The sequence below is a fragment of the Stenotrophomonas sp. KH_052 genome, from assembly GCF_057838755.1.
The window spans coordinates 816,962-1,043,532 of sequence record NZ_CM174475.1; the positions used below are offsets into that span (position 1 = coordinate 816,962).

General features: G+C 65.6%; 195 protein-coding genes, 19 tRNA genes and 1 other RNA gene (1 of these 215 cut by a window edge). 153 read left to right on the top strand and 62 right to left on the bottom strand.

All coding sequences use genetic code 11. The features are described from left to right. Positions 1-46: 46 nt before the first annotated feature. Both AC3ITW_RS03630 and AC3ITW_RS03635 read left to right on the top strand, forming a co-directional pair. A complete protein-coding gene (locus tag AC3ITW_RS03630; RefSeq protein ID WP_004144903.1) occupies positions 47-367 on the top strand; it encodes an NAD(P) transhydrogenase subunit alpha part 2 in 321 nt (106 codons plus the stop codon). Further along, the gene (locus tag AC3ITW_RS03635; protein WP_004144904.1) at positions 364-1,824 is read left to right on the top strand and encodes an NAD(P)(+) transhydrogenase (Re/Si-specific) subunit beta; all 1,461 of its coding nucleotides are present in this window, start codon (positions 364-366) and stop codon (positions 1,822-1,824) included. The genes AC3ITW_RS03630 and AC3ITW_RS03635 overlap by 4 nt, the downstream gene beginning before the upstream one ends. Positions 1,825-1,923: 99 nt before the next feature. Here AC3ITW_RS03635 and AC3ITW_RS03640 read toward each other — a convergent pair whose 3' ends face one another. Beyond that, positions 1,924-2,343 carry a hypothetical protein gene (locus AC3ITW_RS03640; RefSeq protein ID WP_004144909.1) on the bottom strand — a complete coding sequence of 140 codons (420 nt, stop codon included), beginning with the start codon at positions 2,341-2,343 and terminating at the stop codon, positions 1,924-1,926. Between the two features lie 122 nt (positions 2,344-2,465). Between AC3ITW_RS03640 and sufT the strand changes: the two genes are divergently transcribed. The 6 genes from sufT to AC3ITW_RS03670 all read left to right on the top strand — a co-directional run bounded on the left by sufT (position 2,466) and on the right by AC3ITW_RS03670 (position 8,476). Next, a complete protein-coding gene (gene sufT, locus AC3ITW_RS03645) occupies positions 2,466-3,017 on the top strand; it encodes a putative Fe-S cluster assembly protein SufT (protein ID WP_004144911.1) in 552 nt (183 codons plus the stop codon). A gap of 59 nt (positions 3,018-3,076) precedes the next feature. Further along, positions 3,077-4,171 (top strand): branched-chain amino acid aminotransferase, encoded by a 1,095-nt coding sequence (locus AC3ITW_RS03650; protein WP_004144913.1) that lies wholly within the window; start codon positions 3,077-3,079, stop codon positions 4,169-4,171. Between the two features lie 174 nt (positions 4,172-4,345). Further along, a complete protein-coding gene (locus tag AC3ITW_RS03655; protein WP_004144915.1) occupies positions 4,346-5,002 on the top strand; it encodes a hypothetical protein in 657 nt (218 codons plus the stop codon). Then, positions 4,999-5,334, top strand: a complete 336-nt coding sequence (locus AC3ITW_RS03660; RefSeq protein ID WP_012510131.1) for a transcriptional regulator — start codon at positions 4,999-5,001, stop codon at positions 5,332-5,334. Before AC3ITW_RS03655 ends, AC3ITW_RS03660 begins: the two co-directional genes overlap by 4 nt. A gap of 1 nt (position 5,335) precedes the next feature. Next, entirely contained in the window at positions 5,336-6,358 is a 1,023-nt protein-coding gene (locus AC3ITW_RS03665) for a M23 family metallopeptidase (RefSeq protein ID WP_100434085.1), read from the top strand. Between the two features lie 378 nt (positions 6,359-6,736). Then, complete coding sequence (locus AC3ITW_RS03670; RefSeq protein WP_100434086.1) at positions 6,737-8,476, top strand: S8 family peptidase; 1,740 nt, start codon at positions 6,737-6,739, stop codon at positions 8,474-8,476. An 88-nt stretch (positions 8,477-8,564) separates the two neighbouring features. On the opposite strand, the gene AC3ITW_RS03675 is transcribed toward AC3ITW_RS03670, so the two are convergent. The 3 genes from AC3ITW_RS03675 to wrbA all read right to left on the bottom strand — a co-directional run bounded on the left by AC3ITW_RS03675 (position 8,565) and on the right by wrbA (position 10,055). Further along, positions 8,565-9,050 (bottom strand): asparaginase domain-containing protein, encoded by a 486-nt coding sequence (locus AC3ITW_RS03675; RefSeq protein WP_046985220.1) that lies wholly within the window; start codon positions 9,048-9,050, stop codon positions 8,565-8,567. A gap of 79 nt (positions 9,051-9,129) precedes the next feature. After that, positions 9,130-9,465: a DUF2069 domain-containing protein gene (locus AC3ITW_RS03680; RefSeq protein ID WP_099552725.1), complete on the bottom strand. Its 336-nt coding sequence runs from the start codon at positions 9,463-9,465 to the stop codon at positions 9,130-9,132. Next, the gene (wrbA, locus tag AC3ITW_RS03685) at positions 9,462-10,055 is read right to left on the bottom strand and encodes an NAD(P)H:quinone oxidoreductase (protein WP_100434087.1); all 594 of its coding nucleotides are present in this window, start codon (positions 10,053-10,055) and stop codon (positions 9,462-9,464) included. The genes AC3ITW_RS03680 and wrbA overlap by 4 nt, the downstream gene beginning before the upstream one ends. A gap of 77 nt (positions 10,056-10,132) precedes the next feature. Here wrbA and AC3ITW_RS03690 point away from each other — a divergent pair, with 77 nt between their 5' ends. Together AC3ITW_RS03690 and AC3ITW_RS03695 are read left to right on the top strand one after the other, a co-directional pair. After that, positions 10,133-11,407, top strand: a complete 1,275-nt coding sequence (locus tag AC3ITW_RS03690) for a YihY family inner membrane protein (protein ID WP_046985223.1) — start codon at positions 10,133-10,135, stop codon at positions 11,405-11,407. Beyond that, the gene (locus AC3ITW_RS03695; RefSeq protein WP_100434088.1) at positions 11,404-11,979 is read left to right on the top strand and encodes a TlpA family protein disulfide reductase; all 576 of its coding nucleotides are present in this window, start codon (positions 11,404-11,406) and stop codon (positions 11,977-11,979) included. Before AC3ITW_RS03690 ends, AC3ITW_RS03695 begins: the two co-directional genes overlap by 4 nt. Positions 11,980-12,505: 526 nt before the next feature. Here the strand turns inward: AC3ITW_RS03695 and ppk2 are convergent. From ppk2 to hemA, 4 genes are all read right to left on the bottom strand, one after another. Further along, positions 12,506-13,288: a polyphosphate kinase 2 gene (gene ppk2 / locus AC3ITW_RS03700; RefSeq protein WP_004144943.1), complete on the bottom strand. Its 783-nt coding sequence runs from the start codon at positions 13,286-13,288 to the stop codon at positions 12,506-12,508. A 152-nt stretch (positions 13,289-13,440) separates the two neighbouring features. Further along, the gene (locus AC3ITW_RS03705) at positions 13,441-15,153 is read right to left on the bottom strand and encodes an O-linked N-acetylglucosamine transferase, SPINDLY family protein (protein ID WP_489390069.1); all 1,713 of its coding nucleotides are present in this window, start codon (positions 15,151-15,153) and stop codon (positions 13,441-13,443) included. Positions 15,154-15,158: 5 nt separating this feature from the next. After that, complete coding sequence (prfA, locus tag AC3ITW_RS03710) at positions 15,159-16,241, bottom strand: peptide chain release factor 1 (RefSeq protein WP_012510139.1); 1,083 nt, start codon at positions 16,239-16,241, stop codon at positions 15,159-15,161. Then, positions 16,219-17,502: a glutamyl-tRNA reductase gene (hemA, locus tag AC3ITW_RS03715; protein ID WP_012510140.1), complete on the bottom strand. Its 1,284-nt coding sequence runs from the start codon at positions 17,500-17,502 to the stop codon at positions 16,219-16,221. The genes prfA and hemA overlap by 23 nt, the downstream gene beginning before the upstream one ends. Positions 17,503-17,565: 63 nt before the next feature. Between hemA and AC3ITW_RS03720 the strand changes: the two genes are divergently transcribed. The 9 genes from AC3ITW_RS03720 (at position 17,566) to AC3ITW_RS03760 (ending at position 25,972) form a co-directional block, all read left to right on the top strand. Next, positions 17,566-19,251 (top strand): tetratricopeptide repeat protein, encoded by a 1,686-nt coding sequence (locus AC3ITW_RS03720; RefSeq protein ID WP_448122598.1) that lies wholly within the window; start codon positions 17,566-17,568, stop codon positions 19,249-19,251. Then, the gene (gene lolB / locus AC3ITW_RS03725) at positions 19,248-19,907 is read left to right on the top strand and encodes a lipoprotein insertase outer membrane protein LolB (RefSeq protein WP_100434091.1); all 660 of its coding nucleotides are present in this window, start codon (positions 19,248-19,250) and stop codon (positions 19,905-19,907) included. The genes AC3ITW_RS03720 and lolB overlap by 4 nt, the downstream gene beginning before the upstream one ends. Next, entirely contained in the window at positions 19,904-20,773 is an 870-nt protein-coding gene (gene ispE, locus AC3ITW_RS03730; protein WP_004144966.1) for a 4-(cytidine 5'-diphospho)-2-C-methyl-D-erythritol kinase, read from the top strand. Before lolB ends, ispE begins: the two co-directional genes overlap by 4 nt. 11 nt (positions 20,774-20,784) lie before the next feature. Next, positions 20,785-20,861 (top strand) — tRNA-Gln (locus tag AC3ITW_RS03735). A gap of 138 nt (positions 20,862-20,999) precedes the next feature. Next, the gene (locus tag AC3ITW_RS03740) at positions 21,000-21,959 is read left to right on the top strand and encodes a ribose-phosphate diphosphokinase (protein ID WP_005415400.1); all 960 of its coding nucleotides are present in this window, start codon (positions 21,000-21,002) and stop codon (positions 21,957-21,959) included. A gap of 106 nt (positions 21,960-22,065) precedes the next feature. Further along, positions 22,066-22,686 carry a 50S ribosomal protein L25/general stress protein Ctc gene (locus AC3ITW_RS03745; RefSeq protein ID WP_489390070.1) on the top strand — a complete coding sequence of 207 codons (621 nt, stop codon included), beginning with the start codon at positions 22,066-22,068 and terminating at the stop codon, positions 22,684-22,686. A 59-nt stretch (positions 22,687-22,745) separates the two neighbouring features. Further along, positions 22,746-23,324, top strand: a complete 579-nt coding sequence (gene pth, locus AC3ITW_RS03750) for an aminoacyl-tRNA hydrolase (protein WP_004144977.1) — start codon at positions 22,746-22,748, stop codon at positions 23,322-23,324. Positions 23,325-23,429: 105 nt separating this feature from the next. Then, complete coding sequence (gene ychF / locus AC3ITW_RS03755) at positions 23,430-24,533, top strand: redox-regulated ATPase YchF (protein ID WP_489390071.1); 1,104 nt, start codon at positions 23,430-23,432, stop codon at positions 24,531-24,533. Between the two features lie 473 nt (positions 24,534-25,006). Continuing rightward, on the top strand, positions 25,007-25,972 hold the full coding sequence (locus AC3ITW_RS03760) for an IS110-like element ISStma4 family transposase (RefSeq protein ID WP_489390072.1): 966 nt from the start codon (positions 25,007-25,009) through the stop codon (positions 25,970-25,972). Positions 25,973-26,246: 274 nt separating this feature from the next. Here AC3ITW_RS03760 and AC3ITW_RS03765 read toward each other — a convergent pair whose 3' ends face one another. Beyond that, positions 26,247-26,429: a hypothetical protein gene (locus tag AC3ITW_RS03765; protein ID WP_100434096.1), complete on the bottom strand. Its 183-nt coding sequence runs from the start codon at positions 26,427-26,429 to the stop codon at positions 26,247-26,249. Between the two features lie 40 nt (positions 26,430-26,469). On the opposite strand from AC3ITW_RS03765, the gene AC3ITW_RS03770 reads away from it, so the two are divergent. After that, the gene (locus AC3ITW_RS03770) at positions 26,470-27,018 is read left to right on the top strand and encodes a VOC family protein (protein ID WP_489390073.1); all 549 of its coding nucleotides are present in this window, start codon (positions 26,470-26,472) and stop codon (positions 27,016-27,018) included. Between the two features lie 54 nt (positions 27,019-27,072). On the opposite strand, the gene AC3ITW_RS03775 is transcribed toward AC3ITW_RS03770, so the two are convergent. From AC3ITW_RS03775 to AC3ITW_RS03805, 7 genes are all read right to left on the bottom strand, one after another. Next, positions 27,073-28,713, bottom strand: a complete 1,641-nt coding sequence (locus AC3ITW_RS03775) for a hypothetical protein (protein WP_197583317.1) — start codon at positions 28,711-28,713, stop codon at positions 27,073-27,075. A 478-nt stretch (positions 28,714-29,191) separates the two neighbouring features. Beyond that, positions 29,192-32,452 (bottom strand): autotransporter family protein, encoded by a 3,261-nt coding sequence (locus AC3ITW_RS03780; RefSeq protein WP_489390074.1) that lies wholly within the window; start codon positions 32,450-32,452, stop codon positions 29,192-29,194. Between the two features lie 265 nt (positions 32,453-32,717). Next, a complete protein-coding gene (locus AC3ITW_RS03785) occupies positions 32,718-33,359 on the bottom strand; it encodes a response regulator (protein ID WP_004145080.1) in 642 nt (213 codons plus the stop codon). Further along, entirely contained in the window at positions 33,356-36,580 is a 3,225-nt protein-coding gene (locus AC3ITW_RS03790; protein ID WP_489390075.1) for a hybrid sensor histidine kinase/response regulator, read from the bottom strand. Before AC3ITW_RS03790 ends, AC3ITW_RS03785 begins: the two co-directional genes overlap by 4 nt. Positions 36,581-36,705: 125 nt before the next feature. After that, positions 36,706-37,926: an EAL domain-containing response regulator gene (locus AC3ITW_RS03795; RefSeq protein WP_489390076.1), complete on the bottom strand. Its 1,221-nt coding sequence runs from the start codon at positions 37,924-37,926 to the stop codon at positions 36,706-36,708. Further along, complete coding sequence (locus AC3ITW_RS03800) at positions 37,923-40,700, bottom strand: response regulator (protein ID WP_012510150.1); 2,778 nt, start codon at positions 40,698-40,700, stop codon at positions 37,923-37,925. Before AC3ITW_RS03800 ends, AC3ITW_RS03795 begins: the two co-directional genes overlap by 4 nt. Positions 40,701-40,861: 161 nt before the next feature. Then, on the bottom strand, positions 40,862-43,600 hold the full coding sequence (locus AC3ITW_RS03805; protein ID WP_489390077.1) for a TonB-dependent receptor plug domain-containing protein: 2,739 nt from the start codon (positions 43,598-43,600) through the stop codon (positions 40,862-40,864). 170 nt (positions 43,601-43,770) lie between these two features. Here AC3ITW_RS03805 and AC3ITW_RS03810 point away from each other — a divergent pair, with 170 nt between their 5' ends. The 47 genes from AC3ITW_RS03810 to AC3ITW_RS04040 all read left to right on the top strand — a co-directional run bounded on the left by AC3ITW_RS03810 (position 43,771) and on the right by AC3ITW_RS04040 (position 80,477). Continuing rightward, positions 43,771-44,790: a cyanophycinase gene (locus AC3ITW_RS03810; protein WP_489390078.1), complete on the top strand. Its 1,020-nt coding sequence runs from the start codon at positions 43,771-43,773 to the stop codon at positions 44,788-44,790. Positions 44,791-44,895: 105 nt separating this feature from the next. Beyond that, positions 44,896-45,912, top strand: coding sequence for an isoaspartyl peptidase/L-asparaginase family protein (locus AC3ITW_RS03815; protein WP_012510153.1), 1,017 nt, complete (start codon positions 44,896-44,898; stop codon positions 45,910-45,912). A gap of 136 nt (positions 45,913-46,048) precedes the next feature. Continuing rightward, positions 46,049-46,134, top strand: a tRNA-Tyr gene (locus AC3ITW_RS03820). A gap of 24 nt (positions 46,135-46,158) precedes the next feature. Beyond that, positions 46,159-46,232 (top strand) — tRNA-Gly (locus tag AC3ITW_RS03825). Positions 46,233-46,281: 49 nt separating this feature from the next. After that, positions 46,282-46,357 (top strand) — tRNA-Thr (locus tag AC3ITW_RS03830). Positions 46,358-46,398: 41 nt separating this feature from the next. Continuing rightward, positions 46,399-47,589: an elongation factor Tu gene (gene tuf, locus AC3ITW_RS03835; protein WP_012510154.1), complete on the top strand. Its 1,191-nt coding sequence runs from the start codon at positions 46,399-46,401 to the stop codon at positions 47,587-47,589. Positions 47,590-47,692: 103 nt separating this feature from the next. After that, positions 47,693-47,768: transfer RNA gene (locus AC3ITW_RS03840), tRNA-Trp, on the top strand. Between the two features lie 49 nt (positions 47,769-47,817). After that, entirely contained in the window at positions 47,818-48,231 is a 414-nt protein-coding gene (gene secE, locus AC3ITW_RS03845; protein ID WP_004145202.1) for a preprotein translocase subunit SecE, read from the top strand. A 10-nt stretch (positions 48,232-48,241) separates the two neighbouring features. After that, positions 48,242-48,802, top strand: coding sequence for a transcription termination/antitermination protein NusG (gene nusG / locus AC3ITW_RS03850; RefSeq protein ID WP_004145203.1), 561 nt, complete (start codon positions 48,242-48,244; stop codon positions 48,800-48,802). Between the two features lie 297 nt (positions 48,803-49,099). Continuing rightward, on the top strand, positions 49,100-49,528 hold the full coding sequence (rplK, locus tag AC3ITW_RS03855) for a 50S ribosomal protein L11 (protein ID WP_004145248.1): 429 nt from the start codon (positions 49,100-49,102) through the stop codon (positions 49,526-49,528). Between the two features lie 4 nt (positions 49,529-49,532). Further along, complete coding sequence (gene rplA, locus AC3ITW_RS03860) at positions 49,533-50,231, top strand: 50S ribosomal protein L1 (protein WP_004145250.1); 699 nt, start codon at positions 49,533-49,535, stop codon at positions 50,229-50,231. A 384-nt stretch (positions 50,232-50,615) separates the two neighbouring features. Beyond that, positions 50,616-51,152: a 50S ribosomal protein L10 gene (gene rplJ / locus AC3ITW_RS03865; RefSeq protein WP_004145252.1), complete on the top strand. Its 537-nt coding sequence runs from the start codon at positions 50,616-50,618 to the stop codon at positions 51,150-51,152. Between the two features lie 63 nt (positions 51,153-51,215). After that, on the top strand, positions 51,216-51,584 hold the full coding sequence (gene rplL, locus AC3ITW_RS03870) for a 50S ribosomal protein L7/L12 (RefSeq protein WP_004145253.1): 369 nt from the start codon (positions 51,216-51,218) through the stop codon (positions 51,582-51,584). 364 nt (positions 51,585-51,948) lie between these two features. After that, positions 51,949-56,103 (top strand): DNA-directed RNA polymerase subunit beta, encoded by a 4,155-nt coding sequence (gene rpoB, locus AC3ITW_RS03875; RefSeq protein WP_004145255.1) that lies wholly within the window; start codon positions 51,949-51,951, stop codon positions 56,101-56,103. 87 nt (positions 56,104-56,190) lie between these two features. Continuing rightward, positions 56,191-60,414, top strand: a complete 4,224-nt coding sequence (rpoC, locus tag AC3ITW_RS03880) for a DNA-directed RNA polymerase subunit beta' (RefSeq protein WP_004145274.1) — start codon at positions 56,191-56,193, stop codon at positions 60,412-60,414. A gap of 283 nt (positions 60,415-60,697) precedes the next feature. Beyond that, positions 60,698-61,072, top strand: coding sequence for a 30S ribosomal protein S12 (gene rpsL / locus AC3ITW_RS03885; RefSeq protein ID WP_004145320.1), 375 nt, complete (start codon positions 60,698-60,700; stop codon positions 61,070-61,072). A 12-nt stretch (positions 61,073-61,084) separates the two neighbouring features. After that, a complete protein-coding gene (rpsG, locus tag AC3ITW_RS03890; protein WP_004145321.1) occupies positions 61,085-61,558 on the top strand; it encodes a 30S ribosomal protein S7 in 474 nt (157 codons plus the stop codon). Between the two features lie 138 nt (positions 61,559-61,696). After that, complete coding sequence (fusA, locus tag AC3ITW_RS03895; RefSeq protein ID WP_004145333.1) at positions 61,697-63,838, top strand: elongation factor G; 2,142 nt, start codon at positions 61,697-61,699, stop codon at positions 63,836-63,838. A gap of 51 nt (positions 63,839-63,889) precedes the next feature. Continuing rightward, a complete protein-coding gene (tuf, locus tag AC3ITW_RS03900; protein ID WP_012510154.1) occupies positions 63,890-65,080 on the top strand; it encodes an elongation factor Tu in 1,191 nt (396 codons plus the stop codon). A 333-nt stretch (positions 65,081-65,413) separates the two neighbouring features. Beyond that, positions 65,414-65,725 carry a 30S ribosomal protein S10 gene (gene rpsJ / locus AC3ITW_RS03905; protein WP_005408208.1) on the top strand — a complete coding sequence of 104 codons (312 nt, stop codon included), beginning with the start codon at positions 65,414-65,416 and terminating at the stop codon, positions 65,723-65,725. A gap of 11 nt (positions 65,726-65,736) precedes the next feature. Beyond that, positions 65,737-66,387: a 50S ribosomal protein L3 gene (rplC, locus tag AC3ITW_RS03910; RefSeq protein WP_004145336.1), complete on the top strand. Its 651-nt coding sequence runs from the start codon at positions 65,737-65,739 to the stop codon at positions 66,385-66,387. 12 nt (positions 66,388-66,399) lie between these two features. Continuing rightward, positions 66,400-67,005, top strand: coding sequence for a 50S ribosomal protein L4 (gene rplD / locus AC3ITW_RS03915; RefSeq protein ID WP_004145337.1), 606 nt, complete (start codon positions 66,400-66,402; stop codon positions 67,003-67,005). Further along, positions 67,002-67,301: a 50S ribosomal protein L23 gene (gene rplW / locus AC3ITW_RS03920; RefSeq protein ID WP_004145338.1), complete on the top strand. Its 300-nt coding sequence runs from the start codon at positions 67,002-67,004 to the stop codon at positions 67,299-67,301. Before rplD ends, rplW begins: the two co-directional genes overlap by 4 nt. A 10-nt stretch (positions 67,302-67,311) precedes the next feature. Next, positions 67,312-68,139, top strand: coding sequence for a 50S ribosomal protein L2 (gene rplB / locus AC3ITW_RS03925; protein ID WP_004145339.1), 828 nt, complete (start codon positions 67,312-67,314; stop codon positions 68,137-68,139). 6 nt (positions 68,140-68,145) lie between these two features. Next, the gene (gene rpsS / locus AC3ITW_RS03930) at positions 68,146-68,415 is read left to right on the top strand and encodes a 30S ribosomal protein S19 (protein WP_004145340.1); all 270 of its coding nucleotides are present in this window, start codon (positions 68,146-68,148) and stop codon (positions 68,413-68,415) included. Between the two features lie 12 nt (positions 68,416-68,427). After that, positions 68,428-68,763 carry a 50S ribosomal protein L22 gene (rplV, locus tag AC3ITW_RS03935; RefSeq protein WP_004145348.1) on the top strand — a complete coding sequence of 112 codons (336 nt, stop codon included), beginning with the start codon at positions 68,428-68,430 and terminating at the stop codon, positions 68,761-68,763. 18 nt (positions 68,764-68,781) lie between these two features. Next, complete coding sequence (gene rpsC, locus AC3ITW_RS03940) at positions 68,782-69,516, top strand: 30S ribosomal protein S3 (protein ID WP_004145350.1); 735 nt, start codon at positions 68,782-68,784, stop codon at positions 69,514-69,516. Between the two features lie 5 nt (positions 69,517-69,521). Continuing rightward, on the top strand, positions 69,522-69,935 hold the full coding sequence (gene rplP / locus AC3ITW_RS03945; RefSeq protein ID WP_004145352.1) for a 50S ribosomal protein L16: 414 nt from the start codon (positions 69,522-69,524) through the stop codon (positions 69,933-69,935). Then, positions 69,935-70,120: a 50S ribosomal protein L29 gene (rpmC, locus tag AC3ITW_RS03950; protein WP_004145353.1), complete on the top strand. Its 186-nt coding sequence runs from the start codon at positions 69,935-69,937 to the stop codon at positions 70,118-70,120. The genes rplP and rpmC overlap by 1 nt, the downstream gene beginning before the upstream one ends. Before the next feature lie 11 nt (positions 70,121-70,131). Further along, positions 70,132-70,401 (top strand): 30S ribosomal protein S17, encoded by a 270-nt coding sequence (gene rpsQ / locus AC3ITW_RS03955; protein ID WP_004145355.1) that lies wholly within the window; start codon positions 70,132-70,134, stop codon positions 70,399-70,401. A gap of 12 nt (positions 70,402-70,413) precedes the next feature. After that, on the top strand, positions 70,414-70,782 hold the full coding sequence (rplN, locus tag AC3ITW_RS03960; protein WP_004145357.1) for a 50S ribosomal protein L14: 369 nt from the start codon (positions 70,414-70,416) through the stop codon (positions 70,780-70,782). A gap of 16 nt (positions 70,783-70,798) precedes the next feature. Then, positions 70,799-71,116 (top strand): 50S ribosomal protein L24, encoded by a 318-nt coding sequence (rplX, locus tag AC3ITW_RS03965; RefSeq protein WP_004145359.1) that lies wholly within the window; start codon positions 70,799-70,801, stop codon positions 71,114-71,116. 11 nt (positions 71,117-71,127) lie between these two features. Next, entirely contained in the window at positions 71,128-71,670 is a 543-nt protein-coding gene (rplE, locus tag AC3ITW_RS03970) for a 50S ribosomal protein L5 (RefSeq protein ID WP_004145361.1), read from the top strand. Positions 71,671-71,688: 18 nt separating this feature from the next. After that, the gene (rpsN, locus tag AC3ITW_RS03975) at positions 71,689-71,994 is read left to right on the top strand and encodes a 30S ribosomal protein S14 (RefSeq protein WP_004145363.1); all 306 of its coding nucleotides are present in this window, start codon (positions 71,689-71,691) and stop codon (positions 71,992-71,994) included. A gap of 259 nt (positions 71,995-72,253) precedes the next feature. Continuing rightward, complete coding sequence (gene rpsH / locus AC3ITW_RS03980) at positions 72,254-72,652, top strand: 30S ribosomal protein S8 (protein WP_004145387.1); 399 nt, start codon at positions 72,254-72,256, stop codon at positions 72,650-72,652. An 18-nt stretch (positions 72,653-72,670) separates the two neighbouring features. Continuing rightward, on the top strand, positions 72,671-73,195 hold the full coding sequence (rplF, locus tag AC3ITW_RS03985) for a 50S ribosomal protein L6 (RefSeq protein WP_004145389.1): 525 nt from the start codon (positions 72,671-72,673) through the stop codon (positions 73,193-73,195). Positions 73,196-73,275: 80 nt separating this feature from the next. Next, entirely contained in the window at positions 73,276-73,635 is a 360-nt protein-coding gene (gene rplR, locus AC3ITW_RS03990; RefSeq protein ID WP_174238316.1) for a 50S ribosomal protein L18, read from the top strand. Between the two features lie 161 nt (positions 73,636-73,796). Next, positions 73,797-74,339, top strand: a complete 543-nt coding sequence (gene rpsE / locus AC3ITW_RS03995; protein WP_004145411.1) for a 30S ribosomal protein S5 — start codon at positions 73,797-73,799, stop codon at positions 74,337-74,339. Further along, positions 74,332-74,523, top strand: coding sequence for a 50S ribosomal protein L30 (rpmD, locus tag AC3ITW_RS04000; protein ID WP_004145412.1), 192 nt, complete (start codon positions 74,332-74,334; stop codon positions 74,521-74,523). Before rpsE ends, rpmD begins: the two co-directional genes overlap by 8 nt. A gap of 6 nt (positions 74,524-74,529) precedes the next feature. Next, positions 74,530-74,973 (top strand): 50S ribosomal protein L15, encoded by a 444-nt coding sequence (rplO, locus tag AC3ITW_RS04005; protein WP_004154498.1) that lies wholly within the window; start codon positions 74,530-74,532, stop codon positions 74,971-74,973. A gap of 7 nt (positions 74,974-74,980) precedes the next feature. Next, a complete protein-coding gene (gene secY, locus AC3ITW_RS04010; protein WP_004145436.1) occupies positions 74,981-76,348 on the top strand; it encodes a preprotein translocase subunit SecY in 1,368 nt (455 codons plus the stop codon). A gap of 347 nt (positions 76,349-76,695) precedes the next feature. Continuing rightward, positions 76,696-77,052, top strand: a complete 357-nt coding sequence (rpsM, locus tag AC3ITW_RS04015) for a 30S ribosomal protein S13 (RefSeq protein WP_004145437.1) — start codon at positions 76,696-76,698, stop codon at positions 77,050-77,052. A gap of 11 nt (positions 77,053-77,063) precedes the next feature. Further along, positions 77,064-77,453 carry a 30S ribosomal protein S11 gene (gene rpsK / locus AC3ITW_RS04020; protein WP_004145443.1) on the top strand — a complete coding sequence of 130 codons (390 nt, stop codon included), beginning with the start codon at positions 77,064-77,066 and terminating at the stop codon, positions 77,451-77,453. Positions 77,454-77,468: 15 nt separating this feature from the next. Further along, positions 77,469-78,098 carry a 30S ribosomal protein S4 gene (gene rpsD, locus AC3ITW_RS04025; RefSeq protein WP_004145446.1) on the top strand — a complete coding sequence of 210 codons (630 nt, stop codon included), beginning with the start codon at positions 77,469-77,471 and terminating at the stop codon, positions 78,096-78,098. Positions 78,099-78,153: 55 nt separating this feature from the next. Continuing rightward, a complete protein-coding gene (locus tag AC3ITW_RS04030) occupies positions 78,154-79,152 on the top strand; it encodes a DNA-directed RNA polymerase subunit alpha (RefSeq protein ID WP_004145453.1) in 999 nt (332 codons plus the stop codon). A gap of 197 nt (positions 79,153-79,349) precedes the next feature. Further along, entirely contained in the window at positions 79,350-79,733 is a 384-nt protein-coding gene (gene rplQ, locus AC3ITW_RS04035; protein ID WP_004145464.1) for a 50S ribosomal protein L17, read from the top strand. A 237-nt stretch (positions 79,734-79,970) separates the two neighbouring features. After that, a complete protein-coding gene (locus AC3ITW_RS04040; RefSeq protein ID WP_004145477.1) occupies positions 79,971-80,477 on the top strand; it encodes a disulfide bond formation protein B in 507 nt (168 codons plus the stop codon). A 105-nt stretch (positions 80,478-80,582) separates the two neighbouring features. Here AC3ITW_RS04040 and AC3ITW_RS04045 read toward each other — a convergent pair whose 3' ends face one another. Continuing rightward, positions 80,583-82,709 (bottom strand): TonB-dependent receptor, encoded by a 2,127-nt coding sequence (locus AC3ITW_RS04045; protein ID WP_100434103.1) that lies wholly within the window; start codon positions 82,707-82,709, stop codon positions 80,583-80,585. Between the two features lie 221 nt (positions 82,710-82,930). Here AC3ITW_RS04045 and AC3ITW_RS04050 point away from each other — a divergent pair, with 221 nt between their 5' ends. Together AC3ITW_RS04050 and AC3ITW_RS04055 are read left to right on the top strand one after the other, a co-directional pair. Further along, positions 82,931-84,322 (top strand): class II 3-deoxy-7-phosphoheptulonate synthase, encoded by a 1,392-nt coding sequence (locus AC3ITW_RS04050; protein WP_065722850.1) that lies wholly within the window; start codon positions 82,931-82,933, stop codon positions 84,320-84,322. 671 nt (positions 84,323-84,993) lie between these two features. Next, entirely contained in the window at positions 84,994-86,178 is a 1,185-nt protein-coding gene (locus AC3ITW_RS04055) for a mechanosensitive ion channel family protein (protein ID WP_232054009.1), read from the top strand. A gap of 60 nt (positions 86,179-86,238) precedes the next feature. Here the strand turns inward: AC3ITW_RS04055 and AC3ITW_RS04060 are convergent, their stop codons facing one another. From AC3ITW_RS04060 to typA, 3 genes are read right to left on the bottom strand one after another with little or no spacing between them, the layout of a single operon-like run. Then, positions 86,239-87,861, bottom strand: coding sequence for an amidase (locus AC3ITW_RS04060; RefSeq protein ID WP_065722701.1), 1,623 nt, complete (start codon positions 87,859-87,861; stop codon positions 86,239-86,241). A 41-nt stretch (positions 87,862-87,902) separates the two neighbouring features. Beyond that, positions 87,903-88,370: a DUF2127 domain-containing protein gene (locus tag AC3ITW_RS04065; protein WP_012510161.1), complete on the bottom strand. Its 468-nt coding sequence runs from the start codon at positions 88,368-88,370 to the stop codon at positions 87,903-87,905. Between the two features lie 11 nt (positions 88,371-88,381). Beyond that, positions 88,382-90,229 carry a translational GTPase TypA gene (typA, locus tag AC3ITW_RS04070; RefSeq protein WP_012510162.1) on the bottom strand — a complete coding sequence of 616 codons (1,848 nt, stop codon included), beginning with the start codon at positions 90,227-90,229 and terminating at the stop codon, positions 88,382-88,384. A 239-nt stretch (positions 90,230-90,468) separates the two neighbouring features. On the opposite strand from typA, the gene AC3ITW_RS04075 reads away from it, so the two are divergent. The 6 genes from AC3ITW_RS04075 to AC3ITW_RS04100 all read left to right on the top strand — a co-directional run bounded on the left by AC3ITW_RS04075 (position 90,469) and on the right by AC3ITW_RS04100 (position 97,177). Continuing rightward, entirely contained in the window at positions 90,469-90,960 is a 492-nt protein-coding gene (locus AC3ITW_RS04075; RefSeq protein ID WP_004145509.1) for a peptidylprolyl isomerase, read from the top strand. A gap of 118 nt (positions 90,961-91,078) precedes the next feature. Continuing rightward, positions 91,079-92,065 (top strand): malate dehydrogenase, encoded by a 987-nt coding sequence (locus tag AC3ITW_RS04080; RefSeq protein ID WP_004145527.1) that lies wholly within the window; start codon positions 91,079-91,081, stop codon positions 92,063-92,065. Positions 92,066-92,187: 122 nt separating this feature from the next. Further along, a complete protein-coding gene (locus AC3ITW_RS04085) occupies positions 92,188-92,802 on the top strand; it encodes an RluA family pseudouridine synthase (protein ID WP_004145563.1) in 615 nt (204 codons plus the stop codon). A 667-nt stretch (positions 92,803-93,469) separates the two neighbouring features. Then, complete coding sequence (gene prpE, locus AC3ITW_RS04090) at positions 93,470-95,350, top strand: propionate--CoA ligase (protein WP_100434106.1); 1,881 nt, start codon at positions 93,470-93,472, stop codon at positions 95,348-95,350. 222 nt (positions 95,351-95,572) lie between these two features. Then, positions 95,573-96,088: a hypothetical protein gene (locus AC3ITW_RS04095; RefSeq protein WP_100434107.1), complete on the top strand. Its 516-nt coding sequence runs from the start codon at positions 95,573-95,575 to the stop codon at positions 96,086-96,088. A 33-nt stretch (positions 96,089-96,121) separates the two neighbouring features. Next, the gene (locus AC3ITW_RS04100; protein ID WP_100434108.1) at positions 96,122-97,177 is read left to right on the top strand and encodes a suppressor of fused domain protein; all 1,056 of its coding nucleotides are present in this window, start codon (positions 96,122-96,124) and stop codon (positions 97,175-97,177) included. A 78-nt stretch (positions 97,178-97,255) separates the two neighbouring features. Here the strand turns inward: AC3ITW_RS04100 and AC3ITW_RS04105 are convergent, their stop codons facing one another. From AC3ITW_RS04105 to AC3ITW_RS04125, 5 genes are all read right to left on the bottom strand, one after another. Beyond that, the gene (locus AC3ITW_RS04105) at positions 97,256-97,867 is read right to left on the bottom strand and encodes a glutathione S-transferase N-terminal domain-containing protein (RefSeq protein ID WP_004145642.1); all 612 of its coding nucleotides are present in this window, start codon (positions 97,865-97,867) and stop codon (positions 97,256-97,258) included. Positions 97,868-97,951: 84 nt separating this feature from the next. After that, positions 97,952-98,410, bottom strand: a complete 459-nt coding sequence (locus AC3ITW_RS04110; RefSeq protein ID WP_004145661.1) for a cell wall hydrolase — start codon at positions 98,408-98,410, stop codon at positions 97,952-97,954. A 297-nt stretch (positions 98,411-98,707) separates the two neighbouring features. Beyond that, positions 98,708-100,738, bottom strand: a complete 2,031-nt coding sequence (locus tag AC3ITW_RS04115) for an NADPH-dependent 2,4-dienoyl-CoA reductase (RefSeq protein WP_100434109.1) — start codon at positions 100,736-100,738, stop codon at positions 98,708-98,710. Positions 100,739-100,811: 73 nt separating this feature from the next. Next, positions 100,812-101,453 carry a membrane protein YczE gene (gene yczE, locus AC3ITW_RS04120; protein ID WP_065722661.1) on the bottom strand — a complete coding sequence of 214 codons (642 nt, stop codon included), beginning with the start codon at positions 101,451-101,453 and terminating at the stop codon, positions 100,812-100,814. Positions 101,454-101,690: 237 nt separating this feature from the next. Continuing rightward, complete coding sequence (locus tag AC3ITW_RS04125) at positions 101,691-102,710, bottom strand: zinc-binding alcohol dehydrogenase family protein (protein ID WP_004145718.1); 1,020 nt, start codon at positions 102,708-102,710, stop codon at positions 101,691-101,693. Positions 102,711-103,067: 357 nt separating this feature from the next. Between AC3ITW_RS04125 and AC3ITW_RS04130 the strand changes: the two genes are divergently transcribed. From AC3ITW_RS04130 to AC3ITW_RS04145, 4 genes are all read left to right on the top strand, one after another. Continuing rightward, entirely contained in the window at positions 103,068-104,156 is a 1,089-nt protein-coding gene (locus AC3ITW_RS04130) for an OmpA family protein (RefSeq protein WP_004145719.1), read from the top strand. A gap of 229 nt (positions 104,157-104,385) precedes the next feature. Then, on the top strand, positions 104,386-104,892 hold the full coding sequence (locus AC3ITW_RS04135) for a hypothetical protein (protein WP_012510168.1): 507 nt from the start codon (positions 104,386-104,388) through the stop codon (positions 104,890-104,892). Between the two features lie 20 nt (positions 104,893-104,912). Beyond that, positions 104,913-105,719, top strand: coding sequence for a pseudouridine synthase (locus AC3ITW_RS04140; RefSeq protein WP_202908171.1), 807 nt, complete (start codon positions 104,913-104,915; stop codon positions 105,717-105,719). 88 nt (positions 105,720-105,807) lie between these two features. Beyond that, a complete protein-coding gene (locus AC3ITW_RS04145) occupies positions 105,808-106,143 on the top strand; it encodes a hypothetical protein (protein WP_005412356.1) in 336 nt (111 codons plus the stop codon). A gap of 99 nt (positions 106,144-106,242) precedes the next feature. On the opposite strand, the gene kbl is transcribed toward AC3ITW_RS04145, so the two are convergent. Next, on the bottom strand, positions 106,243-107,451 hold the full coding sequence (gene kbl, locus AC3ITW_RS04150) for a glycine C-acetyltransferase (protein ID WP_100434111.1): 1,209 nt from the start codon (positions 107,449-107,451) through the stop codon (positions 106,243-106,245). Between the two features lie 205 nt (positions 107,452-107,656). Here kbl and AC3ITW_RS04155 point away from each other — a divergent pair, with 205 nt between their 5' ends. After that, positions 107,657-108,352, top strand: a complete 696-nt coding sequence (locus AC3ITW_RS04155; protein ID WP_100434112.1) for a TorF family putative porin — start codon at positions 107,657-107,659, stop codon at positions 108,350-108,352. Positions 108,353-108,513: 161 nt separating this feature from the next. On the opposite strand, the gene tdh is transcribed toward AC3ITW_RS04155, so the two are convergent. Then, positions 108,514-109,536: an L-threonine 3-dehydrogenase gene (gene tdh / locus AC3ITW_RS04160; RefSeq protein WP_100434759.1), complete on the bottom strand. Its 1,023-nt coding sequence runs from the start codon at positions 109,534-109,536 to the stop codon at positions 108,514-108,516. 259 nt (positions 109,537-109,795) lie between these two features. Here tdh and AC3ITW_RS04165 point away from each other — a divergent pair, with 259 nt between their 5' ends. From AC3ITW_RS04165 to AC3ITW_RS04195, 7 genes are all read left to right on the top strand, one after another. Further along, positions 109,796-111,958, top strand: coding sequence for a S46 family peptidase (locus tag AC3ITW_RS04165; protein WP_100434113.1), 2,163 nt, complete (start codon positions 109,796-109,798; stop codon positions 111,956-111,958). A 199-nt stretch (positions 111,959-112,157) separates the two neighbouring features. After that, positions 112,158-112,802: a histidine phosphatase family protein gene (locus AC3ITW_RS04170; RefSeq protein ID WP_010483945.1), complete on the top strand. Its 645-nt coding sequence runs from the start codon at positions 112,158-112,160 to the stop codon at positions 112,800-112,802. A gap of 41 nt (positions 112,803-112,843) precedes the next feature. Further along, positions 112,844-114,115, top strand: coding sequence for a bifunctional tetrahydrofolate synthase/dihydrofolate synthase (folC, locus tag AC3ITW_RS04175; protein WP_100434114.1), 1,272 nt, complete (start codon positions 112,844-112,846; stop codon positions 114,113-114,115). Positions 114,116-114,196: 81 nt separating this feature from the next. Continuing rightward, positions 114,197-115,237, top strand: a complete 1,041-nt coding sequence (locus tag AC3ITW_RS04180; protein WP_100434115.1) for an SPOR domain-containing protein — start codon at positions 114,197-114,199, stop codon at positions 115,235-115,237. Positions 115,238-115,283: 46 nt separating this feature from the next. Further along, on the top strand, positions 115,284-116,063 hold the full coding sequence (locus AC3ITW_RS04185; RefSeq protein ID WP_004145964.1) for a CvpA family protein: 780 nt from the start codon (positions 115,284-115,286) through the stop codon (positions 116,061-116,063). Between the two features lie 30 nt (positions 116,064-116,093). Further along, entirely contained in the window at positions 116,094-117,560 is a 1,467-nt protein-coding gene (gene purF / locus AC3ITW_RS04190; protein WP_012510177.1) for an amidophosphoribosyltransferase, read from the top strand. 9 nt (positions 117,561-117,569) lie between these two features. Beyond that, on the top strand, positions 117,570-118,394 hold the full coding sequence (locus tag AC3ITW_RS04195) for a ferritin-like domain-containing protein (RefSeq protein WP_012510178.1): 825 nt from the start codon (positions 117,570-117,572) through the stop codon (positions 118,392-118,394). A 69-nt stretch (positions 118,395-118,463) separates the two neighbouring features. On the opposite strand, the gene AC3ITW_RS04200 is transcribed toward AC3ITW_RS04195, so the two are convergent. Next, entirely contained in the window at positions 118,464-119,921 is a 1,458-nt protein-coding gene (locus AC3ITW_RS04200) for a T6SS phospholipase effector Tle1-like catalytic domain-containing protein (protein ID WP_004145981.1), read from the bottom strand. A 225-nt stretch (positions 119,922-120,146) separates the two neighbouring features. On the opposite strand from AC3ITW_RS04200, the gene AC3ITW_RS04205 reads away from it, so the two are divergent. Further along, a complete protein-coding gene (locus tag AC3ITW_RS04205) occupies positions 120,147-121,400 on the top strand; it encodes a zinc-dependent metalloprotease (RefSeq protein ID WP_004145983.1) in 1,254 nt (417 codons plus the stop codon). An 87-nt stretch (positions 121,401-121,487) separates the two neighbouring features. Here AC3ITW_RS04205 and lpxH read toward each other — a convergent pair whose 3' ends face one another. The 10 genes from lpxH to AC3ITW_RS04255 form a co-directional block, all read right to left on the bottom strand. After that, positions 121,488-122,234: a UDP-2,3-diacylglucosamine diphosphatase gene (gene lpxH / locus AC3ITW_RS04210; RefSeq protein WP_012510181.1), complete on the bottom strand. Its 747-nt coding sequence runs from the start codon at positions 122,232-122,234 to the stop codon at positions 121,488-121,490. A 160-nt stretch (positions 122,235-122,394) separates the two neighbouring features. Then, positions 122,395-122,934: a phosphatase PAP2 family protein gene (locus AC3ITW_RS04215; RefSeq protein ID WP_004145998.1), complete on the bottom strand. Its 540-nt coding sequence runs from the start codon at positions 122,932-122,934 to the stop codon at positions 122,395-122,397. Continuing rightward, a complete protein-coding gene (locus tag AC3ITW_RS04220; protein WP_004145999.1) occupies positions 122,915-124,060 on the bottom strand; it encodes a glycosyltransferase family 4 protein in 1,146 nt (381 codons plus the stop codon). Before AC3ITW_RS04220 ends, AC3ITW_RS04215 begins: the two co-directional genes overlap by 20 nt. A gap of 144 nt (positions 124,061-124,204) precedes the next feature. Further along, positions 124,205-127,129 (bottom strand): TonB-dependent receptor domain-containing protein, encoded by a 2,925-nt coding sequence (locus AC3ITW_RS04225; RefSeq protein WP_004146000.1) that lies wholly within the window; start codon positions 127,127-127,129, stop codon positions 124,205-124,207. A 332-nt stretch (positions 127,130-127,461) separates the two neighbouring features. Continuing rightward, on the bottom strand, positions 127,462-130,389 hold the full coding sequence (locus tag AC3ITW_RS04230) for a TonB-dependent receptor domain-containing protein (protein ID WP_032968906.1): 2,928 nt from the start codon (positions 130,387-130,389) through the stop codon (positions 127,462-127,464). 294 nt (positions 130,390-130,683) lie between these two features. After that, entirely contained in the window at positions 130,684-132,210 is a 1,527-nt protein-coding gene (gene ppx / locus AC3ITW_RS04235) for an exopolyphosphatase (protein WP_004146015.1), read from the bottom strand. A gap of 362 nt (positions 132,211-132,572) precedes the next feature. After that, positions 132,573-134,660: a polyphosphate kinase 1 gene (gene ppk1, locus AC3ITW_RS04240; protein ID WP_489390079.1), complete on the bottom strand. Its 2,088-nt coding sequence runs from the start codon at positions 134,658-134,660 to the stop codon at positions 132,573-132,575. A gap of 4 nt (positions 134,661-134,664) precedes the next feature. Then, positions 134,665-135,996, bottom strand: coding sequence for a phosphate regulon sensor histidine kinase PhoR (phoR, locus tag AC3ITW_RS04245; protein ID WP_489390080.1), 1,332 nt, complete (start codon positions 135,994-135,996; stop codon positions 134,665-134,667). Between the two features lie 106 nt (positions 135,997-136,102). Continuing rightward, positions 136,103-136,792: a phosphate regulon transcriptional regulator PhoB gene (gene phoB / locus AC3ITW_RS04250; RefSeq protein ID WP_004146035.1), complete on the bottom strand. Its 690-nt coding sequence runs from the start codon at positions 136,790-136,792 to the stop codon at positions 136,103-136,105. A 116-nt stretch (positions 136,793-136,908) separates the two neighbouring features. Then, positions 136,909-138,555 (bottom strand): M48 family metalloprotease, encoded by a 1,647-nt coding sequence (locus AC3ITW_RS04255; RefSeq protein ID WP_489390081.1) that lies wholly within the window; start codon positions 138,553-138,555, stop codon positions 136,909-136,911. Between the two features lie 142 nt (positions 138,556-138,697). Here AC3ITW_RS04255 and grxC point away from each other — a divergent pair, with 142 nt between their 5' ends. The 6 genes from grxC (at position 138,698) to AC3ITW_RS04285 (ending at position 143,512) form a co-directional block, all read left to right on the top strand. Then, positions 138,698-138,988 carry a glutaredoxin 3 gene (gene grxC / locus AC3ITW_RS04260; protein WP_004146039.1) on the top strand — a complete coding sequence of 97 codons (291 nt, stop codon included), beginning with the start codon at positions 138,698-138,700 and terminating at the stop codon, positions 138,986-138,988. Beyond that, positions 138,985-139,377 (top strand): carboxymuconolactone decarboxylase family protein, encoded by a 393-nt coding sequence (locus tag AC3ITW_RS04265; protein ID WP_004146041.1) that lies wholly within the window; start codon positions 138,985-138,987, stop codon positions 139,375-139,377. Before grxC ends, AC3ITW_RS04265 begins: the two co-directional genes overlap by 4 nt. A gap of 357 nt (positions 139,378-139,734) precedes the next feature. Beyond that, entirely contained in the window at positions 139,735-140,739 is a 1,005-nt protein-coding gene (locus tag AC3ITW_RS04270) for an isocitrate dehydrogenase (protein WP_012510187.1), read from the top strand. Between the two features lie 259 nt (positions 140,740-140,998). Next, positions 140,999-141,733: a cysteine hydrolase family protein gene (locus AC3ITW_RS04275; RefSeq protein WP_012510188.1), complete on the top strand. Its 735-nt coding sequence runs from the start codon at positions 140,999-141,001 to the stop codon at positions 141,731-141,733. 83 nt (positions 141,734-141,816) lie between these two features. Continuing rightward, complete coding sequence (locus AC3ITW_RS04280) at positions 141,817-142,725, top strand: LysR family transcriptional regulator (RefSeq protein ID WP_004146204.1); 909 nt, start codon at positions 141,817-141,819, stop codon at positions 142,723-142,725. Positions 142,726-142,750: 25 nt separating this feature from the next. Next, positions 142,751-143,512: a sulfite exporter TauE/SafE family protein gene (locus AC3ITW_RS04285; RefSeq protein WP_489390082.1), complete on the top strand. Its 762-nt coding sequence runs from the start codon at positions 142,751-142,753 to the stop codon at positions 143,510-143,512. Between the two features lie 3 nt (positions 143,513-143,515). On the opposite strand, the gene AC3ITW_RS04290 is transcribed toward AC3ITW_RS04285, so the two are convergent. Together AC3ITW_RS04290 and AC3ITW_RS04295 are read right to left on the bottom strand one after the other, a co-directional pair. Further along, a complete protein-coding gene (locus AC3ITW_RS04290; protein ID WP_197584859.1) occupies positions 143,516-144,136 on the bottom strand; it encodes a flavin reductase family protein in 621 nt (206 codons plus the stop codon). Positions 144,137-144,290: 154 nt separating this feature from the next. Beyond that, entirely contained in the window at positions 144,291-145,049 is a 759-nt protein-coding gene (locus AC3ITW_RS04295; RefSeq protein ID WP_012510191.1) for a Bax inhibitor-1/YccA family protein, read from the bottom strand. 180 nt (positions 145,050-145,229) lie between these two features. On the opposite strand from AC3ITW_RS04295, the gene AC3ITW_RS04300 reads away from it, so the two are divergent. The 18 genes from AC3ITW_RS04300 to AC3ITW_RS04385 all read left to right on the top strand — a co-directional run bounded on the left by AC3ITW_RS04300 (position 145,230) and on the right by AC3ITW_RS04385 (position 156,441). Further along, positions 145,230-145,306 (top strand) — tRNA-Pro (locus tag AC3ITW_RS04300). Positions 145,307-145,344: 38 nt separating this feature from the next. Further along, positions 145,345-145,421, top strand: a tRNA-Arg gene (locus AC3ITW_RS04305). A 174-nt stretch (positions 145,422-145,595) separates the two neighbouring features. After that, a tRNA-His gene (locus AC3ITW_RS04310) sits at positions 145,596-145,672 on the top strand. Positions 145,673-145,751: 79 nt separating this feature from the next. After that, positions 145,752-145,827, top strand: a tRNA-Lys gene (locus tag AC3ITW_RS04315). A gap of 197 nt (positions 145,828-146,024) precedes the next feature. After that, positions 146,025-146,100 (top strand) — tRNA-Lys (locus AC3ITW_RS04320). Positions 146,101-146,325: 225 nt separating this feature from the next. Further along, positions 146,326-146,694, top strand: a complete 369-nt coding sequence (locus AC3ITW_RS04325) for a hypothetical protein (RefSeq protein WP_004146297.1) — start codon at positions 146,326-146,328, stop codon at positions 146,692-146,694. Between the two features lie 139 nt (positions 146,695-146,833). Continuing rightward, positions 146,834-146,918, top strand: a tRNA-Leu gene (locus AC3ITW_RS04330). Positions 146,919-147,107: 189 nt separating this feature from the next. Then, positions 147,108-148,403: a trigger factor gene (gene tig, locus AC3ITW_RS04335; RefSeq protein WP_012510193.1), complete on the top strand. Its 1,296-nt coding sequence runs from the start codon at positions 147,108-147,110 to the stop codon at positions 148,401-148,403. A gap of 76 nt (positions 148,404-148,479) precedes the next feature. Then, positions 148,480-149,106, top strand: coding sequence for an ATP-dependent Clp endopeptidase proteolytic subunit ClpP (gene clpP, locus AC3ITW_RS04340; RefSeq protein ID WP_004146318.1), 627 nt, complete (start codon positions 148,480-148,482; stop codon positions 149,104-149,106). A 126-nt stretch (positions 149,107-149,232) separates the two neighbouring features. Continuing rightward, a complete protein-coding gene (clpX, locus tag AC3ITW_RS04345) occupies positions 149,233-150,522 on the top strand; it encodes an ATP-dependent Clp protease ATP-binding subunit ClpX (RefSeq protein WP_004146319.1) in 1,290 nt (429 codons plus the stop codon). A 142-nt stretch (positions 150,523-150,664) separates the two neighbouring features. Further along, complete coding sequence (gene lon / locus AC3ITW_RS04350; protein ID WP_012510194.1) at positions 150,665-153,115, top strand: endopeptidase La; 2,451 nt, start codon at positions 150,665-150,667, stop codon at positions 153,113-153,115. 217 nt (positions 153,116-153,332) lie between these two features. Beyond that, positions 153,333-153,605, top strand: a complete 273-nt coding sequence (locus AC3ITW_RS04355) for an HU family DNA-binding protein (RefSeq protein WP_004146343.1) — start codon at positions 153,333-153,335, stop codon at positions 153,603-153,605. 11 nt (positions 153,606-153,616) lie between these two features. Then, positions 153,617-153,691: transfer RNA gene (locus AC3ITW_RS04360), tRNA-Val, on the top strand. A 26-nt stretch (positions 153,692-153,717) separates the two neighbouring features. After that, positions 153,718-153,794, top strand: a tRNA-Asp gene (locus AC3ITW_RS04365). A gap of 85 nt (positions 153,795-153,879) precedes the next feature. After that, positions 153,880-153,956 (top strand) — tRNA-Asp (locus AC3ITW_RS04370). 87 nt (positions 153,957-154,043) lie between these two features. Next, a tRNA-Asp gene (locus AC3ITW_RS04375) sits at positions 154,044-154,120 on the top strand. Positions 154,121-154,226: 106 nt separating this feature from the next. Continuing rightward, a tRNA-Asp gene (locus tag AC3ITW_RS04380) sits at positions 154,227-154,303 on the top strand. A gap of 182 nt (positions 154,304-154,485) precedes the next feature. After that, on the top strand, positions 154,486-156,441 hold the full coding sequence (locus tag AC3ITW_RS04385) for a peptidyl-prolyl cis-trans isomerase (RefSeq protein WP_012510195.1): 1,956 nt from the start codon (positions 154,486-154,488) through the stop codon (positions 156,439-156,441). A gap of 171 nt (positions 156,442-156,612) precedes the next feature. Here AC3ITW_RS04385 and AC3ITW_RS04390 read toward each other — a convergent pair whose 3' ends face one another. Together AC3ITW_RS04390 and gloB are read right to left on the bottom strand one after the other, a co-directional pair. Further along, positions 156,613-157,812, bottom strand: a complete 1,200-nt coding sequence (locus AC3ITW_RS04390; protein WP_489390083.1) for a lytic transglycosylase domain-containing protein — start codon at positions 157,810-157,812, stop codon at positions 156,613-156,615. Further along, positions 157,809-158,573 (bottom strand): hydroxyacylglutathione hydrolase, encoded by a 765-nt coding sequence (gene gloB / locus AC3ITW_RS04395; protein WP_100434120.1) that lies wholly within the window; start codon positions 158,571-158,573, stop codon positions 157,809-157,811. The genes AC3ITW_RS04390 and gloB overlap by 4 nt, the downstream gene beginning before the upstream one ends. A gap of 11 nt (positions 158,574-158,584) precedes the next feature. Between gloB and AC3ITW_RS04400 the strand changes: the two genes are divergently transcribed. From AC3ITW_RS04400 to dnaQ, 3 genes are read left to right on the top strand one after another with little or no spacing between them, the layout of a single operon-like run. Continuing rightward, entirely contained in the window at positions 158,585-159,229 is a 645-nt protein-coding gene (locus AC3ITW_RS04400; RefSeq protein ID WP_012510198.1) for a methyltransferase domain-containing protein, read from the top strand. A 13-nt stretch (positions 159,230-159,242) separates the two neighbouring features. Beyond that, positions 159,243-159,695, top strand: coding sequence for a ribonuclease HI (gene rnhA, locus AC3ITW_RS04405; RefSeq protein ID WP_012510199.1), 453 nt, complete (start codon positions 159,243-159,245; stop codon positions 159,693-159,695). Positions 159,696-159,699: 4 nt separating this feature from the next. Next, complete coding sequence (gene dnaQ, locus AC3ITW_RS04410) at positions 159,700-160,431, top strand: DNA polymerase III subunit epsilon (protein ID WP_004146409.1); 732 nt, start codon at positions 159,700-159,702, stop codon at positions 160,429-160,431. A 69-nt stretch (positions 160,432-160,500) separates the two neighbouring features. On the opposite strand, the gene AC3ITW_RS04415 is transcribed toward dnaQ, so the two are convergent. Further along, positions 160,501-161,205, bottom strand: coding sequence for a PP2C family protein-serine/threonine phosphatase (locus tag AC3ITW_RS04415; RefSeq protein ID WP_004146411.1), 705 nt, complete (start codon positions 161,203-161,205; stop codon positions 160,501-160,503). 167 nt (positions 161,206-161,372) lie between these two features. Between AC3ITW_RS04415 and AC3ITW_RS04420 the strand changes: the two genes are divergently transcribed. Further along, positions 161,373-161,463, top strand: a tRNA-Ser gene (locus tag AC3ITW_RS04420). An 879-nt stretch (positions 161,464-162,342) separates the two neighbouring features. Here the strand turns inward: AC3ITW_RS04420 and AC3ITW_RS04425 are convergent. Next, positions 162,343-165,357: an autotransporter outer membrane beta-barrel domain-containing protein gene (locus AC3ITW_RS04425; RefSeq protein WP_489390084.1), complete on the bottom strand. Its 3,015-nt coding sequence runs from the start codon at positions 165,355-165,357 to the stop codon at positions 162,343-162,345. Between the two features lie 291 nt (positions 165,358-165,648). Between AC3ITW_RS04425 and AC3ITW_RS04430 the strand changes: the two genes are divergently transcribed. Next, positions 165,649-166,053: a DUF6165 family protein gene (locus tag AC3ITW_RS04430; protein WP_012510201.1), complete on the top strand. Its 405-nt coding sequence runs from the start codon at positions 165,649-165,651 to the stop codon at positions 166,051-166,053. Between the two features lie 18 nt (positions 166,054-166,071). Here the strand turns inward: AC3ITW_RS04430 and AC3ITW_RS04435 are convergent, their stop codons facing one another. Further along, positions 166,072-167,118, bottom strand: coding sequence for a glycosyltransferase family 9 protein (locus tag AC3ITW_RS04435; RefSeq protein ID WP_100434121.1), 1,047 nt, complete (start codon positions 167,116-167,118; stop codon positions 166,072-166,074). 20 nt (positions 167,119-167,138) lie between these two features. Between AC3ITW_RS04435 and AC3ITW_RS04440 the strand changes: the two genes are divergently transcribed. Genes AC3ITW_RS04440 through AC3ITW_RS04450 form a run of 3 tightly spaced genes read left to right on the top strand, consistent with a single transcriptional unit; the run spans position 167,139 to position 169,041 of the window. Next, on the top strand, positions 167,139-167,888 hold the full coding sequence (locus tag AC3ITW_RS04440) for a 3-deoxy-D-manno-octulosonic acid kinase (protein WP_012510203.1): 750 nt from the start codon (positions 167,139-167,141) through the stop codon (positions 167,886-167,888). Continuing rightward, the gene (locus AC3ITW_RS04445; protein ID WP_012510204.1) at positions 167,888-168,655 is read left to right on the top strand and encodes an MBL fold metallo-hydrolase; all 768 of its coding nucleotides are present in this window, start codon (positions 167,888-167,890) and stop codon (positions 168,653-168,655) included. Before AC3ITW_RS04440 ends, AC3ITW_RS04445 begins: the two co-directional genes overlap by 1 nt. After that, positions 168,652-169,041 carry a nuclear transport factor 2 family protein gene (locus AC3ITW_RS04450; RefSeq protein ID WP_100434122.1) on the top strand — a complete coding sequence of 130 codons (390 nt, stop codon included), beginning with the start codon at positions 168,652-168,654 and terminating at the stop codon, positions 169,039-169,041. Before AC3ITW_RS04445 ends, AC3ITW_RS04450 begins: the two co-directional genes overlap by 4 nt. 106 nt (positions 169,042-169,147) lie before the next feature. Here the strand turns inward: AC3ITW_RS04450 and ffs are convergent. Beyond that, positions 169,148-169,244, bottom strand: an RNA gene (gene ffs / locus AC3ITW_RS04455) — signal recognition particle sRNA small type. 300 nt (positions 169,245-169,544) lie between these two features. Between ffs and AC3ITW_RS04460 the strand changes: the two genes are divergently transcribed. Beyond that, a complete protein-coding gene (locus tag AC3ITW_RS04460) occupies positions 169,545-169,862 on the top strand; it encodes a DMT family transporter (RefSeq protein ID WP_004146694.1) in 318 nt (105 codons plus the stop codon). Between the two features lie 357 nt (positions 169,863-170,219). Beyond that, positions 170,220-181,112, top strand: a complete 10,893-nt coding sequence (locus tag AC3ITW_RS04465) for an autotransporter-associated beta strand repeat-containing protein (protein WP_489390085.1) — start codon at positions 170,220-170,222, stop codon at positions 181,110-181,112. Positions 181,113-181,169: 57 nt separating this feature from the next. Here the strand turns inward: AC3ITW_RS04465 and AC3ITW_RS04470 are convergent, their stop codons facing one another. Beyond that, entirely contained in the window at positions 181,170-181,613 is a 444-nt protein-coding gene (locus AC3ITW_RS04470; protein ID WP_004146736.1) for a GNAT family N-acetyltransferase, read from the bottom strand. A 123-nt stretch (positions 181,614-181,736) separates the two neighbouring features. Between AC3ITW_RS04470 and AC3ITW_RS04475 the strand changes: the two genes are divergently transcribed. Continuing rightward, complete coding sequence (locus AC3ITW_RS04475; RefSeq protein WP_032969041.1) at positions 181,737-182,531, top strand: isocitrate lyase/PEP mutase family protein; 795 nt, start codon at positions 181,737-181,739, stop codon at positions 182,529-182,531. 278 nt (positions 182,532-182,809) lie between these two features. On the opposite strand, the gene AC3ITW_RS04480 is transcribed toward AC3ITW_RS04475, so the two are convergent. Further along, positions 182,810-182,902 (bottom strand) — tRNA-Ser (locus AC3ITW_RS04480). 162 nt (positions 182,903-183,064) lie between these two features. On the opposite strand from AC3ITW_RS04480, the gene dnaX reads away from it, so the two are divergent. The 4 genes from dnaX (at position 183,065) to AC3ITW_RS04500 (ending at position 186,566) form a co-directional block, all read left to right on the top strand. Beyond that, positions 183,065-185,101: a DNA polymerase III subunit gamma/tau gene (dnaX, locus tag AC3ITW_RS04485; protein ID WP_202908172.1), complete on the top strand. Its 2,037-nt coding sequence runs from the start codon at positions 183,065-183,067 to the stop codon at positions 185,099-185,101. A gap of 6 nt (positions 185,102-185,107) precedes the next feature. After that, positions 185,108-185,428 carry a YbaB/EbfC family nucleoid-associated protein gene (locus AC3ITW_RS04490; protein WP_004154630.1) on the top strand — a complete coding sequence of 107 codons (321 nt, stop codon included), beginning with the start codon at positions 185,108-185,110 and terminating at the stop codon, positions 185,426-185,428. A 111-nt stretch (positions 185,429-185,539) separates the two neighbouring features. Beyond that, positions 185,540-186,139, top strand: a complete 600-nt coding sequence (gene recR / locus AC3ITW_RS04495; RefSeq protein WP_489390086.1) for a recombination mediator RecR — start codon at positions 185,540-185,542, stop codon at positions 186,137-186,139. Between the two features lie 67 nt (positions 186,140-186,206). Next, positions 186,207-186,566, top strand: coding sequence for a histidine triad nucleotide-binding protein (locus tag AC3ITW_RS04500; RefSeq protein WP_004146872.1), 360 nt, complete (start codon positions 186,207-186,209; stop codon positions 186,564-186,566). An 80-nt stretch (positions 186,567-186,646) separates the two neighbouring features. Here the strand turns inward: AC3ITW_RS04500 and AC3ITW_RS04505 are convergent, their stop codons facing one another. From AC3ITW_RS04505 to AC3ITW_RS04520, 4 genes are read right to left on the bottom strand one after another with little or no spacing between them, the layout of a single operon-like run. Further along, on the bottom strand, positions 186,647-187,174 hold the full coding sequence (locus AC3ITW_RS04505) for a Slp family lipoprotein (RefSeq protein ID WP_012510211.1): 528 nt from the start codon (positions 187,172-187,174) through the stop codon (positions 186,647-186,649). Then, positions 187,171-189,120, bottom strand: coding sequence for a transglutaminase TgpA family protein (locus AC3ITW_RS04510; RefSeq protein ID WP_489390087.1), 1,950 nt, complete (start codon positions 189,118-189,120; stop codon positions 187,171-187,173). The genes AC3ITW_RS04505 and AC3ITW_RS04510 overlap by 4 nt, the downstream gene beginning before the upstream one ends. Continuing rightward, the gene (locus tag AC3ITW_RS04515) at positions 189,113-190,036 is read right to left on the bottom strand and encodes a DUF58 domain-containing protein (protein ID WP_489390346.1); all 924 of its coding nucleotides are present in this window, start codon (positions 190,034-190,036) and stop codon (positions 189,113-189,115) included. The genes AC3ITW_RS04510 and AC3ITW_RS04515 overlap by 8 nt, the downstream gene beginning before the upstream one ends. Before the next feature lie 23 nt (positions 190,037-190,059). Further along, entirely contained in the window at positions 190,060-191,013 is a 954-nt protein-coding gene (locus tag AC3ITW_RS04520) for an AAA family ATPase (RefSeq protein WP_489390088.1), read from the bottom strand. Between the two features lie 42 nt (positions 191,014-191,055). Between AC3ITW_RS04520 and AC3ITW_RS04525 the strand changes: the two genes are divergently transcribed. After that, complete coding sequence (locus AC3ITW_RS04525) at positions 191,056-192,891, top strand: glycosyltransferase family 39 protein (protein ID WP_489390347.1); 1,836 nt, start codon at positions 191,056-191,058, stop codon at positions 192,889-192,891. Between the two features lie 119 nt (positions 192,892-193,010). Here AC3ITW_RS04525 and AC3ITW_RS04530 read toward each other — a convergent pair whose 3' ends face one another. Next, a complete protein-coding gene (locus AC3ITW_RS04530; protein ID WP_489390089.1) occupies positions 193,011-193,580 on the bottom strand; it encodes a Maf family protein in 570 nt (189 codons plus the stop codon). A 113-nt stretch (positions 193,581-193,693) separates the two neighbouring features. Between AC3ITW_RS04530 and AC3ITW_RS04535 the strand changes: the two genes are divergently transcribed. The 17 genes from AC3ITW_RS04535 to AC3ITW_RS04615 all read left to right on the top strand — a co-directional run bounded on the left by AC3ITW_RS04535 (position 193,694) and on the right by AC3ITW_RS04615 (position 206,717). Further along, the gene (locus AC3ITW_RS04535; RefSeq protein WP_004146886.1) at positions 193,694-194,203 is read left to right on the top strand and encodes a YceD family protein; all 510 of its coding nucleotides are present in this window, start codon (positions 193,694-193,696) and stop codon (positions 194,201-194,203) included. Positions 194,204-194,311: 108 nt separating this feature from the next. Further along, the gene (gene rpmF / locus AC3ITW_RS04540) at positions 194,312-194,506 is read left to right on the top strand and encodes a 50S ribosomal protein L32 (RefSeq protein ID WP_004154640.1); all 195 of its coding nucleotides are present in this window, start codon (positions 194,312-194,314) and stop codon (positions 194,504-194,506) included. Positions 194,507-194,597: 91 nt separating this feature from the next. Continuing rightward, on the top strand, positions 194,598-195,575 hold the full coding sequence (locus tag AC3ITW_RS04545) for a beta-ketoacyl-ACP synthase III (RefSeq protein WP_004146896.1): 978 nt from the start codon (positions 194,598-194,600) through the stop codon (positions 195,573-195,575). A 76-nt stretch (positions 195,576-195,651) separates the two neighbouring features. After that, positions 195,652-196,434, top strand: coding sequence for a BUD32 family EKC/KEOPS complex subunit (locus AC3ITW_RS04550; protein WP_489390090.1), 783 nt, complete (start codon positions 195,652-195,654; stop codon positions 196,432-196,434). A gap of 168 nt (positions 196,435-196,602) precedes the next feature. Then, the gene (fabD, locus tag AC3ITW_RS04555; RefSeq protein WP_489390091.1) at positions 196,603-197,547 is read left to right on the top strand and encodes an ACP S-malonyltransferase; all 945 of its coding nucleotides are present in this window, start codon (positions 196,603-196,605) and stop codon (positions 197,545-197,547) included. Positions 197,548-197,629: 82 nt separating this feature from the next. Next, positions 197,630-198,373, top strand: a complete 744-nt coding sequence (fabG, locus tag AC3ITW_RS04560) for a 3-oxoacyl-ACP reductase FabG (protein WP_004146899.1) — start codon at positions 197,630-197,632, stop codon at positions 198,371-198,373. 152 nt (positions 198,374-198,525) lie between these two features. Next, positions 198,526-198,765, top strand: a complete 240-nt coding sequence (gene acpP, locus AC3ITW_RS04565; RefSeq protein WP_012510218.1) for an acyl carrier protein — start codon at positions 198,526-198,528, stop codon at positions 198,763-198,765. Between the two features lie 143 nt (positions 198,766-198,908). Then, positions 198,909-200,171, top strand: a complete 1,263-nt coding sequence (gene fabF / locus AC3ITW_RS04570) for a beta-ketoacyl-ACP synthase II (protein WP_004146925.1) — start codon at positions 198,909-198,911, stop codon at positions 200,169-200,171. Positions 200,172-200,263: 92 nt separating this feature from the next. Then, complete coding sequence (locus tag AC3ITW_RS04575; RefSeq protein ID WP_489390348.1) at positions 200,264-201,628, top strand: aminodeoxychorismate synthase component I; 1,365 nt, start codon at positions 200,264-200,266, stop codon at positions 201,626-201,628. Between the two features lie 197 nt (positions 201,629-201,825). Further along, entirely contained in the window at positions 201,826-202,887 is a 1,062-nt protein-coding gene (gene mltG, locus AC3ITW_RS04580) for an endolytic transglycosylase MltG (protein ID WP_489390092.1), read from the top strand. Next, positions 202,884-203,549, top strand: a complete 666-nt coding sequence (gene tmk, locus AC3ITW_RS04585) for a dTMP kinase (RefSeq protein WP_004146930.1) — start codon at positions 202,884-202,886, stop codon at positions 203,547-203,549. The genes mltG and tmk overlap by 4 nt, the downstream gene beginning before the upstream one ends. Next, on the top strand, positions 203,546-204,502 hold the full coding sequence (locus AC3ITW_RS04590; RefSeq protein ID WP_489390093.1) for a DNA polymerase III subunit delta': 957 nt from the start codon (positions 203,546-203,548) through the stop codon (positions 204,500-204,502). Before tmk ends, AC3ITW_RS04590 begins: the two co-directional genes overlap by 4 nt. Beyond that, positions 204,499-204,852: a PilZ domain-containing protein gene (locus AC3ITW_RS04595; RefSeq protein WP_004146965.1), complete on the top strand. Its 354-nt coding sequence runs from the start codon at positions 204,499-204,501 to the stop codon at positions 204,850-204,852. Before AC3ITW_RS04590 ends, AC3ITW_RS04595 begins: the two co-directional genes overlap by 4 nt. A 189-nt stretch (positions 204,853-205,041) precedes the next feature. Beyond that, a tRNA-Val gene (locus tag AC3ITW_RS04600) sits at positions 205,042-205,116 on the top strand. Positions 205,117-205,278: 162 nt separating this feature from the next. Next, positions 205,279-205,689, top strand: a complete 411-nt coding sequence (locus AC3ITW_RS04605; protein ID WP_489390094.1) for a hypothetical protein — start codon at positions 205,279-205,281, stop codon at positions 205,687-205,689. Between the two features lie 117 nt (positions 205,690-205,806). Next, positions 205,807-206,301 carry a DUF6414 family protein gene (locus AC3ITW_RS04610; RefSeq protein WP_489390095.1) on the top strand — a complete coding sequence of 165 codons (495 nt, stop codon included), beginning with the start codon at positions 205,807-205,809 and terminating at the stop codon, positions 206,299-206,301. 8 nt (positions 206,302-206,309) lie between these two features. Further along, entirely contained in the window at positions 206,310-206,717 is a 408-nt protein-coding gene (locus AC3ITW_RS04615; protein ID WP_489390096.1) for a DUF6414 family protein, read from the top strand. A gap of 208 nt (positions 206,718-206,925) precedes the next feature. Here the strand turns inward: AC3ITW_RS04615 and AC3ITW_RS04620 are convergent, their stop codons facing one another. Continuing rightward, a complete protein-coding gene (locus tag AC3ITW_RS04620) occupies positions 206,926-207,360 on the bottom strand; it encodes a hypothetical protein (protein WP_489390097.1) in 435 nt (144 codons plus the stop codon). A 181-nt stretch (positions 207,361-207,541) separates the two neighbouring features. After that, on the bottom strand, positions 207,542-207,949 hold the full coding sequence (locus AC3ITW_RS04625; RefSeq protein WP_368851292.1) for a hypothetical protein: 408 nt from the start codon (positions 207,947-207,949) through the stop codon (positions 207,542-207,544). A gap of 520 nt (positions 207,950-208,469) precedes the next feature. Between AC3ITW_RS04625 and AC3ITW_RS04630 the strand changes: the two genes are divergently transcribed. The 5 genes from AC3ITW_RS04630 (at position 208,470) to AC3ITW_RS04650 (ending at position 214,688) form a co-directional block, all read left to right on the top strand. Further along, positions 208,470-208,850, top strand: coding sequence for a tautomerase family protein (locus tag AC3ITW_RS04630; protein ID WP_489390098.1), 381 nt, complete (start codon positions 208,470-208,472; stop codon positions 208,848-208,850). Between the two features lie 216 nt (positions 208,851-209,066). Beyond that, complete coding sequence (locus AC3ITW_RS04635; protein WP_489390349.1) at positions 209,067-209,462, top strand: DUF2946 family protein; 396 nt, start codon at positions 209,067-209,069, stop codon at positions 209,460-209,462. Positions 209,463-209,591: 129 nt separating this feature from the next. Further along, positions 209,592-211,730, top strand: a complete 2,139-nt coding sequence (locus AC3ITW_RS04640; RefSeq protein ID WP_489390099.1) for a TonB-dependent receptor — start codon at positions 209,592-209,594, stop codon at positions 211,728-211,730. 11 nt (positions 211,731-211,741) lie between these two features. Next, positions 211,742-213,247 (top strand): PepSY domain-containing protein, encoded by a 1,506-nt coding sequence (locus tag AC3ITW_RS04645; RefSeq protein WP_489390100.1) that lies wholly within the window; start codon positions 211,742-211,744, stop codon positions 213,245-213,247. A 304-nt stretch (positions 213,248-213,551) separates the two neighbouring features. Continuing rightward, positions 213,552-214,688 (top strand): RICIN domain-containing protein, encoded by a 1,137-nt coding sequence (locus AC3ITW_RS04650; protein ID WP_489390101.1) that lies wholly within the window; start codon positions 213,552-213,554, stop codon positions 214,686-214,688. 66 nt (positions 214,689-214,754) lie between these two features. On the opposite strand, the gene AC3ITW_RS04655 is transcribed toward AC3ITW_RS04650, so the two are convergent. Both AC3ITW_RS04655 and AC3ITW_RS04660 read right to left on the bottom strand, forming a co-directional pair. After that, on the bottom strand, positions 214,755-215,888 hold the full coding sequence (locus AC3ITW_RS04655; protein WP_197584320.1) for an MFS transporter: 1,134 nt from the start codon (positions 215,886-215,888) through the stop codon (positions 214,755-214,757). An 11-nt stretch (positions 215,889-215,899) separates the two neighbouring features. Beyond that, entirely contained in the window at positions 215,900-216,676 is a 777-nt protein-coding gene (locus tag AC3ITW_RS04660; protein WP_489390102.1) for a DeoR/GlpR family DNA-binding transcription regulator, read from the bottom strand. 158 nt (positions 216,677-216,834) lie between these two features. On the opposite strand from AC3ITW_RS04660, the gene smqnr reads away from it, so the two are divergent. Beyond that, complete coding sequence (gene smqnr / locus AC3ITW_RS04665; RefSeq protein WP_489390103.1) at positions 216,835-217,482, top strand: SmQnr family pentapeptide repeat protein; 648 nt, start codon at positions 216,835-216,837, stop codon at positions 217,480-217,482. A 3-nt stretch (positions 217,483-217,485) separates the two neighbouring features. On the opposite strand, the gene AC3ITW_RS04670 is transcribed toward smqnr, so the two are convergent. Together AC3ITW_RS04670 and AC3ITW_RS04675 are read right to left on the bottom strand one after the other, a co-directional pair. After that, positions 217,486-218,160 (bottom strand): class I SAM-dependent methyltransferase, encoded by a 675-nt coding sequence (locus tag AC3ITW_RS04670; RefSeq protein WP_004147038.1) that lies wholly within the window; start codon positions 218,158-218,160, stop codon positions 217,486-217,488. A gap of 98 nt (positions 218,161-218,258) precedes the next feature. Continuing rightward, positions 218,259-219,638, bottom strand: a complete 1,380-nt coding sequence (locus AC3ITW_RS04675) for an aminotransferase-like domain-containing protein (RefSeq protein WP_100434144.1) — start codon at positions 219,636-219,638, stop codon at positions 218,259-218,261. A 133-nt stretch (positions 219,639-219,771) separates the two neighbouring features. On the opposite strand from AC3ITW_RS04675, the gene AC3ITW_RS04680 reads away from it, so the two are divergent. Continuing rightward, entirely contained in the window at positions 219,772-220,635 is an 864-nt protein-coding gene (locus AC3ITW_RS04680; protein ID WP_012510256.1) for a DMT family transporter, read from the top strand. 39 nt (positions 220,636-220,674) lie between these two features. On the opposite strand, the gene AC3ITW_RS04685 is transcribed toward AC3ITW_RS04680, so the two are convergent. Then, on the bottom strand, positions 220,675-221,610 hold the full coding sequence (locus AC3ITW_RS04685; protein ID WP_489390104.1) for a LysR family transcriptional regulator: 936 nt from the start codon (positions 221,608-221,610) through the stop codon (positions 220,675-220,677). A gap of 107 nt (positions 221,611-221,717) precedes the next feature. On the opposite strand from AC3ITW_RS04685, the gene AC3ITW_RS04690 reads away from it, so the two are divergent. Then, complete coding sequence (locus AC3ITW_RS04690; RefSeq protein ID WP_100434763.1) at positions 221,718-223,235, top strand: MFS transporter; 1,518 nt, start codon at positions 221,718-221,720, stop codon at positions 223,233-223,235. On the opposite strand, the gene AC3ITW_RS04695 is transcribed toward AC3ITW_RS04690, so the two are convergent. Further along, positions 223,219-225,309 carry a TonB-dependent siderophore receptor gene (locus AC3ITW_RS04695; RefSeq protein ID WP_489390105.1) on the bottom strand — a complete coding sequence of 697 codons (2,091 nt, stop codon included), beginning with the start codon at positions 225,307-225,309 and terminating at the stop codon, positions 223,219-223,221. The two genes, AC3ITW_RS04690 and AC3ITW_RS04695, sit on opposite strands and share 17 nt — an antisense overlap. Positions 225,310-225,408: 99 nt before the next feature. Next, a protein-coding gene (locus tag AC3ITW_RS04700) for a sensor histidine kinase (protein WP_197584333.1) crosses the window boundary here: on the bottom strand, positions 225,409-226,571 show its 3' portion. 223 nt of this gene lie beyond the right edge of the window; 1,163 of the gene's 1,386 nt are visible here — the last part of the coding sequence; the start codon falls outside the window, past its right edge — the gene reads right to left on this strand; its stop codon occupies positions 225,409-225,411.

A 226,571-nucleotide genomic window follows, 5' to 3' on the forward strand; every position in this document is an offset into this window, starting at 1 on the left:
CCCATGGTTATGATGGGGCGACGAAGACAGAGCGGGAGCGTTGCCAGTGAGTGACGGGTTCGTAGCGCTGTACATCTTCATGCTGGCGGCCATTGCCGGCCACGTGATCATTTCGCGGGTGCCGGTGATCCTGCATACCCCGCTGATGTCGGGTTCCAACTTCATCCACGGCATCGTGCTGATCGGCGCGATGGTGGTGCTGGGTCACGCGCAGACGCCGTTGGAAAAGGCGCTGGGCTTCCTCGCCGTGGTGCTCGGTGCCGGCAATGCCGCCGGTGGCTACGTGGTCACCGCGCGCATGCTGGAAATGTTCAAGCCGAGTGCGCCCAAGCGCGGCAAGGACGAACCGAAGGAGCCGCAGGCTTGAACATCAGCACCGTCGAACTGCTCGATTGGCTGGTCAAGGCCAGCTACCTGGTCGCCGCCACGCTGTTCCTGCTCGGCCTGCAACGCATGGCCTCGCCGCTGACCGCACGCAGCGGCATCCGCTGGGCCGGGCTGGGCATGCTGCTGGCCACGGCGGCCACCTTCTTCCTGCCCGAACTGCACAACGTGCCGTTGATCCTGGTGGCGCTGCTGCTGGGTGCGGGCCTGGCGTGGTGGTCGGCCGGCAAGGTCGCGGTCACCGACATGCCGCAGATGGTGGCGCTGTACAACGGCATGGGCGGCGGCTCGGCCGCAGCTATCGGTGCAGTGGAACTGCTGCGCTACGCCTTCCTGGCCAACCGCGATACCACACACTGGAGCGCGCAGGCGCTGGCCGACCTCGCTGCACGCCAACCCTCGGGCACGGTGCTGCTGCTGGCGGTGGTCGGTGCGGCCATTGGTGCGGTGTCGCTGTCCGGCTCGGTGATTGCCTGGGCCAAGCTCGATGGCCGCCTCGACAAGCGGGTGACCTGGCCGGGCCAGCAGGTGATGAACCTGCTGGTGGCACTGGCGGTGGTAGTGCTGGCGATCATCGCGGCCAGCACGCTCAACACCTGGGCGATCGTCGCCTTCTTCGTGCTGGCGCTGGCGCTGGGCGTGCTGATGACGCTGCCGATCGGTGGTGCCGACATGCCGGTGGTGATCTCGCTGTACAACGCGTTCACCGGCCTGGCGGTGTCCTTCGAGGGCTATGTGCTCGGCAACGAGGCACTCATCATCGCCGGCATGATGGTCGGCGCCGCGGGCATCCTGCTGACCCGGTTGATGGCCAAGGCGATGAACAGGCCGATCCGCAATGTGCTGTTCTCCAATTTCGGCGGCGCTGCGGCGGGCGAGGCGCAGGCGATTTCCGGTTCGCAGAAGCCGATCGAAGCAGCTGACGTGGCGGCGATGATGGCCTTCGCCGAACGCGTGGTGATCGTGCCCGGCTACGGCATGGCCGTGGCCCAGGCCCAGCACAAGATCTGGGAGCTGGCACAGCGGCTGATCGCACGCGGGGTGAAGGTGAAGTTCGCGATCCACCCGGTGGCCGGACGCATGCCGGGGCACATGAACGTGCTGCTGGCCGAGGCCGGCGTGCCCTACGACCTGATCGCCGACATGGATGACATCAACCCGGAATTCGCCAACACCGACGTGGTGCTGGTGATCGGCGCCAACGACGTGGTCAATCCGGTCGCGCGTACCGACCCGGCCAGCCCCATCTACGGCATGCCGGTGCTGGACGTGGTCAACGCCCGCAACGTGGTGGTGATCAAGCGTGGCAAGGGCACTGGCTTCGCCGGCATCGAAAATGCGCTGTTCTACGCTGACAACACCCGCATGCTGTACGGCGATGGTGCCGAAGCTGCGGCCTCGCTGGTCAGTGAGCTGAAGGGGCTCGACGGGGGGCATTGATGCCGTACCGGTAGCGCCGGGCCATGCCCGGCGAGCGCGCAGCGCGGCTGTTCCAACAATCCGCCGGGCATGGCCCGGCGCTACCCACATCCGGTGCGCTCAGCGCGCCAGCCAGGCGCCCACAGTCACACCCACGGCCAGCCACAGCCATTCCATCGCGCCATTGGCGAGGGTGATCAGCGTCCAGGCCAGGTGCGGCCCCATCCGCGTGGTTGCATCCCACAGGTCCAGCCCGATCGAGCCGCCCATCCACGCGCTGGCGATGGTCCAGTTGGCCACCGCTGCCACCAGCAACGTGCCCAGCACCACCAGGGTGATGCGCAGCCGGCCCGGCCCCAGGGTGCCCATGCGCAGCATGAACACGAGTTCCAGTGCGGTCACCACGGCCATCCAGCCGACCTGCCGGCCGGTCATCAGGGCCAGCACCATCCAGGCGAGGGGAGCAACAAGCAGGCCCAGCAGCAGCATGAGGGGCCAGAGCCAGGTCACGGTCCTGGCACGCGCGGCATTGGAGGACATCGAAGCTCCCTGAAAGTCATCCACAGGATACTGTGGTTTGCGGCAGTGCACCGGCGAGGGTAGGGCGGCTGGGCTAGAATGCCGTCTTGCGTGGCCTTGGCCACGGCCCCATATCGGTCCCCATGTATTCCCGTAGCAGCGAACCTGTCCACTTCGAACGCGATTGCGAGGCCGTGATGGTCCCGCAGGGCGACACCGTGACCCTGCCCGCCGGCAGCTATGGGTACATCACCCAGGCGCTGGGCGGCAGCTATTCGGTATTCGTGGAAGGCAACCTGTTCCGTATCGCCGGCAAGGACGGTGACGCCATCGGCAAGGAGGCCCCGGCACCGCTGGAGCTGCCGGCCGATGCGACCGACGAGCAGGTGGAGCAGTTGGTGTGGCAGCAGCTGCGCACCTGCTTCGATCCGGAAATTCCGGTGAACATCGTCGAGCTGGGCCTGGTCTACGAGGTCGAGATCAAGCATCTGGACGAAGGACAGCGCGAGATCGACGTGAAGATGACGTTGACCGCGCCGGCCTGCGGCATGGGCGACATCCTGGTCGACGACGTACGCAGCAAGCTTGAAATGATCCCGACGGTGGCCGAGGCCGACGTCGAGCTGGTGTTCGACCCGCCGTGGAACCAGCACATGATGTCCGAGGCGGCCCGGCTCGAGACCGGCATGCTTTGACCCACGGCCCGCAGTGACGCGGGCCCGGTACTACCCGCAACCAGAACAGGAAATCTCCGGTGTCCCAGTCCATTCCCAGCTTCGCCGTCACCCGTTCGGACCACCCGCGCAGCGCTGAAGAGCGCGCCCAGATCCTGGAGAAGCCGGGCTTTGGCCTGCACTTCACCGACCACATGGTGGAAGTGCGTTGGGACAAGGACACTGGCTGGCACAACGCCAACGTGCGTGCCTACGGTCCGCTGCAGCTGGACCCGGCCGCCGCAGTGCTGCATTACGGACAGGAAATCTTCGAAGGCATCAAGGCCTACCGCCACGCCGACGGTTCGATCTGGACCTTCCGCCCGGACGCCAACGGCCGTCGCCTGCAGCGTTCGGCGCAGCGCCTGGCGCTGCCGGAGCTGCCGGTGGAGATTTTCGTTGAATCGCTGAAGCAGTTGATCGCCGTCGACAGCGCCTGGGTGCCGTCGGCCGATGAGTCGAGCCTGTACTTCCGTCCGTTCATGATCGGCGACGAAGCCTTCCTCGGCGTGCGCGGCGCGCACAAGGCCGGCTACTACGTCATCGCCAGCCCGGCCGGCCCGTACTTCGCCAAGGGTGTCGCCCCGGTGTCGATCTGGCTGTCCACCGAATACGCACGTGCAGCCAAGGGCGGCACCGGTGCCGCCAAGTGCGGTGGCAACTACGCGGCTTCGCTGCTGCCGCAGCAGAAGGCGCAGGCACAGGGCTGCTCGCAGGTGCTGTTCCTCGACCCGGTCGAAGGCAAGTACCTGGAAGAACTGGGCGGCATGAACGTGTTCCTGGTCTACAAGGACGGCACCCTGGTCACCCCGCAGCTCTCGGGCAGCATCCTCGAGGGCATCACCCGCGAGAGCATCCTGCAGCTGGCCCGCGACCGTGGCATGAAGGTCGAAGAGCGCAAGGTCACCATCGATGAGTGGAAGCAGGGTGTGACCTCCGGCGAGATCGCCGAAGTATTCGCCTGCGGCACCGCCGCTGTGGTCACCCCGATCGGCCAGCTGAAGGGCGAGGGCTTTTCGGTCGGCGACATCAACGCCCCGGCCGGCGAAGTGACCATGTCGCTGCGCAAGGAGCTGACCGACATCCAGTACGGCCGCCTGCCGGACCGCCACAACTGGCTGGTCAAGCTGGGCTGATCGCCCGCGTTGAACCGGTAGCGCCGGGCCATGCCCGGCGGCACTTCTTGAAAGCCCGTCCCAGTGACGGGCTTTCTGCGTTGTGGACCCGCCCGTCGATCGCAGCAGACGGCCGCTTGACGCAAATAGGTTTGCAATGCAAACTAAATTCAAGCGACCCCGATGGAGCGTGTCATGCAGCAGCCGTCCGTCATTGATCCTTCCTCGCGCCTGCAGGCGCTGACCCGTGAATACTCGCGGTACTCGCGAAGTGCCGGGGGCCTGTCGGCCATGGCAGGCGGCATTGCCTGCCTGGCCTCGTTCCTTGCCGGCGCCCTGTTGCCGACCACCTTGGCGCTGCGCATCGTGCTGATTGCCGTGCCGGTGCTGTGGATCGTCGGCAAGCAATGGCTGGCACGCCGCTACTACCAGCGGCTGGGCCAGGTCGAGGAGCAGGTCACGCCGGCAGAACGCAACTTCCAGCGCTTCTTCATCGCCTTCACCGCGCTGGTGAGCGTGCTGGTGATCGGCAGCGTGCTGACCCGGCTGGCGCCGATGGGCGAGCTGCCCTGGGACCTGCGCGCCATCGGTTACCTGGCCGTGGTGGCGCTGCTGCCCTGGGTGGTGTGGCGCTGGCTGCGTACGCCGCTGGAGTTCATCGTGGGCGTGTTCCTGCTGTGCCAGGCCGCGCTGGCCTTCACCGGGCAGGCGTATGGCTTCGGCCCGAGCACGGCGGTGTTCCCGCTGGCATCCATCGCACTGATCGTGGTCGGCTGGCGTGACCACCAGCGCTTCCAGCGGCTGCAGGTAGAGATGCGCGCGTTCATGGCGGCGCGGACGAACGTCGAATGACCCAGCTGCCTGACTCCAGAGCGCTGCTCCAGCTCGACCGCTTGATCCACGAGCCGGCACGCCTGCTGATCCTGTCGATCCTGGCAGGTGCCGAATCCGCCGAGTTCGGCTTTGTCGAACATCTCAGCGGGTTGAGCAAGGGCAACCTGTCCAGCCATCTGAGCAAGCTGGAGGCTGCTGGACTGGTCGCCATCGACAAGTCGTTCCGCGGCAAGCGCCCGCTGACCACCCTGCAGTTGACGCCGATGGGCCGCACTGCCCTGGCCGAGTACCGCACACAGCTGGCGGCGATCGTTGCCGGCATTCCCGATCCGGATCGAAAGGACGCCTGACATGACATTGCTCCCGCGCCTGTTTGCAGTTCTGGTTGTTTCCTTCTCTGCCCTCATCGGCGCGGCTGCGGCTGCAGATCCGCGCCAACAGGGAGCTGCGCTGACCACGCAGTTCTACGAAGGGCACATCGACGCTCTGTGGGAACGGATGACGCCGCAGATGCAGGCGGGGCTGCAGTCCCCGCAGAACCTGGTGGCGCTGCGCGAGCAGGTGCTGGCGGGCTGGGGCGCAGAAACCGAGCTGGTCAGTGAGAAGGTCGAGAAGGTTGATGGATTCGACACCTATCTGCGGCAGGCGCGTTTCGCCAGGAGCCCGGCCATCATCCAGGTGCTGTGGGCCATCGACGCCGACGGGCGGATCGGCGGTTTCTACATCCGCCCGCTCCAGACCACGCCACCGCAGGCCGCCAGGAGCGGGTTCCTCGACTACCAGACCCGCACACGGCTGCAACTGCCGTTCGACGATGAGTACTACGTGTTCTGGGGCGGGCGTAGCGTCGAACAGAACTACCATGCGGCCCATGCCGGCCAGCGCTTCGCGCTGGATCTGCTGGTGGTCCGCGATGGCCGCTCGCACCGTGGCGATGGCCTGCGCAACGATGATTACTACTGCTTCGGTCGCCCGATCCTCGCGCCCGCCGACGGCACGGTGGTGGAGGTGATCGAGGGTGTCGCCGACAACGTGCCGGGCCAGATGAATGCCGCCCAGCTCACCGGCAACCGCGTCATCCTCGACCACGGCAACGAGGAATACTCGGTGCTGGCGCACCTGCGCCAGGGCAGTGTGCGTGTGGCGCAGGGACAGGCTGTCCGCAGCGGCGCGCACCTCGGTGACTGTGGCAACAGCGGCAACTCCTCCGAGCCGCACCTGCACTACCAGCTGCAGGCCGGGCCCGTGTTCGGTGTCGGCGAAGCGTTGCCGGCACAGTTCTCCGATTACATCGCCGATGGCCAGCCGGTTGCACGCGGCGAGCCGGTCAAAGGGCAGCGGATCCGGCCGGCGCGCCTCCCTCAGGCAAAGTAGTCAGCGCGTCCGACGCGATGGGCAGGCACTCCGCGGGCACGCTGCGCCGTCGTTGGTGTCAGCAGTGGACGCCGATGTCGGCAAAGTCATCGCAGGACACGTGATGACCCAGTCAGGTGCGTGCAGGGCACGAGAAAGTTCCTTCACCTTCACAAACCCTCGACCCGAAAAGTCTCAGAACGAACATTTCATCTTGCTGAAAAGACGCTGAAAATCTTGTGGTGTCCGGTTTTGGTCATTAGCGTCATCTGCACGGCGGATCGTTAGGGGGATCCGCTGACTCGCCGGACTTCGAACCTCGCCAACGCAAGCCAGCCCATGGTTCGGGCCGGTGCTTCTGCCGATTCCGGCATTCACACCACAAGAAAGGGAAATACGATGTCCCAGGTAACGCAACCGCGTGTGCGTCGAGTGTGGGTGGTCCTTGGTGCGTCCGTTCTGTCATCGCTGCTGCTGGCCACGCCTGCGCTGGCCGGTGACGTCCAGCTCAGCGGCCTGCAGTCCGCGCAGACCCACCAGCGTTTCATCGTGAAGTACCGCGACGGCAGTGCCCCGGTGGCCAACACCACCGCACTGGCCTCTTCACTGAAGAGTGCCGCCGCCGGCCTGGCCAGCAGCCAGGGCCGCGCGCTGGGCCTGCAGCAGGTCCGCAAGCTGGCCGTCGGCCCGACCCTGGTCAGGACCGATCGTCCGCTCGACCAGGCCGAATCCGAGCAGCTGATGCGCAAGCTGGCCGCCGACCCGAACGTGGAATACGTCGAAGTCGACCAGATCATGCGTGCCACGCTGACCCCGAACGACACCCGCTTCAGCGAGCAATGGGGCTTCGGCACCTCCAATGCCGGCATCAACATCCGGCCGGCCTGGGACAAGGCCACCGGCACCGGCGTCGTGGTCGCGGTGATCGATACCGGCATCACCAACCATGCCGATCTCAACGCCAACATCCTGCCCGGCTATGACTTCATCAGCGACGCCGCGATGGCGCGCGATGGCAATGGCCGCGACAACAACCCGAACGATGAAGGTGACTGGTACGGCGACAATGAGTGCCAGGCCGGCTACCCGGGTTCCAACTCCAGCTGGCACGGTACCCACGTCGCCGGCACGGTGGCGGCGGTGACCAACAACAGCACCGGCGTGGCCGGTACCGCGTTCAACGCCAAGGTCGTGCCGGTGCGCGTGCTCGGCAAGTGCGGCGGCTACACCTCCGACATCGCCGACGCGATTGTGTGGGCTTCCGGCGGCAGCGTCAGCGGCGTGCCGGCCAATGCCAATCCCGCCGAAGTGATCAACCTCTCGCTCGGCGGTGGCGGCAGCTGCTCGACCACCTACCAGAACGCGATCAATGGCGCTGTCGGCCGTGGCACCACCGTGGTGGTCGCCGCCGGCAACAGCAATACCAACGTGTCCTCGTCGGTGCCGGCCAACTGCCCGAACGTGATCGCGGTGGCGGCCACCACCTCGGCCGGTGCGCGTGCCAGCTTCTCCAACTATGGCAACGGCATCGACATCTCGGCACCGGGCCAGGGCATCCTGTCCACCCTCAACAGCGGCACCACCACCCCGGGCAGCGCCAGCTACGCTTCGTACAACGGCACCTCGATGGCGGCACCGCACGTGGCCGGCGTGGTCGCACTCATGCAGTCCGTTGCCCCGAGCCCGCTGAGCCCGGCGCAGGTGGAGAGCATCATCAAGAGCACTGCACGTCCGCTGCCGGGCGCCTGCTCGGGTGGTTGCGGCGCCGGCATCATCGACGCCGACGCGGCTGTGGCTGCGGCGATCAACGGCGGTGGCCCGAACCCGGGCGGCAACGTGCTGCAGAACAACGTCCCGGTCACCGGCCTCGGCGCTGCCAGTGGCGCTTCATTGAGCTACACGGTCAACGTTCCGGCCGGCAGCACCCAGCTGCGCGTGGCGATCAGTGGCGGCAGCGGTGATGCTGACCTGTACGTGCGCCAGGGCAGTGCCCCGACCGATACCGCGTATACCTGCCGTCCGTACCTGAGTGGCAACAGCGAGACCTGCACCATCAACAGTCCGGCCGCCGGCACCTGGTATGTGCGGGTGAAGGCCTACAGCACCTTCTCGGGCCTGACCCTCAACGCCCAGTACTGAGCCCAAGCCCCTCTCCATGGGCACGCCCCGGCTCTGGCCGGGGCGTTTTTGTTTGGGTAGGTGCCGACCTTGGTCGGCACGCTGTTCCTCAGACCGATTCGAAGCGGTTCGCGGCCACGTTCTTGCGCACGTGCTGCGGGTCGAAAATCCGCCCGTTCATCGCGATGTACACGCCGGTCGGCAGCGACTGCACTGCACCGATCGCACAGCCGATGTTGAACTCGGCATCCGACCCGCGGAAACGTGCCGGGCTCAGCGCGCCGGTCATCACGATGGTCTTCTCCGGAATCGTCGCCAGCACCTGGCCGGTCTGCACCATCGAATCGGTGCCGTGGGTCACCAGCACGTGGCGGGTGGGCTGCGCGGCGATGGTGGCGCGGATCAGCTCGCGGTCCTCATCGTTGATGTGCAGCGAATCCTTGCGCAGGATCGGAATCACGTTGAAGCGGAACGTCACGCCCAGCTCGCGCAGGATCATGCCGATCTGGGGGTCGCCGATCTGGTAGTCCGACTTGTCGTCGAAGTAGATCTTGTCGATCGTGCCACCGGTGGTGACGACCAGGAGCTCTTCCATCATGTGCATGCGCGAAACCAGGACAGGTACAGCGGCGCGGGGCCAGGAACACAGATGATACGGCCCGGCGGCCGCAGCGTCAGCGTCGCTTGCCGAAGCGGGCGCGCAGCCCGGGCAGGCTGGCGCTGAAGATCACCAGCAGGGCCAGCGCGATCTCGATCAGCGCCAGCCAGCGCGTCTCCGGGTGGCTCCAGGCGCTCATCACGCCGTGGCTGAACCAGCCCAGGGCCAGCACCGAGGCCCAGAAACCCGCCTTGCGCCAGCCCAGGCGCAGTGCGATGGCCAGCGCCAGCGGTGGCGCGGTAAACACCAGCTGGGTGGCCAGCCAGTGCTTGTCATTGATGAACCAGCCGGCGAACAGCGCGGCCAGCCCCATCAGGGCCAGCAGCAGGACCGTACGCGGCGGGCGGTTCATCGGGCCAACCGCTGTGCGATGTCGGCCACGCGGCGGCCCAGCGCGCGGGCCAGCACGGCCTCGTCGTCGGTCGGCTGCGGGTCATCGGCGGCACCGGCCACGTGGCTGGCGCCATAGGGCGTGCCGCCGCTGGTGGTATGGCTCAGCGCCGGCTCGGTGAACGGGATGCCGACGATCACGCAGCCGTGGTGCAGCAGCGGCACCTGCATCGACAGCAGGGTCGATTCCTGGCCACCATGCATCGAGGCGGTGGAGGTGAACACGCCGGCCGGCTTGCCGGACAGGGTGCCATTGACCCATTCGGTGCCCAGCCCATCCAGGAAGTGCTTCACCGGCGCGGCCATGTTGCCGAAGCGGGTCGGGCTGCCCAGCAGCAGGCCCTGGCATTCGACCAGGTCCTGCACGCTCACGTAGGGGGCGCCATCGTCGGGTACCGGCGGTTGTGCGGTCTGGGTGACGGCGGCTACCGGCGGTACCGTACGCAGGCGCGCGGTCATGCCCGGCACTTCACCGATGCCCCGCGCGATCTGGCGCGCCAGCCGTGCCACTGAACCGCCCCGGCTGTAGTACAGCACCAGAATCTCGCCCATCGTGACCGCTTCTCCTCGTCGTGTGGCCACCAGTATGGCTATCCTGCGAACATTCCGCATCGGGTACCCTTTCGCCGATGGAACCTTTGGATACGCTCAACCTGTGGATGGAGCGCGCGCGGGATCGCGCACGCGCCATCAGCTTCGGCCGCTTCCTGTGGCATCGCTTCCTCGACGACCGCCTGTTCCAGGCAGCGGCGGCGCTGGCGTACACCACGGTGTTCGCGTTGGTGCCGCTGGCGATCGTGGTGTTCGGCGTGCTCTCGGCCTTCCCCGTCTTCGACCGCTGGAGCGACCAGCTCAGCGATTACGTCTTCTCCAACTTCGTGCCCAACGCCGCGCGCGCCGCCGAGGGCTACCTGCGGCAGTTCTCGGCCAGTGCCGGTCAGCTCACCGCCGCCGGCTTCATCGCACTGGTGGTCTCGTTGCTGATCACCCTCAACAGCGTCGAAGAGACCTTCAACCAGATCTGGCGGGTCGGCTCGACCCGGCCCAAGCTGACCCGCTTCCTGGTCTACTGGACCGTACTGACCCTGGGCGCGATGCTTGCCGCGGCCTCGCTGGCAGTGTCGGCGCGGGTCTTTGCGATGCCATTGTTCGGCACCCAGGAGGGCCGTTGGCTGGCCGACCTGGCGCTGCGGCTGGCGCCGATCCTGATCGAATTCGTCTGCATCACGCTGATGTTCCGGGTGGTGCCGCACCACACGGTGAAATGGCGGCATGCGGTGCCCGGTGCGATCCTCGCCGCAGTCATCCTCGAACTGGTGAAGTGGGGCATTGGTGCTTACCTGGGCAGCTTCCAGTCCTATCAGAAGCTCTATGGCACGGTGGCCTTCGTGCCGATCCTGCTGCTGTGGATCTATCTGTGCTGGGTGGCGGTGCTGCTGGGCGCGTCGTTGTCCTCGTCGATGGCAGCGTTCCGGTACCAGCCGGTCGAGCTGCGCCTGCCGCAGGGCTACGAGTTCTACGGCCTGCTGCGCCTGCTGGGACGCTTCCACCATGCACGCGCGAAGGGCAAAGGCCTGGCCGACGACGAGATCCTGCGGCTGGAGCCGATGCTGACCGATTCGCTGCTGCAGGACCTGGCCTGCAACCTGCAGGAAATCGGCCTGCTGCGCCGTGATGAGCGCGGTGAATGGCTGCTCGCGCGCGATCTGGAGCAGGTCAGCCTGTCTGATCTGTACGAATGCACCCAGCTGCGCATTCCAGTGGCCGAGCAGCACCTGCCGTACCGCGACGACACCCTGGGCCGCGCCGCACTGGCGGCCCTGGACGACCTGCGACTGCCCCTGCGCGAGCGCCTCAAGCGCAAGGTCAGCGACATCTACACCGATTCTGGAGACGCACCATGACCCGCAAGACCTCGCTGCCGCTGATGCTCCCGCTGACCCTGCTGCTGGCGCTGTCGGCCTGCAAGCCGGCGCAGGAGCCGACCCCGGCCAGCAGCCAGCCGCCGGCACAGGCACCGACGCCGACCGCACCGGCGCCAGTGGATGAGACGCCGGCCGAGCGCACCACCGCCGAGTTCCCGACGTTGAAGATGAAGGCGGTGGACGGCAGTGATTACGACCTGGCCGCGCATCGTGGCAAGTGGGTGGTGGTGAACTTCTGGGCGACCTGGTGCGCACCGTGCCGCAAGGAGATGCCGGAGCTGTCGGCGTTGCATGCGATGCGCAGCAACATCGAAGTGGTTGGCCTGGCCTACGAGGACATCGAGGTGCCGGAGATGCAGTCGTTCCTGACCAAGCATCCGGTGACCTATCCGATCGTGATCGTCGATCCGTTCGACCCGCCGGCCGACTTCGCTACGCCGCGTGGCCTGCCGTTGACGCATCTGCTGGACCCACAGGGCAAGCTGGCGCACAGCTTCCTCGGGCCGGTGACTGCCGCCGACATCGAAAAGCAGATCGCTGCTGCCAAGTAGTGGGTTGGTCGGCAGGGCCTGCGGCCCTGCACCTGCTGCGAGCTGGAGCAACAACAACAGCAACAGCAACAGCAACAGCAGAAGCGGGTTTCCTGTGGGATGGCGGGGTGGGTCCGGTTGCGGGAGACGCCGTAAACCCGTCCATGGGGGCTTGGCCGCGGCATCCATGCCGCGGACACTCCCGCAACCGGACCCACCCCGCCTTCGACAGATTTCCGCGATCTGCCGGCATTTCTGTAGAGCCGAGCCATGCTCGGCTCAAATCATTCCGATATCGAAATATTCGATTCCGATGGGAATTCATCCACGCATGACGTGGATCCAACAGCCGCGGAGATCTGTCAGAGGTGGGGTGGTGTCGGAGTGCGGGGTGTCAGCCGCATGGATGCGGCTGCCAAGCCTACAGGGACGTACTTGCGGCGTCCCCGAACTCCGACACCGCCCCGCCATCCCACGAAATACCCGCTGTTGCCGTTGCTGCTGCTCTGGCTTCGGCAGGTGCAGGGCGCAGCCCTGCCGACCAACCCTATTCCTCGACCGGGAACTCCTCGATCGGCTTCAGCACATCGTAGTGCTCGCGATGCAGCTTGCCCTTCAGCTTCGGCAGCTCCGGCAACGGTGCATCCACCCGGGTGTCCGGCAACCGGTCGAGCAGGTTGCGTACCAGCGTCAGCCGCCCCAGCCGCTGGTCGTTGAAATCCACCAGCGTCCACGGCGCATCCGCGCGATGGGTCGCGCGCAGCATCGCCTCGCGCGCTTCGGTGTACGCGCTGTACTTGCTGCGTGATTTCAGATCCACCGGCGACAGCTTCCAGCCCTTCAGTGGATCGACATGGCGCTCGGCGAAGCGCTTCTCCTGCTGCTCCTGGTCCACGCACAGCCAGTACTTGAACAGCAGGATGCCGTCATCCACCAGCAACTGTTCGAACACCGGCGCCTGGCGCAGGAATTGCTGGTACTCGGCCTCGCTGCAATACCCCATCACCCGTTCGACGCCAGCGCGGTTGTACCAGCTGCGGTCCATCAGCACGATCTCGCCGGCCGCCGGAAGATGCGAGGCATAACGCTGGAAGTACCACTGCGTGGCTTCGCGGTCGGTGGGTTTGGGTAGTGCCACGACGCGGCACTGGCGCGGGTTCAGGTGCTGGCTGATGGCCTGGATCGCGCCGCCCTTGCCGGCGGTGTCGCGGCCTTCGAACAGCACCAGCAGGCGCTGTCCGCTGTGCTGCACCCAGCGCGCCATCGCCGTCAGCTCCAGCTGCAGTGGCTGCAGAAGTTCGTCGTATTCCTTGCGCTTGAGCTTGGCCATCGTCACACCCTGCGGGAGAGAAATCCCAGCCTAGCGCAGGCTCGCGTCATGGTGTGTAGAGGCCGGGCGAGCGCCGACTGGGTAACGTTGACTGCTCTCGGCAGGAAACTGAAAACCCCGCGCTGCGCGCGTTAGTCGACTAACAGTCGACTCTACCTCGTCGGCTCTGCTGTGCCCTGCCACCCATGCTCGCTCGCCAGCTGCTGCAGCAGCGCCGACAGATCAGTAGCAAACCCGGCCATGTCGAACAGGCCGCTGTGTTCGCGCGCCTGTGCCAGTTCGGCGCGCAACGCGGTCAGTGCCGCTGGATCGTTGCCCAGCACGCTGGCCGTGGCAATGAACGCTGCATCGTCGGTGGCGTTCATCCGCGCCAGCCCCAGGTGATGGTTGAGGCTGCCGGCCACGCGTGCGGCGAAGGTGGCGCCGGGGCAGGTCAGCACCGGGCAGCCGGCCCACAGTGCGTCCGATGCCGTGGTGTGGGCGTTGTACGGGTTGGTGTCCAGGAACAGGTCGGCCAGCTGATAACGTGCCAGGTACTGCGGATGCGGCAGCTTGGGCATGAACACCAGCCGCATCGGATCGAGGCCAGCAGACTGTGCGGCGGCACGCAGCCGCGCATCGGCCTGGCCGGGTCCGGACAGCAGCCACAGCACGCTGCCGGGTACCGCCTGCAGCACCGCGAAAGCGCGGCCCATGCTGCGCGGGTTGAGCTTGTAGCTGTTGTTGAAGCAGCAGAACACCACGCCGTGCTCGGGCAATCCACAGTCTGCACGCGTCGGCGCGGGCTCCAGCACGCGTGTGTTGTCCGAGGGCTGGAACGCACGCGGCAGGCGCAGCACGCGTTCGCTGTAATGCGGTTCCAGCGATGGCGGTAGCGCGAAGTCGTCGCCAATCACCGCATCCATCCACGGCGCACCGGATGTGCCGGGGTAGGCCAGCCAGTTCAGCTGCAGCGGAGCGGGGTGCATCGCCAGCACTTCGGGCGTGCCACCGCCGCCCCAGCCACGCAGGTCGAACAGCAGGTCGATGCCCTGCGCACGGATGCGGGTGGCGGTGTCGGCATGGCGCAGGCCGGCCACATCGTGCAGCTGGGTCGCCGTCTGCAGGCGTTGGCGGATGCGGCTGCCGTCGTCGCGGTTCAGTGCGAACAGATGCAGTTGCAGCGCCGGGTCAAGGCGCAACTGCTCGAACAGGGCTACGGTCAGCAGCCCGGTGGGATGCGCACCGAAGCCGTTGGAGAGGAAGCCAACCCGTAGTGGGCCACGCGTACGCAGCGCTGCCGAAGGCAACGGCCGCACCGAAGCGGCTACGGCAGATGCACGCGTGCGCGCGCAGGCCAGCTGTTCGGCGGCGTTGGCGTCTTCGCTGAGGAACGCGAACGGTTCGACCACACCCTGCCCAGAGGCAAGTGCACCACGTACCTGTGCCGCCAGCGCGTCCACGTCCTGCCAGTCGCACAGGCGACGCTGCCAGGCCAGGCGCTGGGCGGCGATGTAGGGCTCGGCCGGCATCAGGGTGTGTGCGCGCCGATAGGCGGCCGACGCGCCCTCGGCATCATCGGCGTCTTCCAGCGCGTGGCCCAGCCACAACGCGATGCCCGGGTGCTGCGGTGCCAGCGCCGAGGCCTGGCCGAGCAGTTTTGCCGCATCACCATGCGCGCCGGCCATCCACGCCACGCGGCCCAATCGCGCCAGCGCTTCGGGATGGTTCGGGCGCAGCTGCAGCGCCCGACGTGCCGCCTGCTCGCCAGCAGCGATGTCGCCGGCTTCCAGTTCCAGGTCGGCCAGCATCACCCAGGCGACGAAGTCGCCGGGCTGGCGAGCGATCGCCTGTTGCAGTTGTTGCCGCTGCTGCCAGGCGGTCATCGTGCTCAGCCCGCCGACAGCTGGGCCAGGGCGTCGACCTGGTGTTCGTGACTGAGCCGCTGCAGCAGCGGATCGAGATCGCCGGCGAGGATGTTCGGCAGGTCATACAGGGTCAGGCCTTCCACGCGGTGGTCGGTGATCCGGCCCTGCGGGAAGTTGTAGGTGCGGATGCGCTGGCTGCGGTCGCCGCTGCCGACCTGCAGGCGACGCGACTCGGCCTGCGCGGCGTCCTGGCGCTGGCGCTCGGCGTCCAGCAGCTGCGCCTTCAGGCGCTTCATCGCCTTGTCGCGGTTGGCGTGTTGGCTGCGCTCGGTCTGGCATTCCACCACCACACCGGTTGGCACGTGGGTGATGCGGATGGCCGACTCGGTCTTGTTGACGTGCTGGCCACCGGCGCCGGACGAGCGGAACGTATCCACCCTCAGGTCGGCCGGATTGATGACGATGTCATCGACTTCATCGGCCTCGGGAATGATCGCCACGGTCGCCGCCGAGGTGTGGATGCGGCCCTGCGATTCGGTAGCCGGAACACGCTGTACGCGATGCGTGCCCGATTCGAATTTCAGGCGTGAGAACGCACCACGGCCGACCACGCGCGCCACCACTTCCTTGTAGCCGCCATGTTCGCCGGGGTTGTCCGATTCGATCTCGACCTTCCAGCCCTGGCGCTCGGCATAGCGGGCGTACATGCGGAACAGGTCGCCGGCGAAGATCGCTGCTTCGTCGCCACCGGTACCGGCACGCACTTCCAGGAACAGGTTGCCGTCGTCGCGTGGGTCGCGCGGCACCAGCAGCAATGCCAGTTCCTGCTCCAGCTCCTGCAGGCGCGCCTGCGCGGCCGCGATTTCCTCGTCGGCCAGTTCGCGCAGGTCGGGGTCGGCACGCATGCCTTCGGCCGCGGCCAGGTCGGCCTTGGCACGGGTTTCATCGGCCAGGGCGGTGGCGATCGGCTCAAGTTGGGCGAATTCGCGCGAAAGGTCGCGGAAACGGGTGTTGTCGGCGACCACATCGGGTTCGGCGAGCAGGCGTTCCAGTTCTTCGCGGCGCTCGGCCAGCGCTTCCAGCTTACGGCGCAGGGTCGGCGTCATCAGGTCTCACGGGTGGGTGGCGGTAACCCGGCGTGGCCGGGAACAGGCGCTCGGCGGCGCGGGTCAGGTCGGCGTCGCCGCTCAGCGCGGCCGCGCGCAGCGCAGCGGTCGGCGGATGCAGCAGGCGGTTGGTCAGGCCATGGGCAAGCAGTTCCAGTACTTCGTCAGCCGGCTTGCCGTTGGCCAGCTGCTGGCGTGCGCGCTCCAGCAGTTCGGTGCGGGTGGCTTCGCCAAACGCGCGCAGCTGCCGCAATGGCGCCTGGTGGGCGCTGGCCTGCTGCGTTTCGACGAAGCGCGACACCTGCAGGTCGATGATCGCCTCGGCCTCGGCGGCAGCCTCGCGGCGGCCACGGCGGTTGTCTTCCACCGCCCGCTCGAGATCGTCCACGGTGTACAGAAAGGCATCGTTGAGCGTGGCGACGTCGGCTTCGATGTCACGCGGCACGGCCAGGTCGAACAGCAGCATCGGCTTGTGCCGGCGCGTGCGCAGCGCCTTGGCCACCATCTCGCGATGGATCACCGGCTCGCGTGCGGCAGTGGCCGAGAACACCACGTCGGCCTCACCCAGGTGGCGGTCCAGTTCGGTCAGCGGCAGGGCCACGCCGCCGTGGCGGCTGGCCAGCTCCTGCGCATGGGCGAGGGTGCGGTTGGCGATCAGCAGCCGCCGCACCTTGCCCTCACTCAGGTGGCGTGCAGCCAGCTCGATGGTCTCGCCGGCGCCGACCAGCAGCACGGTGGAATCGTCCAGGCGCGCGAACGCGTTCTGTGCCAGCCGCACTGCGGCCGATGCCACCGACACCGGGTTGGCGCCGACCTGGGTATCGGTGCGTGCGCGCTTGGCCACCGAGAAGGTCTGCTGGAACAGCCGGTCCAGGCGCTGGCCAAGCAGGCCGTGGTCGCGCGCGGTCGACCAGGCATCCTTCACCTGGCCGAGGATCTGCGGTTCGCCCAGCACCATCGAGTCCAGCCCGGTGGCGACCCGGAACAGGTGGCGTACCGCTTCGGCATCGGCATGCTGGTACAGGTAGCCCTGCAGGTCGCCGGCCTGGGTATGCAGCCATTGGTCCAGCGCCTGTGCAGAGTCGGCCACCGCGTACAGCTCGGTGCGGTTGCAGGTGGACAGCAGCACCGCCTCGGCGATCTGCGGGGTATCGCGCAGCGAACCGAGCGCGCGCGGCAACGCCTCACCGGCGAAGGCTGCGCGTTCGCGCAGTTCCACCGGTGCGGTCTGGTGATTCAGTCCGAGCACCCACAGGGTCATTGTTCAGTTGCTTGCGATAAGCTGCTGGCCATTGGACGACATTTTAAGGCCCCGATGCCGACGATGCCCGCATTGATTCGCATCCCCAGTGTTCTGCTGCTGTCCCTGGCCTGCGGCCAGGCCCTGGCGGCGGTGCCGGCCAAGGCCCCCGTGCGGGCCCCGGCCACTGAGGAACTGGCGCTGGAACCGGTGATGGCCGGTGAATTCGCGCTGCAGGCCGGCAAGCTGGCCGAGGCCGCGCGCTGGTACCTGCAGGCCGCCCAGCAGACCGAGGGCGATGCCGGGCTGGCCGAGCGTGCGACCCGTATTTCCATGCTTGCCAACGATGATGCCAGCGCGGCCAAGGGCCTGGCCCTGTGGCAGCAGCGCGCCCCGCGCTCGCTGACCATGCGCAGCGCCGCCGGTGCGCTGGCCATGCGCCAGGGCGACGTGAAGGCGGCCCGCAGCGAACTGCAGGCGCTGCTGGCCGACCCTGACGAGCGTGGCTGGAAGTTTGCCCTGGCGGCCTTGATTGGTGGCGGCCGCGACCCGGCGGTGCCGGCGCAGGTGCTGGGCGAGCTGGTCGACGCCAACGCCATTCCGCCGAAGATCGAGGCCTGGCAGGAGTTCGGTCGCCTCGCCCTGCGCATGGACAAGCCCGAGCTGGCGCGGCGCATGATCGATGAAGTGGTCAAGCGCTTCCCCGAGGAACCGCGTGTGGCGCTGCTGCGTGCCAGCCAGCTGCAGCAGGCTGGCGAGACCGGCAAGGCGCTGTCGCTGCTGCACGATGTGGAGCCGAAGACCCGCCAGGACCCGGAACTGCGTAACGCGGTAGCCATCGCCTACGACAGCCTTGGCCAGCCGTCGGCCGCCGAGCGCGTGCTGGCGTTTGGACCGCAGGACGTGCAGACCTGGGGCATGCGCGCCTCGCTGCTGGCCAAGCAGGGCGACAAGGCCGCGCTTTCCAATCTCTACAACGAACTGTCGCGGCAGGCGGCCAAGCCGGACCCGGCGCAGCGCCTGCTGCTGGGCAAGATCGCCGAGTACCTGAAGCGTTATCCCGAGGCGGTTCAGTGGTACCACAGCGTGCCCGGCGGCGATGAGCTGAGCGAAGCGCGCCTGCGCGCAGCCAATGCCCAGGCCCTGGCCGGGCGCCTGCCGCTGGCGCTGGAAGAAGTGCATGCGATCCAGTCCGATGCGGTGGTCGACGACGACGTGCGCCGCGACGCCTACCTGCTGGAAGCCGAACTGCGCCAGCGCGCCGAGGACAGCGCCGGTGAACTGGATGCGCTGGCCCGCGGTCTGGCCGCTTACCCTGATGACAACGGCCTGCTGTACGCCCGTGCGCTCACCTGGGAACGCCGCGATGACATCCCGCGCGCCGAGGCGGATCTGCGCAAGATCCTGGTGACCGAGCCGGAGAACGTGCCGGCTTTGAACGCGCTGGGTTACACCCTGGCCGATCGCACCGGCCGCCTGCAGGAAGCACTGGAACTGATCGACCGCGCCCGCGTGGCCGAACCGGACAACGCCGCCATCGTCGACAGCTATGGTTGGGTGCTGTATCGCCTGGGCCGCAAGGAAGAGGCACTGGTGCAGCTGCGCCGGGCCTGGACCCTGGCCAAGGACCCGGAGATCGCTTCCCACGTTGGCGAAGTGCTGTGGGTGCTGGGCAAGCACGATGAGGCCCGTCATTTCTTCGAGGAAGCGGCCAAGCTCGACCCTGAAAACCGCGCGCTGCTGCGCGCCCGCGAGAAATTCAATCCATGAGTGTTTCCCTGATCCGGCCGCTGCTGTTGGCGGCCGCGACCCTGGCGGTCACCGCCTGCACCACCGTGGGCACCCAGAAGACCCCGGCGCCGGCCGTGGTCGAGATCGTGTCCGCCGAAGCCGCGCAGGCCGAGGCCGCGCGCGTGGCCGCGCTGCATGCGCAGCCGGACTGGGCCTTCCAGGGCCGGGTCGCGGTAAGCAAGGGCAAGGATGGCGGCAGTGGCCGCATCGACTGGAAGCAGGACGGCCGCCGCTACGTGGTCGAGTTGAGCGCACCGGTGACCCGGCAGAGCTGGAAGCTGACCGGCGATACCCATTCCGAGGCCGGCCGCCTGGAAGGGTTGGCCGGTGGCCCGCGTGACGGCGAGGACGCCCAGCAGCTGCTGCTGGAGGCTACCGGCTGGGATATCCCGGTCAACCAGCTGCCGGACTGGATCCGCGGCCTGGTAGCAGGCGACGCTGCCGGCCCCGAAAAGGTCGAGCGTGACGGCGAGGGCCGTCCGCGCCGCATGCTGCAGATGGGTTGGCAGGTGCAGTACCTGGACTGGTACCCGGCTGATGCCGGGCGCCCGGCCGTGCCGCGCCGGATCGAGGCCAGCAATGGCGACGCCAAGGTGCGCCTGCTGGTGGACCAGTGGGGGCAGGGCACGCCATGAGTGCCGGGCGCGACGACGCGGGCTGGTCCTGGTGGCCGGCCCCGGCCAAGCTGAACCTGTTCCTGCACATCACTGGCCGCCGTGCCGACGGTTACCACGAGCTGCAGACCGTGTTCCGCCTGCTGGACTGGGGCGACCGTATCGGCCTGCGCCTGCGTGAAGACGGTCAGGTGCGCCGTGAAGGCGAGGGCCTGGCCGGCGTGGCCGAGGCCGATGATCTGGCAGTGCGTGCCGCGCGCCTGCTAAAAGATGTGGCGAATGTCGCGCAAGGTGCGGACATCATCGTTGAAAAGCACGTTTCGGCGGGCGGTGGCTTTGGCGGCGGTTCGTCCGATGCCGCCACCGTGCTGGTGGTGCTGAACCGCCTGTGGCAGGCCGGTCTGGACGAGGACGCGCTTGCCGCGCTGGGCCTGCGCCTGGGTGCCGATGTGCCGGTGTTCGTGCGCGGGCGCAATGCCTGGGCCGAAGGGGTGGGCGAACGCCTGCAGCCGATCGAGCTGACGCCGGCCTGGTATGTCATCGCCGAACCCGGGGTTCATGTTCCCACCCCGGCCCTGTTTGCTGATCCGGATTTGACGCGCGACTGCCCACAGGCGAAAATAGACGACTTCGCTTCCGGCGCTCTGGTCGGGAACGTGTTCGAGCCGGTGCTGCGCCGCCGCGAGCCTGCCGTAGAGGCGGTGCTTGCCGCGTTGAGCGGTATTGGCCGGGCACGTTTGACCGGGTCCGGAAGTGGTTGTTTCGTCGAGTTCGATTCGCAGGCTGCCGCAGAGCAGGGGCGAGCGGAGTTGCCGAAGGAGTTGCGGGCAAGGGTGGCTGCGGGCGTTGCACGTTCGCCACTGCTGGATGCACTCGAGCAACACTGATTCATCAATGCAGGGGCGTCGCCAAGAGGCCCAAGGCACCAGGTTTTGATCCTGGCATTCGGAGGTTCGAATCCTCCCGCCCCTGCCAATGCGGCTGTGTCCGCGCCATCCAGCGCATCGACCGCGCGGGACGTGGAAACAACCGCGGTGTTGTCAGCAGCAGGGGCCGAAGCGGTCCTTGCCGCTACCGGATCCCCGCCACTCGTCCCCGCCCGAGACAATCATGATGCAAGAGTCCCCGAACCTGCTGGTCTTTTCCGGCAACGCCAACAAACGTCTGGCGCAGAACATCTGCAAGGAACTGGGAGTACGCCCGGGCAAGGCGCTGGTCTCGCACTTCTCCGATGGTGAAGTGCAGGTGGAAATCGAAGAGAACGTCCGCAAGCAGGACGTGTTCGTGATCCAGCCGACCTGTGCGCCGAGCGCGGAAAACCTGATGGAACTGCTGGTGCTGATCGACGCGCTGAAGCGCGCATCGGTGGCCAGCGTGACCGCCGTGGTGCCGTACTTCGGCTACTCGCGCCAGGATCGCCGCATGCGTTCCTCGCGCGTGCCGATCACCGCCAAGCTGGCGGCGAAGATGTTCAGCACCGCTGGCGCTGATCGCGTGCTGACCGTTGACCTGCACGCCGACCAGATCCAGGGCTTCTTCGATATCCCGGTGGACAACGTGTATGCGTCCCCGCTGCTGCTGGCCGACATCTGGCGTGCCTACGGCACCGAGAACCTGATCGTGGTGTCGCCGGACGTGGGCGGCGTGGTCCGTGCCCGTGCAGTGGCCAAGCGCCTCGACGATGCCGACCTGGCGATCATCGACAAGCGCCGCCCGCGCGCCAACGTCTCCACCGTGATGAACATCATCGGTGATGTCGAAGGCAAGACCTGCGTGATGGTCGATGACATCGTCGATACCGCCGGCACCCTGTGCGCCGCTGCCGCTGCCTTGAAGGCGCGCGGTGCGCTCAAGGTCGCCGCCTACTGCACCCACGCGGTGCTGTCGGGCCCGGCGGTGGACAACATCACCAATTCCCAGCTCGACGAGCTGGTGGTGACCGATACCATCCCGCTGAAGGACGCAGCGCGGGTGTGCAGCAAGATCCGCCAGCTGAGCGTGGCGGAAATGCTGGCCGAGACGATGCGCCGCATCGCCTTCGGTGAGTCGGTCAGCTCGCTGTACGTCGACTGATTTTTCGTCCCCGCCGGCAACGGCAGGGACACACCGGGCGCTTCTGGTCGCGGAAGTGCCTTCAACCGCCAAGCCGCAAGGCAAGGCAACAACTGAGTAGTCGAAAATGTCGAAGACCCATGAAATCAAGGTCACCAAGCGTGAACTGCAGCGTAAGGGTGCGAGCCGCCGCCTGCGTCACGCTGGTGTGATCCCGGCGATCGTGTACGGCGGCAACGCCGAGCCGGTCGCTATCAGCCTGGACCACAACGAAATCTGGCTGGCCCAGCAGAACGAGTGGTTCTATGCCTCGATCCTGGACCTGAACCTGGACGGCCAGGTGCAGAAGGTGCTGCTGCGTGACATGCAGCGCCATCCGTACAAGCAGCTGATCATGCACCTGGACTTCCTGCGCGTGAACGAGAACGAGAAGCTGACCGCTTCGGTTCCGCTGCACTTCATCAACGAAGACACCTCGCCGGCTGGCAAGGCTGCCGACGTCGTGGTCGCCCACGAACTGAAGGAAGTGTCCATCAGCTGCCTGCCGAAGGACCTGCCGGAGTCGATCGAAGTCGACCTGGGCGGGCTGAAGGCTGGCGACATCGTGTACCTGTCGGACATCAAGCTGCCGAAGGGCGTGGAAATCCCGGCGCTGGCGCTGGGCAAGGACCACGACGACGCCATCGTCACTGCCAAGCACGGCAAGGGCGAAGCTGCCGACGCTGAAGAAGCAGCGGCTGCCGAGTAATGCCTTCGCGGCGCCTGCCTTCGGGCAGGCGCCGTACTGGCATGTACCAGGAAGATCCAATGGCAGGATTGCGACTGATCGTCGGTCTGGGCAACCCCGGATCGGAGCACGCCCGGACCCGGCACAATGCCGGGTTTCATTTCGTTGAGGCCTTGGCTGAAAAAGCCGGCGCGCGCTGGAACGTGGACAGCAAGCTGTTCGGGGAGACTGCCAAGGTCGAGATCGCCGGGCAGACGGTGTGGCTGCTCAAGCCCGCCACCTTCATGAACCTCAGTGGCAAGTCGGTCACCGCCGCACAGCGGTTCTGGAAGATCGAGCCGGAAGAAACCCTGCTGGCCCATGACGAACTGGACCTGGCGCCCGGCGTGGCGCGGCTGAAGTTCGACGGTGGCCACGGTGGCCAGAATGGCCTGCGCGACACCATCCGCCTGCTCGGCCACGGCAAGTTCCACCGCCTGCGCGTGGGCATCGGCCATCCCGGCCACAAGGACCGCGTGGTGGGCTGGGTGCTCGGCCGTCCCTCCAAAGACGACGAAGTGCTGATTTCGCGCGCCATCGACGATGCGATCGACGTGCTGCCGCTGGCGGTGCAGGGCGATTTCAGCGAAGCGATGAAGCGGCTGCACACCCCGAAATAATTGGCCCGGTAGGTACCGACCGTTGGTCGGTACGGAGAATGATTGGAAAAGCAGCGCCCATGTTGCTGCTTCCCCAATCACTTTCACCCCAGAGAGCTGTCACCCATGGGTATCAAATGCGGCATCGTCGGCCTGCCCAACGTCGGCAAGTCGACCCTGTTCAATGCGCTGACCAAGGCGGGCATCGCCGCGGCCAACTTCCCGTTCTGCACCATCGAGCCGAACGTCGGCATCGTGCCGGTGCCGGATCCGCGCCTGAACGAGCTGGCAGCGATCATCAACCCGCAGAAGGTCATCCCGACTGCGGTCGAGTTCGTCGACATCGCCGGCCTGGTCGCCGGTGCCGCCAGCGGTGAAGGCTTGGGCAACAAGTTCCTGGCGCACATCCGCGAAGTCGATGCGATCACCCACGTGGTGCGCTGCTTCGAGAACGCCGACGTCATCCACGTCAACAACAAGGTCGACCCGATCTCGGATATCGAAACCATCGATACCGAACTGGCGCTGGCCGACCTGGACAGCGTCGAGAAGGCACTGAACCGCGCCGAGCGCGCCGCCAAGGGGGGTGACAAGGGGGGTGACAAGGACGCGGCGGCGCGCAAGCCGGTGCTGGCCAAGCTGCAGGCGGCGCTGTCCGACGGCAAGTCCGGTCGTTCGGTCGGCCTGGACGAGGAAGAGAAGGCGCTGGTGCGCGATCTGTTCCTGCTGACCCTGAAGCCGGTGATGTACATCGCCAACGTGCTGGAAGACGGTTTCGAGAACAACCCGCACCTGGATGCCGTGCGCGCGCATGCCGCCGCTGAAGGCGCGCAGGTGGTGCCGGTGTCGGCCGCGATCGAAGAAGAGCTGTCCCAGCTCGACGACGAAGACCGCGATACCTTCCTGGCCGACCTGGGCCTGAGCGAGCCGGGCCTGAACCGCGTGATCAACGCGGCCTACAGCCTGCTCGGCCTGCAGACCTACTTCACCGCTGGCGTGAAGGAAGTGCGTGCTTGGACCGTGCGCAAGGGCGCCACCGCCCCGCAGGCTGCCGCTGTCATCCACACCGACTTCGAGAAGGGCTTCATCCGCGCTGAAACCATCGCGTATGACGACTTCATCAAGTACAAGGGCGAAGCCGGCGCCAAGGAAGCGGGTCGCCTGCGCCTGGAAGGCAAGGAATACCGCGTGCAGGAAGGCGACATCCTGCACTTCCGCTTCAACGTTTGATCCAGCGGTAACGGATCGATCCCGAACGCCCCGCCTTGTGCGGGGCGTTCGCGTTTCCAGAGATGGACAAAAAACAGCCAGCTTCTGAATCGCTTGCCGCGCATGGATCGCAGCTGCTTATCCACACCAAACCCCCATCGCTTTCCACGTCGGATGTGGAAAACCGCGCGGCGGCCTGTGGAGCCGAGCCAACGCTCGGCTCAGGTTGGCATCAGCTGAGCATGTGCTCGGCTCTTGTGTCTTGGATCGTGCCCTGATCAGGCACAATCCCCCGGTGACCCGGGAGGCTCCGATGACGCTGCCTCGGCTCTTAAGCCTTCGAGCTTGCAAAGTAGATTCAGCGCGTCGGCGGCCTGACACCGCCATGGAACTTGAACGGTATCTTAGGCCCGCCATCGGGTGAGAGCCTGTACTCACAAGGGCAAGTCTGGCGGCTTCCGATCACGATCGTAAGTTCAAGCTGGAGCGAAATCATGCAATTTATCGGCATCGACGCAGCCAAGGCGACTTTTGACATCGCCCTGCCTCTATCTCACGGCAAGTATCGAACCAAGGCCAAACTCCCCAATACGCCAAAGGGTTTTGATGAGCTTCTGGCCTGGCGCGCCAAACATGCGCCGAACGCGGCGGTAGGTATGGAGGCTACAGGCATCTATCACGAGGCCTTGGCTCAAGCACTGGTGGAAGCGGGGGTAGTGGTTCATGTGGCCAATCCCGCCCGAGTAAAGGCGTTTGGGCAGGCGGAGGGGATGCGGACCAAGACTGACCGCAGCGACGCCAAGCTGATTGCCCGGTTTTTTGAGGCACAACGCTCGGAAAAGCTGTATCCCTACGTTCCACCGACGCCCTCGGAGGTGAAGCTGCGCGCCTTGGTACGGCGTCGAGATGACCTCCAGGAAATGCTGCAGATGGAGCACAACCGCCTGGACGTTGCCGATATCTCGGTCCAGCAAGGGATCAAGGATGTGATCCGGACGTTGGAAGAGCAGATCAAGCAGGTCCAGAAGGCGATTGAGGACCATATCGATAACGATCCGGACCTGCGCCGGCGTCATCAACTGCTTACCAGCATCCCCGGTGTAGGCAACACCAGCAGTGCCCAGCTGTTGGCCATGCTGGGGGATCTAAGCAAATACAGCGACGTGCGCCAGGTGGTTGCCCACGCGGGCCTGAATCCGGCCCAGCGTCAATCAGGAAACTACGAAGGCAAATGCCGGATATCACGCGTCGGCGACGCCAATTTCCGCAAAAAGCTGTACATGCCGGCGCTGACCGGGAAGACCCACAACCCCACACTGAAGTCCTTTGCAGACCGGCTCAGCGCGAAAGGCAAGCCCTTCAAGGTCGTCATGTGTGCAGTGATGCGCAAGCTCATCCATCTGACTTGGGGCGTACTGAGAAGTGGCCGACCCTTTGAGCCTGACGTCGCCCTTGCCTAGGCGAGGGCGACACGGTATCTACAAGGCTTGCCCGTGCAGCGTGGACAAATTTTCGCCACGCTCCGAAACGCCTGCAGCGCAACACTCGCGCCCACTTGTCCACATCAAGTTCCCATGGCTTTACACGTGCTGTGTGGAAAACCGCGGCAATGCATGGACAAAAAAGCACCATGCCTTGAAACGATTGCCGTGCATGGCTCGCGCCCGCTTATCCACACCAAACCCCCATCGCTTTCCACGCGCGATGTGGAAAACCTGCGGAGCTACACCTGGCTCAACGCCGGGTGGCGGGCGGAACGGCCGGCTGCGCGCTTGCCACGGCGCCTGCATTGACGGTGATCTGTGCCCGCTCGGCATAGCGCGCCGAGGGGTGCGCAATGGAACGGCCCGACAGCAGCGAGCATCCAACAACGGACAGGCAGGTGGCCAGCAGCAGTACAGCGGTGATGAGCTTCATTGGATTCTTCCGGTGTGGAGGTCGTTGTAGGTTGCGCCGAATGTCCAGCCTCCACCGCAAGGTGGCGCCGGAACCGGGCGCATTGGGCGCGCGAATGGTTGCTCGCATGCGGCACTGTCGTACGATGGATCAACATCGCCTCGCAATACTCACGCGGCAACCGCGCAAGGATACTCGGCAGAATCCCATGTTCAGTCACATCACCGTCGGTACCAACGATCTAGATACAGCGGCCATTTTCTACGATGCGCTGCTGACTCCGCTCGGCATGCGCCGCCGTCCGGTCACGCCTGATGGTGGCCCGGCCGCGGCATGCTGGGTGACGGCGCACGCTGCGCTGCCGCGCTTCTACGTCTACGCGCCTTATGACCGTGAGCCGGCAAGCCATGGAAACGGCAGCATGGTGGCGTTCCTCGCGCCTTCCCCTGAGACGGTGGATGCCGCCCATGCAGCGGGGCTCGCTGCCGGCGGTACCGACGAGGGCGCGCCAGGATTGCGGCCGCACTACGGTGCTGGCTACTACGGTGCGTATCTGCGCGATCCAGATGGCAACAAATGCCACATCGTCCATCGTGGCGATCTGACATAGATCGCATGACGTACGGGCGCAGGGCCGCTGTCCAGCGCCCTGCGGCAATCCACCCTATCTGGCACCTTCGCGCGTCTGCACCTTGCGGATCATCCAGTCACGCGGAATCCGCTTCCAGCGATAGTGCTGCAGCAGCAGTGCGTGGATGGGGGCGGCGGCTGCGATCTCCAGTCGTTCCGGCTCACGGTCACGCTCCCATTCCAGGGCAGCACCCTGACAGCATGCGGCGTCGGTAATCGTGGCATTCCGCGGTGCAGGCACCAAGGCGATGGGTATGCTCTTTCCCTGGGCATCCAGTGCGATGGCGGTGGTCCACACACCCTCGCGTTCGGTCTTGTCCACAGGTGCTTGTACGAGCGTGGCCCGCTGGTCCGAAGCCCATGTGATACGCATGCGCGCATTCGTCCTTGACTGCTGGCCGCGCGGTAAACGTTCCTCTGCGTCCTTGGTGTAGCGCTCCAGGTCGACCGCGAGCCGGATGGCCGAAAATCCGTCCAACTGCCCGGCGCGCGTGTTGATGGGCAACCGGAACGGGAAGCCGACGTCGTTCTCATCGGTACGCGATGCCCCAGCGATCAACCAGCGCTGTACCACGGGCACCGGCTGTAGCCCGGGCAATGGCCGACCCTTGGCATCCAGCAGCTCGACGCGGCGCAACCAGGCCATCATCGGGAACCACTCACTGTCCGTCGCAGCAGGGCGTCCATGCTCCGGCAGCGGCATGTTCAGCCGGATCAGCGGGCGCGCTGCATGGTGATCGTCTTCGGCCGAATACTGCAGGCCTGCCTCGAATTCTGCCAATGTGGTGCGGTCAAACATTTCGGCAGGGATCAGGTCCACTACCGCCTGCGGATAGGCATCAGGGTCGTTGCTGGGCGAGGAGAAGGGCGGACGCTCGATCTGCTCACGCAGCATCGCATCGTAGTGCTGTCTGGACTCGCGCTCGCCGGCATCGAACATCGGGTCGGTGCTCATCCTTGCGACATACAGGTCCATCTCCAGAGCCGGGGTGTCGCCCTGCTCATGCACCGAAAGCGCATAGCGTGCTTCAACGGGCATACCATCAGCGCGCTGGAGGACCTGACGTCCCTTGCCGCTGACCCCCGAGCCGGAAACAACGACATCCAGAAGCACCATGCGGTCGGTGAGCGCGAGCACCTCCTGGTCGACGGTGACGTCGCCGATGTCGGTGGACGCATCGCGATGGACGATCTTCTGACCGATCCGCAGGGGAACCGGCAGATCCGTTGGCGTGAGCCCGCCAACGCGGCGTTGCGACGCCAGCTGAGCTGCCAGTTGTGGGGTGTGCTTCACGGCGTGCTGCCAGGCTGATGGATCGACCGCACGCACATCACGCACTGCGCCATCGGCAGTGAGCGTCATTTCGAAGCCCGTGTGGAGCAGCGCCGCGATCGATCCGTCGTCAGTGGCGTTCGGGTTGAGCCGCAATGAGTTGGCGGAGAATCCTGTGCCGCGCTGCTCGCTCCAGATGACGCGCGTCCGCAGTCGGCGCTCGCCGCCGACCACGCCGTCCATCCGGATAGCGGTGAACGACCGATCTTCGAATGCCGCTGTCCCAGTGTCGTGCACGCGGATGTTCGAGGCAGCGAAGTAGATCGCCTCCTGGCTGGCTGCGGATGCATGGGCGGAAGCCAGCAACGTGATCCCCAGCAGTGCGCGGCGCGCGATGGCCATCGATACGGTCCTGCGTCGATGGATGAGGCGAGTCACGGTGCGTGTCGCTCGCTCATCAAGGGGCGTATGGGCGCCCCCGGCGTTTCAGGGGTGATCATGTTGACTGCCACGTCGGCACGGGCCTTTACGCGAAACGGGGCAATGCAACCGACAAGGGGGAGGCAGAGTGAAAGTGACAATGCCAACAGGGGCAGCGCTTTCATCGGGACACCCGGCCGCGCGGTGCTCTGCTTTCCAGAACAGCAACGAGAACGGGGGCGCGGGCAACAAGCCCCGTGAAGAATCTGCGGTGTGGTCCATGCATGTACTGCTCCTGGGGGCTGCGTGCGGGTGGATGGCCGGACTTTGACCGGCCATCTGCTGAATTCTATGGCGCGGGTATCACCGCGCGCCATTCCAGCCTGAGGGTTGGGCATCCATGCCCTGTGCCGTGCTGGGCCGCAGCGGTCATCAGGCACAAGCAAACGCCAGCCAGCAGCTACCAGCGATAGGACACGCCGAGCTGCGCGCCGATATCGCGGAAGCCCATGCCACCGCTCTGCCAGCTGATCTCGCCCCAGCCCCGCCAGCCACCGGAAAGATTCAGCTGCACACCGGCCTTGGCTTCGTAGATGTCGCGCGGCAGCTGCCGCTGCAACCGCTCGCCGTCCATCGCCAGGCCCGCACCGTTGCCTCCGGACCACCAGTTCACCGCAACGAACGGCTGCACCTGTCCTTCACCCTGTGTCAGTGAACGCGTGTACAGGCGCATGCCGACGCGCGTGGTGGTGCTGTCCTTGTCGCGGCCTTCAACGACCGTACCATTGGCTTCGACCACGGCGTCCGCATCGTAGCGGCTGTGCAGCACCTGCAGCTGTGGTTCCAGGTAGATGCCACGCGCTGCGCTGCGCTGCAGCGGCAGCACATAGCCGGCCTCGGCCGAGGCTGTCCAGCTGTGCGATCGGTAGCGTTCCTTCTGCAGGCCTTCGCCCTGCACGCTGTTGCGGAAGCGGCCGTACTGCAGCCAGCCATCCACATAGGCGCCGCCGTCCATGCGCGCATCCTGCAGCCACGTTGCATACAGGCCGATGCTGCTGCCAATGACCTCGCCCCGTGCTGTGTAGCCGGTTACCTGAGACCGGCTGTCATTGCGTGCCCGGCCCTGGCCCGCCATGACGCCCAGCTGCAGTTGGCCACCGGCATTGGCCTCGAAGCGGCGACCGACGCCCAGCAGGACGCTGCTCAGTCTGCTGTCCACATGCACCTGCTGGCCGCGGCCATGGCTGTCGGGTTGGCTGCTGCGCACCTGGGCCCATGCGATGGCGTTGCCGTCATCGTCGGCTGCAGTGGCGGGATCGCCGCTACGGTCATGCAGGCTGTGCCGGAACATGCCCTGCGCGGCGTTCTGGTTGGCCAGGTATGCAGCGGGTTCAGGGCGCTCCACGCGCGGTGGTTCAGGAGGCAGCGGCGGGTCGATCGGCGGCTGCACCGGCGGATCGATGGGGGGGCGCGGCGGATCCACTGGCGGATCGATTGGCGGGGTCGGCGGGTCGATCGGCGGATCGGGTGGCAGCGGCGGGTCGACCGGCGGCACATATTCCGAGCGCAGGTACCAGTTGCCATCATCGGGGGTGGAGATGCCGCCCTTGAACAGGAAGTAGTCGTAGGCCCCCGCGACTGCACGCCCGTGCAGAGTGAACTGCGCATCGGACTGGCCGCTGACGCTGATCAGGCGGATGCCTTCGCGGGTGAGCGCGCCTGCACCGCCGGCGTTGCGTACGCTCACGGTGGCTGTGCCACGGCTGTCGCCCTCGATCACGAGCTGGTCGCCCAGCGATGCATCGTCACCCAGTGCGCGGTTGAACAGCCACTGCCCACCGTTGCCGACGTAGTCGCCGGTTACGGTCACGGTCTTGAAGCCGTCGGCCCCGGGTGCAACGAAGGCGATGGTGCCAGCGTGGTCCAGGGTGGCGACGCTGGAGTCGGCGCGCACGTCCCACTGGCTGCTGCCATCGATCGCCAGCTGCGCGACCTGGTAGCCCGATGCATTGCGCAGCGCGCCGCTGAACCGGGTGCCGTTGCGCAGCGTCATCCGCACGTTGGCGGTCGCGCTATCGACGACCACATCGCCGGTCAGGCGACTGTTGTCAGCGGTGAACAGAATGTCCGCGGTGGCGACCGAGCTTCCGTCGGTGAACACCGTATCGCTGACCCGCAGCAGGCGGCCATCGTCGAGTTCGCCTTGCTGGCGGGCGACGACATCGGTGTTGTTGAGTGTCAGTTCGTGGTTGCTGCCCTGCAGCCACAGCGCGGGGCCGTCCTCGGTCTGCAGCTGGCTGTTGTTGAATACCAGGCGGTTCCAGTACGGCCCGAACGCCGTGAGGTAGGAGCGGTAAGCTCCAGAGTTCGCGCCCTGCGCATGGATGCGCAGTCCATCGGCAGTGAGCTTTGCGGTGTTCATCTGCACGATGCCGAACGAGGAGGTGCCGCGCGTGGTGATCGAACCTCCCTGCAGTTCTGCATCCGCCGTGCTGCCACCCAGGAACACGCCACCGCCGCTGTTGCCATACGTGGTGATGTCCAGGTCTTTGGCCCGGATCCGCGAATACGGTGTTGGCGGATTGCTGCCTGAAGCGCGCAGGCCGTACACGCCCGCGCCATGGGTGTCGATGCTGCCCCCGGTGATCGTCGCGGTTCCACCCCAGACGTCCACGCCATGGCCGTAGCCATTGTCACCGAAGGTGCTGATTACCGTATCGGTCATGTCGGCCAGCGAATTGGCGCCTGACAGCCACACGCCGGAGTTGCCATCGCGCACGGTGAAGTGGGCACCGTGGGTGGTCAGCTTGCCCCAGCTGTTGACGTTGACACCGTAGCCGCCGACGGTCTCGAAGCGGCCGCCAGTGATGTCACCGCTGGAGTACACCCGGTTCGCACTGTTTCCCAGCAGGCGGATGCTGCCGCCATTGGCAGTGGCACGGCCACCTTCAATCTGCAGCGTGCCGCCGTTGTCGATGTCGAAGTAGCCATTGCTCGTGTCCACGTCGCGCAGTGACAGCACGCTGCCGCTGCCGCGGGCCGACAGGCGGCCACTGGAACCGTTGCTGGCTTCGGCGAAGGTCATGGACAGCGAGTCCAGCGACAGCAATGCGCCGCCCTCGGCGTAGACACCGCGGTTGGCACCATTGCTGATCGTGGTGCCCGACACGTGCAGCTCACTGCCGCGGCCACTGGCGTAAAGGGTATGCCCTTCGCTGCTCACGCTGCCGCCATTCAACCAGAGCTTGCCGCCATTGGTGGCATTGACGGTGCCGTAGCCGGAGCTGTTGCGATAGGCGTCGATGACCAGGTTGTTGGCCCGGATGACACTGCCTGCTCCACTTGCATTGAGTGCATAGCCAGCGTTGTCGGTGACATTGCCGAGCTGGATGTGGCCACCTTCAATCAGCACGGTACCGCCCGCCATGGCCTGGATGCCACTGCCTCCGTTGGTGATGTCGATACGGCTGCCATCGATCGTGGCAGTGCTGCCGGCTCCATTTACATCCAGTGCGAAGCCGCCACCCGAGTGCAGCAGGCGGTCGTCCGCACCCAGCAGCAGCGATTCGCCATTGACGACCTTCAGCGGGCCTTGCAGCTCTGCTGCCTGCACGGGCAATGCCGCCCACAACGCAGTGGCAAGCAGGCTGGGAATCAGGGGATGGCGCGCCACGCGCGCGCAGTCAGGCGCACGGCGCTGCCGTGTGGGGGAGGCATTCATGCTGATGGACTTCCTGTGGCAGGGCGCAGCGCGGCTGCGCGGACGGGCGCGGCGAAGCCGCGTCGCTGCGGAAGCCACATGTGACGGCGCCTGCAGGCGCCATCAGAGGCTTCCGTCCCCCACGGCGATGCAGCAACTGCCTGCGAGCGCACCGTGGCGGGATGTCTCCAGCCTAGAAATCGGCGCTGTCCGATGGAATCAGGCGTTTCCTAAAGCCATTGCAGGCCCTGGTCCAAGGGCTGCAGGGTTCAGCCGGGAGCAGGCCTCAGGCGAACAGCGAGGCCTGCAGGCAGTACTCGATCAGCGCCTGGTCGCTGTCCACGCCGAGCTTGCGCATTGCGCTGATCTTCTGCGTGCTGACGGTCTTGGCGCTGCGCTGCAACTGCCGGGCGATGTCGCTGACGCTCATGCCGCCGGTGAACAGCCGGATCACTTCCAGTTCGCGCGGCGACAGCCGGGCCCGCAGGGTATCGGCATCGGCCGGATCGCCGGCCGCGATCGGCAGCAGGCCCGATGGCCGGTAGACGCGGTCGGCCAGTACCACCCGCAGTGCCCGCACCAGGCTGCCCAGGCCATGGCTCTTGAGCACCACGCCGCCGGCGCCAGCGGCATACATTGCCGCCACCAATGACGGGTTGGACACCATCGTCAGCACCAGCAGGCGGGTGTCCGGGAAGCTGCGCCGAAGGAACGAGATCAGCTTGATGCCATCGCCGAAATGGTCAGCACCGGGCATGCTGTAGTCGGTGATCACCGCCTGCGGCCGGGTGCGTGTCATCAGGTCGATCAACGTGGCAGGGTCGGCGGCTTCGCCCACCACTTCCAGGTCCAGTTCGGCGGCAAGGACGTCGCGGATGCCGGCAAGCACGATCGGATGGTCGTCGGCGATGAGGATCCGTGTGGTCATGGCGAACTCGGGGTGTCAGGAGGGGAGGGAGAGGGGGTGCCCAGCAGGGGCTGCAGCAGCTGCTGCAGCCGCCGCTGGAATGCGGCCAGCGGTCCAGCCAGCTCTGCCAGGCCACTGCCCTGCGCGATACGCAGTTCGATCAGCAGCCCGCTGTCCACCAGCGCAGGTGCGCCGACGATGACCAGCGCGCCACGGATGCGGTGCAGTACCTGCGCCACGCGTCCGGGATCGGCCTCGGTGATCGCCTGGCGCAGGCTGTCCAGATCGGCCTGCATGGTGTGCACGAACAGCACCTGCATCTTCGTGGGAACCTGCAGGGGGGGATCATCTTCGCCTGTCGTGGCCGGCGCAGGTGCGTCGATCGGCGATGGCTGCGTCTGTTCGGTCGTGATCCGGAGCAACAGGCGCTGCAGCGCTTCGAGGGTGATCGGTTTCACCAGTACGCCCTGCATGCCGGATTCCTGGCAGCGCTGGCGTTCGGCAGGGTCGGCATTGGCCGTGGCGCCGTAGATCGGCACATCGACATTACGGGTGCGAAGCGCGCGTGCCAGGCCATACCCATCCAGCCCGGGCATGTTCAGATCGGTCAGTACCAGCCCGAATGCCCCTTGCTGCCAGTAGCCCAGTGCTTCGTGGCCATCACTGGCGACCACGGCGCGGCAGCCGAGCCGTTCCAGCTGATCGCGCAGGATCGCCTGGTTGATGGGATTGTCCTCGGCCACCAGCACCTGCAGGTCGAAGCGCCGTGGTGCCGGCAGGCGGCCTTCGGCACTGGCCGCCAATGGCTGACCGCTGGCGGCCGCCAGTGCGATCACGATCGCATCGAACCGATGCAGGCCCACCTGCCATGCGCCGGCCAACAGCTGAGGTCGCACACTGCCTTCGCGGCAGGCGATCACATGTGGGCCACCACCAGCGTCCGGCAAGGCTCCATCCAGTACCACATCGAGCAGGACGGAGGCCGATGCCTCACCAGCTGCACGCTCCTCCCGGTACACGTTCGCATGCGCGCCACGTTGCTGCAGGCGCTCGCACAGTGACTGCACCAGTTCGCGGACGCTGCCACGGACCTGCACCTGCAGGGTGGGGGGCAACTGGGGTGCGGGCGACTGCTGCGGATCCGGTGGCGCCGTCGGCAATGGCAGTTCCACACTGAAGCTGCTGCCCAGGCCGCTTTCGCTGACCACGCGCAGGTGACCATCCATCAGTTCGGCAAGATGGGCGCAGATGGCCAGGCCCAGGCCGGTCCCCCGCATGGCATCGGTGCCGGGATTGGCCTGGAAGAATGGCTCGAACAGATGCGACTGGTGTTCGCTGGCGATGCCGATACCGGTATCGGTCACCTGCCACTGCAGCCAGCAGCGCTGGTCCTGCCAACGCACCGATCCGCGTACAACGACGCGTCCACTGTCGGTGAACTTCAGTGCATTGCTGATCAGGTTGTTGAGTATCTGGCGGATCCGTGCGGCGTCCCCGCACAAGGACGCTGGCACGTCGGCATCGATGCAGGCATAGAACTGCAGTCCCTTGTTCGCTGCCGCAGCGGCATAGGAGTCCAGTGCGTCCTCTGTCAGCCGTACCGGATCGAACGGGCTTGGCTCCAGGCTGAGTTGCCCGGCCTCGGCCTTGCTGACGTCGAGGATGTCGCTGATCAGCTGCATCAGGGTCGAAGACGAGCGCTGGATGGTGGCCAGATAGTGCTGCTGCCGCGCGTCCAACGGTGTCAACCCGAGCAGTTCGAGGGTGCCCAGCACGCCATACAGCGGGGTGCGGATCTCATGGCTCATCGTCGCCAGGAACTGGCTCTTGGCGCGGTTGGCCTGGTCGGCGGCGCGCCGCGCCTGCTGCAGCACCTGCTCGGCTTCATGCTGGCTGCTGAGATCGATGAACAGGCAGAGCACCGCCGGCTCACCGCGATAGCGCGCTGGTGTCGCTTTCACCAGCAGGTGACGGCCGTCGGGCGTGTTGTAGGCCAGGCCATCACCAAGCGTGGTGCCGCCGGCAGCCATCACGCTGCGTCGCCAGGGGCCATGCCACCCGCCGCCGAGGTGATCTTCACCCAGCCAGCTGCGGGCCAGCGCGTTGTCCAGCAGCACGTTGCCGTCGGCGCGCCGCAGCAGGCACAGCCCGATCGGTGCATTGTCCAGGATGGTGCGGCTGAAGGCCTCGCTTTCCAGCAGGCGCGCGTGGTTGCTGCGCAATGGCTCGATGACCGATCGGCGATATGCACGCAGTACCAGCGTGCCGCCCAGCGCCAGCAGCAGGGCGACCAGCACAGCCCCCAGCAACGGGCCCTGCGGATGCTGGAAGATCTGGCGCCAGCTTACGTGGTAGACCGCCAGCCAGCCGCGTTCGCTGCGCATGAGAAAGCGCAACCCATCCAGGCCCGCCTGCCAGGAGGTGCCGGCGTCGCTGATGTCAGCACCGTCCCCCAGCAGCCGCCGGCCGCTGGCATCGAACAGCGACAGTCGCTGGAATACCGGGACGCCCAGCACCTGCCGATAGTCGTCAACGCGCCCGGGGTCGAGCAGGCAGGCCAGTGCGGCCAGTGAGCCTTCCTCCGTCTGTCCCCACAGGCGTGCGTCCTGCGGGGCATGGGCGATGGCCAGCAGCCGGGTCTGCCGATCTCGCCAAGGCACCGCAACCCAGGCGATGCTGCCGCGCTGCAGGCTCGGTTGGGCACCCAGTACACGGTGGATGTCGGCAATTGCCGGGCGCAGGTGATGCGGGCTGTTCTGGCTTGCGTCTGCGCCGGTCATCTGTACCGGCGCCAGCAGCCCACGCGTACCCTGTCCATCGACCAGCAGGCACTGTGGCGGAGGGTAGTGCGAGGCCGACCAGAAGGATCCGTAGAAGCGCAGGAAGCGGTCGCCCAGCTCGGTGGGTGCCGGGGAGCGGGTGCCTTCGTCGCCGATCAGGGCGAAATCGGCGAACAGGGGCCCGCGTTGCAGCTCCACGCTGGCATCGGGTATCGGTTGCCCGCGTGCACCGACATCATGCAGCCGCCACTGGCGCAGGAAGCGTTCCTGTTCAAGCAGCGTGCCGTCGAGACGGCGGAAGTGGTACTCGATCTTGCTGCGCTCTTCGCGCAGCAGCTGCGTGCCGGTGGACAGCAGCAACCCGGCCTGCAGGGTGGCCAGCACCACCACGCCGATCAGCAGGGCATGGACACGCAGGGAACGGCGAGCGAGTCGGCGTACGGGAGCGGCCTCGGCCGGCATGGCAGGTCTCGGAGCAGTGGGCGGTCAGCGGCAACGCGAGGCGACGGGCGAGTGCCTGACGCTACTGCACAGACAGGATCATCAATGCCGCTTGATGGAATTGTGAAGCCGTTGTGGAGCAGGCTTCAACGCAGGACGGCCCGTGGCGTTTCATCCGCGTGCGGCGCATCGTCGTCCAGCAGCCGGGTGAACTCGTCCGAAGGCAGCGCCTGCGAAATCAGGAAGTCCTGCACCTGGCTGCAGCCGAGCCGACGCAGCACGGCCAGGTCGGCATCGCTTTCCACCCCCTCGGCCACAATGGTCAATCCCAGCTGGTTGGCCAGCGCGATGATCGTTGACAGGGTCAGGTGCAGGGCCGGATCGCGGGCGCAGCCGCTGACCAGCGCGCGGTCGATCTTGACCTCGGTAAAAGGCGTGTTGACCAGGTTGTGGACCGAACTCAAGCCCTGCCCGAAATCATCCTGGGCCAGGCCGAAGCCCTTCATGCGCAGGCGGCAGGCACCGGCATAGAAGTCACTGACGTGTCGCGTGGTGCTGTTCTCCATCAATTCGAAGCACAGTTCGCCCGGCGTGCCACCCAGTGCCAGGGTCAGCGCCAGCAGCTCATCGGGCAGATCGGACTGCTCGAGCAGATGGGGCGGCAGGTTGATGGAAACCGGCACCCGGAAGCCCTGCCTGCGCCAGCGCGCCTGCGCTTTGATACTGGCCGTGAGCATCATCCGCAACAGCTCGCCTTCCAGCCCATGGCGGCACATCGCTGGCAGGAAGCTGCCCGCTGCCAGCGTTCCCAACACGGGATGGCGCCAGCGCACCAGCGCCTCGGCAGCGACCACCCGCCCGGACTGCAGCGACTTCTTCGGTTGGAACCAGGCCGTGAGACTGCCATCGGCCATCGCCTGGCGCAGTTCCCGTGCGTCGGGTTCGGGCCGCACGGTTGCCTGCATGGATGAGGCATCCAGCGACGGTCGCGCCTGTGCCAGCGCTTCGAACAGGGTATCCACGTCGGCGGCTGCGACAGGCTTGGGCAGCAGGCCGATCACATCCAACCCCAGCGATTCGGCCATCAACCGTGCCGAAGTCATCATCCGCCGTGGTGCGGCGCTGACCACCGCAAGGCGGGGTGGGCGCGGCTGGGCCGCCAGTGCCTGGATGAACTGAATGCCGTCCTGGCCGGGCATCAGCAGGTCGCTCACCACCAGATCGTAGGGCTGGCACGCACACAGCGCGATGGCGGCGTCCACGTCTTCGCAGGCGTCGACCTGCACTCCCGCGCGGTTGCCGAACAGATTGGCAAGGAAGCCGCGTTGGAACGGCTGGTCCTCCAGGATCAGGACACGCTGGGTCATGCGGGGTCTCCTTGGCGCAGTGCGGTGAGTGCCTTGCGCAGGCGGGCGATGTCGATGGGTTTGCTCAGGTAGCCCTGCATGCCGCTGGCCAGGCAGCGCTCGCGTTCCTCGGCGGTGGCATTGGCGGTGGCGCCGATCACCGGCACTGGATTGCCGTCCTCACGCAGCTGGCGTGCAAGCGCATGGCCATCCATGCGCGGCATGTTGATGTCGGTCACCACCAGGTCGAAGGCCTGCTCGCGGCACAGCGACAACGCTTCCACGCCGTCCTGGGACAGCGCCACCGTGCATCCCAGGGTGCGCAGCTGCTCGGCCAGGATCACCCGGTTGATCGGATTGTCCTCGACCACGAGTACGCGCAGGTCCAGCGGGATCGGTAGTGTCGCGCGCTCGGCTTGCGGCAAGGCCGCACGCTGTTGCTGCAAGCGGGCGAGGGCATTGCCGATCGCAGTCATGCCATGCAGGGTCACCACCAGGCTGCCGTCGGCCGCTTCGCTGGGCTGTTCACCACCCTCGATCGACGCCACCACGCGAGGGCCCGTCCAGGCCAGTGGCATTGCGGCTTCGCCATCCATCAGGATCGCGCCGTCATGGTCGAGCAGGGTGGGGTCGCCCTGCAATGGCTGCGCATTGGCACCCCAGCGGCGCAGCCAGCCGCACGCGCTGTCGACCAGTTCGCGGTCGCGGCCGCGTACCAGCACCGGAGGCTCGGGGTTGAGTACGGGCCCGTCCTCTGCAGCGGCCAACACCGGCAACGGCAGGCGCACGCTGAAGCTGCTGCCCAACCCGGGCTCGCTGACCACCTGCAGTTCGCCACTCATCAGGCGTACCAGGCGGTCACTGATGGACAGCCCAAGGCCAGTGCCCTGTGCACTGGCCGCACCCCGCACCTGGCGGAATGGTTCGAACAGGCGCGCCTGCTCTTCCGCAGCGATGCCCACGCCGGTATCGGTGACCTGCCAGACCAGTACGCTCGATTCAGCTTCGCGCTGCACCTGGCGCACGCGCAGTACCACCCGGCCGTGCTCGGTGAACTTGATGGCGTTGCTGAGCAGGTTGCCGAGCACCTGGCGGATCCGATCGGCATCGCCGAGCACGCGTGTCGGCAGGCGGGGGTCGGTGCACACCAGGATCTGCAGCCCCTTGCAGGTGGCCGAGGCCGCGAAGCTGCGCAGCACGCTTTCAGTCAGTTCGCGCGGTGAGAACGCCGCCGGTTCCAGGCTGAGCTGGCCGGACTCGATCTTCGAAACATCCAGCACATCGCTGATCAGCTGCAGCAGCACCGACGACGAGCTTTCGATGGTGCGCAGGTACTGTGACTGGCGCGGATCCAGCGTGGTATGGCCGAGCAGCTCAAGCGTGCCGAGGACGCCGTACAACGGAGTGCGGATCTCATGGCTCATGGTGGCCAGGAAAGCGCTCTTGGCCTGGTTGGCTGCATCAGCGGCCTGGCGTGCGGAGGAGAGTGCGGCCTGCGCCTGGCGATGGCGTGAGATGTCGTGGAAGACGCACAGCAGTACGTCGTCGCCCTGGTAACGGCAGGCGGCGTGCAGCACCTGCAGCTGGCGGCCATCGCGGGCAGTGAATTCCAGGCCATGACCACGCTCACCGGCATGCCCGCGCCACGGTGCCTGCCAGTCGCTGTCTGCGCCTTCCTCGCCCAGCCAGTCGCGCAGCACCTGGTTGCAGAGCAGCAGATGGCGGTCGCTGCGACGGAGGACGCAGATACCGGCCGGCGCCATGTCGATCACCGTTGAACTGAAGTCCAGGTTCTCCAGCAGGCGACGGTGCTGCTGCAGCGCCGGCTGGATGAGCTGACGGTCGACCCGATGCCGCAGCAGGCGCAGGGCGACACCCGCAAGCAGCAGCAACAACGTGCAGACCAGCAGCGGCACCGCCAGGTCACCCAGCAGCAGTGGCGGCGGCAGATGGTAGACCAGCCGCCAGCCATCATTGCCAACGCTCTTCACCAGGGCCACGCCGCGCGGCAGCCCACCGCTCCATAGCGTGCCGAAGCTGTCGTCCTGGCGTTGCCGCAGTGTGTCCCAGCCTGCACTGTCCAGACGGGGCGCCTGGCTGGACAAGGCCGGAGACCCTTCCCGGTCGAGCAGTGCATAGCCACCGATGCCCTGGCCATCGATCATGCCTGCGGCGGCGGCATCGTCGAGCAGGAGCAGCAACCACTGCATCGGGCGCGGGCCCGCCTGTACCGGCTGGGCCAGCGCCACGCCGGTTTCGCCCGGGCGCATCCAGTACACGGGGTCTGCGCCGTCGAGGCTGCCGCCGCGGGCCTGCAACGCGCGCAGTGACGGCAGCTGGGCGAGCTCTACATCGATCGCTGCACCGGCCAACCCGTGAGCGCCGTCTGCATCGATCAGCAACAGCCGTGTCTGCAGCGCCTGCAGCGTGTTCTCCGCGCGTGCTGAAAGCAGCATGCATTGGCCCGGCTGGCCTCCAGGCCCATCCAACGGAATCCGGCGCACGCCTTCGCCTTCGCCTGCTGCCGTCTGCGCGGCCGGGGCGCCCTTCACTACGGAATCGCCGAGGTAGCGCAGCAGGGCTTCGCGCTGGTCGAAATAGATCTGCGCCTTGTAGGCGGCAGCGTTCATTTCACGGCGATGAGTCGAGATGTCCTCGGTGAACGCTGTAAGCAGATAGAAGCCCGCTGCAGCCGCCAGGCAGATGAACACGCACACGGTCAGGCAGCGCAGCAGCACGGATGCGGTGGTTGGCGGCGCAACGGGCGGCAGCGAAGGGCGGGGAATCCGGAACATGGACCGATGCTAGAGATCGCTGCCGAAGTGACGGAATCAGCTGTTTCCTAAAATCCCCAGCGGGCCGGCCCTGGCCGCCCTCCCGCGCTGGCTCCATTCAGGCAGCGCAAAAAAGAAACCCCGCCGAAGCGGGGATCTTCCGGAACGGTACCTGCGGCAGCTTACAGCGCACTGCCGCCGAACTTGTGCGTGTACTGCAGGTTGATCGTGCGGCCGATGCTGTCGAACCAGGACACGTCGTAGTACGGATACGCGGTGTACGAGGCGTCCTTCGGCGGCATTTTGTTGAACACGTTGACCACCGACAGCGACAGGCGCGAGTGGTCGTCGAAGCGGTACTGCAGCGACGCGTTGTAGCGGTAGGTTGCCTTGATGTACGGGCTGTCACCGCTGTCCCACTTGAACACCTGGTCGTAGCTGTCCGAGGTCGGCAGCTTGCCCAGGCGCGAACCGTAGACCGTGGCCGACCATGCAGCCTTCTCCCAGGTCACGCTCAGGCTGGTCTTGGTGCGCGGGATGTCGAAGTTGCTGTTGACCGCGAACTGGTCCTGGATCGGATCACCGGGGTAGCGCTGGAAGTCGTGCTTCTTCACCCAGGTGTGGGTGCCGTTGAGGATGAAGTCACCGATGCCGGTCTGCAGGCGGTAGCGCAGGCCGATGTCGATGCCGGAGGTCGATTCGCGGGCGACGTTGATCGGGGCGACGCGCACGCCGTACAGGCGGCCATCACTGGTGCGGGTGATGCGGTCGAGCGCGTCCACGCAGGTCGGCGAGTTGATGTCGGCACTGCCGAGGCGGCAGTTCGCTTCGCTGGCCAGGATCGTGCGCACGTCCATGTCCTGCACCTGCTTGCGCATGTCGATGTCGAACCAGTCCACCGACAGGTCCAGGCCGATCGCCGGCGACCAGACGAAGCCGGCACTCCATGAGGTGCTGGTTTCCGGGTCGAGCTGGCGGTTGCCGGTGCGGCTGCGGATCAGGTTGCGCTCGTAGTCCGAACAGTCGGTGGCGCCGTCGGCGCGGCAGCTGTACAGGTCCTCGGCGCTGGTCTCGTCATTGCCTGGGCCGGCGAAAACATAGTGCAGGTCCGGCGCGCGGAAGGCGGTGCCGTACGAACCACGCACCAGCAGGGTGTCGATCGGGCGCCATTCCAGGCCGCCGCTCCAGGTCGCCTTGCCGATGGTGTTGCCGGAATAGCGGTACTGGTCGTAGCGGCCGGCCACGCTCAGGTTGACCGTCTCGTGCAGTGGCATGCGTAGCTCGGCCGCCGTGGCCCAGCGGTTGCGCGAACCCTTGCCGTCCGAATCCTTCCAGCTGTAGTAGTAGTACTGGGTTGCCAGCGGATCGGGATTGAGCGAGTACGCCTGCTGGCCCACTTCCACGGTCGCGGCGAAACCGGCATCACCGCCCGGCAGGCCGAACAGCGCGGAATTGGTCAGCGTGAACGCAGCCGTCTCGGTGCGCGATTTCGGGGTGTAGGTGGTGCGCGCCGCGATCGAATCGTACTCGGCGCGGGTCAGCGGCCGGTACAGGCGTGATGGGTCGGCGTTGTAGATCGGGAAGCCATCATCGTCCACGCCCAGCTGCGGGCCCAGGAACAGGTCATTGGCCTTGGCGGCGATGATCTGCGCCCAGCTGATCCGCGACTGGTACTGCGAGTGGCTCAGGGCCGCTTCGTAATCCCAGTTGCCGGCCAGATTGCCCTTGAAGCCGGTGGTCACGCTGAGGGTCTTCTGCGTGCTGCGCACCATCGCATTGCGCAGGCCGCCCATTTCTTCAGGCGAGAACTGGCGCTGCCAGAACTCGATCTCGCCGGTGGCCTGGTTGTTGAAGTAGCCCGACTCATCGCCATTGGCATCCATGCGGCCCCACTTGGTGACGTCGCGCATCAGCGACATCGTGTGGTAGCCCAGCTGCACATCGGCGAACCACTGCTGGCCGTTGTCGAAGTCGTAGCTCAGCGAGGCGTAGCCATTGGCGCCGCGGCGCTTGCTGAGGATGGTGCCGTAGCCGATCGAGCTGTCGCTGCCGCAGTAGTAACCGTACTTCGGCCGATAGGCACGGTAGGTGCTGCCCTGGTTCTGCCCGGCCAGCGCTTCGCAGGTGGCCGCGCCCGGGTCCAGGTAGTCATCGTTGTAGTCGGTGCGCAGATACGCGCGGCGGGCGATGCGCGAGCCTTCGGTGGGGCCGTCCTGGGTCGAATCCTGGATGTCGCGCTCGTAGGCCCACAGCGGGGTCTGCGATTGCAGTTCAACGCTGTAAACGGCATTGAAGTTGCCGTGGCTGAAGCCGCTGGCGATGCTCACGTCGAACGACTCGCCACCGCCTTCGCTGGTGGTGCCCATGCGCATGTCGACGGTGGTGCCGTCGGCCTTCTTCTTCAGGATGAAGTTGACCACGCCGGCGATCGCATCCGAGCCGTAGATGGCCGAGGCGCTGCCGGTCAGCACTTCGATGCGCTCGATCATGCCCAGCGGGATGTTGGAGACGTCGGTGAAGTTGCTCCGGCCCTTGAACGGCATCGGGAAATCGGCGATGCGGCGGCCGTTGACCAGCACCAGCGTGTGGTTCGGGCCCAGGCCGCGCAGGTCCACCTGCTGGGCGCCCGGCGAGAAGTCGGCGCCGCTGGACGACTGCTGGCTCTGCGTCTCGCCGCCGTTCTGGGTCATCGACCGCAGTACGTCGGGCACGGTGGTGAAGCCGCTGGAGCGGATCTGCTCGGCGCTGATCACCGTGATCGGGGCGGGGCCTTCAACCTGGGCGCGCGGAATGCGCGAACCGGTGACCTGCACCGCGTCCAGCTGTTGAACCGAAGAGGAAGCCGGAGCCTGGGCCGCCGCGGAAGCAGCCACGCCCATCAACGCCAGCTGGATCGACCACGCCATCGCCTTTCTACGCATGAGGAATTCTCAGAAATGAAGCCGGCCCGCAGAGGTGGGGCCCTATCCCCCATTCAGATTTCCGGAATGGGCGCGCGCATTTAACGCCTTTTTTATGTCCTTGACTACTGGGTTCCTATCTGGCAAAGAGTGAAAACGCTTGCAAGTCGATTTTGTTCAGGGAGATCAAGATGCGACGCCTCCACACAACCCTGCACGGCCCCTTTGCCTGGCTGGCGCTGCTGGCCCTGGCCTGGCCGCTGGCGGCGCCTGCGCAGGACCTGCAGGGCCCCGGTTTCGCCTATTACGAAGTCGGTGATCTGGAAGCCCCCCGGCCTGGTCCGCGCGCGCCAGCGATGATGCTGATGGGGGGCGGCGAGTGGGTGCCCGAGGCCTTCCAGTGGTGGCTGAAGCAGGCCGGCAACGGCCGTGTGCTGATCCTGCGCGCGTCGGGCAGCGATGAGTTGCAGGACCGCCTGTACCGGGACATCGGCGGCACCACTGCCGTGCAGACCCTGGTCTTCGACAATCGCCGTGGCGCCGACGATCCGGCGGTACTGCGCGTGGTCGCGGCGGCCGACGCCATCTTCATCGCCGGCGGCGACCAGTCGCGCTACATCCGCTTCTGGAAAGGCACCGCGCTGAACCGTGCACTCAATGCCCACGTGCGTGCCGGCAAGCCGATTGCCGGCACCAGCGCCGGGCTGGCGATCCTGGGCGGCTATGCCTATGGCGCGTTGGACGGCGGCAGCATCAGCTCCGCCGGTGCGCTGGCCGACCCGATGGGCAGCGCGGTGACCATGGACAGCGGTTTCCTGCAGATGCCCTATCTGCAGCGCGTGGTCACCGACACCCACTTCGACAAGCGCGACCGCCTCGGCCGCCTGATCGTGTTCGTCGCCCGCGCCGTACAGGACAGTGGCGACCCGGACATCGTCGGCATCGGCGTCGACGAGGACACCGCCCTGTGCGTGGAGCCGGATGGCCAGGCGCAGGTCTACAGCGCTGACGGCGAAGGCAAGGTCTGGGTGGTCAGCCCCGGCCGTGACGCCGACCGCCTGGTCGAAGGCGAGCCGTTGCGCTTCCACGCCGTGCCGGTGACCGTGGTCGCCAGCGGCAGCCGCATGCGGCTGGACGATTTCCAGGCCGAGGCCGACTACCAGGCCGTGGCCGATATCAACGACGGCGAGATTGAGTTCACGCTTCGGTAGTGCCGGCCGCTGGCCGGCAACTCACCTTCCCTGATACGCCCCTTGCCGGCCAGCGGCCGTCACTACCATGCAATCCATTCCCTCGTTCTGCTGGAGACGTACCCGATGAAACTGCGCCTGGCGCTGTCCACGCTGTTGTCCCTGCCCATGCTTGCCCAGGCCGCACCGGCAGCTTCACCGCTGCTGGTCATCCACGGCGGCGCCGGCGTCGAGCGCAAGGACCTGTCACCGGCTGAAGAGAAGGCCGCACGTGACGCATTGAGCGCCGCCCTGCGCAAGGGCCATGCGGAACTGGCCGCCGGTCGTCCGGCGCTGGCGGCGGTCACTGCGGCGATCACCGTGCTGGAGGACGATCCGACCTTCAACGCCGGCAAGGGCGCGGTGTTCACCCACGATGGCCGCAACGAGCTGGACGCGGCGGTGATGGATGGCGCGACCCAGGCCGCTGGTGCGGTGGCCGGCGTGCAGCGGGTGCGCAATCCGATCCTGCTGGCGCAGACGGTGATGCAGAAGTCCCGGCACGTGATGATGGTCGGGCAGGGCGCCGAGTCCTTCGCGGTGGAGCAGGGCATGACCCTGGTCGATCCCTCGTACTTCCGGACCGACAAGCGCTGGCAGCAGCTGCAGCGGGCACTGAAGGAAGAGGCCAGTGGCCAGGCGCATGCCGACCTGGAGACTGCCAAGCACTTTGGTACCGTCGGCGCGGTCGCGCTGGATGCTCAGGGCCATCTCGCCGCCGGCACCTCCACCGGTGGCATGACCAACAAGCGCTACGGCCGTGTCGGCGACTCGCCGATCATTGGTGCCGGTACCTGGGCCGATGCCCGCTGTGCGGTGTCCGGTACCGGTTGGGGCGAGTACTACATCCGTACCGCGGCCGCGCACGAGATCTGCGCGCGCATGCGCTACCAGGGGCAGACGCCGGAGCAGGCCGGCAAGGGCGTGATCAACGAGACGATCCCGCAGATGGGCGGTGACGGCGGTGCCATCGTGCTGGCCGCAGACGGGAAAATGGCCACGCCGTTCAACACCCAGGGCATGTACCGCGGCTGGATCGGGGCCGACGGAATTCCCCATGTGGCAATTTTCGCCAGCGAGCCCCTGCCGGTGCCCGGGCAATAGCCTTGCGTATCAATGGCTTTGCGACGCATGTGAAAAAAAGTGAAAAAAAGCGTTGACAGGTCCCCGCTTCATCTCCAGAATTGCGGGCTCACCACCACACACCGCAACGCTTCGGCGGCACGGAATTGGGTGGTAAGGAGGGATACCCAAGCGGCCAACGGGGGCAGACTGTAAATCTGCTGGCTTACGCCTTCGGTGGTTCGAATCCACCTCCCTCCACCAGTTTCACGTTGTGACATTCCCGGCGCGGGAGTAGTTCAATGGTAGAACCTCAGCCTTCCAAGCTGATGGTGCGGGTTCGATTCCCGTCTCCCGCTCCATTGAATGAACTTTGAATATTATCGAGTTCATGTCATAATGCAAAACTCGGCTCACGTAGCTCAGTCGGTAGAGCACTTCCTTGGTAAGGAAGAGGTCGAAGGTTCGATTCCTTTCGTGAGCACCATCTTAAGCATCACCTCTCAGACGAATTCGAGATAAGCAGCCATGGCCAAGGGTAAGTTCGAGCGCACCAAGCCGCACGTCAATGTCGGCACCATCGGTCACGTCGACCACGGCAAGACCACGCTGACCGCCGCACTGACCAAGATCGGTGCCGAGCGCTTCGGTGGCGAGTTCAAGGACTACTCCTCGATCGACGCCGCGCCGGAAGAAAAGGCTCGTGGTATCACGATCTCGACCGCGCACGTCGAATACGAATCCGAGAAGCGTCACTACGCCCACGTCGATTGCCCGGGCCACGCTGACTACGTCAAGAACATGATCACCGGTGCTGCCCAGATGGACGGCGCGATCCTGGTCTGCTCGGCCGCTGACGGCCCGATGCCGCAGACCCGCGAGCACATCCTGCTGTCGCGTCAGGTCGGCGTGCCGTACATCGTCGTGTTCCTGAACAAGGCCGACATGGTCGACGACGCCGAGCTGCTCGAGCTGGTCGAAATGGAAGTGCGTGAGCTGCTGAGCAAGTACGACTTCCCGGGCGACGACACCCCGATCATCGCCGGTTCGGCCCGTCTGGCGCTGGAAGGCGACCAGAGCGACATCGGCGTGCCGGCCATCCTGAAGCTGGTCGATGCCCTGGACAGCTGGATTCCGGAGCCGGAGCGTGCGATCGACAAGCCGTTCCTGATGCCGGTGGAAGACGTGTTCTCGATCTCGGGCCGCGGCACCGTGGTGACCGGTCGTATCGAGCGCGGCATCATCAAGGTCGGCGACGAAATCGAAATCGTCGGTATCCGTCCGGTGCAGAAGACCACCGTGACCGGCGTTGAAATGTTCCGCAAGCTGCTGGACCAGGGTCAGGCAGGCGACAACGCTGGCCTGCTGCTGCGCGGCACCAAGCGTGACGACGTCGAGCGTGGCCAGGTTCTGGCCAAGCCGGGTTCGATCAAGCCGCACACCAAGTTTGAAGGCGAAGTGTACGTGCTGTCGAAGGATGAGGGCGGCCGTCACACCCCGTTCTTCAACGGCTACCGCCCGCAGTTCTACTTCCGCACCACCGACATCACCGGTGCAGCCCAGCTGCCGGAAGGCGTCGAAATGGTGATGCCGGGTGACAACGTCAAGATGGTCGTCACCCTGATCAACCCGGTGGCAATGGACGAAGGCCTGCGCTTCGCCATCCGCGAAGGCGGCCGTACCGTCGGCGCCGGCGTGGTCTCGAAGATCATCGAGTAAGCCTGCAGTACCGGCGGTTGCATAGCGCCGCCGGTTACGCGAATGGCGGGCCGGGAACCTCGGTCCGCCTTCGCCGTCTAAGGGAAGGCAAGTTTTATCACGTACGCCAGTAGCTCAATTGGCAGAGCAGCGGTCTCCAAAACCGCAGGTTGGGGGTTCGAGTCCCTCCTGGCGTGCCATCTGCCCACCTTATCCAGCGGCCTGGGCCGCTAAAGCAGACACAGCCGGATGAATAGCAAGATCGAACATTCCAAAGACAACTCCGCCAACGGTGGGGATATCGTCAAGTACGTTGCCGCATCACTGCTGGTGCTGGCGGGTCTGTTCGTCTGGTTCTGGTTCTCTGCCGACTCCGGTCGCGCCGCCCAGCTGGGTGCGTGGGCGGGTCAGCTGCGTGCGTTGGCGGTTGTGGTCGGTCTGGTTGGCGGTATCGGCGTGTTCATGCTGACCGGCAAGGGGCGCGACACCCGCGAATTCCTCTCCGAGTCGCGCTTTGAACTGCGCAAGGTGGTCTGGCCGACGCGCCAGGAAGCCGTCCGCATGACCTGGGTCGTGATCGTCGTGGTGCTCATCCTCAGCCTGCTGCTGGGTGGCTTCGACTTCCTGATCCAGAAACTGACTCAGTGGTTCCTGAGCCGCTAAGGAGAATTGCATGAAGCGTTGGTACGTCGTTCACGCCTATTCGGGCTTCGAGAAGTCGGTGGCGCAGGCTCTGCGCGATCGCATCGTCCGTGACGGCATGGAAGAGCGCTTCGGCGACGTCCTGGTTCCGACCGAGGAAGTGATCGAGATGCGCGCCGGCCAGAAGCGCCGCTCCGAGCGCAAGTTCTTCCCGGGTTACGTGCTGGTCCAGATCGAGACCCACGAAGAAGCGGGCATTCCGCGCATCGATAACGAAAGCTGGCACCTGGTCAAGGAAACTCCGCGCGTCATGGGCTTCATTGGCGGTACCGCCGATCGTCCGCTGCCGATCGCTGATTCCGAGGCTGAAGCCATCCTGAACCGCGTTCAGGAAGGTGTCGAGAAGCCGCGTCCGAAGGTGCTGTTCGAACCGGGCCAGATGGTCCGCGTTACCGACGGTCCGTTCAACGATTTCAATGGCGTCGTCGAAGAAGTCAATTACGAGAAGAGCCGTCTGCGCGTCTCGGTGCTGATCTTCGGTCGTGCCACCCCGGTCGAGCTCGAGTTCGGCCAGGTCGAAAAGGCCGTCTGATCCGGCTGTAGAGTCGAGCCGTGCTCGACTCCTGGCGCCGGATGGCGGTGCGGTCGAGCATGGCTCGACTCTACAAGGGGAACCGGGCTTGGCCCGGTTTCCTTCGTTTATGTGCTGCTTCAGGCATGTGAAGAAAAAACCTGATATAGTGCGCGGCTCCCCGCTGGGAAGCCAGCAGGACGAGGCCGCCGCAAGGTGGCCTTCAGCATGATTTCAAAACGCGATGCCGGGACGCGTGATTCCCGGTCCGATGGGGAGCCTGTTGTCGCAAGGCGCTAGCACCCGGAGAGCATACTCATGGCAAAGAAAGTTGTCGGTTACATCAAGCTGCAGGTGAAGGCCGGTCAGGCCAACCCCTCGCCGCCGGTCGGTCCTGCGCTGGGTCAGCGCGGCCTGAACATCATGGAATTCTGCAAGGCGTTCAACGCTGCCACGCAGAAGCTCGAGCCGGGTCTGCCGGTTCCGGTGATCATCACGGCCTACTCGGACCGTACGTTCACCTTCATCACCAAGAGCACCCCGGCCACCACCCTGCTGAAGAAGGCCGCTGGCATCTCGTCGGGCTCCAAGCGCCCGAACACCGAGAAGGTCGGCAAGGTCACCCGTAAGCAGCTGGAAGAGATCGCCAAGGCGAAGGAACCGGATCTGACTGCCGCCGACCTGGACGCCGCCGTGCGTACCATCGCTGGCTCTGCCCGTTCCATGGGCCTCGTGGTGGAGGGTTAAGAAGATGGCACAGACCAAGCGTGAGAAGGCCATCAAGGCCGCCGTCGTTCCGGGCAAGGCATACGCCTTCGAGGACGCGATCAACATCCTGAAGACCGCCACCAAGGCCAAGTTCGTCGAGTCGATCGACGTGTCCGTGCGCCTGGGCGTCGATGCGAAGAAGTCCGACCAGCAGGTCCGCGGCTCCACCGTGCTGCCGGCCGGTACCGGCAAGTCGGTCCGCGTCGCCGTGTTCGCTCCGGCCGGTGCCAAGGCTGACGAAGCTCTGGCCGCTGGCGCCGAAGCCGTCGGTATGGACGATCTGGCCGAGAAGATGCAGGCCGGCGATCTGAACTACGACGTCGTCATCGCGACCCCGGACGCCATGCGCGTCGTCGGTAAGCTGGGCACCGTGCTGGGCCCGCGCGGCCTGATGCCGAACCCGAAGGTCGGCACCGTTTCCCCGAACCCGGGTGAAGCCGTGAAGAATGCCAAGTCGGGTCAGGTGCGCTACCGCACCGACAAGGCCGGCATCATCCACTGCACCATCGGCAAGGCCGACTTCGCCGAAGACGCGCTGAAGTCGAACCTGACCGCGCTGCTGCTGGACCTGATCAAGGCCAAGCCGGCCACCTCGAAGGGCACCTACCTGCAGAAGGTTTCGGTCAGCTCGACGATGGGCCCGGGCGTCACCGTCGACCAGTCGTCGCTGACCCTGAAGTAATTGTTTCAAGCGGTCACGGTGCCCTGGGTGCCGTGACCGTGACATTTGAAGGCATCGCCGGCAGTACATCGCCGGTGGTAGCCGTCAAAGACCGCAGGCGCGGTCATGGCAATACCGGCGACGGGCACGGAAGCTCGAACTGGCAGGGAGTCGCCGCCGGAGCAGTCATGAGCGCTTAATCGATTCCCCGGAATCACCCTGCGTAGATGGTGCCCTTCTGGAGTTTTTCTGGTTCACGCATGTCTGGGATTTCCCTGATTGCCTCCAGGTCTGGAACGGCCCACCCCCCGGAACATCATTCCGATGTTCCCGGCGTCCAGGACGGATGCTGCACAGGACCGCACACGGCAGGAGCCGTAAGCGGAGTTCAATAGGAGGAGTGCAATGGCTCTCAATCTGTCCCAGAAGCAAGAAGTAGTCGCCGAGCTGGCAGACATCGCCGCCAAGGCCCACTCCTTGATCGCAGCCGAATACGCTGGCACCACGGTCGCCCAGATGACCGCGATGCGCAAGCAGGCTCGTGAAACCGGTGTTTTCTTGAAAGTTGTCAAGAACACCCTGGCTTCGCGCGCCGTTGAAGGCACCGAGTTCGCAGTCGCCCAGGACCAGATGGTTGGTCCGCTGCTGTACGCGTTCTCGCTTGAGGAGCCCGGCGCAGCCGGTCGCCTGATCAAGGAAGCTGCCAAGGGCAACGACAAGCTGAAGGCTAAGGTCGTCGCCATCGGTGGTGAAGTGTTCCCGGCAAGCCATGTCGACGTGCTGGCCTCGCTGCCGACCCGCGACCAGGCCCTGGCAATGCTGGCCCGCGTCCTGACCGAGCCGGTCACGATGTTCGCCCGCGCCATCAAGGCAATCGGCGACAAGCAGAATGGTGGCGACGTCGCCGCCGACGCTGCTGAGCCGGCCGCCGAGACCGCCTGAGTTTCGACTTACCGTGGTTCCTGACGGAACCTCAACCCAGAAAATCATCCAAAGGTATTTATCATGTCCCTTACCAACGAACAGATCGTCGACGCCATCGCCGAGAAGTCCCTGATGGAAGTGATGGAGCTGGTCAAGGCCATCGAAGAGAAGTTCGGCGTCTCCGCCGCTGCTCCGGTTGCCGTGGCTGCTGCCGCTGGCCCGGCCGCTGCTGTTGAAGAGCAGACCGAGTTCACCGTCACCCTGAAGTCGGCCGGCGACAAGAAGGTCGAAGTCATCAAGGCCGTCCGCGCCATCACCGGCCTGGGCCTGAAGGAAGCGAAGGACCTGGCCGAAGCCGGTGGCGTCCTGAAGGATGCCGCTTCGAAGGACGAAGCCGAGAAGATGAAGAAGGACCTGGAAGCTGCTGGCGCGACTGTCGAAGTCAAGTAAGCACTTCCTTTGCATCGTCATCGATTCACGGCGATGCAGCCAAGGCTGGGGGCGTAAGCCCCCGGCCTTTGGTCGTTGTTGCGGTACGGGTAGAGTCGACTGTTAGTCGACTGCTGTGAAAAAGGTCGACTAACAGTCGGCTCTACCGTTCCAGATGCAGAAAAAAGCCCAACACGGGCTGCAGTCAAACCCCGGCCGGCCAGCGCAGAGCGCGGCAGCAGGGGCGTGGTAGCAGACGAGTTGGCAGTTGGAAGTAGCGGGAGAAGGCGTGCTGGTGCCGGCAATACCAGCGACTTCCAACTGACAATTTCAAGTTCCCTTCGGATCGTGGGCGCACGATCCGCACAACAAGGTGGAAGACCTCATGACGTCCTATTCGTTCACCGAAAAAAAGCGTATCCGCAAGGATTTCGGCAAGCAGCGTTCGATTCTCGAAGTGCCGTTCCTGCTCGCCATCCAGGTGGATTCCTACCGTGAATTCCTGCAGGAAAACGTCGATCCGGCCAAGCGCACGGACCACGGCCTGCACGCTGCGCTGAAGTCGGTCTTCCCGATCGCCAGCTACAGCGGCAACGCTGCCCTGGAATACGTCGGCTACAAGCTGGGCGAACCGGTCTTCGACGAGCGTGAGTGCCGCCAGCGTGGCATGAGCTACGGCGCCCCTCTGCGCGTGACCGTGCGCCTGGTGATCTACGACCGTGAGTCGTCGACCAAGGCCATCAAGTACGTGAAGGAGCAGGAGGTCTATCTGGGCGAAATCCCGCTGATGACCGAGAACGGCACCTTCATCGTCAACGGCACCGAGCGCGTCATCGTCTCGCAGCTGCACCGTTCGCCGGGCGTGTTCTTCGACCACGACCGTGGCAAGACCCACAGCTCGGGCAAGCTGCTGTACAGCGCCCGCATCATTCCTTACCGCGGTTCCTGGCTGGACTTCGAGTTCGACCCGAAGGACGCGCTGTTCACCCGTATCGACCGTCGCCGCAAGCTGCCGGTGTCGATCCTGCTGCGCGCGCTTGGCTACAGCAACGAAGAGATGCTGGCCGAGTTCTTCGAGATCAACACCTTCCACATCAACCCGGATGAAGGCGTCCAGCTGGAGCTGGTGCCGGAGCGCCTGCGCGGCGAAACCCTGGGCTTTGACCTGGCCGACGGCGACAAGGTCATCGTGGAAGCCGGCAAGCGCATCACCGCGCGCCACATCAAGCAGCTGGAAGCCTCGGGCATCGCCGCCCTGGCCGTGCCGGACGACTACATCGTCGGCCGCATCCTGTCGCACGACGTGGTCGATGCTTCGACCGGCGAACTGCTGGCCCAGGCCAACGACGAGATCACCGACGAGCAGCTGCAGGCCTTCCGCAAGGCCGGCGTGGATGCCGTGGGCACCCTGTGGGTGAACGACCTGGATCGTGGCCCGTACCTGTCCAACACCCTGCGCATCGACCCGACCAAGACCCAGCTGGAAGCCCTGGTCGAGATCTACCGCATGATGCGTCCGGGCGAACCGCCGACCAAGGACGCCGCGCAGAACCTGTTCCACAACCTGTTCTTCACCTTCGAGCGCTACGACCTGTCCGCGGTCGGCCGCATGAAGTTCAACCGTCGCGTGGGCCGCAAGGAAACCACCGGCGAAGCCGTGCTGTACGACCGCAAGTACTACGGCGAGCGCAACGACGAAGAGTCCAAGCGCCTGGTTGCCGCCCATGGCGACAGCTCCGACATCCTGGACGTGATCAAGGTCCTGACCGAGATCCGCAACGGTCGTGGCGTGGTCGATGACATCGATCACCTGGGCAACCGTCGCGTGCGTTCGGTCGGCGAAATGGCCGAGAACGTGTTCCGCGTGGGCCTGGTCCGCGTCGAGCGCGCGGTCAAGGAGCGCCTGTCGATGGCCGAGTCCGAAGGCCTGACCCCGCAGGAGCTGATCAACGCCAAGCCGGTCGCCGCTGCCATCAAGGAGTTCTTCGGCTCCTCGCAGCTGTCGCAGTTCATGGACCAGAACAACCCGCTGTCGGAAGTGACCCACAAGCGTCGCGTCTCGGCCCTGGGCCCGGGCGGTCTGACCCGTGAGCGCGCCGGCTTCGAAGTGCGCGACGTGCACCCGACCCATTACGGCCGCGTCTGCACCATCGAAACCCCGGAAGGCCCGAACATCGGCCTGATCAACTCGCTGGCCGTGTACGCCCGCACCAACCAGTACGGTTTCCTCGAGACCCCGTACCGCAAGGTCGTGGACGGCAAGGTCTATGACGAAGTCGAGTTCCTGTCGGCGATCGAAGAAAACGAGTACGTCATTGCGCAGGCCAACGCGCTGACCAATGCCGACAGCGTGCTGACCGAACAGTTCGTTCCTTGCCGCTTCCAGGGCGAATCGCTGCTGAAGCCGCCGGCGGAAGTCCACTTCATGGACGTCTCGCCGATGCAGACCGTGTCGATCGCGGCCGCGCTGGTTCCGTTCCTGGAGCACGATGACGCCAACCGTGCACTGATGGGCGCCAACATGCAGCGTCAGGCCGTGCCGACCCTGCGTGCTCAGAAGCCGCTGGTCGGTACCGGCATCGAGCGTGCCGTGGCGCGTGACTCCGGTGTGACCGTGAATGCCCGTCGTGGTGGCGAGATCGTGCAGATCGATGCCGCCCGCATCGTGGTCAAGGTGGTCGAGGAAGAAATCGTCGGTGCCACCGACGCCGGCGTCGACATCTACAACCTGGTCAAGTACACCCGTTCGAACCAGAACACCTGCATCAACCAGCGTCCGCTGGTTCAGGTGGGTGACATCATCGCCCGCGGCGATGTGCTGGCCGACGGTCCGTCCACCGACATCGGCGAACTGGCCCTGGGCCAGAACATGCTGATCGCGTTCATGCCGTGGAACGGCTACAACTTCGAAGACTCCATCCTGCTTTCCGAGCGCGTGGTGGAAGAGGATCGCTACACCACGATCCACATCGAAGAGCTGACCTGCGTCGCGCGTGATACCAAGCTGGGGCCGGAGGAAATCTCCGCCGACATCCCGAACGTTTCCGAGCAGGCGCTGAACCGCCTGGACGAAAGCGGCGTGGTGTACATCGGTGCCGAAGTCCGCGCCGGCGACATCATGGTCGGCAAGGTCACCCCGAAGGGCGAAAGCCAGCTGACCCCGGAAGAGAAGCTGCTGCGCGCGATCTTCGGCGAGAAGGCGTCGGACGTGAAGGACAGCTCGCTGCGCGTGCCGCCGGGCATGGACGGCACCGTCATCGACGTGCAGGTCTTCACCCGCGACGGCATCGAGAAGGACAAGCGCGCCCGTCAGATCGAAGAGTCTGAAATCAAGCGCGTCAAAAAGGACTTCGACGACCAGTTCCGCATCCTGGAAGCGGCCATCTACATGCGTCTGCGCTCGCAGATCGTGGGCAAGGTGGTCAACGGTGGCGCTGGCCTGAAGAAGGGCGACGTCATCAGCGACGCGTTCCTGGACGGCCTGAAGAAGGCTGACTGGTTCGCCCTGCGCATGAAGGACGAGGACGCTTCGGAAGCCATCGAGCGCGCGCAGAAGCAGATCCAGGCGCACGAGAAGGAATTCGAGCGTCGCTTCGCCGACAAGCGCGGCAAGATCACCGCCGGTGACGACCTGGCCCCGGGCGTGCTGAAGATGGTCAAGGTGTTCCTGGCCGTGAAGCGCCGCATCCAGCCGGGCGACAAGATGGCAGGCCGCCACGGCAACAAGGGTGTGGTGTCCAACGTGGTGCCGGTCGAGGACATGCCGTACATGGCCTCGGGCGAAACCGTGGACATCGTGCTGAATCCGCTGGGCGTGCCGTCGCGTATGAACATCGGCCAGATTCTGGAAGTGCACCTGGGCTGGGCAGCCAAGGGCCTGGGTCGCAAGATCCAGGCGATGATGGAAGCCCAGGCGGCGGTCGCCGACCTGCGCAAGTTCCTGGACGACATCTACAACCACGACGACACCAACGTGGCCAACCGTGTCGACCTGTCGCAGTTCAGCGACGAGGAGCTGCTGCGTCTGGCGCGTAACCTCACCGACGGCGTGCCGATGGCCACCCCGGTGTTCGACGGCGCCACCGAAGCGGAAATCAAGCGCATGCTGGAACTGGCCGACCTGCCGAGCAGTGGCCAGACCCAGCTGTACGACGGCCGCACCGGTGAAGCGTTCGATCGCCACACCACCGTCGGTTACATGCACTACCTGAAGCTGAACCACCTGGTCGACGACAAGATGCACGCCCGTTCGACCGGTCCGTACTCGCTCGTCACCCAGCAGCCGCTGGGCGGCAAGGCGCAGTTCGGCGGCCAGCGCTTCGGTGAAATGGAAGTCTGGGCGCTGGAAGCCTACGGCGCGGCCTACACCCTGCAGGAAATGCTGACGGTGAAGTCCGATGACGTGCAGGGCCGCAACCAGATGTACAAGAACATCGTCGACGGTGAGCACGAGATGGTCGCGGGCATGCCGGAATCCTTCAACGTGCTCGTGAAGGAAATCCGCTCGCTGGCCATCAACATGGAACTGGAAGACAACTGATCCATGCCGGCGCGGCGGTCCGCCGCCGCGCCGCTGGCAGTCAACTGAAAGCCCATCGACACAGCATTCCTCCTTCTGGAGAACACCATGAAAGACCTGCTCAACCTCTTCAACCAGCAGCGCCAGACGCTGGACTTCGACGCGATCAAGATCGCGCTGGCTTCGCCGGACCTGATCCGTTCGTGGTCCTTCGGCGAAGTGAAGAAGCCGGAAACCATCAACTACCGTACCTTCAAGCCGGAACGTGACGGCCTGTTCTGCGCCGCCATCTTCGGCCCGGTGAAGGACTACGAGTGCCTGTGCGGCAAGTACAAGCGCATGAAGCACCGTGGTGTCGTGTGCGAGAAGTGCGGCACCGAAGTGACCCTGGCCAAGGTGCGCCGCGAGCGCATGGGCCACATCGACCTGGCTTCGCCGGTCGCGCACATCTGGTTCCTGAAGTCGCTGCCGTCGCGCATCGGCCTGATGCTGGACATGACCCTGCGCGACATCGAGCGCGTGCTGTACTTCGAAGCGTATGTGGTGACCGAGCCGGGCCTGACCGCCCTGGAGCGCCGCCAGCTGCTGACCGAAGAACAGTACCTGCAGGCCCGCCAGGAGCACGGTGACGACTTCGACGCCGCCATGGGCGCCGAGGCCGTGTACGAGCTGCTGCGCACCATCGACCTGCAGTCGGAGATGACCCGCCTGCGCGAAGAAATCGCCAGCACCGGTTCGGAAACCAAGCTCAAGCGCCTCACCAAGCGCATCAAGCTGATCGAAGCCTTCCTGGAATCGGGCAACCGTCCGGAATGGATGGTCATGACCGTGCTGCCGGTGCTGCCGCCGGACCTGCGTCCGCTGGTGCCGCTGGATGGCGGCCGCTTCGCGACCTCCGACCTGAACGACCTGTACCGCCGCGTCATCAACCGCAACAACCGCCTGCGCCGCCTGCTCGAACTGAGCGCGCCGGACATCATCGTGCGCAATGAAAAGCGCATGCTGCAGGAATCGGTCGATGCGCTGCTGGACAACGGCCGTCGCGGCCGTGCCATCACCGGCACCAACAAGCGCCCGCTGAAGTCGCTGGCCGACATGATCAAGGGCAAGCAGGGCCGTTTCCGCCAGAACCTGCTCGGCAAGCGCGTCGACTACTCGGGCCGTTCGGTCATCGTGGTCGGTCCGTACCTGCGCCTGCACCAGTGCGGCCTGCCGAAGAAGATGGCGCTCGAACTGTTCAAGCCGTTCGTGTTCGCCAAGCTGCAGCGTCGTGGCCTGGCCACCACCATCAAGGCCGCCAAGAAGCTGGTCGAGCGCGAAGAAGCCGAAGTCTGGGACATCCTGGAAGAGGTCATCCGCGAGCATCCGGTGATGCTGAACCGTGCGCCGACCCTGCACCGTCTGGGCATCCAGGCGTTCGAGCCGGTGCTGATCGAAGGCAAGGCCATCCAGCTGCACCCGCTGGTCTGCACCGCGTTCAACGCCGACTTCGACGGTGACCAGATGGCCGTCCACGTGCCGCTCTCGCTGGAAGCCCAGCTGGAAGCGCGTGCGCTGATGATGTCGACCAACAACATCCTGTCGCCGGCCAACGGCGAGCCGATCATCGTGCCGTCGCAGGACGTCGTGCTGGGTCTGTACTACATGACCCGCTCGCTGGAAAACAAGAAGGGCGAGGGCATGGCCTTCGCCAACATCGCCGAAGTCAAGCGCGCCTACGACAACCGCGTGGTGGAACTGCACGCACGCGTCAAGGTCCGCATCACCGAGGTGGTGACCGACGAAGACGGCATCAAGCAGAACAAGACCTCGATCGTGGACACCACGATCGGTCGCGCCCTGCTGGCTGAAATCCTGCCGGAAGGCCTGCCGTTCGCGCTGGCCAACACCGAGCTGACCAAGAAGAACATCAGCCGCCTGATCAACTCCAGCTACCGCCAGCTGGGCTTGAAGGACACGGTCGTGTTCGCCGACAAGCTGATGTACACCGGCTTCGCCTACGCGACCCGCGCCGGCGTCTCGATCGGCATCGACGACATGCTGATCCCGGACGAGAAGAAGGGCATCCTCACCGAGGCCGAAGCCGAAGTGCTGGAAATCCAAGAGCAGTACCAGTCGGGCCTGGTCACCGCCGGCGAGCGCTACAACAAGGTGGTCGACATCTGGTCGCGTACCAATGAGCGCATCGCCAAGGCGATGATGGACACCATCGGTACCGAGAAGGTCGTCAATGCCAAGGGCGAGACCATCGACCAGAAGTCGATGAACTCGCTGTACATCATGGCCGACTCCGGTGCGCGAGGCAGCCAGGCGCAGATCCGTCAGCTGGCCGGCATGCGTGGCCTGATGGCCCGTCCCGATGGCTCGATCATCGAGACGCCCATCAAGGCGAACTTCCGCGAAGGCCTGAACGTGCAGGAGTACTTCAACTCCACCCACGGTGCCCGTAAGGGTCTGGCCGATACCGCGCTGAAGACCGCGAACTCGGGTTACCTGACCCGTCGTCTGGTCGACGTGGCGCAGGACGTGGTGATCACTGAGGTGGATTGCGGTACCACCGAAGGCCTGATCATGACCCCGATCGTTGAAGGCGGCGACGTGGTCGAGCCGTTGAAGGATCGCGTGCTGGGTCGCGTGGTTGCCGAGGACGTGTTCCTGCCGGGCAACGACGAAGATCCGATCGTCACCCGCAACACCCTGCTCGACGAAGCGTGGGTGGCCAAGCTGGAAGATGCCGGCGTGCAGACCATCAAGGTCCGTTCGACGATCTCCTGCGAATCCGCCTTCGGCGTCTGCGGTCGCTGCTACGGCCGCGATCTGGCCCGTGGCCACATCGTCAACATCGGTGAAGCGGTCGGCGTCATCGCCGCGCAGTCCATCGGTGAGCCGGGTACCCAGCTGACCATGCGTACGTTCCACATCGGTGGTGCGGCGTCGCGTGCGGCTGCGGTCGACAACATCACCGTCAAGACCACCGGCTCGGTCAAGTTCAGCAACCTCAAGTCGGTCGAGCATGCCAATGGCTCGCTGGTGGCAGTGTCGCGTTCGGGCGAAATCTCGGTGCTCGATGCTCACGGCCGTGAGCGTGAGCGCTACAAGCTGCCGTACGGCTCGATGATCGCCTCCAAGGATGGCGATGCAGTGAAGGCTGGCCAGACCGTGGCCAACTGGGATCCGCATAACCACCCGATCGTTTCGGAAGTGGCCGGTTTCATCCGCTTCATCGACTTCATCGACGGCGTCACCGTCATCGAGAAGACCGACGAGCTGACCGGCCTGGCCTCGCGCGAGATCACCGACCCGAAGCGCCGCGGCGCCCAGGCCAAGGATCTGCGCCCGATCGTCCGCATCGTCGACGCCAAGGGCAACGACCTGACCATCCCGGGTACCGATCTGCCGGCGCAGTACCTGCTGCCGCCGCGTTCGATCGTCAACCTGCAGGACGGCGCCGCTGTCGGCGTGGGCGACGTGGTCGCCAAGATCCCGCAGGAAGCGTCCAAGACCCGCGACATCACCGGTGGTCTGCCGCGCGTGGCCGATCTGTTCGAAGCGCGCAAGCCGAAGGATCCGGCAGTGCTGGCCGAGCGTTCGGGCATCATCAGCTTCGGCAAGGACACCAAGGGCAAGCAGCGCCTGATCATCAAGGACACCGATGGTTCGGAACACGAAGAGCTGATTCCGAAGTACCGCCAGGTGATCGTGTTCGAAGGTGAACACGTGACCAAGGGTGAAACCATCGTGGACGGCGAGCCGAGCCCGCAGGACATCCTGCGCCTGCTGGGTGTCGAGCCGCTGGCTGCCTACCTGGTCAAGGAAATCCAGGACGTGTACCGCCTGCAGGGCGTGAAGATCAACGACAAGCACATCGAGGTGATCACCCGCCAGATGCTGCGCAAGGTCGAGATCACCGATCAGGGCAGCAGCAAGTTCCTGAACGGCGAACAGGTCGAACGCCAGCGCGTTATCGAGGAGAATGCACGCCTCGGTGCCCGCAACGAGCTGATCGCCCGCTTCGATCCGGTGCTGCTGGGTATCACCAAGGCCTCGCTGGCGACCGAGTCGTTCATCTCGGCGGCCTCCTTCCAGGAGACCACCCGCGTGCTGACCGAAGCTGCCGTCCGCGGCACCAAGGACAACCTGCGCGGCCTGAAGGAAAACGTGATCGTCGGCCGCCTGATCCCGGCCGGTACCGGTCTGTCGTACCACAGCAACCGCCGTCGCGGCGCTTCCGGTCTCACCGAGTCGGAAATGCAGACCCTGTCCGGTACCCCGGCCGTGGTCGAGGCGCCGGCTGTCGAAGCCGAGACTGAACAGGCTTCGGGCGAAGAATGAGGTAACCGGTCCGGCCGCAAGGCCGGACCACCCCATCGGTCCATCGATGGGATTGGGAAAGGGCAGGGGAGATCGTCCGCGATCGACCTGGCCAACCTGAACGGGGTACATGGAGGCCCCCCAGTAACGTCCCGGGATCAGGGACGGGCTTGACAGGACGCGTTTGACTGCGTTCCTGGCAGGTTGCTACAATCGTCTGTCTCAGCAGGCCAGAATTTTGGCCTGCTTTAACATTTCCGCATCTCTGGCCGGATTTCCGGCCACCAATCAGAAGAACCTACTGATGGCGACGATCAACCAGCTGGTCCGCAAGCCGCGGCAAGCTACTACGTACAAGAGTGCCTCGCCGGCGCTCGACAAGTGCCCGCAGCGCCGTGGCGTCTGCACCCGCGTTTACACCACCACTCCGAAGAAGCCGAACTCGGCTCTGCGCAAGGTTGCCAAGGTCCGCCTGACCAACCAGGAAGAGGTGATCTCCTACATCGGTGGTGAAGGCCACAACCTGCAGGAGCACTCCGTGGTCCTGATCCGTGGCGGTCGCGTCAAGGATCTGCCGGGTGTGCGTTACCACACCGTCCGTGGTTCGCTCGACGCCGCCGGCGTTGCCAAGCGTCGCCAGGCCCGTTCCAAGTACGGCGCCAAGCGTCCGAAGGCATAAGGAGAGACCACTATGTCGCGTAAGGGTAATACTCCGCAGCGTTCCGTCCTGCCCGATCCGAAGCACGGAAGCGAAACCATCGCCCGCTTCATCAACATGGTCATGCAGAGCGGCAAGAAGTCCGTCGCCGAAAAGATCGTGTATGGCGCCATGGACGTGATCACCGAGAAGAACAGCAGCGCCAACGCCATTGAACTGGTGCAGAAGGCGCTGGACAACGTCGCTCCGGCGGTCGAAGTCAAGTCGCGCCGCGTCGGTGGTGCCACCTACCAGGTGCCGGTCGAAGTGCGTTCGTCGCGCAAGATGGCCCTGGCCATGCGTTGGCTGATCGACTCCGCGCGCAAGCGTGGTGAGAACACCATGCCGAAGAAGCTGGCTGCCGAACTGATCGACGCCTCGGAAAACCGTGGCGGCGCCATCAAGAAGCGCGAAGAAACCCACCGCATGGCCGAAGCCAACAAGGCATTCGCCCACTACCGCTGGTGAGTTTGACGGCCTTGTAAAACAGGCAGGGCAGCACCATTACGGTGCTGCCTCGCGGCCCCGGAAGGGCTGCGCCAATCCGAAGGCCGCCGCAAGGCGGCGTTCGGCCATCCGAAATCCAAGAAATCTGAGAGGCTCCCCGTGGCCCGTTCCACTCCCATCGAGCGTTACCGTAACTTCGGCATCATGGCCCACATCGATGCCGGCAAGACCACCACGTCCGAGCGCATCCTGTTCTACACCGGCAAGAGCCACAAGATCGGTGAAGTGCACGACGGCGCCGCCACCATGGACTGGATGGAGCAGGAGCAGGAGCGTGGCATCACGATCCAGTCCGCTGCGACCACCGCGTTCTGGAAGGGCATGGACAAGTCCCTGCCGGAGCACCGTTTCAACATCATCGACACCCCCGGGCACGTTGACTTCACCATCGAAGTCGAGCGTTCGCTGCGCGTGCTCGACGGTGCGGTGTTCGTGCTGTGTGCCGTCGGTGGCGTGCAGCCGCAGTCGGAAACCGTGTGGCGCCAGGCCAACCGTTACAAGGTGCCGCGCATCGCGTTCGTCAACAAGATGGACCGCACCGGTGCCAACTTCTACAAGGTCCGTGACCAGCTGAAGGCGAAGCTCGGCGCCGTCGCCGTGCCGATGCAGCTGCCGATCGGCGCTGAAGAAGGCTTCAAGGGCGTTGTCGACCTGCTGAAGATGAAGGCCATCCATTGGGATGAAGCCTCGCAGGGCATGAAGTTCGAGTACGGCGAGATCCCGGCCGACCTGCAGGAAAAGGCTGAAGAAGCCCGTACCTTCATGATCGAAGCCGCGGCTGAAGCCAACGAAGAGCTGATGGAAAAGTACCTGGGCGGCGAAGAGCTGGCCGAGGCTGAAATCATCAACGCGCTGCGTACCCGTACCCTGGCCACCGAGATCGTGCCGATGTACTGCGGCTCGGCGTTCAAGAACAAGGGCGTGCAGGCCATGCTCGACGGCGTGATCCAGCTGCTGCCGTCGCCGGTCGACGTGCCGGACGTGACCGGTACCGACGTGGACGACGAAAACGTCGCCATGAGCCGCAAGTCGGACGACAAGGCTCCGTTCTCGTCGCTGGCCTTCAAGATCATCACCGATCCGTTCGTCGGCGCGCTGACCTTCTTCCGCGTCTACTCGGGCACCCTGAACGGTGGCGACACCGTGCTGAACTCGGTGAAGGGCAAGAAGGAGCGCATCGGCCGCATCCTGCAGATGCATTCGAACAACCGCGAAGAGATCAAGGAAGTTCTGGCCGGTGACATCGCCGCTGCCGTGGGCCTGAAGGACACCACCACCGGTGACACCCTGTGCTCGATCGACCAGCCGATCATCCTGGAGCGCATGACGTTCCCGGAGCCGGTGATCTCGATGGCTGTCGAGCCGAAGACCAAGTCGGACCAGGAAAAGATGGGGCTGGCTCTGGGTCGCCTGGCGCAGGAAGATCCGTCGTTCCGCGTCAAGACCGACGAAGAATCCGGCCAGACCATCATCTCGGGCATGGGTGAGCTGCACCTGGACATCATCGTCGACCGCCTGAAGCGCGAGTTCAACGTTGAAGCCAACGTCGGCGCGCCGCAGGTGGCCTACCGCGAAACCATCACCCTGGCCGACGTCAAGTCGGACTACAAGCACGCCAAGCAGTCCGGTGGTAAGGGTCAGTACGGTCACGTCGTGATCGAGCTGTCGCCGCTGACCGCTGCAGACCGTGCCGATGCCAAGCTGGCCCCGGCGATCAAGGACGACTTCCTGTTCGTCAATGACATCACCGGCGGCGTGATCCCGAAGGAATTCATTCCTTCGATCGAAAAGGGCCTGCGCGAAACCATCACCAGCGGTCCGCTGGCTGGCTTCCCGGTGGTGGATGTCAAGGTCAAGCTGGTGTTCGGCTCGTACCATGACGTCGACTCCTCGGAAATGGCGTTCAAGCTCGCTTCGTCGATGGCCTTCAAGCAGGGCTTCGCCAAGGCCAAGCCGGTTCTGCTGGAGCCGATCATGAAGGTCGAGATCGTGACCCCGGAGGATTACCAGGGTGACGTGATGGGCGACGTCAGCCGTCGTCGCGGCGTGCTGCAGGGTTCCGACACCACCGGTGACGGTTCGGCCAGCATCATCAACGCGATGATCCCGCTGGGTGAAATGTTCGGCTACGCCACTGCGCTGCGTTCGCAGACCCAGGGCCGTGCCACCTTCACCATGGAATTCGATCACTACGAGCCGGCGCCGAACAACATCGCCGAAGCCGTCATGAAGAAGGGCTGAGCCTCGCTCAGCCTCTCCTGAAAACCACTTACAAAATCAAGGTATACAACAATGGCAAAGGGTAAGTTCGAGCGCACCAAGCCGCACGTCAACGTCGGCACCATCGGTCACGTCGATCACGGCAAGACCACGCTGACCGCCGCACTGACCAAGATCGGTGCCGAGCGCTTCGGTGGCGAGTTCAAGGACTACTCCTCGATCGACGCCGCGCCGGAAGAAAAGGCTCGTGGTATCACGATCTCGACCGCGCACGTCGAATACGAATCCGAGAAGCGTCACTACGCCCACGTCGATTGCCCGGGCCACGCTGACTACGTCAAGAACATGATCACCGGTGCTGCCCAGATGGACGGCGCGATCCTGGTCTGCTCGGCCGCTGACGGCCCGATGCCGCAGACCCGCGAGCACATCCTGCTGTCGCGTCAGGTCGGCGTGCCGTACATTGTCGTGTTCCTGAACAAGGCTGACATGGTCGACGACGCCGAGCTGCTCGAGCTGGTCGAAATGGAAGTGCGTGAGCTGCTGAGCAAGTACGACTTCCCGGGCGACGACACCCCGATCATCGCCGGTTCGGCCCGTCTGGCGCTGGAAGGCGACCAGAGCGACATCGGCGTGCCGGCCATCCTGAAGCTGGTCGATGCCCTGGACAGCTGGATTCCGGAGCCGGAGCGTGCGATCGACAAGCCGTTCCTGATGCCGGTGGAAGACGTGTTCTCGATCTCGGGCCGCGGCACCGTGGTGACCGGTCGTATCGAGCGCGGCATCATCAAGGTCGGCGACGAAATCGAAATCGTCGGTATCCGTCCGGTGCAGAAGACCACCGTGACCGGCGTTGAAATGTTCCGCAAGCTGCTGGACCAGGGTCAGGCAGGCGACAACGCTGGCCTGCTGCTGCGCGGCACCAAGCGTGACGACGTCGAGCGTGGCCAGGTTCTGGCCAAGCCGGGTTCGATCAAGCCGCACACCAAGTTTGAAGGCGAAGTGTACGTGCTGTCGAAGGATGAGGGCGGCCGTCACACCCCGTTCTTCAACGGCTACCGCCCGCAGTTCTACTTCCGCACCACCGACATCACCGGTGCAGCCCAGCTGCCGGAAGGCGTCGAAATGGTGATGCCGGGTGACAACGTCAAGATGGTCGTCACCCTGATCAACCCGGTGGCAATGGACGAAGGCCTGCGCTTCGCCATCCGCGAAGGCGGCCGTACCGTCGGCGCCGGCGTGGTCTCGAAGATCATCGAGTAATCTGGTAGTATCTGCGCCCCGATGTTGCCTGGGTAGGGCATCGGGGCGTATCAAAATGGGAAAGCAGGCACAGGATGTGCCTTGTGTTCCCCTGACCAGGAAGGGTCAATGCCATTCAGGCGGCGTCAACAGGAGACTGTTGACAGCTGCCTTGCGTGCCATTATGCTTCTACGTCTGGGCAGGCCGGGAAACGGGTCTGCCTACGTTTTTGAGGTCCATGGATTGACCTTGTCGGCCTGCAGGAGTGCGGGCCGTCTGTATTCAGGAATTTCATGGGACAAAGCAACCCAGAGGCTTTGTCTGTCGCTCTTTTAACGAAGGAACCTACCGCCATGGCGGACCAAAAGATCCGGATCCGGCTGAAAGCGTTCGATCATCGTCTGATCGACCGTTCGGCCAGCGAGATCGTTGAGACGGCCAAGCGGACCGGCGCGCAAGTGCGTGGCCCGATCCCGCTGCCGACCAAGATCGAGCGTTATACCGTTCTCGTCTCCCCGCACGTCGACAAGGACGCGCGTGACCAGTACGAGACCCGCACGCACAAGCGCGTGCTCGATATCGTTGACCCGAATGACAAGACCGTGGACGCGCTGATGAAGCTCGAACTGGCTGCCGGCGTCGACGTTCAGATCAAGCTGACCTGAGGACTACGACCATGACGAAGAAGTATTCGTTGGGCTTCGTGGGCCGCAAGGCTGGCATGAGCCGCGTGTTCACCGAAGATGGTCGTTCCATCCCGGTGACCCTGATCGAAGCAACCCCGAACCGCATCGCGCAGATCAAGACCGTCGAAACCGACGGCTACAGCGCCGTGCAGGTGACCGTCGGCGCGCGTCGCGCTGCCCTGGTCAACAAGCCGGAAGCCGGCCACTTCGCCAAGGCGAAGGTGGAAGCGGGTCGTGGCCTGTGGGAATTCCGCGTTGAAGACGCGCAGCTCGGCGATTTCGCCGTTGGCGGCGAAGTCAAGGCGGACATCTTCGAAGTCGGCCAGATCGTCGACGTCCAGGGTGTCACCAAGGGTAAGGGTTTCCAGGGCACCATCAAGCGCCACAACTTCCGTATGGGCGATGCAACCCACGGTAACTCGCTGTCGCATCGCGCGCCGGGTTCGCTGGGTCAGCGCCAGACCCCGGGTCGCGTTTTCCCGGGCAAGAAGATGTCGGGCCACATGGGCGCGGTGCAGCAGAGCACCCAGAACCTGGAAGTGGTCAAGGTCGACGTGGAGCGCGGTCTGATCGCGGTTCGCGGCGCCGTTCCGGGCGCGGCGGGTGGCGATGTAATCGTCCGTCCGGCGAGCAAGGCATAAGGAGAGATGACGATGGAACTCGTTATCACGGGTAGCAACAACAAGGTCTCGGTCTCCGACGCCGTGTTCGGTCGCGATTTCAGCGAAGATCTGGTCCACCAGGTCGTCGTTGCTTACCGCAACGCCGGTCGCGCCGGCACCAAGGCGCAGAAGACTCGCTCCGAAGTGGCAGGTACCACCAAGAAGTCGAAGAAGCAGAAGGGCGGCGGCGCGCGTCATGGCGCACTGACGGCTCCGATCTTCGTCGGCGGCGGTGTCACCTTCGCGGCAAAGCCGCGCAGCTTCGAGCAGAAGGTCAATCGTAAGCAGTACCGTGCCGCCATGTGCGCGATCCTGTCCGAGCTGAACCGTCAGGGCCGTCTGACCATCGTGGAGTCCTTCGATGTCGAAGTGACCAACACGAAGGGTCTGATCGCCAAGCTGGCCGGCCTGGAAGTGGGCAAGCGCCCGCTGATCGTCACTGAAGAAGCCTCCGAGCACCTGTACCTGTCCGCCCGCAATCTGCCGTACGTGCAGGTGCGTGACGTCCAGGGCCTGGATCCGGTGTCGCTGGTCGGTGCCGACACGGTCGTCATCACCGCTGACGCGGTCAAGAAGGTCGAGGAGTGGCTGGCATGAACAGCAACGAAAAAATCTTCAGCGTGCTGCGTGCCCCGCGTGTCTCCGAAAAGACCGCGCGCCTGCAGGAACTCTCCAACCAGTATGTCTTCGAAGTTTCGAACGAAGCCACCAAGGCCGATGTAAAGGCCGCGGTTGAGCAGCTGTTCGACGTCAAGGTCGAAGCAGTCAACGTGGTCAACGTCAAGGGCAAGAACAAGTCCTTCCGTAACCGTGCTGGCCGCCGCGGCGATTGGCGCAAGGCGTACGTTCGCCTGGCCGACGGCCAGTCGATCGATGTAACGGCCAAGGCCTGAGGTACATCCCATGCCATTGATGAAATTCAAGCCCACTTCCCCCGGCCGCCGTTCGGCCGTGCGCGTGGTCACTCCCGACCTGCACAAGGGTGCTCCGCACGCCGCGCTGGTCGAGTCGCAGAGCCGCTCGGGTGGTCGTAACCACCATGGCCGCATCACCGTGCGTCACGTCGGTGGTGGTGCCAAGCAGCACTACCGCATCATCGACTTCAAGCGCAACAAGCTGGGCATCCCGGCGCGCGTGGAACGCATCGAATACGATCCGAACCGCACCGCCCACATCGCCCTGCTGTGCTACGTCGACGGCGAGCGTCGCTACATCATCGCCCCGAAGGGTCTGAAGGCGGGTGATCAGGTGATCGCCGGTTCGGACGCCCCGATCAAGGCGGGCAACACCCTGCCGCTGCGCAACATCCCGGTTGGTACCACCATCCACTGCATCGAACTGAAGCCCGGCAAGGGCGCTCAGATCGCCCGCGCCGCGGGTGCGGCCGTGCAGCTGGTGGCTCGTGAAGGCATCTACGCCACCCTGCGCCTGCGCTCGGGTGAAATGCGCAAGGTTCCGGTCGAGTGCTGCGCAACCATCGGCGAAGTCGGCAACGACGAGCACAGCCTGGAAAAGCTGGGCAAGGCCGGTGCCAAGCGCTGGCGCGGCGTCCGCCCGACCGTTCGTGGTGCAGCCATGAACCCGGTTGACCACCCGCACGGTGGTGGTGAGGCGAAGGCCGGCCAGGGTAACCCGCATCCGGTCACCCCGTGGGGTGTCCCGACCAAGGGTTACAAGACGCGCCATAACAAGCGCACTCAGCAGTTCATCGTCCGCGATCGTAGGGGCTAATCGACCATGGCACGTTCACTCAAGAAGGGCCCGTTTGTCGATCACCACCTGGTTGCTAAGGTGGCTGCCGCTGCGGGTAGCAAGCGTCCGATCAAGACCTGGTCGCGTCGTTCGATGATCCTGCCTGACATGGTAGGCGTCACCATTGCCGTGCATAACGGCAAGAACCACATCCCGGTTCTCGTCAACGAGAACATGGTCGGCCACAAGCTCGGCGAATTTGCCATCACCCGGACCTTCAAGGGTCACGGTGGTGACAAGAAGTCGGGCAAGTAAGGAGAGATGACAATGGAAGCGAAAGCCATCCTGCGCACTGCGCGCATCTCCCCGCAGAAGGCTCGTCTGGTCGCTGACCAGGTGCGCGGTCTGCCGGCCGAGCGTGCGGTCAACCTGCTGAAGTTCTCGGACAAGAAGGCTGCCCACCTGATCAAGAAGGTGGTGGAGTCGGCTATTGCAAATGCCGAGAACAACCAGGGCGCCGACGTCGACGAGCTGAAGGTCCAGACCATCATGGTTGATGAAGGTCCGACCCTGAAGCGTTTCATGGCGCGGGCGAAAGGCCGCGGTACCCGCATCCTCAAGCGCACCAGCCACATCACTGTGGTTGTGGGCGCCGCCAAGTAAGCGGATAAGGAAAAGACCATGGGTCATAAAGTTCATCCGATTGGTATCCGCCTCGGCATTTCCAAGGACTGGAACTCCAAGTGGTACGCCAACAAGGCCGAGTTCGCTGGTTACCTGGCAGCCGACCTGAAAGTTCGCGAAATGCTGCGCAAGAAGCTGGCTCAGGCCGGCATCAGCAAGATCCTGATCGAGCGTCCGGCCAAGACCGCTCGCGTGACGATCCACACCGCCCGTCCGGGCGTGGTGATCGGCAAGCGCGGTGAGGACATCGAGAAGCTGCGCAAGGAAGTGAGCGAGATGATGGGCGTCCCGGCGCACATCAACGTCACCGAAGTGCGCAAGCCGGAGCTGGACGCACAGCTGGTTGCCGAATCGATCGCGCAGCAGCTGGAGCGTCGCATCATGTTCCGCCGCGCCATGAAGCGCTCGGTGGGCAACGCGATGCGCCTGGGTGCCCTGGGCATCAAGGTCAACGTCGGTGGCCGCCTCAACGGTGCAGAAATCGCCCGTTCGGAGTGGTACCGCGAAGGCCGCGTGCCGCTGCACACCCTGCGTGCCGACATCGACTATGGCTTCGCTGAAGCCAAGACGACCTACGGCATCATCGGCATCAAGGTCTGGATCTACAAGGGCGAAGTCTTCGATTTCTCCCAGGTTGGCCAGGAAAAGCAGGACGACACCCCGTCGCGCAACGATCGTCACGATCGCGGCGACCGTGGTGACCGTCAGCGCCCGGCCCGTGAAGCGAGGTAACGACAATGTTGCAACCCAAGCGAACCAAGTACCGCAAGGTGCACAAGGGCCGTAACGAAGGCCTGAGCTGGAGCGCCAACGCTGTCAGCTTCGGCGAATACGGCCTGAAGGCAACCGCCCACGGTCAGCTGACCGCGCGTCAGATCGAAGCGGCTCGCCGCTCGATCAGCCGCTACGTGAAGCGCGGCGGCAAGATGTGGATCCGCGTGTTCCCCGACAAGCCCATCACCAAGAAGCCCATCGAAGTTCGAATGGGTTCGGGTAAGGGCAACGTGGAATACTGGGTGGCCCAGATCCAGCCCGGCCGCATGATCTATGAAATCGAGGGTGTTACCGAAGACGTGGCACGCGAGGCATTCCGCCTGGCCGCCGCCAAGCTCTCGGTCACCACCACTTTCGTGACCCGGACGGTGCGCTGATGGAACTCAAAACTCTCCGTGAAAAGTCGGCTGACGAACTCAAGGCCCACCTGATCGACCTGCGTAAGGAACAGTTCTCTGTCCGTATGCAGCAGGTCACCGGCCAGCTGCCGAAGACACACGACATCCGCCGGGTCCGTCGCGAGATTGCTCGCGTCAAGACCCTGCTCGGCAGCACGAAGTAAGGATGGCCGCTATGAGCGACAATACTGAAAACAAGGCGCTGCGCACGGTCGAAGGCCGTGTCGTCAGCAATAAGATGGACAAGACGGTTACCGTCCTGGTTGAGCGTCAGGTCAAGCACGCGCTGTACGGCAAGTACATCAAGCGCTCGACCAAGCTGCACGCCCACGATGCCGACAACGCCTGCAAGGAAGGCGATGTCGTCCGCGTGACCGAGATTGCTCCGATGTCCAAGACCAAGAACTGGCGCGTGGTGGAAGTCATCACGCGTGCGGCTGAATAAGGAGTCTGAATCATGATCCAGATGCAGAGCTACCTTGACGTCGCGGACAATTCGGGTGCCAAGCAGGTGATGTGCTTCAAGGTGCTGGGTGGTTCCAAGCGCCGTTACGCCGGTATCGGCGACATCATCAAGGTCACCGTGAAGGATGCAATTCCGCGCGGCAAGGTCAAGAAGGGTGAAGTGTATGACGCCGTCGTGGTGCGTACCCGCAAGGGTGTGCGTCGCGCCGATGGCTCGCTGATCCGCTTCGACGGCAACGCTGCCGTTCTGCTGAACAGCAAGCAGGAGCCGATCGGTACCCGTATCTTCGGGCCGGTGACGCGTGAACTTCGTTCGGAGAAGTTCATGAAGATCGTCTCGCTCGCTCCCGAAGTGCTGTGAGCGACAGGAGATAATCATGGCTAACCGTATCAAGAAGGGCGACCAGGTTGTCGTCAACGCCGGCAAGGACAAGGGCAAGCAGGGCGAAATCGTCCGCGTCGACGGCGACCGTGTGGTCGTCGCCAACGTGAACATCGTCAAGCGCCACACCAAGCCGAACCCGCAGGCAGGTGTTGCCGGCGGCGTGGTCGAGCGTGAAGCGTCGATCCATATCTCCAACGTGAATGTGCTGAACCCGGCTTCGGGCAAGGGCGAACGCGTTGGCTTCAAGGTGCTGGAGGATGGACGCAAACTGCGTGTGTTCCGCTCCAGCGGTGAGGCGCTCGACGCCTGAGGAATGTGAAGATGACTTCCCGTCTCGAAAAGTTTTACAAGGAAGAAGTGGTGCCGGCGCTGATGAAGCAGTTCGGCTACACCAATCCGATGGAAGTGCCGAAGCTGGTCAAGGTCACCCTGAACATGGGTGTCGGCGAAGCGGCCACCAACAAGAAGATCCTGGAAAACGCCGTCGGCGACATGACCAAGATTTCCGGCCAGAAGCCGGTTGTCACCAAGTCGCGTATCTCGGTTGCGTCGTTCAAGATCCGTGATGGTTGGCCGATCGGCTGCAAGACCACGCTGCGTCGCCACAAGATGTACGAGTTCCTGGACCGCCTGATCAACATCTCGCTGCCGCGCGTGCGCGACTTCCGTGGTGTTTCCGGTCGTTCCTTCGACGGTCGCGGCAACTTCAACATGGGTGTGAAGGAACAGATCATCTTCCCGGAAATCGACTTCGACGCTGTCGACGCGATCCGCGGCATGGATATCGCCATCACCACCACTGCGAAGACCGACGCGGAAGCGAAGGCGCTGCTGGCAGCGTTCAAGTTCCCGTTCCGTAACTGATCCGTCGAGGAAACCGAAATGGCAAAGACCTCCATGGTCAACCGCGACATCAAGCGGAAGAAGCTGGCTGAAAAGTACGCTGTCAAGCGTGCGGCTCTGAAGAAGATCGTGTCCTCGCAGGACGCGACCTACGAAGAGAAGATCGAGGCCGCCACCAAGCTGTCGAAGCTGCCGCGCGATTCGTCGCCGAGCCGCCACCGCAGCCGTTGCGAACTGTCTGGCCGCCCGCGTGGCGTGTACAGCAAGTTCGGCCTGGGTCGTAACAAGCTGCGCGAAGCCACCATGCGTGGCGACGTTCCGGGCCTGCGCAAGGCCAGCTGGTAATCCCAGCCGGCCCTGCGTTCAGGAGCCCCCTCCGGGGCTCCTGAACCGGGCAGGGGAGGCGTTCAGCTTTCCCTCTGCGAAAAAACCCGAAGAGCCCGACGCAAGTCGGGCTCTTTTGGCGTATACTCCCGCGTCTTGCCCTGTGCAAACGGGGATGTAGGAGTGGGCTTCCGGCTCACTGCATGAAGGGACCTGGCCCGTTTCCAGGAGACAACAGATTTTCGCGAAAGCGGATATCGGTGCACTCAAAGGTACTCATATGAGCATGACTGATCCCATCGCCGACCTGCTGGTCCGCATCAAGAATGCGGCCGCGGTTGGCAAGCAGACGGTGAAAGCCCCGTCGTCCAAGATCAAGGTTGCGATCGCCCAGGTCCTGAAGGACGAGGGTTACATCACCGACCTGCGCGTTACCGCGCTCGAGAACAACAAGTCCGAGCTGGAAATCGTGCTGAAGTATTTCGAAGGCAAGCCGGTCATCGCGACCCTGAAGCGCTTCTCGCGTTCGGGCCTGCGCCAGTACCGCGGCAAGAGCGAGCTGCCGAAGGTCATGAACGGCCTGGGTATCTCCATCATTTCCACCTCCAAGGGCATCATGACTGATGCGCAGGCGCGCCAGCTGGGCGTCGGCGGCGAAGTCCTGTGCTTCGTGGCCTAAGGCGAAAGGAGTAGAACTATGTCCCGCGTAGCCAAGAAGCCGATCGACCTGGGTAAGGTTGAACTGAACGTCCAGAACGACAACGTCACCGCCAAGGGCCCGAAGGGCACCCTGTCGCTGGCCAAGCCGGCTGGTATTGCCATCAACGTCGAGAACGGCGTTGCCACCCTGAGCACCGAAAGCGTCGATCTGATCCCGCTGACCGGTACCGTCCGCGCCATCCTGTCCAACATGGTCAAGGGTGTTTCCGAAGGCTTCGAGCGCAAGCTGGAGCTGGTCGGCGTGGGTTACCGTGCCGCCATGCAGGGCAAGGACCTCAGCCTGTCGCTGGGCTTCTCGCACCCGATCGTGTTCGTGGCGCCGGAAGGCATCACCATCACCACCCCGACCCAGACCGAAATCCTGGTGCAGGGCGCTGACAAGCAGGTCGTCGGTGAAGTCGCCGCCAAGATCCGTGCGTTCCGCAAGCCGGAACCGTACAAGGGCAAGGGCGTGAAGTACTCCGACGAAGTCATCATCCGTAAGGAAGCCAAGAAGGCGTAAGTGCGAGTCCCTCGCAAGAGCCCGCACATCCCTGTGCGGACTCCTCAGGGAAAAGCCCATCCTTCAGCTTTCAAGGAATAATCAAAATGAACAAGAACATCGCCCGCCTGCGTCGCGCCAAGTCGACCCGCGCCCACATCCGTGAGCTCGGTGTCGCCCGCCTGTCGGTGCTGCGCACCGGTCAGCACCTGTACGCCCAGGTCTTCACCGCCGACGGCTCCAAGGTGCTGGCTGCTGCCAACACCACCCAGGCCGACATCAAGGACGGCCTGAAGAACGGCAAGAACGCTGATGCTGCTGCCAAGGTTGGCCGTATCGTTGCCGAGCGCGCCAAGGCCGCCGGCGTCGAGAAGGTTGCCTTCGATCGTTCGGGCTACCGCTACCACGGCCGCATCAAGGCCCTGGCAGAAGCCGCCCGCGAAGCCGGCCTGCAGTTCTAAGGGACAAGGGCAGGGGACCTCTGGTCTCCTGCCCGCCTGCTCGCCAGCCTGAGTGAGGCTGGACGGCGCCGCTCTTCTGCAGCGGCCCACCGGGTCAACGCGTCACTCCACAACCATAAGCGGCCTCGAGCCGTACATACCCAAACAACCAAGGAATCAAGATGGCAGAAGAACGTCAGCAGCGGGGTCGCGATCGCGACCGTAACCGCGAAGAGAAAGTCGACGACGGCATGATCGAAAAGCTGGTCGCGGTCAACCGCGTCAGCAAGACCGTCAAGGGTGGCCGCCAGTTCACCTTCACCGCCCTGACTGTTGTCGGCGACGGCGAAGGCAAGGTCGGTTTCGGTTATGGCAAGGCCCGCGAAGTGCCGGTCGCCATCCAGAAGTCGATGGAACAGGCTCGCAAGAACCTGGTCAGCGTTGACCTGAACAACGGCACCCTGTGGCACACCATCAAGGATGGTCACGGCGCAGCCCGCGTGTTCATGCAGCCGGCTTCCGAAGGTACCGGCGTCATCGCCGGCGGTGCCATGCGCGCCGTGCTGGAAGCGGTTGGCGTGAAGAACGTGCTGGCCAAGGCCACCGGTTCGCGCAACCCGATCAACCTGGTGCGTGCCACCGTGAAGGGCCTGTCTGCTGCGCAGTCGCCGGCTCGCATCGCGGCCAAGCGCGGCAAGAAGGTGGAGGAACTCAACCATGGCTAATGAGTCCAACAAGACTGTGAAGGTGCGCCTGGTGCGTGGCCTGCGTGGTGCTCAGTCGCGTCACCGCCTGTCGGTGCGTGCTCTGGGCCTGAACAAGCTGAACGATGTGCGTGAACTGAAGGACAGCCCGCAGGTTCGCGGCCTGATCAACACCGTTCACTACCTCGTCAAGGTTGAGGAGTAATCGATCATGACTCTGCGTCTCAATGAACTGAGCCCGGCACCGGGCGCCCGCACCGAGCGCACCCGCGTCGGTCGCGGTATCGGCTCGGGCCTGGGCAAGACTGCCGGCCGCGGCCACAAGGGTTCGTTCGCCCGTAAGGGTGGCGGCAAGATCAAGGCTGGCTTCGAAGGCGGCCAGACCCCCATGCAGCGTCGTCTGCCGAAGATCGGCTTCCGTTCGCCGATCGCCAAGGACACCGCTGAAGTGCTGCTGTACGCGCTGGACAAGCTGCCGGCCGGTGAGATCGACTTCGCCGCCCTGCGTGCTGCCAAGCTGGTCCCGAGCACTGCAAAGAAGGCCAAGGTCGTCGTCAAGGGCGAAGTGACCAAGGCGTTCACCCTGAAGGGTATCGCTGCCACGGCTGGTGCCAAGGCTGCGATCGAAGCTGCCGGCGGCAGCGTAACGGAGTAAGAGAATCATGGCGCAAGCTGGCATCGGTAACCTCGCGGGCGGAATGGGCAAGTTCACTGAACTTCGCCAACGTTTGCTGTTCGTCGTCGGGGCTTTGATCGTCTATCGCATCGGCTGCTATGTGCCGGTGCCGGGCGTCAATCCCGATGCCATGCTTGCCATGATGCAACAGCAGGGCGGCGGCATCGTGGACATGTTCAACATGTTCTCGGGCGGCGCCCTGCACCGTTTCAGCATCTTCGCGCTGAACGTGATGCCGTACATCTCGGCATCGATCGTGATGCAGCTGGCCGTGCACATCTTCCCCGCCCTGAAGGCGATGCAGAAGGAAGGTGAGTCCGGTCGCCGCAAGATCACCCAGTATTCGCGCATCGGCGCCGTGCTGCTGGCAGTGGTGCAGGGCGGTTCGATCGCGCTGGCCCTGCAGGGCCAGGTCTCGCCGTCGGGCGCTCCGGTCGTGTACGCACCGGGCATGGGCTTCGTGCTCACCGCCGTGGTCGCGCTGACCGCCGGCACCATGTTCCTGATGTGGGTCGGTGAGCAGGTCACCGAGCGCGGCATCGGCAACGGCGTGTCGCTGATCATCTTCGCCGGTATCGTGGCCGGCCTCCCGGGTGCGGTCATCCACACCTTCGACGCCTACCGCGACGGCAATATCCAGTTCATCCAGCTGCTGCTGATCGCCATCGTCGTGCTGGCCTTCACCTTCTTCGTGGTGTTCGTCGAGCGTGGCCAGCGCCGGATCACGGTGAACTACGCGCGCCGCCAGGGCGGTCGCAACGCGTACATGAACCAGACCTCGTTCCTGCCGCTGAAGCTCAACATGGCCGGCGTCATCCCGGCGATCTTCGCCTCGAGCCTGCTGGCCTTCCCGGCCACCCTGGCGATGTGGTCCGGCCAGGCTGCGAACCAGAGCAGCACCGGCCAGATCCTGCAGAAGGTGGCCAACGCCCTCGGTCCGGGCGAGCCGCTGCACATGATCGTGTTCGCCGCGCTGATCACCGGTTTCGCGTTCTTCTACACCGCGCTGGTGTTCAACTCGCAGGAAACCGCCGACAACCTGAAGAAGTCGGGTGCGCTGATTCCGGGCATTCGTCCGGGCAAGGCCACTGCTGATTACATCGATGGCGTGCTGACCCGCCTGACCGCGGCCGGCTCGGCCTACCTGGTGATCGTCTGCCTGCTGCCGGAACTGATGCGCACGCAGCTGAACGCCTCGTTCTACTTCGGCGGTACTTCGCTGCTGATCGTGGTGGTGGTGGTGATGGACTTCATCGCCCAGGTGCAGGCGCACCTGATGTCGCACCAGTACGAGAGCCTGCTGAAGAAGGCCAACCTGAAGGGCGGCAACCGCGGCGGTTTTGCCCGCGGCTGATAGGCCTGTTATACTTTCGTCTTCCTGACGTGATGGTCCCTCCGCTTCGCGGACTCCGGCCACACAAACGAAGGGCGGCCCCCGCAGCGGTTCCGGGTGGGGGTGTGATGAGGTGGTCCCGCGCTGGAGTAGCGCGGGCGACCCCGGGGGAAACCCCAGGATCAACCCCATCCGGCGCCGGAGCCTGGGCACACTCCCCAGGCCGGGTTCATGAAACCAATGGTTTCACGGGCTTCCATGTAAACCGGAACCTTGTTAGTATCGCTAGTTCACTTTTTTGATCCATCCTGCCGGATTGGCGTGCCCGAGGCGCGCTGTCGGCCATCACTCAGCTGGAGAACCGCGTCATGGCGCGTATTGCAGGCGTCAACCTGCCAGCCCAGAAGCACGTCTGGGTCGGGTTGCAAAGCATTTACGGCATCGGCCGTACCCGTTCGAAGAAGGTCTGCGAAGTCGCAGGCGTTGCTTCGACCACCAAGATCCGCGATCTGTCGGAGCCGGAAATCGAGCGCCTGCGCGCCGAAGTCGGCAAGTACATCGTGGAAGGCGATCTGCGCCGTGAAATCGGCATCGCGATCAAGCGCCTGATGGACCTGGGCTGCTACCGCGGCCTGCGTCACCGTCGCGGCCTGCCGCTGCGTGGCCAGCGCACCCGTACCAACGCCCGCACCCGCAAGGGCCCGCGCAAGGCGATCAGGAAGTAAGGGACCTATAAATGGCTAAGCCCGCTGCTAAAACCAAGAAGAAGATCAAGCGCGTCGTCACCGACGGCGTCGCCCACGTCCACGCTTCGTTCAACAACACCATCGTGACCATCACCGACCGCCAGGGCAACGCTCTGTCGTGGGCGACCTCCGGTGGCGCTGGCTTCCGCGGTTCGCGCAAGTCGACCCCGTTCGCTGCCCAGGTGGCTGCCGAAAAGGCCGGTCGTGCTGCGCTGGACTACGGCGTGAAGTCGCTGGAAGTCCGCATCAAGGGTCCGGGTCCGGGCCGTGAGTCGGCCGTGCGTTCGTTGAACAACGTCGGCTACAAGATCACCAACATCATCGACGTGACGCCCATCCCGCACAACGGGTGCCGTCCGCCGAAGAAGCGTCGCGTCTAAAGGGAGCGATAAGAAATGGCTCGTTATATCGGTCCTACCTGTAAGCTCGCCCGTCGCGAAGGCGCCGACCTGTCCCTGAAGAGCCCGGCGCGTGCGCTGGACTCCAAGTGCAAGCTGGAGCAGAAGCCCGGCCAGCACGGCGCCACTGCCCGTAAGGGCAAGCTGTCCGACTACGCCACCCAGCTGCGTGAAAAGCAGAAGGTCAAGCGTATCTACGGCCTGCTGGAGCGTCAGTTCCGCAACTACTACAAGAAGGCCTCGACCAAGAAGGGCAACACCGGCGAGAACCTCCTGCAGCTGCTGGAAACCCGCCTGGACAACGTCGTCTACCGCATGGGCTTCGCCGTGACCCGTCCGGCTGCCCGTCAGCTGGTGTCGCACCGCGGCGTCACCGTGAATGGCAAGTCGGTCAACCTGGCTTCGTACCAGGTCAAGGCTGGCGACGCCATCGCCCTGTCTGAAAAGGCTGCCAAGCAGCTGCGCGTCCAGGAAGCCCTGACCGTCGCCGCCCAGCATGACCTGAGCCCGTCGTGGGTTGAAGTGGATTCCGGTAAGTTCACCGGCATCTTCAAGGCTGTTCCGGATCGTTCGGATCTGCCTGCGGACATCAACGAAGCGCTGATCGTCGAGCTGTATTCGAAGTAATTCACATTGGAGAGCCCCCGGCGACGGCCGGGGGTTCACTAGGAGAACCCGCAACATGACGGTTACCGCCAACCAGGTTCTGCGTCCTCGCGGTCCGCAGATCGAACGCCTTACCGACACCCGTGCAAAGGTCGTTATCGAACCTTTGGAGCGGGGTTACGGGCATACGCTGGGTAATGCCCTGCGTCGCGTGCTGCTGTCGTCCATCCCGGGCTTCGCCATCACGGAAGTCGAAATCGACGGCGTGTTGCATGAGTACACCACGGTCGAAGGTCTGCAGGAGGACGTGCTGGAAGTCCTGCTGAACCTGAAGGACGTGGCCATCCGTATGCACTCCGGCGACAGCGCCACCCTGTCCCTGTCCAAGCAGGGCCCGGGCGTTGTCACCGCTGCCGATATCAAGGTCGACCACAATGTGGAGATCCTGAACGGCGACCATGTCATCTGCCACCTGACCAAGGACACGGCAGTCAACATGCGTCTGAAGATCGAACGTGGTTTCGGCTACCAGCCGGCTGCCGCGCGTCGTCGTCCGGACGAAGAAACCCGTGCCATCGGCCGTCTGGTCCTGGATGCCTCGTTCTCGCCGGTCCGCCGCGTCGCCTATGCCGTGGAAGCGGCCCGCGTCGAGCAGCGTACCGACCTGGACAAGCTGGTCATCGATATCGAGACCAACGGCACCATCGATGCCGAGGAAGCCGTGCGCACCGCCGCCGACATCCTCAGCGACCAGCTGTCGGTGTTCGGTGACTTCACCCACCGCGACCGCGGTGCGGCCAAGCCGGCCAACAACGGCGTGGATCCGGTGCTGCTGCGCCCGATCGACGATCTGGAGCTGACCGTGCGTTCGGCGAACTGCCTGAAGGCCGAAAGCATCTACTACATCGGCGATCTGATCCAGAAGACCGAAGTGGAGCTGCTGAAGACCCCGAACCTGGGCAAGAAGTCGCTCACCGAGATCAAGGAAGTGCTGGCCCAGCGTGGCCTGTCACTCGGCATGAAGCTGGAGAACTGGCCGCCGGCCGGCGTCGCCAGCCACGGCATGCTGGGCTGATATCGCCTTCCTGCAAGACCGCATGGCCCCGTCGGCAACGGCGGGGCCATTGCACCCAGGCAACACCGCCACGACGAACGAAGGTTCGCGGGCAGGTCGTCCAGGATGGATGGCCAGGACCAACCGCAGTCCGCGCAACAACGCCATGAAGGCGACAACGATCCGCACAGCCACATCATTAACCAAGGAATATCACCATGCGTCACCAGAAGTCTGGCCGTAAGTTCAGCCGTACCAGCGCCCACCGCGAAGCGATGTTCAAGAACATGGCCGCCTCGCTGTTCAAGCACGAGCTGATCAAGACCACCCTGCCGAAGGCCAAGGAACTGCGCCGCGTTGCCGAGCCGCTGATCACCCTGGCCAAGGTCGATTCCGTCGCCAACCGCCGTCTGGCCTTCGCCCGTCTGCGCGACAACGAAGCCGTGGGCAACCTGTTCACCATCCTGGGCCCGCGCTACGCGAACCGTCCGGGCGGCTACCTGCGCCTGCTGAAGTGCGGCTTCCGCGCCGGCGACAACGCGCCGATGGCCTACGTCGAGCTGGTTGACCGCCCGGTCGTGGCCGAGGCAGTGGCCGAGTAATCGGACCGCTCCAACGCGACACAGCGAAAGCCCGGCCTCTGCCGGGCTTTTGCGTTCTGGTAGCGCCGGGCCATGCCCGGCGTTTCCGTTTCCGTTTCCGCTGCGCTCGCCGGGCATGGCCCGGCGCTACCTGCAGCTGGCGCTGACCCACACCGTTCCGACAGGCGTCAGCTGTAGCGGTTCGAATGGCGCGCACTCTCGGTTACGCTTGGCGCCTGATCCATTTGAGCGTTGACGATGAATCCACTGCGCTGGCCGTTCCGCGCCCAGTTCTTCCTGGGCTTCCTGATCTGCGCGGGCCTGCTTGGCTACGCGATCTTCCTGCAGCTGAAAATGGGCCTGGAGCCGTGTCCGTTGTGCATCTTCCAGCGCCTGGCGTTCGCCGCGCTCGGCCTGCTGTTCCTGATCGGTGCACTGCACGGGCCGTCCAACCGCCCGGGCCGGGCCACTTACGGTGTGCTTGCTTTCATTGCCGCAGCCGTGGGTGTTGGCATCGCCGCGCGCCACGTCTACGTGCAGATGCTGCCGCCGGAAATGGGCGCCACCTGTGGTCCGCCGCTGGCCTTCCTGAGCGAGACCATGGGGCCGCTGGAAGTGTTCCGCACGGTGCTGACCGGTACCGGCAACTGCGGCAACATCGACTGGACCTTCCTGGGCCTGACCATGCCGATGTGGTCGGGCGTGTGGTTCCTGCTGCTGGCGCTGTGGGCGCTCGTGGTGTCGTTGCGCAAGGTCAAGCGCTGAAAGCGAAATGGGGTCGGATCCCTTTGCATCGCAAAGGGCTCTGACCCCATTCCCGGTGCGGGGTCAGAGCCCTTTCCTGCGGAAAGGGATCCGACCCCTGTCTCCTCAGAAATCCTGCTGCAGACTCAGGTAAGCGCCGCGACGCGGCCCCCACTGTGGTGCGAAGACGCCCACCCCACCGCCATCGCGCAGCTGGTAGCTGCGGTCCAGTGCGTTGAGCACGGCCAGCTGCACATGCAGCGGATGGCCGCTGTCGGCATTGAAGTCATGTCCTGCACTGAGGTTCACCTGCAGGTACGACGGCAGCTCTCCACCGTTGGGGACGCCCTCGACATCCGATCGCAACCCGCTGCCGAACACGTAGTTGGCCCCGATCCGGTTGTGGCCGGCGAAGGCGTAGCTGAAGCCGCCTGATGAGGTCAGCTTCTGGTCGTGGTCCAGGTGGATCCAGTGGTCGGCCACGTAGGCCAGCGCCTCGGGATCGAGGTTGTACTGGCCGGTGATGACGTCGGTGCCGATGGCCTTGTTCAGGGCGGCATTGACGTAGGCGCTGAACGGGCCGTTGCTGTAGTCGGCACTGAACTCCAGGCCACGGATGTGACCGCGGCGGTAGTTGAACGTCGAGTAGATGTACGCGGCGCCGAACTGGCCTTCGTCCTGCAGGCGTGAGACGCGGCGATCATAGGCATCCAGGCCCAGGGTCAGGTGCTCACCCAGCTGCTGCGAGACGCCGATGTCGTAGTAGTCGCTGCGTTCGGCCAGCGCTGTACTGTTGCCGGCGTTGGACTGCTGGTTGCTGGTGCCGTCGTACAGGGCGATGTCGCTGCTGGCGATCAGCTCACTGGCCGGTGGCGTGAAGTAACGTGAGTAGCCCGCGTGCACGGTAGTGCTGTCGCTGGCATTCCAGACCACGCCCACGCGCGGGCTGAGCTGGCCCTCGGTGTGGCCAAAGGCCTTGTAGCGGTCGCCACGCAGCCCGTAGTTCACGGTCCAGTCGTCGCCGATCTTCCATTCGTCCTGCACGTACAGCGCCAGCGTGCTGGCGTGGAACGCGCTGCGATCGGGGATCAGCCGCGGCGTGGTGCTGGACTGCTGGCCGTCGGCGCCGACCGGAAACACCCAGCTGTCGTTGCTGGCCTGCGCGTTCTCGTAATTGCCGTACAGGCCGTAGCGCAGCGTGTGGTCGTTGCCCAGCGGCGTGGAGAAGTCTGCCTGCAGGGTGTTGGCGCGGTTGCTGCGCTGGACCTGGGAGGCGACGCCGCTGAACACCAGGTCGCCGATCACGTCGGGATTGAACGCCACATCGCTGTAGCGCTGCCCGGCCGATAGCTGGTAGGCAGTGCTGCCCAGCGTGCCCTGCAGCACCAGCATGGCGAAGCGGGTGGTCTCGCGTTGGGTTTCATCCAGCTGGCTGGAGTCGAAGGTGGTGGTGTCCAGGTAGCTGAACTGTGGCGTCTGCCCGGGGTTGACCGGGATCTGGAAGCGGTTGTTGGCGAAGCCGGCGAACACGCTCAGGCGGGTGTTCTCGTTGACCAGGTAGGTGAGGTCGGCGAACGCCTTGCCCTGGTGGGTGTCGTCGTGGAGCGGCCTGCGTGAGTTTGTCGGGTTCTCCAGGCCGACCTCGTTCTGGTCGTAGTTGCCGGTCAGGAACCAGCTCCAGCGGCCCTGGTTGCCCCACCACGAGGCATTCGGATTGACCTTGCCGAATGAGCCGGCGGTCAGGCCAGCGCTGCCGCCGTTGCCGAGCTCGGCACCGCTGCGGGTGGTGATGTCGACCACCGCAGCAGTACGCTCACCAAACTGCGCCGGCAGCGCGCCGTCCATCAGGCGGATGCTCTTGATGGTGCGCGCGTCCAGGGTCTGGCCGAAGCCGGAGATCGATTCGGGCAGCAGCACGCCGTTGATGCGGTACTGCAGGTTGGCGTGGTCGCCGCGTACGTGCACGCCGCCGTAAGAGTCCTGGACCACGCCCGGCGCCTGCAGCAGCACCTGGCTGAGCGGCGCAGAGGCGCCCAGCGGCTGCTTCTGGATGTCATCGGCGGTGATCTGGTACTGGCTGCTGCCGATGTCCGGCGACAGCGCGTTGCGGGCCTGATCGAGCTGGGCACTGACGGTGACCGTATCCAGGTCCTTGACCGTGGTTCTGCCGTCATCGGTGGTGGCCGCGAAGGCGGGCAGGCTGGCCAGGGCCAGGGCGAAGGTGATGCCGGTAGCGAGGGGCGAGGGCTTCATGATGGGAAGAGTGATGGCAGGGCGTGGAAGGGGCCGGTCCGTGACGTGGGAGTGTTACTCCGTAACAAATCATGCGCCCGCCCCAGGCGGCTGACCATGCTGGATCTGGCCGCTCGCTTCGGCCTTTCCCTTCCGTTCAGCAGGGCGGCCCGGGAGCGCCGGCCCTTTGCGGCAGCGGCTGGCGATGCGACCATGACCGCCCCCCATCCCGGAAGTCTGCAATGAGCCTGTCCGCCGTTCCGCCCGTCCCCGAACCCGCTGCGACCGCCGCTGGCGCTGCCTGGTCGCCGGAGAGCTGGCGTGGCAAGACCGCGCTGCAGATGCCGACCTATCCCGATCCGGTGGCGCTGGACGCCGCCCTGCACGAGCTGAAGCGACTGCCGCCGCTGGTCACGTCGTGGGAAATCCTGGCGCTGAAGCAGCAGCTGGCCGAGGCCCAGGAAGGCAAGCGCTTCCTGCTACAGGGCGGTGACTGCGCGGAGAATTTCAGCGACTGCGAATCAGGCACCATTTCCAACCGGTTGAAAGTGCTGCTGCAGATGAGCCTGGTACTGGTGCACGGCCTGCGCCAGCCGGTGATCCGCGTTGGGCGCTTTGCCGGCCAGTACGCCAAGCCGCGTTCGGCCGATACCGAAACCCGTGACGGCGTAACCCTGCCCAGCTACCGCGGTGATGTCATCAACGCGCCGGCCTTCACCGAAGCGGCACGGCTGCCGGATCCGAAGCGGATGCTGCAGGCCCACGCGCACTCGGCGATGACCATGAACTTCGTGCGTGCGCTGATTGACGGTGGTTTCGCCGACCTGCACCACCCCGAGTACTGGAACCTGGAATGGGTGAGCCATTCGCCGTTGGCCGCCGACTACCAGAAGATGGTGGCCTCGATCGGCGATGCGGTGCATTTCATGGAGACCCTGGCCGGGGCCCGCGTGCACAACCTCAACCGCATCGATTTCTACACCTCGCATGAAGCGCTGCTGTTGCCCTACGAGCAGGCGTTGACCCGGCAGGTGCCGCGCCAGCAGGGCTGGTTGAACCTGAGCACGCACTACCCGTGGATCGGCATGCGCACGGCCGCGCTCGACGGCGCGCACGTGGAGTATCTACGTGGCGTGCGCAACCCGATTGCGATCAAGGTGGGCCCGTCGGTGACCCCAGACCAGCTGCTGCGCCTGATCGATGTACTCAATCCGCATGACGAGCCGGGCCGCCTGAGCTTCATCCATCGCATGGGGGCGTCGCAGATCGCGCAGAAGCTGCCGCCGCTGCTGGATGCGGTCAAGCGCGACGGTCGTCGCGTGCTGTGGGTGTGCGATGCGATGCATGGCAACACCGAGAGCACCGCCAACGGCTTCAAGACGCGGCGCTTCGACAACGTGCGTGGCGAAGTGGAGATGTCGTTCGATCTGCATGCGGCCGCAGGCACGCGCCTGGGCGGCGTGCACCTGGAGCTGACCGGCGAAGACGTGACCGAGTGCACCGGTGGCGCGCGTGAGCTGACCGAGCGTGACCTGGAGCGCGCCTATCGTTCGACGGTGGACCCACGTTTGAACTACGAGCAGTCGCTGGAAATCGCGATGGCGATCGTGCGCAAGCAGGAGCAGGTGCGGTAAGTGTGTTTCGGCAGGGCTGCGCCCTGCACCTGCCGGAGGCCAGAGCAACGTCAACGTCAAAAGCGGGCTATCCGTGGGTTGGCGGGGCGGTGTCGGATTGCGGGGACGCCGCAAGTACGTCCCTGTAGGCTTGGCCGCGGCATCCATGCCGCGGACACCCCGCAATCCGACACCGCCCCGCCTTCGACAGTTCCCCGCCGCTGTAGGTGGGGGCCGACCGTTGGTCGGCACATCTGTCAGATATCGAATGAATTCATCCACGCATGGCGTGGATCTACTGGCAACTGCGGCTATCGGTACGTGTGGCTGTTGGTAGGTGTCGACCTTGGTCGACACGATTTTTCTGTCAGATATCGAATTTCATCAGGGGTCAGAGCCCGTTACGCATCAACGGGATCCGACCCTGTGCCGTACCGTCAGATCGCGGGAAACTGTCGAAGGCGGGGTGGGTCCGGTTGCGGGAGTGTCCGCGGCATGGATGCCGCGGCCAAGCCCCCATGGACGGGTTTGCGGCGTCTCCCGCAACCGGACCCACCCCGCCATCCCACAGGAAACCCGCTTCTGCTTCTGCTTCGGCTGTTGCTGTTGCTTCGGCTCGCAGCAGGTGCAGGGCTGCAAGCCCTGCCGACCAACACCCTTCTTACGAACGGCTGACGTGACGCTCATGCGCCATGCGCGAGGCTGTCCGTTCGGCTGTTCGAGTGGAGGTGGCAACGGTGCACTGGGAAAGCGCACAGGCGTACGCATGGCCGTTGGGAGTGGCAGCATTAGTGGGTGGCATCGGCGCGTGGTTGATCCTGTGGATCTACCATCGGCTGAAAGGGCGTGATCGCCGGCGTGCGCGCATCGGGCGTGTGCTGGGATTACCGCTGGCCACCGCATGGCCGTTGCTGCTGTTGATTCCTGCGCTGCAGGCCACGCCGCTGCAGGATCCGGCCCTGGGCAACCTGCAGCACATGCTGCACATCGCGCTGACCGCGTGTTTCATCTGGTTGCTGGTACGCGCGGTGGCGGCGGGCGAGCGCGCGATCCTGCGCAGCCATCCAATCGATGTCTCCGACAACCTGGAGGCGCGCCGCATCCAGACCCAGACCCGGGTGCTCAGCCGCGTACTGATGGGCGCCATCATCGTGCTGGGCGCGTCGCTGGTACTGCTGACGTTCCCGATGGTGCAGAAGATCGGTACCGCGCTGCTGGCATCGGCAGGCCTGATCGGCCTGGTGGCCGGTATCGCGGCCAAGCCGGTGTTTGGCAACCTGATCGCTGGCCTGCAGATTGCGGTGACGCAGCCGATCCGGCTGGATGACGTGGTGATCGTCGAAGGCGAGTGGGGCCGTATCGAGGAGATCGGCAGCAGCTACGTCGTGGTCCGCATCTGGGATGAGCGACGCATGGTGGTGCCGCTGACCTGGTTCATCGAGAACCCGTTCCAGAACTGGACGCGGCGCAGCGCCGATCTGCTCGGCACGGCGTTCCTGTGGCTGGACTACCGCGCCCCGATCGCGGCGATCCGCACCGAGCTGGAGCGCATCTGCCGTGGTGAGGCGCTGTGGGATGGCCGGGTCTGCGTGACCCAGGTGACCGAAACCAGCGAACGCGCAATCCAGGTGCGCCTGCTGGTCAGCGCACGCAGTTCCGGTGATGCCTTCGACCTGCGCTGCCTGGTACGCGAGCGGATGCTGGATTTCCTGGCGCGCGAGCATCCGCAGTCGTTGCCGCAGGTGCGTGCGCGCGTGCAGCACGAAGACGAACTGGACATGCCGCGAGGACCTCGCGCGCGCACCGCGGATGTACGGTCGCCGGGTGCTGAAGATGGTGAGGCGGCGATCGTATCGATGGAGCCTGCGGATCGGTAGTGCCGGCCGCTGGCCGGCAACCCGGGATCTGCCGGCCAGCGGCCGGCACTACCACGCCGATCAAGGTTCGCCAGCGTCGATCAGCGCGTCGGTATCGAAGTGTGGCGGCCGTCGCGCGCGGGTGCGCTGTTCGTAGGCGTAGGCCATCTCGATCAGCTTCGGTTCGCTCCAGGCGGTGCCCATGAACAGCAGGCCGACCGGCAGGCCGTCGATCTGCCCCATCGGCACGCTGAGGCTGGGATAGCCGGCGACGGCGGCGACGCTGTAGCTCTCCCCGGGGAAGTCGTCGCCGTCACTGCGGATCGGCCAGGCCACACCCGTGGTCGGGGCCACCAGCGCATCAAGCTGATGGGCGGCGAGGGCGGCATCGATGCCGTCCGGGCCGGCCAAGCGGCGCGCATCGGTGCGCGCGCGGATGTAGGCGGGGTCGGCCAGGCCGGCAGTCGCATCGGCCTCCACCAGCAGTTCCTGGCCGAACAGGCCCAGTTCCTGCTTGCTGTGTGCCTGGTTGAAGGCGATCAGTTCGGCCAGGCTGCGCAGTGGTGCGCGATGGGTGCTGAGGTAGCGCTCCAGGCCGGCCTTGAACTCGTACAGCAGCACGCTGCGTTCGGCCTCGGCCCAGACGCCCTGGTTGGGCAGTTCCACCGGCACCACCACCGCGCCGGCGCGGCGCAGCTCGGTGGCGGCCTGTTCGATCAGTGGCGGCATGCCGCGGTACTTCAGCAGGGGCGTCTGCAGCAGGCCGATGCGCTTGCCGCGCAGGCCCTGCGGGTCCAGGCGCGCGGTGTAGTCGTAGACCGCGCGGCCGGGCATGGTTGCGGTGGCTGGGTCGGCGTCATCGCGGCCGGCAATGGCGGTCAGCACGGCGGCGGCATCGGCGACGCTGCGCGTCATCGGCCCGGCGGTGTCCTGGCTGAAGGAAATCGGGATGATGCCGTCGCGGCTGACCAGGCCGACCGTCGGCTTCAGGCCGACCACGCCATTGACCGCGGCCGGGCAGACGATGCTGCCGTCGGTCTCGGTGCCGATCGCCACGCTGGCCAGGTTGGCGGCTACGGCGACTGCGCTGCCGCTGCTGGAGCCGCAGGGCGAATGGCTGAGGCGATAGGGATTGCGGGTCTGGCCGCCGCGCGCGCTCCATCCGGACACCGAATCATTGCCGCGGAAATTGGCCCATTCGCTGAGGTTGGTCTTGCCCAGCACCACGGCACCGGCCTCGCGCAGGCGGCGTACCAGGTAGGCGTCGTCCGGGCGGAAGCCCTGCAGCGCCAGCGAGCCGGCCGTGGTGGCCATCGGCGCGGCGTTGATGTTGTCCTTCAGCACGATCGGGATGCCGTGCAGCGGGCCACGCAGGCGGCCGTCACGACGTTCGCGGTCGCGCTCGGCGGCTTCCTTCAGTGCATCCGGGTTGAGTTCGATCACCGCGCGCAGGCGGGGGCCGGCACGGTCCAGTGCGGCGATGCGCTGCAGGTAGGCCTGGGTCAGGGTGGTGCTGTCCAGTTCACCGGCGGTCATCCGCGCCTGCAGATCGGCGACATCGGTTTCGGCGTAGGGGAACGGCACGTTGCGGCTGGCAGGTTCGGCGGCGTGGGCGCTGGGCGTGGCCGGGCTGCAGGCAGCGACAAGCAGCGCAGGCAGCGCAGCGAGCAGGCAGATCAGGAGGGGCGGCAAGGACGGGCGCATGGGGCGGCTTGGTCGGCTCCAATCCCCAGTGTAGCCGCTGCTCAGCGGCGGCGCTTGCGCAGGTCGCGGGCCAGCACGTAGACCACGATCAGGTTGATCGCCAGGATCGTCCACGAGGGCCAGCCAGGGTGGCGGATGATCGCGAAGATATCGAACGGCAGGTACAGCGAAGCGGTCAGGCAGCCCAGCCAGGAGGCCCAGGCCTTGGCACGCCACAGGCCCCAGGCTTCGACCAGGTGCAGCAGGCCGTAACCGATCATCCCCGCCGCGGCCAGGTGCACCGCGTCGGGGCTGATCATGTGCAGCAGCGAGGGCAGGGTGCCATGGTCCGGATCCAGGCTGAAGCGCCGGATCAGGGCCATGATGCCGTGCCGCAGCGGCTGCGGTCCGAGCACTTCCAGCCCGGTGGCGGCCAACAGCGCCAGCATCGCCTTGCTCGCTTCGAGCAAGGCGATGACGTGCAGACCCGGATGCCGGTGTGGATCCGGGTTGTAGCCGCTCTGGTTCACGGGGTGCTGGCTCAGCCGCCGCGCGAAGCCTTCTTGCGGTCGCTTTCGGTCAGGAACTTCTTGCGCAGGCGGATCTCCTTCGGGGTGATCTCGACCAGCTCGTCGTCTTCGATGAAGTCCAGGGCCTGCTCCAGCGAGTACTTGATCGCCGGGGTCAGCTGGATCGCATCGTCCTTGCCCGAAGCGCGCATGTTGGTCAGCGGCTTGGTCTTGATCGCGTTGACGGTCAGGTCGTTGTCCTTGGAGTGGATACCGACCAGCTGACCTTCGTACACGTTGTCGCCTTCAGCAGCGAACAGCTTGCCGCGCTCCTGCAGCGGGCCCAGCGAGTAGGCCGGCGTGGCGCCCGGTGCATTGGCGATCATCACGCCGTTGATGCGCTTGGCGATCGCGCCCTGCTCCTTCGGACCGTAGTGGTCGAAGACATGGAACAGCAGGCCCGAACCCTGGGTGAGGGTCTTGAACTCGTTCTGGAAACCGATCAGGCCACGGGCCGGGATCTGGTACTCAAGGCGCACGCGGCCCTTGCCGTCCGATTCCATGTTCTTCAGCTGGCCCTTGCGGGTGCCCAGCTTTTCCATCACGCCGCCCTGGTGGATTTCTTCGATGTCCACCACCAGCTGCTCGATCGGCTCCATGGCCTGGCCGTCGATCTGCTTGATGATCACTTCCGGACGCGACACGGCCAGCTCGTAGCCTTCACGACGCATGTTCTCGATCAGCACCGACAGGTGCAGCTCGCCACGGCCGGAGACCAGGAACTTGTCGGCGTCTTCCAGCTGTTCAACCTTCAGCGCGACGTTGTGGACCTTTTCACGGTCCAGGCGGTCCTTGATCTGGCGGCTGGTCAGGAACTTGCCACCGGACAGGTCCTTGTTGCCGGCGAACGGCGAGTTGTTGACCTGGAAGGTCATCGAGATGGTCGGCTCGTCGACGGTCAGTGCCGGCAGCGCTTCCGGGGTGTCCGGGGCGCACAGGGTGTCGGAGATGGTCAGCTCCTGGATGCCCGAGATGGCGACGATGTCACCGGCCTCGGCCGAATCCTGCTCGATGCGCTCCAGGCCCAGGAAGCCCAGCACCTGCAGCACCTTGCCGTTGCGCTTCTTGCCTTCACGGTCGATGACCGCGACCTGCATGTTCTTCTTCAGGGTGCCGCGCTGGATGCGGCCGATGCCGATCACGCCCACGAAGTTGTTGTAGTCCAGCTGGCTGATGCGCATCTGGAACGGGCCTTCCGGATCGACTTCCGGCTTCGGCGCGTGCTGCATGATCGCTTCGTACAGCGGGGTCATGTCGCCGTCGCGCACGGTGTCTTCCAGGCCAGCGTAGCCGTTCAGGGCCGAGGCGTAGACGATCGGGAAGTCGAGCTGCTCATTGGTGGCGCCGAGCTTGTCGAACAGGTCGAACACCTGGTCGATCACCCACTCCGGACGCGAGCCCGGGCGGTCGACCTTGTTGACCACGACGATCGGCTTGAAGCCCATCGCGAAGGCCTTCTGGGTGACGAAGCGGGTCTGCGGCATCGGGCCGTCCATCGCGTCGACGAGGATCAGCACGGTGTCGACCATCGACAGCACGCGCTCGACCTCACCACCGAAGTCGGCGTGTCCGGGGGTGTCGACGATGTTGATCCGGTTCTTGATACCGGTCTTCTTGTCTTCCCAGGTGATGGCCGTGTTCTTGGCCAGGATGGTGATGCCGCGTTCCTTTTCCTGGTCGTTGCTGTCCATCACGCGCTCGGCGAGGACGGTACGCTCGGACAGGGTGCCGGACTGCTTCAGCAGCTGGTCGACCAGGGTGGTCTTGCCATGGTCGACGTGGGCGACGATGGCGATGTTGCGAAGATTTTCGATGGACATACGAAAGGGGGCCAGTCGGCGCCGGATTTGGAAAAAGAAGTCCAACATTATACGTCGAAGTTGACGATTGGCGAAAACCTCCATTTCACACCGCCCGGGTGCCCCGTTCAGCTACCCGTCCATGGCCCGCCGTCCGGGTGCTGAAGACCCCGCCTGCACCGATGGTCGAAGGCGCCCATACGGCAGGGGAGGTGTATCCTTATGGGGCTGATTACACACCCCGCATCCCAAGGATCTTCATGTCCCTCATCGCCACTTTCGACACCACCCAGGGCCCGATCAAGGTCGAGCTGTTCGCTGACAAGGCGCCGCTGACCGTGGCCAACTTCGTGAACCTGGTCAAGCACGGCTTCTATGACGGCCTGATCTTCCACCGCGTGATCGCCGACTTCATGATCCAGGGCGGCTGCCCCAAGGGTCAGGGCACCGGTGGCCCGGGCTACAAGTTCGAAGACGAGAAGAATGGTGTGAAGCACCAGGTCGGCTCGCTGTCGATGGCCAATGCCGGTCCGAACACCAACGGCAGCCAGTTCTTCATCACCCACATCAAGACCGATTGGCTGGATGGCAAGCACACCGTGTTCGGCCAGGTGCTGGACGGCCAGGCCATCGTCGATTCGGTCAAGCAGGGCGATGTGATCCATTCGATCACCCTGGAAGGCGATACCGACGCCGTGCTGGCCGCCCAGGCCGAGCGCGTGGCGGAGTGGAACAAGCTCCTCGCCGCCTGATTTCCCTTCGAAACGGCCACCCTCGGGTGGCCGTTTCCCTGTTCCCCGCCGCCCGCCCGGCCTGCGTGGCCACGCCCGCGGCGTCCCATCAAACGCTTGCAAGCAAGAGGAAACCCCCATGAAAGCACCCGTTCGTGTTGCCGTGACCGGCGCCGCCGGCCAGATCGGTTATGCCCTGCTGTTCCGCATCGCCTCCGGCGAAATGCTGGGCAAGGACCAGCCGGTCATCCTGCAGCTGCTGGAACTGCCGGTCGACAAGGCCCAGGCCGCCCTGAAGGGCGTGATGATGGAACTGGAAGACTGCGCCTTCCCGCTGCTGGCCGGCATGGTCGGCACCGACGACGCCGAAGTGGCCTTCAAGGACGCCGACATCGCCCTGCTGGTCGGCGCGCGTCCGCGCGGCCCGGGCATGGAGCGCAAGGACCTGCTGCTGGAAAACGCCAAGATCTTCACCGCTCAGGGCGCGGCGCTGAACAAGGTCGCCAGCCGTGACGTGAAGGTGCTGGTGGTCGGCAACCCGGCGAACACCAACGCCTACATCGCGATGAAGTCGGCCCCGGACCTGAAGCCGGAGAACTTCACCGCCATGCTGCGCCTGGACCACAACCGCGCCCTGAGCCAGCTGTCGGCCAAGCTCGGCAAGCCGGTCGGTGGCATGGAGAAGCTGGTCGTGTGGGGCAACCACAGCCCGACGATGTACCCGGACTACCGTTTCGCCACCGCCGATGGTGCGTCGATCGCCGATGCGATCAACGACCAGGAGTGGAACGCCAACACCTTCATCCCGACCGTCGGCAAGCGCGGCGCGGCGATCATCGAAGCCCGTGGCTCGTCCTCGGCGGCTTCGGCGGCCAACGCAGCCATCGACCACGTGCGTGACTGGGTGCTGGGCAGCAACGGCAAGTGGGTCACCATGGGCGTGCCGTCCGACGGTTCCTATGGCATTCCGGAAGGCGTGATCTTCGGCTTCGCGGTGACCACCGAGAACGGCAAGTACACCCTGGTCAAGGATCTGCCGGTCGACGACTTCAGCCAGAAGTACATCGACAAGACCCTGGCCGAGCTGGAAGAAGAGCGCTCCGGCGTCGCCCACCTGCTGGGCTGAGGCAGGCGGTACCGGCGCGAGCCGGTACGTCTTCCGTCAAGGTAGGTACCGACCGCTGGTCGGTACGCAGAAAACGGGGAGGCTTCGGCTTCCCCGTTTTCATTTGGAGTTCCTGGAACCGCATGATCCACCTGCATTACATCGACGACGCGCTGCTGGTGGCCGAGAAGCCGGCCGGCCTGCTGTCCGTGCCCGGCCGCAGCGCCGAGAACCAGGACTGCGTGGTCGCGCGGCTGCAGGCACTGTACCCGGACGCACTGACCGTGCACCGCCTGGACCAGGTGACCTCGGGCCTGCTGCTGCACGCGCGCGGCAAGGACATGCAGGCGGCGTTGTCGATGCAGTTCGAGCAGCGCCAGGTTGGCAAGCGTTATGAAGCGATCGTGGAGGGGCTGCTTGAAGGCGATGCCGGCGAAGTGGACCTGCCGCTGATCGTGGACTGGCCGAACCGGCCGAAGCAGATGGTCGACCACGAACGCGGCAAGCCGGCGCTGACGCGCTGGCGCGTAATGGCGCGTGATGTTGAAGCGCAGCGCACCCGCGTGGCGTTGGAACCGATCACTGGCCGCAGCCATCAGCTGCGCCTGCACATGGCCAGTCTCGGCCATCCCATCGTTGGTGACGTGCTGTACGGCGCAGCACCGGCGCAGCGCGTGCACCTGCATGCGCGCAGCCTGCAGTTCACCCACCCGGTGACGGGCGAGGCGCTCGCGTTCGAGTCCGCGACTCCGTTCTAGGGGTTCGGCAGGGCTTGCAGCCCTGCACCCGCAGAATCAACGTCAACGTCAAAAGCGGGCTATCCGTGGGTTGGCGGGACGGTGTCGGAGTGCGGGGACGCCGCAAGTACGTCCCTGTAGGCTTGGCAGCCGCATCCATGCGGCTGACACCCCGCACTCCGACACCGCCCCACCTTCGACAGGTTCCCGCGGCTGTTGGTAACTGCGGCCGTTGTTCCGCGCGGCTGTTGGTAGGTGTCGACCTTGGTCGACACGATTTTTCTTTCAGATATCGAATGAATCATCCACGCATGGCGTGGATCTACCGTGTCGACCAAGGTCGACACCTACCAGAGCAGTCGACCAAGGTCGACACCCATCAGGTCAATACGCCGTTCCGACAGATCGCGGCCAACTGTCGAAGGCGGGGTGGGTCCGGTTGCGGGAGTGTCCGCGGCATGGATGCCGCGGCCAAGCCCCCAAGGATGGGTTTACGGCGTCTCCCGCAACCGGACCCACCCCGCCATCCCTCAATAGCCCAGCTTTTGACGTTGACTTTGACGTTGATTCTGCAGGTGCAGGGCTGCAAGCCCTGCAGAACAAACCCACCCCCTACCAAGGTAGGGCGGCCCGCGCGGCAGCGCCGGACTATCCTCGAACCCATGACTTTGTCTGGGAGGGCTGCGTCATGAACTACGAGGAAACCTACCGTCGCTCGATCGACGAGCCGGAGGCCTTCTGGGGCGAGGAAGCCAAGCGCATCCATTGGCACAAACCGCCGCAGCAGGTGCTCGACTACAGCAACCCGCCGTTCCGGCGCTGGTTCGTCGGCGGCGAAACCAATCTCTGCTACAACGCCGTCGACCGCCACTTGGCCGACCGCGCCGACCAGCTGGCGCTGGTCGCCATCTCCACTGAGACCAATAGCACCCGCGAGATCACCTATCGCCAGCTGTATCGCGAAGTGAACGACTTCGCCGCCGTGCTCAGGCACCTGGGCGTCGGTCACGGTGACCGCGTGGTGATCTACATGCCGAACATGGCCGAAGCGGTATTTGCCATGCTCGCCTGCGCGCGCATCGGTGCGGTGCACTCGGTGGTGTTCGGCGGCTTCGCCGCGCACAACCTGGCGCTGCGCATCGACGATGCCAAGCCCAAACTGCTGATCGCCGCCGATGCCGGCATGCGCGGCGGCAAGCTGATTCCGTACAAGGCGATGGTCGACGCGGCCTGCGCAGAGGCCAGTAATCCGCCGCCACATGTGTTGATCGTGTCGCGTGGGTTGGACCCGGCCGAGCCGCGTGTGGCGGGGCGCGATGTGGAATACGCCACCCTGCGTGCGCAGATCGGCGAAACCGATGTGCCGGTGCAGTGGCTGGAATCAAGCGAGCCGAGCTACCTGCTGTACACCTCCGGCACCACCGGCAAGCCGAAGGGCGTGCAACGCGATGTCGGCGGCTATGCGGTGGCGATGGCGCAGTCGATGGAGACCGTGTTCGACTGCCGGCCAGGGCAGGTGATGTTCTCCACCTCCGATGTCGGCTGGGCGGTCGGCCATTCCTACAACGTGTACGGCCCGCTGATCGGCGGCTGCACCTCGCTGCTCTACGAAGGGCTGCCGACCAACCCGGACCCGGGCATCTGGTGGGCGCTGTGCGAGCAGTACAACGTGCGCACGATGTTCTCGTCGCCCACCGCCATCCGCGTGCTGAAGAAGCACGACGCGGACTTCATCCATCGCCACGACCTGGGCGCGCTGAAGTACCTGTTCCTGGCCGGCGAGCCGCTGGACGAGCCGACCGCGCACTGGATCAGTGAAGCGCTCGGCAAGCCGATCATCGACAATTACTGGCAGACCGAAACCGGCTGGCCGGCGCTGACCCTGCTGCCTGGCCTGGAGATGAAGCCGGTGCGCTTCGGTTCGCCGGGCTTCCCCAACCTCGGTTACCGGATGAAGGTGATCGACGAGAACACCGGCGAGGAAGTAGCGCCGGGGCAGAAGGGCGTGCTGGTAATGACCCCGCCGTTGCCGCCGGGCTGCATGAGCACGGTGTGGAACGACGACAGCCGCTTCCTGAAGAGCTACTTCAGCCACTTCAAGGAGCTGCTGTACAGCTCACTGGACTGGGCGATCCGCGATGACGATGGCTACACCTTCATCCTCGGCCGCACCGACGATGTGATCAACGTGGCCGGTCACCGGTTGGGTACGCGCGAGATTGAAGAAGCCATCTCCAGCCATCCACGTGTGGCCGAGGCTGCCGTGATCGGGGTCAAGGATGAACTGAAGGGGCAGGTGCCGCTGGTGTTCGTCACCCTCAAGCAGGGCCTCGATGGTGAGGATCCGGCGCCGGTGGTGGCCGAGATGATGGCCACGGTGACCGCCTCGCTCGGTGCGGTTGCGCGCCCGGCGCACGTGCACGTGGTCAACGCGTTGCCCAAGACCCGCTCGGGCAAGCTGCTGCGGCGCTCGTTGCAGGCACTGGCCGAACAGCGCGACCCGGGTGACCTGTCGACGCTGGATGATCCCGGAGCGCTGGAGGAGATCCGCCGCGCGCTGGGCCGCTGATCTGGTAGTGCCGGCCGCTGGCCGGCAACCTCGGGATTGATGGGATTGCCGGCCAGCGGCCGGCACTACCCTCTGTGTCCAGCACTTGCGCTAAGCTCGGCCTGTCATCGACCTGCAACACGCGGCGCGCGCCGGGGAAGGCGCGTGCCGTCCGGGGATGTCACACAGGGGAGCGCGCCCACCAGGGCGCGCAGGCATCGCGCATCGAGGGAAGGGGGAGCAATGGCATTGCTGCACGCCAAGACGGCCGCTGGCCGCCAGGAAATCGAGGACCGTGGCCGGCGCCTGCCGGCGGCACTGCGTTCGATCCTGCTGATGGTCGATGGCCATCGCGATGACACTGAATTGCGCGGCCTGTTCGAAGGCCTGCGTGCACCCCCCGATGCACTGGAGCAATTGTCAGCGCAGGGCCTGATCGAAGTGATCGGCGGAAGTGCAGAGGTGACACCGCTGAGTGGCATCAGTACCGGGCGCGAACAGGACCCGGCGCTGTACCAGCAGCTGTACGACGCGATGAGCGAGGCGGTACGCCGCCATCTGGGCCTGAAGGGCTATTTCATGCAGTTGAGGATCGAACGCTGCACCGATGCGCTGGCACTGGAGCGCCTGTGCCCGGAGCTGCTGGCGGCCGTCGGCAAGGCGCGCAGCCCGGCGCTTGCGCAGCGCTGGTGGCAGGAAACCCAGGCGGCACTGGCGAGTGGCAGCAGCGAGGTCGTACAGGCCTCAGCCACCGCGTAAAGTGATCGGTTTACTTCCCACAAGGAGTCTCCCGTGCAGGACGACCACGACGACACCGATACCCCCGGCTGGGACGCGATCAACGCCGCGCTTGCGCCGTTGCATGCCGGCCAGGAACCGCGCCATTACGGCACTGCATTGCCCTACACGCTGGGCGGTCAGGATCCCCTGGATGGCATCAGTGTGTACTGGGCGGATGCGCCGGTCCGGCACTGGCACTACATCACCTATGGCTTCTCCGAGCTGTACGCCAAGGAAAGCAGCGATGCCGCTACCAGCGGTTATGGCTTCGAACTGACGTTCCGCTTGGCTGCGAGCGCCGGCGAGAGCGCAGGCAGTGAGCCGCCGGTGTGGCCGATGAACCTGCTGCAGAACCTGGCGCGCTATGTGTTCGGCAGCGGCAACGTGTTCGAGGACGGTCACCACCTCAATGCCAATGGCCCGATCGCGCTGGAGACCGACACGCGGTTGTGCCACCTCGCCTTCATCGCCGACCCGCAGCTTCCCGCGCGTGATACCGCCAACGGTCATCTGCAGTTCCTGCAGCTGGTCGGGTTGACTGATGAAGAAATGGAGGCGGTCAAACGCTGGTCGACGCGCGGCGTGCTGCAGGTGCTGCAGCCGGCGATGCCGCTGTGGATCAGCGACCTGCATCGCGGCAACCTGCTGGAGGATCCGGTACTGGCTGCACAGGTGCAGGCCGGCAGCGAGCGCGAAGGCTCCAGCACCGGCATGTTGTTCATCGAGACGCTGGACTGGCGCCAGGAGGCGGGCGTCACCACCCTGGTGCTCGGTGCGGGCCAGGTGGCCAGCGTGTGCGAGCTGCTGCCATTGCGCCTGCGCCACGGCAAATCGCTGGAACTGGTCAGCCGCGAGCGGCAGTGGGAGTTCATCCCGGCCGGGCGCGGTGAAGCCGGCGACGTGTCCGCCGACAGCGCGTGCTGGGCACTGGACGAGGCGGGACTGCAGGCCCTGGAGGGCGTGCGTGCCGAGCGCGGCATCTACCCGGTGGCGGCGGCGCTGCGCATCGAAGTGGTGCCGACCTACCTGCGCGATGCGAAGGGCGAGGTGATCCGCCAGATCGGCTGAGCGGATCGATGGGGCTGATGGGGTCAGAGCCGCCTGCTGCGCAGACGGATCCGACCCCGGCTCAAACCCGGGGGCAGGTCAGGCCAGGCCTTCGGCCTTCAGCGCGGCCTGCACACCAGCGTCGGCGTCCATGCGCGCCTTGTAGGCGGCCAGGTTGTCCAGGCCGGACAGGTCGACCTTGGTGCCGGCGGCCCAGCGCAGGGTGATGTAGAAGTACGGATCGGCGAAGCTGCGGAAGCCGGCGAGCCAGGCCTTATCGGCCAGCTGTTTGTCGGCGGTCTCGAACAGGCCGCGCAGGCGCTTGTGTGCGGCGGCGCGGATCGCATCGAACTGGCTTTCGTCGGCAATGAACTTGCCCGGCGCGAACAGCGGCGAGAATGCCGGATGCACATCGGAATTGACGAAGGCCAGCCAGCGGGTGGCTTCGGCGCGCTGGCGCGGGCTGCCGTCGCCGCCAAGGCCGGCCTGCGGGAAGCTGTCGGCGATGTAGCCCATGATCGCGGCGTTCTGCAGCAGCACGAAGTCGCCATCGACCAGTGCGGGAACGGCACCGGCCGGATTGATCTTGAGGAATTCCGGGCCCTTCAGGGTGTCCTTGTTCAGCAGTTCAACCTCGAACGGCTGGCCGGTCCACTGCAGGGCGATGTGGTCGGCGGTGGAACAGGCACCGGGCTTGCTGTACAGCTTCATGGGAACTCCAGGTGATGCGGGCGGGAAACCCCCACTATCCCAGAGCTTGCTGGCGGGCGGCAACGCTGCCGCCAGCACGGATCGTTACGACTGCCGTGGCTTGAGGTTCTGCACCTTATAGAAGGTGTGATCGCCGATGGTGGCCACCTGGTAAGCGTTGCGCCAGTTCGGGCTGGCGATGGCCAGCGCGGCGAAGTGGCTGGCACCGGGCACGATCTCGCGGCGCTCGCCGGCCGGCAGCGCCCAGTTGCGCTCGGCGTCGAAGGCCACGTTCATCGCCTCGCTCCAGGCCGCGTCGTTGCCCAGCTGGGTGCCGGGGGAGACGATGGTCGGTGCGAACTGCTTGCGCGCGGTGACCACCTGGCACATCGAGTCACCCCACAGGCCGCTGTCGAGGCGGCGCAGGGCAACCTCGGCCACGGCCTGTTGGCCACGCAGGGTCTGGTCGCGGGCTTCCAGGTACACGGTGGTGCTCAAACACAATGAATCAGCGGCCGGCTGCGGCAACAACTGCGACAGCCAGAGAATCCAGGCCAGTTTCATATAACTCCTTGCTCCGTATGGGCCGCACGCTCCGGTTCCGGCCGTGGGGGCGACAGGAGGCGGGGTACGACTTGGCGTCATGGGGAGGCGGCCATCGGGGCCGCCCCGTGGGCAGCCCCAAAAGAACGATCAGTACCGATCGAGGGGGCCGCGCCGGCTCACCGGAAACTGGCTGGTGAGCGGAAAGATGGCGCAAGGTAGGGGGGGATAGCCGAACGCATCGTGAATCGCCAGGCTTGACATTCAGGTTCGACAGGGGTGACGGAAATCACATTCCGCCCCCCATTCAGGTGCTCATCAAAGCGCAGCGGCGATCCGGCTGCCCTGGTCGATGGCCCGCTTCGCATCCAGTTCGGCGGCTACATCGGCACCGCCGATCAGCTGCGCGTTGATGCCGGCGGCCTGCAGTTCGGCCTGCAGCGTGCGGTTCGGCTCCTGGCCGGCGCAGATCACCACGTGATCGACCGGCAGCAGTTGTTCGCTGCCTTCAACGCGGATGCGCAGGCCTTCGTCGTCCACGCCCAGGTACTCGACGCCGCCGAGCATGCGTACGCCCTTGGCCTTCAGTGTGGCCCGGTGGATCCAGCCGGTGGTCTTGCCCAACCGCGCGCCGGGCTTGCCTGGGCTGCGCTGCAGCAGCCACAACCGGCGCGGCGACGCCTCGGCCTGCGGCCGGGCCAGCGAGCCGCGGGCCTCGAAGGTGGCGTCTACGCCCCATTCGGCCATCCAGCGCTGCGGGTCCAGCGACGGCGACTCGCCCGAATGGCTGAGGAACTCGCCGACGTCGAAGCCGATGCCGCCGGCGCCGATGATCGCTGCATTGGCGCCGACTTCGACACGGCCCAGCAGCACGTCCAGGTAGTTCACCACCTTGGCGTGGTCGGCACCGGGGAAGTCGACCTTGCGCGGGGTGATTCCCGTGGCCAGCACCACCTCGTCGAAGCCGGCCAGATTGGCGGCATCGGCGCGGGTGCCGAGGCGCAGCTGCACGCCGGTCTCGCCCAGCGTGTGGCGGAAGTAGCGCAGGGTCTCGTGGAATTCTTCCTTGCCCGGGATGCGCTTGGCCACGTTGAACTGGCCGCCGATCTCGTCGTTGGCATCGAACAGGGTGACCTGGTGGCCACGCTGGGCAGCGACGGTGGCGCAGGCCAGGCCGGCCGGGCCGGCGCCGACCACGGCGATCTTCTTCGGTGCGGCAGTGGGGTGGTAGACCAGTTCGGTCTCGTGCGCGGCACGCGGGTTGACCAGGCAGCTGGCCAGCTTGTTCTCGAACACATGGTCCAGGCAGGCCTGGTTGCAGGCGATGCAGGTGTTGATCGCCTCGGCACGGCCGGCGCGGGCCTTGTTCGGCCATTGCGGGTCGGCCAGCAGCGGCCGCGCCAGCGACACCATGTCGGCGCCGCCGCCGGCCAGGATGCGCTCGGCCACGTCGGGCATGTTGATGCGGTTGGTCGCCACCAGCGGCACCTTGACGTGCGGCTTGAGCTTGGAGGTAACCCCGGCAAAGGCCGCGCGCGGTACCGAGGTGGCGATGGTCGGAATGCGCGCTTCATGCCAGCCGATGCCCGAGTTGATGATGGTCGCGCCGGCAGCCTCGATGGCCTGCGCCTGCTGCACGATCTCCTCCCAGTTGCTGCCGTCTTCCACCAGGTCGACCAGCGACAGGCGGTAGATGATGATGAAGTCCGGACCGCAGGCCTCGCGGATGCGGCGCACGATCTCCACTGCGAAGCGCATGCGCTGGCGGGCGTCGCCGCCCCATTGGTCAGCGCGCTTGTTGGTGCGTGGTGCGATGAACTCGTTGATGAGGTAACCCTCCGAGCCCATCACTTCGACGCCGTCGTAGCCGGCCTCGCGGGCCAGCTTCGCGCTGCGTGCGTAGTCGGCGATATGACGTTCGACGCCACCGGCCGACAGCGCGCGCGGGGTGAACGGGTTGATCGGCGCCTTCAGCTTCGACGGCGCCACCGACAGCGGGTGGTAGGCATAGCGGCCGGCATGCAGCAGCTGCAGGCAGATCTTCGCGCCGTGCTGGTGCGCGGCGGCGGTCAGCTGTCGATGCGGGCGCACCTCCCATGGCCAGGACAGCTTGCCGCCGAACGGCTTCAGCCAGCCGACCACGTTCGGGGCGAAGCCACCGGTCACGATCAGGCCGACACCGCCCTCGGCGCGCTCGGCGAAGTAGGCGGCCAGGCGCGGGAAGTCGCGGGCGCGATCTTCCAGGCCGGTGTGCATCGAGCCCATCAATACGCGGTTGCGCAGCTGGGTGAAGCCCAGGTCCAGCGGGGCGAACAGGTGGGGATAGGCGCTTTCGTTGGCTGGCGACATGGTCGATACGCTTGCGTACGGAAGCGCGAAGCGTGCCGCGAAATGGCGGCCGGGGCAAGGGCTGGCGAATCGGCTACCCCTGGCCGCGCTGCGCGCTCGCCGGGCGTGGCCCGGCGCTACCCACCGCGGGACGACCAATCCCGAACCAGCCCAGCGTCACGCCGCACAGCGGGCCGATCAGCAGGGCGAAGGCCAGCGTGCCCAGGCCGACATCACCGCCCAGCCACCAGCCCAGCAGCAGCACGCTGCCTTCGATCAGGCTGCGCACCTTCCAGATCGGCCAGCCCGTACGGGCGTGCAGTCCGGTCATCAGGCCATCGCGCGGGCCCGGGCCGAGCCTGGCGCCGATGTACAGGCCGGTGGCCAGCGCAACCAGCAGCATGCCGGCGCAGAACATCGCCAGCTGCCAGCCGAGGCCGACTGCTGGCGGCAGCAGCCACAGGCCGAACTGCGCGGACGGGCCGATCAGCATCACGTTGAGCACGGTTCCCGCGCCTGGCTTCTGTCGCAGTGGCCACCACAGCAGCAGTACCAGTGCGCCGATCACGTTGGTGGCCAGGCCGAAGGACAGCGGCGTCTGCGCGGCGATGCCCTGCGACAGCACATCCCACGGCGCCACGCCGATGGCGGCACGGATCATCAGCGAGGCGCCGAAGCCATAGAGGAACAGGCCGACGATCAGTTGCAGCAGGCGCAGGGGCAGGGCGGTGGGCATGGGAGGCTCGGGGGAGGAGAGTCTGTTTCCACCGTAATCCCGGATCAGCAACTTCCATAGATACAGATGCAGGTCAATCCGCCGCCACAGGTAGCGTCGAGCCTGCATGTGGGGCTGTTCTGTAGAGCCGAGCCTGCGCTCGGCTGCTTTTGCCTGGCGCCTGCCAGCCGAGCATGGGCTCGGCTCTACATCAGCATTCGAGCCCAGCCGAGTGTGGACGCGTTTCTACCTGACCGCTCACTCGCCCCAGCCGGCCAGCGCCAGCTTGCCAAGCGTGCGTCCGCTGGCCAGACGCTGATGCGCGATGTCCAGATTCGCCGCATTGATCGTGCCCAGCGTTTCGCTCAGGGTGCCGCGCAACTGGCCGGCATCGATCATGCTGGCCGCACGACTGAGGATACGGTGCTGCTCGATGCGGTCGGCCGTGGCGAAACGCGAGCGCGCGAACATGAATTCCCAGTGGATGCCGATGCACTTGGCCTTGTAGGGATCGCCGATGCGCAGCGGGCCACGTGGTTCGACGATCAGGCCGACATGTCCCTGCGGCGCCAGCAGCAGACCCAATTCGTCCCAGTAGTGGTCGGTGTCGGCCAGGTTGAGTGCGACCTGCACCGCATCGATGCCCAGCGATTGCAGTTGTGGCAGCAGCGGATGCCGGTGGTCGATCACGTGCTGGGCGCCCATGCGCCTGCACCAGTCGATCGAGGCCTCGCGGGATGCGGTGGCGATTACCTCGAAGCCGGCGTGACGGGCCAGCTGGATCGCCATCGAGCCGACGCCCCCTGCGCCGCCGATCACCAGCAGGTGCTGGCCGGACTGGCGACGGTCATCCAGCCGCAGGGGCATCCGCTCGAACAGCAGTTCCCACGCAGTAAGGGTGGTCAATGGCAACGCAGCGGCCTCGGCGAAGTCGAGGGTGGTCGGTTTGCGTGCCACCAGGCGCTCGTCCACCAGCTGATACTGCGCGTTGCAGCCTGGGCGGGTGACATCGCCGGCGTAGTAGACCTCATCACCAGAGGCGAACAGGCTGGCCTCGTCGCCGATCGCCTCGACCACGCCAGCGGCGTCCCAGCCGAGTACGCGGGGGGCGTCGAGCGTGGCCGGATCGGTGGCGGCGCGCTGTTTGCTGTCGACGGGGTTGACCGAGATCGCCTCGACCCGGATCAGCAGGTCGCGGCCGCCCGGAGGCAGCGGTGGAGGCAGATGGATATCGTGCAGGGCAGGGGCGGATTCACGACTCAGGGCGACGGCTTTCATCTCGGCTCCGGCTGGGTTCGTGTCTGCATCATAAGGTTCCTCACCTTTCCGCGAACGCGCTGAATCGCGTGATGCAATGTGTGGCGAAGAATGTCGCTTTTCGCACTTAAACCCCGTCAAACCCTTGCAGCGCGAGGGTCTTGCGGATTTTCATCATCCTGTATAGGGTTTCAACGTCGGACCGGTGGAGGGTCGGGCACAACACTTCACATGTTACGGGACTGTTAACATGACCTTCACCCGCCTGAGCATAATGTTCGCGGCGGTGGCGTGCTGAATCGGCTGTCGAGCTTCGACGCAGTAGTGCTGGCCCATGCCTCTACCGGTTTCATACCCCCGAAATAGGAGCTGTACTCAATGAACAAGAAGATCCTTACTGCCGCGCTGCTGGGTGGTCTGGCTTTTGCCCAGGCTGCTTCCGCGCAGGAGTTCGATGACCGCTGGTACCTGACCGGTTCGGCCGGCTTCAACTTCCAGGACAGCGACCGTCTGACCAATGACGCTCCGTTCGTGACCCTGGGTCTGGGCAAGTTCATCAGCCCGAACTGGTCGCTGGACGGTGAGCTGAACTATCAGAACCCGAACTTCGATTCGAACAAGGACAAGAACTGGTCGCAGTACGGCGTCTCGCTGGATCTGCGTCGCCACTTCATCAAGGAAGGCCGCGGCTGGAACCCGTACATCGTCGGTGGCCTGGGCTACCAGAAGTCGGAAGAAGAGTACAACCCGATCGGCGGTGGCCTGGCTGACCGCAAGGACGGCAACGTTGCCGCCAAGCTCGGCGTCGGCCTGCAGACCACCTTCGAGAAGCGCGTTGCTGTGCGCGCCGAAGTGGCCTACCGCGCTGACTTCGACGACCAGAGCGTCGCTGCCAAGGACGAAAGCTGGTTCGGCGACGTGCTGGCTTCGGTCGGCGTCGTGATCCCGCTGGGCCCGGCTCCGGTCGCGGCTGCTCCGGCTCCGGCTCCGGTTGCCCCGAGCTGCGCCGACCTGGATGACGACGGTGACGGCGTCAACAACTGCGACGACAAGTGCCCGAACTCGCAGCCGGGTCAGACCATCGGTCCGGACGGTTGCCCGGTGCCGGTCTCCATCGACCTGAAGGGCGTCAACTTCGACTTCGACAAGTCGAACCTGCGTCCGGACGCCGTGGCGATCCTGAGCGAAGCCACCGAGATCCTGAAGCGTTACCCGGATCTGCGCGTTGAAGTTGCCGGTCACACCGACTCGAAGGGTACCGACGCTTACAACCAGAAGCTGTCGGAGCGTCGCGCTACCGCCGTGTACAACTACCTGACCAAGAACGGCGTTGACGCCGGTCGTCTGGTCGGCCCGATCGGCTACGGTGAGAGCCGTCCGATTGCTCCGAACACCAACCCGGATGGTTCGGACAACCCGGAAGGTCGCGCCAAGAACCGTCGTACCGAGCTGAACGTCCAGAACTAAGTTCTGACGCTCTGCCAGTAGGACACAGCAGGACCCGGCTTCGGCCGGGTCTTGTTGTTTCTGCGGCCCGGAATGTCCAGAACCCCCGGAATCGCCCGTCAGTGGTCGACCGTTCGTCGGTAATTTTCTTATAAAACCAATGAGTTGCTGTATTCATTGAAAGTGGCGCTTGAAAGCTGTCGCGGCATTGCTAAACTCGCCGCGTTACTTCCTTTCCTGGATGCCCTTCATGCTGCGCTCTGCATCGGCCGCCGTCCTGGCACTGGCCCTGGTTCCCGCCGCCCACGCTGCGGTCGATTGCTCGGTCAATACCAGCGCCTCGCCGCTGCCGTTGCCGGCCACGACCATTGCACCGGTGGCTGACGAGCTGTACATCCGCGGCAACCAGCTGGGCATGCCGGCCGGCGTGCTGAGCGGCAATTACGACCCGTCGCAGTCGTTGGACCAGGTGCTGCAGCGACTGCGCATCGATGGCTGCCAGAACATCGCCAAGGCCATTCCCAGTGCACCGGCGGTGAAGCCGAACGATCCGGCGGCCTACAAGCCGCAGACCGAATTCGACAACACGCCCTGGCGCTTCGACATGAGCCAGAACGGCAAGCGCATGACCGCCGAGGAGTTCGACGCCTGGATGAAGGCGCGTGGCGTGCGCGTGGTCAAGGCGCGTCCGGCTCCGGCCGCCACTCCGGCCCCAGCCGAAGCACCGGCTGAGACCAAGCCGGTCGACAAGAAGTAAGCGACGCGGGGAGCAGAGGCTTGCGCACGCGCCGCCCACCTGCCGCCCCCGCCGCCCGCTCCCACGCCCCGCGTGGGCGTGCGAACCCGAACGCCTCCAGTGGTGTGCGCCATGGCCTGGCGCGCGTGCTGTCCAAGGCCGGCGTGTGCTCGCGCAGCGAGGCCGCGCGCTGGATCGCCGAAGGGCGCGTACGCGTCTCTGGTCGCATCGTCCGTGATCCTGAATTTCCAATTGCCAGCCCGGCACCGCCGATCGAGGTCGACGGCCAGCCGATGGCTGCGCCGCAGCGCCTGTACCTGATGCTCAACAAACCGCGCGGGGTGGTCACTACTGCTCAGGACGAGCGTGGACGTGACACGGTTTACCGTTGTTTCGATGGTGCCGGCCTGCCGTGGATCGCACCGGTCGGGCGCCTGGACAAGGCCAGTGAAGGCCTGCTGTTGTTCAGCAATGATCCGCAGTGGGCCGCGCATCTGACCGATCCGGAGACCGGGCCGCAGAAGACCTATCACGTGCAGGTGGACCGCCTGCCCGACGAGGACACCCTGGCCGCGCTGCGCGCCGGTGTCGAAGACGAGGGCGAATTCCTGGTCGCCCTGGCCGTGCGCGTGCTGCGCAGCGGCGACAAGACCGCGTGGCTGGAGGTGGTCCTCGACGAGGGTCGCAACCGCCATATCCGTCGCCTGTTGGCGGCTTTCGACCTGCAAGTGCTGCGCCTGGTCCGGGTTGCGATCGGCGAGCTCACGCTCGGCGATCTCGGCAAGGGCCAGTGGCGGGTGCTTGAGGTCAGCGACCAGCAGCGGCTGGGGGCCGCTGCAGCGGGCTGATCATCGCCTGCGGCCGGCAACTGCCGGCCACCGTTCCAGGCGTAGGGGGCGCCTGGTTGTTGAATTTCCCGAACGGAGCCTGCCCACCATGTACCACCCGACCCTCAACCAAACCCTGCGCTGCGCAGGCCTGCTGCTGCCGATGGTGCTGCTCACGGCCTGTGGCGGCCACAAGAAAGTGGCCAAGGCGGAAACGCCTGCCGAAACCCCGGTGGTGGAAGTGAAGACCCCGGAACTGGACGGTCGCGGCAGCTACCGCTTCCTGATGAGCAACGGCGACAAGAAGATGACCGCCGACGAATTCGATGCCTGGATGAAGGCCAACGGGATCCGCGTTGCCAAGGGCAACGGCCAGGATGCCGCCGCCAAGCCGGTGGTGGTGGCCAGCAAGGACGAACCGAAGGGCAAGAAGAAAAAGAAATGACGCGCAGAGCGCGTCATTTCGGTAGCGCCGGGCCATGCCCGGCTAGCGCATAGCGCGGATATCAGGAAGCCGCCGGGCATGGCCCGGCGCTACCGTTGTTCAACCCTTGATCACGCCCAGCTCGACGCCGATGCGGGTGAACGCATCGATGGCGCGGTCCAGGTGCGCACGCGTATGCGCTGCGCTGATCTGGGTGCGGATGCGGGCCTGGCCCTTGGGCACCACCGGGAAGAAGAAGCCGATCGCATAGATGCCTTCCTCAAGCAGGCGCTCGGCGAACTTCTGCGCAAGCGGTGCGTCGTACAGCATCACCGGGCTGATCGGGTGCACGCCCGGCTTCACGTCGAAACCGGCGGCGGTCATCTTTTCGCGGAAGTAAGCGGTGTTCTCGGCCAGGGTGCCGCGCAGGTCACCGGCGGCGGCCAGCATCTCGAAGGCCTTGATGCCGGCAGCAACCACGTGCGGCGGCAGCGAGTTGGAGAACAGGTAGGGACGCGAGCGCTGGCGCAGCAGTTCGATCACTTCGGCGCTGGCGCAGGTGAAACCGCCCAGCGCACCGCCCATGGCCTTGCCGAGGGTGCCGGTGATGATGTCGATCTTTTCCAGCACGCCCTTCACCTCGGCCGAACCGCGGCCGGTGGCGCCAAGGAAGCCGGTGGCATGGCACTCGTCGATGTGCACCAGCGCGTTGTACTTCTTCGCCAGCGCGGTGATCTCGTCCAGCGGGGCGATGAAGCCGTCCATCGAGAACACGCCGTCGGTGGTGATCAGCTTGGTCTTGCAGCCGGCGGCATCCGCAGCCTGCAGCTGCGCTTCCAGGTCGGCCATGTCGCAGTTGGCATAGCGGAAGCGCTTGGCCTTGCACAGGCGCACGCCGTCGATGATCGAGGCATGGTTCAGCGCGTCGGAAATGATCGCGTCGTTCTCACCGAGCAGTGGCTCGAACAGGCCGCCGTTGGCATCGAAGCAGGCCGCGTACAGGATGGTGTCCTGCTTGCCGAAGAAGCTGGCGATCTGGGCTTCCAGCTGCTTGTGCAGGTCCTGGGTGCCGCAGATGAAACGCACCGAGGCCATGCCGAAGCCGTGGCTGTCCAGTGCGTCCTTGGCCGCCTGGATCAGGTCCGGATGGTCGGCCAGGCCCAGGTAGTTGTTGGCGCAGAAGTTCAGCACCGTGCGGCCGTCATCGAGGGTGATCTCGGCCGACTGCGGGCTGGTGATGATCCGCTCGGACTTGAACAGGCCCTGGGCGCGGATGGCGTCCAGTTCCTCGGCATAGTGGCGGGTCAGGGCGGAGGAGGCGTCGGTCATGGCGTGGGCACGGCTCTGAACGGGGAAACCGCTGATTCTACCGGGCATCGCCGCTCACCAACCGGCCCGGTCGGAGCATCGCCACGGCCGGCACATGTTGCATCGCAATAGCAAACTGGTTAAGAATTCGTGAACCGGAGCTGTCCCGCCCCGGCCGCTACGCCCGCTCCCGCCTTCCACGCCACCGCCCCCACCGGAGACGCTCATGAAGCACGCCCGTGCCTGCCTCGCCATTGCCGCTGCCCTGACCCTGGCCGCCCCGTTCGCCGCCAGCGCCCAGGAAAACGAATCGCCGTACAGCTGGAACGTCACCGCTGTTTCCGATTACCTGTTCCGTGGTGTGTCGCAGACCGATGAGGATCCGACCCTGCAGGCTGGCTTCACCTACACCAGCCCGGTCGGCCTGTATGCCGGCGTCTGGGGCTCGGGCGTGGACTTCGGTGCCGGCGATCCCAAGACCGAAGTCGACTACCTGATCGGCTACGGCGTGGACGTCACCGAGCGCGTCAACGTCGACGTGCTGCTGAATCGCTACACCTACCTGAAGTCCAGCCGCCAGAACTACAACGAGCTGATCACCACCACCACGCTGGATGACACCTACAAGCTGACGGTGGCCTACACCAACGATGTATGGAACAGTAGCACCGATGGCTGGTACTTCGGCCTGGGCGGCAGCTGGGGCCTGCCGAAGGAGTTCACGTTGAATGCCAACGTCGGCCGCAGCACGTTTGAAGACGGCATCGCCAAGGATTACACCGACTGGAATGTCGGCGTTGAGCGCCAGTTCGGGATGGCCAAGGTCGGCCTGGGCTACTACGGCACCGACGGCAACGGCCGCGACAACTCCGGCAAGCTGGCCCACAGCCGCGTGATGCTGAGCGTCGCGATCGGTAACTGATGCGCCTTCGCTGATGTCCACGAAAAAGGCGCCCAATGGGCGCCTTTTTCAATTCCAGCAGCATGCCTCACCCCGGCTGGGGGAGAGCCCCCTTGTTGTTCAAGGGGGCGCGCCGACGGCGCGGGGGATAAGGAAACCTGCGGGGGAATTGACCCGAAGGGTCAATTCCAGCTGAGCACCACCTTGCCGGCCTTGCCTTCTTCCATCAGGTCGAAGCCCTTCTGGAAATCATCGATCGGCAGCTGGTGGGTCATCACCTTGCCCAGCGGGAAACCGGACAGCACCAGCTGGGTCATCTTGTACCAGGTCTCGTACATCTTGCGGCCGTAGATGCCCTGCACGGTCAGGCCCTTGAAGATGATCTTGTCCCAGTCGCAGCCGGCGCCCTTGGGCATGATGCCGAGCATGGCGATCTTGCCGCCGTGGTACATGCAGTCGAGCATGTCGTTGAACGCGCGCGGGTTGCCGCTCATTTCCAGGCCCACGTCGAAGCCTTCCATGTGCAGCTCCTTCATCACGTCCTTCAGCGAGGTCTTGGCGACGTTGACCACGCGGGTGGCGCCCATGTCGGCGGCCAGCTTCAGGCGGAAATCATTGACGTCGGTCACCACCACATTGCGCGCACCGATGTGCTTGCAGATGCCGGCGGCGATGATGCCGATCGGGCCGGCGCCAGTGATCAGCACGTCTTCACCGATCACGTTGAACTCCAGCGCGCAGTGCGCGGCGTTGCCGTAGGGATCGAAGAACGCGGCCAGCTCGGACGGAATCTGGTCCGGGATCGGCCACAGGTTGCTGGCCGGCATCACCATGTATTCGGCGAACGCGCCGTTGACGTTGACGCCGATGCCGACGGTGTTCGGGCACAGGTGCGGGCGACCGCCACGGCAGTTGCGGCAATGGCCGCAGACGATGTGGCCTTCGGCCGAGACGCGCTGGCCGATCTCGTAGCCGGTCACGCCCGGGCCGATCTCGGCGATGCGGCCGACGAACTCATGGCCGATGGTCAGGCCCGGCTTGATCGTGCGCTGGCTCCATTCGTCCCACAGGTAGATGTGCAGGTCGGTACCGCAGATCGCGGTCTTTTCCAGCTTGATCAACACCTGGTTGGGGCCCGGGGTCGGCACCGGAACCTCTTCCATCCAGATGCCCTTGGCTGCTTCGCGCTTGACCAGGGCCTTCATCGTTTGCTGCGCCATCGGGGTGGAACTCATCAGGGGGAAAACGCGGATTATAGAGGCCCGCGCGGAATTCCCATGTTGCGCTGCGGGTGCAGTGGCGGAACGAAAGGCGTGTGCTGGCGGGCGTTTCGAACAACGCCGCTGCGCTCGCCGGGCCATGCCCGGCGGAGGGCATCGGTGCGCCTGGCCCATGACTTCCGGGGTTCGGGTCGGGGCAGGGTGGCGGGCTACAATCGAAGGTTCCACTACCAGGGGCCGCTCCATGCGCTCGAACCTGCTTGCATTCTCCATCGTCGCCAGCCTCGGGCTGGCCCAGGTCGCCCATGCCGCTGAAGGCATGTGGGTGCCGCAGCAGCTGCCGGAAATCGCCGGCCCGCTGCAGAAGGCCGGCCTGAAGCTGTCCCCGGAACAGCTGGCCAACCTGACCGGCGACCCGATGGGCGCGGTCGTCGCCCTCGGCGGCTGCACCGCCAGCTTCGTCTCGCCACAGGGCCTGGTGGTCACCAACCACCACTGCGCCTACGGCGCCATCCAGCTGAATTCGACCGCGCAGAAGAACCTGATCAAGGATGGCTTCAACGCGCCGACCCAGAAGGATGAACTGAGCGCCGGCCCGAACGCCCGCGTGTTCGTGCTCGACCAGATCACCGACGTCACCGCCCAGGCCAAGGCCGCCATTGCTGGCGCCGGCAACGATCCGCTGGCCCGCAGCCGCGCGCTGGACGCGTTCGACAAGGCCCAGGTCGCCGCCTGTGAAGCCGATGCCGGCTTCCGCTGCCGCCTGTACAGCTTCTCCGGCGGCAACACCTACCGCCTGTTCCGCAACATGGAAATCAAGGACGTGCGCCTGGTCTACGCGCCCCCGGGCAGCGTCGGCAAGTTCGGTGGCGACGTCGACAACTGGATGTGGCCGCGCCACACCGGCGACTTCTCCTTCTACCGTGCCTACGTCGGCAAGGACGGCAAGCCGGCCGCCTTCGCCGCCGACAACGTGCCCTACCAGCCCAAGCACTTCCTGAAGTTCGCCGACCAGCCGCTGGGCGCCGACGACTTCGTGATGGTGGCCGGCTACCCGGGCCGCACCAACCGCTACGCACTGGCCGGCGAGTTCAACGAAACCGCCAGCTTCACCTACCCGACCATCGCCAAGCACTACAACGCAGTGCTGAAGATGATCGCCGATGCTGGCAAGGCCGACGCCGACGTCAAGGTGAAGTACGCCGCCACTGCCGCCAGCATGAACAACGTGGCCAAGAACTACCTGGGCCAGCTGGAAGGCTTCAAGCGCATCGACGCCGCCGGCCAGAAGCAGGCTGAAGAAGCCGCCGTGCTGGCCTGGCTGAAGAAGCAGGGTGCTGCCGGCAAGCCGGCGCTGGCCGCACACGCGCAGCTGCTCAAGCATCTGGATACCAGCAAGTCGACCCGCGAACGCGACCTGTTCGTCGGCCAGTTCAACAACACCTCGGCCGTTGGCGCAGCGATCACCCTGTACCGCCTGTCGATCGAGCGCAGCAAGCCGGATGCCGAGCGCGAAGCCGGTTACCAGGAACGCGACCTGACCACCATCGAAGGTGGCCTGAAGCAGATGGACCGTCGCTACGTGGCAAAGATGGACCAGCAGCTGCAGACCTACTGGCTGGACCAGTACGTGGCCCTGCCGGCCGCGCAGCGCGACAACGAAGTGCTGAACAAGTGGCTGGCCGGCAGCGATGCCGCTGCGGTGAAGTCGCTGGTGAACAAGCTGGGCGGCACCGAGCTGGGCAGCCTGGACACCCGCCTGAAGTGGTTCAAGGCCGACCGCGCTGCGTTCGAAGCCAGCAACGATCCGGCCATCCAGTACGCCGTGGCCGTCATGCCGGCACTGCTGAAGCAGGAAGAGCAGAAGAAGATCCGCGAAGGCGAATCGCTGACCGCTCGCCCGCTGTACCTGCAGGCCGTGGCCGACTACAAGAAGAGCCAGGGCGAGTTCGTCTATCCGGATGCCAACCTGTCGCTGCGCATCACCTTCGGCAACGTCATGGGCTACGGCAAGGACGGCGTGAAGTACACCCCGTTCACCACCCTGGAAGGCGTGGCAGCGAAGGAAACCGGTGAAGATCCGTTCGATTCGCCGAAGGCGCTGCTCGATGCGGTCAAGGCCAAGCGTTACGGTGGCCTGGAAGACAAGCGCATCGGTTCGGTGCCGGTGAACTTCCTGTCCAACCTGGACATCACCGGTGGCAACTCCGGTTCGCCGGTGCTGGACGCCAATGGCAAGCTGGTCGGCCTGGCCTTCGATGGCAACTGGGAATCGGTCAGCTCCAACTGGGTGTTCGACCCGGTGATGACCCGCATGATCGCCGTCGACAGCCGCTACATGCAGTGGATCATGCAGGAAGTGGCGCCGGCGCCGCAGCTGCTGAAGGAACTGAACCTGGCGAAATAAACCGGTTGCGGTAGTGCCGGCCGCTGGCCGGCAACCTCGACCAGACAACCGGAGTTTCCGAAACCCCGCGACCCACGTCGCGGGGTTTTTTCATGCCCGGCCCGGCCCGGTGCGCCGAACAGGTATCATCCCTGTTCCGCGTACTTCACAGGATGTGAACGAAACGCGGAAACCTCCTCCCCCAGGACCCCTTGCACGCATGCGCATCCTGCTTGCCCGCCACGGCGAAACGCCGTGGAACGCCGAAGGCCGCTACCAGGGCCAGATCGATATTCCGCTTTCGCCGATCGGTGAAGCCCAGGCCCAGGCACTGGGTGCCCGCCTGGCTTCGGTGGACATCACCCGTGCCGTCGCCTCGCCGCTGTCGCGCGCCCAGCGCACCGCACAGCTGGCGCTTGGCGCCGCGCGTGCCGACATGCTGCTGACCGAGCCGGAGCTGCAGGAAATCGCCCACGGTGAGTGGGAAGGCCTGCTCGCCAGCGAGATCAACGAAAAGGATCCGTCGCGCCTGCAGGCCTGGCGCGAGGAGCCCGATACCGTGCTGATGCCCGGCGGCGAATCGCTGCGCCTGGTGCTGGAACGCAGCTGGCGTGGCCTGGCCCGTGCTACCGAAGGCCTCGGCGAGCACGACACGCTGCTGGTGGTTGCGCACGATGCGGTCAACCGCGTGATCCTGTGCAAGGTGCTGGGCCTGCCGATTTCCCGCCTGTGGACCTTCCGCCAGGCACCGACCACGCTCAACCTGCTCGAAGGCGCCGATCTGGACAGCCTGGAAGTGGTGCGCCTGAACGACTGCGCCCACCACACGCCGTTCTTCGGCGAAGCCAAGCACCGCGCTCTCTGATCCATCCCATCGAACCACCTGTTTCTGCTGGAACCGCTGCCGTGACGAACACCCCGACCACCCTGGCCGATTGGCTGGATTACATTGAACGCCAGCACCCGGCGACTATCGACATGGGACTGGAGCGCGTGCGCACCGTCGCCACCGCGATGGGCCTGAGTGCACCGGCCGGGCGCACCATCGTGGTCGGTGGCACCAACGGCAAGGGTTCCACCGTGGCCTTCATCGAGGCCATCGCGCGTGCTGCCGGCTGGAAGGTCGGCGCGTACACGTCGCCGCACCTGCTGCGCTACAACGAGCGCGTGCGCATCGATGGCCAGGATGTCGACGATGCGGCGCTGGTTGCTGCGTTCAATGCTGTCGAAGCCGCGCGCGGCGACACCACGCTGACCTATTTCGAGTACGGCACGCTCGCTGCGCTGCAGCTGTTCGCCGACGCCGGGCTGGATCTGGCCGTGCTGGAAGTGGGCCTGGGTGGCCGCCTGGATGCGGTCAACATCGTCGACGCCGATGTATCGGTGATCACCACCGTGGACATCGATCACGCCGAATGGCTGGGCGATGACCGCGAAGCGATCGGCACCGAGAAGGCCGGCATCATCCGCGGCTGGAAGCCGGTGATCCTGGGTGAGACTGATCCGCCATCGAGCGTGCTGGCGCGAGCCTACCTGGTCGGTGCCAACGCGATCCGCGGCGGCAGCGACTACTTCTACGAACCGATCGATGCCGAGCGCTGGCGCTGGCGCGATGTCGGTACCCGCCTGGAGCTGCCGACCCCTGCGCTGGCCGGGCCGATCCAGCTGGCCAATGCTGGTGCCGCGATCGCTGCACTGCGTGCGCTGGACAAGCCGGTGCCGCGCGCGGCGTGGGCCGAAGGCGTGGCCGCCGCCCGCATCGCCGGCCGCCTGCAGGCGTTCGAGCGCGATGGCGTGCAGATCCGCGTCGACGTCGGCCACAACCCGCAGGCGGCCGGCCAGCTGGCGCGCGCGCTGAAGGCCGAGGCGGTACCTGGCCGTACCCTGGCGGTGTACGCCGCGCTGCAGGACAAGGACGCGGCGGGCGTGGTGCAGGCGCTGCAGGACGTAGTGGGCGAGTGGACCCTGGCAAGCCTGGATGGCCCGCGCGGGCAGAGCGCGGCGCAGCTGCAGGCACGTCTGGCCGATACCGCTGCCGCCACCGCACAGCTGTCCGACAGCGTCGAACAGGCCCTGGTGCAGGTGCTGGCCCAGGCCCGGCGTGGCGACCGGGTGCTGGTGTTCGGCTCGTTCCATACCGCCGCCGCGGCCCTGAAGTGGCTGCGGGACCCGGCCTGATCCACGTTCAGCCAACGCCGACGCCGTCCGGTCCGGCACCCGTATAATCGACCGCAACCCCCGGACAGTTGCCTGCCTCACGTGGATACGCCTCTGAAACAGCGTCTGATTGGTGCCATCGTGCTGGTAGCGCTGGCCGTGATTTTCCTGCCGATGCTGGTCAAGGGGCCGGCCCCGGACAGTGGCGTGGCCAATGTGCCGATCGCCGCGCCGGATGCGCCAGCCGATGGCCAGTTCGAAACCCGCGAACTGCCGCTGGTTGCGCCGGCGGGCGGTGCCACCGGCCTGCAGACCGGCCAGGCCAAGCCGCTGCCGGATGCTGCCGCGCCGGCCACGCCGCCGACAGTGGACACCTCGCCTGCGGTGGCCGCCGGCAACTACGCGGTCACCTTCGGTGCGTACGGCAGCAAGGCCGACGCCGAGGCGGTGATCGCCTACCTGAAGCGTTCGCAGCTGCCGGGCTTCGCTGAGAGCGCCACCATCAACGGCCGCCAGGCATGGCGCGTGCGGGTCGGGCCGTATGCTGACCGCGCCCAGGCCGAGGCGGCCCGGCTGCAGGCGGTAAAGATCCGCGCCGATGTGAAGGCTGAGGTCATTGCCCTGGATGCGGCGACGGGCAGCAACGCTGCAGTTGCCGCCATCCCGGCGCCTGCGCCGGCGAGTGCGAGCACCCCGGCGGCGGCCACCGCGCCGTCGGCCACTGGCAATCCGGTGCGCAGCGAAAGCCTGCCGCCGAGCACGCCGACCGCCACCACCACCCCGGTGGCCAAGCCGGAACCGCCGAAGCCGGCACCGAAGCCGGAAGCCAAGCCTGAGCCCAAGCCGGAAACCGCGGCCAGCAAGCCGGCGACGGCGCCGACCACACCGGCAGCACCTGCCGCCAGCGGCGTCGGCTTTGCCGTACAGCTGGGCGCGTTCGGTCAGGCCAACGATGCCAATGCCCTGCGCGACAAGGTCCGCGCCGCTGGCTTCAGCGCCTTTGTCGAACAGGTGCGCACTGAAAAGGGCACCCTGCATCGTGTCCGCGTCGGACCGGTGGCCAACCGCGCCGACGCCGAACAGCTGAAGGCGCAGGTCGCCGCCAAGGTCGGCGTGGCCGGCATGGTGCGACCGCACCCATGACCCACGCGCAGCCCCGTTGCCAGCGCCGCCGAAGGAGCGGGGCGCCATGATCGACGTGGTGCTGCTGATCGTGATCGCCGCCTCGGCCCTGCTTGGGATGCTGCGCGGCTTCGTCGGCATCGTCATCGGCACCCTGTCGTGGCTGCTGGCCGCGTGGGCCGCCTTCGCCTTCGGCAATGACGCGGCCCACTGGTGGGCCGCACCGGCTGCACCGGGTGGCGAGCACTTCGTCGGTGGCTACCTGGGGGTCGGCATCGGCGTGATGATCGTGGTCGCGGTGATCGGCATGGTCATCAAGGCCCTGGTCCATCGCAGCATGCTGACCAGCCTGGACCGCCTGCTGGGCGGGGTGCTGGGCGTTGTCCGTGGCGGCCTGATCGCCGCGATCCTGCTGCTGCTGGGCAGTTTCACCCCGCTGACCGCCGAGCCGTCCTGGCAGCGTTCGGCGGTGCGCCCGCTGCTGAACCCCACCGTGGCCTGGATGAACAGCAAGCTGCCGCACTGGCAGGTTCCCGGGGCCGATCTGCTGCCCAAGGCCTTGCCGACCGACGCGCTGTCCCCATCTGCATTGATGGAGTTGGGCAAGAACGCAGGCGCCGGGTTGGGAAAGCCGGGCGCGGCAGGCGATAATGGCATCCTCAACCAGGTAGTGGCAGGCAGCGGATGGCTGCGGCCTGCGAAAGCGGAACAGGGCGATTCCTACGATCCGGCCGAAGTGCGTCCGGACGCCCCAGCACTGCCGGACAGTATCGAGCCGGGCGATCCGGCCAATGTCGACCGCGCGCGCGGCGACCACCGCGGCCAGGTACGGCCACCTTCCTTGTAACTGGGCACAGCCCAGCGGAGACCTCGCACCATGTGTGGCATCGTCGGAATCGTCGGCAACCAGAACGTCGCCGGGCAGTTGTATGACGGCTTGACCGTTCTCCAGCATCGCGGCCAGGATGCGGCGGGCATCGCCACCGTCAATGGCAGCCGCCTGCGGGTGCAGAAGGCCACGGGCCTGGTCCGCGATGTGTTCGATGCACGCACCATGTCCACCCTGGAAGGCAGCGTCGGCATCGCCCATGTGCGTTACCCGACCGCGGGCTCGGAAGGCATGGACGAGGCACAGCCGTTCTATGTCAATTCGCCGTACGGCATCGCGCTGGCCCACAACGGCAACCTGATCAACACCGAGGCGCTGCGCCAGCAGGTGTTCGAGCAGGACCGCCGCAACGTCAACACCGATTCGGACAGCGAAGTGCTGCTGAACGTGTTCGCCTACGAACTGGAGCAGCAGCGCCAGCTCAGCCCGGAAGCCGCGATCCGCGCGGTGGCCGGCGTGCACCGTCGCTGCAAGGGCGGCTATGCGGTGGTCAGCGTGGTGCTGGGCCTGGGCCTGGTCGCCTTCCGCGACCCGCATGGCATCCGTCCGCTGGTGCTGGGCAAGCGCAGCCACGCCGAAGGCGATGAGTACATCGTGGCTTCCGAATCGGCCGCGCTGGACGTGCTGGGCTTCCAGCGCGTGCGCGACGTGCAGCCGGGCGAAGCGCTGGTGATCACCGCGCGTGGCGAGCTGTTCTCGGAGATCTGCGCCGAGCCGGCCGAGCACACCCCGTGCATCTTCGAATACGTGTACTTCGCGCGCCCGGATTCGATGATCGACAACGTCTCGGTGCACAAGGCGCGCATGCGCATGGGCATCAAGCTGGGCGAGAAGATCCTGCGCCTGCGCCCGGACCACGACATCGACACCATCATCCCGATTCCGGATACCTCGCGCGATGCCGCGCTGGAGATCTCCAACGTGCTCGGGGTGAAGTACCGCGAAGGCTTCATCAAGAACCGCTACATCGGCCGCACCTTCATCATGCCGGGCCAGGGCGAACGGGTGAAGTCGGTGCGCCGCAAGCTCAACCCGATCCACCTGGAGTTCCGCAACCGCGTGGTGCTGCTGGTGGACGACTCGATCGTGCGTGGCACCACCAGCCAGCAGATCGTGCAGATGGCCCGCGATGCGGGCGCGCGCAAGGTCTACCTGGCCAGCGCCGCGCCGCCGGTGCGTTACCCGAACATCTACGGCATCGACATGCCAGCGGCCGAAGAGCTGGTCGCGCACAACCGCACCGTGGAAGAGATCGAAGCCCACCTCGGCTGTGACTGGCTGATCTACCAGGACCTGGAAGACATGGAAGCGGCGGTGAGCGAGGGCAATCCGGCGCTGCGCAACTTCGATTCGTCCTGCTTCAATGGCCATTACCCGACCGGCATCGAGCCGGGCTACTTCGAGCGCATCCAGCAACTGCGTTCGGATGACGCCAAGCACAAGCGCCGCGCCTGAGGTCCAGGCGTGGTTGACGTGCCCGACGTCGGAGGCGATCTGCTGCGCGCCGCGCAGCAGTGCCTGGCGGAAGCCGACCCGCTGCGCAAGGTCGCGCTGACCCAGGCTTATGCGGCCGCGTTCCGTGCCGGCCGCCTGAAGGTGGCGGCCGATGCGCCGTCGCCGGAGCCGATCCGCATGCCGGGCCGGCCGGCGAAGCTGGTGCTGGTGCATCCGCGCGAAGTGCCGCGGCGCGGACTGGGCGGGGTGGAAGGGCGTGCCGCCTTCATCCACGCCATCGCCCATATCGAACTCAACGCGATCGACCTGGCCTGGGATGCGGTGTATCGCTTCCGTGGCCTGCCGTCGGCGTTCCATGCCGATTGGGTGAGTTGTGCCGACGACGAATCGCGGCACTTCATGCTGCTGCGCGAACGCCTGCAGGCACACGGCCATGATTACGCCGATTTCCCCGCGCACAACGGCCTGTGGGAAATGTGCGAAAAGACTGCGCATGACGGTCTGGCACGCATGGCATTGGTGCCGCGGGTACTGGAAGCACGTGGCCTGGACGTGACTCCGGGCATGATCGAGAAACTGCGCAATGTCGGTGACGCTGAAACCGCCGACGTGCTGGAGGTGATCCTGCGTGAGGAAGTGGCGCACGTCGCTGCGGGTTCGCGCTGGTTCCGCTGGCATTGCGACCGTGCCGGTATCGAGCCGCGCGCACGCTTCAAGGAGCTGCTGGTCGAATACGCTGGCGGCTATCTGTATGGCCCCTTCAATCTGGAAGCGCGCCTGCTGGCCGGCTTCGATGCTGACGAACTGGCCAACCTGGTCGAGCAGGCCGGCTGAAAAAAGGGACGGAGGGGATTAAGTCGTTTGTGCCTCAAACGACTTAATCCCCTCCGTCCCTTTTCTGCTTCACCCGTTTGGCAGCACCACGCGTCTGCCATCCACGGTCGGCCGGTTGATGTAGAACAGGCCGGGCCCTGGCCGGTAGGGCAGTTCGCTCACCCCGGCATCGGCGGCATAGGTCAGTGCGGTATCGCCCAGTGCATCGAAGTTCCAGTGCGCCGACTGCATCAGGTAGCGCCGTCGCAGCAGTGCCTCCTGGGTCGGGGTCAGCGCCTGTCCGGCCACCAGTCGCCGTGCGATCGGCAGCAGCGCGGAGGGGAGCGCCCAGCCTGGAACATCGGCTGCATCGGCACGCCACTGCACGCCGGCATCGCGTGCGTGCTGCTGCATCACCTGCAGGGCAATCAGCTGGTACCGCCAGTCGATGCGCCGGCGCAGCACCACCGCAGCAGTCACGTACAGCACCGGTGACAGCAGGACGCTGCGGCTGCCTGCACGACGCTGCTGTTGCCACTGGTGCCAGACATCGACCCACACTTCCTTCTGGTCCGCGCCCAGCTGTTGCCGCCAGCGCTCGGCATCGGCCTGCGCTTCGGCATAGGCCGTGGTCGCCTGCAGTACCGTCAGGGGCGGTATCTGGTAATCGGCAACGGCCGTGCGACGCAGCTGCTGCCGACGCGGACGACTGAGCAGCTTGGGGCCTTCTTCGATCTGGTTGTAGCCACCGCCGATGTTGGCGTGCACGCCCGGTAGTGCGATTTCAGTGAAGGGAGGGGCCACGCTGGTGAGTGGATAGTGCTGGCGATGTTCGTCGCGTGCGCTCAACTGCAGCACCTGACCGGCGATGCCCGTACGCAGCGCGAGTCGTGGCTGTTCGTCGGCGCGGCCGCCATTGACTGCAACCACGGTGTCGAACAGGCCGATGAAGCGCAGTGCCGGTGTTGCGGCAGCGAAGTCACCGGCACAGGCCAGGCCGGACGACTGCAGCAGTTGCCGCCAGCGTGCGTTGTCCCAGGCCTGCAACTGGTTGGCGATATCGCGTGCAGCGGCGGCACCGCGCGAATAGCCGAACAGGTCCAGCTGCACGCGCCGCAGCGGTTGCCGCCAGCGTGTGGACAGCTCGGTCAGCGCGACCGGCAGCAGCACCTGCAGCGCGCGTTGCACTTTCGCCCGCACACCGCTGGCGCCGATACCGAAGGCCAGGCCGATCAGGTCGTCGTCTGCATCGTCGCGGGTGCCGACGCCTTCCACATAGATCGACAGCGATGCAGTCGCCAGCGTATCGCGGCGACTATCCGGGTACAGCTGCTGCAGACGGGCGATGTTGGTCAGGCCGTTGTCGTAGCTGCTGGTCAGCCGGCTCTGGTAGGTCGAATCGTCGTCGGCGCGCAGCTGGGCCGGGCGTGGCTGTGGCAGCTGCGGGCGACCGCGTTCCAGATTGTGTGCGTTGTTGCGGGTGCCATCGAAGAACAGGCCGATCCGCAGCAAGCCGACATCTTCGTCCGTGTCCTGCGGTGGTGCCATGTGCATTCCCCGTCGTGGCTGCGTCACGGTAGCGCGAAAGCGGTGTGTTGGCGAAGTGTAGTGACGCTTTTGACCTGACTGAACGCAGATGCGGTCGATCACAGTTCCTGATTTTCATTCCCATCTTCTATTGAATTCACACGACCCGCGCAGGCCAGATGGCCAGACCCGGCAAACCCGGGCGTGCTGCATCCACGCTGTTCACATCATTCAAGGAGCGACGCAATGTTGTCCAGATCGATTGGCAAAGCGGCAGGTGGCCTGGTGTTGGGATTGTCGGTGGCGGCGGCTGCGCATGCCGCACCGTTGTTCGAGCCGGTGACGGTACTCAGCCGTGCAGCGGCAGGCAGTGAACCCGCCTTGGGGAAACTGCTGGCGACGCCGTCCACGGCGACGGTGCAGGAAGTACGTGTGGATGCGGCGGCCACCGCGCAGCCGCAGCTGGAGTTCGAGCTGCTCGGCCAGCGCGTACAGGCGGTGCGCAGCAAGGTCGAGTCGCTGCCCGATGGCGGCAGCATCTGGTATGGCCAGTTCCGCTCGCCGTCCGACCGGCTGACCGCTGCCACTTCGAACGGTCAGGATGATCCCGGCAATTCAGTGATCCTGGTGCGTTCGGGCAACACCCTCACCGGTTCGATCCGCAAGGACGGCAAGCTGTACCGGCTGCGTCCGCTGGGCAACCGCCATGTGCTGGTGGAAGTGGACGAGTCGCGGATGCCGGCCGACCATCCGGCCGACTACAACCAGCTGCCGAAGATTCCGATGGGCAACAACGATCGCATCGGCATCGCGCAGGCCTCGTCCGGTACGCCGGCGACCATCCGCGTGCTGGTAGTGGCGACCAACGCTGCCGTCGCAGCCTACGGCGGCAACATGCAGTCGCTGGTGCAACTGGCGGTAGCCGAATCCAACCAGGGCTACGTCAACAGCAACGTTGGCATCACCCTGCAGCTGGCTGGCTACGAGACCACCAGCTACACCGAGTCGGGCAACTTCACCACCGACCTGACCCGCTTCCGCAACACCAGCGACGGCTACATGGACAGCATCCATACCAGCCGTAACAACACCGCTGCCGACGTCGGCGTACTGCTGATCAACAACACCAGCTATTGCGGGTTGGCCTCGGGCATCGGTTCCACCGCATCGACCGCGTTTGCCGCGGTGTACTGGGATTGCGCCACCGGCTACTACTCGTTCGCCCATGAAATCGGCCACCTGCAGAGTGCACGGCACGACATCGCCAGTGATCCCAGCACCTCGCCCTACGCCTATGGCCACGGCTATCGTTATGAGCCGGCGAGCGGATCGCGCTGGCGCACGATCATGGCCTATGACTGCTCGGCCGGCTGCCCGCGGCTGAACTACTGGTCCAATCCGAACATCAGTTACAACGGTGTGCCGATGGGCATCGCCAGCAGTGCCGACAACCAGCGCGTGCTGGTCAACACCAAGGCCACCATCGCGGCCTTCCGCTGAGTCCAGGCGCCGACCAGGGTCGGCGTCTACCAGGGCGCGTGCACCTGCTCTGGTAGATGCCAACCTTGGTTGGCACCCTGTGATCCATCATTCGCGGCTGAGCGTGTCCAGGGTCCAGCCATTGGCGTCCACGCGCAGCACCGAACCCTGTTCGTACCAGTCGCCCAGCACGATACGGGTGCAGGCACGGCCACCGGCCTGCAGTGCATGGATGGCCGGGCGATGGGTGTGGCCGTGGATCATGGTGTCCACGCCGTGGCGCACGAAGGTGGCATCGACTTCGGCCGGGGCCACGTCGGTCACGTTCTCGAACGTCGCACGATCACCCTGCTTCATTTCCGACTGGCGGGCCTGGCTGGTTTCGCGGGCCTTCTGTGCGAACGCGATGCGCGCGGCCAGCGGCTGCGACAGGAACTGCGCCTGGAACGCGGGATCGCGTGTCTGTGCGCGGAACTGCTGGTAGGGAATGTCATCGGTGCACAGCAGGTCGCCGTGCTGCAGCAGCACCGGGCGGCCGTACAGCTCGATCACGCACGGGTCGGGCAGGATGCGCAGGCCGGCGCGGCGTGCGTAGTCCTCGCCGAGCAGGAAATCGCGGTTGCCTCGGATGAAGTATGCAGGCACGCCGCTGTCGGTCAGCACCTTCAACGCATCGGCCACCGCATCGGCGGCGGGCGAGGGGGTGTCGTCGCCGATCCAGGCTTCGAACAGGTCGCCGAGGATGTACAGCGCATCGGCGGTGGGCGCCTGCTCGCGCAGGAAGCGCAGGAACAGGTCGGTGATCTCCGGACGGCTGGGGTCCAGGTGCAGGTCGGAAATGAACAGCGTGGTCATGCCTGCATTCTAGGGCATCCGCCCGCCGGGGATGCCGCTGCGCTCGCCGGGCGCGGCCCGGCGCTACCAAGGGACCGCTGCGCTCGCTGGGCCTGGCCCGGCGTTGCCCGGGAATCGTGTGCTGACCGGTAGCGCCGGGCCATGCCCGGCGGAAAGCGCCTCACACCGGCAGCGGCAACCAGGCCAGGCTGGCCGCGGCCAGCAACGCGGCGATGCCGGTGGCAGCGAGGACGTCGCTGGGGTAGTGCAGGCCCAGCACCACCCGCGACAGCGCCACACCGACGGTGAACGGCACCAGCAGCGGTGCCAACCACGGGTAGTAGGCCAGTGCGACAATGGTGAAGGACACCGCGTGCAGGGTGTGCCCGGAGGGAAAGCTGAATTCGTCCAGCGGTGCCACCCAGGCGCGGATGCGCAGGTCGGCGGCATACGGGCGCGGGCGTCGGGTCCAGCGCTTCAGGCTCTTGTACAGCAGCAGCGCGGCCAGGCCGGTGGCGGCCATGTGCACCGAGGCGCGCAGGCCGTCGAAGCCGTCCAACACCACCAGCGCGCCCATCAGGACATACCAGAACACGCCATCGCCGAGCCGGCTGATGACCGAGAACAGGCGGCGCACGCGGCGGCGCCGGCAGTAGTGGTTGGCCCGCCGGCACAGCCGTGCTTCGCGGCCGGCCAGCAGCTCAAGCGGCGTGGTGCGCATGGCCGCTCCTCCGTGACTGGGCCAGCTCGGCCAGCAGGGCATCGAACTCGGCCACCACCTGCTGCGGATGCAGGCGTTTCATCGCCTGCGCGGCGTTGCTGCCCAGTGCGTGGCGCCGCGCATCATCAGCGGCCAGTTGCACCGCCGCTTCAATGAACTGCTCGTCGTTGTCCACCGCTGCGCCGTTCTCGCCGTTGCGCAGGTACTCGCGCGCGGCGCCGTAGTCGAAGGCCACGGTTGCCAGGCCGCTGGCCATGCTTTCCAGGGTCACGTTGCCAAAAGTCTCGCTGCGGCTGGGGAACAGGAACAGATCGCCGCTGGCGAAGTGTTGTGCCAGGGCATCGCCGCGCTGGATGCCGCAGAAGATGAAGTCGGGGTTTTCATGCGCCAGTTTCTCGCGGGCCGGGCCGTCACCGACCCACACGAAACGCGCCTTCGGCCGGATCTGCTGCAGCCGGCGGAACGCCTTCACGGCCAGCCCGAGGTTCTTTTCCGCGGCGATCCGCCCGACGTAGATCGCTACCAGGCCATTGCCGTCCACGCCCCATTCCTCGCGCAGCGCAGGGTCACGACGGCTCGGATCGAACTGCTGGCTGTCGACTGCGCGCGCCAGCAGGCGCACGCGTTCGAATCCCTGCTCGCCCAGGAACTGCTGCAGCTCGCGGGTCGGCACCAGGGTCGCATCGGCCTGGTTGTGGAAGCGGCGCATCCAGCGCATTGCCGCTGCCTGCAGCCAGGCCACGCCGTAGTCGGGCAGGTACTCGTCGAAGCGGGTGTGGAAGCCGCTGGCGACCGGGATGCCGAGGCGGCGCGCGGTGCGCAGTGCCGACCAGCCCAGCGGGCCCTCGGTGGCGACGTAGACCGCATCCGGGCGCTGCTGCTGCCAGTGGCGGCCAAGCCGGATCGGTGCCGGCAGGCCGAAGCGCAGGCCGGGGTAGCGCGGTAGTGCAGCGCCCGGGACCAGCAGGATGCCGGGTGCCGAATCCAGCGCTTCGCTGGCCTGGCGTGGCCGGATCAGGTCGATGTCATGCCCCGATGCGCGCAGTCCCTGTTCCAGGCCCTGCACGGTGAGGGCAACGCCGTTCACTTCCGGCGGATAGGTCTCGGTGACGATGGCATAGCGCATGGCGGGCCTCCGGGTTTCCGGCATGCTCGGGCCTGGCGATGTAGCCGATATGACCGCTTTGCGACCGCCAGATGACGTAGCCTTGGGCACATGAAACCACGGCCCCGAAGGGCCGTGGCGTAAACGCTCATGCTGTGCAGTGGATCAGAAGCGTTGCTGGTATTTCATGTAGATGAAACGGCCGATGTCAAAGCCGCCGTAGTAGGAGAAATTGGCACTCGGCTGGCTGTACATGACCGGACCCTGGCGGCCGAACACGTTGTTGGCGCCGACCGAAACCGTGGCATCCCACGGCAGGTTGTAGCGTGCCTGCACGTCGTGGAAGGTGACCGATCCGCGACGGTTGTAGTCACGCGTGCCACTGAACCACGGTGCGCGCTGGTCCGGGTGCGAGCATTCGTTCGGATAGTCCGCCAGGCCCAGGCAGCGTTCCTTCACTGCGGAGAAATAGCGCAGGCTCCATGTGAGGCCGAAGTCGCCACGCTCCCAGCCCAACGACGCGTTGGAACGCACGCGGAAGCCGATGCCCCCATTGGTGGCGATGCCATTGCTGGGAATCGGCGGCGAATCGGCGTCGTTGGTGGTCCGTTCCTCGGCGGCGACCACATAGGTGGTCTTCCAGTCCGCGCTCAGCGTGCCCCAGGACGTTTCGATCTTGTGGCCGACCTCCAGGTCATAGCCTTCGGCCTGGCGGAAGCCGCTGTTGCGGCTGCCATAGTTGAGCTTGTTGACGATGCCCAGTTCCGGATCGCGGGTGAAACTGCCGCAACGCTCGGCAATGCCCAACTCGTAGCAGTCACGAAGGATGTCGTTGGGGTGGTCGGCGACGATGGTGTTGTCGATGCGGATCTTCCACCAGTCCAGCGCGATGTTCAGCCCTTGGGCGAACGAGGGGCTCCAGACCAGGCCCAATGTGCGGCTGGTTGAGGTTTCCGGCTGCAGGTCGGGATTGGAGCCGTTGGTGAAGGGCAGGGGGGTCTGCCCGCTGCTGCCGGTGATCGGTTCATTGCCCTGGCCGAGCTGGCGGTAGCTGTTCGCATTGGCAATGTCGGCGGCGCAGCGTGCACGCACTTCCGGACTGCTGGCCGCAGCGCCGTAGACGGTGTCGCAGGGGTCACGGAAGCCGGTGGTGAAGGTCTCCGAACCACCGCCGTACAGGTTGGAAATGGTCGGTGCGCGGAAGCCCTGGGCCCAGGTGCCGCGGACCAGCAACTGGTCGATCGGCTTCCAGGTGAAGCCGAACTTGCTGTTGAGGGTACCGCCGAAGGTGGTGTAGTCCGAGTAGCGGGTCGCAGCGCTCAGGCTCAGCTCACGTGCACCGGCCAGGTCACGCAGCACCGGCACGCTCAGCTCCAGGTACGCCTCGTCGACACGATAGCCGCCGCCGGTAGGACCTGCGGCCAGGTTGGTGGTGGCGCCGGTCTGTGCCAGTGCATCGGGGATGAAACGTCCATCTTCGCGACGGCTCTCGGCACCGACGGCGAAGCCCAGCTCACCGGCCGGCAACGTGGCGAGGCTGCCGCTGAGGCTGGCGAACAGGTTGCGGGTGGTGGTACGGCCACGGGTGAGTTCTTCCGGGAACAGCCAGTCCTGCAGTTCCGGATTGCCGGTCAGGCCATAGGGATCATCCTGGCCATACGGAACCAGCGGGTTCCAGGGCTTGCAGCCGGCGATTGGCGCCTCCGGCGTACCGCATTCGACCTTGCCGGTTGCCGGGTTGTAGAACGAGGGGCCGGTGGCATCGGCAACGCGCTGCTTGTGCAGGTTGCCGGTAGCGCGCTGGATCAGTTCGCTGCGGTTGTACTGGTAGCCTGCTTCCCAATCGAAGTCACGACCGCCGAACGCGAAGCTGCCTTCGAATGCAGCAACACCCTGCCAGGTGGTCAGTTCGCTGACGCTGACGCGTGGAATCTCCCAGGTGCGGCGGTTCCAGTGCACGTCGCTGGGGCTTTCATAGCCATGGTGGCTGCCGAACGGGTTGAACCAGCTGTCGGCGGACATCGGCGTGATGCCGGCGGCAGCGGACTGGAACGGATAGCCCGCGATCTGGCGGGTGGTGGTGCGCCGGTTGTAGGCCAGCTGGGTGTTGAAGCGGACCTGCTCATTGAGATCCATGCGTGCGTCGACGAAGATCGAGTCGCGCTTGATCGGCGTCTGCAGATGCATCTGCTCGTTGCTGTTGCTGACATCACCGGTGAATGGCGTATTGTCGCTGAGGTGGAAACTGTCCGGGCCTCCCGGCTGGCTGCCACGGTCGAGCGAATAGCTGCAGCCGCGGCTGTTGCTGCAGCCTGGGCCCTTGAAGCCGGTGATGCGGCCCCACTGGCCGACCGTCGTCCAGCCATCGGCCGGATGACCGTCGGTGTAGGTGTAGGCACTGAAGCCACGGTCCTTCGCCCACACGCCCTTTTCTTCGACATGCTCGGCGGCGATGCTGATCGAAGCGCGTTCGTTCGACCAGCCGGCCACCACGTCGTACTGGGTGCGGGCGCCGTCGCCCTCGCTGTACTGGCCGTGGTAGACGCTGGCGGTCACGCCCTCGACGTTGCGGCGGGTGATGATGTTGACCACGCCGGCCATCGCATCGGAGCCGTAGATGGCCGAGGCGCCATCCTTGAGGACTTCCATGCGCTCCACGGCAGCGGCAGGAATGCTGGAGATGTCCTGGTAGCCGGAGGTGGTCATGCCCAGGCGCTTGCCATTGACCAGCACCAGGGTGCGCTGCGGGCCGAGGCCGCGCATGTCCACGTAGCTGCCACCAGAGGCCTCGCCCGCGCTGAGCGGGCTGGCACGGCTGAGGGCAGGGCTGCCGGTCGCGGTCAGGTTCTGCAAGATGTCGGCAACCGAGTTGAAGCCCTGTCGCTCGATGTCGGCACGGCTGATGGTCAGCACCGGTTGCGCGGTTTCCAGGTCGACCTGGCGGATGCGTGAGCCGGTGATCTCGATGCGGTCCAGCGTGGTGGCTTCCGGGGCCTGCTGGGCGAGTGCAGGAGCGGCCAATGCGGTGGTTGCGGTCATCGCCAGCACGCGGCGGATCGCCAACCCCAGTTCGGGAATACGGATGATCATGGGTCTCTCTCTCTTCGAAGTCTTCGGTGCGCTGCCAAGCCGGACGGCGCCAATACCACCGCAGGCGGTGGACGTTCGAACCTAGTGAAGGTCTGTCGGGAGAGGTATGGGAAACCGATGAAAATGCGCCGGGTGGTTATGTCGCTTCTGCACAAATCGACATGGAATCAGTCGATTGCCGAGGAGTCTGCGATGACTGAGGCAGAGGAACATGCATCTGTCCTGGGGTTTGGAAACGTCAATGGCGATGCAGATAACGTCAGACTGCGCGGGCCGAAAAAAACCACGGCCCCGAAGGGCCGTGGTCGTGGAGCGTCAACAGCGCGGATGGATCAGAAGCGCTGGGTGTACTTCATGTAGATGAAACGACCGATGTCGTAGCCGCCGTAGTACGAGAACACCGAGCGCGGCTTGGTGTACATGACCGGGCCCTGCTTGTCGAACACGTTGTTGGCGCCGACGGAGACGGTGGCGTCCCACGGCAGGTTGTAGCGGAACTGCACGTCATGGAAGGTCACCGCGCCACGCTCGTTGTAGTTGCGTGCGCCCTTGTACCACGGCGCGATCACGCCCGGATCCGAGCACTCGTCGGCGTACTTGGTCGGGTTGACGCACTGTTCCTTGACGCTGGAGTAGTAGCGCGCGGTCCAGCTCACGCCGAAGTTCTCCAGATCCCAGCCCACGGTCAGGTTGGAACGTACGCGGAAGCCGATGCCCGTGTTGGTCACGATGCCGTTGCTGACGGTAGGCACGATCGTGCTGTCGTTCGACGAGCGCGAGATGTCCTTGGCCACGTAAGTGGTCGACCACGAGGTGCTCAGCTTGCCGTAGTCGGTTTCCAGGCGGTACGACAGGTCCATGTCGTAGCCTTCGACCTCGGCGAAGCCGGCATTGCGGCCGCCGAACTTCAGGCCGGTGACGATGCCGTTGGACGGATTGCGGGTGAAGCGCGCGCAACGATCGGCCAGGCCCTGCTCGTAGCAGTCGATCAGGATCTGGTTCGGGCTGTCATCGACGATGGTGTCGTCGATGCGGATCTTCCACCAGTCCAGCGAGACATTGAGGTTGCTGACGAAGGTCGGGCTCCAGACCACGCCCAGGGTGCGGCTGGTCGAGGTTTCCGGCTTCAGGTTCGGGTTCGAACCACCGATGAACGGGGTCGGCGTAGCGGCGACCGAGCCTTCCGTCGGCTTGTTGCTGCTGTCCAGCTGGCGGAAGTTGGCGACATCAGCGATGTCCCTCGCGCAGCGGGCACGCACTTCGGCGCTGCTCTTGGCCGAACCGTACTTGCTGTCACACGGATCCGAGAAGTTGGCGAAGGTTTCCGAACCACCGCCGTACAGGTCGGAGATGGTCGGGGCACGGAAGCCCTGCGCCCAGGTACCGCGCACCAGCAGCTGGTCGATCGGCTTCCACTTGAAGCCGAACTTGCTGTTGAGGGTGTTGCCGAAGGTGTTGTAGTCCGAGAAGCGGGTCGCGGCGTTGAGGCTCAGCTCACGTGCGCCCGGCAGGTCGGCCAGCACCGGAACATTCAACTCCAGGTAGGCTTCCTTCACCTTGTACGAGCCACCGGTCGGGCCAGCGGCCAGGTTGGTGGTGGCACCGGTCTGGGCCAGCGCGTCCGGCACGAACTTGCCGGTTTCTTCGCGGTTTTCCACGCCGAAGGCAAAGCCCAGGTCACCGGCAGGCAGGGTGAACAGGCTGCCGCTGATGGTGGCGAAGGCGTTCTTGGAGGTGGTGCGGCCAGTCGCGTTCTCGGCCGGGAACAGCCAGTCCTGCAGGGCCTGGTTGTTGGTCATGCCATAGGGGCTGTCCACGCCGTACGGAACCAGCGGATTCCACGGCAGGCAGCCGGCGATCGGCGCACCCGGCTTGCCGCATTCGACCTTGCCGGTGCTGGCGTTGAAGTACGACGGACCGGTGGCGGCCTGTACGCGGCCCTTGTGCAGGTTGCCGGTGGTGTGCTGGCGCAGCTCGTTCTTGTTGTACTGGTAGCCCACTTCCCAGTCGAAGTAGCGCTCACCGATCTCGAACGAGCCGTCGAACGCGGCCACCGCGCGGTAGGTCTTCAGTTCGCTGGTGCTGGTGCGCGGCAGCTCCCACAGGCGACGGTTCCACTTCACTTCGGTCGGCGTGGCATAGCCATGCTGGTTGCCGAACGGGTTGAAGTAGCTGTCGATCGACATCGGGTTGATCTTGGCGACGTCGACATCGAACGGATAGCCGGCGGTGACGCGGGTCGAGCTGCGCTTGTTGTAGCCCAGTTCGGCCTTGAAGCGCACGTTGTCGGTGATGTTGGCCTGGCCCGAGAAGTACAGCGAATCACGCTTGATCGGATAGCTCAGGTGCATCTGATCATTGGTGTTGCTGACGTCACCGGTGAACGCGGTCGGATCGGTGAAGTGGTAGTTGGCCGGGTTGGTCGGGTCGCTGCCGCGGTTGAGTGCGTAGTTGCAGCCTTCCTTCGCATTGGTGCAGCCCGGGCCACCCTTCACGCCAAAGAACTGGCCCCACTGGCTGTTGGTGGTCCAGCCGTCGGTCGGGTGGCGGTCGGTGTTGCTGTAGCGGCTGAAGCCACGGTCACGCGCCCACACGCCCTTTTCTTCGGAGTGTTCGGCGGCGAAGGTGGCCGAGAAGCGGTCGTTGGACCAGCCGGCAACCACGTCGAAGCGATCACGTGCGCCGTCGCCTTCGCCGTACTGGCCATGGTAGACGTTGGCGGTGATGCCAGTGACGTTGGTGCGGGTGATGATGTTGATCACGCCGGCCATCGCGTCGGAGCCGTAGATGGCCGAGGCGCCGTCCTTCAGGACTTCAATGCGCTCCACTGCCGACACCGGCAGGGTCGACACGTCCTGGAAGCCGGAGGTGCTGATGCCCAAGCGCTTGCCGTTGACCAGCACCAGCGTGCGCTGGGTGCCGAGGTTGCGCATGTTGACGTAGGTACCACCGGCGTCTTCACCAGCCGACAGCACGTTGGCGCGGCTGATGGTCGGGCTGCCCATTGCGGTGACGTTCTGCAGGATGTCCGATACCGAGCTGAAGCCCTGGCGTTCGATGTCCAGGCGGGACAGGGCCAGCACCGGCTGGGCGGTTTCGACGTCGACCTGGCGGATGCGCGAACCGGTGATCTCGATGCGATCCAGGGTGGTCGGTGCAGCGTTGCTGCTCTGGGCGAAGGCGGGCAGGGCAGCCAGCGTTGCGGTGGTCGCCAGGGCGTAACGGATGGCCTGGCCCAGCGCGGTGGTACGTGAAGTCATTAACGATCTCTCTCTCAGGTCGTACACGAGACGCCACTCCGGGCGTCGATGAAGCCGGTCGTTAATCAGACCGACGACCGATAGTAGTCTCGTTGGTTAATGTCCTGTAAAGAGACCGTGTCGAAATTTGTCGTTTCTCATCACGTCATTTCACGAAAAATGAACAAAAGCAGATGCTTAAGTTGTTGACGTGGGCGTGCAGGTCGCTTTCAACTGCTGCGATGCAGCAGGAATTGCGCGAAAAACGCGCAGAACGCGGCGCGTAATGACGCGCCTGTCCTGGGGTGTGGGGGGTCAGGCCACGAACGGACGGAACTGGATGCCCAGGCCGGCGATGCCGTCGGTTTCGCCGATCAGGTCGGCCCGCAGCAGCGGGCGGGCATCGATGAACGCCTGCGGCACGATCAGCGACAGCCGGTTGTCGTCCGCGGTCAGCTCCAGCCCCGGCATCGGGTCGTCCTCGTGGGCGCGGTTGAGCAGCACCGCCAAGCGCAGCAGCGCGGCCAGCCTGCGCGCGGTCTGCAGCAGGCGTTCGGGCAGGGCATCGAAGGCGGTCTTGGTCACGCTGCGGCGGTGGCTGCGCACCAGCGCGGCCAGCATCTGCTGTTCCTGCCGCGAGAAGCCGGCGATATCCGAGTTCTCCAGCACGTAGCTGCCATGCACGTGGTAGCCGCTGTGGGCGATCATCAGCCCCAGCTCGTGCAGGCGCGCGGCCCAGCCGAGCATGCGTGCGTCGTCGGCGTCGAGCTTCCAGCGTTCCTGCACCTGCTCCAGCAGCGACAGCGCGGTGTCCTGCACGCGGTCGGCCTGCACGGTGTCGATGCCATAACGCTGGGTCAGCGCAGTGACCGATTCGTCACGCAGGTCGTTTTCGCCAGCGCGGCCGACGATGTCGTAGAGGATGCCTTCGCGCATCGCCGCCTTGCTGACCAGCAGCTTCTGCAGGCCCAGTGCCTGGAAGGCGGCCTCCAGCACCAGGATGCCGCCGGCGATGATCGGGCGGCGGTCGCTGGACAGGCCCGGCAGTTCGATGTCGTCGATCTTCTTGGCTTTCAGCAGTTCGTCGCGCAGCTGCGGCAGGGCTTCGGCGGTGATCGCGCCCTTGCTCAGCTTCATGGTCGCGCAGATTTCGCTGATCGCCTTGTGCGTTCCCGATGAACCCAGTGCTTCCTGCCAGCCCAGCGCCCGGTACTTGCTGGCGAAGGGCTGGAACTCGCGGCCGATCTCGGCCAGTGCATCTTTCCAGCGTTTCTTGCTCAGCTTGCCACCCGGGAAGAAACGACGGGTGCTGGCGATGCAGCCGGCCTGCAGGCTTTCGCGCTCCAGGGTCTGCATGCCCATGCCGATGATGAATTCGGTGGAGCCGCCGCCGATGTCGATCACCAGCCGGCGCTGGCCGGGCTTGGGTGGCTGCGCGTGGGCCACGCCCAGATAGATCAGGCGCGCCTCTTCGCGGCCGCTGACCACTTCGATCGCATGCCCGAGCGCGGTCTCGGCCGGAACCAGGAACGATTGCGGCGAGCGCAGCTGACGCACGGTATTGGTGGCCAGCGCGCGTACCTGGTGCGGCGGCACATTGCGGATGCGTTGGCCGAAACGGGCCAGGCACTCCAGCGCGCGCTGTCGCGCGGCGGCGGAAAGTCCACCCTTGCCATCCAGGCCATCGGCCATGCGCACCGTTTCGCGCAGGCGGTCGATCACCCGCAGCTGGCCGAGCGTGTAGCGCGCGATGACCATGTGGAAACTATTGGAGCCAAGGTCGATGGCGGCCAGCAGGTCGCCATCCTGCAATGCGGGCGGAGTCGTGGTGGTATGCGGCATGGACGAATGTTAGCCGAAGGGGCGGTGTGCTCGTCACCGCGCGACCTTCACATTTTGGAAGAGGGGAGTGCGGCAGGGCTGCGCCCTGCACCTGCCGAATCAACGGCAACGGCAAAAGCAACAGCGGGCCATCCGTGGGATGGCGGGGTAGGTCCGGTTGAGGGGGACGCTGTAAACCCGTCCATGGGGGCTTGGTCGCGGCATCCATGCCGCTCACACCCCCTCAACCGGACCCACCCCGCCTTCGACAGATTTCCGCGATCCGGTTGTGGGTGCCGACCGTTGGTCGGCACTGATCCAATCCCGACCAAAATCGGTGCCTACCGCTCTTGGTAGGTGTCGACCTTGGTCGACACACCGTGTCAGAGACCCTGCATCAGTGCCATCTGCGCAGAATGCGGTGCCTCGTCGTGGGCCGGGGCACGCTTGTGGTAGATGCCGTCGGCGTCCAGGTCCCAGGCGTTGAGATTGTCATCGAGGTAGTTCTGCAGGACCTCGCGGTAAACCCGCTTGGCCAGTCCCGGGTCGAGGATCGGGAAGCAGGTTTCGACCCGGCGCAGCAGGTTGCGTTCCAGCCAGTCGGCGCTGGCGCAGTACAGCTCCGGTGCGCCGTCGTTGCCGAACCAGTACACACGGCTGTGCTCAAGGAAGCGGCCGACGATCGAGCGCACCCGGATGTTGTCCGACACGCCCGGCACACCGGGACGCAGGGTGCAGGCACCGCGGATGATCAGGTCGATCTGCACGCCGGCCTGCGAGGCGGCGTACAGCGCGCGCACCACCTGCGGTTCGTTCAGGGCGTTCATCTTGGCGATGATCCGCGCCGGGCGGCCAGCGGCGGCGATGCGCGTTTCGCGCTCGATGCGGCCGAGGATGCCGGTGTGCAGGGTGAAGGGCGACTGCAGCAGGCGCTTGAGCTTCATCTTCGAGGCCAGCCCGGACAGCTGCTGGAACAGCAGGTGCACGTCGTTGCCGATGTCCGGATCGGCGGTGATCAGGCTGATGTCGGTGTACGCGCGGGCGGTACCGCTGTGATAGTTGCCGGTACCCAGGTGCACGTAACGGCGCAGCTTGCGGCCCTCGCGGCGCACGATCAGCAGCATCTTGGCGTGGGTCTTGTAGCCGACCACGCCATACACCACCTGCACGCCGGCTTCCTGCAGGCGATCGGCCAGGCCGAGGTTGGCCTCTTCGTCGAAACGGGCGCGCAGCTCGACCACCACGGTCACGTCCTTGCCGTTGCGTGCGGCCTGGATCAGTGCGTCGACGATCAGCGAATCCTTGCCGGTGCGGTACAGGGTCTGCTTGATCGCCAGCACGTTGGGGTCGATCGCGGCCTGCCGGATCAGGTCCAGCACGGCGGTGAAGGCGTCGAACGGGTGATGCAGCAGCAGGTCCTGACGGGCCGTGGTCTCGAAGATGCCGTCGTTGTCGCGCAAGGTGCGCGGGGTCATCGGCGGGTACTTCAGGTCAGGCTGCGCGATCAGGTCGTACAGCTGGATGATGCGGTTGAGGTTGACCGGGCCGTCGATGCGGTACACCGCGTTCTCGGTCAGGCCGAAATTCTGCAGCAGGGTGCGCACGATCTCGCGCGGCATGTCGTGGGCGATCTCCAGCCGCACCGCCGGCCGGTAGCCACGGTCGACCAGCTCGTCGCGCAGCGCCAGTGCCAGGTTCTCTACTTCTTCCTCGTCCACCACCAGTTCGGAGTTGCGGGTGACGCGGAACTGGTAGGCGCCCTGGACTTCCAGGCCCGGGAACAGCTCGTCGACGAAGGTGGACAGCACCGAGGACAGGAACACGAAGTTCTGCGGCCCGCCGAGCTTCTCCGGCAGTTGGATGATGCGCGGCAGCGAGCGCGGCGCACGCACGATGGCCAGGTGGCCGGTGCGGCCGAACGCATCGGTACCCTTCAGCACCACCACGATGTTCAGCGACTTGTTGAGGATCTTCGGGAACGGGTGCACCGGATCCAGGCCCAGTGGTGACAGCACCGGCATGATCTCGTTGCGGAAGTAGGCACGCAGCCAGCGTTTCTGGCGGTGCGTCCAGGAGTGGCGGCCGAGCACGCCGATGCCGGCGTCCATCAATGCCGGGCGCAGTGTCTCGTTCCAGCAGCGGTATTGCTGGTCGACCAGTTCCGCGGCGCGGTCGTGGATGGCGTTGAGGATGGCCTGTGGGCTCATTCCATCCGGCGCCGGTGGCAGGCCGAATTCCTGCGCGTGGCGCACGGCAGCGGCACGGATCTCGAAGAACTCGTCGAGGTTGGTGCAGGAGATGCACATGAAGCGCAGGCGCTCCAGCAGCGGCACCTGCGGGTCCATCGCCTGTGCCAGCACGCGGAAGTTGAAATCCAGCTGCGACAGTTCGCGGTTGATGTACAGCGCCGGGTCGCGCAACGGATCGTTGTCCGGGCTCACGGGGAGGGGGAGGGATCCGAGGCTGCTCATGGCGTCATTCTTCGATGGAGGTCAGGGGGGCGGACTCGCGCGGGCGCACGTGGTCGGCATCGAAATGGCAGGAGAACACCGAGCCCTTGCCGACTTCGCTTTCAATCTCCAGCCGTGCGTGATGCAGGCCGAGGATGTGCTTGACGATGGACAGGCCCAGGCCGGTACCACCGCTCTCGCGCGAACGGCTGCTGGAGACACGGTAGAAACGTTCGGTCAGGCGCGGCAGATGGTTGGCCGGGATGCCATAGCCGGAGTCGCGTACCGCCAGCACCGCGCCATCGCCTTCGCGACGGAACTCGACCGCGATGCGGCCCTCGGCCGGGGTGTAGCGCACCGCATTGGTGACCAGGTTGGAGAACGCACTGTGCAGTTCCTTGGTCGAGCCCTGCAGGTCGACGCTGGCGAGGTCGTCGATGCTGATCTGGTGGCGGCCCTGGCTGTGCGCTTCGGCCTCGCGGCGCAGCGTCGCCAGCATCGGCTGCATCGCCACGGTCTCTTCCTCGCTGTGCTCCTGCGATTCCAGCCGTGACAGGGTCAGCAGGTCTTCCACCAGCTGGGCCATGCGCTGGCTCTGCTTGCGCATCTCTTCCAGCATCGGTCCGGTTCCCGGGAAGTCTTCCGGGTCCATCATGTCCAGGTAGCCGTGGACCACGGTGAGTGGCGTGCGCAGCTCATGTGAAACGTTGGCCACGAAATCGCGGCGCACCTGTTCCAGGCGCAGCAGCTTGCTGACGTCGCGGGCGATCAGCAGCCAGTAGTCCGACGAATAGGGAATCAGGCGCAGGTTGAGGCGGATTGCCGGATCGACCGGCGAGGGCACATCCAGGATCGGCTCGGCATTGCGGCCGCCGGCCAGCCAGTGCGCCAGCGGCATCGGCTGCAGGCGCTCGACCAGCGCCTCGCCGAGATCGCCGGGGTGATGCAGGCCGAGCAGGGCGGTGGCTGCCTCGTTGAACCACTGCACGCGCTGGCTGTTGCGATCCAGCACCACCACCGCATCGGGAAGTGCGGCGGCCGCGGCGCGATAACTGCGCAGCATGTCCAGCAGGCGGCGCTTGCGCACGCGCATCTCCACCTGGTTGCGGTACAGCAGGCGGTCCAACTCGTTCCAGACGCCGGTGCCTTCTTCGGCGGTATCCCAGCGCTGGCGCGCGGTCAGCCGGCGCAGCACGCTGCGCAGCCGCCAGTAATGCCAGGTGAGGGTCGCCAGTGCGCCCAGTGCGATGCACAACCACAGATGACCCGTGAACCACCCCACCAGTCCGGAGAACAGCAGTACCGCGGCGACAGTGGCCAGGGTCTTCAACCAGGCAGAGCGGATGTGGCGGGGCATTGCGATCTCGTCGTTGAGGTGCGGCGGTTCACTGGGGTGAACCGAGGGTTATAGCAGAGTTGCCGGCGCCGGCACCCGCGGGTGCGCGGTGCCGGCACGACGAGACTCAGGTGGAGGTGGAGAAGCGGTAGCCGGCGCCGCGCACGGTCTGCACCATGTTCTCTGCGTTGAACGGTTCCAGCGTCTTGCGCAGGCGGCGGATGTGCACGTCGATGGTGCGTTCTTCCACGTACACGCTGCCGCCCCACACATGGTCCAGCAGCTGGGCGCGGGTGTAGACGCGCTCCGGGTGGGTCATGAAGAAGTGCAGCAGGCGGTATTCGGTCGGGCCGATCGGCACCGGCTGGTCGTTGGCGAACACGCGGTGGGCGGCGCCGTCGATGCGGATCGGGCCAACCGCAACGCTGCCGTCCTCGTCGTCCTCGCGGGCACGGCGCATGACGGCGCGGATGCGGGCCAGCAGTTCGCGCGCCGAGAACGGCTTGACCACGTAGTCGTCAACGCCGGCTTCGAGGCCACCGACGCGGTCGTTCTCTTCGCCGCGTGCGGTCAGCATGATGATCGGCACTTCGCGGGTCAGGGTTTCCTTGCGCCAACGGCGGGCAAGGTCCAGGCCGCTGGTGCCGGGCAGCATCCAGTCCAGCAGGATCAGGTCCGGAACGCGGTCGGCGATCGCGGTCTGGGCCTCGCGGGCGTCGCCGGCGTGGACCGGTTCGTAATCGCCCTTGCGAAGGGCGAAGGCGACCATTTCACGGATCGCGGGCTCGTCGTCGACGATCAGGATGCGTTTCTGCACGAGGACACCGTAGGGCTCGGTTACTGGAGTGGTGCCAGTAGACTACGGTTTGATGACATGTTTGTGACCAACCGGCCGGAACCCGCGCGGATTGCCATCGGCCGGTCATGCAGCGCTCAGCGGCGGTCCAGGTCCGGGTCCTGCACGCCCTGCCGGCGTAGTTCCAGCACGGTGGGGGTGATCGCCTCGATGCGAGCGTCCACCCGGGCCCGGCCCACATAGTCCAGCGCCGGATTGCGCTTGAGCGCCTGCAGCTGCATCAGCGACTGTTCCGGGCGGCCGCTGAGGAAGGCCGCCTCGGCATAGGCCTCGCTGGCCCGCACGCTGTCACCAGCCAGTTCGCTGGCGCGGGCATAACGCTGCTGGAAGACCGGATCGTTACCACTTTGCGACAGCAGGGGGCGCAGCATGGCCTGCGCGCGCTGGCCGGCCTCGCGGTTGCCCTGTTCGTTCAGGATTTCGGCATACGTCAGCGCCACCGGGCGGCTGTTGGGGTGCTCACGCAGCAGCTGCTCGAAGCGGCTGTTGGCCTGGGCGGCCTGCCCGGCACGCAGTTCGGCCTCCCCCAGGGCCAGTGCCAGCCACAGGTTGTCCCGGCGGGTCTGCAGCAGGCCCGCCAGCGTCTGCCGGGCCTGCGTGGCGCCGTTGCGACCGCTCCGCATCATGGCCAGGGCCTGGCCATAGCGCTGGGCGTCGTTGAGACCGTCCTTCTGGCGCTTGGCCATGTCCGCATACTCGCGCTCCAGCTCGGTGGTGGAATCCGCGCTGAGCACGCGCAGGCGCTCGCGTGCCCAATCGAAGTCGCCGCTGGCGCCACGGCTGAGCTGGCCCATCGGAATACGCAGCACGCTGCTGGGCAGCAACGGGTTGTTTCCACGCAGCAGCGGTTCGGCCAGGCTGGGGTCTGCCGGGTCCACCCGTTCCTTGCGCTCACCGCTGGGGGTGCTGGTGGTCAGCAGCACCGTGTCCTTCTTCATCTGGTCGGCGCGGGCCTTGGCTTCGCTGATGCGGGTGATGTTGACCGGGTGCGTTCGCAGGAACTCGGGGACGCTGTAGCCGCCCTCGTTGCCGCGCATCGCCGCCGACATCCGCTCAAAGAAGCCGGCCATCGCATCCACGTCGTAGCCGCTGCGCGCCAGCGTGCGGATGCCGAGGCGGTCGGCCTCGGACTCGTTGGAGCGGGTGTAGTTGATCTGGCGTTGCTGCATCAGGCCCATGCCCGAGCTGATCGCGGCCATGGTTGCGTTGCCCGAGGAGGTGCTGTTGCTGGCCTGGGCGGCCACCACGGCTGCCAGCATGCCGAGCAGAATCGGAATCTGGTCGCGCTGCGCGCGCTCGACCCCGCGCAGCACGTGCTGCTGGGTGACGTGGGCGATTTCGTGCGACAGCACCGCAGCCACCTCGTCCTCGCGTTCGGCGGTCAGCACCAGGCCGGCATTGACCCCGATATAGCCGCCCAGCGTGGCGAAGGCATTGATCTGCCGGTCCTTCATCACGAAGAAGGTGTAGGGCTGGCGTGGCTGGTCACTGTTGGAGCCGAGCCGGGTACCCATGGTCTGCAGCCAGTCGTTGACCAGCGGGTCATCCAGCAGGTAGCCGTAGTTGCGCAGCTCGCGCAGCATCATCGCGCCGTACTCGGCCTGGCGGGCCGGGGTCAGCAGCTCGCCGGCCGAGGAGCCGATGTCGGGCAGCTTCTCCTGGGCCTGGGCCAACGGCATGGCCAGGGCCAGGGTGACGGCGGTAGTCAGCAGCAGGGCTCGCAAGCAGAGGGTCCTCGGGCAGGGCGTGCCAAGCGTGGCAGGGCGGGGGGCAACCATTCGTTAATCCACAGTGTTGCGGCCGTGGCGTGGAAATTCCAGCGCACCGGTACCATATGTAGACCGTCGATCCATCGTGGAGTTTCCCGTGACAGCCCAGACCGCCGGCGGTGCCCCCGCCATCACCATCTATTCCACCGCCGTCTGCCCGTACTGCGTGGCCGCCAAGAACTTCCTGAAGAGCAAGGGCCAGCAGTGGACCGAGGTCCGCATCGACCTGGACCCGGTCGAGCGCGAGAAGATGATGGCCAGGACCCGCCGTACCAGCGTGCCGCAGATCTTCGTCGGCGACGTCCACGTGGGCGGCTACGACGACATGATGGCCCTGCACCGTGAAGGCAAGCTCGAGCCGCTGCTGGCCGGGCAGGGCCAGGCATGAGCGCGGCCGACGACGGCAGCAAGGACCGCATCGCCGAGTTCACCGATTTCCGCAAGCGCATGAACGAGCGGATCCTGGGCGAGCCGAACCAGGTGGTGCGGCGCTTCTTCGCGCTGGACACGCAGACCTACCAGGCCGGCGCGCTGGACGTGAAGACCAAGGAGCTGCTGGGACTGGTGGCCTCGATGGTGCTGCGCTGCGACGACTGCATCAGCTACCACGTGGCCCAGTGCAAGGACGCCGGGGTGACCCGTGAAGAGTTCTTCGAGACCTTCTCGGTCGGCCTGGTGGTCGGCGGCTCGATCGTCATCCCGCACCTGCGCCGCGCGGTCGACTTCCTCGACCAGCTCGAAGGCGGCGCCGCCGCCCCCGAAGCGCACGCGCACTGAACCTGGCGGGCTCCGGGAACCGGGCCCTGTGGCCCTCCCGGTAGTGCCGGCCGCTGGCCGGCATCCCGTTAACCCGACATGGTCGAGGTTGCCGGCCAGCGGCCGGCACCACCGGACGTGCGAGGCGCCCTCCCCGCGATCCAACAGCCCAGGAGCCCCTTCTTGTTGAAGGGGCGCGCCGACAGGCGGGGGTAGAGGAGGAATGCGCGGGCAATTATGCCTTTGCCGGGGTCAGGACCATGGTCTACTTGGGTAGCCGGGCCCGGCTAAGGCATAATTGCGGGTGAAACTTCCTTTGCGCCGGCGTTTCCGGGCACGTCCGGACGGCGTTTTTCCCCCTGTTCGGAACATCGATCAATGACGCAGAAAATTACGGTCATCCGCGGCGACGGCATTGGCCCGGAAATCATGGACGCTACCCTGTTCGTGCTCGACCAGCTCAAGACTGGCCTGGAGTACGAAGACGCCGACGCCGGCCTGGTGGCCCTGGAAAAGCACGGCGACCTGATGCCGGCGGTGACCCTGGAATCGATCGCGCGCAACAAGGTCGCGCTGAAGAGCCCGCTGACCACCCCGGTCGGTGGTGGCTTCACCTCGATCAACGTCAGCCTGCGTCGCCACTTCGACCTGTACGCCAATGTGCGTCCGGCCCACACCTTCCCGAACACCAAGTCGCGTTTCGACAACGTCGACCTGATCACCGTTCGCGAGAACACCGAAGGCGCCTACCTGGCTGAAGGCCAGGAAGTGTCGGCCGACGGCGAGACCGCCTTCTCCGGCACCCGCATCACCCGCAAGGGCTCCGAGCGCATCGTGCGCTACGCCTTCGAGCTGGCCCGCAGTGTCGGCCGCAAGAAGGTCACCGCGGTGCACAAGGCCAACATCATCAAGTCGACCTCGGGCCTGTTCCTGAACGTCGCCCGTGAAGTGGCCGCGCAGTACCCGGACATCGAGTTCCAGGAAATGATCGTCGACAACTGCTGCATGCAGCTGGTGATGCGTCCGGAACAGTTCGACGTGATCGTTACCACCAACCTGTTCGGCGACATCATCTCCGACCTGTGTGCCGGTCTGGTGGGCGGCCTGGGCCTGGCCCCGGGTGCCAACATCGGCAAGGACGCGGCGATCTTCGAGGCCGTGCACGGCACCGCGCCGGATATCGCCGGCCAGGGCAAGGCCAATCCGTGCGCACTGCTGCTGGCAGCGGCACAGATGCTGGACCATGTCGGCCAGCCGGAAAACGCCGAGCGCCTGCGCAAGGCCATCGTGGCCACCATGGAAGCCAAGGATTCGCTGACCGGCGACCTGGGCGGCAGCGGCACCACCATGAGCTTCGCCAAGGCCATCGCTACCCGCCTGTAAGCGGCCGCCAGACCTCGGTTGGATCCACAGCGGGGCGCCTTCGGGCGCCCCGCTGCGTTTGGACGCCTGTGTAGCGTCGAGCCATGCTCGACTGCTCTTTCAGGGGCCCCAGACGAAAGGCAAAAGCAGTCGAGCATGGCTCGACTCTACAATGTCAGTCTGTGCGTAATTTGCACAGATCATGTGCTTTTACACGGCTGGATCGTGCGCCTTTCGCTCCGCATCATGTGCCCACTTTCCACCGCACAGGAGCTTGAACATGAACCTCACCGCCTTTGGTCTGGCCAGCCTGATCGGCATGGCCGCCGCTACCCCCGTCACCGCTGCCGAACCTGCCCATCCCACCATCCGCCACATGGCTGGCGCGCCTGTTGCGGCTTCGCTGGATGCGGCGAAGACCGCCGTGCTGGTGATCGACTTCCAGAACGAGTACTTCGACGGCAACGCTGCTCCGGGCTTTGCCGGTGGCCGCATGGTCATCCCCGATGGCGTGGCCGCGCTGCGGCAGGCGAAGCGGGTGGTCGAGTTCGCCGATGCCCACGGCATCCGCGTCATCCATGTGCAGCATGTGTTGCCGGCCGGCGCGCCGCTGTTCGCGCAGGGCAGCGTCAATGCCGCCTTCCATCGCGACCTGCAGCCGCGCAAGGGTGAGACCGTGGTGCAGAAGGACAACGTCAGCGTGTTCGCTGGCAACTCGGCCGCCGTGCTCGACAAGGTACTGAAGGATGCGGGCATCGACACCTTGATCGTCACTGGCCTGCAGACCCATGCCTGCGTGGCCGGTGCCGCCCGCGATGCCGCAGCCGCACCGCGTGGTTACCGGGTGATCGTGGCATCCGATGCAACTGCCAGTCGCGATCTGGACCTGGCCGGTGGCCAGCGCATCGATCATCGCGCGCTGCATGAGGCCTCGCTGGCGCAGATCGAAGACACCTTCGGTGATGTCCTGAGCACCGATGCGATCCTGGCCTTGCCGGTGGTAGCCGGCAAGTAAGCCGCACGCCGCTGTTGCGAAGCCGCTTGATAAGCTGGCGGGGCCCGCATGCCGCGGGCCCCGCCACCTGGAGCTGCCCGCCGATGGATCACTTCGCCGCCCTGCGTGCGCTGCGCGCCATCGTCGACGCGGGCAGTTTCACTGCTGCCGCTGAACGCCTGGGAACCACCCATTCGGCGATGTCGCGGCAACTGCGGCAGTTGGAAGAGCACCTGCAGGTTCGACTGCTCGATCGCAACAGTCGCCGGCTGTCACTGACCGAGGCCGGTCGCGATTACTACCGCGAGGCGGCAGCGCTGCTGGATCGCCTGCAGGAAGCCGACGATCGTGCGCGTGCCGGGCAGGCACAGCCCAGCGGCACGGTACGCATCAGCGTGCCGCAGGTCGTGGCCAGCCAGGAGTTGCCGCATTGGCTGCCGTCGTTCCTGCAGCGCTACCCGCAGGTGACGCTGGATCTTTCTGCCGACGACCAGCTGGTCGATGTGGTGGGCGGTGGTTTCGACCTGGCGCTGCGCATCGCGGCTTCGTTGCCGGACAGCCAGCTGGTCGCGCGCGAACTGGCCAGCTGCCCGCGGATCCTGGTCGCTGCACCGGCCTATCTGGCGCGGCACGGTCTCCCCCGCCAGGCTTCGGATCTCGCGCAGCACACGCTGCTCGGCTTCAGCCCCACGCCGTCAATGCTGCCCTGGCAGCTGCAGGGGCCGCGCGGTGCCACCGCGAGCATCGAAGCGGGCCAACGGCTGCGCGTGGACGCTACGCCCGCGTTGTACGCCGCCGCGTTGGCCGGCATGGGCATCAGCCTGTTCACTGCGCTCACCGTGCAGGAAGACCTGCGCGCCGGTCGATTGATCCGCGTGCTGCCCGCCTGGCATGCCGGGCAGCGACACTACTTCGCGCTGTACCCGCATGCCAGGGCACTCGCCCCCAAGGTGCGCGCGCTGGTCGAGCACCTCGCCGCGCACTACGCTGCACAGGTTGGCGCGGCAGGCTAGCCGCGCAGCTGCAACCGAGGTGGTGATGGAGTCGGTGTATCTGCTGGTGGCGCTGGGCGCGATTGTCGCCGGATTCGTGCAGGGGCTGTCCGGCTTCGCCTTCGGCATGGTGGCGATGTCGTTCTGGGCATGGGGACTGGAGCCGCGATTGGCGGCCACGCTGTCGGTGTTCGGTGCACTGGTTGGCCAGCTGGTAGCGGTGTTCACCGTGCGCCGCGGCTTCAACCTGCGCCTGCTGCTGCCGTTCGTACTCGGTGGATTGGCTGGTATTCCGCTGGGCGTGATGGTGCTGCCGCAGCTCGATATGAACTGGTTCAAGGCGCTGCTGGGTGGCTTCCTGGCGCTGTGGTGCCCGGTGATGCTGATGGCGCGCTCGCTGCCGCCGATCACCGTCGGAGGCCGTTTCGGGGACGCGATCGCCGGCATGGCCGGTGGCGTGCTCAGTGGCATCGGTGGCTTTGCCGGCCCGGTACCGACGCTGTGGAGCACGCTGCGCGGCTTCGGCAAGGACGAGCAGCGCGCGGTCATCCAGAACTTCAATCTGGCGATGCTGGCGGTGACCATGGCCACCTACGTTGGCAGTGGTCTGGTAGACCGCCGGATGCTGCCGTACTTCGCCATCGTGGCACCGGCCATGCTGGTGCCCACGCTGCTGGGTGCGCGGGTCTACATCGGCATCAGCGAGGCGCGCTTCCGGCAGGTCGTGCTGAGCCTGCTCACCGCGTCAGGCATCGCGCTGCTGGCCTCGTCGCTTCCGGTGCTGCTGGCGCGCCCCGTTACCGGCTGAGGTTCAGGCCGGGCGGAACATGCGGAAGCGCTGTTCGGCGCCGATCCGGAAGTAATCGGCGGGGCCGCCGCCGCGCAGGATGGGGGCCGCTGCCGCAGTGTCGTAGATGCCATCGACCAGCAGCCGTGCTTCGATATGCACCGCAACCACTTCACCCAGCACCAGCCAGCCGTTGGTGTCCTGACCGGCCGCATCGCGCAGGCGCACGATCTGGGTGCAGCGGCATTCCATGCTCACCGGGCTCTGTGCCACACGGGGTGGCGCTACCTGCGTGGACGCCAGCGGGGTCAGCCCGGCCAGGGCGAACTCATCGACCTGCGCCGCGACCGCGCGGCAGCTTTCGTTCATTGCCTCGGCCAGGTCGAAGGTGGCCAGGTTCCAGACGAATTCCCCGGTGGCTTCGATGTTGCGCAACGAGTCTTTGCGGCCCTGGCTGGAGAAGCCGATGATTGGAGGGGTGTAGTTGAAGGCGTTGAAGAAACTGTAGGGCGCCAGGTTCAGTGTGCCCTCGGCATCGCAGCTGGAAATCCAGCCGATCGGGCGCGGGCCGATGATGGCGTTGAATGGGTCGTGTGGCAGGCGATGGCCGTCGGCCGGGCGGTAGCTGTGGAAGGTGTCGGGCATGGGGGTGTTGTTCCGTAGAGTCGAGCTTGCTCGACTGGATCGGCATCAGTCGAGCAAGCTCGACTCTACCGCCTGAAACAGTCGAGCAGGCGCGACCCACAAAAAAGCCGCGACCCTCGCGGATCGCGGCTTGTCGTTTACGGCATGGGGTGACTCAGCGCTGCTGGATCTTCGACAGCAGGCGCAGGAACTCCACATACAGCCACACCAGGGTCACCATCAGGCCGAATGCGCCATACCACTCCATGTACTTCGGTGCACGCTGGGCGACACCGGTCTCGATGAAGTCGAAGTCCAGCACCAGGTTCAGCGCGGCCACGACTACCACGAACAGGCTGAAGGCGATGCCCAGCCAGCTGGAGTCGTGGATCACAGGCACGTTGATGTTGAAGAAGCCCAGCACGAACGAGGCCAGGTAGAGCAGGGCGATGCCGCCGGTCGCTGCGACCACGCCCATCTTGAAGTTCTCGGTGGCCTTGATCAGGCCGCTGCGATAAGCGAACAGCAGCGCGAACAGGGTGCCGAAAGTCAGCAGCACCGCCTGGAACACGATGCCCGGGAACTTGGCGTTGAACACCGCCGATATGGCGCCCAGGAACAGGCCTTCCACCAGCGCGTACATCGGTGCGGTGACCGGCGACCACTCCTTCTTGAACACGGTGATCAGCGCCAGCACCAGGCCGCCGATGGCGCCGCCCATGGCATACAGCTTGGCGCCGGCCATGACCTGGCCGTAATCATCGATGGTCTGGTTCCAGGCGAAGGCGGCGGTCAGCACGGTCAGCAGCAGCAGGAAGCCGGTCTTGTTGACGGTGCCGTTGAGGGTCATGGCCTGGTCGGGGCTGGTCACCACCGAGCCGCTGGCGAGGTCGAGGAAGGTGGACTCGGAAAGAGCCGGGTTGCCGCTGCGCATGCGCGTTCTCCGTGCGAATGAAGGTCAGGACGGCCATCCGGCCGATGGTCGCGAGCATAGCCGATGACTGCTTCCGGCGCTGTGGCAGGCGTCAGGCCTGCACATCCTGCGTTGACAGTTCGCGATGCGCTTGGCCACAATGACCAGCTCCCCGGGCCTGGCCCGAGGGGATTGCAAGACCGGGGTATAGCGCAGTCTGGTAGCGCGCCTGCTTTGGGAGCAGGATGTCGGGGGTTCGAATCCCTCTACCCCGACCAATCCCACGCCACGTCGGATTGGACACCGTTCGGTCTGGGCGCCCGTAGCTCAACTGGATAGAGCACCGGCCTTCTAAGCCGGCGGTTACAGGTTCGATTCCTGTCGGGCGCGCCATCGGCGAGGCACCGGGGTCGCATCTGCGGATGTGAAGAAGTGCTTGCAAAAGCCTGAAGTCTCCACCAGAATATCGGACTCGCTTCGGCGGACCGGAACTTCGGTGACAGTCCCCAGGCAGACGTTTGAAGCACCAGCGCCAGTTGCACCGGCGCGGGAGCAAAAGTTTCAGTGGTGGCTGTAGCTCAGTTGGTTAGAGTACCGGATTGTGATTCCGGTGGTCGGGGGTTCGAATCCCCTCAGCCACCCCACTGATTCAACCGCATCGGCGCAGCCGACACGGTATTGCAATAAACAGAAGGCACGTTACAATGTGCGTCTGAGTTTCACGGGCCGTTAGCTCAGTTGGTAGAGCAGTTGACTCTTAATCAATAGGTCCAAGGTTCGAATCCTTGACGGCCCACCAAGACAGAAGCCACCTGGCATGCCAGGTGGCTTTTTTCTTATAAGTGTGACCCCTTCGATTCGACGGCGGACATGCTGCGAAGGCCCGGCTGGTGCGGGTCTTCTGCGGGAGCGGGATCGCAGTGCTGCTTTCAACGGCGTTGAAAAAAGTGCTTGCGCCCACCGAGCGGATCGGGTCATAATTCGCGCCCCGATTTCGGGCTGTTAGCTCAGTTGGTAGAGCAGTTGACTCTTAATCAATAGGTCCAAGGTTCGAATCCTTGACAGCCCACCAGACGAAAGCCACTTGGTCCGCCAAGTGGCTTTTTTCTTGCCTGTGCGCCGGGCCGGGCTGCGCTTCATCCACGCATGGCGTGGATCTACTGAAGCGGTGCTGAAATCAGGGGCATACGCGTCATCGGTGTTTTCAATGCTGTGCGCTGCTTCTCACCGCGGCGTGTCCTGTATCGCTCCCAATGGATCTTCCGCGCCGATGGCGCATGCACGAAGGAAGATGTTGATGGCCGCTATCAATCGACTGCGCCTGATGGTGTTGTGCCCGCTTGTGCTGGGGGCGTTGACCGCCTGTACGCCGGACAGTGATCCAGCCCAGACCGTCGAGCGCGATGCCGATGCTCAGAGCGTTCCGGCACAACAGGCCGGCGAGGCCATGCAGATGCATCCGGCACGACCGGCGGAGGCAGAGGTCCTGCCCGAAGCGGTGGACGTGCAGCGCAACGCGGACGGCTCGGTGGATGTCCGCAAGGCTGAGCCGGCAGCGGTGGCCCTGCGTCGCACCGCCGACGGCGGCGTGGAGATCCGCAAGGTGGATGCGGCGGCGGGCGCCAGTGCCGAGGCCGCACCGGCCCGCGCCGAACCGCAACACTGAGGCGTCGACGTCGCGGGCGGCAAAGCGCCGTCCGCGGCGGCCGCCAGATCCGCTTCAGCTTTGGAGCGGTGGATTCAGCTTTGTGCAGGCCTTTCGCTCATCGCTCCCGCCTGCGACAATGAGCCCCTGTGCCGGCCACGCGAAAGTGGCGGAATTGGTAGACGCCCTGGATTTAGGTTCCAGTGTCGCAAGGCGTGGGGGTTCGAGTCCCCCCTTTCGCACCAGTGCCGGCCTGTCCCCGCCCTGATTGGGCCATCTGCGCCCCCTTGACCGGCACGCGCTGGCAGTGCAGGCCAAATTGGGCGAAACTAAAGGGCTGCGGCAAGCAGGCGCGTCCCAGACGTCGTGTCCTTACAACCGTTTCATCCCAATCATCGAGCCGGGGGCCTGGGCCACCGGTGGCAGGAGTCAACATGCAAGCTTCGATCGAATCCACCGGCAACCTGGAACGCCGCCTGAGCTTCTCGCTGCCGGAAGACCGTCTGCAGAGCCACATCGTCGGCCGCCTGGGCGAAATCGCCCGTACCACCCGCATCAAGGGTTTCCGTCCGGGCAAGGTGCCGGCCAAGGTGATCGAGCAGCGCTTCGGCGCGCAGGTCCGTGGTGAGGCGCTGGATGGCCTGCTGCGCGAAACCTTCGATGCGGCCGTGCGCGAGCACGACCTGCGCATCGTCGGCAGCCCGCGCATCGACAAGGGCGAGGAGGGTGAGTTCTCCTTCGTGGCCACCGTCGAAGTGGTGCCGGACTTCGGCGATATCGACGTCAGCAAGCTGACCGTCGTGCGCCACAGCGCCGAGATCAGCGATGCCGACATCGACCAGATGATCGAGAACCTGCAGAACCAGCGTCGTACCTGGGCCCCGGTCAGCCGTGGCGCGCAGGATGGCGACCTGGTCGCGGTGGAAACCTGGTCGCAGGCCGGCGAAGAGCGCCTGCCGGCCGAGGGCACCGAGAAGGGTTCGATCGTGCTCGGCCAGGGCATGATGTTCGAGACCATCGAGAAGGGTCTGGTCGGCCTGGCCAAGGGTGAAGAGAAGACCCTGGATGTCGAGTTCCCGGCTGACTGGCGCGTGCCGGTGCTGGCCGGCAAGACCGTGCAGGTCACCGTGAAGGTTGCCGAAGTGTCCGAGCCGGTCGTGCCGGCGGTCGACGAAGCCTTCATCAAGAGCTTCGGCGTGAAGGGCGGCGACGTCGAGCAGTTCCGTAGCGACATCCGCGCCAACCTCGAGCGCGAGCTGAAGGGTGCGCTGATGAACCGCCTGCGCCGCGAAGTGGGCGAGCAGCTGATCGCGGCCTACGCCTCGGTGGAAATGCCGCCGCGCCTGGTCGAGAACGAAGCCCGCGCCATGCTGGCCCAGCAGGTCGAGCAGATCCGCCGCAACGGCCAGAATGTTGGTGAGATTCCGGCCGATGCCCATGAAGGCTTCAAGGACGCTGCTGCCAAGCGCGTGCTGGTCGGCCTGCTGGTCGGCGAAGTGGCCCGCGTCAACGACCTGCGCCTGGAAGCCAAGCGCCTGAACGAAACGATGCGCCTGATCGCCTCGACCTACGAAGAGCCGGAGCAGGTCATTGAGATGTACCGCAATGACCCCCAGCTGATGTCTGGCCTGCAGAACCGCGTGATGGAAGAGCAGGTGATCGACTGGATCGCCGAGCGTGCCCAGCACACCGAAGAGAAGCTGTCGTTCCAGGACGCGATCCGCCAGTAAACCGGGGCGGATCACCGGATGCCCCGCGCCTGTCCCGGCGCGGGGTTGTTTTCCCCCAAGATAGGTACCTCACGTAATGGACAACCGAACCAAAGCCCTGAACCTGGTTCCGATGGTGGTCGAGCAGACCAGCCGCGGCGAGCGTGCCTACGACATCTATTCGCGCCTGTTGAAGGAGCGCCTGATCTTCCTGGTGGGCCCGATCGACGATCACATGGCCAACGTGGTGGTGGCGCAGTTGCTGTTCCTGGAATCGGAAAACCCGGAAAAGGACATCAACATCTACATCAACTCGCCGGGTGGCGTGGTCACCGCCGGCATGGCGATCTACGACACCATGCAGTACATCAAGCCGAATGTGAGCACCACCTGCATCGGCCAGGCCGCCTCGATGGGCGCCCTGCTGCTGGCCGCGGGCGAAGCTGGCAAGCGCTACGCGCTGCCGAATTCGCGCGTGATGATCCACCAGCCGCTGGGTGGCTACCAGGGCCAGGCCACCGACATCGACATCCACGCGCGTGAGATCCTGACCCTGCGTTCGCGCCTGAACGAAGTGCTGGCCAAGCACACCGGCCAGTCGCTGGAGACGATCGCCCGCGACACCGAGCGCGACAACTTCAAGAGCGCGTTCGAGGCACAGGCCTATGGTCTGGTCGACCAGGTCCTGGAGCGTCGTCCGGATGAGTCGATCCAGGCCGGCTGAGCCATCATCACGGGGCCCTGGAGGCCCCGTTCCTGCAGGGTCGGGCGGGACTGGTGTCCCTCCGGCCCTGTGCTATTCTCGAATCGAACCCCCGTTCAGCGGGTGGGGTAACTGGGTAAGCGAAGCATGAGCGAAGACCGCCAAGGTCGTTCCACGGACACCGGCAAGATCCTCTACTGCTCTTTCTGCGGCAAGAGCCAGCATGAAGTGCGCAAGCTGATTGCGGGTCCGAGCGTGTTCATCTGCGATGAATGCGTGGAGCTGTGCAACGACATCATCCGTGAGGAACTTGAGGAAAAGGCGCAGTCGGCGCGCAGCTCGCTGCCCAAGCCGCGCGAGATCCTCGAGGTCCTCGACCAGTACGTGATTGGCCAGAACCGTGCCAAGCGCACCTTGGCCGTGGCCGTGTACAACCACTACAAGCGCATCGAGAGCCGGCAGAAGAACGACGAGGTCGAACTGGCCAAGTCGAACATCCTGCTGGTCGGCCCGACCGGTTCGGGCAAGACGCTGCTGGCCGAGACCCTGGCCCGCCTGCTCAACGTGCCGTTCACCATGGCCGACGCCACCACGCTGACCGAAGCCGGTTACGTGGGCGAGGACGTGGAGAACATCATCCAGAAGCTGCTGCAGAAGTGCGACTACGACGTCGAGAAGGCGCAGCAGGGCATCGTCTACATCGATGAAATCGACAAGATCTCGCGCAAGAGCGAGAACCCGTCGATCACCCGCGATGTGTCCGGCGAAGGCGTGCAGCAGGCCCTGCTGAAGCTGATCGAAGGCACCGTGGCCAGCGTTCCGCCGCAGGGCGGCCGCAAGCACCCGCAGCAGGAATTCCTGCAGGTGGACACCAAGAACATCCTGTTCATCTGCGGCGGCGCGTTCGCCGGGCTGGACAAGGTGATCCAGGCCCGTTCCACCGACGTCGGCAGCATCGGCTTCGGCGCCAAGGTGAAGAGCGCCGAGCGCAAGCAGGAAGTGGGCAAGGTACTGGCCGAAGTCGAGCCGGAAGACCTGATCAAGTTCGGCCTGATCCCCGAGTTCGTCGGCCGCCTGCCGGTGGTGGCAACCCTGGAGGAGCTGGACGAGCCGGCCCTGATCAAGATCCTGACCGAGCCGAAGAACGCCATCACCAAGCAGTTCAAGAAGCTGTTCGAGATGGAGAACGTCGAGCTGGAGTTCCGTCCGGACGCGCTGTCGGCCATTGCCAGGAAGGCGCTCAAGCGCAAGACCGGCGCCCGTGGCCTGCGCACCATCGTCGAATCGGTCCTGCTGGACACCATGTACGACCTGCCGTCGCAGGAAAACGTCAGCAAGGTGGTGGTGGACGAGTCGGTGATCGAGCACAAGTCCGAGCCGTACCTGATCTACCAGACCCCGGCGGCCCCTGAACAGAAGGCCGCAGGCGCCGAGTGATCCTTTCAAGTTTTTGATTTGAAAGGATTTTAAACGAACGCCTTGCATCTGAAAGCCGATGGCCCCATAACGGGGCCATCGGCTTTTTTTGTCTCCGGAAGATGCCCTCCCGGAGGCGGTTTTCCCCTTCCCTGGAGCCCCCATGGCCCGTTCCCCAAGTGAAACCCTCGACCTGCCGGTCCTGCCGCTGCGCGACGTAGTGGTGTTCCCGCACATGGTCATCCCGCTGTTCGTCGGTCGTGACAAGTCCATGCACGCACTCGAACAGGCAATGGAAGCGGACAAGCGCATCCTGCTGCTGGCGCAGAAGTCGGCCGAGACCGATGACCCGCATGCGGCCGACCTCTACCAGGTCGGTACGCTGGCGCAGGTGCTGCAGCTGCTGAAGCTGCCCGACGGCACCATCAAGGTGCTGGTCGAAGGCCTGTCGCGCGTGCAGGTGACCCACGTCGACGAGCGCAACGGCTCGCTGCACGGCCAGGCCGTGGAAATCGACGCGACCGACGAACGCGAAGCACGCGAGGTCGAGGCCATCGCCCGCTCGCTGATGTCGCTGTTCGAGCAGTACGTGAAGACCAACCGCAAGCTGCCGCCGGAACTGCTGCAGACCCTGTCCGGCATCGATGAGCCGGCGCGCCTGGCCGACACCATCGCCGCGCACATCAGCGTGCGCCTGTCCGACAAGCAGCGCCTGCTGGAAACGCTGGCGGTGGGTGACCGCCTGGAGATGCTGGTCGGCCTGGTCGACGGCGAGATCGACGTGCAGCAGATGGAAAAGCGCATCCGCGGCCGCGTGAAGTCGCAGATGGAAAAGAGCCAGCGCGAGTACTACCTCAACGAACAGATGAAGGCCATCCAGAAGGAACTGGGTGACCTCGACGACGCACCGGGCGAGCTGGAAGAGCTGGCCCGCAAGATCGCCGAAGCGGGCATGCCCAAGCCGGTGGAAACCAAGGCGCGCAACGAACTGAACAAGCTCAAGCAGATGTCGCCGATGTCTGCCGAGGCGGCGGTGGTGCGCAACTACCTGGAGTGGCTGCTGGGCGTGCCGTGGAAGAAGCGCAGCAAGGTGCGCAAGGACCTGAAGGCTGCGCAGGACACCCTCGACGCCGATCACTACGGCCTGGAGAAGGTCAAGGAACGCATCCTTGAGTACCTGGCGGTGCAGTCACGCGTGAAGCAGATGAAGGGGCCGATCCTGTGCCTGGTCGGTCCGCCGGGCGTGGGCAAGACCTCGCTGGGCCAGTCCATCGCCAAGGCCACCAACCGCAAGTTCGTGCGCATGTCGCTGGGCGGCGTACGCGACGAAGCCGAGATCCGTGGCCATCGCCGCACCTACGTCGGTTCGATGCCGGGCCGCATCGTGCAGAACCTCAACAAGGTCGGCAGCAAGAACCCGCTGTTCGTGCTGGATGAGATCGACAAGATGTCGATGGACTTCCGTGGCGATCCGTCGTCGGCGCTGCTGGAGGTGCTGGACCCGGAGCAGAACAACGCCTTCAACGACCACTACCTGGAAGTGGACCTGGACCTGTCCGAAGTGATGTTCGTGGCTACCTCGAATTCACTCAACATTCCGGGCCCGCTGCTGGACCGCATGGAAGTGATCCGCATCCCCGGCTACACCGAGGATGAGAAGCTCAACATCGCCACCCGTTACCTGTCGCCCAAGCAGATCAAGGCCAACGGCCTGAAGCCGGAAGAGCTGGAAATCGGCGCCGATGCCATCCAGGACATCGTGCGTTACTACACGCGCGAATCGGGCGTGCGCAACCTGGAGCGCGAGATCGCCAAGATCTGCCGCAAGGTGGTGAAGGAGATCGCGCTGGCCGGCCCGCAGCCGGTGAAGGCGAAGAAGGGGGCGAAGAAGTCCAAGGCGCTGGTCAGCGTGACCGGCAAGAACCTGGACAAGTACCTGGGCGTGCGTCGCTTCGACTTCGGTCGCGCCGAGGAAGAGAACGAGATCGGCCTGGTCACCGGCCTGGCCTGGACCGAAGTGGGCGGTGATCTGCTGCAGATCGAATCGACGCTGGTGCCGGGCAAGGGCCAGCTGATCCTGACCGGCCAGCTCGGCAACGTGATGAAGGAATCGGCATCGGCGGCGCTGTCGGTGGTGCGTTCACGCGCCGTCGGCTTCGGCATCGACAGCGACTTCCTGCAGAAGCACGACGTGCACGTGCACGTGCCCGATGGCGCCACGCCGAAGGACGGCCCCAGCGCCGGTGCCGCGATGGTCACCTCGCTGGTGTCGATGCTGACCAAGGTGCCGGTGCGTGCCGATGTGGCGATGACCGGCGAGATCACCCTGCGTGGTCGCGTCACTGCCATCGGTGGCCTGAAGGAGAAGCTGCTGGCCGCAATGCGTGGCGGTATCCGCACCGTCATCATCCCCGAAGAGAACCGCAAGGACCTGGCCGACATCCCGGCCAACGTCACCCGCGATCTGCAGATCGTGCCGGTGAAGTACATCGAAGAAGTCCTGGACCTGGCGCTGGAGCGTCCGCTGGCACCGAAGAAGGCGCGCAAGAGTGCGCAACGCGTCACGGTGCGCAGCAAGGCCAAACCGAGTGGAAGCGCGCGCGTCAAGCATTGACGCGCGCTGTCCAATGGCTTGAAACCCGCGTCGTTGCTGGCTTTCCAGCTTGCGTGGGGGTAGGGCCACTGGTATAAAAGCAGCACTCGCGAATGAGTGATCGCTGTCGGCGATGACTGAATCAGCGAACCGTTTCCACATGGCGGCCGCATGCAGAAGGCGTGCGGTTGCTTCCCTGTCGAATCTGCGGAACCCACCGCCAAAGGAGTTGTAGAGAATGAACAAGACCGAATTGATCGATGCCGTTGCTGAAGCTGCCGACCTGACCAAGGCCGAGTCCAGCCGCGCTGTCGATGCCGTCGTTGCTGCCGTCACCAAGGCGCTGAAGGACGGCGATGCGGTCACCCTGGTTGGCTTCGGTACCTTCCAGGTCCGCGACCGTGCTGCCCGCACCGGCCGCAACCCGAAGACCGGCGACACCATCAAGATCGCTGCTTCGAAGAATCCGTCGTTCAAGGCTGGTAAGGCCCTGAAGGATGCTGTAAACTAAGCGGCTCGCTGGGGTGCTTAGCTCAGCGGTAGAGCGTCTCCTTTACACGGAGAGGGTCGGGGGTTCGAAACCCTCAGCACCCACCACAGCACCGCGGTAAAAGTTTGAGTGTGGAGCGGTAGTTCAGCTGGTTAGAATGCTGGCCTGTCACGCCGGAGGTCGCGGGTTCGAGTCCCGTCCGCTCCGCCATTCAACGAGGCCTCCGGCCAAAAGCTGGAGGCTTTGTTTTCTCCCCGGTCCAGATCGGGCAGAAAACAAAAAAGGGTAACAATGCGGAGCGGTAGTTCAGCTGGTTAGAATGCTGGCCTGTCACGCCGGAGGTCGCGGGTTCGAGTCCCGTCCGCTCCGCCATTACATCGAGGCCCCCGGTCGAAAGCTGGGGGCCTTGTCTTCTCCCCGGCAGGTCCAGGAGGAAGACGAAAAGGTTTTTGCAAGAACGGAGCGGTAGTTCAGCTGGTTAGAATGCTGGCCTGTCACGCCGGAGGTCGCGGGTTCGAGTCCCGTCCGCTCCGCCATTGCAGAATTCTTAAGTCCCTGTGAAAAAACTTTGAAAAAAGTGTTCATCGGGCTGGGTTTCCAGGGTCTCTTCGGATATACTGGGCACCTGCAAAGTTTCAGCGCGGAGCGGTAGTTCAGCTGGTTAGAATGCTGGCCTGTCACGCCGGAGGTCGCGGGTTCGAGTCCCGTCCGCTCCGCCAACTTTAAAAGCCCTCGGCGCAAGCCGGGGGCTTTTTCTTTGTGACGTGCGGCAGGCCTGCCGATGTGCTGACGGCGCAGGTCTGCGGGGATCGGCGCAGGCCGCGCCGGGGCTGCTTTTGGTCCCTGCGGCGAAGCGGGTTACACTGCCGGGCTCGCCAATCAGGCCTTGTGATTCCTCACCATGCTGCAGAAACTCCGCGACAAGACCTCAGGCTGGATCGTCACTGTGATCCTGGGGCTGCTGATGATTCCGTTCCTGTTCGTGATCGACAACAGCTACCTGGGTGGCGTTGGCGCACAGAACGTGGCCAAGGTTTCCGCGCCTCCGACCTGGTGGCGTTCGGCCCCGTCGTGGTGGCCGGTGCGGATGCTGTGGCAGCACCATGAGATCAGTGCGCAGGATTTCCGCACCCGCTTCGAACAGGAGCGCATGCGCGAGCGCCAGCAGCAGGGCGAGAACTTCGACCCGCGCGCGTTCGAAAGCAATGAAAGCAAGATGGCCGTGCTCGATCAGCTGATCGATGAGCAGGTCGTGCGCCTGGTCGGCGAGCAGGCCGGTGTCGTGATCGGCGATGGCGCGGTGCGTGAGTACATCACCACCATCCCGGCCTTCCTCGATTCGAACGGCAAGTTCAACGAGAACAACTATCGCCTGGCCCTGGCCGGCGGCAATCCGCCGCGTACCCCCACCCAGTTCCAGGAACTGGTGCGTGAGAGTTTGCAGCAGTCGGTGATTCCTTCCGGCCTGCAGAACTCCGGCTTCGTCACCCAGGCCGAAACCGAGCGCCTGCTGAAGCTGCTGGGTGAAACCCGCGACGTCGAGCTGGCCGCGCTGCCGGAAGTGCCGGCCGATACCGCGCCGGTCACCGACGCGCAGATCAAGCAGTGGTACGACAGCCATGGCAAGGATTTCCGCCAGGCCGAGAGCGTGTCGCTGGAGTACGTCGAGATCAATGGTGGCAACCTGCCGGCGCCGACCGCGGCCGACGAAGCCACCCTGCGCAAGCGCTATGAAGACGAGAAGGCGAAGTTCACCTCGCCGGAACAGCGCCAGGCCTCGCACATCCTGCTGACCGGTGACGGTGCCGAAGCCAAGGCGAACAAGATCGCTGCCGAGGCCAAGGCTGCCGGCGCCGACTTCGCCGCGTTGGCCAAGGCCAACTCGGAAGATCCGGGTTCGAAGGAGCAGGGCGGTGACCTGGGCTGGGTCGAGCGTGGCGCAATGGTCAAGCCGTTCGAAGACGCCCTGTTCGCCGCCAAGGCGGGTGACGTGATCGGCCCGGTGAAGACCGACTTCGGTTACCACATCATCAAGGTCGCCGCCGTGCGCGGTGGCGAAGGCAAGTCGTTCGAGGAAGTGCGTGACACGCTCGCCGCAGAGCAGCTGAAGGCCGACGGCGAGCGCGGCTTCAACGAGCTGGCTGGTCGCCTGGTCGACGCCATCAACAAGAGCCCGAGCGATCTGGCCGCTGCGGCCAAGGAAGTGAACCTGCCGCTGCAGACTCTGGGCCCGATCACCCGTGCCACCGCCAGCGGTATTGCCACCGATCCGGCCGTGCTGCGTGCCGCGTTCTCCGACGTGCTGGTGCAGGACGGCACCGCCAGCGACCCGATCGCTCTGGGTGGCGCCACCAACCACAGTGTGGTTATCCGCGTGGCTGCACACACCCCGGAACAAGCGATGCCACTGGACAAGGCCCGCGAGCAGGTAATCGCCGCGATCCGCGCCGACCGCCAGCGCCAGGCCAGCGACAAGGCGGCCGACGCCGTGCTGGCCAAGCTGAAGGCGGGCGCCACACTGCAGTCGCTGGCCGCCAGCGAGAAGCTGCAGCTGAGCCCGATGCCGGGCCTGCCGCGCAGCCAGCCGGTGCCGACCCCGGAAATCAATCGCGCGATCTTCAGCGCACCGGTCCCGGCCGAAGGCAAGCCGAGCTACGGCAAGGTTGACGTCAACGGCCACGCGCTGCTGTTCGCAGTGAACAAGGTCAATCCGGGCGACATCAAGGAAGTGACCGCCGAGCAGCAGAAGCAGCTGAAGGACCAGCTGAGCCAGATCGACGGCATGGCCGCAGCCAAGGCCTACATCGAGGCGATGCGCAAGAAGTTCGTGATCCAGACCACCGAAGCGAACCTGTAAGCCTCGCGGCGAGCAGGATCGAAGAGGGCCCGGCAATGCCGGGCCTTTTTTTGTGCTTGCGGCTATGTAGAGTCGAGCCATGCTCGACTGCTTTTTGCGCCGACCATCCCGCGAGCGGAAGTCGAGCATGGCTCGACTCTACAGAGAGCAGATACCGCGGTGTTGGGGCCGTCAGTCTTCGACGCGCAGTACCGCGCCCGGCTTCAGCACGCTGCTGCCGCTCAGGCCATTCAGCGACAGCAGGGCCTTGACCGGCATGCCGTAGCGGCGGGCGATGGTCCAGGCCGACTCGCCATTCCGCACGGTGTGGCGACGGCTGCGCGGACGGTCGGCGATGGCCGCGACGGTCTTGGCCACCTGCGGTGTCGGCGCGGCTGCGGCGACCGGCACGGCGCTGGCGACCAGCGCGGTGGCAGTCTCTGCCACTGTCGCATTGGCGGCCGAGACCGGCGCCAGCACGCGGGTGGTGCCGGAGGCGCGGCCACCGCCTGCCAGGGCGGGATTGAGGCGGGCGATCCTGGCCGGATCCAGGGCACGCTGTGAGGCCCACTGCTGCACGCTGGTGCCGGCCGGCAGGGTGTGGTCCTTCAGCACCGGGACGGTGCGGTCCAGCGAAGCCATCACGCGGGGCTGGTCTTCCACGTCTTCCAGCACGCAGGCCAGGGCATGCAGCTTCTCGACGTAGGCATAGGTGACCGGCGACAGGCCGGGCAGCGCCGATGGCTTGGCGTTCTGCGCATTCATGCCCGCTTTGCGCAGCGACTGCAGCACGCGGTACTCGCCGGCGTTGTAGGCCATGGTGGCCAGGCGCCAGTCGCCGCCGAACATGCCGTGCAGGGTCTTGAGGTAACGCACCGCGGCCTGGGTCGAATCGACCGCTGAGAGGCGGCCGTCATAGCCGTTGGCCATCGGCACGCGATGGTTGCGTGCGGTGGTGGCGATGAACTGCCACAGGCCGGTCGGGCCGCTGCCGTTGCGCGCATTGGGCCGGTAGCCGCTTTCCACGAAGGGAATCAGGGCGAATTCGGTCGGTAGGTTGGCCTTGCGCAGTTCTTCAACCACGTAACCGAACAGCACCAGTGCGTCGTCATCCTGGTTGGCCAGGCGGGAAGGCGCGTGGGCGAACTGCTTCTGCCAGCGCGGGCTGGTGGCCTCGGCATCGCAGCTGGGCTCGGCCAGGCCGTCGCGGAAACTGGTGAAGATCTCCTGGCCGTTGCGCACCGAGGGCGCAGGCAGCGCGGACGGATCCAGCGGCAGCGCCGCAGCGGCGGTCAGGTTCTGGCTGATGCCGGCGCCCAGCGACTGCGCGCCCGCGGTTCCGGCCAACCCCAGGACAAGCCCCAGGGCCAGCGGCAGACTTCGGCGCATCATGCGCGGAAGCCGTCTTTCCAATGCCGGAGACCGGCCATCACGTCGACGTCGTCAACGACGTGACGGCCCAGGTGTGCCGACACCGACGCACGGATCGGCGCCGTGTGCACACGCAGGAAGGGATTGCAGTCGAATTCGTTGGCCAGGGTTACCGGCAGGGTGGAACGGTCATCGCGGCGCATGGCCAAAGCCTCCTCTTGGCGCTGCCACAGGGCAGCGTTGGCGGGGTCGACATGCCGCGCGAAGACGGCATTTGACACGGTGTACTCATGAGCGCAACACAGCAGCAGTTGCGCGGGCAGGGCACCCAGCTTCAGCATCGATGCCAGCAGCTGGGACGGCGTACCTTCGAACAGGCGCCCACAGCCCAGGCTGAACAACGAATCTCCGCTGAAAAGGTGTTCAGCAGTGTGAAACGCGATGTGGCTGCGGGTATGCCCGGGCACGGATAGTACGTGGAACATCCGGCCCAGTGCCTGAACGCGTTCACCTTCGCCCACCCGTTCGGTCGCCGTCGGGATGCGCTCCTCGACCGGCGCGATCACCCGCACGCCGGGAAAACGCGCCTGCAGTGCGGGCACGCCGCCAATGTGGTCATCGTGGTGGTGGGTGAGCAGGATGCTGTCCACGCGCACGCCCTGGTCGGCCAGCGCGAGCACCGGCGCGGCGTCGCCGGGATCGACGACCACGGCCGCACCATCGTCGTCGATCAGCATCCAGATGTAGTTGTCCGCAAATGCGGTCAGGGCAGTCAGTCGCATAGAATTGGACCATGCCCGCGCTGCAGAGCACCCGTCAAGCGAGCCAGGCCCCGTGGTTCGACAGCGAACCGGCGGTGGCATTGCGCGTGCTGGAGCGGCAGTTGCTGCTGCCGCAGCTGTCGGTGCTGCCGACGCAGCCGTGGCTGTGGATCGCACCAAGTGCGGCCTGGCTGGACGATGCGCAGCTGGGCGGACGCGGGCTGCGCCTGTTCCGGCAGGGGCAGGGCTATGCCGGCGATACCCGTTGCGCCCTGCCATTGCCGCTGGCCAATGAGAGCGTCAACGCCATCGTCCTGCAGCATGTGGTCGCCGCCGATGCCGACCAGCTGCTGGATGAGTGCGAACGCGTGTTGATGCCGGGCGGCCACCTGTGGCTGAGCAGCCTCAATCCGTTCAGCCCGTACCGCACGCGCTGGCGCCAGCATGGGCTGGTGGTGCGCACGCCGCAGCGGATCCGTCTGCTGCTCGGCCGCCATGGCCTGGAGTGCGAGGATATGCGCTACCTCGGCCCGCTCTGGCAGGGCGGCGGCAGCCGTCGTCCCGGCGGCTGGGCGCCGCTGCGCGCGGCCTGCCTGTTCCATGCCGAAAAACGCACGCTGGCCCTGCCTGGGCCGAAACCGCTGCCGGTGCGCTGGCACGGCACTGTTGCTACCTGATTCTGGAGTTGTATTGAAAACCATTGAAATCCATACCGACGGATCCTGTCTCGGCAATCCCGGTCCGGGCGGCTGGGCCGCGTTGCTGCGCTACAAGGGCCATGAGCGAGAGCTCAGCGGTGGCGAAGCACACACCACCAACAACCGGATGGAGCTGATGGCGGCCATTTCCGGCCTGGAAACGCTGACCGAGCCGTGCGACATCGTGCTCTACACCGATTCGCAGTACGTGCGGCAGGGCCTGACCCAGTGGATGCCCGGCTGGATCCGCAAGAACTGGAAGACCGCCGGCGGCGATCCGGTGAAGAACCGCGAGCTGTGGGAGCGCCTGCACGCGGCCACGCTGCGCCACCAGATCGACTGGCGCTGGGTGAAGGGCCACTCCGGCGACCCGGACAACGAGCGGGTCGATACCCTGGCCCGCAACGCGGCGATCCAGATCCGCGACTCCAGCCCGGTAAACTGAGCCCATGCGTCAGATCATCCTTGATACCGAAACCACCGGCCTGGAGTGGAAGAAGGGCAACCGCATCGTCGAAATCGGCTGCGTGGAGCTGTTCAAGCGCCGACCGACCGGCAACAACTACCACCAGTACATCAAGCCGGACTGCGAGTTTGAACAGGGCGCGCAGGAAGTCACCGGCCTGACCCTGGAGTTCCTCGATGACAAGCCGGACTTCGCGCAGATCGCCGACGAGTTCCTGGCGTTCATCGATGGCGCCGAACTGATCATTCACAACGCGGCGTTCGACTTGGGCTTCCTCGACAATGAGCTTTCGTTGCTGGGGCCGCAGTACGGGAAGATCACCGACCGCTGCACGGTGATCGATACCCTGGTGATGGCGCGCGAGCGCTTCCCGGGCCAGCGCAACTCGCTGGATGCGCTGTGCAGGCGGCTGGGCGTGGACAATTCGCACCGCGCACTGCACGGCGGCCTGCTCGATGCCCAGATCCTGGGCGACGTCTACATCGCCCTGACCTCGGGCCAGGAAGAGATCGGTTTCGGGTTGGGCGATGACGAGGCAGGCGCTGCCGGTGCGGCATTGCAGGCTTTCGATACCAGCAAGCTGCTGCCGCGCCCGCGCGTGGTGGCTACGCCGTCGGAACTGGAAGCGCACACCGCACGCCTGGAACGGCTGCGCAAGAAGGCCGGCCACGCGCTGTGGGATGGCCCGAAGGTGGAAGAGCCTGCCAGCGCGTAATGCCTGGGGTGGGGTAGTGCCGGCCGCTGGCCGGCAGCGTCGCATCCACGCATGGCGTGGATCTACCGGTTAGTGGCAGCGCACCAGGATCACGCTGATGTTGTCGCGGCCACCGCCATCGAGCGCGGCCGCGACCAGCGTATCCACGCATTCCTGCGCGCTGGCGTCGTCGAAGGCGAGGGTGCGCGCGATGCCGCGGTCGTCCACTTCCTCGGTCAGGCCGTCACTGCACAGCAGCAGCTGCATGCCCGGGCGCAGTTCGCCGCTGGTGGTGGCCACGTTCAGATGCGCCGGATCGGTCACGCCCAGTGCCTGGGTGACCACGTTGCGATGCGGATGCGCGCGTGCCTGTTCGGCCGTCAGGTTGCCCTGGGCGACCAGTTCCTGCACCACGCTGTGGTCCTGGCTGAGCTGGGCCAGCTGGCCGTCGCGCCACAGGTAGGCACGGCTGTCGCCGACCCACGCTACTTCATAGCGGTTGCCGTGCACGCGTGCGGCGACCACGGTGGTGCCCATCGGCAGGGTGTCGTTGCGGCGGCGCGAGGCGCGGATGATTTCTTCATCGGCTGTACGGATGGCCTGCGCCAGCGGTGCCCCACGGCGGATCTCGCGCACGATGGTTTCGCGCGCCAGCGCGCTGGCGACCTCGCCGCAGGCGTGCCCGCCCATGCCATCGGCCACCAGCCAAAGGCCGAGCTCGCTGTCACCGTAGTAGGTGTCCTCGTTGAGCTCGCGGCGCATGCCGGGATGGGTGAGATGTCCGAATTCGATCATGGTGGGCAACGGGCGCGGTATTGCGGGGGAAGACAGGCATCATCGGGTGGCGGCCGGGATCCGGCAAGGCATGCGCCCGCGAAATTTTCATCGGGTTGGCCGCAATGACTTGTCGTCGGCCTCACTTCCTCGTATGATGCGCGTCCCCGGTCCGCCGGGGACCACCCGGAGAGGTGGCAGAGTGGTTGAATGTACCTGACTCGAAATCAGGCAGGCGTTTATAGCGCCTCGGGGGTTCGAATCCCCCCCTCTCCGCCAGATATAGAAAAAGGGCTGCCGAAAGGCAGCCCTTTTTCTATATCTGGCGCGGGACGCGACGCGCTCTGCGCGCCGCCCCACACGTTGCTGCGCAACCTGTGGGCCCCTCCCTTTGCCGGCCTCTCCCCGCCCCTGTCGGGGCAGCCCCTCAACAGAGGGGCTTGTTGCTCCAGATGGTTCCGTGCGTGGTCGATGGGGCATTGATGACTTCCTTGTCTCTGCAGGAACAGAAGAGGGCTGCCGAAAGGCAGCCCTTTTTCTATATCTGGCGCGGGACGCAACGCGCTCTGCGCGTCGCCCCACATGTTGCTGCGCAACCTGCGGGCCCCTCCCTTTGCCGGCCTCTCCCCGCCCCTGTCGGGGCAGCCCCTCAACAGAGGGGCTTGTTGCTCCAGATGGTTCCGTGCGTGGTCGATGGGGCATTGATGACTTCCTTGTCTCTGCAGGAACAGAAGAGGGCTGCCGAAAGGCAGCCCTTTTTCTATATCTGGCGCGGGACGCGCCGCGCTTTGCGCGCCGCCCCACACGTTGCTGCGCAACCTGTGGGCCCCTCCCTTTGCCTGCCTCTCCCCGCCCTGTCGGGGCAGCCCCTCAACAGAGAGGCTTGTTGCTCCAGATGGTTCCGTGCGTGGTCGATGGGGCATTGATGACTTCCTTGTCTCTGCAGGAACAGAAGAGGGCTGCCGAAAGGCAGCCCTTTTTCTATATCTGGCGCGGGACGCGACGCGCTCTGCGCGTCGCCCCACACGTTGCTGCGCAACCTGTGGGCCCCTCCCTTTGCCTGCCTCTCCCCGCCCCTGTCGGGGCAGCCCCTCAACAGAGGGGCTTGTTGCTCCAGAGGGTTCCGTGCGTGGTGGATGGGGCATTGATGCCTTCTGCTCAGAACCTGTAGCCCAGCCCCAGCTGTACGCCGTTCTGGGACTGCCCGTCACGACGCTCGCCCACGTAGTCGACCATGATCGACAGCCGCTCGCTGGCACGACTGGTCACGCCCAGGTTCCAGGCCAGCACCTGTTCGCCCACCACCTGGCTGCTGCTGCCGAACAACAGGTCCGGGGCGGCAGCAAAGGCGGTGCTGTAGCGGGCCTGGGTATCGCCCAGTTCCTTCTGCCAGACCACGCGGGCACGCGGGGTGATGCGCTCGCCGCTGTTGCCTTCGAACGTCTTGAACAACTGCAGGCCGGCACCGACGCGGATGCTCTCCAGGCTGCCACTGCGGCCGACCAGTGCGGCCGCGTCCTGGCCCTCGTTGAAGCGCGTGGCTGAGGTGCGGGTGTAGTCGATCACTGGCAGCAGCGGCTGGATCACCAGACCCTTGCCCGTGGTGAAGGAGAGCGCGTGCTCCACGCGTGCGGTGATCGCATCGTTGTTGTATTTCGCGCGCAGGGGGGCCTGCAGGCCGTCGATGCCATCGATGCTGCGGCGGGTGTCGTGGCGAAGATCGGTGTAGCGGACGGCGGCGGACAGGTAGCCGCGCGAGTAGAGCGCATCCACGTAGCCGCCAATATCCAGTGCACGGACATCGCCAGTGAAGCCTGCGCCACCGCTGGATTTTGTCGACATGTCGGCCGCGGCAAGGCTTACGCCCAGTGTTACGCGGTCGTCTGCGAGGCGGGTATCGGCACCGAGCGCAATGCCACCGATGGTGTGGCTCAGGCCGGCGACACCGCCGTCACCCTCGATACGGCCATGGCTGGCGAAACCCCGCGCCCAGAGACCACGGTTGCGGCCCGTATCGTCCGTATCGTTGCCTGCATCCGATGGTGCGACCAGATGCATCGCCAGTTGGTTGAACAGCCGATTGCCGGTCATCGCCGATTGCACCGACGCCGCCTGTGCAGCCTGTGCCGCCAGGCCATCGGCATCGCCACCGCTGCGCGATGCGGCCTGATGCTGCTGCACCACGTTGCCGATGCTGCCGACCAGTGCGTTGTCGGCCAGGCGCAGGCTGGCATGCGCATCGCCGCGCAGCGCCCCCGCCTGGCGCGCGATGACGTCGCGGTCGGCGAACTGCAGAGCGCCCAGCAGGCCACTCATCGATGCCGTGCGCTGTGCCGCTGCCTGTTGCAGAGCAACGCCCAACCCATCACCGGATCGAGCATTGGCGAACAGGCCGGTGTCATCGAAGGAAGGATTGGCCGTCAGCCACAGGCCGCTGCCGGTCTGGTTGACAGTGAAGCTGAGCAGCGAGTTGTGGCGGGGACGGAACACGGCGCCCGGCGCCGTGAGATCAACCGCGCTCCCCGCTTCGCCACTGCGTTCAACGTACTGGAAGCGTCCTTCGATGAAGTCCGATACCGGAGCCGGGCGGGTCAGGGTGGCGGGCGTAGCCGTTCGGCACCACAGGCCTGCGTACTCGCCATTGGATGGGCTGCAGGGGGCGACAGGCAATTGCAGGGCGGCGGAATCCACCTGGGTTCCCACCAGATGGTTCTCCTGCCCTGCAGGGAAGAATGCCTGTTTCACGTCCAGCGTCAGCCTGGCAGTGGGCGCAATGCCCAGTACTGCGCGGTTGATGTTTCCGATCAGGTTGTAGTCGCTCGATCGCCTGTCCTCCTCGACCAGGAAGTAACGTGCCTCTTCCAGCGTCAGTGACGGTGCGGTGCGCTGGCTGTCGACCTGGAAGGCCAGGTTCGCACCGTCATTGAGGTTGATGTAGCGGCCCTTTCCGATCCGGAAGCGTTCGCTGGTGAAGACGTCGTCGCCGCCTGGTGCCAGCGCTTCCAGCGAGTAGGGGCGCATGACGATGCCGGACGGTGCCAGCGTGCCGCCTTCGTTGATGTCGATCGTGGCATTCAACGAGCCGTGGCCGGCAAGTACACCGCCACGTTCGACCAGGGTCAGGTTGCGCAGCGCGCCGCCCTGTAGTTCGATCCGGCCACCATTACGGGCACCGATGGCTTCGGCGTGATGTATCCAGCCATTCTGCTGCAGCCGCAGGGTGCCACCGTCCACGACCACGTACTGGGCAGCGGAAGGAGTATCCAATGACCAGACGCCGCCCTTGCCGATGCGGATGACCCCGAAGGCATCGTCCAGCCGGATGTCCGACGCCGACTGCTGGAAGTAGCGCAGGTTGGCGACCGCGTTGGTGTAGCGACCGCGAACCGCCAGATGCGGATTGAGATCCCCACTCACCTCCTTCTCGACGGAGAGGACATCGCCCGGCATCACGTAGCCGGCCTCGGTCACCACGCGATCGCTGTACATCGTGACACCTGGATATTCAGTGCAGTTGCCTGCAGCGCTCTGGTCACGGGTCGGGCAGAAGCGCGTGGCCACGGCCACGGTGGTGGGGTCGAAATAGCGCAGGAAGCCCGATTGCTGGGTCAGTTCGTAGTGGGCCTGGATGATGCGTGCTTCGATGACTGCGAAATCGGTGGGGCCGAACATGTCCCGGTAATACTTGATGTACTTGTCCTGCCCCGGATAGGGCGTGGGTCCATTGGGGCCGGATTCACCATGGATCCCCAGCACGGTCTGGGTGTAGTTGCCATGTGCTGGCAGCAGGCCGAACTGCGTCACCTTCCGGTTCACGCCTGCGACGAAAGCATCCGCGCATGCCGAGTAGCAACCGCCGTCCAACACGGTATCCAGCCCGTGCTGGCGGATGATGGCGCCCATTCCCACGCCACCGGAGGCGGCGCCACCGGGTGAGTTGCGGAACACCACCTGGCGCAGTGGCGTGCCGCGTGCCTTGGCGGCAAGGACATAGGCCTCCAGCGTACCGGGGTCGGTCGCCAGCACATTGCCGGTGTAGTAAAGCGTGTCTCCATTCACATGGAAGGCACTGGCACGGGCTGCGGGCGCGGCCGCCATGCCGAGGAGCGCTGCAAGAAGGGCGCTGCCGAGGATGGCTTTGCGGTGGGCGGGCAGGGCGGGAAATGGGTGCATGCGAAGTTCCACGGCAGAGGGGTGAAGTGCGGTCCCGCCGCTACCCCGCTGCATGAACGTGCTGATATCGCGTGATATCAACGCGTTACGGCGTGAGCGCAGGGTGTGCCGCGCTCCAGTCCGTCAGGGTCGGGCCGGGAGAGTCCGGCACGCAGGCCGTCTCTCCCGATCACTAACGGATGGACAGGGCGTTCTCCCCCAGTCCTGCCTGGAGGACCCATGCAACGAAGAGGCGAAGCGTCCGCGCCGCGCGGGTTACCATGTGCGCATCACCTGTTGGAGCGTGCCCCCATGACCGCTGAAATCCTTGTTCCTGTTTCTTTCGGCGAGTTGCTGGACAAGATATCGATCCTGCAGATCAAGTCCGAGCGCATCAGCGACGAAGGCAAGCTGGCCAACGTGCGCAAGGAGCTGTCGGCGCTGGAGCAGACCTGGATGGCGCACCCGGCGGCGGTGAAGGACATCGCCCGGCTGCGGGCCGAGCTGAAGACGGTCAACGAGCAGCTGTGGGACATCGAGGACGACATCCGCCTGAAGGAGAAGGCGCAGGCGTTCGACCAGGGCTTCATTGATCTGGCGCGCAGCGTCTACCTTCGCAACGACGAGCGCGCGCGCATCAAGAAGGCGATCAACCTGGCGCTGGGTTCGGCCTACGTCGAAGAGAAGTCGTACCAGGATTACGCGCAGCGCGCGTAATCCGGGGCAGCCTGCCGCTCACCCCAGGTGGTCGGCGACGTAGCGCTCGAACGCAGCGATACCGTCTTCCACGGTGATCAGTTCCATCACATCGTCGAACTCGATCTTGGTGCCCCACTTCAGATCCGAGGCCTGCTTGGCTAGGTACTTGCGCGCGGCATCGTCGTAGCGGTCCACGCAGTAGCGGCGGTCGGAATACGGGCCGCTGCGGTTCGGGTTGCTGGCCGCATGCAGGCCCAGTACCTTGGCGCCCATCGCGTTGGCGATGTGCATCGGGCCCGAATCCGGGGTCATCACCAGGTTGGCGCGGGCAAGCAGGGCAGGCAGCTGCTTGAGCGTGTCCTTGCCGACCAGGTCCAGCGCCGGGGTTTCCAGCTGCGCCAGGATCGCGTCGGCCATGCTGCGCTCCAGTTCGCTGCGGCCACCACACAGCACCACCTGCCAGCCGCGCTGTGCGGCGTGGTTGGCGACGGCGGCATAGCGGTCGGCGTACCAGTTGCGGCGCACGTGGCTGGAGCACGGCGAGATCATCAGCACCGGACGGCCATCGTCCTGCCACTGCGCGGCGGCCCACTCATGGGCCGCCGGCGGCACGGCCAGGTCCCAGCTGACCTCGGTCTGGCGCAGGCCCATCGGCTCGCAGAAGCTGCCGATGGCGTCGAGCACGTGGATGCCGGGGCGGTCGGGAATGCGTTCGTTGATGAAGAGACCATGCAGGTCCTTGGAGCGGCTGCGGTCATAGCCGATGCGGCGTTCGGCCGGAATGAACGCCGACAGCAGGTTGGCGCGGAACGCGACCTGCATCTGCAGCAGGGCCTCGAAACGCCCCGGTGGCAGCTGCTTGCGCAGTTCCTTGACCCCGGCCATGCCGCTCTTCTTGTCGTAGGCATGGAAGGTCACGCCGGGCAGGCCGTCCAGCAGCTTGTGGCCGGCCTTGTCGATGATCCAGTGGATCGGCGTGTCCGGTCGCGCCGCCTGCAGCGTGCGCACCAAGGGCACCACGTGGGTGACATCGCCGAGTGCGGACAGGCGCAGGAGGCACAATGAGGAGGACGCTGATGCCATGTGTTGTTAGACTCAAAGAAATGGTCGCATTCGACGCCAATGAAGCGCTGACGCCATGCCGCGAGGGTCGCGGCATCGGGGCCATTCTGTTCGACCGCGAGCGGCTGCGGCAAGCCGAGGCCGACCTGTTCTCGCCCCAGCACTGGGGCAGCAAGGCCCGGCCGGTGGGCGAGGGTGGCCGTGGCAGCGCCTGGTTCATCGATGCGCCGTTCGGTGCCAGCGTCCTGCGCCACTACCTGCGCGGCGGCTTGGCGGCGAAAATCAGCCATGACCAGTACCTCTGGCGCGGCGCAGACCGGACCCGCAGCTTCGCCGAATTCCGGCTGATGCGCGCACTGCGCGAGAAGAAGCTGCCGGTACCCCGGCCCCTGGCGGCGTTCTACATGCGCGAGGGCCTGCGCTACCGGGCGGCGATCCTGATGGAGCGGATCGAGGGCGTGCGTTCGCTGGCCGACCGCGCGCTGGTCGCCGGCCGTGGTGCGCCGTGGGAAGAGACGGGGCGGTTGATCGCCCGCTTCCACCGGGCCGGGCTGGATCATGCCGACCTCAACGCGCACAACATCCTGTTCGATGGCAATGGCCATGGCTGGTTGATCGACTTCGACCGTGGGGTGATCCGCATTCCGGCCACCGCCTGGCGCGAGCGTAACCTGAAGCGCCTGCTGCGCTCGCTGATCAAGCTGCGCGGCGAGCGTAGCGTGGAAGACGTGCAGAAGGACTACGTGCGGCTGCGCCGCGCCTATGACATGGCCTGGAACCGGGGCACCTGATGGACTGGTCGTTGCGTTTCCTTGGCGTCGGCAATGCGTCGGCGGTTGAGCTGGGGTCGCCGATGTCGGTGATCGAGCGCGATGGCCGGCCGTGGCTGACCATCGATTGCGGTGGCGAGGGATTGACCGCGTTCAAGGCGCACTACGGGCACATGCCGCAGGCGCTGTTCGTCACCCATGTGCACCTGGATCACGTGGCCGGCTTCGAACGGCTGTTCGTCGACACCTTCTTCAGCGGGCAGCGACGCGGCAAGGTGCGCCTGTACGTGCCGGCGCCGGTGGTGCCTCTGCTGCACAAGCGCATCGGCGATTACCCGAACGTGCTGGCCGAGGGCGGTGCCAACTTCTGGGACGCGTTCCAGCTGATCGTGGTGGGCGAGGCGTTTTGGCACGAGGGCGTGCGCCTGGAAGTGTTCCCGGTACGCCACCACTGGCCCGAGACCGCCTATGGCCTGCGCCTGCAGGGTGCGCTGGCTTGGAGCGGCGATACCCGGCCGATTCCGGAGATGCTGGCGCGCTATGCCGGTGACAACGAGCTGATCGCGCATGACTGCGGCCTGCACGGCAACCCGTCGCATACCGGCGTGGAAGACCTGGAGCGCGAGTACAGCGCTGAGCTGCAGGCGCGGATGATGCTCTATCACTACGCCAGCGAGGCCGACGGTCAGGCGCTGGCCGCGCGTGGACACCGCGTGGCCCAGCCAGGGCAGTGCGTGCCGCTGGCCAATCCGACCGCACCGCACGTCCTGGCCCAGGACCCACCGTGAGCGGCGCCGGCCGGCCCGCCGATGCGGCGCTGGCCGCCGAACTGGAAGCGCTGGAGCGTGCGCTGCACGAGCCGCAGGTGCGCGGTGACCGCGAGCGTCTGGCGGCACTTCTGGACGAGGATTTCAGCGAGATCGGCAGTTCCGGCCGCTGCTATGGGCGTGCCGCTGCGCTGCAGGAGATTCCGCTGGAGCGGGCGGAGGTTGAAATTGAATCGGGCGACTATGCCGTGTGGCTGCTGTCCGATGGCCTGGCACAGGTGCGCTACCGCAGCCGCTACCACGTTGATGGCCAGGCCCAGGGCTGGGTGTTGCGCAGTTCGCTGTGGCGAAGGCATGCGCAGGAATGGCGGGTGGTGTTCCACCAGGGCACGCCTGAGGCGCGGTAGCGCCGGGCAGGGTTGAGGGCATCGGTAGCGCCGGGCCATGCCCGGCGAAAAGCGCCAACCAAGATTGGCAGCTACCAGAAGTGGGGCAGCGCCCGAAAAGGCGGTGGCCCCGCCGGCTGACCTCGGCGCCCGCGTCGATCGATACCGTTGCTGCCTTCCGGCCCTGGCGGGATTTTCGACCTAGCGTCGCGAGGGGCCGACGGGGCCACCATAGAGACGTTGGCCGCCCAGAAGGCGGCCAGTTCGCGGATCAGGGGAAGCAGCGCGCGTCGCGCCGGAGACCACAGCCGGACTGCACATCGGTTGGCCGATGGCAGAGGCGTATTCTAGCCCAGGCATGCACGCCGACGCCAGCTTCACGCGCTGAATCGGTTGTAACCCGTGCCCGCCGGCAACGGCCCGGGCCAACCGTCGTTGCTAGAATGCCGGCCAGGAGGAACGACCTCCCCCACATCGGGAATCAATGACCAGGACGGCCTGGCCCTACCAAGAGGAGGGCTGTCATGGCCTGGATCTATCTGTTGTTCGCCGGCCTGCTGGAAATCGTCTGGGCCGTGTCCATGAAGCAGTCCGAAGGCTTCACCAAACTCACGCCCACCGTGGTCACCATCATCGGCATGATCGCCAGCTTCTGGCTGCTTGCGGTGGCGATGCGCAGCTTGCCGCTGGGTACCGCTTATACGATCTGGACCGGCATCGGGGCGGTTGGCGCGTTCGTGGTCGGTATCGTCTTCCTCGGCGAGCAGGTCAGCCCGATGCGGATCGGCGCGGCACTGTTGATCGTCTCCGGCCTGGTGCTGATGAAACTCTCGAGCAGCTGAGTGCATTTGGTTGGGCGGAGAAGGGAATCTCCGCCTGCAGCAGGTATATGCATTTTCGGCAAGATGATTTTCTTCACGCATTTTATTTGACGTGCGTCATGAAAATAATGCGTGTGATTCACATGCCGCTGGCGCCATCGGTCGCACAGTGCCGCCATTCGTCATGCGAAATCGGGGAGTTTTCGCCTTGGCGGACACGTTGGCCTGCCTGTTTCAGGTGCGGTCGCGTGAAGATGTGAAGATTTTCAGAAGTTAATGAAGCCAGGCCTTGTTCCCGTGTCGGGAGCTGGGGTGGGCCGCATTGTCTTCAAAAAACCTGCCTGCAGTGCCATCTGGTCTTTTCATGGAGATTTACCGATGAACCGCATTTATCGTCTGGTTTTCAATCGTGCCCTCGGCGTAATGCAGGTTGCTTCGGAGGTCGCCCAGAATCCCGGCGGAAGCGCGGTCTGCGCAGGGCGGGTGCCGCGATTGAGGGCGCACCAGCTGGCGGTCGCGCTGGCGGCCACGCTGGCCAGTGGTTCGGCGTTCGCGGCGTGCAATACGGTGGGCTCAACGGTCACGTGCGACCCTGGCTCGGTCAGCAACTACATCAACGCTAATTCCGGCATCACGGTGAACGTGCTGGCAGGGGCCACGCTGCGCACGCCTCCGGTTATCGGTGGTGGCAATGCGGCGACGTTGAGCGGCGACAACGTGACGGTCAACAACAGTGGCACGATCGATCCGAGCTCGCTCATCCTCGCGTCGCCCGGACTGGTCATCGGCAACGGTTCTGCCAACAACAGCGCGATCGTCGTCAACAACAATTCCGGCGGACAGATCAAGGGTGTCGTCAACATCGCAACGCTGCTGGGTTTCGGGGGGCAGGCGCTGGTGGCACAGAATGTCAACGGCACTACCACAATCAACAATGCCGGCCTGATCAGTACGTCGTTGATCGGCGCAGGCAGCGTTTCCGACGCGACCACGGTGGTGACCTATGGTGGCGCGGCAGCCAACGTGACCAACACAGGCACCATCGACGGACGCACCGGCCTGGGTGCTTCTGGCGGTAATACGTTCCTCAATGCGGGGGCGGTCAGTGGCAGCGTTCACCTGGGTGATTCAACTGGCGGCAATACCTTTACCGCAGTGTCGGGTTCCAGCGTTGTGGCAGGCGGCGGCAGCGCCCTTGCCGGCGTGATTACCGGTGTTACCGGGGTGAAGGTTGCGGCTGCGGGAACGGTCGACGCCGGTACGGGCAGCGGCGCCGCCAACAACACGCTGGTGCTGCAGAACAGCGCAGCCGGCCCAGGCGCGGGCACTGGCGGTGCAGTGACCACGCTGGGCTGGAACCGGTACCTCAACTTCCAGAAGCTCACCGTCAACAGCGGCACCTGGAACCTGCAGGGCGCATGGGGCGGAACCGGGCAGACGACGCTCAATGATGGCCTGGTCAATTTCAACGACACCGACTCCTTTGGCACAGGGTTGTTCACGGCCAACGGCGGTGCCATTGCGTCCTCCACAGCGGGCCTGAATCTGGCCAACGCTTTCAGCCTCGGTGGCAATCTGTCCCTGGCCGGGACCAATGCGTTTGGTCTGGGTGGCGTGCTTTCAGGCACTGGCGGGCTGACGGTCAACAACACCGGCATTGTCACCCTGGGCGGCGCGAACCTGTTCTCAGGTGGCGTCAACCTCAATGCCGGTGGCCTGGTGCTGGGCAATGCCGGTGCACTCGGCAGCGGCAACCTGACCGTCGGTGGCAGCGCTTCGCTGGATACGACGGCGGGCTTCACCCTTGGCAACAATCTGGTGATCAATGGCGCGGGCTCGCTGAACCTGCTGGGCAGCAACGCGTTGTCTTTGAACGGTTCGATCTCGGGCGCCGGCAACCTAATCAAGGCGGGTCCGGGTACCCTCACCTTGAATGGTGCCAACCTGCTTACAGGCTCCTTCGCGGTCACCGGTGGTGCGCTGGCATTGGGCGTCGGTGGCAGCCTGTCGCCGACAAGTGCGATCTCGCTGGGCGCAGGTACCAACCTCGATCTCTCGGTTGCAGCCAGCCAGACCATCGGTTCGCTTGCCGGATCCGGTGCGCTCAACCTCGGCGCGCGCAGCCTCACCCTGGGTGGCCTGAACACCAGCACCAGCTTCTCCGGCGTCATCGGAGGTGTCGGTGGCGCGCTCGTCAAGGTCGGTACGGGTACCCAGACCCTGTCTGGTGCCAATACCTTCACCGGTGGCGTCGCGCTCAACGGCGGCGGCCTGCTGCTGGGCAATGCGGGCGCGCTGGGCACCGGCGCACTCGGTGTCGGCGGCAACGTGTCTCTCGATGGCACCGGCGGGGCACTTGCTCTCGCCAACGCGGTCAATCTGGGCGCGGGCGGCATCCTCAATCTGTCCGGGAACCAGGCGTTGACCTTCAACGGCGTCGTCGGTGGTACCGGCAGCCTGGTCAAGAACGGTGCGGCCACCCTGACCCTCAACAACGCCAACACGTTTGGTGGAGGACTGTCGCTCACGGCTGGTGGGCTGGTCCTCGGCAACGGCGGTGCGCTCGGAACCGGTGCACTGAGTGTCGGTGGTGTGGCAACGCTTGATGCCAGTACAACACTGAGCGTGGGCAATGGCATCAACCTGGGGGCCGGCGGCTCGCTCAGCGTGCTGGGCAGCAATGCGCTGACCCTGGGCGGCGTCATCAGCGGCACCGGCGGCCTGGTCAAGAACGGCGCTGCTACGTTGACGCTGGGCGGCGCCAATGCGTTCACCGGTGGATTGGCGATCAACGCAGGCAAGGTCGCGCTGGCCAGTGGCGGCAGTCTCGCAGCCACCGGTGCAGTGAATCTGGTCAATGCAGGGACGGAGCTGGACATCTCGCTCGGCGGCAACCAGACCATCGGCGCGCTGTCCGGCATCGCCGGCAGCACTGTGACGCTGGGCGGCAGCACGCTCACCTTTGGCGACGCCACCAACCAGACCTTCGGCGGCGTGATCGGCGGTACCGGTGGCCTGGTCAAGCAGGGAACGGGCACGCAGACGCTCAGCGGCGCCAATACCTTCAGTGGTGGCCTGAACCTGGCGGCCGGTGGCCTGCTGCTGGGCAACGGCAGTGCACTCGGTACCGGCGCGTTGACGGTCAGCGGCAATGGCTCGCTCGACGCAACCGCAGCACTGAATCTGGGCAATGCCATCAACCTTGGCGCGGTGCTGACCCTGCCGGGCAGCCAGAACCTGACCCTGGGCGGCAACATCACCGGCAGCGGCAGCCTGACCAAGAACGGCGCCTCGCTGCTGACCTTGAACGGCACCAATGCGTTCAGCGGCGGCCTGAACCTCAATGCCGGCAGCCTGCTGCTGGGCAACAGCGGTGCACTCGGCACGGGCGCGTTGAGCGTGGGTGGCAATGCATCGCTCGATGGCAGCACGGCACTGAACCTGACCAACAATGTGGCGCTTGGGACGGGGGCCTCGCTGTCGTTGCCGGGCGCGCAGGCGGTCACGCTTGGCGGGGTGGTTTCCGGAGCCGGCGGCCTGGTCAAGAACGGTGCCACCACGCTTACCCTCAACGGTGCCAATACCTTCGGTGGCGGGCTGGTGCTCAACGGTGGTGGCCTGATGCTGGGCAACGCCGGCGCGCTGGGCACTGGCATGTTGGGAGTGGGCGCAAACGCCACCCTCGATAGTTCGGTGGCATTGAATCTGGCCAACGCCATCGATCTGGATGCTGGTGCGCAGCTGAGCCTGGCCAGCAACCAGAACGTCGCACTGGGCGGAGTGGTCTCGGGCACGGGCGGCTTGATCAAGACCGGTACCGGCGTGCTGTCGTTGAACAACAGCAACACCTTCAGCGGTGGTCTTGCATTGAATGCCGGCGGCCTGTCGGTGGGCGCCAGCGGTGCGCTCGGTACCGGGGCACTGAACATTGGCGGCAGTGTTTCTCTGGATGCGAGCGCGCCGGTTTCGCTGGCCAATGCGGTGAACCTGGGCGCTAATACACTGACCCTGCCCGGCAGCAACAACCTCACCCTGACCGGTGTGGTGGGTGGAACCGGTGGCCTGATCAAGAACGGTACCTCGACGCTGACGCTGTCCGGTGCGAATACCTTCCTCGGGGGGGCCACGGTCAATGCCGGCACGCTTGCACTGGGTGCAGGTGGCAGCCTGGCCGCGGCCGGCGCGGTGGATCTTGCTGGTGCCGGTGCAACGCTGGACATCTCCGCAGCGGGGGCGGGCCAGACCATCGGGGCGTTGAACGGCGTCGCCGGCAGCCTGGTGACCCTGGGCGCGCAATCGCTCACCTTCGGCGGAGCCAGTAACGGCGTATTTGCCGGTGTCATCGACGGCAGCGGTGGACTGACCAAGATCGGTGCGGGCGTGCAGACGCTGTCCGGCGCCAACACGTTCAGCGGTGGCGTGGCACTCAATGCCGGAGGGCTGGTGCTGGGCAATGCGGGCGCGCTGGGTACAGGGGCGCTGGGGATCGGTGGCGACGTCAGCCTGGATAGCACGGTTGCGTTGAATCTGGGCAACGCCGTGAATTTCGGCGCGGGCACCCAGCTGACCCTGGGTGGTAGCAGCGATGTCGCGCTCGGCGGTGTGGTGGCAGGCGCCGGCAACCTGGTCAAGAACGGTACTGGCCTGCTGACCCTCAACAACAACAATACCTTCGGAGGTGGCTTGGCCTTGAATGGCGGCGGTCTGGTGGTCGGTGCCAATGGCGCACTGGGTACCGGCGCGCTGGCCGTGAATGCGAGCACCACGCTGGATGCCGGTGCTGCGGTCAGCCTGGGCAATGCGGTCAATCTGGGCTCGGGTGTTGCGCTGACCCTGCCGGGCAGCAATGCGCTGACGCTGTCAGGTGTGATCGGAGGCAACGGCAGCCTGATCAAGAGCGGCGCGGCCACGCTGACGCTGTCCGGCGCCAACACCTACACCGGCGGCACCACCATCAATGCCGGCACGCTGGCGTTGGGAGTGGGTGGCAGCCTCGCTGCAGCGGGTGACGTCACCCTCGGCAATGCTGGTGCGGGCTTCGACATCTCCGGCGCAGGTGGCAACCAGACCATCGGTGCACTCAGCGGCGTGAGCGGAACGACGTTGGCCCTGGGGGGCAATTCGCTGACCTTCGGCAGTGCAACCAACGCCGCATTCGACGGCGTGATCAGTGGCGGTGGTGGTCTGGTGAAGGTGGGCGCGGGCGTGCAGACGTTGTCTGCTGCCAACACCTTTGGCGGCGGCGTCACGCTCAATGCCGGCGGCCTGCTGCTGGGCAACGACGCGGCGCTGGGCTCTGGCGCGCTCACCGTCGGCGGGGCGGCCACGCTGGACACCACCGGCCTGGCAGCGCTGACCAACAACATCGCGCTCAACGCAGGCCTGACCGTACTGGGCACCAATGCACTGACGCTCAACGGGGTGATTTCCGGTACCGGCAGCCTGACCAAGGATGGCGTCGCAACGCTGACCTTGAACGGCATCAACACCTATACCGGTGGTACCAACATCAACACCGGCACACTGGCGCTGGGTGCCGGTGCAAGCCTGGCGGCGAGCGGTACCGTGAACCTCGCCACCGGCGCGACGCTGGATCTGTCGGCCGGCAGTGGCACGCAGGTGTTCGGCACCCTGGTCGGCAACGGTACGGTCAACCTGGGCGCCAATTCGATCGAAGTCGGCGGGGCGACCAATGGCACCTTCAGTGGCTCTATCGCAGGTACGGGTGGCCTGACCAAGGTCGGTGCGGGCATCGAGACGCTGACCGGTGCCAACACCTACACCGGCGGCACCTTCATCAATGCCGGCACACTGGCGATCGGTCCGGGTGGCAGCCTGGCGGCCACCGGTGCAGTGACACTCACCGCAGCGGGAACCGGCTTCGACATCTCGACGTCCGGCGCCAGCCAGACCATTGGTTCGTTGGCCGGCGTGATCGGCTCCACGGTCAGTCTGGGGGCGCAGTCGCTGATCCTCGGCGGCAACGGCAACAGCGTGTTCGACGGCGCGATCTCCGGTACCGGCGGCCTGGTCAAGAACGGCACCGGCATCCTGACGCTGGGCGGCGCCAACCTGTTCAGTGGCGGCCTGGCGCTCAATGGCGGCGGCCTGGTGGTCGGCAACAACGCCGCGCTCGGCAGCGGTGCGCTGACCGTGGGTGCCAACGCTACGCTGGATGCTTCGATTGCGGCCAACCTGGCCAACAACATCGCGCTGGCATCGGGCGCCAACCTCGACCTGCTGGGCAGCAATGCGCTCACCCTGGGCGGCATGGTTTCCGGTACCGGTGGCCTGATCAAGAACGGTGCGGCCACCGTGACCCTGACCGGTGCGAATACCTACACCGGAGGCACCACCATCAACAGCGGCACGCTGGCCATCGGTGCTGGTGGCAGCCTGGCCTCGACCGGTGCGGTGGACCTGGCCGGCACCGGTACCCTCGACATCTCGGCCGGCAACCAGAGCATCGGTTCGCTTGCCGGTGTGGCCGGCAGCACCGTGGCGCTGGGTGGTAGCGCGCTGACCCTGGGCGGCACCGTTGACAGTGCCTTCAATGGCGCGATCACCGGCAACGGTGGCCTGATCAAGAACGGTGCGGGCGTGCAGACCCTCAACGGCGCCAGCACCTTCAGTGGTGGTGTAACGCTCAATGCAGGCGGCCTGGTGGTCGGCAACGATGCCGCTCTGGGTACCGGGGCGGTAACGGTGGGTGGCAACGGCACGCTCGATTCGAACACTGCGGTGACGCTGGCCAACAACTTCGTCCTCAACGCCGGGCTGACCGTGCTCGGCAGCAACAACCTCACCCTCAACGGCAACCTGAGTGGCACCGGAGCGCTGACCAAGGACGGTTTGGCGACGCTGACCTTGAACGGTACCAATACCTATACCGGTGGCACTTTCATCAATGCCGGTACGCTGGCATTGGGCGCCGGCGCGAGCCTGCATGCCAGTGGCATCGTCAATCTGGCTTCGGGCGCGACCTTCGATCTGTCGGCGGGCAGCGGCACGCAGCAGTTCGGCACCCTGGTCGGCAACGGTACGGTGAACCTGGGGGCAAACACCTTGACCATTGGCGGTCCCGCCAATGGCACGTTCAGCGGTTCGGTGGGTGGTACCGGTGGGCTGATCAAGGAAGGCACCGGCACCCAGACCCTGACCGGTAACAATACCTTCACCGGTGGCACCACCATCAATGCGGGCACGCTGGCGATTGGCGCCGGTGGCAGCCTGGCATCGAATGGTGCGGTGACATTGGCCAATGCCGGTACGGCGTTCGACATTTCTGCCGGGGGTGCGCAGAGCATCGGGTCGTTGGCTGGTGTTGCCGGCAGCACGGTTGCGCTGGGCGGCAGCACGCTGACCCTCAATGGCGTGGGCAACACCACTTTCGCCGGTGACATCACCGGCACCGGCGGGCTGGTGAAGAACGGGGCGGGCGTGCAGACCCTGATCGGCGCGAATACATTCAGCGGCGGCGTGGCGCTCAATGCCGGTGGCCTGACGCTGGGCAATGGTGGTGCGCTGGGTACCGGTACGCTGACGGTGGGCGGCAACGCCATGCTGGATGGCACCACTGCGTTGACCGTGGGCAACAACGTGCAGCTGGCCAGCGGCACGCTGACCCTGGCGGGCAGCAACGCGCTCGCGCTGAATGGTGTGATCAGTGGTGCGGGTGGTCTGCTCAAGGATGGCGCCGCGACCGTCACTCTCGGCGGTGCCAGCAGCTATGCCGGTGACACCACGATCAACAGTGGCGTCCTGGCAGTGGGTGCCGGTGGCACCCTGTCGGGTGCGAGCACGGTCAATCTGACCGGTGCCGGCACGCTGGACATCAGCGCCGGTGGCAATCAGAGCATCGGTGGCCTGGCCGGCGTGACCGGCTCCAGCGTCGTGCTGGGTGGCGCAACCCTCACCACCGGCGGCAACAACGGCAGCACCGCCTTCGCTGGCGTGTTGAGTGGCAGCGGTGGCCTGGTGCAGAGTGGCACCGGCACGTTGACCCTGAGCGGCGACAACGTCTATACCGGTGGCACCACCATCAACGGTGGCAGCACGCTGCAGCTCGGCAACGGTGGCAGCACCGGTTCGGTGCTGGGCGACATCACCAACAACGGCAGCCTGGTCTACAACCTGGGCAGCACCGCAACCGTGGGCGGCGTGGTCAGTGGCAGCGGTGGCCTGACCCAGGCTGGCAGCGGCACGCTGGTGCTGACCGGCAACAACACCTACACCGGCGGTACCAGCATCAATGCCGGGGGCACGCTGCAGGTCGGCAACGGCGGTGCGACCGGCGCGATCGTCGGCGACATCACCAACAACGGCGCGCTGGTGTCCAACGTGGCGGGCAACACCACGCTGGGCGGCACCATCAGCGGCAGCGGCGGCCTGACCCAGGCCGGTGCCGGCACGCTGGTGCTGACCGGCAACAACACCTATACCGGCGGCACCACCATCAATGCCGGTGGCACGCTGCAGGTCGGCAATGGCGGTGCGACCGGTGCGATCACCGGTAATGTCGCCAACAACGGCAGCCTGGTGTTCGACGTGGCGGGCAACACCACGGTCGGCGGCGCGATCAGTGGCAGCGGTGGCCTGACCCAGGCCGGTGCCGGCGTGCTGACGCTGGTCGGCAACAACACCTACACCGGCGGCACCACCATCAATACCGGTGGCACGCTGCAGGTGGGCAATGGTGGAGCGACCGGTTCGATCGCTGGCGACATCACCAACAATGGTTCGCTGATCTCCAACGTCGCGGGCAACACCCTGCTGGGCGGCACCATCAGTGGTACGGGTGGCCTGACCCAGGCGGGCAGTGGCACGCTGGTGCTGACCGGCACCAACACCTACACCGGCGGCACCACCATCAACACCGGCGGCACGCTGCAGCTGGGCAACGGTGGTGCGACCGGCTCGATCGTCGGCGACGTCATCAACAACGGCACGCTGGTGTCCAACGTCGCGGGCAACACCACGCTGGGCGGCACCATCAGCGGCAGCGGTGGCCTGACCCAGGCCGGCAGTGGCACGCTGACCGTGACCGGCAACAACACCTACACCGGCCCGACCACCATCAATACCGGTGGCACCCTGCAGGTGGGCAATGGTGGCGCCACCGGTTCGATCGGCGGCAGTGTCACCAACAACGGCAGCCTGGTGTTCAACGTGGGCGGCAACACCACCGTCGGCGGCGCCATCAGCGGCAGCGGTGGCCTGACCCAGGCCGGCAGCGGCACGCTGATCCTGGGCGGCAACAACACCTATACCGGCGGTACCACCATCAACACCGGTGGCACGCTGCAGGTCGGCAACGGCGGTGCGGGCGGGTCGATTGCCGGCAACGTCAGCAACAACGGCAGCCTGGTGTTCAACGTCGGTGGCAACACCACCGTCGGTGGCACCATCAGCGGCAGCGGTGGCTTGACCCAGGCCGGCGCTGGCACCATCACCCTGACCGGCAACAACACCTACACCGGCGGCACCACCATCAATGCCGGTGGCACGGTGCAGGTCGGCAACGGCGGGGCCAGCGGTTCGGTCACCGGCAACATCACCAACAATGGTGGCCTGATCATCAACACTGGTGGCACCACCACGCTGGGCGGCACCATCAGCGGTGGCGGCAGCATCGTGCAGGCTGGCCCGGGCGGGCTGAATCTCGGCGGCAACAGCGGTGGTTTCAGCGGCACCGGCCAGGTCACCGGCGGTGGCCTGAATGTCACCGGCAACATCGGCGGCCAGTGGACCATCGGCAGCGGCACCACGCTGTCCGGCACCGGCACCATCGGGGGTACCGGCGGTGGCGTGACGGTATCCAGCGGCGGCGTGCTCTCGCCGGGCAATGGCCCGGGCAATGGCAGCGGTGCGGGCAACGGCACCGGCACGATCACGGTGGGTGGCAACCTGACCTTGTCGCCGGGCAGCACGCTGGGCATCGATCTGGGTGCCACCGGCAGTGACACGGTGCAGGTGGGTGGCAGTGCCAACGTGGGTGGCAGCAGCGTGCAGGTGAATACCATCTCGCCGAGCACCAGCTATCAACAAGGCCAGCAGTACACCGTGGTCAATGCGGGTGGTGGCGTGAGCGGGCAGTTCGCTTCGGCCAAGACGCCGTCGGCCTTCCTGACCATCACCCCGGTCTACACGGCGAACACGGCCAATCTGCAGATCGATGTGGCGCAGACCGCAGCCTTCACCACGGCGGCGAAGACGCGCAACCAGTACAACACCGCCGCAGCACTGGACAGCCTGCCGCAGAGTGGCTCGGCACTGGGGCTGTACAACACGGTGTTGATCTATGACGCCGCCACCGCGCGCAGCGCATTCGACCAGCTGTCCGGTGAAGTGCATGCCGCCAGCCGCGCTGTGCTGCTGTATGACAACTATCTGGAAGAAGGCATCCGCCAGCGCCTGGGCAGCGAGCTGCCGACGGTGCGTGGCGAGCGCGCGTCGGCCTGGCTGGCCGGCAGCGGCAAGGTGTTCAAGCAGGATGGTGATGGCAACGGCGATGACATCCGCTCCAACCGCAATGCGCTGATGGCCGGCGTGGACTGGCAGCTGGGCGAGCACGTGGTGCTGGGTGCAGCGGCCGGCAACGAACGGCTGGATACGCGCCTGTACGATCGCAGCTCGCGCGCCCGCCTGCGTGGCAACACCTTCGGCCTGTATGCGCAGGGCCAGTGGAACAACGGCTTTGCGGTCGGTGGCAGCGTGTCGCGCGGCGACTACCGCACGCGCACCACGCGTGAGGTGCCGTTGCTGGGCCAGACCCTGTACAGCCGCCAGGATTCGGACGTGACCATTGCCCAGGTGGAAGGCAGCTGGACCTGGAGCCACGGCAGGACCCAGCTGCAGCCGTATGTGCAGTTCACCAAGCACTGGGTCGACAGCGATCGTGCGGTGGAACAGGGCGGCAGCGCTGCGCTGGTACTGGAGGGCGGCAAGGACACGCTCAATGTCAGCACCGTGGGCGTGCGTGGACGCTGGGACGTGGGCAGTGGCGAGCGCTTCCCGGCACAGCTGACGGTCGGCCTCGGCTGGCAGCATGCATCGGGTGACACCGACGTGGCCAGCCGCAACCGCTTCGCGGCCGGCGGCAATGCGTTCGATGTGTACAGCGCGGTGATGGCACGCAACGCGCTGGTCAGTCAGGTGGGCGTGGCGGTCGGCCTGGGCCGCAACAGCCAGCTGTCGATGTTCGTGCAGGGCCAGCACGGCGACGGTCGCCGCGATGTCGGCGGGCAGATCAACCTGCGCGTGGGTTTCTGAGGGGAGCGGGCCAGCGGTTGATCCACGCTCTGCGTGGATGGCACCGGGGCGGGAGCGCTAGAGCTCCCGCTCCATTTCCACAGCGTCGATCCCGGCGCCGTGGCCATCGGGCACCACACGTGTCACCTGGAAGCCCAGGCCGGCGTAGAAGCCCTGGGTGTGCTGGCTGGTGCTGAGCGTGACGCGATTGATCGAGGAATCCGCTTCGGCCTGGCGCAGGCGCGCCAGCGCCAGTTCGCGGCCCAGTCCATGCCGGTGCAGCGCGCGCTGCACCATGCCCCAACAGAAACCGGCACTGCCATCGCCGCGGCGCGACAGGCCGCCACAGGCCACGATGCTGCCATCGCGCTCGATGACCTGGAATGCACAGCCCATTGCCTGCTCACGCAGGAAGCGTTCGAAGTCGCTCCGCTCTTCCGGCGCGAAGAATGTGGGTACGTTGCTGTCGAAGATCGACAGGCAGGCGGTCATGTCGCTGCAGCAGTAGGGGCGGGGTGTCATGAGGGAGCGTCATGGTGGTGGCGGGCACATTGTGCGCGAGGTCAGTGCCATTGATGTCTGAACATGGCGAGCGCGGAAACCGGTTCGGGCGCAGACTGCAGGTCCCCGTCATCAGGAGGTTCCATGTCCAACGCTCACGCCAGTTTCGTACAACTCCACCAAGGTGCCGATCTTTACGTGCTGCCCAACGTATGGGATGCCGGTGGCGCCCGCCTGGTCCAGCAGCAGGGGGCCCGCGCGGTGGGAACATCGAGTGCTGCGATGGCATGGTCCTGCGGCCATGCCGACGGCGGTGCGCTGCCTGATACCGCGCTGCTGCAGCGGGTGTCCGAAATCACTCGTGTGATCTCGTTGCCGGTCACGGTCGATATCGAAGACGGCTACAGCGATGCTCCCGATGCGGTCGCTGCGCGGGTGCTGTGCCTGGTGGAGGCGGGTGCGGTCGGGATCAACATCGAAGACGGCGCCGGCAGTCCTGCGGCGCTGGTGGACAAGATCACTGCCATCCGCTCGGCGCTTGGCGGGCGATCGCTGTTCATCAATGCACGCACTGATGTGTATCTGCGCAGCCTGGCCGAAGGTGATGAGGCCGTCAGGATGAGCATCGATCGGCTGCAGGCCTATGCACGTGCTGGTGCCGACGGCGGCTTTGTGCCGGGGCTGCGTGTGCTGGACGAGGCTGCTGCGGTTGCCAGCGCCGTGCCGCTGCCCCTCAACCTCATGTGGCTGCCTGGAATTGCGTCGCCTGCTGCGCTGTCGCAGGCCGGCGTGCGGCGGCTGAGTGCAGGGCCCGCGCTGTTCATGCACGCGTGGGCGGCGATGGCTGCGGCGACCACGGATTTTCTCGGCGGCGCGATGGCGATGCCCGAGGGCGCACCGGGGTACGCGGCCTTGAACCACCTGTTCAGCGAAGGGTGAGGGTGCTGGGGATGGGGGCAGCGGTAGGCTGGGGCATGGGCGGATAGTCGATTCGACAGCGCCGAGGCATCCACGCATGGTGTGGATCTACTGATGCATCTGGAGGAACAAGCCCCTCTGTTGAGGGGCTGCCCCGACAGGGGCGGGGAGAGGCAGGCAAAGGGAGGGGCCCAAAGGTTGCGCAGCAACGTTTGGGGCGAAGCGCGCGCAGCGCACTTCGCGTCCCGCGCCAGATAACTGAAAAAGGCCGCCCCTGGGGGCAGCCTTTTTCAGTTATCTGGCGGAGAGAGGGGGATTCGAACCCCCGAAGCGCGGTTTAGACGCTTACACACTTTCCAGGCGTGCTCCTTCAACCACTCGGACACCTCTCCGGATCCCTGCCATCGGCAAACGCCTCAGCAGGGGCGCAGATTCTAGCGGGCTGCGCGGCACTTCACAAGCACCCCGGTCAGGAACCTGCGAAGGACGTGCCGGAGGCGAGGGGGCTGGACAGGCATGGCACAATGGAACATCCGATGGAAAACGGTGGCCTGATGTCCTATCTCGTCCTTGCCCGCAAGTGGCGTCCGAAGCGTTTTGCCGAGCTGGTGGGCCAGGAACACGTGGTCCGTGCGCTCAGCAACGCGCTGGACAGCGGCCGGGTCCACCATGCGTTCCTGTTCACCGGTACCCGCGGCGTGGGCAAGACCACCATCGCGCGCATCTTCGCCAAGTCGCTCAACTGCGAGCAGGGCACCAGCGCAGACCCATGCGGCCAGTGCGCGGCCTGCCTGGACATCGACGCCGGCCGCTACATCGACCTGCTGGAAATCGACGCCGCGTCCAACACCGGTGTGGATGACGTGCGCGAGGTGATCGAGAACGCGCAGTACATGCCCTCGCGTGGCAAGTACAAGGTCTACCTGATCGACGAAGTGCACATGCTGTCCAAGGCGGCGTTCAACGCGCTGCTGAAGACGCTGGAAGAGCCGCCGGAGCACGTGAAGTTCCTGCTGGCCACCACCGACCCGCAGAAGCTGCCGGTCACCGTGCTCAGCCGCTGCCTGCAGTTCAACCTCAAGCGCCTGGACGAGGATCAGATCCAGGGCCAGATGACCCGCATCCTGGCGGCTGAGGAAATCGAGGCCGACGGCAGCGCCATCGTGCAGCTGGCCAAGGCCGCCGACGGCAGCCTGCGTGACGGCCTGTCGCTGCTGGACCAGGCGATCGCCTACGCCGGCGGCGCGCTGCGCGAGGACGTAGTGCGCACCATGCTGGGCACGGTCGACCGCACCCAGGTGGCAGCGATGCTCGATGCGCTGGCCGAAGGCGATGGTCCGCGCCTGTTGCAGGTGGTGGCTGCGCTGGCGGAGTTCTCGCCGGACTGGAGCGGCGTACTGGAAGCGCTGGCCGAAGGCCTGCATCGCATCCAGGTGCAGCAGCTGGTACCGGGTGCCGCAGCGGCTGCCGAAGGCCTGGATGCGACGGTGTTCGCCGAACGCCTGCGTCCGGAAGTGGTGCAGCTCTGGTATCAGATGGCCTTGAACGGCCGTCGTGACCTGCCGCTGGCGCCTAGCCCGCGCGCGGGCTTTGAAATGGCTGTGCTGCGCATGCTGGCGTTCCGCCCGGCCGCGGCGGTCCCGCCGGTGCCGAAGTCGGTGGATGGTGCAGGCAATGCGCCGGGTGGCAATGCTGCCGGTGGTGGCAGCGGTACGGGTACCCACGAAGCGACACCGGCGGCTGCCGCCACTTCGGCAAGCCCGGCCGTAGTAGCGCAGGTGGCCGCTCCGGCGCAGGCCGGGCCGCGCGAACCTGAACCCGAACCTGAGCCGGCCCCACGACCCGAACCGGACCCGACCCCGGAGCCCGAGCCGGTTCCGGTGGAAGAGCCCGTGTCACCGCCGCCGGTGAAGGCCGAAGCAGCGGCACCGGCATCCGTTGAAGCTGAAGCGGGCGACGACCTGCCGCCGTGGGCCACCGACGAAGCCGAGGCGCGTGACGAGGCGCTGGCGGCCGAGATGGCTGAGCCGGACGCTGCCATGGTGGCGCCCTGGCATGAACCGCCAGCTCCCGTCGCGGCTCCCAGCGAGCCTGCGTCGCCCGAGCGCCCGTTCCGCACTGAAGGCATTGCCATCGCGCCGGCCGAGCCGGCCCCGGCACGTGATGCCGTGCCGCATGAAGGTGTCAGTGACCTGGCCAGCGCCGAGGATTGGCTGGATCTGGTCGCCAACAGTGGCCTGAGCGGCCCGTCGCGGCAGTTGGCCGCCAACGCCGCCTTCATCAGTTGCCAGCACGGGACCTTGAAACTGGGCCTTTCGCCCGGATTTGAATACCTGCGCTCGGAGCGCGCGCTGGCTGCGCTGGGCGAAATGCTGGAGAAGGCCCTCGGCCAGGCGCCGAAGATCGTGGTCGAGACCGTGGAAACCGAACACGTTCCGGCCGAGACCCTGCACCAGCGTGCCGATCGCCAGCGTGGCGAGCGGCAGCAGGTGGCAGAGGCTGTTTTCATGGACGATCCGGAAGTGCAGGTGCTGATCCAACAGCACGGTGCCCGGGTTGTTTCCGATTCCATCCGTTCTTTTGACGAGTAAGACACTATGCGCGGCAACATCGCCCAACTGATGCAGCAGGCCCAGAAGATGCAGGAAAACCTGCAGAAGGCCCAGGAAGAAATCGCCAAGATCGAAGTGACCGGCAGCGCCGGTGGCGGCATGGTCAGCGTGACCCTGACCGGCGCCAAGGAATGCCGCAAGGTACGCATTGACCCGTCGCTGGCCAGCGACCCGGAGATGCTGGAAGACCTGATCGCTGCCGCATTCAACGATGCCTCGAACAAGATCGATGCCGAGTCGAAGTCGAAGATGGGCTCGGCCACCGCCGGCATGCAGCTGCCGCCGGGCATGAAGCTGCCGTTCTGATGCTTGGCGGGGCGCCTGTTGCTGCAGGCGCCCGCTGCAACCCTCAGTCGAGCATGGCTCGACTCTACACGTAGCCGTCGAGCTCGCTCGACGCCATCAAAGCATGCCGCCGTGTCCGCACCCCTGCTTGAACAATTGATCGACGCACTGCGGGTGCTGCCTGGCGTGGGCCAGAAGACCGCGCAGCGCATGGCCTACCACCTGCTCGAGCGCGAGCGCGAAGGTGGCCAGCGCCTGGCTGAAGCGCTGTCGCTGGCGGTGGAACGCATTGGCCACTGCGCGCAGTGCCGCGACTTCAGCGAAACCGAGTTGTGCCCGACCTGCGCCAACAGCAGCCGCGAACGCAGCCAGCTGTGCGTGGTCGAATCGCCGGCCGACCGCCTGGCCATCGAAAACGCCACCGGTTTCCGCGGTGTCTACTTCGTGCTGCAGGGGCGGCTGTCGCCGCTCGATGGCATCGGCCCGCGCGAGCTGGGCCTGGAGCAGCTGGAGCGGCGGCTGGTCGAAGGCGAGGTGCAGGAGCTGATCATCGCCACCAGCGCCACTGTCGAGGGCGAAGCCACCGCGCACTACCTGGCGCAGCTGGCGCGCGCACGCAAGGTGCAGCCCAGCCGCCTTGCGCAGGGCCTGCCTCTCGGCGGCGAACTTGAATACGTTGATCGCGGCACGCTGTCGCACGCGTTCGGGACGCGCAGCGAATTCCGCGATTGAGCGCTGGCCGGGCATCGTCCGGCGCGGCCGGCCTACAATGCTGGAGACATCCCCGCCGAGGCCGACCATGAGCAACGAAACCCTCTTCAGCAAGATCATCCGTCGCGAGATCCCGGCCACCATCGTCTACGAGGATGACGAGGTGCTGGGCTTCAAGGACATCGCACCGCAGGCGCCGGTGCACGTGCTGTTCATTCCGAAGAACGAAATCATTCCGACCCTGGACGATCTGCAGCCGTCGCAGGCGCACCTGATCGGCAAACTGGCACTGGCCGCTGCCGAGTACGCGCGCCGCGAGGGTTTTGCGCAGGATGGCTATCGCATCGTGATGAACTGCCGCGAGGACGCCGGGCAGACCGTGTTCCATATCCACATGCACCTGCTGGCCGGTGGGCAGCTGGGGCATTTCGGTACGCCGGGGCGTTGAGCGCACGGCATCCACGCCATGTGCTGATGAAGGAAGGCCGCCCGGGGGCGGCCTTTTCCGTCATGCCTGTGCGGTGACGATCACCACCAGCCCCAGCGACCATAGCCGCCCCAGTACGGGCCATACGGGCTCGGGCCCCACGGGCCATAGGGGTAGGGCACCACATCGACCTGGCGCTGTTCCGGCCACAGGTAGATCACATCGGCCGACAGCTTCGGCAGGCGGTAGTCATAGTCGCCGATGCGGGTGTTCTGGTAGCCGTCGATCTTGCCGATGAAGGTCACGTCACGGCCGGCTTCGAACACGGCCGGGTCGTAGAAGCCGGCGCGGCAGGCGATGAAGCGGCCGTCGCTGGCGTCGGACGAGGTGGTGTTCGGGCGGCCACTGGCGTTGAGCGGGCGCGAGATCATCTGGAAGCAGGTCTCGCCCTGGCCGGGCTTGGTTTCGATGATGCGGCCGCCCCAACGGACGGGCGTGCCGACCTGCTGGGTGGCGACCGAGTCGCGCGGGGAGACCAGGCTGAACTGTCCCTGCAGCGGCTTGGGGGCCGTGGCGCAGGCCGACAGGGCCAGCGTGGCCACAGCGGTGAGGAGGAACTTGGTGTTCATGGGGAGGCTCCGGAAGTCGGGCAATGCCTGCGCAGGTCCCGCAATAATGAAGCGAGCTCGGTGCAAGTTCCAGCGTAACGCGCGTCGGCGAAACGCTGGCTGAGTGCCAGCAGTGCCGGATCGGGGCGGCGGGCATGTACCCGACGCGCCCAGTCCTGTGCGGTTTCATGCGGTTCGCGGGCCAGGCCGAGGGGGGCGTAGCGGCGACCCAGCCGGTGCCAGCCGCGCAGCAGCGGATCACGTTCGCGTTCGCCGCGGGCCAGCAGCCAGGCCATCCACGCCAGCGCCATCAACGCGGCCGTCACGAAGCCGGCTATCAGCTGTGCCGGCCCCAGGTCGTCCAGCCCAAGCGGCTTGAGCAGCTGCTGCTGGCGGCGCGCATCGAAGGACAGCACCAGGTCATTCCAGCCGCGGCGCAGCCAGTCGCCCATCTGCCCCAGTTGCAGCCAGCGATGTTGCATCGGCGTGTCGGTGCCGGCCTGCAGGCGATCGTCGAGGGTGTCGAGAATACGTTCGGGGGCGACGGCAGCGGTCGGGTCGACCCGCACCCAGCCGCGTTGCGGCAGCCATACCTCGGCCCAGGCATGGGCGTCCATCCGCCGCAGCACCCAGTAGTCGCCGATGCGGTTGCGGGTACCTCCCGCGAAGCCGGTCACCACGCGTGCCGGAATGCCGGCATTGCGCATCAGCACCACGAAGGCCGAGCTGAAGTGCTGGCAGAAGCCGGCTTTGTAGCCGAACAGGAACTCGTCGACCGGATCACGCCCTGCCGGGGGCGTGGCCAGCGTGTAGGAGAAGTCGCGGGTGATCCATTGCAGCGCGCGGCGGACGATGGCCTCGTCGTCGGCGCCGGCCTCCTGCCGCCATTGCTGGGCCAGGGTGGCGGTGCGCGGGTTGAAGCCGCCGGGCAGCTGCAGTGCCGCACGACGCAGGTAGGGTGACAGGGTGCTGTCGAACCGTGCGGGCGGGGCCGAGTGCAGGCGCCATCGGCTCAGCGACGCCAGCGGGCGCTCGCTGCTCAGGCTCATGTCCGCGTCCAGCGTGCTGCCCTCGGGGGCGCGGCTGGGCAGGTCCAGCGCCACCAGCTGGCGGCGATCGGTCGGCTCGTAGTCGATCTGGTAATCCCAGCCCTGCGCGCTGGCTTCGACCGTGGCGGCCGGCCTTCGCGCGCTGGCGCGATCGCGCGACCAGCGGCGGCCATCGAAGGCGGTCAGCACCGGGCCTCGCCAGTAGCGCTGCGCCGGTTCCGGCACCGCGCCGAAGAACTGCACGCGCAGCGCCGGGGTGTCGTCGGCCATCAGGTCCAGCCACTGGTCGGGCTCCATGCTGTCGGACAGCCCCGGCGTGCCCACCGCGCGTTCGGGAACACCCCACAGCGGCGTGGCCAGGCGCGGGAACAGCCAGAAGCTGGCCAGAGCCAGCGGCAGGCCGATCGCCAGCAGGCGGCCGACACTGCGCAGCTGTCCGCGCAACGGCAGGCGGCCGGCACGGCCCTCATCATGTGCCAGGCGTTGCAGCGCAAGCAGCGTGCCGACACCGGCGAGCGCGGCCAGGGTTGTGGTCAGTGGTCCTTGGTCGAGCAGGAATGCGGCGAACGGAGCAAACAGCGCAAAGCCGAGCAGGCTGCGCGCGTCGCGCAGGCTGCGCAGTTCGCTGGATTTGATCGCCAGCATCGCCGCCAGCAGAGCGCAGCCGGTATCGCGACCGGGGCGCACCATGCCCATCTGCCAGACAATGGCGGCGATCATGCCCAGCACCAGCAGCAGGCGCACGGGCATCGGCAGCACGCGTCGCCAGGACAGCGCAGCGGTCAACATCGCAGCGATCGCGATCACTACCGCCAGCAGCGGTGGCAACTGCAGCAGCAGTGGCAGCAGGGCCAGCGCCGCACAGGCCAACGTCCAGGCACGCGTGCTGCGGTCCAGTTGATCGAGGGGATCAGCCATGGGGCATCAGCGCCAGCGCGCGCAGGCACAGGTGGTGATGGTTGGCACCCTGGCCGGGGCCGAACGGTGGATGCGCCGGCAGCAGCAGGGTGTAGCGTCGCCCCTCGCGTTCGGCCATGCCGACCCAGCGCGCCAGCCGCGCGATGCGTGCTTCGTGGCCCAGCGGTGCCAGCATGCGCCAATCCAGCACCACTTCGATGCCGATCGGCTTTTCATACTCGCGCACCAGCAGGCTGTCGCGGCGCGCGGAGTGCTTCCAGGAAATGCTGCGTGGCGCGTCGCCGGCGCGGTAGGGGCGCAGCTGATGCAGTTCCTCGCCACTGGCATGGGCACGCGTGTGCAGGGGGTCGTCGCCACTCTCCGGAAGTGCAGGTGCGGTTGTCTCGGCCAGTGGATAGACCAGCAGCGGTTGTTCCGGCCACACCCACGACCACGCCCGCACCAGTCCCAGTGGCTGGGTGGTGGACAGGCGGATGCGCGGCAGCTCCAGCCAGCCGCGGCGTTCGCTCGGTACCTCCAGTTCCACCTCACCGCGACCGTGTGCCGGCAGTGAGGTCCAGGCTTCGCTGTCGCCCAGCTGCAGGTGCAGGCCATGGCGCGCGCGCGGATCGCGCAGCGACAGGTCCACGCGCAGGCGCAACGGTTGCCCGGCCGGTACCGGCTCGGCGGCGATCGCATCGATCTGCACGCCGGACAGCTGCAGGTGAGCGGCGATGGCGCTGGCGATCGCGGCGGCCGCCAGCAGCAGGGCCAGCAGCAGCGCCGGGTTGTTGTTGTAGTTCAGCGCGCCCAGCAGCATCGCCGCCAACAGAGTGGCGACGAACAGGCCGAAGCGGGTCGGCAGCACGTAGATGCGATGACGGTCCAGTCGCTGCGGCAAGGCTTCGGGCCTGCGTGGCCGAGCCAGCAGCTGCATGCGTGCCCAGCGTGTGGTCACGCTCAGTCCACCGCGACGGTCTGCAGGATTGCACGCGCCAGTGCCGGCCCCGAGCTGGATTCCGCCTCCGCCACCAGCCGGTGGCCGGCCACTGCCACGAACAGTGTCTGCACGTCTTCGGGCACTACATGGCCGCGGCCCAGCAGCAGCGCATGTGCCTTGGCCGCACGCAGCAGGGCCAGGCCTGCACGCGGTGACAGGCCGACGCGCACGCCGGCGTGCTGGCGGCTGCGGGTCAGCAGCGCCTGCACGTAGTCGATGAGTGCGTCGCTGGCATGCACCTGGCCAACCGCATCGCGCAGTTCACGCACCTGGGTATCGTCCAGCTTCGGTACCGCGCGTGCGATCAGGTCGCGGCGATCACTGCCACGCAGCAGCTCGCGTTCGGCCTGGGCACTGGGGTAGCCCATCGCCAGCCGCAGCAGGAAGCGATCCAGCTGCGAATCCGGCAGCGGGAAGGTGCCGGACAGGTCCACCGGATTCTGCGTGGCGATCACGAAGAACGGATCGGGCAGCGGATGGGTCTGTCCATCCAGGGTGACCTGTTGCTCGGCCATTGCCTCCAGCAGTGCGCTCTGCGTGCGCGGTGGTGCGCGGTTGATCTCGTCGGCCAGCAGTACGTGGGTGAACACCGGGCCGGGATGGAACTGGAACTGGCGACTGCCCGCTTCATACACCGAGACGCCCAGTACATCGGCGGGCAACAGGTCGGAGGTGAACTGCACGCGCTGGAAGCTGAGGCCGAGGCTGCTGGCCAGTGCATGTGCCAGCGTGGTCTTGCCCAGGCCGGGCAGATCCTCGATCAGCAGGTGCCCAGCGGACAGCAGCGCGACGAAAGCCAGCCTGACTTCCGGCACCTTGCCCAGCACCAGTGCGTTCACCTGATCCTGTGCCTCCCGCAGGGCCTGTCGCAATTGATCGGTTAGCATGCTGGGGTTGGGGGACGGAGCTGGCATGATCGTCTCAGTTCTGGAATCCACTTGATTATCCATAGAGCGATGCAAGGCGAACAGCGCGCACGAACGATATTTCTCTGGTTATGGACGCTGGTCACAGCGGCCAAGCTGGTGGTGGCCGCGCGCCTGCCACTGTTTGTCGATGAGGCGTTCTACTGGCAGGAAGGCCAGCATCTGGCGGCTGCCTATTCCGATCTGCCCGGGTTGACCGCATGGCTGGCACGGCTCGGCGTGGAGATCGGCGGCCACCACGTCCTGGCGCTGCGCCTGCCGTTCCTGGCCATGGGTGCATTGCTGCCGCTGCTGGTGGCGCGCATCGCCACGCGCTGGTTCGGCAACGTGGCCGGATGGCAGGCCGGCAGCCTGACACTGTTGATGCCGTTGTCGGCCACGCTGGGGCTGCTGGCGGTGCCGGACGTGCCGATGGCACTGGCGGCGGTGATCTGCCTGCACGCTGGCGCGCGCCTGCTGCACAACGTCGATGCGTCTTCGGCGATGAAGCTGGCGCTGGGCCTGATGATCGGTGCGCTCAGCCACTACCGCTTCATCGGCGTCATCGGTGTTGGCTTCATTGCGTTGCTGGCGTTGCCGCAGGGGCGGCGCATGCTGGCTGATCCACGCGTATGGGTGGCGCTCGCAGTGGGCGTGCTGGCCTGGCTGCCGCTGCTGGCGTGGAATGCGGACAATCACGATGCCGGCCTGAAGTTCCAGGTGGTCGAGCGCCATCCCTGGACTTTCGAATGGGCTGGGCTGTGGTTCCTGCTGATCCAGCCGATGCTGGTCACGCCGATCCTGTGCATCGCGATGTGGAAGGTGGCGTTGGCGGGCACCCGCAGTGGTGGCGGCGCGCGGGTGCAGTGGCGTTACTTCGGCCTGGTCGGTGGTGTTTCAACGCTTGGCATCTTCCTGCTGGGGTTCTTCACCGACGTCGAGCGGATCAGCTTCCACTGGCCGTTGCCGGGCTATCTGGCGCTGCTGGTGGCGGTGCCGGTGGTGCTCAACGGCTGGCCGCGCTGGCTGCGCCGTACCGGCTGGTGGCTGGCCGGCGCCGGCATGGTGCTGGCATTCGGCTATTACCTGATGGCATCCACGCCTTCGCTGCGTGAGCAGCTGGCGGGCAGCAAGTACTACCCGCGCAACTTCGCCGGCTGGCAGCCGCTGGCGGTGGCGGTGCGCGATGAGCTGCAGCAGATGCCGGCCGGCACGCGCGTGCTGGCCGGCAACTTCAAGGTCGGGGCCGAATTGGGCTTCCAGCTGGGCAATGGTGATATCGAGGTGCTGCCGCATCCGCTCAACGACAAGCATGGCCGTACCGCGCAGCTGGCGCAATGGGGGTTGCTGCACGAGGGCGAGCGTGCGGCGCCGATGCTGTTGGTGCTGTCGCCCAGTGACCAGCGTTACCGCGATCTGCTGGCGCGCTATCACGCCATCTGTGAACAGGTCGGGCCGTTGCCCGCGCCGCGGGTGGTCAGCAGCGACCATGGGTTCCAGCGTTTCCTGCTGTTCCGCCTGCCGGCACAGCGGGCGGCGGGTCCGTGCGTGACCCCGGCGATGGCGTGGCTGGATGCGCCATCCAACGGTGAAAAGGTTTCGGGCACGCTTGCCGTCAAGGGCTGGGCGTTCAAGGATGGCGTCGGCCTGGCGCGTGTCGAGGTGCTGGTCGATGGCCGCTCTATCGGTGACGCACATTACGGGCGTGTGTTCGACGTGCGCCACACCTGGCCGGACAGCACCGACCCGCGGCATCCGGCGGTGGGCTTCGATGCGTCGCTGGATACCGCCACTCTGGCACCGGGCCGGCATTGGCTGGGCCTGCGCCTGCATGGCAACGATGGCAGCGTGGAAGAGTGGCAGGAGCAGCCGTTCGAAGTTCGTTGAGTCCTGCTTTTGTAGAGTCGAGCCATGCTCGACTGCTTCTCCAAAGACAGTCGAGCATGGCTCGACTCTACAAAAAAGCAGCCGAGCATGGGCTCGGCTCTACAGGTTGGCGGAAGCCCTCAGGGCACCGCGTATCCCGCCTTGCGCAGCAGCCCGCACAGCGCGATCAGCGGCAGCCCGACCAGTGCTGTCGGGTCGCGGTTGTCGATGGCCTCGAACAGGCTGATGCCCAGGCCCTCGCACTTGAAACTGCCGGCACAGTCCAGTGGCTGTTCTGCGGCCACGTAGCGGGCGATCTCGTCCTCGTCCAGCGCGCGGAAACGCACTTCGGTCAGGTCGATCGCCGTGAAGGATTCTCTGTTGCGCGTGAGACTGATGGCGGTATGGAAGCGCACGGTGTGCCCGGACATCGCTTTCAGCTGGGCGCAGGCCGCCTCGACCGTGCCGGGCTTGCCCAGCGGCTGGCCGTTCAGGTCGGCCACCTGGTCGGAGCCGATCACCCAGGCGTCGGGATGACGGGCAGCCACCTCGGCGGCCTTGGCGGCTGCCAGGCGCGTGGCCAGGGCCAGCGGGGCCTCGCCGTCCAGCGGGGTTTCATCCACGTCCGGGCGTGTGCAGTCGAAGGGCAGGCCCAGCCGTTGCAGCAGTTCACGGCGGTAGCGGGAGGTGGAGGCCAGGATCAGCGGCATGCGACAATACCGGGGCAGGGCGCGGCAGTCTGGCCCGTCCGCGACGCCAGCGGCAAGTCCTGTATGGCGGGCATTTGACAGCCGCCGCCCCGATCCTTAGTATTCAGCGGCTTATGTCCGCGAACGTGCCCGAAACGCTGGATGCCTGGCGGATGGTTGTAGCGCGAAGGCGCTTCGACGGCCAGGTCTCCCTGGCTGAATTGACCCGCCTGCAGGGGTTGGTCGCCGATACCGACGGTGAGTGTGTCTACTCGCTTGAATTCGGTCGCGACGACATCTTGCGGGTATCCTATGTGGAACTGACCATCGACACCGCGTTGCCGCTGACCTGTCAGCGCAGCATGCAGCGATTCCTGTTGCCGGTGAAGGTGACCCAGAGGCTTGGCCTGATCCGCGACGAGGACGAGGAATCGTCCCTGCCGGAGGAATACGAGGCGTTGCTGGTGCCGGAAGATGGCCAGCTGCGTCCCCTGGACCTGGTCGAAGACGAGTTGGTGCTGGCGGTGCCGGTGGTACCGCTGTCGCCCGACGGTGAAGCAGTCGACAAGGACTGGGCACCGAGCGAAGAAGAAACAAAGAAGGCCAACCCGTTTGCGGCGTTGGCGGCCTTGAAGAAACAATAGCAGCCGGATTGTCGTCGGCGGCTGCGGCGAAAGCGAAAGTGTGCTGGGCGCTGGCGTCCTGCGCGACGATACGACGAAGCAAAAACGAACCGAGTTTGGAGCAATCCCATGGCTGTCCAGAAATCCCGTGTCACCCCGTCCCGCCGCGGTATGCGCCGTGCGCATGACGCCCTGAGCGCCAAGCAGCTGTCGACCGACCCGACCACCGGCGAAGTGCATCTGCGTCACCACATCACTGCCGATGGTTTCTACCGCGGCAAGAAGGTCATCCAGACCAAGACCTCGGCCGTCGAAGAAGATTGATGTGCCGGGAAGGCCGCTGCCTCCGGGCAGCGGCCTTTGCCTTCTTTCCCGGGCTTGCCGGTGATCGGCGGCCTGCGCAACAGGAAACATGATGAGCAAGCGGATCTATTCGAGGATCGCGGGCACCGGTAGCTATTTGCCGGAAAAAGTCCTGACCAACGCCGACCTGGAAAAAATGGTCGAAACCTCGGATGAGTGGATCCAGTCGCGCACCGGCATTCGTGAACGGCACATCGCGGCCGAAGGCGAAACCACCAGCGATCTCGGCTACAACGCCGCGCTGCGCGCACTTGAAGCGGCCGGCATCGACGCTTCGCAGCTCGACATGATCGTGGTCGGTACGACCACCCCTGACCTTATTTTCCCGTCCACCGCGTGCCTGATCCAGGCCAAGCTCGGTGTGGCCGGATGCCCCGCCTTCGACGTCAACGCGGCCTGTTCGGGTTTCGTGTTCGCGCTGGGCGTGGCCGACAAATTCATCCGTTCCGGCGACTGCCGGTACGTGCTGGTGATCGGCGCCGAAACGCTGACCCGCATGGTCGACTGGAACGATCGCACCACCTGCGTGCTGTTCGGTGATGGTGCCGGCGCCGTCGTGCTCAAGGCCGACGAAGAGACCGGCATCCTCAGCACCCATCTGCATTCCGATGGCAGCAAGAAGGAGCTGTTGTGGAATCCGGTGGGTGTCTCGACCGGTTTCAAGGGCGGCGCCAACGGTGGTGGCACCATCAACATGAAGGGCAACGACGTGTTCAAGTACGCCGTCAAGGCGCTGGACTCGGTCGTGGACGAGACCCTGGCTGCCAACGGCCTGGACAAGTCCGACCTGGATTGGCTGATTCCGCACCAGGCCAACCTGCGCATCATCGAAGCCACGGCCAAGCGCCTGGACATGTCGATGGAGCAGGTCGTGGTCACAGTCGATCAGCATGGCAACACTTCGTCCGGCTCGGTGCCGCTGGCGCTGGACGCTGCAGTGCGATCGGGCAAGGTCGAGCGCGGCCAGCTGCTGCTGCTGGAAGCCTTCGGCGGCGGCTTCACCTGGGGTTCGGCCCTGCTGCGCTATTGATAGTGCAAGTTACGACAACGTGAAGTCTGTCGTTACGGCCCCTCTGGGGCCGTAACGCGTTTAAGGAGGACCTGTCATGGTTGAGCCCATCGTCATCGAAGGGCAACGTGCCTGGCTGAAGCAGTACGGCAAGGGAAGCCGGGCGCTGGCCCTGGGCCTGCTCAATTTTGTTGCCCGCCGTTTCCATCTCGATGCCCTGCGCCCGCCACCGCATCGCGGCGGTGACGCTGCACGCGAAACCGAAGCCCGTCGCCTGGCTGAACTGCAGGCGCAGGGGGTGAACGTGCCCGATGTGCTGGGTACCGGTCATGCCGCGCTGGTGATTGGCGACAACGGCAGTTCGTTCAATACCTGCCTGCGCGAAGCCGACGAGGCCGGTCGCGACCGGTTGGTGATGGCAGCGATGCTGGCCATCGCCGAAGCGCATGCGCGTGGCGCCTATTTCGGCCAGCCGCTGCCGCGCAATCTCACCTGGGACGGCCAGAAAGTAGGCTTCATCGACTTCGAGGAAGATCCGCTGGAAGTGATGGACCTGGCTGAAGCGCAGGCCCGCGACTGGCTGATGTTCGGCTACGGCGTCGCCAAGTACTACGCCGACCGCCCCGAGCACCTGCAGGCGATGATGGCCGAGGCGATGGGCGATGTTCAGGCACCGGTGCGCGAGCATGTGCATGCGGTCAGTGGCCGCCTTCGCAATCTGGCCTGGGTCTGCATGAAGCTGGGCCGTTCAGCGCGCGCGCTGGCGCATTCGATCTTCATCGCCCATGGCGCCAGTACCGCCGGCGTGCTGATGCTGGTCGGCCTGTGCGTGGATTTTCTCGCCGACGGTGATCTGGACGTCCTGCAGCTGTTCTGCTGATCATCGGCTGGAGTCAGATCCCTTTTCCCATCGAAAAGGGATCTGCCCCCGGATCTCCAGCGCCCTGCGACCCCCATTGACCATACGCGTGCATACGCGCACGTACAGACGACACGGCATGTTCCCCCTTATCATGGCCCGCTTCGATCGCAACAAGCGGATGACCGCGTGACCGTATCCACCCTCGCTTTTGTCTTCCCCGGCCAGGGCTCGCAGTCTGTGGGCATGCTGGCCGAGCTGGCCGAACTGCACCCGCAGGTGCGTGAAGCCTTCACCGAGGCATCCGATGGTGCCGGCGTCGACCTGTGGGCGCTGTCCCAGGGCGGCCCGGAGGAAATGCTCAACCGTACCGAATACACCCAGCCGGCCCTGCTGGCCGCAAGCATCGGCGTGTGGCGCGTCTGGAATGCCGTGGGCGGTCCGCGCCCGTCGGTGCTGGCCGGTCACAGCCTGGGCGAGTACAGCGCGCTTGTCGCCGCTGGCGCGCTGAGCCTGCACGACGGTGCGCACCTGGTGCGCCTGCGCGGCCAGCTGATGCAGGAAGCCGCGCCGGCCGGCGTCGGTGCCATGGCCGCCGTGCTCGGCGCCGAGGACCAGCTGGTGCTGGACGTCTGTGCCGAAGCTGCGGGCAGCCAGGTGGTAGTGCCGGCCAACTTCAATTCACCCGGCCAGATCGTGATCGGCGGCGACGCCGATGCGGTCGACCGTGCGCTGGCGCTGCTGGCCGAGAAGGGCGTGCGCAAGGCGGTCAAGCTGGCGGTCAGCGTGCCGTCGCATACGCCGCTGATGCGTGAAGCCGCCAACCGCCTGGCCGAAGTGATGGCCGGCCTGTCCTGGCAGGCACCGCAGCTGCCGGTGGTGCAGAACGTCGATGCCAAGGTCCATGACGGTATCGACACGATCCGCACCGCGCTGGTGCAGCAGTTGTACCAGCCGGTGCAGTGGACCGGGTGCGTGCAGGCGCTGGCTGGCCGCGGCGTCACCCGGATCGCCGAATGCGGCCCCGGCAAGGTGCTGACTGGTCTGGTCAAGCGCATCGACAAGGCCATTGACGGCCGCTCGCTGGCCACTCCGGGCGACTTCGAAGGCGCCCACGAGGCGTGGTCGGCCTGATTGCCCCTGTTCCTGCCGACCGTGCCGGTCGCCGCTGCAAGCGGCATGGGCGCGGCGGCCGTCCCAGCCTGAGGAAAACATCATGAGCAAGCCCCTGCAGGGTGAAATCGCACTGGTCACCGGTGCCAGCCGCGGCATTGGTGCCGCCATCGCCGATCTGCTGGCCGCCCAGGGCGCCACCGTCATCGGTACCGCCACCACAGAGTCCGGCGCTGCCGCGATCGGTGAGCGCCTGGCTGCCCACGGTGGTCATGGCCGTGCCTTGAACGTGACCGACGCTGCCGCGCTGGACAGCGTGCTGGACGGCATCGCCAAGGAATTCGGCCCGATCTCGATCCTGGTCAACAATGCCGGCATCACCCGCGACAACCTGCTGATGCGCATGAAGGACGAGGACTGGGCGTCGATCATCGACACCAACCTGACCAGCGTGTTCCGCACCAGCAAGGCGGTCATGCGCGGCATGATGAAGGCACGCAAGGGCCGCATCATCAACATCGCATCGGTGGTGGGCGTGACCGGCAACGCCGGCCAGGCCAACTACGCGGCGGCCAAGGCCGGCATCATCGGCTTCAGCAAGTCGCTGGCCAAGGAAATCGGTTCGCGCGGTGTCACCGTCAATGTGGTCGCTCCCGGCTTCATCGACACCGACATGACCAAGGCGTTGCCGGAGGAAGCGCGTACCGCGCTGATCAACGACATCGCTCTCGAACGCCTGGGTTCGCCGGAGGACATCGCCCATGCGGTGGCCTTCCTGGCCGGCCCGGCTGCCGGTTACATCACCGGCGAAACCCTCCATGTGAACGGTGGCATGTACATGCCGTAAGCAAGGGGCGCAGGGATTGCGCCGCAAGTGGTTGATCTGCTGAGGTTTTTGCTGCGATGCAAGGCCGCGCTGGTTTCCACTACACTATCCCACGGCCATCGCCTTTGATGGCGACCACTTTTGAACCACAACTCCATCTGGAGCGAGATCCCATGAGCACCATCGAAGAACGCGTCAAGAAAATCGTCGTCGAACAGCTTGGCGTCAAGGAAGAAGAAGTCACCACCAGCGCATCGTTCGTCGATGACCTGGGCGCTGACTCGCTGGACACCGTCGAGCTGGTGATGGCCCTGGAAGAAGAATTCGAGTGCGAGATCCCGGACGAAGAAGCCGAGAAGATCAGCACCGTCCAGGCCGCCATCGACTACGTCAAGGCCCACGTCAAGGCCTGATGTCAGACGGCAGTGCGCGCGCGGGCTCACGCTCGCCGCGCACCGCACCCCATGGGGCCGCTGTTGCGGCCCCGTGTGTTTGAGCATCACATCGAAGCAAACCGAGTTACCCGTAGAAACCATCCGGGTCAGGAGAAACAGCAATGAAGCGTCGCGTCGTCGTAACCGGCCTGGGTATCGTCTCGCCGTTGGGCAATGATCTGGCCAGCAGCTGGGAAGGCATCACCCATGGTCGTTCGGGCATCGGTCCGCTGACCAACGTTTCTGATGCCTATCTGGATCGGTTCACCACCAAGATTGCAGGTGAAGTCAAAGGATTCGACATCACCGCCGACAATGAACTGTTCGGCAAATTCCGGGTCAGCGGCAAGGATGCCAAGAAGATGGACCCGTTCATCCATTACGGCCTCGGTGCCTCGTTCATGGCCCTGCATGATTCGGGCCTGGAGATCACCGAAGCCAATGCCGATCGCATGGGCGCCATCGTTGGCGCCGGCATCGGCGGCCTGCTCGGCATTGAAGAGCAGACCATCGAGTTCCACGAGGGCAAGAAGATCTCGCCCTTCTACGTGCCCAAGACCATCATCAACATGCTGCCGGGCCAGCTGAGCATCATCACCGGCCTGAAGGGCCCGTCGTTCTCGGCGGTGTCGGCGTGCGCGACCTCGAACCATTCGATCGGTACCGCGATGCGCATGATCCAGTACGGCGATGCCGACGTGATGGTGGTCGGTGGTGCCGAGCGCGGCTCCTCGCCGACCGCAGTGGGCGGCTTCTGCGCGATGAAGGCCATGAGCACGCGCAATGACGCTCCGGAACAGGCCTCGCGCCCGTGGGACAAGGACCGCGACGGCTTCGTGCTGGGCGACGGCGCCGGCATCCTGATCCTGGAAGAGTACGAGCACGCCAAGGCACGTGGCGCGAAGATCTACTGCGAACTGGCCGGCTTCGGCGCCAGCTCCGACGCGTACCACATGACCGCCCCGAGCGAGAACGGCGAAGGCGCCGCGCGCTGCATGGTCATGGCCATGAAGGACGCCGGCGTGACCCCGGAACAGGTCGGTTACCTCAACGCGCATGGCACCTCCACGCCGCTGGGTGACCTGGGCGAAACCATGGCGATGAAGACCGCCTTCGGCGACCACGCCTACAAGATGATGGTCAGCTCCACCAAGTCGATGACCGGCCACCTGCTGGGTGCTGCCGGCGGCGTGGAAGCGATCTTCTCGGTGATGGCGCTGCAGGACAACGTCATCCCGCCGACCATCAACCTGCAGCAGCCGGGCGAAGGCTGCGACCTGGACTACGTGCCCAACGAAGCACGCCAGGCCAAGGTCGACGTGGTGATGTCCAATGGCTTCGGCTTCGGCGGCACCAACGGCACGCTGATCTTCAAGCGCGTCTGACCGACGTTGTAGAGTCGAGCCATGCTCGACTTTACATACGAAGAAGCCGCCGCAAGGCGGCTTCCGTGCATCTGAACCCCGAACTGGCCGCCATGACCCACGCCCCGCTGATCCACCCGCTGCCGCACCCGATCGACCTGCTGGCCCTGCAGCAGCACGATCCGGTGCGCTTCCCGCTGCTGATGGAATCCACCGCCTCGGGCACCGCGCAGGGCCGCTGGAGCCTGCTGCTGGCCGCGCAGGGCGATTGCCTGCGGCTGGATGCCGATGGCCGGGTGCGCGACCAGCACAATGCGGTACGCGCCGGCAGCTTCCTGCAGGTGCTGGACCGTGCCTGGCAGCGCGAACGCCTGCCGCATGACGGCAGCCACAGCCTGCCGTTCCGCGGCGGTTGGGCGTTGATGCTGGATTACGAAGTGGCCAGCCAGATCGAACCAGTGCTGCCGGCGCATGCGCGTGAGGACGGCCGCCCGACCGCGCTGGCGCTGCGTTGCCCGGCGGCGGTGCTGCACGATCACCACAACGACGCCAGTTTTGTCATCGCCGAAGCCGGTGAGCATGCGCTGCTGGATGCGTTGGTGGCACTGGCCTCGGCCGTGCTGCCCGAAGCAGGGCAGGGCTGGTTGCCGCCGCAGTCGGTCGGCGAGGACGCGCCGCAGCGCTTCACCGACGGCGTGCGCCGGGTGATCGAGTACCTGCGTGCCGGTGACGTGTTCCAGGTGAACCTGTCGCGGCGCTGGAGCGCACAGTTCGCCGCGCCGGTCAGTCCCCAGGCGTTGTACGCGCAGCTGCGCCGTGCCAACCCGGCCCCGTTCGCCGGCCTGTTCACCGCGCACGGCCGCCACGTGGTCAGTTCCTCGCCGGAACGGCTGGTGTCGGTGCACGCCGGCCATGCGCAGACCCGGCCGATCGCCGGCACCCGCCCGCGCTTCGAAGGCGATGACGATGCCGCGCGCATCCAGGAGCTGGTCGGCCACCCGAAGGAGCGTGCCGAGCACGTGATGCTGATCGACCTGGAGCGCAACGACCTGGGCCGCATCTGCCTGCCTGGTACCGTGGTGGTCGATGAACTGATGACCGTGGAAAGTTACGCCCACGTGCACCACATCGTCAGCAATGTCAGTGGCCATCTGCGTCCAGGCGTGACCCCGGGTGAAGTGATCGCCGCCACCTTCCCCGGCGGCACCATCACCGGCTGCCCGAAGGTGCGCTGTATGCAGATCATCAGCGAACTGGAGCAGGTGCCGCGCGGTGCCTACACCGGCGCCTTCGGTTGGCTGAACCGCGATGGCGACCTGGACCTGAACATCCTGATCCGCACCGCCGAAGTGGACGGCCACGAGGTCAGCTTCCGCACCGGTGCCGGCATCGTGGTCGACTCGGATCCGGACAAGGAACTGGACGAGACCCGCGCCAAGGCCCGCGGCCTGCTGCGTGCGCTGGGCCAGCAGGGGTAGTGCCGGCCGCTGGCCGGCAACCTCATGCACCCATGATCCGCGCGATCGCCGGCCAGCGGCCGGCACTACCGGTACCAGTGGGAGCCATTGTTTGGGTGGGTGCCGACCGTTGGTCGGCACGCAGGCGCCACCCCGGTCATGACCCCACACCACCGGCACGGTATCCTGCACGACGGAATCGAGTTCAGAGGTAGTCCATGGCGGGAGCCAAGCGCGGGTGTCTGTTCGTGGTAACGCTGGTGGTAGTGCTGGCCGCCGTCGTGGCCGGTGCGGGCGCGTGGTTCTTCTACCAGCAGACCCAGTTCGCCGACGCCCGGATCACCCCGTCCGCCGACAGCGTGGTCATCGCCAGTGGCGACGGCATGAACACGGTGCTGCGCAAGCTGCGCGACGCCGGCGTGGACGAGGGCCAGGACACCCAGTGGCAGCTGCTGGCGCGCCAGCTCGATGCGGCCGGCAAACTGAAGGTGGGTGAGTACGCGCTCAGCAACGACTTGACCCCGCGTGAGCTGCTGCTGCGCATGCGCGCCGGCAAGGTGCTGCAGCATCGCGTGACGATCATTGAAGGCTGGAACATCCGCCAGCTGCGTGCGGCACTGAAGCGTGCCGAACCGCTGCTGCACACCACCGATAAACTGGATGACGCCGCGCTGATGCAGCGCCTCGGGTTCGGCGGGCAGCATCCGGAAGGGCGTTTCCTGCCGGAGACCTATGTCTATCAGCGCGGCGACAGTGACCTGGACGTGCTCAAGCGCGCCCACGGTGCGATGGAGAAGGCGCTGGAAGAAGCCTGGGAAAGTCGTGCGCCGGACCTACCGATCAATACGCCCTACGAGCTGCTGACGATGGCGTCGATCATCGAAAAGGAAACCGCGCTGGCCAGCGAGCGCCCACAGATCGCCGGGGTGTTCATGCGCCGCCTGAAGATCGGCATGCGCCTGCAGACCGACCCGACCGTGATCTACGGCATCGGCGCGGCGTATGACGGCAACATCCGCCGCCGCGACCTGACCACCGATACGCCCTACAACACCTATACGCGTGCGGGCCTGACCCCGACCCCGATCGCCATGCCCAGCCGCGACGCGCTGATGGCGGCTGCACAGCCGGCCGCCGGTGACGCGCTGTACTTCGTCGCGGTCGGCGATGGCAGTGGCGCGCACGTATTCTCGCCCAGCCTGGACCAGCACAACGCCGCAGTGGCCCGCTACCTGCAGCAGCTGCGCCAGCAACGCACCAAGGAGACCCCGGCGCAATGAGTCCCGCGCTGCTTCGCCATCCCCGTTTCGTCAGCCTGGAAGGTGGCGAGGGCGCGGGCAAGACCACCGCCATCAACGCCATCCGCGATTGCCTGCGCAGCCACGGCCACGAAGTGGTGCTGACCCGCGAGCCGGGTGGTACACCGTTGGCCGAGCGCATCCGCGGCCTGGTGCTGAAACCCGATGCCGAAATCGCCGCCGAGCCGCTCAGCGCCGAAGCCGAGTTGCTGCTGGTGTTCGCTGCACGCGCGCAGCATGTGCGCCAGGTGATCCAGCCGGCCCTGCAGCGCGGCGCCTATGTGCTGAGTGATCGCTTCACCGATTCCAGCTACGCCTACCAGGGCGGTGGCCGTGGCCTCGACCCGCAGTGGATTGCCGACCTGGAGCGTCGCGCCGTGGGCCTGCTGCCGGGCCTGACCCTGCTGCTGGATGTGGAGGTTGCTGTGGGCCGCGCGCGTGCCAATGGTCGCGACCTGTGGCCTGACCGCATCGAAAGCGAGCAGGACGACTTCTTCCAGCGCGTGCGCGAGGTGTTCCGCAGTCGTGCGCAGCAGGATCCGCAGCGCTTTGCGTTGATCGATGCCGGACAGGTGCAGGAACGCGTGGCGGCCGATGTGGTCGCATGCGTCGAGCGCTGGCTGCAGGACGGGGAGGGCGCATGAGCACGTTCTCGCCGTGGCAGCAGCGCGCGTTCGAACAGACGGTCGCCGCGCTCGATGCTGATCGGCTCGGCCATGGCCTGCTGATCTGTGGCCCGGCCGGACTGGGCAAGCGCGAGGTGGCGTTGGCCTTGGCCGACCACGTGCTGGCGCGCGGCGATGCCGCGCATGCCACGCGCACGCGCCAGCTGATCGCCGCCGGCACCCATCCGGACCTGCAGTTGGTCAGCTTCATTCCGAACAAGAGTGGCGACAAGCTGCGCACCGAGATCGTCATCGAGCAGGTGCGCGAGATCACCAACAAACTGGCGTTGACCCCGCAGTACGGGGTGGCGCAGGTGGTGATCGTCGACCCTGCCGATGCCATCAACCGCTCGGCGGCCAACGCACTGCTGAAGACGTTGGAAGAGCCACAGTCCGGCCGCTATCTATGGCTGATCAGCAGCGACCCGGCGCGCCTGCCGCAGACCATCCGCAGCCGTTGCCAGCGCCTGGAATTCAAGCTGCCGCCGCAGCACGAAGCGCTGGCCTGGCTGCAGCAGCAGGGCCACAGCGAAGCATCGGCGCGCGAAGCGCTGGACGCGGCGCGCGGCCATCCCGGCCAAGCCGACAACTGGCTGCGCGAGGATGGCCTGAGCCTGCGCCGCGAAGTGGGCCGCGAGCTGGAACAGCTGGCCGCCGGCAAGACCGGCGCGGTGGAGCTGGCGCAGAAGTGGTGCGCCGATGACAACGCGGCGCTGCGCCTGCGCTTTGCCGCCGACCTGGCGCTGGCCCAGGCCAGCACCGATGCCTTGACCACGCCGGAGCGATTGCACAAGCTTGCAGCCTGGTTCGATGCGGCCAACCGCACCCGCGACCTGCTGCGCACCACGGTGCGTGCAGACCTTGCGGTGGTCGAGTTGCTGCTGGCCTGGAACAAGGTGAACGAGCGGCCTGCCGCAAGGGGAAATCGATGAGTGCCAGCAACGCCCGCCAGGGCATCCTGTCCCTGGCTGTGAAGGACAAAGCCGCGCTGTACAGCGCGTACATGCCGTTCGTGAAGAATGGCGGCATCTTCGTGCCCACGCCCAAGCGCTACTTCCTGGGTGACGAAGTGTTCCTGCTGCTGACCCTGCCCGATTCCAGCGAGCGCCTGCCGGTGGCCGGCAAGGTGATCTGGGTGACCCCGGCTGGCGCGCAGGGCAACCGTACCGCCGGCATCGGCGTGCAGCTGGCCGATGGCGCCGAAGGCGAGGGCGTGCGCCACAAGATCGAGACCCTGCTGGCTGGCCTGACCAGCTCGGACAAGCCGACCCACACGATGTGAGGCCGCGCTGGGCGGTCCTGTAGAGCCGAGCCATGCTCGGCTGCATGCCCCGAAACGCCTGTGACCCCGCCCCTCTGTAAAGTCAAGCCATGCTCGACCGCAGTCCCCGAAAACGCCCGTGAACACCTATGTGAAAAAGTGTTGACGGTCTCTGAAAAGCCCCTATAATGAGCGGCTCAGCAACACACCGGGCGGTTAGCTCAGCGGTAGAGCATTGCCTTCACACGGCAAGGGTCACAGGTTCGATCCCTGTACCGCCCACCATGTTGCAGAACGAAAAAAGCCTCCAGCAATGGGGGCTTTTTTGTTGCGCGAAGAATTGTGGGCATTTGTACAATCATGCTCAGGAGCTCATGGATTCCTGATTGTTGGATAGCCGTGTTCGTTCTAGAGTTCGCTCATCTTGCAATTCCGCGCGGGGGATGAATGAAAGGAAAGAAGGTTAAATGGCTGATATATACGGTACTTGTTGGCCTCATTCCGGTATTGTCTAGGTTGATGGTCTGGAGTGTCACATCTCCGGGAAGTGTCGCTCTAATATCGTCTTCCGATTTTGTAGCGTTTGGATTGGTGTTGCATATCTCAAACATAAACGAGATTGAGCATTTTTCAGGAGTGGATAGAGAATGGAAGACCATTCAAAATGGAACTTCAATCGCATTCATAGCTTTGTATAGCGTTCTATTTGCGTTGACTATAATCGGCGGAGGGCTAATTGATGGCGCTGCCATGAATGTGTGCACTTTAATTCTTTCGATGGTCTCATTCTTGATAAGTTATTCCGTTTATGATCGGATTTCTAGGGTCGAGGCTGTTGTGGGGGAGGAGCGTATATGACTTTATTGGTGGTGGTTGCGTCCATAGTTCTCTCGATTTCTGGGTTGGCGGTTTCCTTGTGGTCGATCTATACAACTAGAAAAAAATACTACCTTGAATACAAGGGGAGAAAGATGCGTGATTAGAAATTTCACATATCTTGATGAAGATAAGATGTATTCCTTGTCGTCTCAGTTGTTCGAGGGTGTAACTGAGTACGTTTTGAATGAATCATTCTCGGAGAAGAGCGAGTCTGAAGATCAGAAGGGGCCTGTGGGGAGCGGGAGGGTGCTGGGTGATATCCTGAGAAGTGGTGATAGAAGGACTGAGAAAAAGTTTCTTAATGATTATTCTTTTTCGATCTTTGAGAAAAGGTTGATTGACGATTCCGCTGTTTCTATTGTTTCTGCTTCGGCTAGCGATGTTGACTTTGATGGTCGATCCTTCGCTAAGGTTTCATCTCGTGTGGTTTTCAATGACATCAATTCAATCAAGAAAACTCTAGGAAATTTTAATGATGTTGGGCGGGCTATGGCCCACGTAACCAACTTCGAAGAAATTTCTGCTGCAGATAGGCAGCTTGGTGAGCTCAGACGGGCGGGTAAGGGGGGGCTAAGCTGCAAGCCGAGCTAAAGTCGCTGATGAACGTGGATAGAATTGCTAAAAATTCGGGGCTTTATCAGGACAAGAAATTCCTTGATGATTTGGCGTTGCTTCTTGAGTATGGATTTCAAGATCAATTGGAGATTCAGATGAATGTTGGTGAAAATATTTTTTCATCTAATCTAAATAGGTTGTTCTTGCGTGAATCTGAAGATTTATTGGTCCGGAAGTACTCAAGAAGAACGGAGGTTGAGTTCACGCTTTTTGGGATTGTGACGCAGTATAAAGGGGGGGCTGGAGCTTCTGAAGGGGCTGTAAGTGCGGATGGTATCAAGGGGGCGCTAATGAATTTGATTTCGAGTTTGATTGGGGTGGAGTCAACCTTTACTGGGCGGCTTGAAAATGAAATAATTGTAGATCCTATTGCTATTTATGTTGAGCTATAACTTATTGTGAAAATTGATGGGCTTGTGAATCTTGAGAATTTTGCTGGGCTAGGGTCGTTTGGGGGGTTTCTCGAATGTTGGTGAGTGCTGTTAATGATTCCGGCTGCACAGGAGCCTTTTTTCTGAAGTGGTTTTCCCATCTGACCACGACGCCCGCCTGCATTGACTGCCGTTCGAAGGTCATAATTGAATGCTAGCTTTGCCGATCTCAGTCGTGATTTGCTAAAAGACACTTCGCGATCATCGCCGTTGCATCCAGCAGGTCGTAGCCACTGCCGGCCCGCACCACCACCGCCAGCAGACTACGGCCCACCTCGGCATTGCCGCCGCTCAGTTCCATCCCGCCTTCAAAGCACAGATCGCCCAACCATTCGTGCGCCTGCTGCAGCCCGTGCTTGCGGACGCGGCGGAACTCCGAAAGCAGCTTGGCCTGGCCGGCTTCGTGCTCGCCATCGGCCAGCAGGCCGATGGCACCGCCGTGTGCCGCGCGCCAGATGGCTGGCAGCGGACGACCGTTCGCGTCCACCACGTCTGGCGAGAACGCGGCACAGTACATTTCGTAGCGTTTGCCTGCCGTACTGCGGGGCACGATGCCAGCCTCTGCGAGCAGGCGTTCGGCTTCATCCAGTGTGTTGAACTTCAAGCGCAGCAGCGCAGGGCGGCTCAGCTGCTGTGCCAGCGCCTGCTAGTGGGCAGCGAACCAGACGTTCCAGCCCACGCTTGCGCGGCCTTCCAGTGCGGCCTTGAAGTACTCCAGGTGTTCGGCGTCCATTGCGTTCTCCTGCGATTCCCTGCGCGATTGTAGCCACGTGGCGGCCAGTCGCTCAGGCGGTTCCACCTTCCAGGCAATGGTTGGCTTCGCGCACCAGCTGCCGTGCGGCCACGATCAACCCGTCAGTGTGGAAGGCGCCCAGCTGTTCATCCGGGCCGGCCTCGTTGCGCGCGCGGTCGGCGGCCTGCAGCAGATCGAGCACTGCGGTGAGCCCCGCCATCGAGCGGCGCAGCGACGCGTGATTGCTCGCGGCAAGGGTGAGGCTGCTGCACGGCTGCCCGTCCTCGCCATCGACGTTGTTGATGGCATTGAGGCACGCGAAAAACGCGGGTGACTGCACGGGCAGGTTCTGCTCGTCCAATGCGCACTCGATCTCGCGTGCGATGTCGTCGGGAACCTGGATGGCGATGTCGGCAATCAAGGCGTACAGGCGTGGAAACGATGCGGCTCGTTTGGTCATGGCGAAACCCTCACTGGCGTAGGGCCACCTTCCGAAAGGAAGGTGGCGGACGGTGCGGGTTGGCGTACCTAGGCAGAAAAGCTCACAGGGAGAAAAGGCCCGGCGGATCTTGCGATCCCCACGCACCGCCCGCCATTGAAGGCAGTCGGTGCATTCTCTTTGTTGCGATCTGGATCGCAACATCCTGTGAGCCTGTTCGTTTATTCGAGACGCCAATCCCGACCAGGGCGTGCTGCCTTGGCGATGCGATCATCGATCCACGTAAAGACGGAAGTCATTGAGGAAAGTTGCAACAACGCCAGCCAAGACGGGGTTCCACCATCCATGGGGTAATCCGCGCCTTGTCTGAACGAAGCAGCGCCGCTACACAGCCCAAGTAGATGGCGATCACGTCACCCGGCGCGGGCGCAGACAAACGTGCCATCCATGAAAGCAGACGTTCCATCCATGCGCTGTGCCGCCCCTCCCGACGAGCGTAGTCTCGGCTCACTGTCGTCCCATCTGGCCCTGGAGCCCCGCCATGCCGCTTGCCCGCATCGATCTTCGCAAAGGTAAATCCGCCGACTACCTGCAGCGCGTCGGTGAAGCCATCTACCAGGCCATGCGTGCGGTGGGCGTGCCGGAAAATGATCGCTTCCAGATCTTCCAGCAACACGAGCCGGGCACGTTGATCTATGACCCCGGCTACCTGGGCGTGGACCGCACCGACGATTTCATCTGCATCCAGATCACCTGGAACGAAGGGCGCACGCTGGAGCAGAAGAGGGCGCTGTACGCCGGCATCGCCGAGGGCCTGCACGCGGCGGTGGGTATCCGCCGAGAGGATGTGTTCATCAACCTGGTGGAAGTGAAGCGGGAAAACTGGTCGTTCGGGAACGGGCAGGCGCAGTACGTGAGTTGATGCGCGAAGCGCATCCACGCATGGCGTGGATCCACAGCGTGGTGGGCGTGCGCAGGGAGGGCGTGCCCATCGCTGTGGCCGGCAGCACAGCCCTGCGTCACCGTGTCGCAGGGGGCAAACCCTGAACCAGGTCCAAGGTTGGTCAGGGCCCCGTAGAATGGCGGCGTGCGCCGTTCTGCTCTCCACCGCCGGTTCCAGGCCCTGGCATGGCTTGCCATGCTGCTGGTGCTGCTCGCCCCGCTGGTGAGCCGCTGGCTGGCGCACGGTCACGTGGCTGCTGCAGCACCGGTGGCCGCCATGGACCACGCGATGCACGCAGAGCATGCGCAGCACGCGATGGAAGGCCATCACGACCACCACGCGATGGCGATGCCGCACGGCGAGGCCGCAAAGAAGCCACCTGCCGATCCACACGCCGATCATGAGATGGGCGTGGACTGCGATTACTGCCTGATCGCTGCACGGCTGATCACGGTGCTGGTGGCGGCAGTGCTGCTGTTGGCGCCGATGGCACCGGTGTGCCGCGCGCTGCGCGGCGCGGTGCGGGCGTTGCCGCAACGGATCAGCGGCACATTGGGAGCGCGTGGGCCGCCAGCCTTCATGGCCGCCTGAGCCGCACGCGTGTTGCATTGAACATTTTTCCATGAGGTTGCCGGCCACGGCCGGTGCCCGCACGCGCGTGTTTGTCCCTTTCTGATTGCTGCCCTGCAATTGCGGGGCGGCCCTGCATGCCGTGAAAGAATGAAAACGAACCCCAACTCCGCGCGCCTGCGTCGGGCGACGCTACCTGTCCTGTGCGCGTTGCTGCTGCACACCGCTCCCCTGCTTGCCGCCGACGCGGCTCCCCCCACCACGTTGGATACGGTGCGCGTGGTCGACACCCGCAGCGGTGAACTGTCTTCCACCGCCAGCGCCGGCTCTGCGCTGGGCCTGAGCGTGCTGCAGACACCGGCCAGCCTGACGGTGATTTCGCGCGAACAGCTGGAACAGCGTGGCGACAACAACCTCAACGATGCGATCAGCCGGGCAGGCGCGATCAGTGCCATGCCGCACCCCGGCAACGGCCTGAGTGCACTGTCCAGCCGTGGCTTCACCGACGGCGCCTCGGTGATGCGGTTGTATGACGGGCTGCGCCAGTACGGCGGCGTGGGCATCACCTTCCCGTTCGACACCTGGTCGATCGAGCGCATCGAAGTGCTGCGCGGACCAGCCTCGGTGATCCATGGCGACGGGGCGATCGGCGGGGTGATCAACATTGTGCCGAAGAAGCCTTCGCGCGGTGCCATCGAGAACGAGATCAGCGTAACCGTGGGCAGCGAAGACACCGCGCGCCTGGGCTTCGGCAGCGGTGGCGCGCTGACCCCGGAGCTGGCCTACCGGCTGGATGTGAGCGGGAACTACGGCGGTGGCTGGGTCGACCGCGGCCGCAACAGCGATGCCACTTTCTCCGGTGCATTGCTGTGGCAGGTGCGCCAGGACCTGCAGCTGACACTTACCCACGCGCAGGGTTACCAGAAACCGATGCGCTACTTCGGCACGCCGCTGGTCGAGGGGCGACAGCTGGAGGCGCTGCGCCACCGCAACTACAACGTGGAAGACAGCGACATCCGCTACCGCGATCGCTGGACCCAGTTCGATGCGCTGTGGACGCCGAACGCGAATGTGGAATGGCGCACGCGCCTCTACCAGATCGACAGCCAGCGCGATTGGCGCAATGCCGAGGCCTATGTCTACAACCGCGCCACTGACTTGATCGATCGATCGGGCAATACCGAGATCACTCACAACCAGGACCAGACCGGGCTGACCTCCACGCTGCGCGTGCAGGGAACGGCGGGTGGCCTGCAGAACAGTTTCGCGGTGGGCCTGGACGCCAACCGCGCGCACTTCAAGCACACCAACAACACCTATGCCGGCAGCTCGGGCCCGGTCGATCCGTTCGATCCGGTGCCGGGCCAGTTCGCCAGCGATGCGCCGAACCTGCCGCGCTACCGCAACAGTGCCGAGCAGTTCGCGCTGTTCGTGGAAGACCGGTTGGCGCTGAGCGAGCGCTGGTCGGTGCTGGGTGGGCTGCGCCACGACCGTGCACGTATCGATCGTACTGATCTGATCAGCGGCCAGAACGCGTTTTCGAAGACCTACAGCAGCACCGGCTGGCGTGCAGGTACGGTATTCGCGCTTCGGCCGACGCTGAGCCTGTATGCGCAGTACTCGCAGGCGGCGGATCCGGTCAGCGGCCTGCTGATGATCAGCCCGGCCAACGGTGCATTCGACCTGGCCAAGGGGCGGCAGATCGAGGTCGGCCTGAAGCAGGCCTTCGAGGGCGGCGAGTGGACGCTGGCGGCGTATCGCATCCGCAAGACCGGGCTGCTCAGCCGCGATCCGCTGGTACCGGACCGCCGCGTGCAGGTGGGCGCGCAGACCTCGCGCGGTATCGAGGCGTCGTTGAACTGGAACTTCGCGCCGCACTGGACGTTGGATGCCAACGCCACGGTGCTGAAGGCCGAGTTCGAGGACTTCCTGGAAACCACCGGTTCGCCGCCGATGCTGGTCTCGCGCGATGGCAACGTGCCGCCGAACGTGGCCGAACGCCTGGCCAATGTGTGGTTGAGCTGGCGGTTCGCGCCGGACTGGAGCGCGGCGGGTGGCGTTCGCTATGTCGGCAAGCGCTACGCCGACAATGCCAATACGCTGGAATTGCCCGGCTACAGCACCACCGATCTGGCGCTGACCTGGCAGGCAGCGCCGCGCACGCGGCTGACCGCTCGCCTGTTCAACGTGTTCGACAAGGCGTACTACGCCACCGCGTACTACACCAGTACACAGTGGCTGCTCGGCGCGGATCGCCGCGTCGAGTTCACCGTCGATCATCGCTTCTGAGGACGCGCACCATGTCGCTGCGATCCACCGCCAAGCGCTGGACCTACCTGGTGCACCGCTGGCTGGGCATTGGCGGATGCCTGCTGATGCTGTTGTGGTTCGTCAGCGGGATGGTGATGTTGTTCATCGGCTACCCGAAGCTGACGCCCGGTGAACGTCTGGCGGCATTGCCGGTGCTGCCGGAGGCCCACGATCTGCACGGGCTGTCGGTGCTGCCTGCCGCCGTGCAGGCCGAGCCGGAGGCCGTGGCACTGACCACGCTGCGCGGCGAGCCGGCGTATGTGGTGCGCGCGGGAAGCAACGTCGGGGCGTGGTCAGCCGTCACTGGCCAGGCCCTGCTGCCGGTGTCGGCACAGCGCGCCGAAGCATCGGCGGCACAGTTCGCCGGCGGTCCGGCCTTCGTTGGTGCGATGCGGGTGGACGAGGATCGCTGGACGCATTCGCGCGCGCTAGACGCGCACCGGCCGCTGTACCGGGTGGAGGTGGGGGGCGCACAGCCCGGTGACCTGTATGTGTCCTCGCGCACCGGTGAAGTGGTGCTGGACGCACCGCATGTGCAGCAGCGCTGGAACTATGTGGGGGCCTGGCTGCACTGGCTGTATTTCCTGCGCATGCAGTCGGTGGATCCGGTGTGGACGTGGGTGGTGATCGTGCTGTCCGCGCTGTGCACGGTGGCGGCGGTCAGCGGGATCGTGGTGGGGGTATGGCGCTGGCGTTTCCGTGGGCACTATCGCTCGGGTGCGAAGACACCGTATGTCGAGCCGTGGATGCGCTGGCACCATCTGATCGGACTGGTGGCGGCCGCCTTCGTTTTTACCTGGATCTTCAGCGGGCTGATGTCGATGAATCCGCTGGGGATTTTCAACAGCACGCGCGAGGCGATCGACAGCGGACGCTATCGCGGTGGTGCGGTGGCGGTGGATGGCGCATTGGGTACACCAGCGGCGCTGCTGGCGGTGGCCGACGCTACGCGGTTCAAGCCGGTGGAGATCCAGTGGCGACGGATCAGTGGTGAGCTGTTCGCGGTGCTGCTGGATGGGAAAGGCGATACCCGCATCGTGTCCGAGGCTAACGGGCGGCTGCAGGTCGCGCGGCGTCTGCCGGCAGCATGGCTGCAGCAGAAGGCCAAGGCGATGTCCGCTGCGCCCATGCAGCAGTTCACGATCCTTCAGGCAGCGGATGCGTACTTCTATCCGCGCGCACCGGAGGCGATGAACGGTGCGGCGGTACGGCGCTTCCCGGTGGCGGTGGCCCGGTTCGGCGATGCCGAGGCCACGCGCGTTTACATCGACCTGGCGACGGGCGATCCATTGCTGACGATGGGGCAGCGTGAGCGGGTCGGGCGCTGGCTGTTCTACTTCCTGCACAGCTGGGACCTGCCCGCCATGCTGCGCCAGCAGAACACGCGGCTGGGCGTGCTGCTGGTGCTGAGCGTGGCTGGCACGGCGCTGTGCGCCACCGCTACGGTGATCGGCTATCGGCGTCTGCGGATGAAAGTGCGGCGTCGGCGGCCTTAGCACGCTGACGCTGGCCTGGCGCGTATGAGACCATCGGGCGTTCCTGGCCATGAAGGCTGCGGCCCGATGTCGACGGCCAGGGAAGTGCAGGGACTCACGCTTGCAAGAGGTGCAACGGAGTCCCTGGATAGGATTTCCACACAGCGTAAATGGAGCAAGGATGAATTACGTTTCGATGGGTGTTCTTGCAATTGGAATTGCAGCGGCGTCTTCAAGCGTTCAGGCCAAATCATTGCCGCGCCTGTACAGCTTTCCAACCACAACGACCGCGTCTGTTTCCAATGCGCTGCCGGCACCGGGGCAGGTGATCCAGCTGTCTGCGCAGGTCGATGGCCAAGCGCTCGGGCTGTATCACATTCCGGGTAATGAGCAGATCGGCGGCTTCGTCGAATTCAAGGTCAACGGCCAGCCGGTGGGCAAGGTGCAGGTCAGTACCGGCAACACGCCGATGCTCGGTCTGGTGTCCGACCTGGACAAGGACTGCTGGGGCGCGGTCCGCGATGTGCAGTTCTGTACGCACAAATACGCCTACGGTCGGCCGGCGCGGGTCGCAGTCAATTACGCCGTTCCTGCGGGCTTCACCACGGCCTCGATCACCGCCACCTTCAGCGGCGATGGCCAGTTCTCGCAGGGCTCGGTGTCGGCGCCGGTCAACCTGCGCAATATTCCCACCTTTGGTGAGATTCGCGGCGCAGGCAACAAGTGCCTCGATGCCGAGGGCGCCAACACGGGTCCGGGTACTGCCATCCAGGTGTGGGACTGCACGCCGGGTACCCCGCAGCAGCTGTGGACGGTGAAGCCCAACACGTCGACCATCACCGGCGTGCCCAGCAACCGCGTGCTCGACATCGTGGGTTACGGGACCAGCAATGGAAGCCGGATCCAGCTGTATGACGCGCACGGTGATTGGAATCAGTCGTGGAAGTTCTCCAGCACGTCCATCGTGGGTGTGGCCAACAAGGTGCTCGATGCAACGGGCGCCTCAAGTGCCAACGGCACCAAGATCCAGCTGTACAGCAATGCGCAGACGAGCAACCAGAAGTGGGAATTTAACCCGGCCAATGGTTCGATTGTCGGCGTCGGCGGCAAGTGCCTGGATGTGGAAGGCGCGAATACGGCTGATGGTACGCGCGTACAGCTGTGGGATTGCACGGGCGTGCCGCAGCAGCGCTTCGAGCTGGGTGCCGATGGTTCGATCCGCGGACTGGGCGGGAAGTGCCTGGAAGCGGCTGACGGTGCCAGCCACGACGGCAATCCGATCCGCATGTGGTCGTGCAATGGTGGTGCACACCAGTCCTGGCGCCTGGTGGGTGAGATCCGCAACCCGCAGACCAACATGTGCCTGGATGATCCGGGCCTGGGCAACACCAACGGTTCCAAGGTGCACATGTGGATGTGCCATGGCGGCGACAACCAGCGTTGGGAGTTCTCCTCCTACTGAGGAGGGTTGGACCCGATGCACTGTCGTGGAACCGCGCGCCTTCGGGCGCGCGGTTTCCTGTGGGTGTCAGACCCGCAGCCAACGCGTGGACACGGCCACCAGCAACAAGGCCGTGGCCACGCCGATGAACGCGGCGATCAGGCCGAAGTGGCTGGCGGCGAAGCCGATCAGCGCCGGCCCGGCAAGGATGCCGGCGAAGCCCAGCGTGGATACCGCGGTGATCGCCAGCGCACCCGGCATGCGGGTCTGGTGGCCAGCCAGTGAGAACAGCGCGGGTGCGATGTTGGCGCAGCCGAGGCCGACCAGCACATAGCCCACCAGCGACGCCTGCCACGGCGTGACCAGGGTCAGCACCAGCACACCCGCAGCGGCGAGCAGAGCGCCGAACACGATCGCGCGTTGGCGGCCCACGCGTGCCACCAGTGCATCGCCGAACAGGCGCGCGACGGTCATGGTCAGGGTGAAGGTCACATAGCCGATACCGGCGAGGCTGGCATCGACGCGACGCACGTCGCTGAGAAACACTGCGCTCCAGTCCAGCATCGCGCCTTCGCCGAGGAAGGCGACGAACGCCAGCACGCCGATGAACAGCACGATGCCGTGCGGCAGGGCCAGCATCGGTGTGTCGTGCGGCATGCGTTCGCTGTGCCAGTACGCCGCCGACAGCAGCATCACCAGCAGCATGGCGCCAACGCCGATCAGCACCGATGCCAGTGGCGGCAGCTGTGCGGACAACAGCACGGTCATGGTGGCCGCGCCGAGGAAGCCACCGATGCTGAAGAAGGCATGGAAGCCGGACATCATCACGCGCCGTGATTCGCGCTCAACGATGACGGCCTGCACGTTCATCGTGCAGTCCATCGCGCCCACGGCGGCGCCGAACACGAACAGCACCAGCCCCAGCGTCCAGGCCGAACCGGCCAGCGCCAGGCCGGGCACGGTCAGGCAGATCAGCAGGCTGCTGGCCACCATCACCCGCCGGCAGCCCAGGCGTGCTGCCAGTACACCGGACAGCGGCATGGCCAGCAGCGAACCGGCACCGAGGCAGAGCAGCACCAGGCCCAGCGTAGCGTCGTTGATGTCGGTGCGCGCCTTGGCGAACGGCACCAGGGTGGCCCACAACGCCGTGGCGAAACCGGGAATGAAGAATGCAGCGCGGGTCGCGTGCTGTTCGGCACGCGCGCGATTGGCGACGGACATGGGCAGTAAGGTCAGGGCGGGGTGGGGTGTACCGCGATGCCGGCGGCGCGGAAGCGCGCGGCCAGTGCGGGCGGTGCCGAGGTGGTCAGCACCAGATCGTCGATCTCGTCGAGGCTGGCAATCTGCCAGTTGCCACGGGCACCGAGCTTTTCGGTGGTAGCGGCGACGATGACGCGGCTGCTGCAGGCCACCATCGCGCGCTTCAGCGTGGCTTCTTCCGCATCCATCGCCCACACACCGGTGTCGGCGTCCACCGCGCACGGACCGGGCAGGTACACGTCGGCACGCAAGCGCTGCACCTGGGACAACGCTTCGGCGCCGACCGCACCGCCACCGCTGGCCAAGCGACCGCCGATCAGCTGCACCGAGGTGCCTTCAAGCATGCTGGCAGCGGTGGCGATCTGCGGCGCGTTGGTGATCACCGTCAGACCGAGGGCATCCGGCAGCTGCTGGGCGATGGCCAGGTTGGTCGAGCCTGCATCGAGCAGCACTACTTGGCCGGGCTGCAGCAGGGCACAGACGCGGGCGGCCAGTTCGGCCTTGTCGCCACGGTCGCGGGTCAGGCGCTCGCGTAGCGGGCGTTCCTTTGGCGGCGGCAGCACGGCGCCCCCGTAGACACGCTGGCACAGGCCTTGGGCGGCCAGCTCGCGCAGATCGCGCCGGATCGAATCCTCGGAAACCGCATAGCGGTGCGCCAGTTCAGCGGCCACCACACGGCCCTGTTGGCGCAGTTCGTCGAGGATCAGCTGGGTGCGCTGGGCGGGGAGGGGGCTGGGATCGGAGCTCATGCTGCAAGTCTGCATGTTCGTGCATCAACGTGCAACAACGTGCATTCGGCCGGGTGGACACAGAACGGCTGGACTGCCGGTGAACCTGCCCGCGTCCGGGTCTATGGATCACCTTCGTGGCCCGGCATCATGGCGGGGCACATGGCATGGAATCCCCGATGTCCCCCACCGTTCACCGAAAGCTGCGCATCGGCGTGGACCAGTACACCGGCCAGAAAGTGGTCGACCAGCAGTTCCACGAATGCGACTTTTCCGGCGCTGACCTCACCGCCACCGAGTTCATCCACTGCAGCTTCTATGACGCTGAAAACCGCGCCGGTTGCCGTTTCAACGGCGCCACATTGAAGGAAGCCAGCTTCCGTAGTTGCGACATCATCATGTGCCACTTCAGTTTTATCAAGGCGCTGGGCCTGGAGATCAGCGAGTGCCGTGCGCAGGGCGCGGACTTCAGCAACGCCAGCTTCATGAACCAGATCACCACGCGCAGCTGGTTCTGCAGCGCCTTCATCAAGAAGTCGAACCTGCGCTACGCCAATTTCTCGCGGGTGACGCTGGAAAAGTGCGAACTGTGGGAGAACCGCTGGGACGGCGCCAACGTGAGCGGTGCCAGTTTCGCAGGATCGGATCTGTCCGGGGGCCAGTTCGAGGGTATCGACTGGAACAGCGCCAACTTCACCGACTGCAACCTGACCAACTCGGAGCTGGGCGAGCTGGACCTGCGCAGCACCAATCTGCGCGGCGCCACGCTGGATGTGCAGCAGGTGGCGCTGTTGATGCAGCGCATCGGCATTACCGTGGTGCCGTAGGCATCATCCGGCGTACGCCACCCAGCCCTTGAAGCTGAAGCCGGCATAGAACAGCTCCACGTCGTTGAAGCCGGCCTCCTGCAGCAGCGCGACTTCCTGCTCGGGCGCCAGCAGCGGCAGCCGCTCCGCAATTGCTTCGATCGCGCGCTGCGCCTCGGCGTGGGCAACCCCCGAGGCTTCGGCGAACGCCGCGTAGCGCTGCAACCAGCGCAGCTTGCCGACTGGATCCTGCGGCACGCTGTGGTGGGCGACAACCAGAGGGGCACCCTGGCGCAGTCGCTTGTGTAGTTCACGCAACGTATGCAGGCGTTGCGTGGCGTCGAGGAAGTGCAGGGTCAGCAGGCAGCTGGCACCATCGAAGCGCACATCCGGGGCATCGTCGATGTAGCCTTCCAGCAGCTCAACGCGTGCGTTCAATGTGCCCAGTGTCTGCTCGGCCAGGGCCAGCATCGGCGCGGCCGGGTCCACGCCCAGCAACTGCCAGCCCGGTTGCGCCTCGGCGAAGGCCTTCAGTTCCAACCCGCCACCGGCACCCAGCACCAGCACGCGGCCCTGCGCAGGGACACGTTCGGCCAGCAGCAGGCGGCTCATCTGCTGCAACGCGAGGAAGCCGGGCACCTGGCGCAGCGGGGCTTCGGCATAGCGGGCCACCGCCTGCGGATCGGAGAACGTGGACATGCGCGGATTCCTGCGGCGGGGACATACCACTGTAGCGCGGCGCGCAAGCGCCTTTGCGGCTGGATACTGCCGCCTGCGCAGGCCGGTTCACAACCAGCTCAGCGCAGTTCCCGCGCCAGTACCTGCCAGATCCTCGGGTCCTGGCACTGCGAAACGTTGAAACGTACATAGTCGGCCGCGCGCTGCGACTGACTGAACGCGTTGCCCGGTGCCAGCACGATGCCCTCGCGCAGGCATTGCCGGGCCAGTGCGGCGGCATCGCGGCCATCGGGCAGCTGGCACCACAGGAAGAGCCCGGCTTCCGGCTGCAGCCACGGCGTGATGCCCAGCGCCTGCAGCTTCCGCAGCGTGTGCCGACGTGCATCGGCCAGCCGCGAACGCACCGACTGCATGTGGCGGCGGTAACCGCTGTCGGTCAGCGCGATGTGCATCAACTGCATCGCCAGGTGACCGCCACCGAAGCTGGTGGCCAGCTTCAGGTCGGTCAGCGCCTCGATCCAGTCGTTGCGGGCAGCGATGTAGCCGCAGCGCGATGCAGCCGACAGTGTTTTGGAGAAGCTGCCGACGTGGATCACCCGCGACAGTCCATCGAGCGCGGCCAGTCGCGGTGCAGGCTGCAGTTCAAAGTCGGCGAAGATGTCATCCTCAACGATGATCAGTTCGCTGCGTTCGGCCAGGCCCAGCAGACGATGGGCAGTGCTGGCCGACAATATGGCGCCGGTCGGGTTGTGCAGGCCGGAATTGGTGATGTACAGCCGCGGCGAATGCGCCTGCAGTGCCTGCGCGAACGCTTCCAGGTCCGGGCCGCTGTGCGTGTACGGCACACCGATGGCCTGCACCTGGTGTGCCTTCAGCAACGCGTGGTAGTTGAAGTAGCTGGGGTCATCGACCAGCACGCAGTCGCCGGGCTTGAGCAGGAAACGGCAGATCAGCTCGACCGAATGCGTGCCCGATTCGGTCAGCAGGATCTGTTCCATCGGCGCATCGATGCCCACTGCGGCCGAACGCCGTTGCAGCAACTGGCGCAGCGCAGGCAGGCCGAGCGGCCCGGCGTAGTCGACCAGTTGTGATGCATCGGCGCGCGCCAGCCGGCGCAGGCCACGACGCATGCCGTCGTGGTACAGCCAATCGCTGGGCATCCAGCCACAGCCCGGTTTGAGGTGACCGGCCGGTGTTTCCAGCGATTGCCGTGATACCCACAGCGGATCCACCGCGCGGTCCAGCCGCGGCTCCATCTCGGCCAGCGCCAGCGGTGCCGCCGGGCCACTGACGTAGAAGCCCGAACCTGCGCGAGCGCTGATCAGGCCTTCGGCGGCCAGGCGCTCGTAGGCCTCGACCACGGTGGAGACCGAAACCCCCATCGCCGCCGCCTGCGCACGTACCGAGGGCAGGCGGGAGCCGGGGCCATCCACTCGCGCACCGATGCGGGTGCGGACGGTCTGGATGACCGATTCGATGCGGGTGAGCGAACGTGGCATGGCGGAACCGTAGTGGAAGTGTGGGCAGTACAGTTACTTGCGACTGTACTGGATTGTAGCTGGGGTCGTTCCGCGCTGGATGCTTCCATACAGGTCCAGCCGGGCATCGTCCGGCACCTTCAGGAGTACAGGCGTGGAACGGTCGGCGAGTGGTTGGATCAATGGCTTCATCGGCGTGGTGATTTTCGCGGGCTCGTTGCCGGCTACCCGCCTGGCAGTGCTGCAGCTGGACGCCGGATTCGTCACCGCTGCGCGTGCCACCATTGCCGCCGTGCTGGGCGTCAGCCTGTTGTTGCTGCTGCGCCAGCCGCGTCCGCAGCGCACCGATCTGGCGGGCCTGGCCGTGGTCAGTCTCGGCGTGGTGGTCGGCTTTCCACTGCTGACCGCGCTGGCCCTTCGCCACGCTTCATCGGCACACACCATCGTGTTCCTCGGCCTGCTGCCGCTGAGTACTGCTGTGTTCGGTGTACTGCGCGGTGGCGATCGGCCGCGCCCGGCGTTCTGGTTGTTCTCGCTGCTGGGCAGTGCCTGCGTGGTCGGCTATGCGGTACGCAACGGCATCGAGGCCTCGCTTCAGGCTGACCTGCTGATGCTGGCGGCGATCGTGGTGTGTGGGCTGGGCTATGCCGAAGGTGGTCGACTTGCCCGCCATCTCGGCGGTTGGCAGGTGATCAGCTGGGCGCTGCTGTTGGCGCTGCCAGTGATGTTGCCGTTGGCGGTGCTGATGCGGCCGGCGTCATTCGCGGCGGTCGGGGCATCCGCGTGGTGGGCGCTGGGCTATGTCGCTGTGTTCAGCATGCTGATCGGTTTCCTGTTCTGGTATCGCGGGCTGGCCCAGGGCGGGATTGCCGCAGTTGGCCAGCTGCAGCTGTTGCAACCGTTCTTCGGCCTGGCCCTGGCTGCGCTGCTGCTGCACGAGTCGGTCAGCCTCAGCATGGTGCTGGTGACCGTGGTCGCGGTGATCTGCGTGGCCGGCGCGCGCCGCTTCAGCCGCTGAGCGAAAAAGGGGACGGAGGGGATTAAGTCGTAATTAGCCCTACTGTGCCTGAAACGACTTAATCCCCTCCGTCCCCTTTTCCGGGTGGCCGCGGAACAGATGCGCAACGGCATAGTCGATGAACACCCGAAGGCGTGCACTGGGATGGCGCCCACCGGGCCATAGCAACGAGAATTGCCCTTGGTGCGTGGCCAGTGCAGGCAGTACCCGCTGCAGGCGGCCATCGGCCAGCGCGTCGGCTGCGAGGAAGTCAGGCATCCAGGCCAGGCCCATGCAACCGATCGCAGCGGCCAGCACGGCCTCCATGTTGTTGCAGGTCATCGCTGTTGGAAGGCGCGCTCCGGCATCGCCTTCGATACCCGGAAGCTGCCACGGATGCAGCTTTCCGGTGGTCGGGTAACGGAAGCGCAGCGCGGTATGCAGGCGCAGGTCGTCCACATCGCCGGGCGTGCCGTGCGCCTGCAGATAGCCCGGCGCCGCACTGAGGATGAAACGGAAGCCGCCCAGCCGCCGTGCGGTCAGGCTGGAATCGGCCAGTTCACCGCTGCGTATCACCGCGTCGAGGCCTTCGCTGACCACATCGACGATGCGGTCGTTGAAGTCCAGTTCCAGCTGCACCTGAGGGTAGCGCTGCTGGAACCCCGGCAGTACCGGCAACAGGAAGCGGTAGCCGATGGTGGGCAGGCCGATGCGCAGCAGTCCACTCGGGGCGTGCTGGCGCTGCGCCAGATCCGCCTGTGCTTCGGAAAGCTCGTCCAGTGCACGCCGGCAGCGCTGCAGCAGCAGTTCGCCTTCGTCGGTGAGGTGCACGCGGCGGGTGGTGCGCTGGAACAGGCGCGTGCCGAGTTCCTGTTCAAGGCGGGCGATGCGCTTGCCCACGGCCGACGCGGACAGGCCGAGGACGCGAGCGGCGCCGACGATGCTGCCTGCTTCGGCGGTACGGACGAAGGCCAGCAGGGCAGAGATGGAATCCATGCGGGGCATGATTACGGAACATTGGGCCGCAATCAACGTCCATCGAGCCTGTTTTTCTGGAATAGCGGCCTGTCCATCATCAATGCCCCTGATGGATGGAGGCCCGCATGGCCCCGGTTTCGATGCTTCCCGTACCTTCCCACACGCAGCAGCGCTGGACGCTGCTTGCCGTCTGCCTGGCCGCACTGGCGCTGCCGTTGTCCTTCTCGGCCGGTGCCGTCGCGGTGCCGGCGCTGGCCCGTTCCGCGGCGTCGTCGCCCACCGCGCTGGCCTGGGTGACCAATGCGTTCATGCTCACCTTCGGCAGCCTGTTGCTCGCTGCCGGTGGCCTGGCGGACCGCTATGGCCGACGGCGGGTGTTCCTGCTGGGTACGGCGGGCTTCAGCATCGCCACGGCCGTTGTCTGCCTTGCGCCCACGCTGCTGTGGCTGGATCCGGCGCGCGGGCTGCAGGGCGTTGCCGCTGCAGCGGCGCTGGCATCGGGCACGGCTGCGCTGGCGCATGCCTGGCAGGGGCCGGAGCGCGCCCGTGTGTTCGCCCTGCTGGGCACCACGTTCGGTGCGGGGTTGGCGCTGGGGCCGCTGCTCGCCGGTCTGCTGCTGCAGGCATTGGGATGGCGCAGCGTGTTCGCCGCAGGCGGTGTACTGACGCTGGCGGCCTTCGCAGTGGGCGCGCGCGTGTTGCCCGAAAGCCATGGCGAACGCGGGCGGCTGGATGTCGGCGGCATGCTGGGCTTCAGCCTGATGCTGGCGGCGTTGACCCTGGCCCTGCTGTGGCTGGGTGAATTCGGCCTGCATGCCATGCGCGTGCAACTGGGGCTGTTGGCGACGCTGCTGCTGGGTGGGGTGTTCGTATGCATCGAACGGCTGCACCGCTCACCGTTGCTGGACCTCTCACTGTTCTCTCAACCTGCGTTCCTGGGTGTCCAGCTGCTGCCGGTCGCAACCTGCTTCGGCTACGTAGTGCTGCTGGTGGTACTGCCTCTGCAGCTGCTGGGTGTGCACGGACAGAGCGCGACCCTGGTGGGGCTGCAGATGCTGGCCCTGTCCGCGCCGATGCTGGTGCTGCCGATGCTGGCCGCGCGCTGGGCGGAGCGCGTTGGAAGTGCGCGGCTGTGTACGCTGGGCCTGCTGGTCTGTGCCTCTGGGTTGTACCTGTTGTCGCGCCACGCATCGCATCCGTCGCCCTCGCAGTGGGTCCCGTTGCTGATGCTGATCGGCGCTGGAACGGCCTTGCCGTGGGGCTTGATGGATGGGCTGTCGGTCAGTGTGGTGCCGGTGCAGCGTGCGGGCATGGCCGCCGGCATTTTCGGAACCGTGCGGGTGGCCGGTGAAGGCATCGCATTGGCCGCAGTCACTGCCTTGCTTGCGCTGCTGATCGGCCACCAGCTGCAGGGAGCATCGCCCGTATCGCTGGCGCGGGCCGGTGCCTATCTGGCGACGGGTGCGCATGCACAGGCACAGGCACTGCTTCCGGCGATGAGCGGCGCACAGTTGCAGCAGGCCAGTGCCGAGGCGCTGGCGATACTGCTGCGTGTCCTGGCGCTGCTGACCGCCGCATGCGCTGTGCTGTTGCACCTGCTGCTGCGGCGGCCAGCGTTGGCCGTGATCAGAACCGATAGCTGATGGTGCCGGTCACCACGCGCGGGTAGCCGGCGAAGCAGTCGCCAAAAGTGCGGCACGGCGCGTAGTAGCGCTTGCCGGTGAGGTTGGTGATGTTCAATGCCATCGTCCAGTCGGTCACCTGCACTTCCAGCAATGCATCGGCCAGCGTATAGCTGGGCGTGATGATGCGCCCGCCATTGCCCAGCGACACCGTATTGCCGACATGGCGCACGCCCAGGCCCAGGCGCAGGCGTGCGGCATCATCCAGCTGGAAGCCCTTCGACACCCATGCCGAGGCCAGGTCCTGCGGGGTGTCGTTGAGGCGCTGGCCCACTTCCAATGCGAAGTTGCTGCGGCTGACCTCAGCCTCGTTGCGCGCAACGGCAGCGGTGACCGTCAGGTCGTTGGCGAACTGGAACTGGCCTTCCAGCTCCACGCCCTTGGAGCGGATCTGCCCGGTCTGCACCACGTTCAGCACATTGTCCGGATCGTTGGTCTGGCGATTGGTTTCGGTGATGCGGTACGCCGCCAGCGTCAGCAGCAGGTTGCGCACGGGTTGCCACTTGATGCCGGCCTCGGACTGGCGCCCGCGCATCGGCTTGAAGGCGTTGCCGAACAGATCCTGCCCGGACACCGGCAGGAATGACTCGCTGTAGCTCAGGTAGGGCGAAACGCCCGCGCCAAGTTCGCCGATCAGCCCGGCGCGGTAGGTGGTGGCGTTGTCGGTCTGGCTGGGTTGGCCTTCGGTCTTCGAGCGTGCATGGTCGCGGCGCGCGCCCAGCACCAGCGAGACGCGGTCGGCCCAGCGGATCTGGTCCTGCACATAGACACCCAGCTGGGTGGAGGTCTGGTCCGGCTGACGATCCCAGCCACGCACGATCGGTGCGACCGATACCGGAGTGTAGACGTCGATCGGCGTGCCGGTGGCGTCCAGCCGCTGCAGCTGCTCTTTGTACTGGCTGTAGTCCACGCCGGCCAGCAGCAGATGCTGGAAGGCACCGGTGGCGAAGTCGAACTGCAGCGCATTGTCGGCGCTGAAGATCTGCACGTCGGGGCGGGTGCCGTAGGCAGTGCGGTTGACCACGCGCCGCTCGGCGTCGATGAAGGGATCAGCCGGATTGCTGTAACTGTCGACGTACATCTGCTGCAGGGTGGTCCTGCCATCGATGTAACGCACTGCCGAGCGCAGGCTGAGCGTGTCGTTGAAGCTGTGGTCGAACAGCGCGGTCAGGCTGTACACACGCGAGTCGATGCGGTCGAAGCCGGGATCGCCGATGAAGGTGGACGGGTCGAGGCGGCGTCCGGGCGGGGCCAGCAGGGTCGCAGCCAGCGGCAGGAACTGCTGGCTGGAGCCGGTCTTGTCATGCTGATAGCTGGCCAGCAGGGTCAAGGTGCTGCGTTCGCCGCGCCAGCTGATCGACGGTGCCAGATAGACGCGGTCATCCTTCAATACATCGGTCTGCATGTTCGATTCACGCACCAGCCCGACGAAGCGGCCGGCAAGTGTGCCGGCATCGTTCAATGCGCCGCCGATGTCACCCTGCAGCTGCCTGCGGTCGAAACTGCCGAGCTGCACGCCGACCTCGCCGTTGAGGGCACCGAAGGCCGGGCGCTTGCTCATCGCATTGATGATGCCGCCGGTGGCGCCGGCACCGTACAGCACCGAGGACGGGCCGCGCAGCACTTCCACCCGTTCCAGGCCATAGATTTCCGGGCGGGCGAGGGGACTGAAACCGTAGCTGCGGCGCAGGCCATCCTGGTACTGCACCGGGTCCAGCCCGCGCACCGAGGTGGCATCGTTGCGGGTATCCAGGCCCCAGGCATCGGCGGTGACGCCGGCGCTGTAGCGCAGCACTTCCTGCAGGTTGTGCGCGCCGCGATCGGTGAACAGCTGCTGGGTGACCACGCTGATCGCCTGCGGTGTCTCGGTCAGGGCGGTGTCGGTCTTGGTCGCGGTGCTGGCCCGCTCGGCCACCACCGTTACCTTGTCCAGGGTGCGCGCCGCCGGGGTGTCCTGGGCCTGGGCGATGGCCGAGGCCAGCAGGGTGGGCAGGGCGAGCGTGTACAGCAGCGGACGCAACGGCAGAGCGGGCATCGGGAGTGATCCGGGAAGGGCGGTGACGGCGGATTATCCGGATGCTCGCCCTCAAATACAAATGATTCCCAAGTGCGATTGAGGTGCCAGAGCCCAGCGTCAGGGCAGGCCGTCCGTCGCGCCGCGGATGCTCATCCAGGCGCCGCCACCGGGGGCGCTGCCGGCGCGGACGCGGAAGCCGTGCAGGCCGGCAATGGCGGCCACGATCGACAGGCCCAGGCCGAATCCAGGCCCCTGGCCGGCGCTGCTGCTGCCACGGAAGAAGCGCTGGTAGATCAGCGTGCGGTCCTGTGGCGGAATGCCCGGCCCGTTGTCGATCACATCGATCCTCGGGGCGCCGTGATCATCGACCGCACGCAGCAGGATGCGGCCGTGTGCAGGGGTGAACTGCAGGGCATTGGACAGCAGGTTGGCCAGCGCTTCGAACAGCAGCTCGCGGTCTCCACGCAGCGGGCCCACCTTCGGGTCCACCTGCAGCTCCAGCAACTGCTGCTTCTCTTCGGCCAGCGGCAGGTAGAACTGGTGCAGTTCCTGCAGAAGCTCGGTGACGTCGACCGCGTCGAAGGCCGAACGTCGCTGGTGGCTCTCCAGCTCGGATACCCGCAGCAGCGCGGCGAAGCGCGCCATCAGCATGTCGGTCTCGGCCAGCGCCTTGTCCAGTGGATCGGCATGCGGGTTCTGTTCGTCCAGGCCCACGCGCATGCGGTACAGATGCGCGCGCAGGCGGGTCAGCGGGGTGCGCAGATCGTGGGCGATGCTGTCGCAGACTCCTTTGACTTCGGTCATCAGCTGTTCGATGCGTTCCAGCATGGCATTGACGATGCTCGACAGCCGATCGATCTCGTCGCGACGGCTGGAGACCGGCAGGCGCTGGCCGAGGTCGCCAGCAACAATTCGATTGGTGGCCGCTTCGATCTGCTGGATACGTTTCAACGGGCGCCGGCGCAGCAGATGCCAGCCCACCAGGCCGGGAATGACGGTCAGCGACACGCCCCACAGCAGTGCATCAAGGATGATGCTGTTGACCGCCATGAGCTTGCCATTCTGGCGTACGAATACCAGCGTGCGGCCATCGCGGGTCACCACGCCGAGCGCACTGCCGCCGTTGTCGTGGCGGCCATCGGCCAGCGTCCAACCGTCCACCGCATGCGAGTTGCCATCCAGCGGCAGTCCCTCGGGGATCGCTGTCAGCGGGCCCGCCATCGGCATGCCGCCCTTGTCGAACAACCCATAGGTATAGACCTGGTGCAGATCGAAGCGCT

Excerpts from the sequence above, each read along its gene's own strand:
- AC3ITW_RS04045 (WP_100434103.1), bottom strand. The coding sequence starts at position 82,709 with ATGAAGCCCTCGCCCCTCGCTACCGGCATCACCTTCGCCCTGGCCCTG.
- AC3ITW_RS04110 (WP_004145661.1), bottom strand. The coding sequence starts at position 98,410 with ATGAAACTGGCCTGGATTCTCTGGCTGTCGCAGTTGTTGCCGCAGCCG.
- AC3ITW_RS04270 (WP_012510187.1), top strand. The coding sequence starts at position 139,735 with ATGACGCAGAAAATTACGGTCATCCGCGGCGACGGCATTGGCCCGGAA.
- AC3ITW_RS04500 (WP_004146872.1), top strand. The coding sequence starts at position 186,207 with ATGAGCAACGAAACCCTCTTCAGCAAGATCATCCGTCGCGAGATCCCG.
- fabF (WP_004146925.1), top strand. The coding sequence starts at position 198,909 with ATGAAGCGTCGCGTCGTCGTAACCGGCCTGGGTATCGTCTCGCCGTTG.
- tdh (WP_100434759.1), bottom strand. The coding sequence starts at position 109,536 with ATGAAGGCCCTGGTCAAGCGCGAAGCAGCCAAGGGCATCTGGATGGAA.
- AC3ITW_RS04640 (WP_489390099.1), top strand. The coding sequence starts at position 209,592 with ATGAAAACGAACCCCAACTCCGCGCGCCTGCGTCGGGCGACGCTACCT.
- AC3ITW_RS04685 (WP_489390104.1), bottom strand. The coding sequence starts at position 221,610 with ATGGATTCCATCTCTGCCCTGCTGGCCTTCGTCCGTACCGCCGAAGCA.
- AC3ITW_RS04265 (WP_004146041.1), top strand. The coding sequence starts at position 138,985 with ATGAGCGCGGCCGACGACGGCAGCAAGGACCGCATCGCCGAGTTCACC.
- AC3ITW_RS04435 (WP_100434121.1), bottom strand. The coding sequence starts at position 167,118 with ATGGCATCAGCGTCCTCCTCATTGTGCCTCCTGCGCCTGTCCGCACTC.
- AC3ITW_RS04535 (WP_004146886.1), top strand. The coding sequence starts at position 193,694 with ATGTCCGCGAACGTGCCCGAAACGCTGGATGCCTGGCGGATGGTTGTA.
- rplJ (WP_004145252.1), top strand. The coding sequence starts at position 50,616 with ATGGCTCTCAATCTGTCCCAGAAGCAAGAAGTAGTCGCCGAGCTGGCA.
- purF (WP_012510177.1), top strand. The coding sequence starts at position 116,094 with ATGTGTGGCATCGTCGGAATCGTCGGCAACCAGAACGTCGCCGGGCAG.
- ispE (WP_004144966.1), top strand. The coding sequence starts at position 19,904 with ATGAGTGCCGGGCGCGACGACGCGGGCTGGTCCTGGTGGCCGGCCCCG.
- tmk (WP_004146930.1), top strand. The coding sequence starts at position 202,884 with ATGAGTCCCGCGCTGCTTCGCCATCCCCGTTTCGTCAGCCTGGAAGGT.
- AC3ITW_RS04590 (WP_489390093.1), top strand. The coding sequence starts at position 203,546 with ATGAGCACGTTCTCGCCGTGGCAGCAGCGCGCGTTCGAACAGACGGTC.
- AC3ITW_RS04390 (WP_489390083.1), bottom strand. The coding sequence starts at position 157,812 with ATGATGCGCCGAAGTCTGCCGCTGGCCCTGGGGCTTGTCCTGGGGTTG.
- prpE (WP_100434106.1), top strand. The coding sequence starts at position 93,470 with ATGAACTACGAGGAAACCTACCGTCGCTCGATCGACGAGCCGGAGGCC.
- AC3ITW_RS04125 (WP_004145718.1), bottom strand. The coding sequence starts at position 102,710 with ATGAAAGCCGTCGCCCTGAGTCGTGAATCCGCCCCTGCCCTGCACGAT.
- AC3ITW_RS03775 (WP_197583317.1), bottom strand. The coding sequence starts at position 28,713 with ATGGCCATCGCGCGCCGCGCACTGCTGGGGATCACGTTGCTGGCTTCC.
- phoR (WP_489390080.1), bottom strand. The coding sequence starts at position 135,996 with ATGCCCCGCCACATCCGCTCTGCCTGGTTGAAGACCCTGGCCACTGTC.
- rplF (WP_004145389.1), top strand. The coding sequence starts at position 72,671 with ATGTCCCGCGTAGCCAAGAAGCCGATCGACCTGGGTAAGGTTGAACTG.
- lolB (WP_100434091.1), top strand. The coding sequence starts at position 19,248 with ATGAGTGTTTCCCTGATCCGGCCGCTGCTGTTGGCGGCCGCGACCCTG.
- AC3ITW_RS04520 (WP_489390088.1), bottom strand. The coding sequence starts at position 191,013 with ATGCCAGCTCCGTCCCCCAACCCCAGCATGCTAACCGATCAATTGCGA.
- AC3ITW_RS04415 (WP_004146411.1), bottom strand. The coding sequence starts at position 161,205 with ATGATCGAATTCGGACATCTCACCCATCCCGGCATGCGCCGCGAGCTC.
- mltG (WP_489390092.1), top strand. The coding sequence starts at position 201,826 with ATGGCGGGAGCCAAGCGCGGGTGTCTGTTCGTGGTAACGCTGGTGGTA.
- AC3ITW_RS04155 (WP_100434112.1), top strand. The coding sequence starts at position 107,657 with ATGAAGCACGCCCGTGCCTGCCTCGCCATTGCCGCTGCCCTGACCCTG.
- AC3ITW_RS04205 (WP_004145983.1), top strand. The coding sequence starts at position 120,147 with ATGTTGTCCAGATCGATTGGCAAAGCGGCAGGTGGCCTGGTGTTGGGA.
- AC3ITW_RS04470 (WP_004146736.1), bottom strand. The coding sequence starts at position 181,613 with ATGACACCCCGCCCCTACTGCTGCAGCGACATGACCGCCTGCCTGTCG.
- AC3ITW_RS04655 (WP_197584320.1), bottom strand. The coding sequence starts at position 215,888 with ATGTCCGTCGCCAATCGCGCGCGTGCCGAACAGCACGCGACCCGCGCT.
- AC3ITW_RS04230 (WP_032968906.1), bottom strand. The coding sequence starts at position 130,389 with ATGACTTCACGTACCACCGCGCTGGGCCAGGCCATCCGTTACGCCCTG.
- AC3ITW_RS03790 (WP_489390075.1), bottom strand. The coding sequence starts at position 36,580 with ATGCCGGCCGAGGCCGCTCCCGTACGCCGACTCGCTCGCCGTTCCCTG.
- AC3ITW_RS04460 (WP_004146694.1), top strand. The coding sequence starts at position 169,545 with ATGGCCTGGATCTATCTGTTGTTCGCCGGCCTGCTGGAAATCGTCTGG.
- AC3ITW_RS04050 (WP_065722850.1), top strand. The coding sequence starts at position 82,931 with ATGAGCCTGTCCGCCGTTCCGCCCGTCCCCGAACCCGCTGCGACCGCC.
- AC3ITW_RS04675 (WP_100434144.1), bottom strand. The coding sequence starts at position 219,638 with ATGCCACGTTCGCTCACCCGCATCGAATCGGTCATCCAGACCGTCCGC.
- AC3ITW_RS04645 (WP_489390100.1), top strand. The coding sequence starts at position 211,742 with ATGTCGCTGCGATCCACCGCCAAGCGCTGGACCTACCTGGTGCACCGC.
- AC3ITW_RS04285 (WP_489390082.1), top strand. The coding sequence starts at position 142,751 with ATGGAGTCGGTGTATCTGCTGGTGGCGCTGGGCGCGATTGTCGCCGGA.
- rplN (WP_004145357.1), top strand. The coding sequence starts at position 70,414 with ATGATCCAGATGCAGAGCTACCTTGACGTCGCGGACAATTCGGGTGCC.
- prfA (WP_012510139.1), bottom strand. The coding sequence starts at position 16,241 with ATGACGCCGACCCTGCGCCGTAAGCTGGAAGCGCTGGCCGAGCGCCGC.
- AC3ITW_RS03670 (WP_100434086.1), top strand. The coding sequence starts at position 6,737 with ATGTCCCAGGTAACGCAACCGCGTGTGCGTCGAGTGTGGGTGGTCCTT.
- rplB (WP_004145339.1), top strand. The coding sequence starts at position 67,312 with ATGCCATTGATGAAATTCAAGCCCACTTCCCCCGGCCGCCGTTCGGCC.
- wrbA (WP_100434087.1), bottom strand. The coding sequence starts at position 10,055 with ATGGGCGAGATTCTGGTGCTGTACTACAGCCGGGGCGGTTCAGTGGCA.
- AC3ITW_RS03760 (WP_489390072.1), top strand. The coding sequence starts at position 25,007 with ATGCAATTTATCGGCATCGACGCAGCCAAGGCGACTTTTGACATCGCC.
- rpsJ (WP_005408208.1), top strand. The coding sequence starts at position 65,414 with ATGGCGGACCAAAAGATCCGGATCCGGCTGAAAGCGTTCGATCATCGT.
- rplV (WP_004145348.1), top strand. The coding sequence starts at position 68,428 with ATGGAAGCGAAAGCCATCCTGCGCACTGCGCGCATCTCCCCGCAGAAG.
- AC3ITW_RS04225 (WP_004146000.1), bottom strand. The coding sequence starts at position 127,129 with ATGATCATCCGTATTCCCGAACTGGGGTTGGCGATCCGCCGCGTGCTG.
- rpoB (WP_004145255.1), top strand. The coding sequence starts at position 51,949 with ATGACGTCCTATTCGTTCACCGAAAAAAAGCGTATCCGCAAGGATTTC.
- AC3ITW_RS03675 (WP_046985220.1), bottom strand. The coding sequence starts at position 9,050 with ATGGAAGAGCTCCTGGTCGTCACCACCGGTGGCACGATCGACAAGATC.
- AC3ITW_RS04200 (WP_004145981.1), bottom strand. The coding sequence starts at position 119,921 with ATGGCACCACCGCAGGACACGGACGAAGATGTCGGCTTGCTGCGGATC.
- AC3ITW_RS03745 (WP_489390070.1), top strand. The coding sequence starts at position 22,066 with ATGTCGAAGACCCATGAAATCAAGGTCACCAAGCGTGAACTGCAGCGT.
- rplC (WP_004145336.1), top strand. The coding sequence starts at position 65,737 with ATGACGAAGAAGTATTCGTTGGGCTTCGTGGGCCGCAAGGCTGGCATG.
- AC3ITW_RS04325 (WP_004146297.1), top strand. The coding sequence starts at position 146,326 with ATGGCCGCTATCAATCGACTGCGCCTGATGGTGTTGTGCCCGCTTGTG.
- AC3ITW_RS03785 (WP_004145080.1), bottom strand. The coding sequence starts at position 33,359 with ATGACCACACGGATCCTCATCGCCGACGACCATCCGATCGTGCTTGCC.
- AC3ITW_RS04080 (WP_004145527.1), top strand. The coding sequence starts at position 91,079 with ATGAAAGCACCCGTTCGTGTTGCCGTGACCGGCGCCGCCGGCCAGATC.
- ychF (WP_489390071.1), top strand. The coding sequence starts at position 23,430 with ATGGGTATCAAATGCGGCATCGTCGGCCTGCCCAACGTCGGCAAGTCG.
- AC3ITW_RS04625 (WP_368851292.1), bottom strand. The coding sequence starts at position 207,949 with ATGACCAAACGAGCCGCATCGTTTCCACGCCTGTACGCCTTGATTGCC.
- rpmC (WP_004145353.1), top strand. The coding sequence starts at position 69,935 with ATGGAACTCAAAACTCTCCGTGAAAAGTCGGCTGACGAACTCAAGGCC.
- rpsQ (WP_004145355.1), top strand. The coding sequence starts at position 70,132 with ATGAGCGACAATACTGAAAACAAGGCGCTGCGCACGGTCGAAGGCCGT.
- hemA (WP_012510140.1), bottom strand. The coding sequence starts at position 17,502 with ATGACCCTGTGGGTGCTCGGACTGAATCACCAGACCGCACCGGTGGAA.
- tuf (WP_012510154.1), top strand. The coding sequence starts at position 63,890 with ATGGCAAAGGGTAAGTTCGAGCGCACCAAGCCGCACGTCAACGTCGGC.
- rplD (WP_004145337.1), top strand. The coding sequence starts at position 66,400 with ATGGAACTCGTTATCACGGGTAGCAACAACAAGGTCTCGGTCTCCGAC.
- AC3ITW_RS04445 (WP_012510204.1), top strand. The coding sequence starts at position 167,888 with ATGGACTGGTCGTTGCGTTTCCTTGGCGTCGGCAATGCGTCGGCGGTT.
- AC3ITW_RS03680 (WP_099552725.1), bottom strand. The coding sequence starts at position 9,465 with ATGAACCGCCCGCCGCGTACGGTCCTGCTGCTGGCCCTGATGGGGCTG.
- AC3ITW_RS04635 (WP_489390349.1), top strand. The coding sequence starts at position 209,067 with ATGCTGCTGGTGCTGCTCGCCCCGCTGGTGAGCCGCTGGCTGGCGCAC.
- rplO (WP_004154498.1), top strand. The coding sequence starts at position 74,530 with ATGACTCTGCGTCTCAATGAACTGAGCCCGGCACCGGGCGCCCGCACC.
- rpsD (WP_004145446.1), top strand. The coding sequence starts at position 77,469 with ATGGCTCGTTATATCGGTCCTACCTGTAAGCTCGCCCGTCGCGAAGGC.
- AC3ITW_RS04400 (WP_012510198.1), top strand. The coding sequence starts at position 158,585 with ATGCCCGCGCTGCAGAGCACCCGTCAAGCGAGCCAGGCCCCGTGGTTC.
- AC3ITW_RS04030 (WP_004145453.1), top strand. The coding sequence starts at position 78,154 with ATGACGGTTACCGCCAACCAGGTTCTGCGTCCTCGCGGTCCGCAGATC.
- AC3ITW_RS03795 (WP_489390076.1), bottom strand. The coding sequence starts at position 37,926 with ATGACCCAGCGTGTCCTGATCCTGGAGGACCAGCCGTTCCAACGCGGC.
- rpsG (WP_004145321.1), top strand. The coding sequence starts at position 61,085 with ATGTCGCGTAAGGGTAATACTCCGCAGCGTTCCGTCCTGCCCGATCCG.
- rpsH (WP_004145387.1), top strand. The coding sequence starts at position 72,254 with ATGAGCATGACTGATCCCATCGCCGACCTGCTGGTCCGCATCAAGAAT.
- fabG (WP_004146899.1), top strand. The coding sequence starts at position 197,630 with ATGAGCAAGCCCCTGCAGGGTGAAATCGCACTGGTCACCGGTGCCAGC.
- secE (WP_004145202.1), top strand. The coding sequence starts at position 47,818 with ATGAATAGCAAGATCGAACATTCCAAAGACAACTCCGCCAACGGTGGG.
- AC3ITW_RS04145 (WP_005412356.1), top strand. The coding sequence starts at position 105,808 with ATGTACCACCCGACCCTCAACCAAACCCTGCGCTGCGCAGGCCTGCTG.
- AC3ITW_RS04170 (WP_010483945.1), top strand. The coding sequence starts at position 112,158 with ATGCGCATCCTGCTTGCCCGCCACGGCGAAACGCCGTGGAACGCCGAA.
- rpoC (WP_004145274.1), top strand. The coding sequence starts at position 56,191 with ATGAAAGACCTGCTCAACCTCTTCAACCAGCAGCGCCAGACGCTGGAC.
- AC3ITW_RS04630 (WP_489390098.1), top strand. The coding sequence starts at position 208,470 with ATGCCGCTTGCCCGCATCGATCTTCGCAAAGGTAAATCCGCCGACTAC.
- AC3ITW_RS04670 (WP_004147038.1), bottom strand. The coding sequence starts at position 218,160 with ATGTCCACGTTCTCCGATCCGCAGGCGGTGGCCCGCTATGCCGAAGCC.
- AC3ITW_RS03655 (WP_004144915.1), top strand. The coding sequence starts at position 4,346 with ATGCAGCAGCCGTCCGTCATTGATCCTTCCTCGCGCCTGCAGGCGCTG.
- AC3ITW_RS04040 (WP_004145477.1), top strand. The coding sequence starts at position 79,971 with ATGAATCCACTGCGCTGGCCGTTCCGCGCCCAGTTCTTCCTGGGCTTC.
- AC3ITW_RS04290 (WP_197584859.1), bottom strand. The coding sequence starts at position 144,136 with ATGCCCGACACCTTCCACAGCTACCGCCCGGCCGACGGCCATCGCCTG.
- lon (WP_012510194.1), top strand. The coding sequence starts at position 150,665 with ATGGCCCGTTCCCCAAGTGAAACCCTCGACCTGCCGGTCCTGCCGCTG.
- AC3ITW_RS04605 (WP_489390094.1), top strand. The coding sequence starts at position 205,279 with ATGAAAGGAAAGAAGGTTAAATGGCTGATATATACGGTACTTGTTGGC.
- AC3ITW_RS03695 (WP_100434088.1), top strand. The coding sequence starts at position 11,404 with ATGACCCGCAAGACCTCGCTGCCGCTGATGCTCCCGCTGACCCTGCTG.
- AC3ITW_RS04215 (WP_004145998.1), bottom strand. The coding sequence starts at position 122,934 with ATGCGCACCACGCCGCTTGAGCTGCTGGCCGGCCGCGAAGCACGGCTG.
- AC3ITW_RS04465 (WP_489390085.1), top strand. The coding sequence starts at position 170,220 with ATGAACCGCATTTATCGTCTGGTTTTCAATCGTGCCCTCGGCGTAATG.
- AC3ITW_RS04695 (WP_489390105.1), bottom strand. The coding sequence starts at position 225,309 with ATGCCCGCTCTGCCGTTGCGTCCGCTGCTGTACACGCTCGCCCTGCCC.
- AC3ITW_RS03780 (WP_489390074.1), bottom strand. The coding sequence starts at position 32,452 with ATGAATGCCTCCCCCACACGGCAGCGCCGTGCGCCTGACTGCGCGCGC.
- AC3ITW_RS04595 (WP_004146965.1), top strand. The coding sequence starts at position 204,499 with ATGAGTGCCAGCAACGCCCGCCAGGGCATCCTGTCCCTGGCTGTGAAG.
- AC3ITW_RS04430 (WP_012510201.1), top strand. The coding sequence starts at position 165,649 with ATGACCGCTGAAATCCTTGTTCCTGTTTCTTTCGGCGAGTTGCTGGAC.
- AC3ITW_RS04085 (WP_004145563.1), top strand. The coding sequence starts at position 92,188 with ATGATCCACCTGCATTACATCGACGACGCGCTGCTGGTGGCCGAGAAG.
- rplA (WP_004145250.1), top strand. The coding sequence starts at position 49,533 with ATGGCACAGACCAAGCGTGAGAAGGCCATCAAGGCCGCCGTCGTTCCG.
- rplW (WP_004145338.1), top strand. The coding sequence starts at position 67,002 with ATGAACAGCAACGAAAAAATCTTCAGCGTGCTGCGTGCCCCGCGTGTC.
- AC3ITW_RS04550 (WP_489390090.1), top strand. The coding sequence starts at position 195,652 with ATGGTTGAGCCCATCGTCATCGAAGGGCAACGTGCCTGGCTGAAGCAG.
- rpsE (WP_004145411.1), top strand. The coding sequence starts at position 73,797 with ATGGCAGAAGAACGTCAGCAGCGGGGTCGCGATCGCGACCGTAACCGC.
- rpsK (WP_004145443.1), top strand. The coding sequence starts at position 77,064 with ATGGCTAAGCCCGCTGCTAAAACCAAGAAGAAGATCAAGCGCGTCGTC.
- AC3ITW_RS03805 (WP_489390077.1), bottom strand. The coding sequence starts at position 43,600 with ATGCGTAGAAAGGCGATGGCGTGGTCGATCCAGCTGGCGTTGATGGGC.
- AC3ITW_RS04530 (WP_489390089.1), bottom strand. The coding sequence starts at position 193,580 with ATGCCGCTGATCCTGGCCTCCACCTCCCGCTACCGCCGTGAACTGCTG.
- tig (WP_012510193.1), top strand. The coding sequence starts at position 147,108 with ATGCAAGCTTCGATCGAATCCACCGGCAACCTGGAACGCCGCCTGAGC.
- rpsN (WP_004145363.1), top strand. The coding sequence starts at position 71,689 with ATGGCAAAGACCTCCATGGTCAACCGCGACATCAAGCGGAAGAAGCTG.
- nusG (WP_004145203.1), top strand. The coding sequence starts at position 48,242 with ATGAAGCGTTGGTACGTCGTTCACGCCTATTCGGGCTTCGAGAAGTCG.
- gloB (WP_100434120.1), bottom strand. The coding sequence starts at position 158,573 with ATGCGACTGACTGCCCTGACCGCATTTGCGGACAACTACATCTGGATG.
- AC3ITW_RS04575 (WP_489390348.1), top strand. The coding sequence starts at position 200,264 with ATGACCCACGCCCCGCTGATCCACCCGCTGCCGCACCCGATCGACCTG.
- AC3ITW_RS03810 (WP_489390078.1), top strand. The coding sequence starts at position 43,771 with ATGCGACGCCTCCACACAACCCTGCACGGCCCCTTTGCCTGGCTGGCG.
- AC3ITW_RS03765 (WP_100434096.1), bottom strand. The coding sequence starts at position 26,429 with ATGAAGCTCATCACCGCTGTACTGCTGCTGGCCACCTGCCTGTCCGTT.
- tuf (WP_012510154.1), top strand. The coding sequence starts at position 46,399 with ATGGCCAAGGGTAAGTTCGAGCGCACCAAGCCGCACGTCAATGTCGGC.
- AC3ITW_RS03815 (WP_012510153.1), top strand. The coding sequence starts at position 44,896 with ATGAAACTGCGCCTGGCGCTGTCCACGCTGTTGTCCCTGCCCATGCTT.
- AC3ITW_RS04185 (WP_004145964.1), top strand. The coding sequence starts at position 115,284 with ATGATCGACGTGGTGCTGCTGATCGTGATCGCCGCCTCGGCCCTGCTT.
- AC3ITW_RS03640 (WP_004144909.1), bottom strand. The coding sequence starts at position 2,343 with ATGTCCTCCAATGCCGCGCGTGCCAGGACCGTGACCTGGCTCTGGCCC.
- AC3ITW_RS04545 (WP_004146896.1), top strand. The coding sequence starts at position 194,598 with ATGAGCAAGCGGATCTATTCGAGGATCGCGGGCACCGGTAGCTATTTG.
- smqnr (WP_489390103.1), top strand. The coding sequence starts at position 216,835 with ATGTCCCCCACCGTTCACCGAAAGCTGCGCATCGGCGTGGACCAGTAC.
- ppk1 (WP_489390079.1), bottom strand. The coding sequence starts at position 134,660 with ATGAGCAGCCTCGGATCCCTCCCCCTCCCCGTGAGCCCGGACAACGAT.
- kbl (WP_100434111.1), bottom strand. The coding sequence starts at position 107,451 with ATGACCGACGCCTCCTCCGCCCTGACCCGCCACTATGCCGAGGAACTG.
- rpsS (WP_004145340.1), top strand. The coding sequence starts at position 68,146 with ATGGCACGTTCACTCAAGAAGGGCCCGTTTGTCGATCACCACCTGGTT.
- dnaQ (WP_004146409.1), top strand. The coding sequence starts at position 159,700 with ATGCGTCAGATCATCCTTGATACCGAAACCACCGGCCTGGAGTGGAAG.
- AC3ITW_RS04165 (WP_100434113.1), top strand. The coding sequence starts at position 109,796 with ATGCGCTCGAACCTGCTTGCATTCTCCATCGTCGCCAGCCTCGGGCTG.
- AC3ITW_RS04220 (WP_004145999.1), bottom strand. The coding sequence starts at position 124,060 with ATGCGCTATGCCATCGTCACCGAGACCTATCCGCCGGAAGTGAACGGC.
- AC3ITW_RS04425 (WP_489390084.1), bottom strand. The coding sequence starts at position 165,357 with ATGCACCCATTTCCCGCCCTGCCCGCCCACCGCAAAGCCATCCTCGGC.
- AC3ITW_RS03800 (WP_012510150.1), bottom strand. The coding sequence starts at position 40,700 with ATGTTCCGGATTCCCCGCCCTTCGCTGCCGCCCGTTGCGCCGCCAACC.
- AC3ITW_RS04095 (WP_100434107.1), top strand. The coding sequence starts at position 95,573 with ATGGCATTGCTGCACGCCAAGACGGCCGCTGGCCGCCAGGAAATCGAG.
- AC3ITW_RS04355 (WP_004146343.1), top strand. The coding sequence starts at position 153,333 with ATGAACAAGACCGAATTGATCGATGCCGTTGCTGAAGCTGCCGACCTG.
- rplL (WP_004145253.1), top strand. The coding sequence starts at position 51,216 with ATGTCCCTTACCAACGAACAGATCGTCGACGCCATCGCCGAGAAGTCC.
- yczE (WP_065722661.1), bottom strand. The coding sequence starts at position 101,453 with ATGCCCACCGCCCTGCCCCTGCGCCTGCTGCAACTGATCGTCGGCCTG.
- rpsC (WP_004145350.1), top strand. The coding sequence starts at position 68,782 with ATGGGTCATAAAGTTCATCCGATTGGTATCCGCCTCGGCATTTCCAAG.
- AC3ITW_RS04490 (WP_004154630.1), top strand. The coding sequence starts at position 185,108 with ATGCGCGGCAACATCGCCCAACTGATGCAGCAGGCCCAGAAGATGCAG.
- rpmD (WP_004145412.1), top strand. The coding sequence starts at position 74,332 with ATGGCTAATGAGTCCAACAAGACTGTGAAGGTGCGCCTGGTGCGTGGC.
- AC3ITW_RS03705 (WP_489390069.1), bottom strand. The coding sequence starts at position 15,153 with ATGACCGCCTGGCAGCAGCGGCAACAACTGCAACAGGCGATCGCTCGC.
- rpsM (WP_004145437.1), top strand. The coding sequence starts at position 76,696 with ATGGCGCGTATTGCAGGCGTCAACCTGCCAGCCCAGAAGCACGTCTGG.
- sufT (WP_004144911.1), top strand. The coding sequence starts at position 2,466 with ATGTATTCCCGTAGCAGCGAACCTGTCCACTTCGAACGCGATTGCGAG.
- AC3ITW_RS03665 (WP_100434085.1), top strand. The coding sequence starts at position 5,336 with ATGACATTGCTCCCGCGCCTGTTTGCAGTTCTGGTTGTTTCCTTCTCT.
- rplE (WP_004145361.1), top strand. The coding sequence starts at position 71,128 with ATGACTTCCCGTCTCGAAAAGTTTTACAAGGAAGAAGTGGTGCCGGCG.
- AC3ITW_RS04275 (WP_012510188.1), top strand. The coding sequence starts at position 140,999 with ATGAACCTCACCGCCTTTGGTCTGGCCAGCCTGATCGGCATGGCCGCC.
- AC3ITW_RS04440 (WP_012510203.1), top strand. The coding sequence starts at position 167,139 with ATGGTCGCATTCGACGCCAATGAAGCGCTGACGCCATGCCGCGAGGGT.
- AC3ITW_RS04505 (WP_012510211.1), bottom strand. The coding sequence starts at position 187,174 with ATGAACACCAAGTTCCTCCTCACCGCTGTGGCCACGCTGGCCCTGTCG.
- AC3ITW_RS04515 (WP_489390346.1), bottom strand. The coding sequence starts at position 190,036 with ATGCAGCTGCTGGCTCGGCCACGCAGGCCCGAAGCCTTGCCGCAGCGA.
- AC3ITW_RS04660 (WP_489390102.1), bottom strand. The coding sequence starts at position 216,676 with ATGAGCTCCGATCCCAGCCCCCTCCCCGCCCAGCGCACCCAGCTGATC.
- rpmF (WP_004154640.1), top strand. The coding sequence starts at position 194,312 with ATGGCTGTCCAGAAATCCCGTGTCACCCCGTCCCGCCGCGGTATGCGC.
- AC3ITW_RS04615 (WP_489390096.1), top strand. The coding sequence starts at position 206,310 with ATGAACGTGGATAGAATTGCTAAAAATTCGGGGCTTTATCAGGACAAG.
- clpX (WP_004146319.1), top strand. The coding sequence starts at position 149,233 with ATGAGCGAAGACCGCCAAGGTCGTTCCACGGACACCGGCAAGATCCTC.
- AC3ITW_RS04115 (WP_100434109.1), bottom strand. The coding sequence starts at position 100,738 with ATGTCGCCAGCCAACGAAAGCGCCTATCCCCACCTGTTCGCCCCGCTG.
- lpxH (WP_012510181.1), bottom strand. The coding sequence starts at position 122,234 with ATGACCACGCTGTTCATTTCCGACCTGCACCTGGACCCCAGCCGTCCG.
- secY (WP_004145436.1), top strand. The coding sequence starts at position 74,981 with ATGGCGCAAGCTGGCATCGGTAACCTCGCGGGCGGAATGGGCAAGTTC.
- clpP (WP_004146318.1), top strand. The coding sequence starts at position 148,480 with ATGGACAACCGAACCAAAGCCCTGAACCTGGTTCCGATGGTGGTCGAG.
- AC3ITW_RS04280 (WP_004146204.1), top strand. The coding sequence starts at position 141,817 with ATGGATCACTTCGCCGCCCTGCGTGCGCTGCGCGCCATCGTCGACGCG.
- ppx (WP_004146015.1), bottom strand. The coding sequence starts at position 132,210 with ATGCCGCATACCACCACGACTCCGCCCGCATTGCAGGATGGCGACCTG.
- AC3ITW_RS04475 (WP_032969041.1), top strand. The coding sequence starts at position 181,737 with ATGTCCAACGCTCACGCCAGTTTCGTACAACTCCACCAAGGTGCCGAT.
- dnaX (WP_202908172.1), top strand. The coding sequence starts at position 183,065 with ATGTCCTATCTCGTCCTTGCCCGCAAGTGGCGTCCGAAGCGTTTTGCC.
- AC3ITW_RS04690 (WP_100434763.1), top strand. The coding sequence starts at position 221,718 with ATGGCCCCGGTTTCGATGCTTCCCGTACCTTCCCACACGCAGCAGCGC.
- acpP (WP_012510218.1), top strand. The coding sequence starts at position 198,526 with ATGAGCACCATCGAAGAACGCGTCAAGAAAATCGTCGTCGAACAGCTT.
- AC3ITW_RS04510 (WP_489390087.1), bottom strand. The coding sequence starts at position 189,120 with ATGGCTGATCCCCTCGATCAACTGGACCGCAGCACGCGTGCCTGGACG.
- AC3ITW_RS04385 (WP_012510195.1), top strand. The coding sequence starts at position 154,486 with ATGCTGCAGAAACTCCGCGACAAGACCTCAGGCTGGATCGTCACTGTG.
- typA (WP_012510162.1), bottom strand. The coding sequence starts at position 90,229 with ATGTCCATCGAAAATCTTCGCAACATCGCCATCGTCGCCCACGTCGAC.
- rplQ (WP_004145464.1), top strand. The coding sequence starts at position 79,350 with ATGCGTCACCAGAAGTCTGGCCGTAAGTTCAGCCGTACCAGCGCCCAC.
- AC3ITW_RS04525 (WP_489390347.1), top strand. The coding sequence starts at position 191,056 with ATGCAAGGCGAACAGCGCGCACGAACGATATTTCTCTGGTTATGGACG.
- rplP (WP_004145352.1), top strand. The coding sequence starts at position 69,522 with ATGTTGCAACCCAAGCGAACCAAGTACCGCAAGGTGCACAAGGGCCGT.
- AC3ITW_RS04075 (WP_004145509.1), top strand. The coding sequence starts at position 90,469 with ATGTCCCTCATCGCCACTTTCGACACCACCCAGGGCCCGATCAAGGTC.
- AC3ITW_RS04295 (WP_012510191.1), bottom strand. The coding sequence starts at position 145,049 with ATGCGCAGCGGCAACCCGGCTCTTTCCGAGTCCACCTTCCTCGACCTC.
- pth (WP_004144977.1), top strand. The coding sequence starts at position 22,746 with ATGGCAGGATTGCGACTGATCGTCGGTCTGGGCAACCCCGGATCGGAG.
- AC3ITW_RS04055 (WP_232054009.1), top strand. The coding sequence starts at position 84,994 with ATGCGCGAGGCTGTCCGTTCGGCTGTTCGAGTGGAGGTGGCAACGGTG.
- rplK (WP_004145248.1), top strand. The coding sequence starts at position 49,100 with ATGGCAAAGAAAGTTGTCGGTTACATCAAGCTGCAGGTGAAGGCCGGT.
- AC3ITW_RS04135 (WP_012510168.1), top strand. The coding sequence starts at position 104,386 with ATGCTGCGCTCTGCATCGGCCGCCGTCCTGGCACTGGCCCTGGTTCCC.
- ppk2 (WP_004144943.1), bottom strand. The coding sequence starts at position 13,288 with ATGGCCAAGCTCAAGCGCAAGGAATACGACGAACTTCTGCAGCCACTG.
- AC3ITW_RS03690 (WP_046985223.1), top strand. The coding sequence starts at position 10,133 with ATGGAACCTTTGGATACGCTCAACCTGTGGATGGAGCGCGCGCGGGAT.
- AC3ITW_RS03720 (WP_448122598.1), top strand. The coding sequence starts at position 17,566 with ATGCCCGCATTGATTCGCATCCCCAGTGTTCTGCTGCTGTCCCTGGCC.
- AC3ITW_RS03660 (WP_012510131.1), top strand. The coding sequence starts at position 4,999 with ATGACCCAGCTGCCTGACTCCAGAGCGCTGCTCCAGCTCGACCGCTTG.
- rplX (WP_004145359.1), top strand. The coding sequence starts at position 70,799 with ATGGCTAACCGTATCAAGAAGGGCGACCAGGTTGTCGTCAACGCCGGC.
- AC3ITW_RS04130 (WP_004145719.1), top strand. The coding sequence starts at position 103,068 with ATGAACAAGAAGATCCTTACTGCCGCGCTGCTGGGTGGTCTGGCTTTT.
- AC3ITW_RS04060 (WP_065722701.1), bottom strand. The coding sequence starts at position 87,861 with ATGCGCCCGTCCTTGCCGCCCCTCCTGATCTGCCTGCTCGCTGCGCTG.
- AC3ITW_RS04105 (WP_004145642.1), bottom strand. The coding sequence starts at position 97,867 with ATGAAGCTGTACAGCAAGCCCGGTGCCTGTTCCACCGCCGACCACATC.
- AC3ITW_RS03770 (WP_489390073.1), top strand. The coding sequence starts at position 26,470 with ATGTCCAGCCTCCACCGCAAGGTGGCGCCGGAACCGGGCGCATTGGGC.
- rpsL (WP_004145320.1), top strand. The coding sequence starts at position 60,698 with ATGGCGACGATCAACCAGCTGGTCCGCAAGCCGCGGCAAGCTACTACG.
- AC3ITW_RS03740 (WP_005415400.1), top strand. The coding sequence starts at position 21,000 with ATGCAAGAGTCCCCGAACCTGCTGGTCTTTTCCGGCAACGCCAACAAA.